The sequence below is a fragment of the Actibacterium sp. MT2.3-13A genome (genome assembly GCF_018139985.1).
Lineage (GTDB): Bacteria > Pseudomonadota > Alphaproteobacteria > Rhodobacterales > Rhodobacteraceae > JAGSOU01.
The window spans coordinates 110954-335073 of sequence record NZ_JAGSOU010000001.1 but is presented as its reverse complement, the minus strand read 5'-3'; the positions used below and the strand labels follow the sequence as shown (position 1 = coordinate 335073).

Here is a 224120-nt window from a genome sequence, read left to right as displayed (position 1 = left end):
TGCGCAGCACCTCGGCGTCGCGGTCGGGCACGCGTCCCTCCAGCAGCGCGGAGCCCGCCTCGGTCGCGACGCCCGCAGTGTCGAACAGGTCCTTCCACGAGATCGGCACGCCGTCGAGCGGCCCCAGCCGGTGCCCGGCCCGGGCGCGCTTCGCCGCCGCCGCGGCCTCGGCCCGGGCGCGCCGGGGCGTGGTGCGCGCATAGATGCGCCCGGCCTCGGCATGCGCGGCGATCGCCTCAAGATAGGCCTCGCATAGCATCACAGGGTCGATCTTTCCCGCGCCGATCCCGCGCCCCAGCTCCGCCGCCGTCATCTTCAGCCAGTCCGTGCTCATCGCCGCCCTCCGTTCGCTTCGCGCCGACGGTAGCGGCAGCGCGGCACATGGACAATCCCGCCCGCGCGATCATATTGAGGAACATGACACATGATTCCGACGTGCTGATCGTGGGCGGCGGGCTGAACGGGCCCGCGCTGGCGCTGGCGCTGGCCCAGAACGGGCTGAGCGTGACGGTGATCGACGCCCTGCCCCTGGAAACCCGCGACGACGCGGAATTCGACGGCCGCGCCTATGCGCTGGCGCTGGCCTCGCAGCGGTTGCTGCAGGCGCTGGGACTGTGGCCGGCGCTGGCCGACAGGGCGCAGCCGATCCTCGGCATCAAGGCCAGCGACGGGCATGCCGGCGCCGGCCCCTCGCCCTTCGTCCTGGAATTCGACCACGCCGAGATCGAGGAAGGCCCGATGGGCTACATGATCGAGGACCGCTACCTGCGCCACGCCATGCTGCAGGCGATGGCGGAAACGCCGCGCATCACCCATCTATCGGGCGAAACCGTGGTCGCGCAGGAGGTGCAGCCGGGCGCGGCGACGGTGACGCTGGCCTCGGGGCGGGTGCTGACCGGCGCGCTGCTGGTGGGCGCCGACGGGCGCAAGAGCGGCGTGGCCGAGCGCGCGGGCATCAAGCGCACCGGCTGGGATTACGGCCAGACCGCGCTGGTCTGCGCCATCGGCCACGAAAAGCCGCATCACGGCATCGCGCATCAGTTCTTCATGCCGCCGGGGCCGCTGGCCATCCTGCCGCTGCCCGGCAACCGCTGCTCCATCGTCTGGAGCGAGACGCACGAGGCCGCCGCCGCCATCCAGGCGATGGACGACGAGGGGTATCTGGCCGCGCTGCGCCCGCGATTCGGCGATTTCCTGGGCGAGATCCATCTTGAGGGCACGCGGTTCAGCTATCCGCTGAACCTGACGCTGGCCGATGCCTTCGTCGCGCCGCGGCTGGCGCTGGTGGGCGATGCCGCGCATGGCGTGCACCCGATCGCGGGGCAGGGGCTGAACCTCGGGCTGCGCGACGTCGGCGCGCTGGCCCAGGTGGTGGTCGAGGCGCATCGCCGGGGCGAGGATATCGGCGCCATCGACGTGCTGGAACGTTACCAGCGCTGGCGGCGCTGGGACACGGCCACGCTGGCCGCCGCGACCGACGCCTTCAACAAGCTGTTCTCGAACGACAACCCGCTGCTGCGCGTGGCGCGAGACGTCGGCATGGGGGTGGTCAACGCCCTGCCCGGCCTACGCCGCCGTTTCATCCGCGAGGCCGCGGGGCTGGGCGGCGATCTGCCCCGGCTGATGACCGGACGACCGATCTGAGGCGGCTCAGTCGAGCTTGCGCGCCTCGTCGATCAGCATGATCGGGATGCCGTTGCGGATCGGGAAGGCCAGGTGCGCGGCCTGCGAAATCAGCTCCTGACGCTCCGCGTCATAGGTCAGCACGCCTTGCGTGACCGGGCAGACCAGCGCCTCCAGCATCCGGCGGTCATGGGGGATTTCCCGGCGCTCCTGCGAGGTGTCGTCACTCATTGCATCGTCTCTTCACTGTTGCCGCCACGCAGGGCGAATTCCAATAGGGTGACCAGCGTCTCGCGCCGCGTCACCAGCGAGGGCGCCTCCAGCAGGGCCTGCCGCTCCTCCGACTCGAAGGGGCAGAGCATGGAGAGCGAGTTGATCAGCAGCTCGTCCTCGGCCTCTTTCAGGCTGTCCCAGTCGGTGGACAGCTCCATCGCCTCGAAATAGCGCGACAACAGCGGCAGGAAGGTGCGGCGGTCGAGACCGGCATCGCATTCCGGCCCGCCCAGGTCGCGCCCGAACCCGCCCCAGGAGACATCGGCCTTGCGATAGGGGCTGAAGCCGGTGGCCTCGTTCAGGATCCGGTAGCGCGAGATCCCCGTCAGGGTGATCATGTAGCGTCCGTCCTCGGTCTCCGAAAAGGCGGTGACGCGCCCCGCGCAACCGATGGCATGGAGCGCCTTCCCGGCGCCCGCCGGCGCCGCGACCGGCTGGATCATCCCGATCAGGCGGTGCGGCGTCTTCAGCGCATCGTCCAGCATCGCCAGATATCGCGGCTCGAAAATATGCAGCGGCAGCCGCGCCCGGGGCAGCAACAGCGCCCCGGGTAGCGGAAACACAGGAATGGTGTCGGGCAGATCGGCGGCTGAGAACATGCGTTTCAACCTAGCCCGCCCGGCCGATCAGGCAAAGATCATCGACGACAGCTTGCGCCGGCCGGCCAGAACCACCGGATCCTGCGGCTTGAGCGCGTCGAAGATGGTGAAGAGCTGGGCCTTGGCCGCGCCACCGTTCCATTCGCGGTCGCGGCGGAACAGTTCCAGCAACTCGTTCACCGCGCCCTCGGCGTCGCGATTGGCGTAAAGCGCCTGCGCCAGGTCGAACCGCGCCTGGTGGTTGTCGGGATCAGCCTCGACCGCGGCGCGCAGCTCGGTCACGGGGCCGGCATCGGCGGCCTGCTTGGCCAGTTCCAGTTGGGCGCGGGCGGCCTCGATCTCGGCGGCGCCAGCAATGGTGGCGGGGACGGCGGCCAGCAGCTGCTCAGCCTGCTCGGCCTGGCCCGCGGCCAGGTGGGCGCGGATCAGCCCGCCAAAGGCCGCGGCATTCTCGGGCTCCTCGCCGAGGATGGCGGCGAAAGTCTGCGCGGCATCGGCCGCCGCGCCCTCGGCCAGCATCTCCTCGGCCGCCTCGATCGCCTCGGCCAGCCCGCCGTCGCCGGCGGCCGCGGCCACGCGGTCGATGAAGGCCCTGATCTCACTCTCCGGAAGCGCACCCTGGAACCCATCGAGCGGCTTGCCCTCGAAGAAGGCATAGACCGTCGGGATCGACTGGATGCGCAGCTGCGCCGCGATGGCCTGGTTCTCGTCGACGTTGACCTTGACCATGCGCACCTTGCCGCGCGCCGCGGTCACAGCCTTTTCCAGCGCCGGGCCCAGCGCCTTGCACGGCCCGCACCACGGCGCCCAGAAATCGACGATCACCGGCACCTCTTTCGAGGCCTCGACGACGTCTTCCATGAAGGTCGCTTCCGAGATGTCCTTGATCAGATCGCCCGCAGCCGGTGCTGCGCCTTGTCCACCGAATTCCAGCATGTCCGTCCCCTATGTCAGGTCGTTTGCGTCCTATATGTGGGCCCCGCGCGGAAAACCCAAGGGCGAAGTCACAGATCGAATGTGGCGAAAACCGGCGCGTGATCGCTGGGTTTCTCCCAGCCGCGCGCGGCCCGCAGGATGCGCGAGCCATGCGCGGCCGCGGCGATGTCGGGCGAGGCCCAGACGTGATCCAGCCGCCGTCCCTTGTCCGCCGCATCCCAGTCGCGGGCGCGGTAGCTCCACCAGCTGTAGAGCCGCCCCTCGGGAATGTCGGCGCGGGTCACGTCGGCCCAGCCGCCCGCCGCCATCACGTCGCCCAGATGCTCCACCTCGATCGGCGTGTGGCTGACCACCTTCAGCAACTGCTTGTGGCCCCAGACGTCATCCTCGCGCGGGGCGATGTTGAGGTCGCCCACGAGGATGGATTTCTCAGGCCGGTTGTCACGGAACCAGTCCCTCATGTCGCTGAGATAGTCGAGCTTCTGTCCGAATTTCTCGTTCACCTCGCGGTCGGGCACGTCGCCGCCCGCGGGGACGTAGAAATTGTGGATCACCGTGCCGTTTTCCAGCCGCGCGGCGACGTGGCGGGCGTGGCCGAGACCGGCGAAATCGAATTCCCCCACGTCCTCCAGGGGCAGGCGCGACAGGATGGCCACGCCGTTGTAGCCCTTCTGCCCGCGCGCCACGACATGGCCGTAGCCCAGCTCGCGGAACGCCTCCAGCGGGATCTTTTCGACCGGGCTCTTGCACTCCTGCAGGCACAGCACGTCGGGCGCCTCCTCCTGCAGCAGCTTGCAGACCAGCGATTCGCGCAGGCGGACGGAGTTGATGTTCCAGGTGGCCAGGGTGAAGGGCATGGGCGGGTTCGATCCTCGATAAACTCGCGCCAAACTAGGGCGCTTGCGCGGCCGGCTCAACCGCTGCGATGCCGATGCGGGGCGGCCCGACAAGAAAAAGGTCCGGGCACGAGGCCCGGACCAGTCCAACAGGGAGGTGCATGTCGTAACCCGGACATGCGCGGGAACCTGAGCTACAATAGCAGCCGCGCGGGTGTTCTCATTTGATCTGGTTCAAATTCCGCGGAATGCAAGTCACGCCACCAGCCTGTAGCCGCCGCTTTCGGTGACCAGCAGCCGCGCGTTCGAGGGATCGGGCTCGATCTTCTGGCGCAGACGGTAGATATGGGTCTCCAGCGTATGGGTGGTGACACCCGCATTGTAGCCCCAGACCTCATGCAGCAGCACGTCGCGCGGCACCACGCCCTCGGTCGCGCGGTAAAGGTATTTCAGGATGTTGGTTTCCTTCTCCGTCAGGCGGATCTTGCGCTGGTTCTCGTCAATCAGCAGCTTCATCGCCGGCTTGAAGGTATATGGCCCGAGCTGGAACACCGCGTCCTCCGACTGCTCGTGCTGACGCAGCTGGGCGCGGATGCGGGCCAGCAGGACGGGGAACTTGAACGGCTTGGTCACATAATCGTTTGCGCCGGCGTCGAGACCCAGGATGGTGTCGGAATCGCTGTCATGCCCGGTCAGCATCAGGACCGGGCATTTCACGCCCTGCTTGCGCATCAGCCGGCACAGCTCGCGCCCGTCGGTGTCGGGCAAGCCCACGTCGAGGATGACCAGGTCGTAGAGCCCGGCCCTGGCCTTTTCCATCGCCTCCGAACCGGAGCCGGCCTCGAACACGTCGAAATCCTCGGTCATGACCAGCTGCTCGCTCAGCGCTTCGCGCAGGTCCTCGTCGTCATCGACAAGCAGGATCTTCTTCAGGTTGCCCATGCGGCCCTCCGTTCCTTTTGCCTGACAAGAGTTGTTCGCGCCACGCCTCCGGGACAAGATGCGCCGGACCGATTTCACGCGGACGTGTCGCAGAACCGGGAAATGTTTCATTTTCCTTCGGGCTGGCCTACATCTGGCAGGCCTTATTGTTACAGGATGCCATGAGCCTTCTTCCGAATATCGTCGAGCTGCAGGCCCGCGCGCGGGCCGACCTGCGCATGGGCGTGCCCATCGTCCTGCTGGGCGCGGAGGGCGCGGCCCTCGTGGCCGCGGCCGAGACGCTGGGCGACGAGCGGCTGGCTGATATCCGCGGCCTCGGCGGCACCCCGGTTCTCGCCATCACGCCGCGCCGGGCCGAGACGCTGAAGGCGCGCGCCTATTCCGCCCATGTGGCCCGCGTGGTTCTGCCCGGCGACGTCGGCAGCGCCTGGATCCGGGCCGTCGCCGATCCGGCCGACGACCTGAATGTGCCGATGAAGGGTCCGTTCAACACGCTGCGCGGCGGCGACGAGACGCTGGCGCGCGCCGCCATCGCCTTCGCCAAGGCCGCGCGCCTGCTGCCCGCCGCCCTGCTGCTGGCGGTCGCGGACGGCGCGGCGCTGGCCGCCCGCTACGGCCTGACCTGTCTCGACGCCCGGGCCGCCCACGCGGTTCTGGACGAGACCAGCCCGCTGTTCCCGGTGGCCGACGCCCGCCTGCCGATGGAGGCCGCCGAGGCCGGCCGGCTGCACATCTTCCGCCCCGAGGACGGCGCCGAAGAACATTACGCGATCGAGATCGGCAACCCGCCGCGCGACAAGCCGGTGCTGGCACGGCTGCATTCGGCCTGTTTCACCGGCGACGTTCTGGGGTCGCTGAAATGCGACTGCGGCCCGCAGCTGCGCGCGGCGCTGGCCCAGATGGGGGCCGAAGGAACGGGCGTCCTGCTCTATCTCAACCAGGAGGGGCGCGGCATCGGGCTGGCCAACAAGATGCGCGCCTATTCGCTGCAGGATCAGGGCTTCGACACGGTGGAGGCCAACCACCGCCTGGGCTTCGAGGATGACGAGCGCGACTTCCGCATCGGCGCCGAGATCCTGCGCGAGATGGGATTTTCCGCGGTGCGGCTGATGACCAACAACCCCGCCAAGGTGGCGCGGATGGAGGAACACGGCATCACCGTCACCGAGCGCGTGCCCCTGAAGGTCGGGCACAGCCGGCACAACGCCCATTACCTCGCCACCAAGGCGCGCAAATCGGGACACCTGCTGTGACCCCCGCCGACCTGGTGCTGACGCCCCTGGGCCTGCGCTTTCTCGGCCGGAACCTGCCCTGCGCGACCGGGCGCGGCGGGATCAGCGCGAACAAACGCGAAGGCGACGGCGCCACGCCGCGGGGCACGCACCGGATCGTGGCGATGCTTTACCGCCCCGACCGCCTGGCCCGGCCCGCCGCCTGGGCCCGTCCCATCGGCCCGCGCGACCTGTGGTCGGACGACGTGACCGATCCCGATTACAACCGGATGGTCCGCGCGCCGCACGCCTACAGCCACGAAAACCTGCGCCGCCCCGATCCGCTCTACGATCTTGTGCTGATCACCGACTGGAACTGGCCCCGCGCCGAGCCGGGGCGCGGGTCGGCCATCTTCCTGCATCAGTGGCGCAAGCCGCGCCACCCGACCGAAGGCTGCATCGCGCTCAGCCGCGACGACCTGCTGTGGGTGGCGCGGCGCGTCACGCCCGGGGCCCGGCTGATCGTCGCCTGACCGCCCGCTTCTTCTTGGCGAAAATACTCAATTCCGGCCGTCTCAGCCGGAACCGCGCTCACCGAAAATGGCCGAGCCCACCCGCACATGCGTCGCGCCCAGCGCGATCGCACGCTCGAAATCGCCGCTCATGCCCATCGACAGGCCGGCAAGCCCGTTGCGCGCGGCGATCTTGGCCAGCAGCGCGAAATGCAGACTCGGCTCCTCCTCCACCGGCGGGATGCACATCAGCCCGCGGATGGGCAGGTCGAGCGCGCGACACTCGGCGATGAACGCGTCGGCCTCGGCGGGCAGGATTCCCGCCTTCTGCGGCTCCTCGCCGGTGTTGACCTGGATGAACAGCTCGGGGCAATGGCCCAGTTCCTGCGCCAGCCGGGCCAGGACATGCGCCAGTTTCGGCCGGTCGACCGAATGGATGGCGTCGAAAAGCTCCATCGCCTGGCGCGCCTTGTTGGTCTGCAACGGCCCGATCAGGTGCAGTTCGACCCCGTCAAACCGCGCCTTGAAGGCGGGCCATTTGCCCGCCGCCTCCTGAACCCGGTTCTCGCCGAAGATGCGTTGGCCTTGCTCCAGCACCGCCTCGACCCGCTCCAGCGGCTGCACCTTCGACACCGCGATCAGCGTCACCGAACCGGGTTCGCGCCCGGCCTCCCTCTCGGCCTCCGCGATTCGCGCCTTGATCTCCGTCAGTCCCATCCTGCCCTCCGTTACACCAGATCGCCCAGCGCCTCGATCAGCGGCGCCAGTTCTTTCTCATAGCGTTTCCACGCCGCCATGGACGAGGCATAGAGCGGCTGGCGCACCTGGTGCACGCTCAGCGTCGAGACCTGGCGCCGGTTCTCGTGGAAGGACAGGCACTGATCCTCCCAGTCCAGCGCGCAGGCCGCCAACAGCTTGCGCGTCTCTTCCTCGGGATTGGCGACCAGGTCCTCGTACTGGATCTCGTGGAAGCCGCCCGGAAGCTTTTCGCGCCAGAAATCGACCATCTCCTCGAACAGCCGGTAATAACGGCCCAGCGTGGCCAGGTCATAGGCGTAGGTATGCGTGCCCTCGCGGAAATAGTTCTTGTAGATCGAGAACAGCAGGTCGCGCGGGTCGCGCCGGACCAGGACGAATCGCGCCCTCGGCATGGCCAGCCGGATCGCGCCCATCAACATGTAGGTCTGGATCGACTTGTCGGTGGCCCGCGGTGTGTCGGGTGCGCGGGCGCGCAGATGCGCCGCGATCTCCTCGCCGAAGCCGCGGATCACCTCGTCGCCCAGCGCGTCGAAGGGCAGGTAATCCTTGCCGTCCGGGGTCAGCATCGCGCGCGAGATCAGCGGCACCGCGAAGCCCACCTCGCCCAGGCCCGTCACCTGGGAATGGCTGGCAAGGATCTGCTCGACCAGCGTGGTGCCCGAGCGCGGCATCCCGGTGACGAAGATCGGCGCGTAGTCGGTGGCCCCCTCGATCCGGCGGGCGGCGAAATCGGTGCCGGCGAAGGCGGCCCTGGTGCCGGCCACCGTGCGCGCGCGCGCGGCCATGTCGAAGGGGTAGCGCTTCGACATCAGGTCGTTGGCCGGGCGCAGATAGGTGAACACCCGGTCATGGGCCTTGATCTGCTCCATCGCGCGGGCCAGCGCGAAGCCGAACTGCATGCGGCTGGCGTCGCTGATCGAGGGGTCGTCGAAATAGCGCTCCATCTGCGCCAGCAGCGGGTCATCGGCGGCAAAGCGGTAGGTCGCGCCGAAGGTGCGGTAATGCTCGCCATTCCCGGGATCGAGCGCGATCGCCTTGCGAAAGCCCTGCTCGGCGGCCTCGAATTCGCCCAGCGACTGCAGGTAGACGGCGCGCGCGGCATGGGCCTCGGCCCAGTCGGGGGCGCGGGCCAGGGCGGCGTCGAATTCGGCAAGCGCCTCGTCGCGCGCGCCGGCGCGGCCCAACGCCTCGGCCAGCCGGACATGGACGATGGGCCGGTCATCACCCTGCGCCAACGCCTCGCGCAGGATCTCGACCGCCTCGGGGGCGTCGCGGGTGGCGACCAGGTTGGCGCCCAGCGCAAGCCGGATCTCGGGCTGGCGCGGATCGCTCTTCAGCGCGTGGCGCAGGGCCACGACCCCGGCATCGGCCTCGCCCTTGGCACAGAGCGCCAACCCGAGGTTGCCCAGCGCCGGCGCATAATCGGGCAGATCCCTCAGCACGCGGCGGAAGGCGGCGACCGCGCCGTCGAGATCGCCCTCTTTCAGCAGCAGCCGGCCATAGGCGTCGCGGGCCTCGCCATAGGCGGGATCGAGTTTCAGCGCCGTCTCATAGGCGGCGCGCGCACCGGCGGCCTTGCCCTGCGCACCCAGCGCGCCGCCGAGGATATTGAACAGGATCGGCAGTTTCGGATGCTGCGTCAGCAGCGCGCGGACCCTGGCCTCGGCCTCGGCGGGCCGGCCCTTGCGCAGCAGGTCGATCGCCTGCTGGATGTCCTGCGGCCTGGCGGTGCCGATCTCGATCTTCGAGCTGCCCTTGCGCGGGGCGAGCCGCTGTTGCAGCGCCAGCAGAAGCTTCGGATCGAGCCGGGCGGATTTCGCCTGCTGCAGAAAGCCGCGGGTGCGGGCGGGATCGGCTGCGGCGGCCAGAACCTCGGCCATCTGCTGCCAGATCGCGGGCTCGGACGGCTTGAGGTCGCGCGCGCGGGCCAGATGCGCCAGCGCCTCGTCGAAATTCCGCCGCGCCGCGGCGATCCGGCCGAGCTGGAAATGCGCCTCGACCAGTTTCGGCGCCACCCCGAGGATGGTCCTGTAGCGCTGCTCGGCCGCGTCGAGCTGCCCCTTGGATTGCAGCGAAAGCGCCTCCTGGAACAGCGGTTTGACCTGGTTGGGATTGAGCGGGAGCATCGGGCACGTCCTTGCGAGATCATCCTGCGCGCTGGCTAGCATGGCAAGGGACGATTGTCGAACGCCACCGCGCAAAAGAAAAGAGCGGGCACAAGGCCCGCTCTTCCCTTAGAACAATGCGTTCGATCAGAACGACATCGCGATGCCCAGCGAGTAGGACTCGACGTCCACAACACCGGCCGGGTTGTCGGTCGAGCCGTAGCCGAACTGGACAACGGCGCCGCCGCCCAGGTCGTAGTTGACGGCCAGGCCGAAGCCCGAAGTGTCCAGGTTCACGCCACCGACGGTGGGCAGATCATACTCACCGTAGTTCAGACCGATCGACAGAGCGTCCATGGTGTAACCCACGCCAACACCGATGTGGTCGATGTTGTTGGCGGCACCGGCCGGATCCATCTGCGAGTAGTTCACAGCAGCTTCGAAGCCGTTGCCGAAGTCGGCGTCAACCGAAACGCCGAACACGTCGATGGCGTCGTTGGTCTGGTAGCCGAGGCCGAAGCCGACCGAAGCGCCGCCCAGGTCAGCGTCGTACTGGAAGCCCAGGCCCCAGTTGTCGTCGCCCGGAGCAACCGCGGCGTCGTCCATTTCCAGCGAGGCGTGGAACGAGAAGTCGCCGAACGAGTAGTCGTAGCGCAGGATCTGGTTGTCGTAGATGCCGTCCAGGCCGCTGTTGCCGTTGAAGCCGCCGTGAGCGGTTTCGTCGTCAGCGATCGAGCCGCCGACCAGAGCAACTTCCTGCATCGCACGGTCGTAGGCGCCGTCGATTTCGCCCAGGGTCAGGGTGCCGAACGCGCCGGAGATGAACACCGACTCGTTGTCGCCGGCCCAGCCGCCGTTGATGGCTTTGCCGCCGTTGGTTTCGTCGAACTCCATGTGAGCGCCGAAGGTCAGGCCGTTGTCGGTCTCACCCGAGAAGTTCACGTGGAGCCAGATGTCGTTGTGGAACGCCAGGTCTTCCGACACATAGGCATCGCCACCGACCAGGCCCATTTCGGCGCCGCCGGAGAACTCGATCTCGGCGGCAGCGAAGCCGGCCGAAGCGACCAGAGCGGTCGTAGCAAAGAGAACCTTTTTCATGGTTTTCCCTCATTCGTTAAAGGTGCACCTCAGGCCGGCATGTCCGAACTGAGTATGCTGCTGTGTCGCTCTTTGGGTTTGCGATTGCAAGAAAGCGCCCCACCCCCGCCGCACTGCGCCCCGGATTGATGCAGCTTTGCCACACCGCGGCCGCCGGACGCCCCCCGTGCGGGGCCCGCCGGCCCCGGGGAAAAGCCTTGTTCCCCTTTCCTGCCTCGGCTAGAGATCGGACAGGTTCAAAGGGGGCAGGTGACGCATGACCTTCCACAGCTTCGTACGCGTGACGATTCTTTCGGTCGCGGCCCTGTCTCTGGGCGCCTGTGGCGGCATCGGCAGCGGCAACCCGTTCCGCAGCTCGGCCCAGCCCACCGCCGAACAGGAGCAGGCCCGCCAGGAAAACATCGAACGCCAGCGCGCCAACACCCCTCTCGGCATGGGCGAAAAGCGCGAGACGATCTGGGACCTGTTCACCCAGCGCGACGATCCCAACACCACCGTCGAGGTCAACAAGTATCTGTGGAAGGCCTCGCTGGAGGTGCTCAATTTCCTGCCCATCCAGTCGGTCGATCCCTTCTCGGGCGTCATCGTGACCGGCTACGGCACGCCGCCGGGCGGCGGCCGCGCCTACCGGGCGACCGTCTATATCCAGGATCCCGCCCTCGACGCGCGCTCGCTGAAACTGGCGCTGGCCACCCGCGGCGGCGCGGTCAGCCCCGACACGGTACGCGCCGTCGAAGACGCGATCCTGACCCGCGCGCGCCAGCTGCGCATCCAGGACAGCAAGCTCTGAGGCTTTACGCCCCAGCGCGCCGCAAGTATCACCACGCCGGGCCCCCGCGCCCGGCGTTTGAATGACAAGGACCCGTGACATGTCCCGTTTTGAGCCCCGCGAGATCGAGCCGAAATGGCAAACCGCCTGGGAGGCGGCCGGCACCTTCACCGCCCGCCGTGATGAGACCAGGCCGAAATATTATGTGCTCGAGATGTTCCCCTACCCGTCGGGCCGCATCCACATGGGGCATGTGCGCAACTACACGATGGGCGACGTTATCGCGCGCTACAAATCCTCCTGCGGCTTCTCGGTGCTGCACCCGATGGGCTGGGACGCCTTCGGCATGCCCGCCGAGAACGCGGCGATGGAGCGCGGTGGCCATCCCAAGGCCTGGACCTACGGCAACATCGCCGACATGCGCGCCCAGATGAAGCCGCTGGGCCTTAGCATCGACTGGAGCCGCGAATTCGCCACCTGCGACCCGGAATACTACGGCCAGCAGCAGGCGATGTTCATCGACATGCTGGACGCCGGGCTGGTCTACCGCAAGAACGCCGTGGTCAACTGGGACCCGGTGGACATGACCGTGCTCGCCAACGAGCAGGTCGAGGACGGGCGCGGCTGGCGCTCGGGCGCGCTGGTGGAGCGGCGCGAGCTGACCCAGTGGTTCTTCAAGATCTCCGACTTCTCCGAGGAGCTGCTGGAGGCGCTGGACGGACTCGACGACTGGCCCGAGAAGGTCAAGCTGATGCAGCGCAACTGGATCGGCAAGTCTCGCGGGCTGCAAATGGCCTTCTCGCTGATCGACGGGCCCGGCGGCCACGACCGGATCGAGGTCTACACCACCCGCCCCGACACGCTGATGGGCGCCTCCTTCGTCGGCATTTCCCCCGACCACCCGCTCGCCAAGCAGCTGGAGACCCAGGACGAGAAGGTCGCGGCCTTCTGCGCCGAATGCCGCAAGGGCGGCACCACCGAAGAGGCGATCGAGACCGCCGAGAAGCTGGGTTATGACACCGGGCTGCGCGTGCGCCACCCGTTCGACACCGCGTGGGAGCTGCCGGTCTATATCGCCAACTTCATCCTGATGGATTACGGCACCGGCGCGATCTTCGGCTGCCCGGCGCATGACCAGCGCGACCTCGATTTCGCGCGGAAATACGGCCTGCCGGTGACCGACACCTTCGTCGCGCTGGAAGGTGGCAAGCCGGTCGAGAACGAGGCCTTCGTGCCCCCGAAAACCGAGAAGGTGCGCTGGGTCAAGGGCTTCGCCGGACCGGAAATCCAGACGGGCGAAGAGGCGATCGACGCCGCGATTCGCTTCTGCGAGGAAAACGGCGTCGGCCATGGCGTGACCAAGTTCCGCCTGCGCGACTGGGGGCTCAGCCGCCAGCGGTACTGGGGCTGCCCGATCCCGGTGGTGCATTGCGAGGCCTGCGGCGTGGTGCCCGAGAAAAAGGAAAACCTGCCCGTCCGCCTGCCCGACGACGTGAGCTTCGACAAGCCGGGCAACCCGCTCGACCGGCACCCGACCTGGCGCGACTGCGCCTGCCCGGAATGCGGCGGCAAGGCGCTGCGCGAGACCGACACGATGGACACCTTCGTGGACAGCTCGTGGTATTACGCCCGCTTCACCGCACCGCGCGCAGCCACACCCACCGACGCGGCCGAGGTCGAGTACTGGATGAACGTGGACCAGTATATCGGCGGCATCGAGCACGCGATCCTGCACCTGCTCTATTCGCGCTTCTTCGCGCGCGCGATGCACCTCACCGGGCATCTGCCGAAAAAGGCGATTGAGCCGTTCAACGCGCTGTTCACCCAGGGCATGGTCACGCATGAGATCTACCTCACGCGGGACGAGAACAACCGGCCCGTCTACCACCTGCCCGAGGATGTCGAGCGCCGCGAGGACGGCGTCTGCCTCAAGGCGACCGGCGAGAAGGTCGAGGTGATCCCCTCGGCCAAAATGTCGAAATCCAAGAAGAACGTCGTCGATCCGGTGAACATCATCGAAAGCTTCGGCGCCGACACCGCGCGCTGGTTCGTGCTGTCCGACAGCCCGCCCGAGCGCGACGTGGAATGGACCGCCGCCGGGGCCGAGGCCGCCTACAAGCACCTCGCCCGGGTCTGGCGCATGGCGAACGAGATCGCCGGGGCCAGCGGCGAGGGCGAGGGCGACGAGGATCTGCTGCGCGCCATGCACAAGGCGATCCACGACGTGACGATGGGCATCGAAAGCTTCGGCTTCAACACCTCGGTGGCCAAGCTCTACGCCTTCACCAACACGCTGCAGAAATCCAAGGCCGGGGCCGCGGCCCGCAAGCAGGCGATGAAGGTGATGGCCCAGCTCATGGCGCCGATGACACCGCACCTGTCCGAAGAGATCTGGGCGCTGCTGGGCGGCGAGGGGCTGGTCGCCAACGCGCCCTGGCCCAAGGCCGACGCGGCGATGCTGGTCGAGGACACGGTGACCCTGCCGATCCAGATCAACGGCAAGCGCCGCTCCGAGATCTCCGTGCCCAAGGACATGCCGAAGGAAGAGGTTGAAAAGCTGGCGCTGGCCGATGATGCTGTGGTCAAGGCGCTGGCCGGGGGCCAGCCCAAGAAGCTGATCGTCGTGCCGGGCCGCATCATCAATGTCGTCATCTGACCGCCGCCTCTTCCTGCTGGGTCTCGCCGCGCTGCCTCTGGCGGGCTGCGGCTTCCGGCCGGCCTACGGCACCGGCGGCGTGGCGGAGAGACTGCGCGGGCGCGTCCTCGTTGACGCGCCCGGCGACCGCAACGGCTTCGCCCTCGTCTCCCGTCTCGAGGACCGGCTGGGCCGGGCGCAGGCGCCGGCCTACCGGCTGAGCTACGCCATCGAGACCGACACCGACGAGCTGGCCATCACGACGGCGCAGGAAATCACCCGCTACAACGTCATCGGCCGCGTCAGCTACACCCTGACTGACGCGGGCAGCGGGGCGGTGCTGACCCAAGGCACGGTGGACAGCTTCACCGGCTATTCGGCCACCGGCACCACCGTCTCGACCCTGGTGGCCGAACGCGACGCCTACGAGCGGCTGATGGTAATCCTCGCCGACCAGATCGTGAGCCGGCTGATCGCGGCGGCGGCGGCGCTTCCGGCATGAAACTGTCGGGGCGCGATGCGAGCCGCTATTTCGCCCGGCCCGAGCCGCACCGCACGGGGCTGCTGATCTACGGCGCCGACGCCATGCGCGTGGCGCTGAAGCGGCAGGAGGTGATCGCCGCCCTCGTCGGCCCCCAGGGCGAGGAGGAGATGCGCCTGACCCGGATGGCCGGGTCCGACCTGAAATCCGACCCCGCGCAGCTGTCCGACGCGCTGAAGGCGCAGGGATTCTTCCCCGGCCCGCGGGTCGTCTTCGTCGAGGAGGCGGGCGACAGCCACGCCCCCGCGATCCAGGCCGCGCTGGAGGACTGGCGCGAGGGCGATGCGCAGATCGTCGTTACCGCCCGGCAGCTCAACGCCCGCTCGGCGCTGCGCAAGATCTTCGAGGCGCACCGCAACGCCTATGCCGTGGGCATCTACGACGACCCGCCCTCGCGCGACGAGATCGAGGCGGAGCTGGCCAAGGCCGGGTTGAAGAACATCGGTCGCGAGGCGATGACCGACCTTGAGGCGCTGTCGCGCGTGCTCGATCCCGGCGATTTCCGGCAGGTGGTGGAAAAGATCGGCCTCTACAAGCTCGGCGACGACGCGCCGCTGTCCAGCGAGGATGTCGCCGCCTGCGCGCCGACCTCGACCGAGGCGGCGCTGGACGATGTGCTGAACCTCGTGGCCGAGGGGCGGCTGGGCGAGGTCGACCCGGTGCTGCAAAAGCTCAAGGCGCAGGGGGTGCAGCCGGTGGGCCTGTGCATCGGCGCCACCCGCCATTTCCGCACCCTGCACGCCGCCTGCTGCGATCCCGGGGGCGCAAGCGCGGGCATCGCCCGGATGCGCCCGCCGATCTTTGGCCCGCGGCGCGACCGGATGCTGCGGCAGGCCCAGAAATGGGGCGTGCACAAGCTGGAACAGGCCCTTGGGATTCTGATCGACGCCGATCTTCAGCTGCGATCGTCGTCGCGCGCACCCGCGATGGCGGTGATGGAACGCACGCTGATCCGGCTGGCGATGCTGGGCGCGCGCTGACCCCCCTTGCAGCCCCATCCAACCGCGGACAACACTGCACCCGGGAAGAAGGGAGAAACGAATGTACAAGGTCATCGGCAGCGTCCAGAGCCGCGCCTTCCGCGTGCTGTGGACGCTGGAGGAGCTGGAACAGCCCTATGAACATATCGCCGCCCTGCCGCAGTCAGAGGATGCGCGCGCGGTCAACCCGGCCGGCAAGATCCCGGTGCTGATCGAGGACGGCGTTCCGATCACCGATTCGACCGCGATCATCACATATCTGGCCGACAAGCATGGCGGGCTGACCTACCCCGCCGGCACGCTCGACCGCGCGCGACAGGACAGCCTGACGCAGTTCCTGCTCGATGAGTTCGACGCGACGCTGTGGATGGCCGCGCGCCACACCTTCGTTCTGCCCGAGGAGCTGCGCCAATCCGCGATCAAGGAATCGCTGCGCTGGGAATTCGCGCGCAGTCAGAAGACGCTGGTCGCGCGCATGGGCCGCGGGCCGTTCCTGATGGGCGAGGTGATGACGGTGCCCGACATCCTGCTGACCCATTGCGGCACCTGGGCCGAGGCTGCGCGCTTCCCCGTGGAGGAGCCGAGACTGCGGGACTATCTCGCCCGGATGCGCGCCCGCCCCGCCTATCGCCGCGCCCTGGCGCGCTGAGCCGCCGCCCGGCCCGCCCAGCGCCCGGTGGTCAGGCATCCGGTCAGCAGATAGCCGCCCGTCGGCGCCTCCCAGTCCAGCATCTCGCCCGCGCAATAGGTGCCCGGGCGGGCACGCAGCATGAGGGTTTCGTCCAGCGCGCCCCAGGCCACACCGCCCGCGGTCGAGATCGCCTCGTCCAGCGGGCGCGGCCCCTGGTAACGCACCGGCAGATGCTTGATCCGCCGGGCCAGCGCCGCGCCCTCCGGCAGGGGTCGGCCGAATTCCATCAGCAGCGCCAGCCGCGCGGGGTCGAGCCGCAGAACCTTGCGCAGGTGGTTGCTCAGGCTCGCCTTGCCGCGCGGGCGCGACAGCGCGGCGGCGATCCTGTCCTCGGCCCAGTCCGGCATCAGGTCGATCGCCAGGTCCGCCCCCTCGCGCAGCGCGCGCGAGACGGCGTAGATGCCGCCACCCTCCAGCCCGCGTTCCGAGATTACATATTCGCCGCGCACCGTCTGATCGCCCGCGATCAGCGCCGTGCCCTTGACCGGCTGGCCGAACTGGCGCGCCATATGCGCCGACCAGTCCACGCGGAACCCCATGTTCGCGGGCTGGAAGGGCGTCACCTCCACCCCCTCTGCGCACAGCACATCCGCCCAGGCCCCGTCCGAGCCCAGCCGCGCCCAGCTCGCCCCGCCCAGCGCCAGAACCGTCACCTTTGGCGCCAGCCGCACCTCGCCCCCGGGCGTGTCGAACAGCGCGGCCTCGCCGTCCCAGCCGCGCCAGCGCCAGCGGGTGCGGATCCCGACCCCCAGGCCGGCAAGCCGCACCAGCCAGGCGCGCAGCAGCGGCGAGGCCTTCATCGCCTCGGGGAACACCCGGCCCGAACTGCCGGTGAACAGCACCTGCCCCAGCCCCCGCGCCCAGTCCTGAACCGCCTCGGGGCCGAATTCCTCCAGCATCGGGCGCAGGTGGCCGGCGGCCTCGCCAAAGGCCGCGAGGAAGGGCGCGAAGGGCTCGTCCTTGGTCAGGTTCAGTCCCGACTTGCCCGCCATCAGGAACTTGCGCCCGACCGAGGGTTTGGCCTCGGCCACCAGCACGCGCAGCCCGGCGCGCGCCAACTCCTCCGCCGCCATCAGCCCGGCGGGGCCGGCCCCGACGACAAGGGCGTCACATGCCTGATCGCTCATCGTCCCTGCTCCCTTGTCCGTGCGTCCCGTCGGCCCCATCCTGTGGCACCGGTCCGGCAATTCCTCAAGAGGCGAAGGCCATGAGCGACAGCGACTCGCCCCTCTGCCCGCTCTGCGGGCGCCCGATCCCGCGCGAGGCCCGGCAGAGCCTGCATCACCTGACGCCACGGCTGAAGGGCGGCAAGGGCGGGCCGACGGTTCTGCTGCACCAGATCTGCCACAATGAAATCCACGCCACGCTGACCGAGGCCGAACTCGCCCGCGACTACAACAGCATCGAGGCCCTGCGCGCCCACCCGAGGCTGGCGAAATTCATCACCTGGGTGGCGAAACGCCCGCCCGGGTTCCATTCCAAAACGCCGGGGCCGCGGCGGCGGCGTTAACCGCCACACATCGCCTTGATCGCCGCCCGGACCTCCGGCTTGGCCGCCTCGGCGGCCTCGGCCAGCGCATCCACGGCCTCGGCCAGGTCCTCCGGCGCCACGATCCGGTCGACCAGGCCGAAGGACAGCGCCTCCTCGGCGGACAGCTTCTGCCCCGCCATCAGGATCAGCTTGGCCCGCGCGGGACCGACCAGCGCGATCAGGCGGCCGGCGTCGGACGGCTGCGGCAGGAAGCCCAGCCTGATCGCCGGGTAGAAGAACTTCGCCCCCGGCACGCCGATGCGCAGGTCGCAGGCGAGCGCCATGCCGAAGGCGCCGCCGGCCAGCGTGCCGTTCAGCGCCGCGATGGAAAGGCCCGGGAAGGCGGCGATGGCGCCCGACAGACGCTCCCAGACGCCGTCCCTGGCCAGCCCCGCCCGCGCCTCGTCGAGATCGGCGCCCGCGCTGAAGACCGTGCCCGCGCCGGTCAGGACCAGCACCGGCACCTGCGCGGCCGCGGCGGCTTCCGCCGCATCGGCCAGTTCCGCCAGCATCGCGCTGGTCAGAGAATTGGCCTTGCCGGGGCGATCGATGGTCAGGGTCCAGCGCGCCGCGCCTTTCTCCACCCCGATCAACGGATCAGCCCCACTCGCCGGCGGATCGCCTCGTCGCGCAGCGAGATTTCCTGACCGATGAATGCGTCGGCATCCGATGTGCACATCCAGACCAGCGCCTTCGCAGGCCATTCCGGCGGGATATGCACCGACCAGTCGAGCGCCGCCACCGGGTTGACCCCGCTGGCCTTGATCTCGCGCTGCATGTCGGTGGCCACCGTGCCCGGCGACAGGCCCATGGCGCGGATGCCCGCGCCGCCGGCCTCCTTGTGCAGGCAGTCGGTCAGCATCGCCGCGCCCGCCTTGGAGGCGCAGTAATGGCTCCAGCCCTCCAGCGGGTTGTGCGCCGCGCCCGAGCTGATGGTCAGCACCGTGCCGCCACCCGCCGCCACCATCACCGGCAGCGCCGCGCGCATGCCGTGGAACACGCCCTTGAGGTTGATGTCGATCACCTGGCCCCAGGCGGCCGGATCGACCTCGGCCATGGGCGCGATGGGTTCGATCACCCCGGCGTTGCCGATCAGCACGTCGAGCCCGCCGAAGGCCGCGACGGTGGCCTGCACCACGGCCTCGACCTGCGCATAATCGGCCACGTCGCAGGTCAGGGCGACGGCCGCGGGGCCGATCTCGCGCGCCAGTTCCTCGACCGCCGCGGCCGAGCGCGCGGCCAGCGCAACCTGTGCCCCGGCGGCGGCGAATTCCCGCGCCGCGGCCGCGCCGATGCCGCGGCTCGCCCCCGTGATCAGCACCCGTTTCCCGGTCATCTCAGCCATCGCATCCTCCTGTTTTGCCCCAAGGTCTAGCGCAGGCCCGCCCACCGTGCCAGCGCGATCAGGCCCTTGACCCCACCGCGGCAACGGCGGAAGCTCGACCTCAACCCATTTCGTGCCAGGAGTCGTCATGAGACATTTTTCCACAACCGCGGTGGGCGCCATTTGCGCCAGCCTGTTCTGCGCCACCGCCAGTTACGCCGAGGTCACCGCCGCGCAGGTCTGGGAAAGCTGGAAGGAGATGTCGGCCAGCTGGGGCCAGACCATCACCGGCACTGAATCGGTCTCGGGCGACACGCTGACCGTCAGCGGCGTGGTGGTCTCGATGACGCACCCCGAGGGCACCATGCGCGGCGAGCTCGAAACCGTCGCCCTGCGCGAGAACGGCGATGGCACGGTCACCGTGACCATGGCGCCGGAATACCTGCTGTCCTTCACCTCCTCGGACGCGGCCGAGGAAGATGTGGACATGACCCTGCGGCTGACCCAGAGCGGGCTCGAGATCCGCGTGGACGGCAACGAGAACGCCATGTCCTACGACCTCGGCGCGGCCGGGATCACGCTGGAGATGGTCGAGATGACCGTCGACGGCGCGCCGCTGGACATGAACATGGCGATGACGCTTAGCGCGCCGGCCGGGACATATCTGATCTCGCAGGGCGGCAGCGGCCCGATGGCGGCCGAGGGCACCGCGGACGCGATGCGCCTCGTCATGTCGGGCACCGATCCCGAAGGCGGCGCCACCTTCGACGTCACCTACGACCTGTCCGAAATCAGCGCCAACACCCTGACCCAGATGGTCGCGGGCGTGGATACGAGCGACCTGAACGCCATGCTTCAGGCGGGCTTCGCGGCCGATGGCAAGTTTGGCTTCGGTTCGTCCTCCTTCTCCATCGCCGGGGTCGATGAGGGCCAGCAGTTCACCGCCTCGGGCGGGTCGCAGGGCGGCTCGGCCAGCTTTGCCATGAGCAAGGAGAGCCTCAATTACGCCGCCAGCCAGCGCGGCTTCGAGATCGCGCTCAGCGGCTCCGACATCCCGTTCCCGCAAATCACCGCGCAACTGGGCGAGTTGGGCTTCTCGGTCACTATGCCGGTGTCGAAATCCGACGCCCCGCAGGACTTCGCGTTGCTGACCAGCATCAGGGGGCTGACCGTCGGCAACGAGATCTGGTCGATGTTCGACCCGGCCGGCATGATCCCGCGCGAGCCGGCCAATCTGGTCGTCGATCTGGCCGGCACCGGCAAATGGCTTGTCGACATCATGGACCCGGCCGTGGCCGGGAACCTGGACGGGCAGCCGGGTGAGCTGCATTCGCTCAGCCTGAAAGACATCGAGCTCACCTTCGCCGGCGCCTCGCTGACCGGAACGGGCGAATTCACCTTCGACAATAGCGACCTGGAAAGCTTCGACGGCATGCCCGCGCCCAGCGGCCAGGCCGCCTTCACCCTGTCCGGGGCCAACAAGCTGCTCGATACGCTGGTCAACATGGGTCTCGTGCCGCAGGACCAGGCCCAGGGCCTGCGGATGATGACCGGCATGTTCGCCCGCGCCGGCGAGGGCGAGGACACGCTGGTCTCGGAAATCGTGATCACCGACGATGGCCAGGTTCTGGCCAACGGCCAGCGCCTGAAATAGGCAGCGTCACTGCCGGACCGGCCAAACGCCCCGTGCAGCCTTGCATGGGGCGTTTTTGCCGACTACCTCCAACGGGTCACCAGAACAACGGAACGCCGGATGCCGCAACCGCTCGACACGCTTACCGCCGCCCTTCTCGATGCCGCCCGCAAGGCCGGGGCCGAGGCCGCCGATGCCATCGCCGTGGACGGCACCTCGCTGTCGATCGACGTGCTGAAGGGCAGGCTGGAACAGGCCGAGCGGTCCGAGGGCGTCGAGATCGGGCTGCGCGTGCTGCTTGGCCGGCGGCAGGCCTGCGTCTCGGCCTCGGACACCCGCCCCGAGACCATGGCCGAAATGGCCGAGCGCGCCGTCGCCATGGCCCGCGAGGCGCCCGAGGATCCCTGCATCGGCCTTGCCGAGCCGGCGCAGCTGGCCCGGGACTGGGACGCCGCGGCGCTGGAACTCGACGATCCCGCGACCGAACCCACGCCGGCCGAATTGCAGGATGCCGCCGCCCGCGCCGAGGCCGCCGCCCTGGCCGTGCCCGGCATCAGCCAGGTCCAGTCCGCCAGCGCCGCCTATGGCCGCCGCGCGCTGCACCTGGCCGCCAGCAACGGCTTTGCCGGAGGCTATGCGCGCAGCGACCATGTGATCTCCTGCGTGGCCATCACCGGCGCCGGCACGGCGATGGAGCGCGACTACAATTCCGAGATGCGGATCTTCGCCGCCGACCTGCCCGGCGCGGAGGAGATCGGCCGCATCGCCGGCGAGCGCGCCGCCGCCCGCGCCGGCGCGCGCCGGCCGAAAACCGGCGCCTACCCGGTGCTGTTCGACGAACGCATCTCGTCCTCGCTGATCGGCCACCTGCTGGCCGCGATCAACGGCACCGCCATCGTGCGCGGCGCCTCCTGGCTGCGCGGCGCGCTGGGGCAGCAGGTGCTGCCCGCCCATCTGTCGCTGGTGGAGGAGCCGCACCGCCCGCGCGCCTCAGGCTCGCGCCCCTTCGACGCCGAGGGACTGCCGACGCAGCGCCGCGCGATCGTCGAGGACGGCACGCTGACCGGCTGGGTTCTGGATCTCGCCACCGCGCGCAAGCTGGGGATGGAAAGCACCGGCAACGCCGCGCGCGGCACCTCGGCGCCGCCCGCGCCCTCGGTCGGCAACCTGACGCTGACGCCGGGCGACAAGACCCGCGACGCGCTGCTGGCCGAGATGGGCACCGGGCTGCTGGTGACCTCGATGATCGGCTCCACCATCAACCCCAACACTGGCGACTATTCGCGCGGCGCGTCGGGCTTCTGGGTGGAGAACGGCCAGATCGCCTATCCGGTGAATGAATGCACCATCGCGGGCAACCTGCGCGACATGCTGAAAACCATCATTCCGGCCAATGACGCCCGGCCGCACCTGTCGCGCCGGGTGCCCAGCCTGCTTGTCGAAGGGCTGACGCTTGCCGGAGAATGATCTCGAGCTGCTGATCCGCGCCGCCCGCGCCGCGGGCGAGATCGCGGCCGGCCACTGGCGCAACAGCCCCAAGGTCTGGGACAAGCCCGGTCATCAGGGCCCGGTGACCGAGGCCGATCTGGCGATCGACGCGGCCCTGCGCGAGATGCTGGGCGCGGCGCGGCCCGATTACGGCTGGCTGTCCGAGGAAAGCGAGGACAGCGAGGACCGGCTCGGGGCGGAACGGGTATTCATCGTCGATCCGCTCGACGGCACCCGCGCCTTCGTCAAGGGCGAGCGCGCCTTCGCCAATGTGCTGGCGGTCGCCGAAGCGGGCGAGGTGATCGCCGCCGCCGTCTTCCTGCCGATGCTCGACCGGATGTTCAGCGCCAGCCGCGGACAGGGCGCGGCGCTGAACGGCGCGCCGATCCGCCACAGCGGGCGGCACGGGCTGGAGGGCGCCGCGCTGCTGGCTGCCCGGCCCGCGCTGGCGCCCGAGTTCTGGGCCGAGCGCCCGCCGGCGGTCGATCTGCACAGCCGCCCGTCGCTGGCCTACCGGCAATGCCTGGTGGCGCAGGGGCGTTTCGACGCGATGCTGACCCTGCGCGACAGCTGGCACTGGGACCTCGCCGCCGGCGCGCTGATCCTCGAAGAGGCCGGCGCCACGGTGACCGACCGGGCGGGCAAGCCCCTGCGGTTCAACACGCCGCGGCCGCAGTCGCCCGGCATCCTGGCCGCGCCGCCCGCGCTGCATGCCGAGATTCTCAGGCGTCTCGCCTGAGGGGACGCCCCCCTTTCGCCGCCCCGCAGCATGGTCTAACCTGCGCGGCGACACGCGCACAGCATCGGAGAACGGCATGACCCAGCGCCTTCACCTCGTCTTCGGCGGCGAACTGGTGGACCCGTCCAAGACCACCTTCAAGAATGTCGACGATATCGACATCGTCGGAATCTTCCCCAATTACGCCGAGGCCCACGACGCCTGGAAGGCCGAGGCGCAGCGCACCGTGGACAACGCTCACATGCGCTATTTCATTGCCCATCTGCACCGGCTGCGCGACGAAGAGGCCGAGACCAGCCCCACCGAGGAGCTCGACGGCTGACCGCATGGGACCGTCCCTTTCCCTGTGGCTTTACCAGCTCCGCACGCGCCTGACCGAGGCCGAGGCGCCGCCCGCGCCGCCGCGCCCGGAGGGTCCGCTGCTGTGGCTGCACTGCCCTGGCGGGCCCGGCGCCGCCGTCATGCTGGAGATCGTCCGCGTCGCGCGCAGGGCCCGGCCGAAGCTGGGCGTGCTGCTGACCGGGCCGGGCAATGCCGCGCCCGTGCCCCTGCCGCCCGGCAGCGCGGGCCGGGTGACACACCTGGCGCTGCCGCCCGACGGCCCGGCCAGTGCCCGCGCCCTGCTGGAGCACTGGCGCCCGGATATCGGGCTGTTCTGCAGCGCCGACCTGCCCCCCGCGCTGATCGCTGAGGCCGGCCGGCGCGGCGTGCCGCTGGGCCTGTTCGCCGACGGCGCGCCCGAGGACGGAATGCCCGAATTCGCCCTGCGCACGCGGCTGTCGCAGGCGCTGATGCGGCGCTTCGACCGGGTGTTCCTCGGCACCGAGAAAACCGCCGCGCATTTCCGGCGCCTCGGCCTGCCGGCGCAGCGGATGGAACTGACCGGACCGCTATCGGACGGGCCGCACGCCCTGCCCTGCAACGAGGCCGAGCGCGAGACGCTGGCCCGCGGGCTGGCCGGCCGGCCGACATGGCTCGCGATGGGGCTGACCGCCGCCGAGACCCCCATCGCGCTGGCCGCCCATGCCGAGGGCCTGCGGATGGCGCACCGGCTGCTGCTGATCCTGGTGCCCGACGATCCGGCGCGCGGGCCCGCCCTCGCCGCAAGGCTGCGCGAAGACGGCTGGCGCGTGGCGCTGCGCTCGGACAACGAGGAGCCCAGCGACGACACCCAGATCTACATCGCCGATCTCGAGGGGGAGAGAGGGCTGTGGTTCCGTCTCGCCCCGATCAGCTTTCTCGGCCAGACCTACGGCGCCGGCACGCCGCCCGATCCGTTCGCACCCGCCGCGCTGGGCTCGGCCGTCCTGCACGGCCCGGCCACCGGCGCGCAGGCCGACCGTTTCGGGCAGCTGGCCCGCGCCGGCGCGGCCCGCCAGGTGGAGGATTCGCGCAGCCTCGGCGCCGCGCTGATCGAGCTGCTCTCGCCCGAGCAGGCGGCGGCGATGGCCCATGCCGCCTGGGATGTCAGCTCGCGCGGGGCCGAGGCCACCGACCGCGTCGTGCACTGGATATTCGACACGCTCGACCGGGCGAAGGGGGGCTGATGCGCGCGCCCCGGTTCTGGTTTTCCCCGCCCGACCGCCCCGGCCTGCGCGCCCGCGCGCTGGCGCCGCTCGGCGCGCTCTACGCCGCGGCCACGGCGCGGCGGCTGCGGCAGGGGCCGGGCTGGCGCGCGCCGGTGCCGGTGATCTGCATCGGCAACCTCAACGCCGGCGGCACCGGCAAGACGCCCACCGCGGTCGCGCTGGTGCAGCGGCTGATCGCGCGCGGCCATCGGCCCCATGTCGTCTCGCGCGGCTATGGCGGCTCTCTGACCGGGCCGGTGCGGGTGGACGAGCGCGGCCACACCGCCGAGGAGGTCGGCGACGAGCCGCTGCTGCTGGCCGCCTTCACCCCCACCTGGGTCGCCAGGGATCGCGCCGCCGGGGCGCGCGCGGCGGTCGCGGCCGGGGCGGACGTGATCGTGCTGGACGACGGGTTCCAGAACCCCGCCGTGGCCAAGGACCTGTCGCTGGTGGTGGTCGACGCGGCCAAGGGCTTCGGCAACGGGCGGGTGATCCCCGCCGGGCCGCTGCGCGAGCCGGTCAGGGTGGGTCTCGCCCGCGCCGATCTGCTGCTCTCGATCGGGCCGGCCCGGGCGCAGCGGCATTTCACGTCCAGCTGGCCGGCCTTGCCGCTGCCGCATCTGAAGGGCACGCTCGCCCCGCTGCCGACCGGCATGGACTGGGCCGGCCTGCCGGTGCTGGCCTTCGCCGGCATCGGCCATCCCGAGAAATTCTTCGCCACGCTGGAGTTCCTGGGCGCCCGCCTGCTGCGGGCCGAGGCGCTGAGCGATCACCAACCGCTGACCGAGGCGCTGATGAAGCGGCTGGAACTTGAGGCCGCCGCCCTCGGCGCGCAGCTGGTCACCACCGAGAAGGACGCGGTGCGCCTGCCTGACGGCTTCCGCCGCAAGGTGCTGACCCTGCCCGTGCGGCTGGAGCTGGAGGACTGGGCGCCGCTCGACGCCGCGCTCGGCCGGCTGGGGCTCTAGCCCTTTCGCGCCCGCGCGCGGATCGCCGCGCCGTCCTCGTCCAGCCTGGGCGACGGCCGCTCCATCGCCAGTTCGGCGTCGGAGAAGGTGAAGGGCGCGCGCACCCCTGGCACGCCGTCGAGATCCACCCGCATCCCGCGCGCGACGATCTGCGGATCGGCAAAGACCTCTGCCATGTCGTTGATCGGGCCCGCGGGCACGCCCTGCGCCTCGCAGGCGGCCAGAAGGTCGGCCTTGGCGAAACGGCGGGTGGCCTCGGTCAGGCGCGCGGTCATCTCCTCGCGGTTGGCGATGCGGTCGGCATTGGTGAGGAACGCGGGCGCCTCGGCCATCTCCTCGACCCCCAGCAGACCGCAGAGCCGGCGGTATTGCGAGTCGTTGCCGGTGGCGATGATGATGAACCCGTCGGCGCAGTCGAACACCTGATAGGGCGCGAGGTTCACATGGGCATTGCCCATGCGCCCTGGCGCCTGCCCGGTGGCGAAGTAGTTCAGCGCCTGGTTGGCCGTGATCGCGGTCGCCACGTCGAGAAGCGCCATGTCGATATGCTGCCCCCGGCCGGTCTGCCCGCGCTGGTGCAGCGCGGCGAGGATCGCCGTGGTGGCATAGACCCCGGTGAAGATGTCGGTCACCGCCACGCCCGCCTTCTGCGGCTGGCCGCCGGGCTCGCCGGTGATCGACATCAGCCCCGACATGCCCTGGATGATGAAATCATACCCCGCGCGGTGCGCGTAGGGCCCGGTCTGCCCGAAGCCGGTGATCGAGCAGTAGATCAGCCGCGGATTGACCGCGCTGAGGCTGGCGTAGTCCAGCCCGTATTTCGCCAGCCCGCCGAGCTTGAAATTCTCGATCACGATATCCGCATCCGCCACCAGATCGCGCACCAGCGCCTGACCCTCGGGGGTGCGGAAATCGACCGTGACCGATTTCTTGCCGCGGTTGCAGGAATGAAAATAGGCGGCGGAGCGGTCGTCGCCGCGCTGGATGAAGGGCGGGCCCCAGCGGCGCGTGTCGTCGCCCTCGGGGCTTTCGACCTTGATCACCTCGGCACCCAGGTCGGCCAGCGTCTGCCCGGCCCAAGGGCCGGCCAGAATGCGTGCCAGTTCGACGACCTTCAGGCCTTCAAGCGGTGCCGTCATGGATCACTCGGCCAGTTTTTCGTCGAGAATGGCCTTGAGATCCTTGTAGGACATGTTCGGGTATTTCTCGCCGTTGATATAGAGCGTCGGCGTGCCCTCGACATTGGCGGCCTTGGATTCCGTGTCGCTCCAGGCGACGAGGGACTGGGCCATATCGCCATCCTGCAGGCAGGCGTCCAGCTCATCGTTGCTCAACCCCGCGGCGCGGCCGATGGTGCGCAGCTGCTCGACCACCTGCGCGGGCTGCTTGGCCCCCGCCCATTCGCGCTGCTTGTCGAAGATCATGTCCACGATGCCGAAGAAGCGCGATTCGCCGCCGCAGCGCGCCACCAGGCCGGCCCAGAGCGCGTAGCGGTCCCAGTAGACCTCTCGGTAGACGAAATGCAGCTTGCCGGTGTCGATGTAGTCGGTCTTGAGCTGCCTGTAGACATTGTCGTGGAAATTCTTGCAGTGCGAGCAGGTGTAGGAGGCGTATTCGACCAGCTCGACCTTGGCGTCGGGGTTGCCGATGCTCATCACCTGGATCTCCGCCTCGGCCGCGTTGGCCGCGCCGACGAACCCCTCGCCGAGGGCAGGCAGGCCGGATTGCGGCGTTGCGATCCAGGCATAGCCCAGGGCGGCCAGGGCAATGGCCCCGAGGGGCAGAGCGAATTTGCGGAACATCGGGGTCTCCTTACCATTTCCTTCGGGATAGGACATTCTTGCCCAGCGCTTCAAGGGCGGCGCGCAGCCCCTCGTCGCCCACGCCATCGGCCAGCACGCGGGCCTCTTGCAGGACTTCGGGGCTGGGCGCGGGCCGGGGCTTCGGCGCCGGGGTGAACTGCGCCTGCCCCTCGGCGAAGCCGGTGGGCGCAGTCTGGGTCAGGCGGATGCGCGAAATGGCGGAATAGCCGTAGCAGGCGTTGACCTTTTCGCGGATCTTTTCCTTCTGCATCTCCAGCATCGGCGCCATGGCGCCGGTGGTCAGCAGGGTCAGCGTGGCGCCGAAGCCCTGGCGGCCGTATTTGACCTCCACCGGGCGGGCGTGCTGCGCGGTGTCCTCTCCCACGATCTCGGCCCAGTGGGTCAGCAACCGGGCGACGGCAAAGCCGCGCGCCTCGCCCGCCACGCGGATACGCTCGGCCAGCAGGGCCGAGGTGCGCTCGAACCCGCGCTTGCGGCGGGTCGGGGGGGCGACATCTGGGGACTTGCGCATCTTGCCTGTCATTGTGACTGTTGCGCCCTATTCTAGTGGCCGGGCCGCAAGCCAGCCAGAGCTTTCACCGGGGGCAGGACATAAACATTGCGTGACGAGGATCTCAGCGGGGCGCTGTTGGCGTGGTATGACCGGCACGCGCGGGTGCTGCCCTGGCGGGTGCCGCCGCGGGCGGAGGCGCGCCCCGACCCCTACCGCGTCTGGCTGTCCGAGGTCATGCTCCAGCAGACCACGGTGGCCGCGGTGAAGGACTATTTCCACCGCTTCACCGCGCGTTGGCCCGACGTGCGCGCCCTGGCCGGCGCCGAGGACGCGGAGGTGATGGCTGAATGGGCCGGGCTCGGCTATTATGCGCGCGCCCGCAACCTGCTGAAATGCGCGCGCGCGGTGGCGGCCGCGGGCGGGGAATTCCCCGACGATCACGCCGCGTTGCTGACGCTGCCGGGCATCGGGCCCTACACGGCCGCCGCGATCTCGGCCATTGCCTTCGACCGGGCGGAGGTCGTGGTCGATGGCAACGTCGAGCGGGTGATGGCGCGGCTCTTCGCCGTTGAGACGCCGCTGCCCACGGCCAAGCCCGAGCTGACCGCGCTGGCCGCGCGGCTGACGCCCGCCGCCCGGCCCGGCGATTACGCGCAGGCGGTGATGGACCTCGGCGCCACGATCTGCACCCCGAAATCGCCCGCCTGCGGCCTCTGCCCCTGGTCCGGGGCCTGCACGGCGCGCGCGCAAGGGATACAGGCCGACCTGCCCCGCAAGCTGCCCAAGACGCCGAAACCTACCCGACTGGGCATCGCCTATGTCGGCCGCCGCGCCGACGGCGCCTGGCTGCTGGAACGCCGCCCCGACAAGGGGCTGCTCGGCGGCATGCTGGGCTGGCCGGGCAGCGACTGGGCCGAAACCCCGCCCGAGCCCGCGCCGCCCGCCCCCGGCGACTGGCGCGACCTGGGGGCCGAGGTGCGCCATACCTTCACCCATTTCCACCTGCGCCTGTCGCTTCGGGTGGCGGAACTGCCCGTGGATACGGCCGCTGAAAGGGGCCACTTTCACCCCCATGACAGCTTTCGCCCCTCGTCGCTGCCCACGGTGATGCGCAAGGCCTTTGACCTGGCGCGCGAGGCTTTGCCGGTCGGCGGCCAGGGGCTATAATGCCGCCACGGGGCGCGCGCACACAGAGCCTATCGGAGCAGAACATGATCCCCTCTTCGCAAGTGAGGCAGCTGCAGAACGCCCTGCCGTTCTGGCTGTCGCTGGGCATGATCCCGTTGCTCGTCCTCGGCGCGGCCCTCGGCGGGTTCTGGGTGGCCTTCCTGCCGCTCTATGGTTGGGGGCTGTTTTCGCTCCTCGACGCGCTGACAGGGCTGAATGAGGAAAACGCCGACCTCAACACCCCCGAGGAAGACCTGTTCTGGTATCGCCTGATCACCATGATCTGGTTCCCGATCCAGTTCGCGGCGATCTACGGCACGATCTGGTGGGTGTCCGCGACCGACCACCTCTCGGCACTGGAAATCGCGGTGCTGTTCTTCGGCGTTGGCGTGATCTCGGGCACCGTCGGGATCAACTACAGCCATGAACTGATGCACCAGAAGAACCGGCTGGAACGCTGGCTGGGCGACCTGCTGCTGGCCACCGTCCTCTATGGCCATTTCCGGTCGGAACACCTGCGCGTGCATCACCCCTGGGTCGGCACCCCGCGCGATGCGGTGACCGCGCGCTACAACGAGGGGTTCCATCGCTTCTTCCCGAGGGTTCTGCGGGAATGCTACGCCTCGGCCTTCCGCGCCGAAAAGGCGATGCTGGCGCGCCGCAACCTGCCGTGGTGGCACCGCGCCAACCCGTTCTGGCGCTACTGGGCGCTGGCGGCGGTGATGGTGGGGCTGGCCATCGCCGTCGGCGGCTGGCTGGGGCTGGCGCTGTTCGCATGGCAGGCGCTTGTCGCGGTGTGGCAGCTGGAGCTCACCAACTATGTCGAACATTACGGCCTGACGCGGAAACACCTGGGAGACGGCAGATACGAGCACGTCCTGCCGCGCCACAGCTGGAACACCGCCTACAGGGCGACGAACTGGCTGCTGATCAACCTGCAGCGCCATTCCGACCACCATTACAAGCCCGACCGGCGCTTCCCCCTCCTGCAGACCTATTCCGAGGAGCAGGCGCCGCAGCTGCCCTTCGGCTACCCGCTGATGACCACGCTGGCGATGATCCCGCCGCTGTGGCGGCGGCGGATGAACCCGCGGGTGCGCGCCTGGCGCAAGAAATACTATCCCGAGATCGCAGATTGGACCCCCTACCGGGAAGGCACCACCCCGATGCCCAGGGCGGCCGTGGGATAGCGGCAGGACCGGACCGCCCATTCTGGCGGTTGCTTCTTTCCAACGCCGGGACATTTCGCACGGGCAGCGCCCCGTTCCGTCCGGCGGTCAGATGGCCGATCCGTTCACCTTGCGAACCGACGCGCCCTGCCAACACGACCAAAAAAGCCCCGCCAAGGCATGGCGGGGCAAGTCGGTGCCGTGGTGTCAGGCCACAGGCACAGGCGGTAACTGTGTTGTTCCGGGAAACTCAGTGCGGGCGGTCGGCCATCTCGGCGCGGATCTGCTGGCGCAGCAGGTCGATCGGCACGGTCTTGCCGTCGCGCTTGAAGTGCCAGTAGGTCCAGCCGTTGCAGCTGGGCGCGCCTTCCAGCGCGGCGCCGACCTGATGGATCGAACCCTTGGTTTCGGAGGCCACCAGCGTGCCGTCGGCGCGCACCTTGGCCACCTTGCCGCGCGGCGAGGTCAGCTCTTCGCCCGGGCGCAGCATGCCGCGCTCGACCAGCTGGCCGAAGGGCACCCGCGGCTCGGCACGCTTGGAGGTGGAGACCTCCAGCGATTCCTTGTCGAACTTGCGGACCTTGGAGATGCGCTTGGCCGCGACCTCGCGATAGGCGTCCTCGCGCTCGATCCCGATGAACTCGCGCCCCAGTTTCTTGGCCACGGCGCCGGTGGTGCCGGTGCCGAAGAACGGGTCGAGCACCACGTCGCCGGGGTTGGTGGTGGCCACCAGCACCCGGTGCAGCAGGCTTTCGGGTTTCTGCGTCGGATGCGCCTTTTCGCCGGCGGCGTTCTTCAGCCGCTCATGCCCGTTGCAGATCGGCAGCACCCAGTCGCTGCGCATCTGCACGCCCTCGTTCAGCGATTTCAGCGCCTCGTAGTTGAAGGTGTATTTGCTGGCTTCTTCTTTCGAGGCCCAGATCAGCGTCTCATGCGCGTTGGTCAGGCGCTTGCCGCGGAAATTCGGCATCGGGTTCGACTTGCGCCAAACCACGTCGTTGAGAATCCAGTAGCCCTGGTTCTGCAACTCGGCGCCCAGCCGGAACACGTTGTGGTAGGAGCCGATCACCCAGATCGCCCCGTTGGGCTTGAGGATGCGGCGGGCGGCCTTCAGCCAGGCGCGGGTGAACTTGTCATAGGCCTTGAAACTGTCGAACTGGTCCCAGGCGTCATCGACCGCATCCACCTTGGAATTGTCGGGGCGATGCAGGTCGCCGCGAAGCTGCAGGTTGTAGGGCGGATCGGCGAACACAAGGTCGACGGAGTTCTCCGGGAGGCTGTTCATCACCTCCACGCAATCCCCGGCCAAAATCTCATTGAGCGGAAGCGCACGCGCTTCCTTCCGCTTGGTCATTGTCTTCATCTCTGCCTCAAGTTCCGCGCCATTTTGGCGTCGTGTTGTATGGGCTCAAAGATGAGTCAAAGGTGATTCGTCGTCAATTTCTTTTTTGAATCAACGGCTTGCAGTTTTGTCTTGATACAAGATATTGTGCACCGGCTTGAACGAACGTCTATGGTGTGGGGTGACACCAAGATTTCGGAGGGCCTCCGCATGGGCCTTGGTGCCGTATCCGGCATTGCTCTCCCAGCCGTAGCCGGGATGCTGTTGCGCCAAATCCACCATCAGCCGGTCGCGGCACACCTTGGCCACGATCGAGGCTGCGGCGATCGAGACGGAGCGCGCGTCGCCCTTGACGATCGCCTCCGCGCCGCAGGGCAGATCATGGGGCAGCCGGTTACCGTCGATCAGCAGGTGATCGGGCGACACGGACAACCCGGCGATGGCCCGGCGCATGGCCAGATGCGAGGCGGCGAGGATGTTCATCTCGTCGATCTCCTCGACACTGGCGTGGGCGATGGAAACCTGCGCCCGCGCCATCAGATGATCATACAGCGCCTCGCGCCTGCGCGCGGTCAACGCCTTGGAATCGTTCAGACCTTCGGGAATGTCCGCAGGGTCCAGCACCACCGCCGCCGCGGTCACCGGACCGGCCCAGGGGCCACGGCCGACCTCGTCGACGCCGGCGACCGCGCGGGCGCCGCGGGCGCGCGCGGCGGTCTCGAAACTGAAATCGGGGACAGGCCGGGTCATGGCGCAGAGATGACCCGCCCCGGCCGCGGGCGCAAGGGGCAAAGCCTCAGCGGTAGCGCCCGACCCGGTAACCCTCGGCGCGCAGACAATCGAGCCCATAGGCCCGCTGGCCCAACAGGCGGCTGGCGTGCGGGGCAGAGCAGTATTCGGGCAGCGCGCGGCGCAGGCCGTCGCGCTCCAGGCAGGCGGCCATCACCACCTCGCGGTTGCCGCGCGGGGTGTCCAGCTGCAGCACGCAGCGGGCGGGCAGCTCCGGCGCCCGGCCGTAACGGTCATGGCGGTCGTAACGGTCGTAGCGGTCGTCGTGTTTGCCGTGGCCCCGGCCGCGTTTCGGCTTCACATAGATATCGTCCAGCTCGTTGGCGATGGCGGCCAGCGCGGCGAGGCCCAGCAGGGCCAGCGCCAGATCCTCGGAATCGGCGCGGGCGGGCGTGGCCGCCATCGGTGAGGCGGCAAGGGTCAGGGCGACAAGCCCTGCGGTCAGGAATTTCGGTCTGGCGATCATCGGTCGGCTCCTTTCGGGCGATAGGGGGATGACCCGAGGATCGCGGCCGGCCCGCCTGACAGGCAATAACGCCGCCCTGCTATCGGATAACGGCCGCCAACGCCGCGTTGTTATTGAATATCGCCGCGCCGCGGCCCATCCTGTGATCCATGAAACACCGCATTCTCATACCGCTCGGCTTCGTAGTGGCGCTCTTTGCGGCGCTGCCGGCCTCCGCCGCCTGCTATGCCGATTACAAGGCCAAGCAGGACAATCCCCTCCGCCTGCATTATGGCGTGATCGAACTGCCCGACAGCGCCTGCGGCAGCCGCGACGACGCCGCCAAGGTCATCGACAAGCGCATCGGGCGCGACGGCTGGCAATTGCTGAACGTCATGTCGATCTTCGGCGCGGACGGGCTGGACGAAAGGAAGCAGAGTGCCGGACAGTTCTACCTCCGCTATTGATGGGCGCCGCGTGGTCGCCATCGGGATCGTCGCCATCGTCGGGATCCTGCTGGCGGCCGCGGTGCTGCTGTTCCTCAACCTGCCCGACGCCAACGCCTTCAACGCGCGGGTCGAGCGGATCTTCGTCGAGAACGACGGCCTGACCTCGAATGCCGAGATCAAGCTGCTGGAGATCCTGGCCCAGTCCGGCACCAGCTTCTCCGACGTGCTGACCTCCTACCGGATGGTGATCTTCGTCCTGCTGGTGTTCTCGACCGCGCTGCTGGTGGCGGCGCTGGTGTTCCTCGTCACCATCATCGCACTGAACCGCCGGATGAGCGAGATCGAGCGCGCGGGCATCCAGGTGCGCTCGCTGACGATCAGCCGCGCGGAGAACACGGTGGCCCTGAACGACATGGCGTTCAAGCTGACGCCGGCCGCGATCGAGACCCTGTCGGTGCTGGCCGAGGCGCGGATGGACGACGACGTGCTCTCGGGCGTGGAGATCGAGGCGATGATCTCGGGCAAGCCCGCCACCGACTGCGATGAGGCGGCCGGGGCGACGCGGATCAAGCGTCTGCGCGACGCGCTGGGCAACCAGATCGTCAGCGAGCTGCTGATCAAGAACATCAGCCGCAAGGGCTACATGCTGGCCATCGACAAGGGCGTGATCCGGATGACCTAGCGCCGGGCCAGGGGTTTTTCCGGAAAACTCTCGGGAAAATCCTCTCGGTGATTTTGCGCTGGTGACCCCGACAGGATTCGAACCTGTAACCTGCCCCTTAGGAGGGGGCTGCTCTATCCAGTTGAGCCACGGGGCCACGCCGGTCCTTTCTCGCGGGAAATCTTCCGGGTTTCAAGCCGGAACGCATCTTGTGCGCCGCCTTGTATTCACGCGCGCTTTGCCGCTAACTAATCCGCAGATCCTGCTTTCGGAAGGTTTCCCATTGACCTCAAAGCCCTCTTCCCGCGCCCGCCGCCCGCTCACGCTCCGCGACGTGTCCGAGGCCTCGGGCGTCAGCGAGATGACGGTCAGCCGGGTGCTGCGCAACCGGGGCGACGTGTCGGAGGCCACCCGCGCGCGGGTTCTCGCGGCGGCCAAGGCACTGGGCTATGTGCCGAACAAGATCGCGGGCGCGCTCGCCTCGCAGCGGGTGAACCTGGTGGCGGTGATCATTCCCTCGCTGTCGAACATGGTCTTTCCCGAGGTGATGACCGGCATTTCCGAGGTGCTGGAGGATTCGCCGCTGCAGCCGGTGGTGGGCGTCACCCACTACAGGCCCGAGCGCGAAGAGGCGGTCCTGTATGAGATGCTGTCCTGGCGGCCCTCGGGCGTGATCATCGCGGGGCTGGAACATGGCGAGGCCGCCGGCGCGATGCTGCGCAATGCCGGCATCCCGATCGTCGAGATCATGGACGTCGATGGCGAGCCGGTCGATTCGGTGGTCGGCATCTCGCACCGGCGCGCGGGTGGCGAGATGGCCCGCGCCATCGCCGCCGAGGGCTATCGCCGGATCGGCTTCATGGGCACCAAGATGCCGCTCGACCACCGGGCGCGGAAGCGGTTCGAGGGCTTCACCGCGGCGCTGGCCAAGGCCGGGCTGGAGGTGGTGGACCAGGAGTTCTACTCCGGCGGCTCGGGCCTGGTGAAGGGGCGGGAGCTGACCCAGGCCATGCTGGAACGCACGCCGGACCTGGATTTTCTGTATTATTCCAATGATATGATCGCGGCGGGCGGGTTGCTCTACTGCCTGGAGCAGGGGATCGACATTCCCGGCCAGATGGGGCTGGCCGGCTTCAACGGGATCGAACTGCTGGACGGGCTGCCGCGCCAGCTGGCCACGATGGACGCCTGCCGCCGCGAGATCGGCCAGAAGGCCGCCGAGATAATCCTGGAATGCAGCGAGAAGGGCCTGCCTGAACTTGGCGCGCGGATCGAGCTGACCCCCAAGCTCAGCTACGGTGACACGCTGCGCCGGCGCTGAGCGGGCCAGTGGACAACAAGGGGCCTTTCGTGTTTAACCCGGCTCGAGATCGCCCCCCGGGCGGCACCGCATGAGGCCCCCCATGACAGACATCTCGATCGTTATTCCGATGAAGAACGAATCCGAGAACGTGGCGATGCTGCTGGGCGAGATCGCCGCGGCCTGCGCGGGGCAGGATTACGAGATCATCGTCGTCGACGACGGCTCCACCGACGACACCGCCGCGCGCGTGCGCGACGCGATGGCCGACCACCCCACCCTGCGCCTGCTACAGCATCCGCAATCGGCGGGCCAAAGCGCGGGCGTGCACAGCGGCGTGCTGGCGGCGAAGGGCGATATCGTTTGCACGCTGGACGGCGACGGCCAGAACCCGCCCGCAGAACTGCCCAAGCTGTTCGCGCCGCTGCTGCGGGACGCGACCGGCCGGCTGGGGCTGGTGGCGGGCCAGCGGGTGGGCCGGCAGGACACGCTGTCCAAGAGACTCGCCTCGCGCTTCGCCAACGCGCTGCGCGCGCGCATCCTGCGGGACGGCACGCGCGACACCGGCTGCGGGCTGAAGGGGTTCCGCCGCGACGCCTTCCTTCGGCTGCCCTATTTCAACCACATGCACCGCTACCTGCCCGCGCTGTTCAAGCGCGACGGCTGGGAGGTCGCGCTGGTCGATGTCAGCCACCGGGAACGCCACGCGGGGCAGTCGAAATACAACAACCTTCAGCGCGCGCTGGTGGGTATCCACGACCTGATAGGGGTCTCGTGGCTGATCCTGCGGCGCAAGACCGCCCAGCCGGTGGAGGTGGAGCGCCGCGATGGTTGAGACCTTCTTCGCCTGGCTGCATGTCAACTCCTGGACCGAGTTCTGGTGGGTCGCCATCGGGTTGGGCGGGCAGCTGCTGTTTACCGCGCGCTTCCTCGTCCAGTGGATCGCGTCCGAGCGCGCGGGCCGTTCCGTCGTGCCGCTGGCGTTCTGGTATTTCTCGGTCGGCGGGGGGCTGGTCCTGTTTTCCTACGCCGTCTACCGCAAGGATCCGGTGTTCATCCTCGGCCAGTCGATGGGCCTGTTCATCTATCTGCGGAACCTTTGGCTGATCCATGCCGAAAAACGCCAATCCTGAGCACCACCTCTGGCTGATGCCGGCGCTGGCGCTGGTCGGCGCGATCACCGCAGCGCGGCTGGTGCTGCTTTGGTTCAACCGCATGGACCTGTTCGTGGACGAGGCGCAATACTGGCTCTGGGGCCAGGAGCTGGCGCTGGGCTATTATTCCAAGCCGCCGATGATCGGCTGGGTGATCCGCGCGGTCACCGATCTCGCGGGCAGCGACGCGCCCTTTTGGGTGCGGCTGCCGGCACCGCTGTTCCACGGCGCGACCGCGCTGATCCTGGGGGCCGCCGCCGCGCGGCTGTTCGGGGCGCGGGCGGCGGTGGTGGTGGCGGCGGGCTATGCCACGCTGCCGATGGTGGCACTGGCCTCGATCCTGATTTCGACCGACACCATCATGTTCCCCTTCCTCGCGGCGGCGCTGCTGGGCTATCTGCATCTGCTGGAGCGCGGCGGCGCGGTCACGGCCGCGCTGACGGGGGTCGCGCTCGGGCTCGCCTTCCTGTCGAAATACGCCGCGATCTACTACCTGATCTGCGCGCCGCTGGCTGCCGTGGCACTGCCCGCCGCGCGCCCGCGGGTCGCCGACGCGCTGGTCGTTCTGGCGCTGTTCGGGCTCGTGATCTCGCCCAACATCCTGTGGAACATGCAGCACGGCTTCACCACGCTTGCGCACACGCTCGACAATGCTGACTGGGTGCGGGATCCAGGCGCGCGGGCCGGGCTGCATTTCGGCCGACTGGCCGAGTTTCTGGGCGCGCAGTTCGCGGTGTTCGGCCCGGTGCTGTTCGGCGGGCTGATCTGGCTGGCGCTGCGGGCGCGGCAGGCCGGGTCAGCGCGCCAGTTCCTGCTGCTCTTCGCGCTGCCGGTCATTGCCGTGGTCTGCGTGCAGGCGCTGCTGTCCAAGGCCTATGCCAATTGGGCGGCGGCGGCCTATCTGGCGGGCAGCGTTGCGGTGCTGCCCTGGCTGACGGGCCGCTGGCGGGCGGCCTCCTTCGCGCTCAACGGGGCGGTGGCGCTGGCGCTGCCGCTGCTCGGCGTCTTTGCCGACAGCCTGAGCTACGGGCCCAAGGATCGCCTGATCGCCGCGCGCCATGTCGGCCAGGCCGAGATGAGCCGCGCGATCATCGACGCCGCGCGGACCGAGGGGCTGAACGCGATCGTGACCGGGAACCGGGATCTGCTGGCCGACCTGTTCTATACCGGGCGCGACAGCGGGCTGCGCTTCTTCGCGCTGCCGCCGCAGGGCCGCGCACCGCATCACTACGCGCTGAAATACCCGCTGCCAGCCGATCTGCCGGGCGATGTGCTGTTCGTCGACAAGTCCGACACCGCCCCGGCCTGCGCCGCCGGAAGGGCGCCGCTGGCCGCGGTCAGCCCGGAACGCGGCGCGCATCGCGGCAAGACCTGGTATTTCCACCGCCTGCCGGCCGACTGCTGGGCGCGCTGAGCGCAGCCCCCCGCGCCCGCGACATCACAAGGGCCGCGCGCAGGACCGCGCGCGGCCGGAAAAGCGCTCAAAAATCCAGATTCTCGACGCTCAGCGCGTTCTGCTGGATGAATTCGCGGCGCGGTTCCACCACGTCGCCCATCAGCTTGGTGAACAGGTCGTCGGCCTCGGCCAGATCGGCGACCTTGACCTGCAGCAGGGTGCGCGCCTCCGGGTCGAGCGTGGTTTCCCACAGCTGGTCGGGGTTCATCTCGCCCAGACCCTTGTAGCGCTGCAGGGTCAGCCCCTTCTCGCCCTCGGCCAGGATCGCGTCCAGCAGGTCCGAGGGGCCGTAGATCGGCGTCTCGCGGTCCTTGCGCACCAGCTTGGCGGGTTTGCCGTAGATTTCCTCCACGCCCTCGGTCAGCTGGCCCAGCTTGCGCGCCTCGCCCGAGCGCAGGACGGGCCCGTCCAGCGTGCGGACCTCTTCGACGCCGCGCAGCAGGCGGCTGAGGCGGATGCCGTGGTCCTGGGTCGGGCGGCCCTTCCAGCCGCGCTCATATTCCAGCGCGATCATGTCCAGCCGCTCGGCCACCGCGTCGGCGGTGCCTTGCAGGTCGGCATCGAGACGTCCCGGCTCGAACGCGCCGGCGATCGAGGCCTGTTCGAGGATGTGGCGCGGGTAATGGGTGGGGAAGGCCTGCAGGATGCGGCGCACCTGGCGGGCCTCCTCGACCACGCGCTTCAGGTCCTGGCCGACGATATCCTCGCCGGTGGCCAGACGCAGGATCGCGCCCTCGATGCCCATGTCGATCAGGTAATCCTCCAGCGCGGCCTGGTCCTTGAGATAGACCTCAGACTTGCCGCGGGCGACCTTGTAGAGCGGCGGCTGCGCGATGTAGAGATAGCCGCCCTCGATGATCTCGGGCATCTGCCGGAAGAAGAAGGTCAAGAGCAGCGTGCGGATATGCGCGCCGTCCACATCGGCGTCCGTCATGATGACGATCTTGTGGTAGCGCAGCTTGCCGATGTCGAACTCGTCGCGCCCGATGCCGGTGCCCAGCGCCGTGATCAGCGTGCCGATCTCCTGGCTCGAAAGCATCCGGTCGAAGCGCGCGCGCTCCACGTTCAGGATCTTGCCGCGCAGCGGCAGCACCGCCTGGTTCGCCCGCGCCCGGCCCTGCTTGGCCGAGCCGCCGGCCGAGTCGCCCTCGACCAGGAAGATCTCGGATTTCGACGGGTCCTTCTCCTGGCAATCGGCCAGCTTGCCGGGCAGGCTGGCGACATCCATCGCGGTCTTGCGCCGGGTCAACTCGCGCGCCTTGCGCGCCGCCTCGCGCGCCAGCGCCGCCTCGATGATCTTTCCGACGATTTGCCTGGCCTCGGTCGGATGTTCCTCGAACCACTCGGCCAGCTTTTCGTTGACCAGGCTCTCCACCGCCGGGCGCACCTCTGAGCTGACCAGCTTGTCCTTGGTCTGCGAGCTGAACTTCGGGTCCGGCACCTTGACCGACAGCACGCAGGTCAGGCCCTCGCGGGCGTCATCGCCGGTGAAGTTCACCTTCTCCTTCTTCGCGATGCCGGAGGACTGCGCGTAGTTGTTGATGGTCCGGGTCAGCGCCCCGCGGAAGCCCGCAAGATGGGTGCCGCCATCGCGCTGGGGGATGTTGTTGGTGAACGGCAACACGGTCTCGTGGTAGCTGTCGTTCCACCACATCGCGACCTCGACGCCGATGCCGTCCTTCTCGCCGGTCATGAAGATCGGGTCGCTCATCACGGGCGTCTTGTGCCGGTCGAGGTAGCGGACGAATTCCTGCACGCCGCCCTCGTAGAACAGTTCGGCGCGCAGCGGCTCGGCCGGACGCTCGTCCTCGAGGATGATGCGCACGCCCGAGTTCAGGAAAGCCAGCTCGCGCAGCCGGTGCTCCAGCGTCTTGAAGCTGTATTCGAGATTGGAGAACGTATCGAGAGAGGCCATGAAGCGCACCTCGGTGCCGCGCCGCCCGCCGGCATCGCCCACCACCTCGAGAGGCTGGACCGTCTCGCCGCGTTCGAAGCGCGCGTGATGCTCCTTGCCGCCGCGCCAGATACGAAGCTCCAGCCAGTCCGACAGAGCGTTCACAACCGACACGCCCACGCCGTGCAGCCCGCCCGAGACCTTGTAGGAGTTGGAGTCGAATTTCCCGCCCGCATGCAGCTGGGTCATGATGACCTCGGCCGCCGAGACGCCCTCCTCCGGGTGCAGGTCCACCGGAATGCCGCGGCCATTATCACTGACCGACACGCTGGAATCGGCGTGGATCTTGACGTTCACCGCGTCGGCATGACCGGCCAGCGCCTCGTCGATGCCGTTGTCCACGACCTCATACACCATGTGGTGCAGGCCGCTGCCGTCGTCCGTGTCGCCGATATACATGCCGGGGCGTTTGCGGACAGCCTCCAACCCCTTGAGAACCTTAATGGATTCGGCGCCGTATTCTTCGGGTGCCTGCGCGTTTTCGGCCATTCGAGCCTTCCTTCGTATTTTTGTGATTTTATACGAAAGTCTGGGGGGAATGTCACGCCCGACACACAAGATTTGGTGTCACAGAACGGGGATGATCAGCCCCACGCAGATCAACAGGAAACCGGCGGTCAGGTTGGTGCGCCTCAGCGCCTTCGGCGAGGTCAGCAGACGCCGCGCCCGGTCGATGAACAGCGCCATGATCACGTTGCCGGTCAGCGGCACCACCGCCGACAGAACCGCGATCGCCGCGATGTCGCGCCAGCCCAGCGCCGAAAGATCGAAGAAGCCCGGCAGCATTCCCATGTAGAACAGGATCGCCTTGGGGTTGCCGATGATCACCGCCAGCCCCGCGACGAAGCCCGCCCACATGCCCGGCCGCGTCAGCCGGCTGTCCGAGCCGATGCTGCGATCCGCCTTGCGGATGATCATCGCCCCCATGAACAGGAAGATCCCGCTCGCCACCCAGCGCAGCGCCTCCAGGAATCCGCCATAGACCGACAGCACCCAGGAGATGCCGAGGATCGCCAGAACGCTCCACAGCACATCCCCGATCACAACGCCCAGCGCCAGCGGCCAGGCGGCGTGAAACCCGCCCGACAGCGCCCGCGCGGTCAGCGCGACCCAGACCGGGCCGGGCGTCAGGAACAGGACCAGCAGCGCGCCCGCATAGAGCGCCAGTTCGCCGAATGTCAGGGTCATGCCAGCCGTCCCTCGTCATCCAGCGGCCAGAACGGGTTGACCGCGTATTCCCAGATATGCCCGTCGGGATCGGCCAGCGTGCCGGAATAGCCGCCCCAGAACGTCTTCTCCGGCCGCTTGCAGGGTGCCGCCCCGGCCGCCAGAGCCGCCTCATAGGCGGCATCCACCTCGGCCTCGGCGGCGAAATTCTGCGCCAGGGTCATCGCCCCGGCGCCCAGATCCTCCGGCGCGCGGCCAAGGTCCTCCGCCAGCTTGGCGCGGTCGTAAAGGCCCAGCTTCTGCCCGCCGAGATCGTAGAAGGCCACCGCGCCTTCGGCGCTTTCGGGCACCCAGCCCAGCGCCTCGTAATAGGCCCGCGCCCGCTCCAGGTCGGCCACGCCGAGCGTGATCAGGGTAATCCGGTTGGCCTTCATCCTTGCGTCCTTTCGATCACCTGGCTGGCATTGTCCGCCTCGCGCAGCTCAAAGAATTGCGCGCGCCCCTGCAAGCCCTCGAAGAGCTCCGCCCCGGTGCCGGTCATGAAGGCCTGCGCCCCAAGCGCGCAGATCTCCTCATAAAGCGCGGCGCGCCGGTCCGCGTCCAGATGCGCGGCCACCTCGTCGAGCAGCAGGATCGGCGGCGCGCCGAAATCCTGCGCCAAAGCGCGGGCATTGGCCAGCACCAGCGAGATCAGCAGCGCCTTCTGCTCGCCGGTCGAACATTGCCGGGCCGGCACGCCCTTGGCCGCAAAGACCGCCTCCAGGTCGGCCCGGTGCGGCCCGCTCAGCGTGCGCCCCGCCGCCATGTCCCGCCCGCGCCCGGCGGCAAAGCCCTCGGCCAGCGCCGCCGCCTCCGCCGGGATCGGCCCGTCGGGCCCCGAGATCTCCAGATCCGCCACCGGAAAGGCCGTCTCCGCCCCGGCCTGCGCCGCCGCGACCCGCGCCAGCGCGGCCAGCCGGTTGCGCTGGATCGCCGCGCCGGCCTGCGCCATCTGCCCTTCCAGGGCCGCGAACCATCCCGCGTCCCGCACCTGCTCCTTCAGCAGCCGGTTACGCTCGCGCATCGCCTTTTCATAGGCCAGCACGGCCTCGGCATGGCCCGGCTCGAAGCTCAGCACCATCCGGTCGAGAAACCGCCGCCGCCCCTCGGCCGCCTCGATCCACAGCCGGTCCATCGCGGGCACCAGCCACAGGATGCGCGCAATCCGGCCCAGCGCCACCTGCGGCGCCACCTTGCCGTCGATGACGACCGAGCGCGACGCGCCGGGCTCGGCCCAGGTCTCGACCTCATGCAACTGGTGCAGGCTCTGCAGAACCGCGCTGACCTTCCAGCCCAGCGCCTGCGGCCGGCGCGCGATCTCGTCGGGCCCCGCCCGGCGCAGCCCGCGCCCCGGCGACAGCAACGAGACGGCCTCCAGGATATTGGTCTTGCCCGCGCCGTTCGGCCCATAAAGCGCGACCGCCCCGCCCGCCAGACGCAACTCCGCCCGCAGATGCGAGCGGAAATGCGACAGCGTCAGCGCCTTCAGGGCCAGGATGCCCATCCCCGCCCCCTTCTTCTTGGTGAAAATACTCCCGCCGGAGGCAAGAAATCTCGCGCCGCAGGCGCGCTCAGACGCGCATCGGCATCACGACATAGACGGCGCTCTCGTCGTTGCCTTCGCGCATCAATGTCGGATCGCCGGCCGAATTGAACAGGAACACCGCGTTCTCGCGGTCCACCTGGCTGGCGATCTCCTGCAGGTATTTCGCGTTGAACCCGATCTCCAGCCGCTCGTCGCCATAGGCCACGGCCAGCTCTTCCTCGGCGGCGCCGGCATCGGGCGCGTTGACCGAAAGCACCAGCCGATCCTCGCTCAGAGACAGTTTCACCGCGCGCGAACGTTCCGAGGAAACCGTCGCCACCCGGTCCACCGCCTTGGCGAATTCGGCGGCGTCGACCTCCAGCTTGCGCGTGTTCCCGGTGGGGATGACGCGGGTGTAGTCGGGGAAGGTGCCGTCGATCACCTTCGAGGTCAGCGTGATCTCGGGCGTGGCAAAGCGCACCTTGGTCTCAGACACCGACACCGCGATCACCGCGTCGTCATCCTCAAGCAGCTTGCGCAGCTCGCCCACGGTCTTGCGCGGTACGATCACGCCGGGCATGGTCTCGGCGCCGTCGGGCAGGGGGGCGTCGATGCGGGCCAGGCGGTGGCCGTCGGTGGCCACGCAGCGCAGCACCTGGCCGCCCGCGCTGTCGGCCACATGCAGGTAGACGCCGTTCAGGTAATAGCGCGTCTCCTCGGTCGAAATCGCGAATTTCGACTTGTCGAAAAGCCGCCGCAGAACCGGCGCGGGCGCCGAGAAATTCGAGGCGTATTCCGACGAGGCCATGACCGGGAAATCCTCGCGCGGCAGGGTCGCGAGGCTGAAGTTCGACCGCCCCGCCTCGACCGTCAGCCGGCCGGCGGCGCCGTCATCGGTCAGCACCACAAGCGCGCCGTCGGGCAGCTTGCGGACGATCTCGTGCAGGGTGACGGCCGATACGGTCGTGGCGCCGGGGCGCTCGACCTGGGCCACGGTCTTGTCCACCACCTCGATGTCCAGGTCGGTGGCGCGGAAACTGACGGAATTGGCGTCGGCCTCGATCAGCACATTGGCCAGGATCGGGATGGTGTTGCGCCGCTCGACCACCGATTGCGCCTGTGCGACGGCCTTGAGAAGCGTGCCGCGTTCGATGCTGATCTTCATTCCTCGTCCCCCATGATACCGGGAGGACGAAACTACCCGTTTCGCCCCGCGGCTCAAGCATTTTCTGGACTGTCGGACGGTTTGCGGGGGGCGTCAAGGGGAGACGCCCCCGGAGCCTCACGCCTCCAGCGCGCGGCGCAGCATCTCCAGATCTTCGGCGATCTGGTTGTCCACCGAGCGCAGCTCCTCGATGCGCTTGACGGCATGCATCACGGTGGTGTGGTCGCGCCCGCCGAAACGCCGGCCGATCTCGGGCAGCGAGCGCGAGGTCAGCTGTTTGGACAGGTACATCGCCATCTGCCGCGGCCGTGCGATGGTGCGGTGCCGCTTCGGCCCCACCATGTCGGACAGGCGCATGTTGTAATGTTCGCTGACCTTGCGCTGGATCTCCTCGATGGTGACCTTGCGGTCGGAGGCGCGCAGGATGTCCGCGAGGCAGTCCTGGGCCAGGTCCAGCGTGATCTCGCGCCCCACCAGCGAGGCGAAGGCGAAGAGCCGGGTCAGCGCGCCCTCCAGCACCCGCACGTTGGTCGAGATGCGGTGGGCGAGGAACTCCAGCACGCCGTTCGCGATCACCAGGTCGGGATATTGCTGGCGGTACTGCTCCACCTTCAGCTGAAGGATGCCGAGGCGCAGCTCGTAGTCGGTGGGGTGCAGGTCGACCACGAGGCCGCATTGCAGGCGGCTCTTGATCCGCTCCTCTAGATCCTTGATCTCACCCGGGGCACGGTCGGCCGAGATAATGATCTGCTTGTTCTGGTCCACCAGCGCGTTGAAGGTGTGGAAGAACTCATCCTGGGTGCTGTCCTTGCCGGCGATGAACTGCACGTCGTCGACCATCAGCACGTCGACCGAGCGGAACAGCTCCTTGAAGCCGATCATGTCGCGTTCGCGCAGCGCCTGCACGAAGCGGTACATAAATTGTTCGGCCGACAGGTAGACGACCCGCAGCTCGGGCGCGCGGTGGCGCAGCTCCCAGGCGATGGCGTGCATCAGGTGGGTCTTGCCCAGGCCGACGCCGCCATAGAGGAACAGCGGGTTGAAGGTGACGGTCCCGCCCTCGGCCACGCGGCGGGCGGCCGCATGGGCCAGCTCGTTGGGTTGGCCGACGACGAAACTGTCGAAGGTGAAGCGCGCGTCGATCGGCGCGCCTGGCAGGTCGGCGCTGCCGGTGCTCACGCTGGCCGGCGCGGGGGCGGACTGCGTGGCGGCGGCGGGCCTGGCGGCGGACGCCCGGACCGGGGCGGCGGATTCGACCTTGAATTCCAGACGCTCCACGGCGTGGCCGTCGCGGGTCAGATGCGCCAGGATCTCGTCGCCGAAATTCCGGGAAACCCAGTTCCCGACAAAGCTCGTCGGCACGGTGAACCGGGCGACCCCGTCATTCAGCGACCGAAATCTTAGCGGCTTGATCCAGGTCGAAAAGTTATTCTGGCCAATGGCTTTTTCCAGGTTTTCACAAACACGACCCCAACTTTCTTCTGTCATTCTTCTTTCGCCCGCTGTGTGGTGTTGCCCCAAAACTCGCCACCAATCCGGGATGAACCCGGTCACTCAATGCACGCGCCGCATCGCCTTGTGTCCCGTCCGTCCGCCCGCACAGAGGCAGGCACAGCTTTCCCCCCGCGTGCCGGAGGCACGCGCCAAGCTGGATCGGGCAGGACGCAACAGCCCACGGCCCGGCGGAAAGGTTGACTTCCTCCGAACCCGTTACCGTTACGCCGCCGCGACGCGGACTAAATGGACATGAAGCCTGCGCGATCTGGCTGCCGACCGGCAGACCAGACCACATGCCAAGGTCCCAGACGCGGCGCAGGGCCCCACCCCGCAAACCGCTCCGCTACCTTTGAGCCCGCCCTCTACTCTTCCGAGACCCAACTCCGGGAACCGATCCCGTGAATTGCGGTCGGGGCGTTGCTCGCACCATGTCCCCCCAAGACGATGTGAATCGCAGGTACCACGGTAGCGTGGCCCAGCGGACCGGCGCAACAGAACTTCGAACTTGACTCAGGCTTTGTCGGAGCGAATCCGGAGGCCGCCAGAAATCACCAAAATAATTCCGGGAATTCGCGCAAAATGCAAAAGGGCGCGCCCTTGCGGACGCGCCCCGAATGCGGCGGCAAAGCGGCCTGGATCAGGCGGTCATGGCCTTCACGCGGGCCGACAGGCGCGAGATCTTCCGCGCCACGGTGTTCTTGTGCAGGATGCCTTTGGTCACGCCGCGCATCAGCTCGGGCTGGGCCTGGCGCAGGGCTGCGGTCGCCGCGGCCTGGTCGCCGGAGGCGATGGCCTCCTCGACTTTGCGCAGGAAGGTGCGGATGCGCGAACGGCGTGCTTTGTTGATTGCGTAGCGGCGCTCGTTCTGGCGGGCGCGCTTCTTAGCCTGGGGCGAATTTGCCATTGTTCTGTTCCCACTTCGGGTCTGTTGAATATGCGAACGCAATGAGCCCCGACCGGGTTTTCAGAACCGGCTGATTCTGGCCAGAGCGGGCCTCACGCGCATGTATGACGGCGGCGTATACGGCAGATCGCGCGCGAAGGGAACCCCCCATGCACGCGCGGCCCCGCCGCGGGCCTCATTTGTCGCGGAATTGCGCCTCGCGCTTTTCCAGGAAGGCCGACATGCCCTCCTTCTGGTCCTCGGTGGCGAAAAGCGCGTGGAACAGGCGGCGTTCGAACAGCAGCCCCTCGCGCAGCGTGGTCTCGTAGCTGCGGTTCACCGCCTCTTTCACCGCCATCACGGTCAGCGCCGATTTCTCGGCGATCTTGTTGGCGGCGGCCATGGCCTCTTCGATCAGCTTCTTGGCGGGCACCACGCGGCTGACCAGCCCGGCGCGCTCGGCCTCCTCGGCATCCATGAAGCGGCCGGTCAGATGCATGTCCATGCTCTTGGACTTGCCCACGAAACGGGTCAGGCGCTGGGTGCCGCCGATGCCGGCGACCACGCCGAGGTTGATCTCGGGCTGGCCGAACTTGGCGGTGTCGGCGGCGATGATGAAATCGCACATCATGGCCAGCTCGCAGCCGCCGCCCAGCGCGTAGCCGGACACGGCCGCGATGATCGGCTTGCGCACGCGCAGCACGGTTTCGGTGTCGCCGGTGAACAGGTCCTCGGTGAAGACATCGACGAAGCTCTTCTCGCTCATCTCCTTGATGTCGGCGCCGGCGGCGAAGGCCTTCTCCGATCCGGTCAGGACGATGCAGCGCACCTTGTCATTGGCGTCGGCCTGGGCCAGCGCATCGGCCAGCTCCCCCAAAAGCTCCGAGTTCAGCGCGTTCAGCGCCTCCGGGCGGTTGAGCTTGATCAGCGCAACGTGGTCTTCGATCTCGACAATGAGCGTCTTGTAAGCCATGACGGCAAAGCCTTTCGTTGGTGTTCAAGAGCGAAGGCTTAGCAGCCTGAGATGGGCTTTCAAGCTATCTTTGGCATTCCGCGCAATAGAAACTCGACCGGCCCGATTGCACGATTCGCCGAATTTTCCCATGACATCCAGGGGTTTGGCAGGATTTGCCCTCGCGTCCGTAGGCGCGGAAACTGTGTTGAAAATACCCCAGTTCACCATCGGAATGGCGGAAGTCCTTCAGCGACGACCCGCCCGCCGCGATGGCCTCGGTCAGCACCTCGCGGATCACCGGCACCAGCGCGGCCACCCGGCCCTCCGCGATCCGCCCGGCCTTGCGTGTGGGCGAGATCCCGGCGCGGTGCAGCGCCTCGCAGACATAGATATTGCCCAGCCCCGCCACGACGTGCTGATCCAGCAGCGCCGATTTGACCGGGCTCATCCGGCCGCGGAAGCGCCCGATCAGGTAATCCTCGTGAAACGCGTTGCCCAGCGGCTCGGGGCCGAGACGCGCCAGCCAGGCGTGACCGGCCGCCGCCTCGGACGGGCACAGGTCCATCGCCCCGAAGCGGCGGGCATCGTTGAAGGTGACGCGCGCGCCGTTCTCCATGTGCAGCACGACGTGGTCGTGCTTCTGCGGCGCCGGGTGGTCGTGGTGGAACCGCCCCAGCGGATCGCCCGAGACCAGCATCCGCCCCGACATGCCCAGATGGATCAGCAGCGTCTCGCCGGTATCCAGCCCCGCGAGGATGTATTTCGACCGCCGCCCCAGATGCTCCACCCGCGCGCCGGTCAGCCGCTCGGCCATGCGTTCGGGAAACGGCCAGCGCAGATCGGGGCGGTTGACCTCGGCGCGCGCGATCCGCGCGCCCTCCATCACCGGGGCCAGACCCCGGCGGACGGTTTCGACCTCTGGCAATTCGGGCATCGGCTCTTTCCCTTCCAGACCGCCGCATTGTATCGGCTGGCCAGCACCCTATAAGAAGGGTGTGATCTCAGAACGGCAAGGCCCCCCATGAGCGAGACTGACGAGAAGACCACCCATTTCGGCTTCCAGACCGTGGCGGAGGACCAGAAGGCCGGCCTCGTCCACGACGTGTTCACCAATGTCGCGTCGAAATACGACGTGATGAACGACCTGATGTCGATGGGCATCCACCGGCTGTGGAAGGACGCGATGATGGACTGGCTGGCGCCGCGGCCCGGTCAGCGGCTGCTGGACGTGGCGGGCGGGACCGGCGACATCTCGTTCCGCTTTCTCAAGCGCGCGCCGGGGGCCACCGCGGTGGTGCTGGACATGACCGAGTCGATGCTGGTCGAGGGCCGCCAGCGCGCCGAGGCCGCGCAGATGGCGGACAGCCTCGACTGGGTGGTGGGCGATGCGATGGCGCTGCCCTTCAAGGACAACAGCTTCGACGTCTACACGATCTCCTTCGGCATCCGGAACGTGACCCGGATCGAGGATGCCCTGTCCGAGGCGTTCCGCGTGCTGCGCCCCGGCGGGCGGCTGATGGTGCTGGAATTCAGCCAGCTGCCGAACCGCGCGATGCAATGGGCCTATGACCGCTATTCCTTCAACGTGATCCCGCGCATGGGCCAGCTGGTCGCCAATGACCGCGACAGCTACCAGTATCTGGTGGAATCGATCCGCAAGTTCCCCGATCAGGAAACCTTCGCCCGGATGATCCGCGAGGCGGGGTTCGAGAACGTGAAATACCGCAACCTGTCGATGGGAATCGCAGCGCTGCATTCGGGATGGAAGCTGTAGATGCGGGGCCCTCACAACATCTGGCGGCTGGTGCGGACCGGCGCCACCTTCGAACGCACCGGCGCGATGCGCGTGGTGCTGGAGGCCTTCAATGCGCCCGCCCCGCTGCGGCTGGTGGCTCGCGTCATGGGCTGGCCGTTCAAGTGGCTGGGCTACAAGGGCGACCCCGACCTGCCCCCGGCGACCCGCGCGCTGACCGCACTCGGCCCGGCCTACATCAAGTTCGGCCAGATCCTGTCGACCCGCCCCGACGTGGTGGGCGACGAGCTGGCCGTGCAGCTGCGGGTGCTGCAGGACAAGCTGCCCCCCTTCCCGACCGAGGTGGCCAAGGCCTCCATCGAGAAGGAACTGGACCTGCCCGTGGATGAGCTGTTCAGCGAGTTCAGCGACGCGGTGGCCGCGGCCTCCATCGCGCAAGTGCACAAGGCGCGGTTGCGCGACAGCGGCGATCTGGTGGCGGTCAAGGTGCTGCGCCCGAAGATCGAGAGGGCCTTCCGCACCGATATCGACGCCTTCTACCTCGCCGCCTCGATCATCGAGGCGCTCTCGCCCGCCTCGCGCCGGCTGCGCCCGACCGACGTGATCGCCCATTTCGAGGGCGTGGTGATGGGCGAGCTGGATCTGCGGCTGGAAAGCTCCGCCGCGGCGGAATTCGCCGCCAACACCGCCGGCGATGGTGGTTTCGCCGTGCCGCAGACGCGCTGGTTCCTGTCCAGCCGGCGGGTGATGACCATGGATTGGGTCGAGGGCGTGCCGCTGGGCGACAACGCCGCGATCGACGCCGCCGGCCATGACCGCCGCATCCTGGCCGAGCGGGTGCTGCAGCTGTTCCTTAACCACGCGCTGCGCGACGGCTATTTCCACGCCGACATGCACCAGGGCAACCTGAAGGTCGGCGCGGGCGGCGATATCCTGTGCTACGATTTCGGCATCATGGGGCGGATCGACGAATACACCCGCCGCGTCTATGCCGAGATCCTCTTCGGCTTCATCCGCCGCGACTACCGCCGCGTGGCCGAGGTGCATTTCGAGGCAGGCTACGTCCCCGCCGACCGCGACATCGACGAATTCGCCCGCGCCCTGCGCGCCGTGGGCGAGCCGATCTTCGGCATGGATGCCTCGCATATTTCGATGGCGCGGCTACTGAGCTACCTCTTCGAGGTGACCGAACAGTTCGGCATGCAGACCCGGACCGAGCTGATCCTGCTGCAGCGCACCATGGTGGTGGTCGAGGGCGTGGCGCGTTCACTCGACCCGCACATCAACATCTGGAAGGTCGCCCAGCCGGTCGTCGAGAGCTACATCAAGGATAATGTCGGCCCCAGGGCGCTGCTGCGCGACCTTGCGGTGACGGCCAAGGTGCTGGCGCGCTTCGGGCCCAAGCTGCCGCAGCTCGCCGAGGCCGCGCTGATCCGCCAGACCGAACCCGCCGCACCGCCGCCGCGCCCCTCGCCCCTGCGGCCGCTGGGCTGGATGGCCCTGGGTGCGGGTCTCGCCGCCGCCGCCGCGGCCCTGGGCGGGCTTCTCTGAGGCCCGCCGCCGCGCCGGGACAAGGCTTTTCAGGCCGGAAGGGAACGGGTGCGGGGCTCTGCCCGCCACAGGCCCTGGCAGCGCTGCGCGACAAAGGTCGCGGCAAACAAAAAGGGGGCCTCGGTCAGGCCCCCTTTCGAATGCATTCCCCCGACAAAGGTCGGATGTGCGGGATCAGTTGCCGCTTTGGGTGGTGGTGGTGCCGTTCGACGAACCAGCCAGTGCGGCGATCGCCAGGACAGCGGCGCCAGCAGCCAGAACACCGCCGCCCAGGCCACCGAAGCTGCCCACGGGCGCGACAACGACGGGCTCCGGCTCTTCCTCGACGATGACCGGGCCGCCAGCAAAAGCGGTCGAAGCGGTCAGGGCGAGTGCGGTACCTGCGACAAATGCGGAAATCTTTTTCATTTCGAACTCCATAGGTATGACGAGCATCGCTGATTTGTTAGCATGTTTGCGCCAGCAGCGAAAGTTGTTTGAACTGACTTCACGGCTTGAGGCGCTGTAGTTTCATAAATCCCACACTCGGGCTAATCCACTGGCGCGACTGGATCATTCTGCCATCGGCGAGGAACCAATATTCATTGGTAAATCCGCCGTTCTGACCGCTGCAACGCTCCTCGAAATGGCGCGCCTGATAACGCCTTTCGACGATGACCAGGGCAGCGGCATCCTGCTCATGAATTTCGCAGGAAAATTTCCTTCGCACCGTCTGATCGTCGCCGTCCAGGTGGAAATATTCCCTTTGTGTCACGCTGTTGGCGCTCCGCAGGACTGATTCGCCGGGGATTGAGGCGGACATCAGATCCTCGCCCAGGCCGCGTGTGCCGCGCACGACATCGCCGCGCATGATCACCGCGATCTGGTCGGCCGTGCCCCAGGTGGTGTCGGCGCCGTTCTGCCCGATCGGGACCAGCGCGCCGGTGACGCCCCGGCTTTCCAGGCTGGCCAGAATCAGCGGCACCTGCACCTGGTCCACCATGGCTCGGGTCAGGGCAGGGGCCGGCGCATCGCCGGCCGCGCGCGTCCTGACGCCGTCGCGCAGCGCGCTCACGCCCAGCAGCAGGGGGTTGTCCCCGACCGCCGGGTCGGACCCGCAGCCGGAAAGCCCGAGAAGGGCGGCAAGCACCAGGCCCGCGGTCCTCAGCTGTCTCATCGCCACACTTTCCCCCACTGCCGCTCGATGCCCCAGCGGTGATAATCGTCGATGGTCTCGTAGAGCCGCCCGTCGACCGACAGCCGCGCGCCGCCGTCGCGCTGGATCGGCCGGATGGTGGTGCTGGCCGTGCTGCGCGAGCTGCTGCCCATCATCCAGGAGATCGGGATCGTCACCCGGATCCCCTTGTCGAACGACCCTTCGCCGAATTCCTTGGCGCTGACATCGGTCAGCGTGGCAAAGGCGCCGACCGTCCAGCCATTGGCGAAGACACGGTCGAAGGCCAGCGTGGCGCCCCAGTCGCCGGCCAGGTAGCGGCCCGCGTCCAGCTGCACCCGGTAGCCCTGCGACAGGTCGTAATAGGCCGAGGCATGGCCGGTCACGATGTCGTAGTCGCGGAACCCCAGCCCGCCGTCGTAATCGCGCTTGCGGGCGTAGTTGACCTCGACCCCCAGCGCCAGACGGCTGTGCTGCGGCTTCCACAGAAGCTCCGCCGAAACGCCGCCATACATCCGCTCCAGGTAGCCGGCAGTGACCCGGCCGTAAAGATCCTGCCCGGGGCGCGCATACCACGCCATGGTCAGGGTCTCGAGGCCCGGATCGCCCTGCCGCGTATAGAGCTGCTCGTCGGTGCGCACATGCGGCAGCACCGAGTTGTTCGGCCTGAGCTGGCCCTTCGAGAAGGCGTTGGTCACGCTCTTGGTGACCGATCCCGAAAAGAACAGACCCGGCCGCAGTTCGTAGCGCGTGGCAAGGCGCATCCCCAGATCGACGCGATAGGGATGGTCGGGGTCGAACAGCTCCTGCTTCAGGTAGGGCGCCAGCGACCAAGTGAGCCGCGGATAGAGCTCCTCGTCATAGGTCAGGTTCTCGGGCCGGCGCGAGGCGTCGGCGATCCCGGCCACGCTGAACAGCCGCGCGGCGCCGTTCGGCGCGTTCTCCAGCGCCTCGATATCGGTCCGGCGCAGCACCACCTTGGCGGTCGGCATGCCCTTGACGACCGGCACGATCTCGAAGGTCTCGACCGAGGCGGGCATGGTGCGCGTCAGCACCCGCGCGGCGCGGCCGATGGCCTGGGCCTCGGCGTCGTAGGAGGGGTTGCGCAGCCACAGCTCCACGCGGTCGCCGCTGATCGCCATCGCCTCCAGCACCAGCCCGGTCTCGGCCAGCATCTTGGCGGTGTTGCGGCGCAGGATGTCCGCCGCCTGCGGCTGCGCCACCCAGTCCTCCGACCAGGCGTCGGGATCGGCGCTGCGCGCCGGGCGCGGCTCGACCGGGTAGGTCGCCTTGCCCAGATCGCCGCCCGCCGGCCTGTCCTTGGGGTTGAGCGAGATCTGCGCGGTCACGCCCAGCTCCGAGCCATAAAGGTAATAGGCGCCCAGCCGCAGGTGCTTGCGCGCCTGGTATTCGACACCGAAACTGAACGGGCTGCGGTGCTTGATGACGCCGCGCCCCTCTTCGAAGGCGTAATCGTCCGAGGAATATTCCAGCTTCAGGCCCAGCTTGTCGGTGGGCTGCCACTCGACCCCGCCGAACAGCGCGGCCGGGCCGCGGAAATACTGGTCGACGTTCGGGCTGCCGCCGCGCCCGATGTTCAGCGGCGGGCGCGAACCAAAGGGGGCGCCCAGCGGGTTGTAGCTGCCCAGACGGCCCCAGCCGATGCCGCCGGTCAGCACCAGGTTCGGCGCCAGGTGCTTGCTGGCGACCACATATTCCGCCGCCGCCAGGCCGGTGCCGGCGAAATCCTGGAGGCCGACCACCAGGTCGGGCAGGATGCGCCCCTCGCGCAGCACGCGGTACTGCACGTCGAAGCTGCGGTCGGAATAATCGACGAATCCGGCGAGGTTCAGGTCCTTGGTGCGCGAAAAGCGGAAGCTGCCGGACAGGCGCGGGGCGATCTGGAACGACAGGGTCGCGCGCGTCATCCCCGCAAAGGTCGAAAAGGTGGTCGAGAACTGGCCGTCGGGCTGGCTCTGCCCGGTCGGCATGTCGACCAGCCCGGTGACGCCGTAGAAATTCAGGGTCGGGTGCCAGGGGTCGGCACCCTCGGCCGCGGCCGGCAGGCCGGCCAATGCCGTGGCCAGCGCCATCGCGCCCCCGAACAGGCGGCGCGCCGAAGCTGTCATCAAACGTCCCTTCATCTCGGCTCCCCGGGCTTGCATCCCGACGGACATTCGCCGATCCCGGCCATCCGATCAACCACTGCCTTTGCCGGGCCCGATGCCGGCCGGGCCCTGTGGCAAATAGTGCACGGGGCCGTGGCGTGCGGCCTCAGGCGTTGCTGGCCGCCTCCGGCGAGGGGTAGCCCTCGACCCAGCGCGCGATGACCGAACGGGCAGCCACGATGTCGCCCGCGGCCACCGCCTGGCGCAGCGCGCGCAGCGCGCTGGCGACCTCGATCTCCGACAGCCGCGCCTCCTGGGCGCGCAGGATCTTGGGATGCGGCGTGGTCAGCAGCCCCTCTCCGATCAGCAGCTCCTCGTGCAGCTTCTCACCGGGGCGCAGGCCGGTGGTGACGATCTCGATATCGCCGCTCGGGTTGTTCTCGTCGCGCACGGTGTAGCCCGCGGCCTCGATCATCTGCTCGGCCAGGCGGCGGATGCGCACCGGCTTGCCCATGTCCAGCACGAAGACGTCGCCGCCCTCGCCCGCCGCCGGCGCGAAGGAGCCGGCCAGCAGCACCAGGCTGACCGCCTCGGGGATGGTCATGAAATAGCGCGTGACCTCGTTGTCGGTCAGGGTCACCGGGCCGCCCTTGGCGATCTGCTCGTGGAACAGCGGCACCACCGAGCCCGACGAGCCGATCACGTTGCCGAAGCGCACCATCGAAAAGGCCGTGTTCGAGGCGCGCGTGGCCAGGTCCTGCACCACCAGCTCGGCCAGGCGCTTCGACGCGCCCATCACGTTGGTCGGCCGCACCGCCTTGTCCGAGGAGATCAGGATGAACCGCGCCACGCCCGCCTCGCGCGCCGCCTCGGCGATGGTGCGGGTGCCCAGCACGTTGTTGGCCAGCCCCGCCAGCGGGTTGGCCTCGACCATCGGCACATGCTTGTAGGCGGCGGCGTGGAACACGATGTCCGGCTTGTGCTCGGCCAGCACGAAGCGCGGCATGCGCGGATCGGTGGTCGAGCCCAGCACCGGCACGATCTCGATATCGCTCTCCTCGGAGAGGGTCTTGAGCTCCATGTCCACGGTATAGAGCGCGATCTCGCTCATCTCGAACAGGACCAGCCGCTTGGGATTGCACTGCAGCAGCTGCCGGCAAAGCTCCGACCCGATCGAGCCGCCGGCGCCGGTCACCAGGACCGTGCGCCCGGCATAGGTGCCGCAGCCCACGTTCAGCTGGCCTTCCAGGTTCTGCCGGCCCAGCAGGCTGCTGGGCTGCACCGGGCTGAGCTTGTTGATCAGCTCCTCCTCGCCGATCAGCTGCGCGAAGGACGGCAGGGTCTGCACCTCCAGGCCCATGCGCTGCAGCTTGCGCGCCAACTGTGCCTGTTTCGGCGGCGACAGCGAGGGCATGGCCAGAAGCACCCGGTTGATGCCCTTCTCCTTGACCAGATCCTTGATCGCCGTGGGCCGGTGGACGGAGAGGCCGGCGACGGTGATGGCCTCCATCGCCGGGTTGTCGTCGACGAAGGCGACGGGCTCGATCCGGTGATGCGTCTTCAGCGCCGAGGCCAGCTGCAGCCCGGTTGTCCCGGCGCCGTAGATCAGCACCCTGCAGGTGGGCTCCGCCCGGCGATAGAGCCTCAGCAGCATCTGCAGCATCACCATCCGCATACCGGCCGCCAACATGATGAAGATCAGGCCGAACACGATCGACACGCCCACCGGAACCGCATGCTGCGCCAGCCGGTGCAGCATGATGTTCATCACCGCGAGGAACGCGCCGAACACCACCGTCTTGCCCAGCGCCCGCGTCTCGTAGGCCTTGAGCTGGATCCTGGTGATGCCGAGGAACAGGGCGATCGGCACCGCGCTGACGGTCTGGAAGAAGAACACCAGCCAAAGGTTCTCCAGCGGGCCAAAGCCGGGGCCGGAACTGCCGAAGGCCACCAGGGCGAGGAACTGCGCGACCACGACAACCGTCAGGTCCACACCGAGCATGATGGCCGACTTTTGCCGGCGCGACAGTCCTTTGACAAAGTTCAGCAAGACAAAAAACCCGTTTCCCTAAAGCTGCACTCTATGCCGGAACCGCGAAAACCGGCAAGGCAAAGCATGCTGCACCTGCGATCCAGCTGAAAATTGCTGATCCTTCGGCCACGATCGGCCGGGCGTCAGCGGCGGCCGAACACCTTGGCCGCGGTCCGCGACAGCAGCACCAGGTCGAAACATAGCGACTGGTGGCGCTGGTAGATAAGGTCGAGCCGCGCCTTGCGCGGCACGCAGGCCCGGGCATAGACGGCGTCGGTCTGCTCGGCGGTGTCGCATTTCTCAAGCAGCCACTCCTCATGCGCGTGGAACACCTCCGTCGCCAGCCCGGTGATGCCCGGCCGCGACCTCAGCACCGCGCGGTAGGTGTCGGGGAAGCGCTCGACATACTCGCGCAGCGGCGGGCGCGGCCCGACGAAGCTCATGTCGCCGCGCAGCACGTTCCACAGCTGCGGGATCTCGTCCAGCCGGTAGCGGCGCAGCATCCGGCCCGTGCGCGTCACCCGGTGCGCCTTGTCCCCGCCCGAGACGCCGCGGTCGCCGTCATCGGGGCGCATGGTCCGCAGCTTCCACAGCTGGAAGGGTTCGTCGGCGGTCTTCATCCGCTCCGAAAGATAGAACAGCGGCCGCCCGTCCCGGACCCACATCACCGCCAGCACCACCAGCAGCAATGGCAGCAGCACAACCGACAGCAGCAGCGCCAGCGCGATGTCGAACAGCCGTTTCGAAAAACTCATTGCCGGCCCAGCCTCCGCCACTCCGCCACCATCTGCCCCGCCGCACTGTCACGCGGCCCGAAGCGATGCAAGCGGCAAAGCGGCCCCACATCGAGGGTCACCGACTGGCGCGCGCCGGCCGGCGCCCGGCGCCATGTCCAGTCGCAGCCCCAGGCCCGCAGAAGCCCCTCCATCGCCACCGGGCGCGGCGCGGCCAGGTTCAGGGCGAAGGGCAGCTCCCGCCCGGCCAGAGCCGCCTCCAGCAGGCTTTCCAGTACCCGCGCGAAGCCGCCCGCCCCGATATAGGAGCGTTCCGGCCCGCAGCCGTCGGCGAAACGGTCCAGCGTGACCGGCAGCCCCGCCGCCATGCGCCGGCCCAGCATGTCCGCGCCCGCCACGTTGCCGATCCGCAGGCAGGTGACGCCCGGCGCGGCGGGACCGGCGGCGTCGCGCCATCGCGCGGCGGCGTCCTCCATCTCCGCCTTGGCCATGCCATAGGGCGTGGGCGGGGCGATCGGGTCGCTTTCGGTCAGCGGACGCCCGGCAGGGGCATAGACCGCCTGCGACGAGGCGAGAAAGACATGCCGCGCGCCAGCCGCAGCGGCGGCCTCCAGCCCGGCCAGCGCCAGCGCGGCATTGTCGGAGAGCGGCGCATCGGCGCCCGGCGTCACACCGGAGAGGACCACCACGGCCTCCAGCGGTGGCAGATCGGGCCGCGGTCCGTCCAGCGGCGCCCAGCGCAGCCAGCCCGGCGCCGCGTCCCGCCGGCTCTGCCACAGCGGGCGCAGCCCCGCGGGCGCGGCGTCCGCCCAGGCGGCGTGCAGGGCGCCACCGACGGCGCCGGTCGCCCCCATCACCAGAAATGACCGCAAATTTCCCACGCTTCCGAAATCTCCGCATCTGGGCCGCGCATTCAGGTTGACCCGGTTTCCCCCCTCAGTATCTTGCCTGAGGTGCGAAATCCACGCCCCGATCCACGCGGGTCGGCGGACTACCCTGGGGGAAACGGATGCCAGCTTTCGGACGACGCCAGTTCCTGGCCCTTGGCGCGAGCGGTCTCGTCTCGGCCTGCAGCCTGCCCCGCGGCGCCGCCCGGGAGAGCGAAATCCTGTCCAGCGCCGAGGCCGACACCCTAGCGGGCTACGCCATCTACCCGGTGACCCGCGCCTTCCTGCCGCAGGTCGAGACCTGGCCGGTCACCGGCTCGGGCCCGCGCGGCAGCTGGATCGCCCATCAGCGCGGATCGAGCAGCCAGATCATCGCCCCCGGCGACATCGTGGACGTGGTGATCTGGGACAGCGAGGAGAACTCGCTGCTGACCTCGCCCGGCTCAAAGGTGGTGACGCTGCCGCAGATGCGCGTGGCGCCGAACGGCACGATCTTCATGCCCTATCTCGATTCGATCCACGTCGGGGGCATGACCCCGCAGGCCGCGCGCGCCAAGATCCAGAGCGAGATGGCGGCGATCATCCCCTCGGCCCAGATCCAGCTGTCGATGCAGTCGGGGCGGAAGAACTCGGTCGATCTGGTCGGCGGCGTGGGCAGCCCCGGCACCTACCCGATGGTCGACCGCGACCTGACGGTGCTGAGCCTGATCTCGCTGGGCGGCGGCGTGCTGACCACGCTGGAAAACCCGGTGGTGCGGCTGGTGCGCAACGGGCAGCTCTATGTGACCACGGTGGCGCGGCTCTATGCCGATCCCTCGCTCGACACCACGCTGGCCGGCGGCGACAAGGTCATCGTCGAGGAGGATCCGCGTTCCTTCATCGCCATCGGCGCGGCGGGCCGGGAGCAGCTGGTCCAGTTCCCCAAGGACACCCTTTCGGCGCTGGACGCGATCGCGCTGATCGGCGGCATCTCGGACACGCGGGCCGATCCCCAGGGTATCCTCATCCTGCGCGAATACCCCGAAAGCGCGACCCGCGCCGGCGTGCAGGGCCCGCGCGAGACGCGCGCGATCTTCGTCATCGACCTGACCACCGCCGACGGGCTGTTCAGCGCCAAGCGGTTCCAGATCAACCCCGATGACGTGGTCTATGCCTCGGAAAGCCCGCTGACGACCGTGCAGACCATCACCCAGACCGTCGGCAGCCTATTCGGCATCGCGCGCCAGGTCGACCGGGCGTTCTGACCGTCGCGCCGCCCGGCCTGTTCAACGGACCCACGGCGGTGCTATGCACGGGTCAAGGCCCTTGGGGCGTTCGAGGAAAGGGGCTCTTGTGAAGACGGCACTCGTGACCGGCGCGGCGGGGTTCATCGGCTATCACTGCTGCGAAAGCCTGCTGGCCGCGGGCCATCGCGTGGTCGGACTGGACGCGATGACCGACTATTACGACGTCGCGCTGAAACAGGCCCGGCTCGACCGGATCGCGCATCACCCCGATTTCCGCTTTGAACAGGGCTATGTCGAGGATCCCGGCCGCCTGATGGCGCTGTTCGAGGAGGAGCGCTTCGACATCGTGATCCACCTCGCAGCCCAGGCCGGCGTGCGCTATTCGCTGGAGAACCCGCGCGCCTATCTCGACGGCAACGTCGCCGGCACCTTCGAGCTGCTGGAGGCCGCGCGCACCTTCCCGCCGGCGCATATGCTGCTGGCCTCGACCTCCTCGGTCTATGGCGCCAACACGCGGATGCCCTATGTCGAGACCGATCGCGCCGATCACCAGATGTCCTTCTACGCCGCCACCAAGAAGGCGACCGAGGCCATGGCCCACGCCTATTCCCATCTGCACGGGCTGCCGATCACCATGTTCCGCTTCTTCACCGTCTACGGGCCCTGGGGGCGGCCGGACATGGCGCTGTTCAAATTCACCCGCGCGATCCTCGAAGGGCAGCCCATCGACGTCTACAACCGCGGCGAGATGAAGCGCGACTTCACCTATATCGACGATCTGGTCGCGGGCATCGAGCGCCTGATCGAGGCGGTGCCGCAGCGCCCCGGGGGCGGGATCGTTCCCGAAGGCGACAGCCTGTCGCCGGTCGCGCCCTGGCGGGTGGTGAACATCGGCAACGGCCAGCCGGTGCAGCTGACCGATTTCATCGCCGCGATCGAGGCCGCCACCGGCCGCTCCGCCCGGCGCAACCTGCTGCCGATGCAGCCCGGCGACGTGCCCGCCACCTGGGCCGACACCGCGCTCTTGCGCCGGCTGACGGGCCAGGCCCCGCAGACCCCGGTCGCCGAGGGCGTCGCGCGTTTCGTCGCATGGTACCGCGACTTCTACGGAGTCTAACCCCGCGGCAGAGTTGACAGGCCGCCGGCACTGGGGCCAAACCGGATCGAGTTTCAGGAAGGGCAATCGTCATGAAAATCGCGATGATCGGCACGGGCTACGTCGGGCTTGTCTCGGGCGTTTGCTTTTCCGATTTCGGGCATGAGGTGGTCTGCGTCGACAAGGACCCGCGCAAGATCGAGATGCTGGAGCGCGGCGAGGCGCCGATCTTCGAGCCCGGCCTCGAGGCGCTGATGTCGAAGAACGTCGAGGCCGGGCGGCTGTCCTTCACCCTCGACCTGCCCAGCGCGATCGCGGACGCGGATGCGGTGTTCATCGCGGTCGGCACGCCGACCCGGCGCGGCGACGGCCATGCCGACCTGAGCTATGTGATGGAGGCAGCGCAGGAGATCGCCCGCGCCGCCAACCACTACATCGTCATCGTGACCAAATCGACCGTGCCCGTGGGCACCAACCGCAAGGTCTGGCAGGTGGTTCACGAGGCCAACCCGGATCTCGACTTCGACGTCGCCTCCAACCCCGAATTCCTGCGCGAGGGCGAGGCGATCGACGATTTCATGCAACCCGACCGGGTGGTCGTGGGCGTGCAGAACGAACGCGCGGCCAAGGTCATGGCCGACATCTACCGCCCGCTCTACCTGCGCGAACTGCCGATCGTGACGACGGATCTGGAATCCGCCGAGATGATCAAATACGCTGCCAACGCATTCCTCGCGACCAAGATCACCTTCATCAACGAGATCGCGGCGCTGTGCGAACGCACCGGCGCCGACGTGAAGGAGGTGTCCCGGGGCATGGGCCTCGACGCCCGCATCGGCAACAGGTTCCTCGACGCCGGCCCCGGCTATGGCGGCAGCTGCTTTCCCAAGGACACCGCCGCGCTGGCGCGGACCGGGCAGGATTACGCGGTGCCCATGCAGATCACCGAAACCGTCATCCGGGTGAACGATGAGGTCCGCCACCGCATGGTCGAGAAACTGCGCGATCTGTGCAACGGATCGTTCAACGGCAAGACCGTCGCGGTGCTCGGCGTGACCTTCAAGCCCAACACCGACGACATGCGCGAGGCGCCCGCGCTGACCATCGTGCCGGCGCTGGTGGGCGGCGGCGCCAAGGTGCGGGTGAGCGATCCGAAGGGCCGCAACGAGGGCGAGGCGCTGCTGCCGGGCGTGCAATGGGTCGACGATGCCTACAAGGCCGCGCAGAAGGCCGACCTGCTGGTCATCCTGACCGAATGGAACGAGTTCCGCGCGCTGGATCTGAAACGTCTGGCCAGGAAAATGGCGCATCCCCGGATGGCCGACCTGCGCAACATCTACACCGCCGAGGATGCGAGGCGCGCGGGATTCGAGGCCTATGACAGCATCGGCCGCACCGGGTTCAGCGCCGCGCCCGACGCCTGAGCGCCGCGCGCCGGCCCCGCATCGTGCCTGACGCTGCCGCGAAACGCGGCGCAGACCGCCATATGCGGGCCGGTTTCGGGGCAAGACGACGCTTCCGAAGGGTGACGGGAATCCACCGAAACAGGCCCCTGGCGCCGTTCCTTCCGCGCTTGCGCGGGGCGGAAACCGCCCCCGGACATCTTTCGCGCTCCGCTCTGTCATCGACAAAAGCTGAGGCAAAACAATGTCTTGGGTGGATGGGTGGTGCCGGTGAAGGGACTCGAACCCCCGACCCCATCATTACGAATGACGTGCTCTACCAGCTGAGCTACACCGGCTAGGTGGCGCGTTCTTTAGCACCCAGTCGCGCGGGTGTGTAGCCCTATTTTCACGGTTTCGGCGCTTCTTCTCCGGGTTCCAGAACCTCGGCCTCGGGAATGGCCTCTGCGCCGGCCTCCGCGGCCTCGGTCTGCTGGTCCGCGGCGGGGCTCTCCTCGGCCTCCTCCGGCTCGGCCATCTCCCCTTCCGGTGCCGTCTTGTCCCCGATCGCACCGACGATCAGCGGCAGCATCTCGGTCGAGCGCGGCATGGAGACCTCGCCCGCCGGCGCGGTCTTCCACGACAGCGTGTCGAAACTGCCGCAATGGGCGCAGACCGGGCGCCATTCGGCATGGGCGGTGCCGCACTTGTCGCAGATCCACTGCGGCCCGCGCGAGGCGCCCAGCGCCCGCGTCAGGTAGGCGCGCACCACGCTGTCATCGGAGCCCGCACCGCGCTCGATCGCGGCCATCAGTGTCAGCGCGCGCGCCGTGGGGGTGGTCTCGGGGAGGTCGCCCAGCGCCTTGCGGGCGGCGGGGAAATCCTCCGCCGCGATGTGCAGCTCGGCCAGCAACATCCGGGTCTCGGGATCGTCCGGCGCGACATGGGTCAAGGTCTGGAAACGCTTGAGCCGCGCCTCGGGGCTCTCCTCCGGCTCGATCTCGGCGAAGGCGGCGGCGAGGTCGGGATGCGGCTGCACCTCCCAGGCCTTCTTTAGGACCCGCGTGGCGTAACGTTTCTTGCCCTGTTCGAGATAGGTGCGGGCGGCCTGCACGGCGGCGGGGATCAGGTCGGGCGACAGGCGGTTGGCCTCGATCGCGGCCTCGCGGGCCTCGATCGTCCTGCCCTCGGCCAGCACGTCACGCGCCTCCGACAGCGCCAGCACCGCGTCGCGCCGCTTGTGCACGTCGCGCGGCAGGCTGCCGTGTTTCAGCTTGGCGTTCAGCGTGCGGCGCGCGCCGGTCCAGTCGGCGTGCTCGGCCTGGAGCTTCAGCAGGATGTCCTGCGTCTCCTCGTGGCCCGGCTTCAGGTCGAATGCCTTTTCGGCCAGTTTCAGCGCGGTGTCGATATCGCCCTCGGCCAGCTTCTGCTTGAGGATTCCGCGCACGCCGACGAAACGGGTGCGCTCGTCGGCAAGCAGCTGCTTGTAGATCGTGCGCGCATTCTGGGCGTCGCCGGCCAGTTCCGCCGCCTGCGCGGCCAGCAGGTTGGTCAGCTCGGGGCGGTTCAGAAGACGTTCGGCCTTGGCGGCCTTGGTCATCGCCAGCCGCGCCTCGCCCGAGGCCAGCGCCAGCATGCTCTCGCTCATCGCCTTGAACCCGCGCCGTTCGCGGTTGCGGTTGAAATAGCGGCTGATCGCGGTCTCGTCGCCGCTGATGAAGCGGACCAGCGCCACCAGGAAGCCGGCCAGCTTCATCGCCAGCCACAGCAGCACCAGCAGCGCCGCCGCCGCGATCACCGCCTGCAGCGGGCCCATGGTGAACTCCACATTGGCGAAGGCCACCCGGATGCCGGTGTCCGAATCGATCAGCAGCCCCGCACCGAAGGCCAGCGCGGCGACGAGGACGACGAAAATCAGGATCTTGAGCAATGACCAGAGCATCCGATGTCCCCTCAGTTCACGTTCAGGCTGGCGGCAAGCGCCTTAGCCGCAGCCACGGCATCGAGCCGCGCCTGCGCCGTATCCGTCCAGCCGGCCATCGCGGCGCGGCCGCTTTCGGGCAGCGCCTGAAGCTCGGCCAGCGCGTCGGCCAGGCGGCCCTCGCCCAGCGCGGCCTCGGCCCGCGACAGCACCGCGTCGGGATCGTCGCCCTCGCGCGGGCTCAGCGAGCGCACACCGAGCTGGCTGCGCAGGAAGTTCTCCAGCCGCGCGGTCGGCGCCTTGCCCGTGGTCTCGCGCAGCGCCGCCGACAGCCCAGCGCGGGCCGCCTCGGGGAAGCTGCGCTGCAACTCGGTCAGCGTGGCGACGCCGCTGTCGGCCACCGCCGACAGGGCCGCGGGCACATCGGCGCCGATCTGCGGCAGGGCCGAGGCGAAGCTGCCGCCGCTTTCCAGCGCGGCCATCACGCGCATCATCGCCGCGCGCGTCTCCAACTCCTGCGCCCGGGTCGAGGCGGCGGCGATCTCCGCCTTGGCCTGATCCGCCACCGCCGAGACCGAGGCGGACATTTCCTCGTTCTGCTGGCGCTGTGCGGCCAGTTCCTCGCGCATCCGCTCCAGTTCGCGCTCATAGGCCGCGATCGCGCCGGTGGTGTCGGCGGCCTCGGCGATGGGGCGTTTCTCGACCGCGGTCAGGCGGGCGTCGATCGCATCGAGCCGGCCGGCGACCCCGCCGAGATCGCCCTCCAGCGCGTCGAAGCGCCCGGCCAGCGCGGATTCGGTCCTGGCCAGCGCGGCGGCGATCTCGGCGCCGGGGTCCTGCGCGGCAAGGGTGGTGGTGATCTTTTCCAGGTTGCCGGTCAGCGCGGTCAGGCGCTGATCCTGCGCGGCCAGCGCGGCGACGATCTCGTCATCGGCGCCGCCGCCGGGCAGCAGGAAGAACGCCGCGGCGAAACCGATCCCGCCGGCCAGGGCCCCGCCCAGCAGCAGCGGAAAGACCCCGCCGCGCGATGCCCGGGGCGCGCTCTCGGACGCCGGTTCCTCGATGGCTTCGGGGGCCTCCACGTCGGCGGCCGGCTCCTCTGCCTGTGCCTGCCCGCCCTCGTCGGGAGGGGTCTCGGCAAGCTCACCCTCCGGGGTTTCCCGCGTGTCCGGGGCGGCGGCTTCCGCGTCCTGCGGCCGCTGCGCCTCGTCCGGCGCGGCGCCGGTCGCTTCGGGGGTGGTTTCCGTCGCCTCGGCCTCGGCCTCGGTTTCCGTCTCGGGTCTGGAATCTGCCACTGCAACCCCCTGTCGATTCGCAAAATTCGATGCCGCGCCCAGTGCGCCGGTCAAGCTTAGCCCGCCCCGCCACCACCCTCAAGGTGACGCGCTGCGGCAATCAGCACGGCGAGCGCATCGAGCATCCCCTCCGCATCCGGCTTTTCGGCCTGCCGGAGGAGGGCAGGCGCGGGCCCCCGCCAGGCACCGGCGACCGCCGCGCTCATCGCCGCAAGCGCCAGCGGCGCCCGCGCGCCCGCCACGGCCTGCCCCGCCAGTGTCGCGCTGCGCGGTGAGAACAGCGGCAGCAGGACCGGCCCCTCCGCGCGCAGCAGATCGCGCGCTTTCAGTGACAATTCCTGCGGAATCTGGTCGTAGATCTCTGCCTCGTCGCAGGGCTGGCCTGCCGCCGACAGGCGCGCGGCGATCTCTCCGCGGGCATGCGCGCCGCGCAGGTGCAGCAGCCGCCCGCCCGGATGCGCCTGCGCCAGCCGCGCCACCAGCGCCTCGGCATCGGCGCCAGAAAACTCAGCCCTGAGCCCGATCTCGCGCGCCGCCTCGGCCGTCCGCGCGCCGACGCAATAGGCGGGGAGCCGCCGGTCGCCGCTGATCCCCGCGAAGGCGCGCACCCCGTTCTGCGAGGAAAACACCAAGCCGGCATAATCCGCCAGCGACGGCAGCTCCCCCCCTGGCGCGATCCGCAGCAGCGGCGAGATCACGATCCCGATCTCCGGCCCAAAGCGCGCGGCGAAGGCCCGTGCGAAGCGCTCGGCCTGCGGGCGGGGGCGGGTCAGCAACAGGGTGAGGGGCGTCATGGCGGCACCTGCCGGGATTGTGCGAAACCTTCCCCGGTGTTACCTGCCGGGAATGAGCCACGCAATCAAAGAGCCCGATCAGACCCTGACCGTGCTGGGCCTGGAAAGCAGCTGCGACGACACCGCGGCGGCCGTGGTGCGCCATGCGCCCGGCGCGGCGCCCGAAATCCTGTCCTCGGTCGTGGCCGACCAGACCGCGCTGCACGCGGCCTTCGGCGGCGTCGTGCCCGAGATCGCGGCCCGCGCGCATGCCGAGAAGCTGGACATCTGCGTCGAGCAGGCACTGGAACAGGCCGGGCTGGGGCTGGCCGATCTCGACGCCATCGCCGTGACGGCGGGGCCCGGACTGATCGGCGGGGTGCTGTCGGGCGTGATGGTCGCCAAGGGTCTAGCCGCGGGATCGAGCCTGCCGCTGGTGGGCGTGAACCACCTCGCGGGCCACGCCCTGACCCCGCGGCTGACCGACGGGCTCGCCTTTCCCTACCTGATGCTGCTGGTCTCCGGCGGGCATTGCCAGTTCCTGCTGGTAAAGGGGGCCGGCGATTTCACCCGCCTCGGCGGCACGATCGACGATGCCCCGGGCGAGGCATTCGACAAGACCGCGCGCCTCTTGGGCCTGCCCCAGCCCGGCGGCCCGGCGGTGGAGCGCGAGGCCGCCTCGGGCGATGCCAAACGCTTTGCCCTGCCCCGGCCGCTGCTGGACCGGCCGGGCTGCGACATGTCCTTTTCGGGGCTCAAGACCGCGCTGCTGCGCGCCCGCGACGGTGTGGTGGCGGAAAAGGGCGGGCTGACGCGCACCGACCGCGCCGATCTCTGCGCCTCCTTCCAGGCGGCGATGCGCGACGTTCTGGTCGAGAAATCCCGCCGCGCGCTGGCGATCTATATGGGCGGGGCCCCGGCCGCACCTGCCTTCGCCGTGGCCGGCGGCGTGGCGGCGAACAAGTCACTGCGCGCCGCATTAGAGACTGTTTCGGCCGAACTCGGCTGCCGTTTCGTGGCCCCGCCGCTGAAGCTCTGCACCGATAATGCCGCCATGATCGCCTGGGCGGGGATCGAACGCTTCCGCGCCGGCGCGCGCGATGACATGACGCTCATGGCGCGCCCGCGCTGGCCACTGGACCAGAGCAGCCCGGCGCTGCTGGGCGCGGGCAAGAAAGGGGCCAAGGCATGATCGGGATCGTGGGCGCGGGCGCCTTCGGCACGGCGCTGGCCGTGGCGCTGGGACAGGCGGAGCGCGAGGTGACGCTCTGGGCGCGCGATGCCGCCCATGTGGACAGGATGGCCCGGACACGGCGCAACGCGGATCGCCTGCCGGGGGTGGCGCTGCCCGAAACAGTGACTGTCACGGCCGAAATCAAGGATTTGTCGGGCTGCGCGGCGGTTCTGCTGTCGGTGCCCATGCAGACGCTGGCGGGATTCCTGGCCGATCATCGGGGCGCGCTGGACGGGCTGCCGCTGGTCGCCTGCTGCAAGGGGATCGACCTGGGCACCGGGCGTGGCGCCACGGCGATCATTGCCGAGACCTGCCCGAACGCCATTCCCGCGATCCTGACCGGACCCAGCTTCGCCGCCGATATCGCCCGCGGCCTGCCCACCGCTCTGACGCTCGCCTGCGCCGACACGGCGGTGGGGGCGCGGCTGCAACCGCTGCTCTCCACGCCGGCGCTCAGGCTCTATCGCAGCGAGGATGTGCGCGGGGCCGAGATGGGCGGGGCGCTGAAGAACGTGATCGCCATCGCCAGCGGCGTGGTCATCGGCGCCGGGCTGGGCGACAGCGCGCGCGCCGCGCTGATGACCCGCGGCTTTGCCGAGATGGTCCGCTTCGCCCAAGCCAACGGCGCCGAAACAGAGACGCTTTCCGGCCTGTCGGGCCTCGGCGACCTGGTGCTGACCTGCACCTCGGAGCTGTCGCGCAATTTCCGCTTTGGCCGGGCGCTGGGGCGGGGCGAGGGGTTCGACCCCGCCATCACGGTCGAGGGCGCGGCAACCGCGCGCGCCGTCGCCAAACGCACCGAGACACTGGATTTCGAAATGCCGATCACCACGATGGTGGCGGCCCTGATCGACGGGCAATGCAGCATCGAACAGGCCGCGCAGGCCCTGCTGGCCCGTCCCCTGAAGGAGGAATGAGAATGCTCTACGCCCTGATCTGCCGCGACAAGCCCGGCCATCTGGACACCCGCAAGGCCAACCGCGACGCGCATCTGGCCTATATCGCCGAGACCGGCGTGGTCGCGCAGGCCGGGCCGTTCCTGGACGATGCGGGCGAGATGTGCGGCTCGCTGGTCATCCTGGACGTGGAAACGGCGGACGCGGCGCAGGCCTGGACGCAGAACGATCCCTATGCCAAGGCCGGCCTGTTCGAAAACGTCACCGTTCAGGCCTGGAAAAAGGTGATCGGCTGATGCGCTACTGGCTGTTCAAATCCGAACCCAACACCTGGGGCTGGGAGGACCAGCTTGCCCGGGGCGCGGCGGGCGAGGAATGGGACGGCGTGCGCAACTATCAGGCGCGCAACAACATGCGCGAGATGAAACTGGGCGACCGGGGCTTTTTCTATCACTCGCTGAAGCAGAAGGCGATCGTCGGCATCGTCGAGGTGATCGCCGAGGCGCATCCCGACAGCACCACCGACGACCCGCGCTGGGACTGCGTGGACATCAAGGCGGTGCAGCCCCTGCCCCGCCCGGTGACGCTGGAGATGTGCAAGGCGGATGAGCGGCTGAAGGACATGGTGCTGGTCAACAACTCGCGCCTGTCCGTGCAACCCGTGACGGCCGAGGAATGGGCCATCGTCTGCGCGATGGGCGGGCTCTGACGCCCGCCCGGAAACCTTCGGCCGGAACCGGACCTTCGGCTCAGCGGTAGATTGCCTCTTTCCCGAAATGCCTGGTCAGCATGTAGTAGACGACGGCGCGATACTTGTTGCGCTCGGACCGGCCGTAGGTGTCGATCACCGCATTGATCGCATCCATCAGCTCGGGCCCGTCGCGCAGGCCCAGCTTCTTGATCAGGAAATTGTTCTTGACGGTTTCCAGCTCGCCCGCCTGGGTGCCCGCGACGGTCGAGGCGTCGGCGTCGTAGATCGCCGGGCCGCAGCCGATGGTGACCTTGGTCAGCAGGTCCATGTCCGGCTCCATCCCGCATTTGTTGCGCAGGTCGTCGGCATATTGCGCGATCAGGTCGTCTCTTTTGCCCATCGGTTCTCTCCCCTGGTTCCAATCACTTGTTTCAATGAGGCCGCGTGGCAGCGCGGCGTCTGCAAAAGCGTAGCGGCCTTTGCCCACTGGACAAAGGGAATTCTCGGGTAGGTTTCGCAGGCGCATCCGCCTTGGCCGGGGTTTCGGCACGAGGGCGGCGCCCGCCCCCCGAGGCAGCGCTGCCCGGCGCAAACGCCGGGCCGAACACATGATTGGCGCGTTGGCCGGACGGGCTGCGGGTATCCCCTTTTGGGTGCCGCGCGATCCGGCGACGGTCCCATGAAAAACGCCGCCCCGGTCTCCCGGCGCGGCGCTTGCGTGTCACCCTGGACCCAATCAGTAGCGGTAGTGGTCGGGCTTGAACGGCCCCTCGGGCGTGACGCCGATATAGTCGGCCTGTTCGGGCGTCAGCTGGGTCAGCTTCACGCCGATCTTCTTGAGATGCAGGCGCGCGACCTTTTCATCCAGATGCTTGGGCAGGATGTAGACCTCGTTGGCGTATTCCTCGCCGCGGGTCCACAGCTCGATCTGCGCCAGAACCTGGTTGGTGAAGCTCGCCGACATGACGAAGCTGGGGTGGCCGGTGGCGTTGCCGAGGTTCAGCAGACGGCCTTCGGACAGCAGGATGATCCGCGCGCCGCTCGGCATCTCGATCATGTCCACCTGGTCCTTGATGTTGGTCCATTTGTGGTTCTTGAGCGCGGCGACCTGGATCTCGTTGTCGAAATGGCCGATGTTGCCGACGATCGCCATGTCCTTCATCTCGCGCATATGCTCGATGCGGATCACGTCGCGGTTGCCGGTGGTGGTCACGAAGATGTCGGCGTCCGCCACGACGTCCTCCAGCGTCACAACCTCGAAGCCGTCCATCGCGGCCTGCAGCGCGCAGATCGGATCGACCTCGGTCACCTTCACCCGCGCGCCCGCGCCGCGCAAGCTCGCGGCCGAGCCCTTGCCCACGTCGCCATAGCCGCAGACCACGGCGACCTTGCCCGCCATCATCGTGTCGGTGGCGCGGCGGATACCGTCAACCAGGGATTCCTTGCAGCCATACTTGTTGTCGAATTTCGACTTGGTGACGGAGTCGTTGACGTTGATCGCCGGGAAGGGCAGGTGGCCCTTTTCCATCATTTTATACAGACGATGCACGCCGGTGGTGGTCTCCTCCGACACGCCCTTGATCATGTGGCGCTGCTTCACGAACCAGCCGGGGCTTTGCTTCATCCGCTTCTTGATCTGGGCGAAAAGCGCGACCTCCTCATCCGAGGTGGGGGTCTCGATCAGGTCGGTCTCGCCCTCCTCGACGCGCGCGCCCAGCAGGATGTAGAGCGTGGCATCCCCGCCGTCGTCGAGGATCATGTTCGCGCCGCCTTCCTCGAACTGGAAGATGCGGTCGGCGTAATCCCAGTATTCCTCCAGCGTTTCACCCTTGATCGCGAAGACCGGGATGCCCGCCTTGGCGATCGCCGCCGCGGCGTGGTCCTGGGTGGAGAAGATGTTGCACGAGGCCCAGCGCACCTCGGCGCCCAGCGCCACCAGCGTCTCGATCAGCACCGCGGTCTGCACCGTCATGTGCAGGCTGCCCGCGATGCGCGCGCCGGTCAGCGGCTTGGCCGCGCCGTATTCCTCGCGCAGGGCCATCAGGCCGGGCATCTCGGTTTCGGCGATGTCGAGTTCCTTGCGGCCGAACTCGGCCAGCGAAATGTCCTTGACGATATAATCCGTGGCCATCGGCGCGGCTCCGTTCTGATAACCTGTTTCAGCGGCACATAGCACCGGGTCGGCCATGCGGCAACTGACGCGGCCAAGTTTCGCGCCCGCCGTTCCCCGGCGGCCGCGGATTTACAGCGCGCGGCGTTCGCGCTAGGCAACCGTCATCCCGACCCTGACCCGGAGACCCAGATGCCCAAGGAACCCCGCGCCTGGCAACGCATGCTTTCGGGCCGGCGGCTGGACCTGCTGGACCCGACCCCGGTGGATATCGAGGTCGAGGACATCGCGCACGGCCTGGCCTTCGTGGCGCGCTGGAACGGGCAGACGCGGGGCGACTACGCCTATTCCGTGGCCGAGCATTCGCTGCTGGTCGAGGAGATCTACGGCAGGTTGGTGAAGGATCCGCCGGTGAAATGGCGCCTCGCCGCACTGCTGCACGACGCCCCGGAATATGTGATCGGCGACATGATCTCGCCGGTGAAGGCCGCGGTCGGGCCGGGCTATGGCGCGCTGGACGCCAAGCTGTCGGCGGCGATCCACATCCGCTTCGGCCTGCCCGCGCAGGTGCCGAAATCGGTCAAGCAGCAGATCAAGCGCGCCGACCGCATCTCGGCCTGGCTGGAGGCGGTGCAGATCGCCGGCTTCACCGAGGCCGAGGCGAACCGCTTCTTCGGCCGCCCCAGGCCCGAGCTGATCGCGGGGCTGGAGATCCGCCTGCGCCCGCCGCTGGAGGTGCGCCGCGCCTATCTGGCGCGCCACCGGGACCTGCTCGCGCACCTAGGCGCCTGACGCCTTGGCCCCGCCCCCGCGCAGGTTGCGGCCGACGATATAGGCGCGCTTGCCGGTCAGGCCCTTTTCGGTGAACACGCGCTGGCGCTCCTCATCGGTCAGCGGCTGCCAGCGGCCGCGGTTTTCGATGAAGCTGTGCCGCGCGAGGATCCGGCCCACCTTGGGCAGCGCCAGCTCGCCGAAGGACAGCCGCGAGGAGCGCTGCTTGCCCTCCGGCACCCATTCGCGGCGCAGCGCGTCGATCACCACCGGCGCGCGGCCGCAGAAATGGGTCAGATGGGTGATCAGGTTGTCGGCCACGTTCGACGAGCGGCGCAGCACCACACCCACCTGCTGCTCGGGCCGGCCCACCATGGCGAAGAGATGCAGCGCCGAGCCATCCGCCGCGACCACCTGTTTCGCCGCCTTGTAGCGCGCGATCTGGGTGCGCATGTCATGCTGCTGCGGGTGGAAGATCTCGTAGCCCTGCTCGGCCAGCCTGGCCTCCAGGTTCTCCTCGCCCAGGATGCCGCCCTTTCGCAGCCCCAGCGCCGAGCGCGAGATATAGAGCCGCTCCGGCCCGTCCGGCGCGACACCGGCGCCGAAGCGGCGGCGGAACGTGGCGCGGAAAGGCTCTGTTCCGGCCGAAATCGCGCCCAGGCCGAAGCCCTGTCCGGGCACGATCAGCTCTTCGACGCGGGTCGGCCGGTGGGCCACCCGGATCGGCAGATCGCAGCCCAAAAGGCCGAGAAAGGCGTTGTGGAACCCCTTTACCTCGTCCTCCAGCCGCGGGCGCTTGGGGATATAGAGGATGCCGTCGACCGGCCCCTGGGCATGGTCCAGCGCCCAGAGACGCGCGGTGCTTTCGGCCAGGAAATGCCCGAAATGCGCCCACAGCACGCCGCCCCAGATCCAGCGGCCGGGCAGATCTTCGAGGGGGTCGGCGGGCGCGGGCTCGGTGGTGATCGGCCGGTGGCCGCGCCACAGCGCGCCGTGGCCGACATAGCGTGCATCGGCGTCCAGGACGCCGGCGGGCTGCACCATCTGCGACACGTTGGGCGGGACGACCTGCGCACCCTTCAGCGTCACGATCTCGGAGGACCATCCGCCGGCGGGATCGGGGCGCAGATCAGCCGGGCCGGGCATCCGCGCCGCCTCGCCTCAGCGCGGGCTGCGCTTGGCCAGGATACGCTGCAGCGTCCGGCGGTGCATGTTCAGCCGCCGCGCGGTCTCGCTGACGTTGCGGTCGCACAGCTCGTAGACGCGCTGGATATGCTCCCAGCGCACGCGGTCGGCCGACATGGGGTTCTCGGGCGGCGGCGGCAGCTCGGTTTCCTTGGCCAGCAGCGCGTTGGTGATGTCATTGGCGTCGGCGGGCTTGGACAGGTAGTCGGTGGCGCCAATCTTGACCGCGGCGACCGCGGTGGCGATCGCGCCATAGCCGGTCAGCACCACGATCCGGGCATCCGGGCGCTTCTCGCGCAGCAGCTCCACCACGTCGAGGCCGTTGCCGTCCTCCAGCCGCAGATCGATCACCGCATAGGCCGGCGGGCGGGCGGTGGCGATGGCCTTGCCCCCCGCGACGGAGCCCGCCGTCTCGACCTCGAAGCCGCGCTTTTCCATCGCGCGCGCGAGGCGGCGCAGGAAAGGCTCGTCATCATCGACGATCAGCAGGGATTTGTCCTCCCCGAGGTCTTGCAGCTGTTCCTCTGCCATCTTCCGCCTCCAGACGCGTTTCTTCGTTGGAATTGTTCCAAGCCTATCTAGGGCCTAATGGCGCATGGGTCAATTTAACTCATTGGGAATCGATGAAGCAGGCCACCCGGTCGGCCATCTGCTCCGGCGTCTCCTCGCGCTTGAAGAAATCGACGAAGCCCTCCCCGGGGAAAACCAGGTAGGTGAAGGTGGAGTGGTCGATCAGGTAGAACTCCTCCTCCGGGTCGCGCACGTTGAAATAGGTGCGGTAGGCCTGCGAGGCGGCCTTGACCTGCTCGGGCGTGCCGGTCAGGCCGATCATCTTGGGATGCATGTATTCCACGAATTCCTTCATCACCTCGGGCGTGTCGCGCTTGGGATCGATGGAGATGAAGACCGGCGTCACGTCATGGCCGCGCTCCTCGAGGATCGTCACCGCCTGCGCGTTGCGGTCGTTGTCCAGCGGGCAGACGTCGGGGCAGAAGGAATAGCCGAAATAGAGCAGCGTGGGCTTGGTGATCACATCCTTGTCGGTCACCGTTTCGCCGAGGTGGTTGACCAGGGTGAACGGCCCGCCGATCTGCGCCGCGCCGCCGGCAATCTGGCCGCTGCGGCACGCGGCGTATTTGTCCTCTTTCTTCCAGAAGAAGGCGGCCGCGGCCGTTGCACCCAGAAGGGTCAGCATGGCCAGGGCGGCGAATACGGCAGAACGACGGGTCATCAAAGGTTCCTCCGGGGCAAGGTTTGCGCGCATTGATCCGACGTCGGGCCGGGATATACAAGGGAACTGTTGCCACAGGGAGATAGGACCGGATGAACACGCCGCCAAGGGAGAGTGGCCTTCCGGCCCCGTTCGACCGCAGCCAGTGGGTGCCGCTGCGCACGCTGACCTGGCTGCGCTGGGTGGCGATCGCAGGCCAACTGGTCGCGCTGGAGGTCGCGCAGCGTGTGTTCGGCCTGCAGATCAACACCGGGCTGTGCTATCTGGTGGTCGGTGCGGCCATCATCGCCAACCTGCTTGCGATCGCGATCTATCCCAAGAACAAGCGGCTGACCGAGATCGAGACGATGCTCATGCTGCTGTTCGACGTCACCCAGCTGGCGCTGCTGCTGATGCTGACCGGCGGACTGAACAACCCCTTCGCGCTGCTGCTGCTGACGCCGGTGACGATCTCGGCGACCGCGCTGCGGCTTGGCCCGACATTGCTGCTGGGGGTGGTGGCAATCGGGCTGATCACGTTGTCGGCCTATGTCCACTTGCCGCTGCGCGACGCCTTCGGCGACATCATGCGGATGCCCGACATCTATCTGTTCGGCTTCTGGGTGGCGATCGTGATCGGCGTGGCGTTCCTGGCGGCCTACGCGCTGCGGATCAGCTCGGAGATCAACACCATGTCCGATGCCTTTCTCGCCACCCAGATGGCCCTCGCGCGTGAACAGAAGCTGACCGACCTGGGCGGCGTCGTCGCCGCCGCCGCGCATGAACTGGGCACGCCGCTGGCCACAATCAAGCTGGTCAGCTCCGAACTCCGGGACGAGCTGTCCGACCGCCCCGAGTTGCGCGACGACGCGGCGCTGATCGCCGAGCAGGCCGACCGCTGCCGCGACATCCTGCATTCCATGGGCCGGGCCGGAAAGGACGACCTGCACCTGCGCACCGCCCCCCTGCAACGGCTGCTGGAGGAGGCCGCCGAGCCGCACCAGGACCGTGGCAAGGCCCTGCATTTCGAGATCGCCCCCCTGCCCGGCGCCGAGGACCGACAGCCCGCGATCCGCCGCCGCCCGGAGATCATCCACGGCCTGCGCAACCTCGTGCAGAACGCGGTGGATTTCGCCGAAGGCAATGTCTGGGTCGAAGGGTTCTGGAGCGACGACCAGATCGGCGTCCGCATCTCCGACGACGGCGCGGGCTATACCCAGCAGGTGCTGGACCGGATCGGCGACCCCTTCATGCGCCACCGCCGCACCGAGGACGAGATCCGCAAGCGCCCCGGCTATGCCGGGATGGGGCTGGGCCTGTTCATCGCCAAGACCCTGCTGGAACGCACCGGCGCGCAGTTGAGTTTCGCCAACGGCTCCGACCCCTACCTGGCGCCCGAGAACCGGCCCGAGCGCTGCGGCGCCGTGGTCGAGGTGATCTGGCCCCGCACGCTGATCGGCGCCGACCGCAGCGCCGGCCCGCTGGGAGAGAACCAGCCCATCCTTGGCTGAGAGGGCCGCGTTAACCCGGATTTAACCTTTATGAGACCTTAATGCCCGGCGGCGAAAAGCTCCGGCAGAAAGGCGGATCTCATGGCGTTCGACTGGGGGATGGCAGCGGTTCTCGGGCTGACCTCGGTGCTGACCGTGGCGCTGACGCTCTTCGCCGTGCCGCGCCTGCCCGCGCCCCGCTCGCGCGGCCTGCTGGCCGATGGCGGGGCAGTGCAGGGCGCCGACATGGTGTTCCTCTTCGACGGCGAGATCCTGCTCGATGCCACGCCCGAGGCGCGCCGTTTCCTCGACAACGGCCCCGAGGGGATGCTCGACTGGCCACGCCTCGCCGCGCTGCTGTCGCAGCGTTTTCCCGGGTTCAGCCAGGCCATGGCGCGGCTGCCCGAGACCGGCCTCGCCGAGCTTGACGACCGCGACGGACGCCCCGGCCTGTGCGCGCGTTTCAGCCGCGGGGTGACGCGGATCACGCTGCTGCGGCCGGACGCGCCGCGCCGCGGCCCGATCGACGGGCCCAGCCTGTCGGCCCTCCAGGAGGAGCTGGAGATCCTGCGCCGGGTCGTCGCCCATATGCCGTCGCTGGCCTGGACGCAGGATGCCGCCGGGACCGTCACCTGGGCGAACCGCGCCTATCTCTCCCAGGTCGAGCAGCGCCTGCCCGAGGGGGCGGAGCTGACCTGGCCGCTGCCGCAGCTTTTCCAGTCCGACCCGCTGACCGTCGGGGTCAACGAAATGGCGCCGCACCGGGTGGTGATCGAAACGCCGGGCAAGCCCGCGCAATGGTATGACTGCACCGCCGTGCCCCGCCCCGGCGGGCCGCTCTATTTCGCGCAGCCCGCCAATGCCGCCGTGCAGGCCGAAACCTCGCTGCGCAATTTCCGCCAGACCCTGACCAAGACCTTCGCCGATCTGCCCATCGGCCTGGCCATCTTCAACCGCGCCCGCGAATTGGTGCTGTTCAACCCGGCGCTCACCGATCTGTGCGCGCTGGAGCCGCAGTTCCTGACCGCGCGCCCGACGCTGACGGCCTTTCTCGACCGGCTGCGCGACAGGCGGATGATGCCAGAGCCCAAGGATTACAAGGACTGGCGCCAACGCATGACCGCGCTGGAAGAGGAGGTCGCCACCGGCACCTACCACGAGACCTGGACCCTGCCCACCGGCCAGACCTACCGCGTGTCGGGCCGGCCGCATCCCGACGGCGCGCTGGCCTTCCTGTTCGAGGATATCAGCGCCGAAATATCGCTCACCCGCCGCTTCCGCTCCGAGCTGGAGCTGGGCCAGGCGGTGATCGACGGGCTGGACGAGGCGATCGCCGTGTTTTCGCCCGCCGGCGTGCTGACCCTCTCCAACGAGGCCTATGCGCGGCTCTGGGGGATCGACCCCTCGGTCACGCTCTGCGAGATCGGCATCGCCGAGGCCAGCGAGCATTGGCAGGCCGCCTGCCGGCCCTCGCCGGTCTGGGCGCAGGCGCGCGATTTCGTCCGCCGCTTCGGCCCGCGCACCGCCAGCCGCCACCCCGTCACCCTGCACGACGGCGGTGGGCTGATCTGCCGCATGCAGCCGCTGGCCGGGGGCGCCACGCTGATCGGCTTCGCCGCGCCGGTGGCCGTGCCGGCGCTTTCCGTCACGCCCCCCTGATCGCACCTTGCAGGGGCCGGAGGGGACGGTAAAACTGCCGCCATGAGCAGCGCCACCCTTTCCGCCACGATCCCCCTGCCCTCGGAACAGGACACCGCCATGCTGGCCGAACGCGTCGGCGCGCTGGCGGGGCCGGGCGACGTGCTGTTGCTGTCCGGGCCCATCGGCGCGGGCAAGACCCATTTCGCCCGCGCCCTGATCCGCGCCCGCCTCGCCGCGCATGGTCTGGTTGAGGACATCCCCTCGCCCACCTTCACCCTGGTGCAAAGCTACGAGGCCGGGCCGCTGGAGATCTGGCATGCCGATCTCTACCGCCTGAGCCACCCCGACGAGGTGATCGAGCTGGGCCTGATCGACGCCTTCGAGACCGCGCTGTGCCTGGTCGAATGGCCCGACCGGCTGGGCGAGTTGGCGCCGCCTGCGGCGCTGCGGCTCGACTTTGCCGCCCTGCCCGACGGCACGCATCGGGTGGCGCTGTCGGGCGACGCGGGCTGGGCCGCGCGTTTGGCCGCAACAGTCAAGGATTTCCCGCATGCCAACCCCTGAGCGCGGCGTCCTGATCGACGCCTTTCTCGCCCGCGCCGGCTGGGCCGGGGCGGCGCGCGTGGTGCTGGCGGGCGATGCCTCGAACCGGCGCTACGACCGGTTGACCGACCCGGCCGCCGGCGCAAGTGCCGTCCTGATGGACGCGCCCCCCGAAACCGGAGAGGACGTGCGCCCCTTCGTCCGCATCGCGCGGCACCTGCGCGGCCTCGGCCTCAGCGCGCCCGAGATCCTGGCCGAGGACGCCGACCGCGGCCTCCTCCTGCTCGAGGACCTGGGAGACGCGCTCTATGCCCGCGCGATCGCCGCCGATCCGGGCCTCGAGACGCCGCTTTACGAATGCGCCATCGACCTCTTGGCCGAGTTGCACCGCCACCCCGCCCCGGCGGATCTGGCGGCCTATGATCCGGCCACCATGGCGCCACTCGGCGCGCTGCCCTTCGACTGGTATCTGCCCGCCGTCGCCGCGGCGGCGCCGGGCGAAAAGCAGGCATTTCAGGCCGAGTTAGAAACCATTCTGGCCCGCTATTGCGACGACACGTCGGTTCTCGCCCAGCGTGATTATCACGCCGAGAACCTGATCTGGCTGCCCGGGCGCGCCGGCATCGCCCGCGTCGGCCTGCTGGATTTCCAGGACGGCATGGCCGGCCACCCGGCCTATGACCTCGTCTCCCTGCTGGAGGATGCCCGACGCGACGTGCCCGCCGCGCTGCAACAGGCGATGATCGCGCGCTACATCGCCGCCACCGGGGTCGGGCGCGCGGCCTTCGCCGCCGCCTATGCCTGCCTCGGCGCCCAGCGCAACCTGCGTATCCTCGGGGTCTTCGCCCGGCTTTGCATCCGGGACGGAAAGCCGCATTATGTGGATCTGATGCCCCGCGTCTGGGACCATCTGCAGCACGATCTCGCCCATCCGGCTCTGGCCGGGCTGCGCGAGCGCGTCGCGCGGCTGATCCCGGCCCCCGACGCCGAAATCCGCGAAAGGATCAAGGCCCGATGCCCGACCACCCCAAAGCCCTGATGCTCTACGCCGCGGGATTCGGCACGCGCATGGGCGCGCTGACCGCCGCCCGCCCGAAACCGCTGATCGAGGTGGCCGGGCGGCCGCTGATCGACCATGCGCTCTCTCTGGCCGAGTCCGCCGGGGTGGCGCCCGTGGTGGTGAACGCGCATTACCGGGCCGACCAGATCGCCGCGCATATCGGCGATCGCCCCGGCGTGCGGATTTCGCACGAGACGCCCGAGATCCTCGACACCGGCGGCGGGCTGCGCCAGGCGCTGCCGCTGCTGGGACCGGGGCCGGTCTTCACCCTGAACACCGACGCCGCCTGGACCGGGCCGAACCCGCTGCACACCCTCGCCGCGGCCTGGGATCCGGCGGTCATGGACGCGCTGCTGCTGCTGGTGCCGCGCGACCGGGCGCGCGGCCACGCCGGCCAGGGCGATTTCGCGCTGCACGCCGATGGCCGCATCTCGCGCGGCGGCGGCTTCGTCTATTCCGGCGCGCAGATCCTGCGCCCCGACGGGCTGGCCACCATTCCCGACCGGGTGTTTTCGCTGAACCTGCTGTGGGATTCGATGCTGACCGACCAGCGAGTCTTCGGCGTCGTCCATCCCGGCAACTGGTGCGATGTCGGAAGCCCCGAAGGCATCGCCGCGGCCGAGGCGATGCTGGCCGAGGCGCGCGATGTTTGACGGCCGCGGCCCCCGCCTCTTCGGCCTGCCGCCCGGTGCCGATTTCCCCGCCGCCCTGCTGAACGGGCTGGAACAGAGACTGTCGGGCCAGCCGCCCGAGGCCTGGGCGCGGGTGGAGATCTTCGTCAACACCCACCGGATGCGGCGGCGCCTGTCGGCGCTGTTCGACGCGGGCCCGGCGCGGCTCCTGCCCTGCATCCGCCTTCTGACCGAGCTGGGCGATGGCCCCGCCTCGGCCGACCTGCCCCCCGCCGTGCCGCCGCTGCGCCGCCGGCTGGAACTGGCACAGCTCGTTGCCCGGCTGGTCCAGCGCGCGCCCGATCTCGCCCCGCGCGCCGCGGTGTTCGACCTCGCCGACAGCCTGGCCGGGCTGATGGACGAGATGCATGGCGAGGGTGTCGATCCGTCGGCGCTGCATGACCTCGACGTTTCGCACCTCTCGGCGCATTGGGCGCGCACCCGCGCCTTCATTTCCATCGTCGAGCATTTCTTCGGCGAGGCCGTGCAGGAGGCCCCCGACGCCGAGGCGCGCCGCCGCCTCGTGGCCCAGCGCCTTGCCGCGCAATGGGCCGAAAACCCGCCGATGCATCCGGTGATCGTCGCCGGCTCCACCGGCTCGCGCGGGGCGACGGCGCTGTTCATGGAGGCGGTTGCGCGCCTGCCACAGGGGGCGGTGGTGTTGCCCGGCTTCGATTTCGATCAGCCCGCCCATGTCTGGGACCGGCTGGACGACGCGCTGACCGCCGAGGATCACCCGCAATTCCGCTTCCGCCGGCTGATGGACGCGCTGGAGCTGACTCGCGCCGATGTCTCGCCCTGGGCGGCGGATTCGGAGCCTAACCCGGCCCGAAACCGCCTGATTTCGCTGGCGCTGCGCCCCGCGCCGGTGACCGATCAGTGGCTGGAGGACGGCCACAGGCTGACCGACATCGCCAAGGCCGCCGCCGCCATGACCCTGATCGAGGCGCCCTCGCCCCGGGACGAGGCGCTGGCCATTGCCCTGCGTCTGCGCCAGGCCGCCGAGCACGGCACGACGGCGGCGCTGATCACGCCCGACCGGATGCTGACGCGCCGCGTCGCCGCCACGCTCGACCGCTGGGGGATCGAGCCCGACGACAGCGCGGGCACGCCGCTGCCGCTATCCGCGCCGGGGCGGTTTTTCCGCCATGTTGCGTCTCTCTTCGGTCAGAAAGTGACGGCCGAGGCGCTGCTGACGCTGCTGAAGCATCCGCTGACCGCCACCGGCTCCGACCGCGGCCCGCATCTGCTCTGGACCCGCGAGCTGGAGCTGTCGCTGCGCCGCAACGGCCCGCCCTTCCCCACCGCCGCGGATCTGCGGCACTGGGCCCGTGCGCGCGACCGGGACGACGGGCGTGCGGACTGGGCCGAATGGCTGGCCGGATGCCTGGACGGCATCGACGCGATCGGCGCCCGACCGCTCAGCGATCATGTGGAGACCCATGTGGCGCTGGCCGAACGTCTGGCCCAGGGCCCGCAGGGCGACGGCGCGGGCGCCCTGTGGGACGCGGCGGCCGGCGAAAAGGCCCGCACCGCGCTGGACGAACTGCGCGCCGAGGCCGGATATGGCGGCGAGATGTCGCCGGCCGACTACGCCAATCTCTTCCATTCCGTCCTAAACCGCCACGAGGTCCGCGACCCCAAGCTTCCGCATCCCGGCATCATGATCTGGGGCACGCTGGAGGCGCGCGTGCAGGGCGCCGACCTGGTCATCCTCGGCGGGCTGAACGAGGGGATCTGGCCGCAGATGGCCCCGCCCGACCCCTGGCTGAACCGCGACATGCGCAAACGGCTGGGCCTGCTGCTGCCCGAGCGGCGGATCGGGCTTTCGGCGCATGACTTTCAGCAGGCGGTGGCCGCGCGGGAGGTGATCCTGTCGCGCGCCGTGCGCGATGCCGAGGCCGAGACCGTCGCCTCGCGCTGGCTCAACCGGCTGACCAACCTGCTGCGCGGGCTGCCTGATCAGGGCGGGCCCGAGGCGCTGAGCGCGATGTGCGCGCGCGGCCGGGCGTTGCTGGACATGGCCGAGGCGTTCGAGCGGCCCGACGTCCCCGTGCCGCCCGCGCCACGCCCGGCCCCCTGCCCGCCCGTCGCCGCGCGGCCCGCCCGCCTGTCGGTGACCCGGATCAAGACGCTGATCCGCGACCCCTACGCGATCTATGCGGCCTATGTGCTGAACCTGCGCCCGCTCGACCCGCTGCGCGCCGAGCCCGACGCGCTGCTGCGCGGCACGATCCTGCACAAGGTGCTGGAGGATTTCCTGCGCGACGGCGTTCCGGGCGACCCGGCCGAGGCGAAGGCCCGTTTCCTGGCCACCGCCGACCGGGTGCTGACCGAACACGCCCCCTGGCCCGCCGCGCGGCGCATGTGGCGCGCGCGGCTGGCGCGCGTGGCCGACAGTTTCGTCGCCGACGAGGCCGCGCGGAACGCCCGCGGCAACTGGGTCGCGCTGGAGCGGAAAGGCTCTGTTTCACTGCAAAACGGCTTTACCCTCACCGCCGAGGCCGACCGGATCGACCGGCTGAACGCGGGCGGGCTGATGATCTACGACTACAAGACCGGCACGCCGCCCAGCGAGCCGCAGATGAGGGAATTCGACAAGCAGCTCTACCTTGAGGCCCTGATCGCCGAGCGCGGCGGCTTTGACGCGCTGCCCCCCGAAACCGTGGACGGGGTGGCCTATATCGGGCTGGGCGCGAAACCCGGCGAGTTCCCGCACGAGGTCGATGCCGAACTGCTGGGCACGGTCTGGACCGAGCTGCACGAACTGATCGACGCCTATTCCAGCGCGACGCAGGGCTACATGCCCCGCCGGATGCTGGAAAAGCGCGAGGAGGTGACCGATTACGACCAGCTGTCGCGCTTCGGCGAATGGGACGAAAGCCAGCCGGCGCAACTGATGAAGGTGGGCGAATGAAACGCGATGCCGCCACCGAACGGCAGGTCCAGGCCGCCTATCCAGGCAATTCCACCTGGCTGTCGGCCAATGCGGGCTCGGGCAAGACACGGGTGCTGACCGACCGGGTGGCGCGGCTGCTGCTGGGCAATGTCCAGCCGCAGCACATCCTGTGCCTGACCTACACCAAGGCCGCGGCCTCCGAGATGCAGAACCGGCTGTTCCGGCGGCTGGGCGAATGGGCGATGCTGGACGCGGAGACGCTGACCGGCAAGCTGCGCGAACTAGGGCTGGAGGGCGAGATCCGCGACGAAACCCTGCGCGAGGCGCGGCGGCTGTTTGCCCGCGCGATCGAGACGCCGGGCGGGCTGAAGATCCAGACCATCCACTCCTTCTGCGCGTCGCTCTTGCGGCGGTTCCCGCTGGAGGCCGGCGTCTCGCCGCAATTCGTGGAGATGGACGACCGCGCCGCGCGGCGGTTGCGCGCCGATATCCTCGAAGACCTCGCCGACGGCCCCGCCCCCGAGGTTTTCGACGGCATCGCCGCCTGGTTCACCGGCGACGATCTCGACAGGCTGGTGGGTGACATCGCCAAGCACCGCGATGCCTTTCCGGCCGAGCCCGATGCGGGCGCGATCTGGGACATGCTGGACCTGCCGGCGGGCTATGACGAGGATGCGCTGAAGGGTGAGGTGTTCCTCGGCGGCGAGGCAGAGCTTCTGGCCGATCTGCGGACGGCTTTGGACGCGGGCACGTCGACCGACGTAAAAGCCGGCGAAAAGCTGAGGCATGTCGACACCGCCGTGCCCGGCAAGGCGGATTACGAGTCTCTCGAAAGCGTGTTCCTGTTCGGGTCCGGGGCGAAAGAGCCGTTTTCGGCCAAGATTGGCTCTTTTCCCACCAAGAAAACGCGCGAGGCCAACCCCGACCTGAGCAGCCGGGTCGAGCCGCTGATGTTGCGGATCGAGGCCGCACGGCAAAGGCGCCTTTCCCTCATCGCGGCGCGCAAGACGCTTGCGCTGCACCGTTTCGCCGCCGCCTTCCTGCCGGAATACGAGGCGCGCAAGCTGCGCCACGGCTGGCTGGATTTCGACGACCTGATCCTCAAGGCGCGCAACCTGCTGACCGACCGCAGCGTGGCGGAATGGGTGCTCTACCGTCTCGACGGCGGGATCGACCATATCCTGGTGGACGAGGCACAGGACACCAGCCCCCTGCAATGGGAGGTGATCGACCTGCTGGCGCAGGAATTCACCTCCGGCCAGGGCGCGCGCGACGTGGCGCGCACGATCTTTGTCGTGGGGGACCAGAAACAATCGATCTATTCCTTCCAGGGGGCCGATCCCGACGGCTTCGACCGCATGCGCCGGCATTTCGCCGAGCGGTTGGAAAACGTCTCTGTTTCACTGGAAAACCTGCTGCTGGAGTATTCCTTCCGTTCCTCGCCCGCGATCCTGCGGGTGGTCGACGCCACCTTCCCGGAACATGACCGGGCTGGCTTGGGCGATGAGGTCAGCCACCTGGCCTTCCGCAGCGAGATGCCGGGGCGGGTGGACCTGTGGCCCCTGGTCGAGAAGACCGAGAAGCCCGAACGCCCGCATTGGACCGACCCGGTGAACACGCTCTCGCCCGAGCATCACAGCGTCAAGCTGGCCGAGCGCGTGGCCGGCGAGATCAAGGCGATGATCGACCGCGGCGAAACCCTTTGGGAAAACGGCGCGCGCCGCCCGGTCACGCCCGGCGATGTCCTGATCCTGGTTCAGCGCCGCTCCGACCTGTTCCACGAGATCATCCGCGCCTGCAAGGCGGCGGGGCTGGCCATCGCCGGGGCCGACCGGCTGAAGATCGGGGGCGAGCTGGCGGTGCGCGATCTCAAGGCGCTCCTGTCCTTCCTGGCGTTGCCCGAGGACAGCCTGTCGCTGGCGACCGCCCTGCGCTCTCCGCTGTTCGGCTGGGACGAGGCGCGGCTTTACGACCTCGCCGCCGGGCGGGGCGAGAAATACCTGTGGGAAGCCCTGCGAAAGCGGTTTCCGGCCGGAACAGAGCCTTTTGGCATCCTCGACGCGCTGCTGAAGGACGCCGATTACCTGCGCCCCTTCGACCTGCTGGAGCGCATCCTCACCCGCCATGACGGGCGGCGGAAACTGATCGCGCGGCTGGGCGAGGAGGCCGAGGACGGGATCGACGCGCTGCTCAGCCAGGCGCTGGCCTATGAGCGGATGGAGGTGCCCAGCCTCACCGGCTTCGTCACCTGGCTGGAAACCGAGGAGGTGGAGATCAAGCGCCAGCTCGATGCTGCCGGCGACCGCATCCGGGTGATGACGGTGCATGGCTCCAAGGGGCTGGAGGCGCCGATCGTGATCCTGCCCGACACCGGCAAGCGGCAGCCGCCGAAACCGGGAGAAATCGTCACCGACGCACAGGGGCGGCCGATCTGGAAACCGGCCGCCAGCGACAGCCCGGACGCAGTGAACGAGGCCCTGAACCAGCAGAGAACGCGTCAGGAGGAGGAGCGACAGAGGCTGCTTTACGTCGCCATGACCCGGGCCGAGCAATGGCTGATCACCTGCGCCGCGGGCGACCTGGACAAGGGCAAGACCTGGTATGAGCGGATCGCGGCGGGCATGGAACATGCCGGCGCGGTGAAACATGATTTCGGCTTCGGCCAGGGGCTGCGATACGAAACCGGCGATTGGGGCGGCGCGGCGGTCGCGGCGAAAGCCCCGGCCGCACCTGCGGCTGTCGCCCTGCCGGATTGGGCCCGGGCGCGCGCCGCGGTGCCGGAACGGCCTGCCGCCGCGCTGGCGCCCTCGGACCTCGGCGGGGCAAAGGCGCTGCCGGGCGAGGGGGACGGTCTGGACGAGGCCGCGGCCATGCGGCGCGGCACGTTGCTGCACCTGCTGCTGGAGCATCTGCCGGGCACCGACCCGGCGCAATGGGACGCGCTGGCGCCGAAACTGCTGCGCCAGGCCGAAAACCCGCCCGATCCGGCCGAAACAGAGACGCTTCTGGCCGAGGCGCGCGCGGTGCTCAGCGCCCCCGACCTGGCCCATGTCTTCGCCCCCGGAACGCTCGCCGAGGTCGATGTCAGCGCCAGCCTGCCCGCGCTTGGCGGGCAGCGCATCCGCGGCGCCATCGACCGGCTGATCGTGGAAAAGGATCGGGTGCTGGCGGTGGATTTCAAATCCAACGCCGTCGTGCCTGCGCGCCCCGAGGAGGTGCCCGACGGGCTCATGCGTCAGATGGGGGCCTATGCGGCGGCGCTGGCGGCGGTCTATCCGGGCCGCCGGATCGAGACCGCGATCCTGTGGACGCGCGCGGCGCGGCTGATGCCGCTGCCATCCGCGCTGGTCACGGCGGCGCTGGCGCATCTTGACGGGGCGGGGGCCGCTCCATAGGTTCCAAACCCAACGCATCTTGCCGAGGAGAACCAGCATGGCAACCGTCGCCGTCACCGATGACACGTTCGACGCCGAAGTGAAACAATCCGACATCCCCGTCGTCGTGGATTTCTGGGCCGAGTGGTGCGGCCCCTGCAAGCAGATCGGCCCCGCCCTGGAAGAGCTGTCGGCCGAGATGGAAGGCAAGGTGAAGATCGTCAAGGTGAACGTTGACGAGAATCCGAACTCGCCCGCCCAGATGGGCGTGCGCGGCATCCCGGCGCTGTTCCTGTTCAAGGACGGCCAGGTGGTGTCGAACAAGATCGGCGCCGCGCCCAAGGCCGCGCTGCAGGCCTGGATCAACGAGTCGATCTGACCGCGGCGACATCACCGGAATTCGGGGCGCCTCGGCGCCCCTTTTTCATGGGCCGCTTGTGCCCGTCCGCCACGCCGCCATATTGGAAGGCAGCACAAAGGAGGCCCGAAATGGCAGACGACCAGTTTCCCGGATGGCACGGCACCACGATCATCGGCGTGAAACGCGCCGGCGAGGTGGTGATCGCAGGCGATGGCCAGGTCAGCCTCGGCCAGACCGTGATCAAGGGCTCCGCGCGCAAGGTCCGGCGCCTGTCCCCGGGCGGGCATGAGGTGGTCTGCGGCTTCGCCGGATCGACCGCCGATGCCTTCACCCTGCTGGAGCGGCTGGAGGCCAAGCTGGAGGCGACGCCCGGCCAGTTGCAGCGCGCGGCGGTGGAGCTGGCCAAGGACTGGCGCACCGACAAATACCTGCAAAAGCTGGAGGCGATGCTGATCGTCAGCGACGGCGACGAGATGTATGTGATCACCGGCGCGGGCGACGTTCTGGCCCCCGAACATGACGTGACGGCGATCGGATCGGGCGGGAATTTCGCGCTGGCCGCAGCCCGAGGGCTGATGCAGGCCACCGACCTGTCCGCCGAGGAGATCGCGCGCAGGGCAATGGCCATCGCAGCCGATATCTGCGTCTACACCAACGGCAACCTGACCATCGAAAAGATCAGCCGCTGAGGGTCTCCCGATAGCACGGGATTTGGCCGAACGCCGGGCCACGAGGGCAGCGGCCGCCCGTGGCGGGCGGGCGCTGCCCGGCGGAAACGCCGGGCGGGACGAGCGGCGTATCAGCCCAGCGTGATCGGCGCGGCCTGCGCGCCGTAACCCGCGAATTCCAGGGGTTTTTCGGCCAGCGCCTCACCGATCCGGTCGACCACCCCGGCCAGCTTCTCGTCGATGATATGCAGGTATTCGGTCCAGTCGGTCACCTCCGACAGTTCCGCGTCGCCATCGGACACCCCGCGCAGCGCGATCAGCGGCAGGTCGAAGCGGTGACAGCAGCGCAGCACGGCGAAGGTCTCCATGTCCACCATGTCGGCGTCGATCCCCTCGTAGGCCGCGCCCGAGACGATATTCGCGCCGGTCGACAGGCTCGCCTCGGGCAGGCCGGCGACGCGCAGCGGTAGCGGCAGCGTGGCGGGCATGTCGAGGAAGGGCGTAATCCCGCTCGGAAATCCCAGCGCCGAGGCGTCCATGTCGCGGTAGCTGACCGTGCTGACCTGGTAGATGTCTGTCTTGCGCAGCCTGGCCGAGCCCGCCGAACCGATCGAGATCACCACGTCGGGCAGGGCGCCCGCGGCCCGCATTTCGGCCAGGTGGTGGGTGGTGGCGATCGCCCCCTCAACCGGCCCGACGCCGGTGATCAGGGGCGTGAAGCGCGCCTGAAGATGCGGCCCGTATTCAGCCTCCGCCGCCATGACGAAAAGCGCGGTCGCGTCGCCGAAACGGGTCAGGGTGATCATCGTCTTGTCGCCTTTCCGGGAGTGGTGTCGGCATGGTATTTCGTCCCCCCGCGCGCGGGTTTCAAGGCCAATATGCTTGCGTTTGCCGCGACAGGTCTTACCTAGAGGGCCAACCAAGCAGAAGGTTTGCCCCGTGACCGATCTCAACCCCCGCGAAATCGTCTCCGAGCTCGACCGTTTCATCATCGGCCAGAAGGACGCCAAGCGCGCCGTGGCCGTGGCCCTGCGCAACCGCTGGCGGCGCAAGCAGCTGGGCGCGGACCTGCGCGAAGAGGTCTATCCCAAGAACATCCTGATGATCGGCCCGACCGGCGTCGGCAAGACCGAGATCAGCCGCCGGCTGGCGAAACTGGCCCGCGCGCCCTTCATCAAGGTCGAGGCGACGAAATTCACCGAAGTTGGCTACGTCGGCCGCGACGTGGAACAGATCGTCCGCGATCTGGTGGACAGCGCCATCGCCCAGACCCGCGAGTGGATGCGCGAGGACGTCAAGGCCGCCGCGCACCACGCCGCCGAAGAGCGCGTGATCGAGGCCATCGCCGGCACGGATGCCCGCGAACAGACCCGCGAGATGTTCCGTGGCAAGCTCAAGCGGGGCGAACTGGACAACACCGTGATCGAGCTGGAACTGGCCGAGACCGGCGGCGGCGGCATGCCGATGTTCGAGATCCCCGGCCAGCCCGGCCAGATGGGCGGGATGATGAATCTCGGTGACATCTTCGGCAAGGCCTTCGGCGGGCGCACCGTGAAACGCCGCATGACGGTCGCCGAAAGCTACGAGGTGCTGATCGGCGAAGAGGCCGACAAGCTGCTGGACGACGAGACCGTCCACCGCGCGGCGCTGGAATCCGTGCAGGAAAACGGCATCGTCTTCCTCGACGAGATCGACAAGGTCTGCGCCCGCACCGATGCCCGCGGCGGCGATGTCAGCCGCGAGGGCGTGCAGCGCGACCTGCTGCCGCTGATCGAGGGCACGACCGTTTCCACCAAATACGGGCCGGTGAAGACCGATCACATCCTGTTCATCGCCTCGGGCGCCTTCCACATCGCCAAGCCGTCGGACCTGCTGCCCGAACTTCAGGGCCGCCTGCCCATCCGGGTGGAGCTGCGCGCGCTGACCGAGGGCGATTTCGTCCGCATCCTGACCGAGACCGACAACGCGCTGACCCGGCAATACACCGCCCTGATGGCGACCGAGGAGGTCACCGTCAGCTTCACCGAGGACGGCATCGCGGCGCTGGCGCGGATCGCGGCCGAGGTCAACCAGAGCGTCGAGAACATCGGCGCGCGGCGCCTCTATACCGTGATGGAGCGGGTGTTCGAGGAACTCAGCTTCTCCGCGCCCGACCGCTCGGGCGACACGGTGACCGTGGACGCCGATTTCGTCGAAAAGAACCTGGGCGAGCTGATGCGCTCGGCCGACATGAGCCGTTACGTCCTGTAGGCCGGGGGCTGGATCGGCGCGCCCGCAACGCGTAGGACGGTAGGGGAGCCTGTCTCGCGCGTCCCCGGGGGTCCGTCATGCGCCTTGTTGCCCTTTGTCTTGCCGGTCTCGCCGCGCTGGCGGCCTGCACGCCGCGGCCCGACATCGCCGTGTCGCCGGCCGCCGCGCAGGTCGGCACCGAGGTGCCGGTCTATGTCGGCACCACGCGCCGCCCCGGCGGCGACGCGATCTTTCAGAGTGCGCGGGGCAGCCAGATCAGCTATGCGCGGATCGATGTCTCGATCCCGCCCGGGCACCAGCCAGGCCAGATCGAGATGACCGCCCGCGCCCCCGACCCGGCGCAGCATTTCATGGCCAGCCATGTTGCCCCCCAGGCCGGCGCCGACGCCTTCCGCGCCGAGTTGGCCGGGGCGCTCGCCCGGCGCTCGCCCGCCAACCGCGAGGTGCTGATCTATGTGCACGGCTTCAACAACACCTTCGCCGACGGCGTGTTCCGCACCGCGCAGATAGGCCATGATTTCGACATGCCCGGCGTCATGGTGCATTATTCCTGGCCTTCCAGCGGCAGGCCGCTGGGCTATGCCTATGACCGCGACAGCGTGCTTTTCGCCCGCGACGGGCTGGTCGCGCTGATCGAGGAGGTGAACCGCGCCGGCGCCCGGCGGGTGCTGCTGGTCGGCCATTCGCTGGGCGCGCATCTGAGCATGGAGGCGCTGCGCCAACTGTCGCTGAAGCGGGGCGGCAGCGTGGCGCCGCTGGTGGACGGGGTGATCCTGATCTCGCCCGATATCGACGTGGACGTGTTCCGCTCGCAGGCGCGGACGATCGGGCACTTGCCGCAGCCCTTCGTGATCTTTGCCTCGCAGCGCGACCGGGCGCTGGCGCTGTCGGCGCGCCTGTCGGGCGAGAGCAACCGCCTCGGCAATCTCGACACGGTGCAGAAGGTGGCCGACCTGGAGGTCGTGGTGATCGACGTCTCGGCCTATGCCGGGGGCGACTGGCTCAACCACCTGACCATCGCCCAATCGCCGGCGCTGATCCGGCTGTTCAGCAATATCGCGGCGGTCGAGGCGGCCTTCAGCGGCGATATGGCGGGGCGCACCGGCCTGTTGCCGGGCACGGTGCTGACCGTGCAGGACGCCACCGCGATCATCCTGTCGCCGGTGTCGTCGCTGGTGCAATAGGCCCTTTCGGAGCCTAGCGCGCGCGCCGCAGATAGACGTAATAGGCGCCCGCGCCGCCGTGTTTCTGATGCGCCTGCGTCACCTGCAGCACCACGCCGCCGAGGGGCGGCATGGTCAGCCATTGCGGCACCTGATGCTTCAGCACCCCCGGCCGCGACGGGATCGGGCCGTCGTCGGTCGCGCGCCGGCCCTTGCCGGTGATCACCAGCACCAGCCGCTTGCCCTCGGCATGGGCTCGCAGGACAAATCCGGTCAGCGTCGGGTGGGCGCGGGCCAGCGTCATGCCGTGCAGGTCGATCCGCGCCTCGGGGCTCAGCTTGCCGCGGGTCATGCGGGTGAAGGATTTCCTGTCCATTCGCACCGGCGCATGGGCCAGCCGGTCGGCCAGTTCCGGCGCGATGTCATGGCTGACCGGCGGCGGGGTCGCGCTCTGGCCGAGGCGGAAGTCGGGCAGGACGCGGGAAGGGGGGGTCGGCTGCACCGGCTTGGGCGGCGGCGTCCAGCCCTCGGGCGGCCCGCGCCGCTTGGGCGGGTGGAGCGGCGTCGCGGTCTCGGCGACCTTGTCCCACAGGGCGCGGTCCTCCGGGCTCAGCCCCCTGGGCTTGCGTCGGGCCATCGCTCAGCCCCCCGGCGCCAGGGTCAGCGCCTTCTCGATCGGCAGCAGGACGACCATCCGGCCCGGATCGCGCACCCGCCCCGCGAGGCGCCCGGCCGCCACGCCGGTGCCGTAGAAGATATCGGCGCGCTGCGCCCCCTTGATCGCCGAGCCGGTGTCCTGCGCGACCATCAGCCGGCGTAGCGGGCGCGCGCCGCCCTTTTCGATCCAGACCGGCGCGCCCAGCGGCGTGAACTCCGGGTCCACCGCCAGCGTCCGCATCGGCGTGACCGAGCGGTTCATCGCCCCCAGCGGGCCCTTGTCCGCGGGCACGTCGGTCAGTTCGCGGAAGAACACATAGGAGGGGTTGTGCCGCAGCAGGCTGCGGCCATCGTCGGGGTTGCGGCGCACCCAGTTCTTGATCACCTGTGCCGAGACTTGGTGGCGCGCATAGACGCCGCGCCGCACCAGCTCCGCCCCGATGGAGCGGTAATCATGGCCGTTCGATCCGCCATAGCCGACGCGCATCGCGCCGCCGTCGCGCAGCCGCACCCGGCCCGAGCCCTGCACCTGAAGGAAGAACAGCTCAACCGGGTCGTCGACCCAGACGATCTCCAGCCCGCGGCCCTCCAGCAGGGCGCGATCCTCGATATCGGCGCGGGGATACCATTGCGCGCCCGCGGCCAGCTCCGGCGGCTTGCGGTAGAGCGGATAGCGAAACCGGGCGTCGGGGCGGCGCGCGCCGTTGAGTTCAGGCTCGTAATAGCCGGTGAACAGCGCCGGGCTCTCGCCGCCGATCAGCACCGGGCGAAAGAACATCTCGAAGAACGGCCGCGCCTCGGGGCGGCCCTGGGCCAGCGCGCAGAGCGGCGCCCAGTCGGGATCGTCGAGATCGGGGCAGGTTTCGAGAAACACCTCGAGCGCGGCGTCATGGTCATCCGCGGCCCAGCCGCGCAACTCGTCGAAGCGCAAGACCTGCACCGAGGCCGCGTGTAGGGAAGGCGCCCCGCCCAACGCAATCACCGCCGCGACGGCTGCTGCGCGCAGGGCACCGGTCATTCGCCCGTGGCGACCAGCTGCCAGTTCGGGTCGGACAAGCCCATCTTGCGGGCAAAGGTCCAGACGTCGCGCTGGCGCTTGATCTCGTTGGGGCTGCCCTCGACGATCTCGTCGGCGGCGTTGCGCACGACCGAGGTCAGCTCGCCCACGAATTTCACCGTCAGTTCGGCCTCGCCGGTGTCCCGGTCGAAGCGCGCATTTTGCAGAGAAAGCTCCCGGATGCCGACGAAATTCGCCTCGATATGCAGGCCCTGCTCCTCGCGCATGCGGATCACCTGCGTGAAGCTGTCCAGGACCTCGGGCGCGAGGAACGAGGAAACCTGCGCCAGATCGCCCTTCTCGAAGGCCATCAGGATCATCTCGTAGGCGCCGCGCGCGCCGGTCAGGAACTCGCGGACATTGAAGCCGGGCTCGGCCATCTTCATCGCCGCAAGCGCCTTGGCCGCGTCCGAGTTCTCATCCACATGATCGGTGATGTCGGAATCCGCCCCGCCCTCGATCACCTCGAATTCCCGGCGCATCGCATCCTGCGGGCCGGCGCGGCGCTGCATCGGGACGGGCGGCTTTTCGAAACCTTCGCGGGTGCCGAGGACCGACCGCAGCCGCAGGATCAGGAACACGGCGATGCCGGCCAGAACCAGGAGTTGGATGATGGCAGAACTCATTTGCACCTCGTCAATGGGCCGGGGGTTGGTATCCGGGCTACACCGCACATATGTATGCCAGCGAGGGGGTCAAGTCCACTGACCCAACCCTTGTTAATGAGGATATCACATGTGGCTTTTCGTGCTGTTCCTGGCGGTTCCGCTGATTGAAATCGCGCTGTTCGTGCAGGTCGGCGGGCTGATCGGCCTGTGGCCCACCCTGCTGATCGTGGTTCTGACCGCGCTGCTGGGGACCGCGCTGATGCGCAATCAGGGGGCGCAGGCCATGGCGCAGATCCGGGACTCGTTCAACACGCTGCGCGACCCGGCCGAGCCGCTGGCCCATGGCGCGATGATCCTGTTCGCCGGCGCGCTGCTGCTGACGCCGGGGTTCTTCACCGACACGGTGGGTTTTGCCCTGCTGCTGCCGCCGGTGCGCCGCGCGGTGTTCCGCTGGGCCGGCAAGCGGGTGACGGTGCAGAGCTTCTCCACCGGTGCGAGGCCGCAGCCAGGGCCGCATCCCGGCGAGGTGATCGACGGCGAATTCACCGAGGTTCCGCCGGAAAAACGCCCCACGCACCGTCCCTCGGGCTGGACCCGGCATTGAGGCACCGATCGCTTCCTGATAATCAACGCGGTGACGCGTAATTCCGCAGGAGCGAGAGATGACCGATACCCCCGAAACCCCGGCCGCCGAGGGCCAGCAGCCGCAGATGAAACTGCAGATCCTGGGCCAGTACGTCCGGGACATGTCCTTCGAGAACTTCCTGGTCCGCAAGGGCGTGAACGGCGAGGTCACCCCGGACGTGCAGGTGCAGGTGGCCCTGGACGCCAAGAAGCGCCAGGTCGAACACCAGTATGAGGTGATCGCCAAGTTCACCATCACCTCGAAGAACAAGGCCGATCAGGCGCCGCTGTTCCTGCTGGAGCTGGAATACGGCACCATCTTCCACATCGAGAACGTTCCCGAGGATCAGCTGCATCCCTTCCTGCTGGTGGAATGCCCGCGCCAGATGTTCCCCTTCGTGCGCCGCATCGTCAGCGACGTCACCCGCGACGGCGGCTTCCCGCCGCTGAACATGGACGTGATCGATTTCGTGGCGCTCTACCGCCAGCAGATCCTGGCTCGCGCCGAGGCGCAGAAGGCCCAGGCCCCGACGAACTGAGGCCCTAGCCGCATTTCTTCCACAGCGCGCCGTCGCCCATCGCCTCGACAAAGGCTGCATGGGCGGCGGTTTCTTTTTCGGTAAGGCGCGGGGGCAGGGGGTTCGGGCGCGGCTTCGGGCGCCAGTCGGGCTCGACCGGGCCGCCGCCGCGACCGGAGGACGACGAGGTGCTCAGCCCGAAATCGGGTTGCCGGCCGCCGATCAGTTCCAGGTAGACCTCGGCCAGGATTTCCGAGTCCAGCAGCGCCCCGTGCAGCGTCCGCGCCGAGTTGTCGATGCCGAAGCGCCGGCACAGCGCGTCCAGTGTCGCCGGCGAACCGGGGAATTTCTGCCGCGCCATGGCCAGCGTGTCGATCGCCTGGTCCCAGGGCAGGGTGGGCAGACCCATCCAGCGCAGCTCGGCATTGAGGAATTTCATGTCGAACGCGGCGTTGTGGATCACCAGCTTGGCGTCGCCCACGAAATCGAAGAAATCCCGACCGACCTTGGCGAAAACCGGCTTGTCGCGCAGGGTGATCGCGCCGGGGGCGGGCGTCTGGGGCGGCTCCAGCAGGTCGGGGCCGATGCCATGCACCTCGAAGGCGCCCTGCGGCATCGAGCGTTCGGGGTTGATGTAGACGTGAAACGTGTTGCCGGTGGGCAGGTGGTTCCAAAGCTCCAGCGCGCCGATCTCGACGATGCGGTCGCCCTTTTCGGGTTCGAAGCCGGTGGTTTCGGTGTCGAGAACGATCTCACGCATCGCTTTGCCCCTGCCTGATCTGCCGGATCACATCCTGCACCGCGGCCCGCGCGCCTTCAAGGCTGGTGGTCTCGATGACGAAATCGGCGCGGGCGCGTTTTTCGGCATCTGGCAGCTGTTTGGCCAGAATAGTCTCGAATTGTGCGGCGCTCATGGTGCCGCGTTCCAGCACGCGGGCACGCTGAACATCCGCCGGGGCGCTGACCACTGCGATGGCGTCGACCTGATCCTCGGCCCCGGTTTCGAACAGCAGCGGGATGTCCAGAACGACCAGCGGATCGGCCTCATGGGCGCGCAGGAATTCGGCCCGGTCCCGCGCCACCAGCGGGTGCACCACCCGTTCGATCTGCCTGAACGCGGTGTCGTCGCGGGCGATCCATGCTTTCAGCGCCTCGCGTGAAACGCCGCCATCGACCAGCGCCTCGGGGCACATCTCCGCCAGAGGCGCCACCGCCGCGCCGCCGGGCGCGTAAAGGCGATGCACCGCCGCATCGGCATCCCAGACCGGCACGCCTTCGTCGGCGAACATCCGCGAGGTGGTCGATTTTCCCATCCCGATAGAGCCGGTCAGGCCAAGCACGAAGCTCATGCGCCCAGGACCACCGCGCGGGTCTTCTCATCCACCTCGGGGCGGACGCCGAACCAGCGCTCGAAGCCCGGCGCGGCCTGGTGCAGCAGCATGCCCAACCCATCGACCACGGTGCAGCCCGCCGCCTCGGCCTCGCGCAGCAGCCGGGTCTGGAGCGGGGTATAGACCAGATCGGTCACCACCGCGCCCTTGGACAGCCCGTCCAGCGGCACGCGCATCTCGGGCTTGCCGACCATACCCAGCGACGAGGTGTTCACCACCGTCGCCGCGCCCTCGATCATGTTGCCGGCCTGCACCCAGTCATAGACCCGGATCTTGGGACCGAACTCGGCCCGCAGGGCCTCGGCCCGGGCCTTGGTGCGGTTGGCGATGCGGATCTCGGTCACGCCGACCTCGATCAGCGAGGCCACGACCGCGCGCGCAGCCCCGCCCGCGCCGATCACCGCCGCCGGACCCTCCTTGCCGGTCCAGCCGGGCGCGCCCTGGCGCAGATTTTCGACGAAGCCGTAGCCGTCGGTGTTGTCGGCATGGATGGTGCCGTCGGCGCGGAAGATCAGGGTGTTCGCCGCGCCGATCAGCGCGGCGCGGTCGGTCACCTGATCGGCCAGGCCCAGCACGGTCTCCTTGTGCGGGATGGTGACGTTGACGCCCACGAAACCCAGTTTGGGCAGCGCGCGCAGCGCCTCGCGCAGATCCTCCTGCGCGACGTCCATCGGCACATAGTGGCCGGCGATGCCATAGGTGGCCAGCCAATAATTGTGCAGTCTGGGCGATTTCGAATGGGCCACGGGCGAGCCGATCACGCCGGCGAGGGGGATCTTGTCGCTCATGCCATCACCGCCCTGCGCGAGGTGAGAAAGGCCAGAAGTTCCAACAGGGGCAATCCGAGCACGGTAAAATAATCTCCTTCGACGCGGGTGAACAGACGCACGCCTTCCTCCTCCAGCTTATAGCAGCCGACGGCGTGCTTCACACTGTCCCAGTTCCTTGCCAGGTAATCCTCCAGATAGGCGTCGGAGAAGGGGCGCATCTGCAGCCGCACCTCGCCGACATGCCGCCACAGCGGCTGTCCTCCCTCATAGACCACCGCCGCGGACAGCAGCTTGTGCCGCTGTGCGCGCAGTCGTTTGAGCTGGGCGCGGGCCTCGTCGAGATCGGCGGGCTTCGACAGCACCTCGCCGCGGAATTCCAGCACCTGGTCGCAGCCGATCACCAGCGCCTCGGGACGTTTTTCGCTGATCTTGCGCGCCTTGTACTCGGCCAGGGCGTCGGCGACGTCGCGTGGCGTGGCGTCCTCGGCCTCCAGCGCGGCGCGGATCGCCTCCTCGTCGATGCGGGCGGGCACAACCTCGATCGGGACGCCGGCGCGCGCCAGCAGCTCTCGCCGGATGTCGGAGGCCGAGGCCAGGATAACGGGCTGGGGCATGGTGATAACCTTGTGGAAAACCCTGCGGATGGTGATGTGCGCATTTTCGGGACATGTGGATACAAACGAGGGAGTCCGAAATTCCCACGGCTTTTGTCAAGGGCCGGGGCGGGTTTCTCCACGGTGGACAGGAAAGGTTCGGGGCTGAGGACAACTCCTCCGACATGGTTCACACGCGCAGGTTATCCACAGGGTCAACACAAGAACAATCTATATAATCTATTGATTGAAAATGAGAAATCGCACTTCAAAAAGAACATTTACCTTTATTAACACAGTTATTCACAGGCCGGGAAGTGCCGGGATAAAATCGTGGAGGATCCAATAATCCCCATTCTCCCCACCCCCTACGACAACATCATCTTTTCTTTTCCTTCATATTGATTATTGGTGGGTCGGCAGACCGGACGACACAAAGGCACGCAACATGGGCGATCTGCTGGCAACCCTCTATCCCTGGACACTTTCGCTGCACATCATCGCGGTGCTGACCTGGATGGCGGGAATTTTCTATCTGCCGCGGCTCTTCGTCTATCATGCCGAGCGGGTCGGGCAGGGCGGCGACACCGACGAGCTGTTCCAGACGATGGAATACAAGCTCTTCAAATATATCATGAATCCGTCTCTGATCGCGGTCTGGGTGTTCGGTCTGACGCTGGTGCTGACGCCGGGCATCGTCGACTGGAGCGCGGTCTGGCCCTATACCAAGGGTGCCTCGGTGATCGCGATGACCTGGTTCCACCACTGGCTGGGCTGGCGCCGCAAGGACTTCGCCGCCGGGACCAACACGCGGACCGGCCGCACCTACCGGATGATGAACGAGCTGCCGACGCTGCTGATGCTGGTGATCGTGGTCTCGGTGGTGGTGAAGTTCTGAATCCGAGGCCATTCTTGACTCTGGCCCCCGCTCTCTATATGTCAGCTGGCCAACGGGCCGTCCGGCTCGGGATCTTCCCTTTTCCCAGAAATGACCGTGCCCTTCGATGACGCGCGGTTGCAGCGTAGTTTTCCCAATGACCCAAGAGCGACTGAATCTGGCCGACCTGAAGGCGAAAAGCCCCAAGGACCTTCTGGCCATGGCCGAAGACCTGGAAATCGAGAACGCCTCGACCATGCGCAAGGGCGAGATGATGTTCCAGATCCTGCGCGAGCGCGCCGATGAGGGCTGGGAGATCTCCGGCGACGGCGTGCTTGAGGTCCTTCAGGACGGTTTCGGCTTCCTCCGTTCGCCCGAGGCGAACTATCTGCCGGGCCCCGACGACATCTATGTCTCGCCCGAGATGATCCGGAAATACAGCCTGCGGACCGGCGACACCGTCGAGGGCGTGATGCAGGCCCCGCGCGAGAACGAGCGCTATTTCGCGATCACCGAGGTGACGCGGATCAATTTCGAAGAGCCCGAGAAGGCACGCCACAAAATCAACTTCGACAACCTGACGCCGCTCTATCCCGACGAGCGGCTGAAGATGGAGATCGAGGATCCGACCCTCAAGGACCGCTCGTCGCGGATCATCGACCTGGTGGCGCCGATCGGGAAGGGGCAGCGTTCGCTGATCGTGGCGCCGCCGCGGACGGGTAAGACCGTTCTGCTGCAGAACATCGCGCACAGCATCGAGCAGAACCACCCGGAATGCTACCTGATCGTTCTGCTGATCGACGAGCGCCCCGAAGAGGTGACCGACATGCAGCGCAGCGTGAAGGGCGAGGTGATCTCCTCGACCTTCGACGAGCCCGCCACCCGCCACGTCGCCGTCGCCGAGATGGTGATCGAAAAGGCCAAGCGCCTGGTCGAACACAAGCGCGACGTGGTGATCCTGCTCGACTCGATCACTCGCCTGGGCCGCGCCTACAACACGGTCGTGCCGTCCTCGGGCAAGGTTCTGACCGGCGGCGTGGACGCCAACGCGCTGCAACGGCCCAAGCGTTTCTTTGGCGCGGCGCGGAACATCGAGGAGGGCGGCAGCCTGACCATCATCGCCACCGCGCTGATCGACACCGGCTCGCGCATGGACGAGGTGATCTTCGAGGAATTCAAGGGCACCGGCAACTCCGAGATCGTGCTCGACCGCAAGGTGGCCGACAAGCGCGTGTTCCCGGCGATGGACATCCTCAAGTCCGGCACGCGGAAAGAGGACCTGCTGGTCGACAAGGGCGATCTGCAGAAAACCTTCGTCCTGCGCCGCATCCTGAACCCGATGGGCACCACCGACGCCATCGAGTTCCTGATTTCCAAGCTGAAACAGACCAAGACCAACGCGGAATTCTTCGATTCCATGAACACCTGACGCCCCGGGCAGGAGGGGGATTATGGACACGATCTATGCCCTCGCCACCGCCCGCGGCAAGGCGGGGGTCGCCGTCATCCGCATCTCGGGCCCGCGCGCGCATGAGGCGCTGCGCGTATTGGGCGCCGTCGTGCCCGCGCCGCGCGTGGCAGGGCTGCGCCGGCTGACCGATGCCCAGGGCGTGTTGCTGGACGAGGCGCTGGTCGTTGTTTTCGAAGCTGGCGCCAGCTTCACCGGCGAGGATGTGGCCGAATTGCATGTGCATGGCAGCCCCGCGACGATCGCCGCGGTCCTGCGCGCGCTGTCTGAAATCGAAGGTTTGCGCCTGGCCGAACCCGGAGAATTCACCCGCCGCGCGCTGGAAAACGAGCAGCTGGACCTCGCGCAAGTCGAAGGTCTGGCCGATCTGATCGAGGCCGAGACCGAGGCGCAGCGCCGCCAGGCCCTGCGGGTGCTTTCGGGTGCTATCGGTGAACGTGCCGAGAGCTGGCGGCGGGACCTCATCCGCGCCGCGGCCCTTCTGGAAGCCACCATCGATTTCGCCGATGAGGAGGTTCCCGTCGACGTGTCGCCGGAGGTTCTGGAGTTGCTCGACCGGGTTGAGGCCGACCTGCGGCGCGAGGCCGAGGGCGTGCAGGCCGCCGAACGCATCCGCGAGGGCTTCGAGGTCGCCATCGTCGGCCCGCCGAATGTTGGAAAATCCACTCTTCTCAATGCCTTGGCTGGGCGGGAGGCGGCAATCACCTCGGAATATGCGGGCACGACGCGCGACGTGATCGAGGTGCGGATGGATCTGGGCGGCCTGCCCGTGACCGTGCTCGATACCGCCGGCCTGCGCGAGACCGAGGACGTGGTCGAGGGCATCGGAATCACCCGCGCGCGGGAGAGGGCGATGGCGGCCGACCTGCGTGTGTTCCTGCTGGACGAGACAGGCCAGGCCGAAGGGCTGGGGCCGCATCCGGAGGATATCGTGCTGCGCGGCAAGGGTGATCTGCGCGGCGGCGGGGCGGAAACGATCTCTGGCAAGACCGGGCAGGGGGTTGCGCATCTGATCTCGCGCATTACTTCGGTTCTGGAAACCCGCGCGGCGCGGGCGCAGACGGCGACGCGCGAACGGCATCGTGTGGCGATCGTCCGCGCGCTGACCTCTTTGGCCGTCGCGCGGAATCAGGTAGAGAGAGGCGAGGGCGGCGCCGAACTGGCGGCCGAAGAGCTTCGCATGGCCATCCGCGCGCTGGATTCGCTGGTCGGCCGGGTCGATGTCGAGCAGATCCTGGACGAAATCTTCGCCAGTTTCTGCCTGGGCAAGTAAGGAGTGTTTCACGTGAAACATCGTGACTACGACGTGGTGGTGATCGGCGGCGGCCATGCGGGCGCGGATGCGGCGCATGCGGCGGCCCGGATGGGCGCGCGCAGCGCTCTGGTCACGCTGCGCCGCCATGGCATCGGCGTGATGTCCTGCAACCCGGCGATCGGCGGCCTTGGAAAGGGCCACCTGGTGCGCGAGGTCGATGCGCTGGACGGGCTGATGGGGCAGGTGGCGGACCGCGCCGGTATCCAGTTCCGTCTGCTCAATCGACGCAAGGGGCCTGCCGTGCAAGGCCCGCGCGCCCAGGCGGATCGCAAGATCTACCGCGAAACCATGCAGGCTTTCATCGCTGCGACACCCAATCTCGACGTGATCGAGGGCGAGGCGACGGACCTGATCATGGACGGCCCGCGCGTGGCCGGCATCGTGCTGGAGGATGGCTCGGAAATCCGCGCGGGGGCGGTGGTGCTGACCACCGGCACCTTCCTGCGCGGGGTGATCCATATCGGCGACGTGCGCCGCGCCGGCGGGCGGATGGGCGACAGGCCCTCGGTCAAGCTGGCCGAGCGAATCGACGATTTCGGCCTGCCGCTGGGGCGCCTGAAAACCGGCACCCCGCCGCGTCTGGACGGGCGGACCATCGACTGGGATATCCTTGAAAACCAGCCCGGCGACGACGATCCGGCGCTGTTTTCCTTCCTGTCCAGGGCACCCTTCGCGCGGCAGATCGCCTGCGGGATCACCCATACCAACGAGAAAACCCACGATATAATCCGCTCCAACCTGAAGCGCTCGGCCATGTATGGCGGGCATATCGAGGGGGTCGGGCCGCGCTATTGCCCCTCGATCGAAGACAAGATCGTCCGATTCGCGGAGAAGGAGTCGCACCAGATTTTCCTGGAGCCCGAGGGGCTGGACGATCACACCGTTTATCCCAACGGCATCTCCACCTCGCTGCCCGAGGATGTGCAGGCTGATTATGTGCATTCGATTAGCGGTCTGGAGCAGGCCCGCATCCTGCAGCCGGGCTACGCCATTGAATACGACTATGTCGATCCCCGCGCGCTGGACGCGACGCTGCGGCTCAAGGATGTGCCGGGCCTGTTCCTGGCCGGCCAGATCAACGGCACCACTGGCTATGAGGAGGCCGCGGCGCAAGGCGTGGTCGCCGGGCTGAACGCAGCGCTGGCCGTGCAGGGCAGGGCGCCCGCGATTTTCAGCCGCACCGACAGCTATATCGGCGTGATGATCGACGATTTGGTGACCCGAGGCGTGACCGAACCCTACCGCATGTTCACCTCGCGCGCCGAATTCCGCCTGTCGTTGCGCGCCGACAACGCCGACCAGCGGCTGACCCCGATGGGAATCGCCCTGGGCTGCGTGGGGGCGGTGCGGCGCGCGGCCTTCGAGGAGAAGATGGAGCAGATGCAGGCGGCGCGGGAGCGTCTGGATGCTATGTCATTGACTCCCAAGCAGATTTCCGAGTCCGGGATCAAGGTGAATGCCGATGGAAACCGCCGCTCGGGCTTCGATTTGCTGGCCTTCCCCGATGTGGGCTTCGATGACGTGGCCGCGCTGGAACCGTCTCTGGCCGATGTCGCGCCGGAGATCCGGGCGCAGATCGAGAAGGACGCGCTGTACGCGAATTACATCAAGCGGCAGCAGCAGGACGTCGCGGCGATGAAACGCGACGAGGCGCAGGCGATCCCGGTGGATTTCGATTTCGCCGCGCTCGAAGGGCTGTCGAACGAATTGAAAGGCAAGTTGACCCGGGTGCGCCCGGCGACGCTGGGGCAGGCGGGGCGGGTCGATGGGATGACGCCGGCGGCGCTGACGTTGATTCTCGCCCGGCTGCGGCAGATGGAGCGGCGCAGCGCATGAGTCACGACCTGGCTGGCGTCGATGTTTCACGTGAAACATTCGAGCGGTTGAAAACCTACGAGGCCCTGCTGCGCAAATGGAACCCGGCGATCAACCTCGTGTCGCGCAACACGCTGGATGCGGCCTGGACCCGACATTTCGTTGATTCGGCGCAAATATTTGAACTTGCACCGAAAAATACGCGCCATTGGGCCGATCTGGGCAGCGGCGGGGGGTTTCCGGGCATGGTCATCGCCATCCTGGCCGCCGAACGGGCACCGGAAATGCGCGTGACCCTCGTGGAAAGCGATCAGCGCAAGGCGACCTTCCTGCGCAGCGTCGCGCGCGAGGCGGGCGTGAAGGCCGAGGTCATCGCCAGGCGAATCGAGGAGGTGCCGCCGCTCGGCGCGGACGTTCTGTCGGCCCGCGCGCTGGCCTCTTTGACGCAGCTTCTGGGGTTTGCCGAGCGGCACCTGTGCTCCGGCGGCATCGCCCTGTTCCCGAAAGGGGCGGGTCACCAGGCGGAACTGGACGAGGCCCTTGAAACCTGGCGGTTCGGCGTTCACAAAATTCCCAGCCGCACCGAACCCGGCGCCGTCATTCTCTCACTCGGAGGCATCGCCCGTGTCTGACCCGACCCGTCCAAAGGGGCCCAAGATCATTGCCGTTGCCAACCAGAAGGGCGGGGTGGGCAAGACCACGACCGCGATCAACCTGTCGGCGGCGCTGGTGGACGAGGGATTCACCGTTCTGATCGTCGACCTCGACCCGCAGGGCAATGCCTCCACCGGTCTCGGGATCGAGGCAGAACAGCGCGAGATGACCACCTACGACCTGCTCATCGAGGATGCGCCGCTGCGCGAGGTGATCCAGCCCACCGGCGTCGACGGGCTTCTGATCGCGCCGGCAACCACCGATCTCAGCTCTGCCGATATTGAGCTTGTGGCCAATGAAAAAAGGGTTTTCCTGCTGCATGACGCGTTGCGCCAGCCGGCGATGGATGCCTATGGCTTCGACTATATCCTGATCGACTGCCCGCCGTCGCTCAGCCTTCTGACGGTCAACGCGATGGTCGCCGCGCATTCGGTTCTGGTGCCGCTGCAATCGGAATTCTTCGCCCTCGAGGGGCTGTCGCAGCTGATGCTGACCATCCGTGAGATGCGCCAGACGGCCAACCCCGACCTGCGGATCGAGGGTGTGGTGCTGACCATGTATGACCAGCGCAACAACCTGTCGCAGCAGGTGGAGAACGATGCCCGCCAATACCTGGGCGATCTGGTGTTCCAGACCATCATCCCGCGCAACGTGCGGGTCAGCGAGGCGCCCTCTTTCGCGCTGCCGGTGATCGAGTATGATCCCACCTCCCGCGGGGCGATGGCCTATCGGGCGCTGGCGCAGGAGATGATCGCGCGCGGCACGCCGGCGAAATAGACAGGAGAGGGTGGCATGAGCAAGAAACCAAGGGGTTTGGGCCGCGGCCTGTCGGCACTGATGGCCGATGTGAACCTGAACGAGCCGAGCGCAGGCCCCGCCGCGCGCCCGGCCAAGCCCGACACCACCCTGCCGGTCGAAAAGCTGGAGCCCAACCCCGATCAGCCGCGGCGGCATTTCTCCGAAGAGGCGCTGAAGGAGTTGTCGGAATCGATCCGCGAAAAGGGGATCATCCAGCCCATCATCGTGCGTGAAAGCCCCCGCGTGGCCGGGAATTACGAGATCATTGCCGGCGAACGCCGCTGGCGCGCGGCGCAGATGGTGCGTCTGCACGATGTTCCGGTGATCATCCGCGACCTCGACGATACCGAGGTTCTCGAGGTCGCGATCATCGAGAATATCCAGCGCGCCGATCTGAACCCGATCGAAGAGGCGATGGGCTATCGCCAGTTGATGGACCGCTTCGGTCACACGCAGGAAAAGCTGGCCGAAGCGCTGAGCAAGAGTCGCAGCCACATCGCCAACCTGATGCGCCTGCTGCAACTGCCCGACGAGGTGCAGGGCCATCTGCGCGAGGGGCGGCTGTCGGCGGGACACGCGCGCGCGCTGATCACCACCGATAACCCCGCGGGGCTGGCGCGGGAGGTGATTTCGCGGGGACTTTCCGTGCGCGACACGGAGAAACTAGCGAAAAAGGGCGGCGCGAGTGCGCAAAAGGCACCGAAATCCCGCGCCACAGGGGCAAAGGACGCCGATACCCGCGCGCTGGAGCAGGATCTGTCCGCCAATCTGGGTCTGGAGGTGTCGATCGACCATGTGGCGGGGCAGGAAAACGGCCACCTGGTGATTCGCTACACCACGCTGGAGGAACTGGACGCGCTTTGTCGGGTGCTCAGCGCTACGCCTCTGGACGTGACCAGATAAACAGGCTGACGCCGACCAGCAAGAACGCCTGGATCAGCAGCAGCATGGGCCGCAGGTCCATCGCCACCGACAGCACGAAGGCCAGCGCGATCGAGGCGCTGGACAGCCATTTCGACTGACGTCTGATCACCCCGCGCTCCTGCCAGTCGATGATGGCTGGGCCGAAGCGCGGATGGCCGAGCAGCCAGTGATGCAACCGTTTCGACGAGCGGGCGAAGAAAAACGCGGCGAGCAGCAGAAAGGGGACCGTAGGCAAGAAGGGCAGAAACATCCCGATCGCCGCGAGGGCGACGCAGACGAGCCCGAGAACTGCCCACAGATAACGCATCCTTTACTCCGGCAGCAGGGCGCGGATCACCGCGTTCAGCACGGCGCGGCCGTCTTTCGTCGCCCGCAGAACCGGGCCTTCGCGCTGCACCATGCCCATTTCCTGCAAATCTTCCAATGTGTTAGACGGCAGGGGGCTGCCCGCCAGCCGCTCGTAACGGGGCAGGTCGATGCCCCCGGCCAGGCGCAGCCCCATCATAAGGTATTCCCCGGCCTGATCCGTCAAGCGCAGCGCCGTGCGCGTGGCCTCGCCCGTGCCGGTCCGTTCCACCTGTTGCAGCCATCCGGCGGGGGACAGCCCGGTGTCGGTCGCGTATCGCTGGCCGCCGATGGTCAGCCGACCGTGCGCGCCGGGGCCGATCCCGGCATAATCGCCGTAGCGCCAGTATATCAGGTTGTGCCGCGATTCCGCACCGCTGCGCGCGTGGTTCGAGACCTCGTAGGCCGGCAGCCCCGCGGCCTCGCAGATCTCCTGCGTGATGAAATACATGTCGCCGGCGTTGTCCTCGTCGGGCAGGCCGGCGAGCTTGCCGCGCGCGTAGCGGTCGCCGAAGGCGGTGCCCTGCTCGATCGTCAGCTGGTAGAGCGACAGGTGATCCACCGCCATCGACAGCGCCTCGCGCAGTTCGGCCCGCCATTGCGCGGGGGTCTGGTCCTGGCGCGCATAGATCAGGTCGAAACTGATCCTGTCAAAGTGTTCCCGTGCGATATCAAAGGCTTGCCTCGCCTCTTCCAGCGAATGCAGGCGTCCGAGTTTGCGCAGGTCATCGTCATTCAGCGCCTGGATGCCCATCGACAGCCGGTTCACGCCGGCCTGCGCGTAGCCGCGGAAACGCCCGGCCTCGACCGAGGTCGGGTTCGCCTCAAGCGTGACCTCCAGATCGTTGGCACAGGGCCAGGTCGCGCGGATTTCATCCAGGATCGCGGCGACCAGGTCGGGGTCCATCAGGCTGGGCGTGCCGCCGCCGAAGAACACCGTGTTCAGCACGCGGCCCGGCACCTCGGCGCCGATGCGGCGGATCTCGCTCAGATAGGCGCGTTTCCAGCGCTCCTGGTCGATGCTGGCGGCGACATGGCTGTTGAAATCGCAATAGGGGCATTTGGCCTGGCAGAAGGGCCAATGAATATAGAGGCCGAAGCCTCCGTCCCGCCAATCCTCAGCGTTCAAACACCTTCACCAGTTTCTCGAATGCCTTGGCGCGGTGGCTGATCCTGTTCTTTTCCCACCGGTCCATTTCGGCAAATGTAGTGTCGTAACCGTCCGGTTGGAAGATCGGGTCGTAGCCATGCCCCTGTGCGCCGCGCATGGGCCAGACGATCTGGCCGTCCACATGGCCCTCGAACACCTCGTCATGGCCATCGGGCCAGGCCAGAACGAAGGTGCAGCAAAAGCGCGCGGTGCGGGGGAAGGGGGCGTCGGCCTCCTCCAGTTCGCGCCAGGCCCGGCTCATGGCCATCTCGAAATCGCGGCCCTGGGGCGTTTCGGCCCAGTCGGCGGTGTAGACGCCGGGCGCGCCGCCCAGGCCGTCGATCGCGATGCCGCTGTCATCGGCAAGGGCCGGCAGTCCGGTGGCCTTGGCCGCGGCATGGGCCTTGATCCGGGCATTGCCGATGAAGGTGGTCTCGGTCTCTTCGGGCTCGTCGAGGCCGAGCTCACCGGCAGAGGTGACGGCGATGCCATAAGGCTCCAACAGGGCGGAAATCTCTTCCAGCTTGCCCTTGTTGTGGGTGGCGATGACCAGCCTGTCGCCGTCGAAGCTCCGCATGGCTCAGCCTCCCACGGCCGCGTTCTGCGCCGCGACCAGCTCGGCCACGCCCTTGTCCGCAAGGCCCAGCAGCTCGTCCATCTCGGCGCGGGCGAAGGTCGAACCCTCGGCCGACATCTGCACCTCGATCAGGCGGCCGCCGCCGGTCATCACGAAATTGCCGTCCACGCCCGCCTCGGAGTCCTCGGGATAGTCGAGATCCAGCACCGGCTGGCCGGCATAGATGCCGCAGGACACCGCCGCCACGTTGTCGGTCAGCGGGTCGGAGATCACGTCGCCCGCCTTCATCAGCTTGTTGACCGCCAGACGCAGCGCCACCCAGCCGCCGGTGATCGCGGCGCAGCGGGTGCCGCCATCGGCCTGGATGACGTCGCAATCGACGGTGATCTGGCGCTCGCCCAGTGCCACGCGGTCGACGCCGGCGCGCAGGGACCGCCCGATCAGGCGCTGGATTTCGACGGTGCGTCCGCCCTGCTTGCCGGCGGTCGCCTCGCGGCGCATCCGGGTGCCGGTGGCGCGCGGCAGCATGCCGTATTCGGCGGTGACCCAGCCCAGGCCGGTGTTCTTCAGGAACGGCGGCACGCGCTCTTCCAGCGTGGCGGTGCACAGGACGTGGGTGTCGCCGACCTTGATCAGGCACGAGCCTTCGGCATGTTTGGTCACACCCACTTCGATTGAAACGGGGCGCATTTCACTTACATTTCGGCCAGAGGGGCGCATGGGGGATCCTTCCTGAATTGTTGGCGCTTTGCTCCCATGCAACGGCCCATGATGCAACCCCGATTGACGGGCCGGGCGCATCGCCTTTAATGGCCCGACCAAGGAGAATGCACCGTGACCGACGGGCAGAACATTCTGGATGAGCTGAACGACCGGAGCCGCGAGGTCTTTCGCCGGGTGGTCGAGGGCTATCTCGACACCGGCGGCCCGGTCGGCTCGCGCACCTTGACCCGGAGCATGGAGGAAAAGGTCAGCGCCGCGACCATCCGCAACGTGATGCAGGATCTCGAATTCCTCGGCCTGCTGCACTCGCCGCATGTCTCGGCGGGGCGGGTGCCGACGCAGATGGGGCTGCGGATGTTCGTGGACGGGTTCCTCGAGGTGCACGACCCCGCCGCCGACGACCGCGAGAAGATCGACGCCACGCTGGGCAGCAACGAGCGCGACGTGGGCACCATGCTGGACCGGATCGGCGCCGCGCTGTCGGGCGTGACCCACGGCGCCAGCCTGGTCCTGGCGCCCAAGCACGAGGCCCCGATCCGGCATATCGAGTTTGTCAGCCTCGGCCCCGAGCGTGCGCTGGTTGTTCTGGTCTTTGCCAATGGCCATGTGGAAAACCGCGTGTTCCAGCCGCCCGCGGGGCAGACGCCCAGCTCGATGCGGGAGGCCGCGAATTTCCTCAATGCGCTGGCCGAGGGCAGGACGCTGAGCGAGCTGCGCGAGGTCATGGCGCGGGAGATCAAGGCGCGCCGGCAGGAGCTGAACGACCTCGCCCGCGTCATGGTCGAAAGCGGCTTGGCGGTGTGGGAGAACGAGGGCCAGCCCTATGAGCGGCTGATCGTCCGGGGACGGGCGAATCTGCTGGAGGGCACCGCCGAGGCGGAGGAGTTGGAGCGCATCCGTGAGCTGTTCGACGATCTGGAGCGCAAGCGCGACATCGCCGATTTCCTCGAACTCGCCGAAGAGGGCGAGGGCGTGCGGATTTTTATCGGCTCCGAGAACAAGCTTTTTTCACTTTCGGGTTCCTCTCTGGTGGTCTCTCCATATATGAACGCGGATCGTAAGATTATCGGCGCCGTGGGCGTGATCGGGCCGACGCGGCTGAACTACGGCCGGATCGTTCCGATCGTGGATTACACGGCGCAGTTGGTCGGGCGGCTGATTTCCGACCGCGGCAAGGGGTAGAAAATGGCAGAACCGAAGAAGGAAGAGATGGGCGACACGTTGGACGCACTGGCCGAGGAGGGCGCCACCCTCGAGGCCGAGATCGAGGCGCTGCGCGCCGAGCGCGACGAGATGCGCGACCGGTTCATGCGGGCGCTGGCCGATGCCGAGAACATCCGCAAGCGCGGCGAACGCGACCGCCGCGAGGCCGAGCAATATGGCGGCTCCAAGCTCGCCCGCGACATGCTGCCGGTCTTCGACAACATGAAGCGCGCGCTCGAATCGATCTCAGAGGAACAGATCGCCGCCAACAAGGCGCTGATCGACGGCATCGAGCTGACCATGCGCGAACTGCTGAATGTCTTCGCCAAGCACGGGATCGAGCCGGTGGTGCCCGAGGTCGGCGACGCCTTCGATCCGCAGAAACACGAGGCGATGTTCGAGGCCCCGGTGCCCGGCACCAAGGCCGGCGACATCATCCAGGTGATGACCGAGGGGTTCATGCTGCACGATCGGCTGCTGCGCCCCGCGCAGGTCGGCGTGTCCTCGACCCCGGCGCGGTGATCGCGCGTTCCGCGCGACGCCTTCGGCGAGAGTATTTTTCCAAGAAAAAGAGGCGGTCAGTTCCGGGCCGCCTCTTTCAGTTCGTAGATCAGGTCCAGCGCCTGTCTCGGCGTCAGCTCGTCGGGGTGGACCGCGGCGAGCTTTTCGCTGAGCGCCGAGGGCGCCGCCGCCGGGGCGGGCGCGGCGGCGGGCACGGCGGAAAACAGCGGCAGATCGTCGATCAGCGCCTTCTGCGCGTTGCCGCCCTCGCGCTCGCCCTTTTCCAGCGCGTCCAGGACCACGCGGGCGCGCTCGACCACCGCGTGCGGCAGGCCGGCGAGCTTGGCCACCTGCACCCCGTAGGACCGATCGGCGGCGCCCTTGTGGACCTCGTGCAGGAAGATCACGTCGCCCTGCCATTCCTTCACCGCCACGGTGGCGTTTTCGACCCCCTTGAGCTGCCCGGCCAGGGCCGTCATCTCGTGGTAATGGGTGGCGAACAGCGCGCGGCAGCGGTTGACGTCGTGCAGATGCTCCAGCGTCGCCCAGGCGATCGACAGCCCGTCATAGGTCGCCGTGCCGCGCCCGATCTCGTCGAGGATCACCATCGCCCGGTCGTCGGCCTGGTTCAGGATGGCGGCGGTCTCCACCATCTCGACCATGAAGGTCGAGCGGCCGCGGGCGAGGTCGTCGGAGGCGCCGACCCGGCTGAATATCTGCGACACGAGTCCGATATGGGCGCGCCGGGCGGGCACGAAGGAGCCGGCCTGCGCCAGCAGCGCGATCAGCGCGTTCTGCCTGAGAAATGTCGATTTGCCCGACATGTTGGGGCCGGTCAGCAGCCAGATCGCGGCGCCGTCCTCGGCGCTGAGGTCGCAGTCGTTGGCGATGAAGGGGGCGCCGCCCTGGCGGCGCAGGGCCTGTTCGACAACCGGGTGGCGGCCGCCCTCCACATGAAACGCGCGGCTGTCGTCGACCTGCGGCTCTGCCCAGTCCTCGGCCCGGGCCAGATCGGCGAAACCGGCGGCGAGGTCGATCTCGGCCAACGCGCGCGCGGCCTGTCCGATCTCGGGGGCGCGCTCCAGAATGGCGGCTTTCAGGCCGTCATAGAGACGTTTTTCGATCTCCAGCGCGCGGTTGCCGGCGTTCAGGATGCGGGTCTCCATCTCGCTCAGTTCCACGGTGGTGAAGCGCACGGCGTTGGCCGTGGTCTGGCGGTGGATGAAACGCTCGGACAGGGGCGGCGACAGCATCTTGTCGGCATGCGTCGCGGTGGTTTCGATGAAATAGCCCAGCACGTTGTTGTGCTTGACCTTCAGCGAGGAGACGCCGGCTTCGCGGGCGTAATCGGCCTGCATCGCCGCGATCACGCCGCGCCCCTCGTCGCGCAGCTTGCGCGCCTCGTCGAGGTCGGCGTCATGGCCCGGCGCGATGAAGCCGCCGTCGCGCGGCAGAAGCGGCGGCTCGGCCACCAGGGCCGCGTCCAGCAGGTCGAGCAGTTCGTCATGGCCGTGCAGGGCACCGGCCGCGCCGGCGAGCAGGGCGGGCGGCGCGGCCGCGTCCAACACCGCGGCGATCGCGCCAGCCTGCGCCAGGCCGTTGCGGATCGCGGCCAGATCGCGCGGGCCGCCGCGGTCGAGCCCCAGCCGCGACAGCGCGCGGTCCATATCGGGCACCTTGCGCAGGGCGCTGCGCAGATCGCCGGCGAGGCGGGATTGGTCCACCATGAACCGCACCGCCTCAAGCCGGGCATGGATGGTGCCGAGGTCGCGGGCGGGGCTGGAGATGCGCCGCTCCAGCAGCCGCGCGCCGGCGGCAGTGACGGTGCGGTCGACAGAAGACAGCAGAGAGCCGTCGCGCCCGCCGGACAGGCTGGAGGTCAGTTCCAGGTTGCGCCGGGTCGCGGCGTCGATCTGCACCACGCCCGAGGCCGCCTCGCGCACCGGCGGGCGCAGCAGGGGCAGATTGCCCTTTTGCGTCAGGTCGAGGTAATCGACGATCGCGCCCATCGCCCCCAGCTCTGGCCGGGAGAAGCTGCCGAAAGCCTCAAGCGTGCCGGTCCTGAACAGGCTGCACAGCCGTTTTTCGGCCGAGCTGCTGTCGAAACTGCCGCGCGAGAGCGGGGTCATCGCGGCGCCGGATTCAGTCACCATTCCGGCCAGATCTGCCTCCTGCGTCTCCGATAGCAGCAGTTCGCGCGGGGCCAGACGCGCCAGTTCCGGCGACAGGCGCACGGGCGTCGTGGGCATCACCCGGAATTCGCCGGTGGAGATATCGACCCAGGCCAGCGCCGCCTCGTCGCGGACCTCGGTGTAGGCGGCGAGGAAATTGTGGCGCCGCGCCTCCAGCAGGCTTTCCTCGGTCAGCGTGCCGGGCGTCACCAGCCGCACCACGCCGCGTTTCACCACCGATTTCGATCCGCGCTTCTTGGCCTCGGCGGGGTCCTCCAGCTGCTCGCAGACCGCCACGCGGAAGCCCTTGCGGATCAGCGTCAGCAGGTAGCTTTCGGCGGCGTGCACGGGCACGCCGCACATCGCGATATCCTCGCCCAGATGCTTTCCGCGCTTGGTCAGGGCGATGTCCAGCGCCGCCGCCGCCGCCACGGCGTCGTCGAAGAACAGCTCGTAGAAATCGCCCATCCGGTAGAACAGCAGCGCGTCCTTGTGCGCGTCCTTGATCTCCAGATATTGCGCCATCATCGGCGTGACATTGCCGTCGCTCACGATCATCCCCCGGGTTGCAGCGTCTGGACCTTACAAACCGCGCGATTCCAGCGAAAGCCGGTTTTCCATCTTTTGTTGAGGCCGCCCGTCCGGGACGCTATGACGCATGGGTCGGAACGGAGGAGACCGCACAAAGATGTCCAACAAGAGCAAATACACCCCCGAAGAGGCGCTGGCCTATCACCTGGAGCCGCACCCGGGAAAATTCGACATCACGCCATCGGTTCCGATGACGACCCAGCGCGACCTGTCGCTGGCCTACAGCCCGGGCGTGGCCGTGCCGGTGCAGGCCATCGCCGACGCGCCGGAAACCGCCTATGACTACACCAACAAGGGCAACCTGGTGGCCGTGGTTTCGAACGGCACGGCGATCCTGGGCATGGGCAATCTCGGCGCGCTGGCCTCGAAGCCGGTGATGGAAGGCAAGGCGGTGCTGTTCAAGCGCTTCGCCGACGTCAACGCCATCGACATCGAGCTCGACACCGAGGACCCGGAAGAGATCATCAAGGCGGTCCGGCTGATGGGGCCGACCTTCGGCGGCATCAACCTTGAGGATATCAAGGCGCCGGAATGTTTCATCATCGAGCAGCGCCTCAAGGAAGAGATGGACATCCCCGTCTTCCACGACGACCAGCATGGCACCGCCGTGATCTGCGCCGCGGGCCTGATCAACGCGCTGCATCTGTCTGGCAAGAAGATCGAGGACTGCCGCATCGTGCTGAACGGTGCGGGTGCCGCGGGCATTGCCAGCATCGAGTTGCTGAAGGCGATGGGCGCCCGGCATGACAATTGCATCGTCTGCGACACCAAGGGCGTGATCTACCAGGGCCGCACCGAGGGAATGAACCAGTGGAAATCGGCCCACGCCGCGAATACCAGCCTGCGCACGCTCGAAGAGGCGATGGAGGGGGCCGACGTGTTCCTCGGCGTCTCCGCCAAGGGTGCGGTGACGCCCGAGATGGTCGCCTCGATGGCCGACAACCCCGTGATTTTCGCCATGGCCAACCCCGACCCGGAGATCACCCCGGAAGAGGCCCACGCCGTGCGCGCCGACGCGATCGTCGCCACCGGGCGCAGCGACTATCCCAACCAGGTCAACAACGTCCTCGGCTTTCCCTATCTCTTCCGCGGCGCGCTGGATATCCATGCCCGCGCCATCAATGACGAGATGAAGATCGCCTGCGCCGAGGCGCTGGCCGAGCTTGCACGCGAGGATGTGCCCGACGAGGTGGCCATGGCCTATGGCCAGAAGCTCAGCTTCGGCCGCGACTACATCATCCCCACGCCCTTCGACCCGCGGCTGATCTACCGGATCCCGCCGGCGGTGGCGCGCGCGGGCATGGATACCGGCGTCGCCCGCCGCCCGATCGTGGATATGGACCGTTATGTGCAGGACCTGCAGGCGCGGATGGACCCCACCGCATCGGTGCTCAGCTCGATCTCGGCGCGGGCCAAGGCGGCGCAGGCGCGCATGATCTTTGCCGAGGGCGACGACGTGCGCGTGCTGCGCGCCGCGGTCAGCTATCAGCGCGCGGGCTACGGCAAGGCACTGGTCGTGGGCCGCGAGGCGGATGTGAAGGAAAAGCTGGCATCGGTGGGCCTCGGCGATGCCTACCGCGAGTTGGAGGTGGTGAACGCCGCCAATACCCGCCACCTCGATACCTATCGCGATTTCCTCTACAAGCGGCTTCAGCGCAAGGGCTTCGACATGCAGGACGCGCATCGCCTGTCGGCGCGCGACCGCCATGTCTTCGCCTCGCTGATGCTGGCGCATGGCCACGGCGACGGCATGATCACCGGCGCCACGCGCAAGTCGGCGCAGGTGCTGGAACTGATCAACCACGTCTTCGACGCCTCGGCGGCGGATGGCGCGGTCGGCGTGACCGCGCTGCTGCACAAGGGGCGGATCGTGCTGATCGCCGACACCCTGGTGCATGAATGGCCCGACGAGGAGGATCTCGCCAATATCGCCGAGCGCGCCGCCGGCGTCGCCCGCAGCCTCGGGCTGGAGCCGCGCGTGGCCTTCGTCAGCTTCTCCACCTTCGGCTACCCGGTCAGCGAGCGCGCGATCAAGATGCATCTCGCCCCCCAGGTTCTGGACCGCCGCGGCGTCGATTTCGAATATGAGGGCGAGATGACCGTGGACGTGGCGCTGAACATGGAGGCGATGGCGAAATACCCGTTCTCGCGGTTGTCGGGCCCGGCCAACGTGCTGGTGGTGCCGGCGCGACACTCGGCCTCGATCTCGGTCAAGCTGATGCAGGAGATGGCGGGCGCCACGGTGATCGGCCCGATCCTGTCGGGCGTGAACAAGCCGATCCAGATCTGCTCCACCGGCTCGACCGTGAACGACATCACCAACATGGCGCTGCTGGCGGCCTGCAAGGTGGGCTGATGACGGTCTTCTCCTTCGGTTCGGTCAATGTGGATCACGTCTATTCCGTGCCGCATCTGCCCGCGCCGGGGGAGACGCTGGCCGCCCAGGCGCTGAGCACCATGCTGGGCGGCAAGGGCGCCAACCAGTCGGTCGCCGCCGCGCTGGCCGGGGCGGAGGTGCGCCATATCGGGGCGGTGGGGGCCGACGGGCGCTGGGCGGTAGCAGAACTCGCCTCTTACGGGGTGGACGTGACCCATGTGGCCGAGGTGGACCACCCCACGGGCCATGCCATCATTTCGGTCGATGCGGCGGGCGAGAACGCCATTCTTCTGTTCGCCGGGGCGAATTGGGTCCAGTCGGAGGCCGCGATCGCTCGCGCGCTTCGGGCCGCCGGCCCCGGCGACAGCCTGCTTCTGCAGAACGAAACCTCGCACCAGGCCGAGGCTGCGAAGATCGCGCGGGGACGGGGGTGCGCGTGGTCTATTCCGCTGCGCCCTTCTCGGTCGAGGCGGTGCGGGCGGTGCTGCCGCATCTGTCGCTGCTGGCGGTCAACGCCGTGGAGGCCGCGCAGCTGCGCGCCGCGCTGGGCGCGGTGACGGGGCCGGACCTGATCGTGACCCACGGCGCCGGGGGCGCCGAATGGATCGCGGATTGCGGTGAAACAGTGACTGTTCCGGCCTTTCCCGTCACCCCCGCGGACACCACCGGGGCCGGCGATTGCTTCGTCGGTTCGCTGGTGGCCGCACTCGACCGCGGCGCGGGGCGGCAGGAGGCGCTGCGCTATGCCGCCGCGGCCGCCGCGATCCAGGTCACGCGGCCGGGCACCGCGCAGGCCATGCCCGCGCGCGACGAGGTTCTGGCCTTCCTCGCCGGGGCCTGATCAGGACCCGGAAAAGGCGGCCGCATCGCCCCAGAGCGCGCGCACCCGCGCATCGCGTCCGCAGGCCTTGCGGTAACGCTTGTAGGCCTCGGCCTTGGTCTTGACGCCGAAGCGGGTGAGGATGCGCTCGTCGCTCCGGTAGTAATCCTGGTGATACTCCTCGGCGTTGTAGAAGGGCCCGGCGGGCAGGATCGGGGTGACGACCTTGCGCCCCAGCGCCTGCTCGGCCTCGGCCACGGCCGCCTCGGCTGCGGCCTTTTCAGCCGGATCAGAGACGAAAATCGCGGTGCGGTAGCTGTCGCCCCGGTCGCAGAACTGCCCGCCGGCATCGGTCACGTCGACCGAACGCAGGAACAGGCGCATCAGCTGCGCGTAGCTGATCCGGTCGGGGTCATAGGAGATTTCCACCGCCTCGTAATGGCCGGTGCCGCCGCGCACCACCTGCTTGTAGGTCGGGTTTTTCACCGTGCCGCCGGTGAAGCCCGACACCACCCCGGCCACGCCCTCGACCTTTTCGAAATCGGCCTCGACGCACCAGAAACAGCCGCCTGCGACCACGGCCTTTTCCAGCGTGGCGGCGCCGGCGGCCGTGCAATGGGTGACATAGGCCACGAGGATCGCGAGCAGAAGTGCGAGGGATTTGAAATCTTGCAGGGCGCGGGACATGGCGGGGCTCCGTTTTCGGGACGCCTACAGCCTAGGCCCGTCCGCGCCGTGCGCGGAAGTTACAAGCCCGTGATGTCACGAAGGCCTGAAGCCGGTGAAACATTCCCCTTCGGTAAAGGGGAGGGGGAAGGGGCTTTGCCCCTCTGCGCCTGCGGCGCATTCACCCCAGGATATTTGCGGCCAGAAGAAAGGGGGCCGGGTGCGCGAGGGGGACAGAACGAAAAACGCCCCCGCGCGGGGGGCGTTTGGCGATGTTCGGGGGCGGCTCAGCCGACGCGGCGGTTGCGCATGGCGATGAGGCGCAGGCGCAGGGCGTTGAGCTTGATGAAGCCCGCCGCGTCCTTCTGGTCGTAGGCGCCGGCGTCGTCTTCGAAGGTGACGTGTTCCTCGGAATAGAGGCTGTGCTCGGACCAGCGGCCGACGGTGCGGGCGAGGCCCTTGTAGAGCTTCAGCCGGACGGTGCCGGTGACATGTTCCTGCGACTTGTCGATGGCGGCCTGCAGCATCTCGCGCTCAGGGGAGAACCAGAAGCCGTTGTAGATCAGCTCGGCGTATTGCGGCATGAGCTGGTCCTTCAGGTGGGCCGCGCCGCGGTCGAGCGTGATCTGTTCGATGCCGCGATGGGCCTCAAGCAGGATGGTGCCGCCCGGGGTCTCGTAGATGCCGCGCGACTTCATTCCGACGAAGCGGCCCTCGACCAGGTCGAGCCGGCCGATGCCGTGCTTGCCGCCGAGTTCGTTCAGCCGGGTCAGCAGGGCGGCGGGGCTGAGCGCCTCGCCGTTGACGGAGACGGCGTCGCCCTTCTCGAAGCCGATCTCGACGAATTCGGGCTCGTTGGGGGCGTCCTCGGGGTTCACGGTGCGCTGGTAGACGTAATCGGGCGCGTCCTGCGCCGGGTTTTCCAGCACCTTGCCCTCCGACGAGGTGTGCAGAAGGTTCGCATCGACCGAGAACGGCGCCTCGCCGCGCTTGTCCTTGGCGATCGGGATCTGGTTCTTTTCGGCGAAGTCCAGCAGCCGGGTGCGCGAGGTCAGGTCCCATTCGCGCCAGGGGGCGATGACCTTGATGTCGGGGTTCAGCGCGTAAGCCGCCAGTTCGAAGCGGACCTGGTCGTTACCCTTGCCGGTGGCGCCGTGGGCGACGGCATCGGCGCCGGTTTCGGCGGCGATCTCGATCAGGCGCTTGGAGATCAGCGGGCGCGCGATCGAGGTGCCCAGCAGGTAGAGCCCCTCATACTGGGCATTGGCGCGGAACATCGGGAAGACGAAGTCGCGCACGAATTCCTCGCGCAGGTCCTCGATGAAGATGTTCGCGGGGTCGATCCCCAGCATCTCGGCCTTTTGGCGGGCGGGCTCCAGCTCCTCCCCCTGGCCGAGATCGGCGGTGAAGGTCACCACCTCGCAGCCATATTCGGTTTGCAGCCATTTCAGGATGATCGACGTGTCGAGACCACCGGAATAGGCCAGGACGACTTTCTTAGGGGCAGACATGCGATTAGCCTCGAGATCAGAGTTGGTTTCCCGGGCGTTTATTGGTTTTTTGGGGGACGGGCAAGAGGAAGCCCCGGCGCGGGGCAGCCGGGGCGCGGCCCGAAGGACGCCCCGGCCGGCGATCCGGTCAGTTGGTGGCCGTGGTGCCGGTTTCGCCGGATCCGGCGTCGGCCGTGTCGGCCCCGGCGTCGGCGTCCGGCGCCTCGAGCCCCAGGAGGCGGTGCAGTTCGGCCAGCGCCTCGGGGGAGAGCGTGCGGCCGTTGGCGGCGGCGGTCAGGGCATCCTGTTGGATCTGCGGAGCCTCCGCGATCGCGGTCTCGAGATCGGAAATCTCGGTCTCATAGCCGGCGATGTCGGATTCCAGCGCGGCGACATCGGCCTCATGCGCCTCGGCCTCGGCCAGTTCGGCCTCAAGCGCATCGACCGCGTCCTGGTCCACGGTCTGCGCGGCGAGGGCCGCGTCCAGCTCTTGCTGGATGTCCGCCGCGCTGCGTCCGCTGTATTCGGATTGCAGCGTTGCCAGTGCGTCCCGGGCGTCGGCAAGGTTCTGGTCCGCGAGTTCGAGATCCTGGCGGGCCGTTTCCTCGGCGAGGATGGCGTCGCGGTAGGCCGCGATCCGCCCAACCTGGCTGTCTGGGCTGGCATTGGCCAGGGCCTGGGGGCTGGCGTGGGCCGCGTTCAGACCTTTCAGTTCCGAGGCCAGCGCGCCGCGACCGGCCCCGGGCCGCGCCGGGGGCGTGGGCGAGGTTTCGACGGCGCTGCGCGATGCCGTGCGCACGGGCTGAGCCGGTTTGGATCCGTTCGCCGCGCCGGGGAAAATGCGTTCGAGCAGCCCGCCGCCCGTGTTGGTCGCGCCCGTCCCGCGGCCGCCGGCATTTCCGCGGGCGGTGTCGTCCTTGCCCCGGTCGCTCCTGCCGCCGTTGCCGCGGTCGCTGCGGTCGCCGCCTCGGTCCCCGCCGTTTCCGCCGCCGTTGCCCTCTTTGGCGAAGGCGGCGTCTGCGGTCAGGATCAGGCTGCCCGTGGCGACCGGGCCGAGGGTCAGCGCGACAAGGATCGTTGCGCCGGCGATTGTCTTGAGGGGGTGTTTCATGGGTATTCCAAACCTGTCCTTGTGGGTTTTCCGCTGTCTCGGAAAAGAATGTGGCTGAAACGGGGCGATCTTGGGGCGGGCGTCGCGACGAATAGCCCCTTGTCTCGATCCGTCATTCGCGACAGGAACATAGAATGAGTGATTTTTCCGAAAAAGCACGGCGTGCCGAAATGGCGATGCGCGGCTTGTTTCCGCCGACGCCCCTGCAACGCAACGATCATCTTTCGGCGCGCTTCGGCGCCGAGATCTGGCTGAAGCGCGAGGATCTGAGCCCGGTGCGCTCCTACAAGATCAGGGGGGCGTTCAACGCCATGCGAAAGGTGCTGGCCGAAAGGCCGGATCAGAAGGTCTTCGTCTGCGCCAGCGCCGGCAATCACGCGCAGGGCGTGGCCTTTGTCTGTCGGCATTTCGGGGTGCGCGGGGTGATCTTCATGCCGGTGACCACGCCGCAGCAGAAGATCGACAAGACCCGCACCTTCGGCGGCGAGAATGTCGAGATCCGGCTGACCGGAGACTATTTCGACGACACGCTGGCCTCGGCGCAAGCCTATTGCGCCGAAGTGGGCGCGCATTTCCTGGCGCCCTTCGACGACCCGGACGTGATCGAAGGGCAGGCCTCGGTTGCGGTCGAGATGCTGGAGGAGCTGGGCCACGCCCCCGATCTGGTGATCGTGCCGGTGGGCGGCGGCGGGCTGTCGGCGGGGATGCGCGGCTATCTGGCCGAGGCCGCGCCGCAGACCGCGCTGAAATTCGTGGAGCCGGCCGGCGGTGCCTCGCTCACCGCGGCGGTGGCGGTGGGGGAGCCGGTGACGCTGAAGAAGGTGGACACCTTCGTCGATGGCGCGGCGGTGGCGCGGATCGGCGCGCGCACCTTTGCCGCGCTGAAGGGGATCGCGCCCGAAGACGTGCTGCTGGCCCCCGAGGACCGGATCTGCGTCACCATCCTGGAGATGCTGAACGTCGAGGGCATCGTGCTGGAGCCCGCGGGCGCGCTGGCGGTCGATGTGCTGCCGGTGCTGGCCGACGAGATCCGGGGCAAGACCGTGGTCTGCGTGACCTCGGGCGGGAATTTCGATTTCGAGCGCCTGCCGGAGGTCAAGGAACGCGCGCTGCGGTACAGGGGGGTGAAGAAATACTTCATCCTGCGCCTGCCGCAGCGCCCCGGCGCGCTGCGCGATTTCCTTGAGATGCTGGGGCCGGAGGACGACATCGCCCGCTTCGAATACCTCAAGAAATCGGCGCGGAACTTCGGCTCGGTCCTGATCGGGATCGAGACCCGGCAAGCGGCGAATTTCGAGACGCTGCTGGCCAAGCTCGATGCCGCCGGCTTCGTCTACAAGGACATCACCGAGGACGAGCTGCTGGCGCAGTTCGTGATCTAGCGCACCCAGCCCAGCTGGCGTTGCACGAAATGCCGGTCGCCGGAATTCCCCAAGCGATGCGCCGCCTCCTCGGCCGTCATCCACAGGGCGCTGTGGCCCGGCTCGCTCGGTGCGCCCAGCGGGCGGACGGGGCGGGCGAGGTAGATATGGCACAGCTTTTCCGCCCAGATGTCGTATTCGGGCATGTAGGTGAAGCGGCGGAAGGCGCCCAGCCGGCGCAGCGGCGCGATGCGCCAGCCGGTTTCCTCGAACACCTCGCGGTGCAGCGCGGCCAGCGGCGACTCGCCGGGGTCGATGCCGCCGCCGGGCAGCTGGATCTCGGGGAGGGGCTCGGCCTGGTGGGTGAGCAGCAGCGATCCGCCCCGCGCGATCATCGCATAGGCCCCGGGCCGCAGCACATATCGCCGCCCCGCCTGCGCCGCTTCGCCAAATCTCCTGATCATGCCCGTCCCCTTGGTGTGCCGGTTGCCCCGCCTATATAGTCGCGGTATGCCAACGCGTAACGCGTAAAGGAACCCCATGACACTCGGATCACGAATTGCCTGGGACGACACCGTCCTGCCCTTCCAGCTTGACCGCAGCGACATCCGCGGCCGGGTCGCCCGGCTGGATGGCGTGCTGGACGAGGTGCTGGCCCAGCACGACTACCCCGCCCCGATCGAGGCATTGGTGGCCGAGGCGGCGCTGCTGACGGCGCTGATCGGCCAGACCATCAAGCTGCGCTGGAAACTGTCGCTGCAGATCCGCGGCGACGGCCCGGCGCGTCTGATCGCCACCGATTACTACGCCCCCGTCGAGGACGGCGCGCCCGCGCGCATCCGCGCCTATGCCAGCTTCGACCGCGAACGTCTTGAGGCGGGCGCCGACCCGTTCAGCCAGATCGGCAAGGGCTATTTCGCCATCCTGATCGACCAAGGCAAGGGCATGGTGCCCTACCAGGGGATCACGCCGATCGCCGGCGGCTCTCTCGCCGCCTGCGCCGAGGGCTATTTCGCCCAGTCCGAGCAATTGCCGACGCGGTTCGCGCTGAGTTTCGGACGCTCGATCCTGCCGGGGCAGGGGGAACGCTGGCGCGGCGGTGGCGTGATGCTGCAGCAGATGCCCGAGGCCTCGCCCTTCGCGGCGCAGGGCGGCGGCTCGGGCGAGGGCGGGCTGTTGCGGGCCGAGGATATCCTGGACGGTGACGAGGCCGAGAACTGGACCCGCGCCAACACCCTGCTCGACACCGTCGAGGAGCTGGAGCTGGTCGGCCCGCAGGTGCAGCCGACCGAGCTGCTGCTGCGCCTGTTCCACGAGGAGATCCCGCGGGTCTTCGATGCGCAGTCGGTGAAATTCGGATGCACCTGCTCCGAGGACCGCGTGCGCCAGAGCCTGTCGATCTACTCGGCCAAGGACATCGCCCATATGACCACCGATGAGGGGATCGTGACCGCCGACTGCCAGTTCTGCGGCGCGCATTACGAACTCGACCCGAAAACCGTCGGCTTCGAGGCCGAGGAGGCGCCGGGTGACGGGGAGTGATCCCATCGCCCTGCTGCGGCGCGCGCTGTCCGAAACCGGCGGCGCGTCCTCGGATTACGACCTCAATCCCGGCACGATGCTGCCGGAGGGGCGCGTCCTGACCCCGGCGGCGGTGCTGGTCGCGGTGCAGAGCACACCGCAGGGCGGTGCGCTGATCCTGACCAAGCGCTCATCGCGGCTGAAGCATCACCCCGGCCAGATCGCCTTTCCGGGAGGCAAGCAGGACGCGGGCGATGACGGCCCCATCGGCGCCGCGCTGCGCGAGGCGCGCGAGGAGATCGGCCTGCCGGAAGCCCATGTCGAGATCCTCGGCACCCTGCCGGCGCATGAGACGGTGACCGGCTTCACCGTCACGCCGGTTCTCGCCCATGTCACCGCGCCCTTCACCCCCGTGCCGGAGGCGGGCGAGGTGGACGAGGTGTTCACCGTGCCCTTCGAACATGTCACCGATCCGGCGCAATTCATCGTTCAGTGGCGCTATTGGCGGCGGCAGCGGCGCTATTACTACACCGTTCCCTACGGCCCCTATTACATCTGGGGCGCGACCGCGCGCATCCTGCGCGGGCTGGCCGGAAGGATCGCCGCCTGATGCGCCTGACCGAGCCCTGGATAACCGCCCCCGAGACGCAGGCCGTCTGCGCCGCGCTGACCGCGGCGGGGTATCAGGCGCTGTTCGTGGGTGGCTGCGTGCGCAACGCGCTGCTGGGTGCCGAGGTCAACGATATCGACATCTCGACCGACGCGCGGCCGGAGCGCGTGATCGAACTGGCCGAGGCGGCGGGGCTGAAACCCGTGCCCACCGGCATCGAGCATGGCACGGTCACCGTGGTCTCGGGCCATGTCCCGCATGAGGTCACCACCTTCCGCCGCGACGTGGAGACCTTCGGCCGCCATGCCGTGGTCGCCTATGCCGACAGCGCCGAGGAAGACGCGCATCGGCGCGACTTCACCATGAACGCGCTTTACGCCACGCCCGGGGGCGAGATCGTCGATCCGCTGGGCGGGCTTGCCGACCTGAGGGCGCGGCGGGTGCGGTTCATCGACGATGCGGAGGAGCGGATCAAGGAAGACTACCTGCGCATCCTGCGCTTCTTTCGGTTCCATGCCTGGTATGGCGACCCCGAGGGCGGGCTCGACCCCGATGGGCTGGCCGCCTGCGCGGCGTTTTCCGCCGGGTTAGAGACGCTTTCGAAGGAACGCATCGGGGCCGAGCTGAAAAAACTGCTCTCCGCGCCCGACCCCGCGCCGGCGGTGGCGGCGATGGCGCAGGCGGGCGTTCTGGCCCATGTCCTGCCCGGCGCCGACGCCCGCGCCCTGCCGGTGCTGGTGCATCTGGAGCGCGACGAGGGCGTCGCGCCCGACGGCATACGGCGGCTGGCGCTGCTGGGCGGCGAGGATCCGGCGGGCCATCTGCGCCTGAGCCGTGCCGAGGCGCGCCGGGTCGCCACCCTGCGCGACGGGCTGGGCGGCGGCGAAGGTCCTGCCGCGCTGGGCTACCTCCTGGGCGAAGAGGCGGCGCGCGACCTGCTGCTGCTGCGCGCGGCCCTGTTCGAGACGCCGCTGCCGCAGGGCTGGCGCGTGCAGATCGCCCATGGCGCGGCGCAGGTCTTTCCGCTGCGCGCCGCCGACCTGATGCCGGGGCTCGAGGGCCCGGCGCTGGGCGCGCGGATGAAGGAACTGGAGGCGCGCTGGGTCGCCTCGGGCTTCGCGCTCACCAAATCGCAACTGCTGGGGTAGGCGATGGCGCTGGACAGCCTTCTGACGCTTTTCATCCTGGCCGTCACCACGGCCTTCACGCCCGGTCCGAACAACGTGCTGGTGGCCAATTCCGGCGCGCATTTCGGTCTGCGCCGCAGCGTGCCGCATATCCTGGGCATCGGGCTGGGCTTTCCGCTGATGATCTTCATCGTCGGTTTCTTCCTCGCCGGGGTCTTCCGGCAGAGCGAGCTGCTGCGCGAGACGCTGCGCTGGGGCGGGGCGCTGATCCTGCTGTGGGTGGCGTGGAAAGTGGCGGTTTCGGGCGGATTAGGCTCTGTTTCCGGCCGGCCGCGCCCGTTCACCTTCGTCGAGGCGGCGGCCTTCCAGTGGATCAACCCCAAGGCCTGGACCATGGCCGTGGCGATCACCTCGCAATTCGTCAGCGGCGCGGCGCCGCTGGTCTCGGCGCTGACCGTGGCGGGGATGTTCATCTGTGTCGGCCTGACCTCGGCCTCGAGCTGGGCCATCGCCGGGGCCGCGATCACCCGGTGGCTGACGACCGAGGGCCGGATGCGCTGGTTCAACCGCGCGATGGGCGCGCTGATCGCGGGCTGCGTGGTGCTGCTCGTTCTATGAACCTTCTCGACCCGCTTTACGCCTTTGTGCTTGCCGGGCTGTTCTCGCCCGGGCCGAACGTGATCCTCCTGACGGCCTCGGGCGCGCGGTTCGGGTTCCGGCGCACGCTGCCGCATGTGGCGGGGGTGGCGATCGGGGTCGGGGTGATCGCGGCGGTGACGGGCGTGGGGATCGGGGCGCTCTTGCTGGCGCAGCCGGGGCTGACGCTGCTGCTGAAGGGGCTGGCGGCAGGCTGGATCCTGTGGATGGCGTGGAAGCTGGCCACCTCGGCGCGCGCGCCCGAGGCCGCGGCGCGGGCGCGGCCCTTCACCCTGATCGAGGCGGCGCTGTTCCAATGGGTCAACCCCAAGGTCTGGGCGATCGCGCTGGCCGCGGCCTCGGGCTACGCCGCGGGGCTGCCGCCCTGGGGCGAGGCGGCGCGGCTGGCCGGCGCGTTTTCCGGGATCAACCTCTTCGTCTGCCTGTTCTGGAGCTTCGCCGGATCGCTGCTGAGCTATCTGCTGCAGCATCCGCGGGCGTGGTCCATGTTCATGCTGGGGATGGCGGGCGCGCTGGCGCTGTCGGCGGGGATGGTTTTCCTGTGAGCTGATCGCGGCTATATCCCGGGGGTAGCCCCCGTGAAAGCCGCGCCATGCATCGCCTCCTGGAATTTCCCGCACGTTCTCGCGCCCCGCGCCCAGCGGTGGCGGCATGAGGCCGGGCGACTGGATCGACGCCTTCCGCCCCGCGGACGGACCGCCGCCGCGCCGGCTAGGCGCGTTCTTCGGCTGGTGCCTGTCGGGGGCCTGGCCGATGCTGGGGCTGGCCGCCGCCACCTCGGCGCTGGGGGGCAGCGCCGAGGTGCTGACCGCGCTGCTGCTGGGCGCGGTGATCGACACCGCGCTGGCGGCGGGCCCGCAGCAGCTGTTCAGCCAGCACTGGCCGCTTCTGCTGGGCTTCGCCGCGTTCTTCCTGATCGCGCGGCCGATCCTGTTCGGGCTGAGCGCCGCGGCCAACGCGCTGGTGGTGCAGCCCAATGTCATGCCGCTGGTGCTGTCGCGGCTGCATCGCTGGACGATGGGGCAGGCGGTGACCTTTTTCGACGACGATTTCGCGGGCCGCATCGCGCAAAAGCAGATGCAGACCGCCCGCGCGGTGACCGAGGTGACCGCAGAGACGATCAACGTCGTGGCCTTTGCGCTGGCCTCGCTGGTCGGCTCGGCGCTGCTCCTGACCGCGATCGACGGGCGCATGGCGCTGGCCCTCGTGGTCTGGCTGGCGGGGTATATGGCGCTGATCCGCTGGTTCCTGCCGCGGGTGCGCCTGCGCGCGGCGCGGCGGGCCGGGGCGCGGGCGATGGTCTCGGGGCAGGTGGTGGACACGATCACCAACATCAAGACGGTCAAGCTGTTCGCGCATGCCGCGCATGAAGACCGCGCCGCGCTGGGCGCGATGGAGGGGTTCCGCCAGACCGCGCTGTCCTTCGGCGCACTGGCCTCGGCCTTCCGCCTGGCGCTGATGGCGATGGCGGGGATCCTGCCCGTGGTTCTGATCGGCGGCACGCTGTGGCTGTGGAGCCTCGGCCAGGCGAGCGCCGGCGACATCGCCGCCGCCGGCTCCATCGCGATCCGCATCGCGCAGATGACCGGCTGGGTCAGCTTCGCGCTGATGGGGCTCTATGCCAGCGTCGGCGAGGTCGAGGACGGAATGCGCACCCTCAGCGTGCCCCACGCCCTGCCCGACAGCCCCGGCGCGGCGGATCTGTCGCGCGGGGCGGGGGAGATCGTTTTCGACGGCGTCAGCTTCGCCTATGGCCGCCGCACGGGCGGGATCGAGGGGATCACCCTGACCGTGAAACCGGGCGAGAAACTGGGGATCGTCGGTGCTTCGGGGGCAGGGAAATCGACCCTCGTGGCGCTGCTCCTGCGTCTGTATGACAGCGAAAAGGGCCGGATTCTGGTCGACGGGCAGGATGTGCGCGACGTGACGCAGGAAAGCCTGCGCCGGCAGATCGCCATGGTCACGCAGGAAACCGCGATGTTCAACCGCTCGGCCCGCGACAACATCCTCTATGGCCGCCCCGGTGCCAGCGAGGCGGAGATCGTCGAGGCCGCGAAACGGGCCGAGGCGCATGAGTTCATCCTCGGCCTGCGCGACCACATGGGCCGGACCGGCTATGACGCGTATCTGGGCGAGCGCGGGGTCAAGCTGTCGGGCGGACAGCGCCAGCGCATCGCGCTGGCCCGCGCCTTTCTCAAGGACGCGCCGATCCTGGTCCTGGACGAGGCGACCTCGGCGCTGGATTCGGAGGTCGAGGCCGCGATCCAGGCGGCGCTGCACCGGGTGATGGAGGGCAAGACGGTGCTGGCCATCGCGCATCGCCTGTCGACGCTGTCGGAGATGGACCGGATCGTGGTGCTGGACAGCGGACGGATCGTTGAACAGGGCACCCATGACGCGTTACTGGAGCGCGACGGCCTTTATGCGCGCTACTGGCGGCGGCAGTCGGGCGGGTTTCTCAAGGCGGACGAGGCGGCGGAATGAAGGTGACGATCGAACGGCTGGGCCACCGGGGCGACGGCGTGGGGCCGGGGCCGGTCTATGTGCCGCTGACCCTGCCGGGCGAAGAGGTGGAGATCGACGAGGCGAGCGGCGCGGTGCGGATCGCGACGCCTTCGGCCGATCGCGTCCGCCCGCCCTGTCCGCATTTCAAAAGCTGCGGCGGCTGCGCGCTGCAGCACGCCTCGGACGCATTCGTCGCCGACTGGAAGGTGGCCGTGGTGCGCGCCGCGCTGGCCGCGCAGGGGCTGGAGGCGGAAATGCGCCCCATCGCCACCTCGCCCGCGCGCTCGCGCCGCCGCGCCACGCTGGCGGGCAAGCGCACCAAGAAGGGCGTGATCGTGGGGTCCCACGCGCGGGCCTCGGACACGGTGGTGCCGGTGCCGGAGTGCCGGCTGCTGCACCCGGGCCTGATGGCCTGCCTGCCCGCGCTGGAGGAGATCACCTCGCTGGGTGCCAGCCGCAAGGGCGCGCTGGACCTTGCCCTGACGCTGTCGGAGGCGGGGGTGGACGTGGCCGTGACCGGGGCCAAGCCGATGGATGCGGCGCTGTTCGCCGCGCTCGGCGCGCTGGCGGGGGCGCATGACCTGGCCCGGCTGAGCTGGAACGGCGAGCTGCTGGCCGAGCGCCGCGCGCCGGTGCAGCGGATGGGCCGGGCGCTGGTCAGCCCGCCGCCCGGCGCCTTCCTTCAGGCCACGGCCGAGGGCGAGGGGGCGCTGGTCGGCGCGGTGCGCGAGGCCGCGGGCGGGGCGAAACGCATGGCCGACCTCTTCGCCGGCTGCGGCACCTTCGCCCTGCCGTTGGCCGAGCAGGCGGAGATCCACGCGGTGGAGGGCGAGGCCGCGCTGCTGGCCGCACTCGACCAGGGATGGCGCCGGGCCGAGGGGCTGCGGCGCGTCACCACCGAGACCCGCGATCTGTTCCGCCGCCCGCTGATGCCCGACGAGCTGTCGCGCTACGACGCGCTGGTCATCGACCCGCCGCGCGCCGGGGCCGAGGCGCAGGTGGCGCAGATCGCGGCCTCGAATGTGCCGGTGGTGGCGATGGTTTCGTGCAACCCGGTGACCTTCGCCCGCGACGCGCGGGCGCTGGTGCAGGCGGGCTTCGCGCTGGACTGGGTTCAGGTCGTCGATCAGTTCCGCTGGTCGCCCCATGTGGAGCTTGCCGCGCGGTTTGGCCGCCCTTAACCATGTTAGCCGATGTCTGGCGTCGCCCGGGGCGCTGTGATAAAATTGTTATTCAGAAAAAGAATATGGACAGTGTAGGCAGGTTCACCATGTTGAGCAGACGTGGGGCCATCCTGGGCGGGGCAGCCCTGTTGACGGCCGGTTGCGCGGGCAGCCAGCAATCCTCGAATTACGTCAGTACCAGCAGCTATCGCGGGCCGCAGGTGACGCAGGTCATCGTCGCCAAGAAACGGCGCCGGATCTATCTGATGAGCGGTCGGCAGGTGCTGCGCCAATACCCGATCGGGCTGGGCTTCGCGCCGGAGGGCGACAAGAAGGTCCTGGGCGACGGCAAGACGCCCGAGGGGCGCTATTACATCGACCGGCGCAACCCCGAGAGCCAGTTCTACCTGTCGCTGGGGATCTCCTATCCCAATGCGCGCGACATGGCGGAGGCGCGCAGGCTGGGCGAGGATCCCGGCGGCGATATCTTCATCCACGGCGAGTCGCCGGGCCGGATGGACGGGCGCGACTGGACGGCGGGCTGCATCTCGGTGTCGAACCCGGACATGGAGGCGATCTACGCCATGGTCCAGGACGGAACCGTGATCGACATCCTGCCCTAGAAGCCGGTTTCGGCTGCGGCGATGGTGGGATCGGGGTCGCGGCCCGGGCCGCCGGTGACCATGGTCCACCAGATCTTGCCGTTCGGCTCCTGGAAGAAGGCGAAGCCCATGTCGGTGGCGCCGGCGGCGAGGATCACGTCGCGGGTGTCCTTCAGTTCCATCCAGGCGGCGAGGGTTTCCAGCTCGGTCTCGAAGGTCTCCGAAATGTTTTCGCCCAGCATGATGCCCTGGTAGCCTGCGCGGCGCACCCGGTCGAGCGGCGAGGAGCCGTCCGAGCCGAAATGCCAGGGACGGTTCTGCAGCGACATGTCGCGCGAATGCGTGGCCGCGGCGGCGTTCAGCTCGGCATTCAGTTGCAGCGCGCCAACACCGTTGGCGCGGCGCAGGGCGTTGACCGCATCCAGCATGCGGTATTGCACCTGCGTCTCGGAATTCGGTTTCAGGTGGTAGACTTGCGGCAGCGGCTTGCCATCCGCGCCGACCGTCGGCTCGGTGGTCATGCAGCCGGCCAGACCCAGCGGAAGCGCGGCGACGAGAAGCAGAACGAGACGCATCATGAAAACAGATCCCCGGAGTTGCCGGGTCTCATTACCGCGCGGCGCGTTGCATTTCAAACGCCAGGGGGCGAAATCCGCTCAATCAAGCGTGATTGAATTGCGACTGCGGCCCCGCGGTCATAATATCGACGCGAAAAGACAGGCTTTGAGCGGAGATCGACATGACATCTGGGCCTTTTGCATCCCCGAACCGTCGCCGTTTTCTGGCCGGGAGCGCCGCCGCCGCGCTGGGCGGGCTGGCGACGCCCGCGCTGGCGCAGAGCGGATCGAAGGACACTTTCGCGCCCGAGTTCGAGCCCGACATCGACCCGGTGGTGCGGCGCAACATCTCGTCCTTCCGGTCGCTGCAGTGGCAACCCTATTTCGCCTCGCTGGAGGGCGGCGCGATCCTGGTCGACACGACCTCGCGGGCGCTGCACTACTGGTCCGAGGACGAGACCGTCTACAAGCTGTTCCCGACCTCGGTGCCGCTGTCCGAGGATCTGACCCGGCGCGGCCGCACCGAGATCGTGCGCAAGGTCGAGGGGCCGGAATGGCGTCCGACCCCCTCGATGAAGGAGCGCAACCCCGAATGGCCCGATTACGTCGGCCCCGGCCCCGACAACCCGCTGGGCACCCATGCGCTCTATCTGAGCTGGACCTATTACCGGATCCACGGCACCCACGACACGCGCAAGATCGGGCGCCGGTCGTCGAATGGCTGCATCGGACTCTACAACGAGCACATCGCGGAGTTGTTCGGCCTGACCAGTGTCGGCACGCAGGTGTTGCTGATCTGATCCTCTGACGGACATGTGATGTTCGTCGCTGCAAAGTTGTTGCCAAGAGCGATTTTTACGGCGTAAGGATTCTCTGCACAACGAAACTCGGGTGTCGTCCGGTGTACGCGCGTCGCCCATCCGCTGCTGGAGATCAAAATGAAAAAAGTCGCACTCGCCGCCGCCCTGACGCTGGCTGCCACCACCGCATTCGCCGGCGGCATGGCCGAGCCGGTCATGGAGCCCGAAGTCATCGTCGAGGATTCCGCGTCCTCGAACGGCGGCATCCTGGTTCCGCTGCTGTTCGTCGTGATGGTTGCAGCCGTTGCCGCCAACTAAGGCGCGGCAGGCATGAGTTCCTGAAAAGGCGGTGGGTCTCCCACCGCCTTTTTTCTTGGCCGGTCAGCCGATCCAGCCCTTCAGGTTGTTGCGGATCACGTCGCTGAGCACGGCGACATGCGACGCCTCGTCATTGAGGCAGGGGATGTAGGTGAACTGCTCGCCGCCGGCATGTTCGAAGCTTTCGCGGATCTCCTCGTTGATCTCCTCCAGCGTCTCGATGCAATCGGCCGAGAAGGCCGGCGCGATCACCGCGATGCGTTTCTTGCCCTCCTCGCGGGCCAGCCGCGCGACCTCCTCCACGGTGTAGGGGCGCAGCCATTCCTCGGGGCCGAAGACCGACTGGAAGGTGGTGGCGATCTGGCTGTCGTCCCAGCCCAGCCGCTCCTTCAGCAGGCGCGTCGTCTTCTGGCACTGGCAGTGATAAGGATCGCCCTGCATCAGGTAGCGCTGCGGCATGCCGTGATAGGAGACGACCAGCAGCTCGGGCTTTTCCTCCGCCGCCGCGTAGGCGCGCTCGACCGAGCCGGCCAGCGCGTCGATATAGGCGGGTTCGTCGAAATAGGGGGCGACGGTGCGCGCGGCGGGCTGCCAGGGCTGCTCCATCAGGGCGCGGAAGAACTGGTCGTTCGCGGTGGCCGAGGTGGCGCCGGCATAGTGCGGGTAGAGCGGGAAGAACAAGATCTTCTGGCAGCCCTTGTCGATCATCTCCTGCACCTTGGATTTGGTCGAGGGGTTGCCGTAGCGCATGCAGAAATCGACCACGACCCGGTCGCCAAAGCTCTGCTGCATCTCGGCGGCGATGGCGGCGGTCTGGTCCTTGGTGATGGTCATCAGCGGGCTTTCGCCCTTGTCCTCGTTCCAGATCGACTTGTAGGCGGCGCCCGAGCTGAAGGGGCGCTTGGTCAGGATGATCAGCTGCAACAGCGGCTGCCATTTCCACGACGGGTAGTCGATCACCCGCTTGTCCGACAGGAATTCGCCGAGGTAACGCCGCATCGACCAGTAGTCGTAATTGTCCGGCGTGCCGAGATTGGCGATCAGCACGCCGATCCTGGCGGGCGGGATCTTCGGGTGGTCCTTGGGGGCGTGCGCCGGGCAGACGGCCCCGGGCTGTTCGGAAAAGCCGAAGGTCCGGCCGTGTTTGTCATCCAGCATGTTTCGTTCCGTTCTTGTCCTGGGGCGTTCCGGTGATGTCCTGGGCAGGTCGGGCTTGCCCCCAGGACATAGACGGTTTTGCCAATGGGTCAATCGCGGCGCGGGCGCGCCGGGTCGGGCAGGGGGGCCTCGTCGGTGTTCAGCGCGTCGGCCAGCCGCGCGGCGGCCGATCCGGGGCGCAGCGGTTTGGGCTGGCTGTCATCCGGCGCCCAGCCGGTCAGCACGATCATCTCGAAGGTCGCGGGGATGCGCCCGTCGGGCGTGCCGTAGGTTTCGGCGTAGACGCGGGCGGCCTCGGCGAACAGGGCGCGCGGGGCGAAGCGGCGGTGGCGGCCGGCCAGCGCGTTGCCCTCGCCCATCGCGCGCAACTCGTGCATCAGATGCAGCGCGGTCTCGTAGGTCGCGGTCAGGGGCGCGGCATCGGCCACCGGCAGGGCGAAGCCCGCCCGTTGCAGCAGCGCGCCGAGATCGCGGATCTCGCCCATCGGCGCGACGCGCGGCGAGAGCCCCCCGGCAAGGCGCGTTTCCGCCTCGGCCAGCGACGCGCGCAGCTCATGCAGGGTCCGCCCGCCGAACAGGACCGCCAGGAACAGCCCGTCGGGCCTCAAGGCCCGGCGGCATTGCACCAGTTGCCCCACCGGATCGTTCGCCCAGTGCAGGCAGAGGGCGTGGATCACCAGGTCATGCGTGCCTTGCTCCAGATCCAGAACCTCGTCGTCATCGACGATTTTCGCGCCCGGCCAGGCCCAGATTTCGGGGAAGCCGGTCACCACCGCAGGCGCCGTAAAGGTTCTGTTAACCAGTTCCAGTCTTTCCTGAACCTCGTCGCGCGCGGCGTGTTGCAGGAACATCGCGTCGCCGCGGCTGCGGGCGCGGTTGCGGGTCAGGGCGGTGCGGTCGGTCAGGCGCGGCGGCTGGGTCATGGCCGGCTATGTAGAAGGCTCGGAAGCGAATGCAAAGGGCGTTGCGCCTTGTCTTTCCGCCGCAATGCGTGTCCTGCGGCGATCTGGTCGAGAGCGATTTCGCGCTCTGCGGCCCGTGCTGGCGCGACACATGGTTCATTTCGGGGCTGGTCTGCGACCTCTGCGGCGCGCCCCTGCCGGGGGAGGAGGCCGAGGGCGTCGTCCATTGCGACGACTGCCTCGCCCGGCCCCGGCCCTGGGCGCGGGGGCGCGCGGCGCTGGTCTATCGTGACAACGCCCGGCGCCTGACGCTGGCGCTGAAACATGGCGACCGGACCGACCTGGCGCGCCCGGCCGCGGGCTGGATGCTGCGGGCGGCCCGGCCGATCCTCGCCCCCGACCTGCTGGTCGCGCCGATGCCGCTGCACCGCTGGCGGCTGCTGAGACGGCGCTACAACCAGGCCGCGCTGCTGGCCGAGGGCGTGGCGCGGGGCGCGGGGCTGGAGCATTGCCCCGATCTGCTGATCCGCCCCCGCGCCACGCCCGCACAGGAGGGGATGAGCGCCGAGGCACGCTTTGCCAACATGGCGGGCCGGATCGCCGCCCACCCCCGGCGGGTGGCGCGGATGAAAGGGCGGCCGGTGCTGCTGGTCGATGACGTGATGACCTCGGGCGCCAGTTTCACCGCCGCCGCCGCGGCCTGCCTTGCCGCAGGCGCAAGGGAGGTTTTCACCCTGGCACTGGCGCGCGCGGTTAAGGATGCCTAGATTGGCGGCAACTGAATAGGAACCGTCTATGAAACCCGTTGAACTCTACACCACGCCGACCTGCGGCTTCTGCTTCATGGCCAAGCGCCTGCTGTCCTCGAAAGGGGTCAGCTTCAACGAAATCGACGTCGCGGGCGACCCCGACCGCCGGCAGGAAATGATGGCCCGCGCCAATGGCGGCTATACCGTGCCGCAGATCTTCATCGGCGAGACCCATGTCGGCGGCTGCGACGATCTTTACGCGCTGGAGCGCGCCGGCAAGCTTGACCCGCTGCTGCAGCAGGCCTGAGCCATGCGCGCCGCCCTGCTCCAGATCAATTCCAGCGACGACCCGGGCGAGAACCTCGCCACGGTGCGCGCCGGGATGGCGCAGGCGGCGGGCGAGGGCGCGGGATTCGTCCTGACGCCCGAGGTGACCAACTGTGTCTCGGCCAGCCGGGCGCACCAGCGCGCGGTGCTGCGCCACGAGGGCGACGACCCGGTGCTGGCCGGATTGCGGGACGAGGCGGCGCGGCTGGGTCTGTGGCTGCTGATCGGATCGCTCGCGCTCAAGACCGACGACCCCGACGGGCGGTTCGCCAACCGCTCCTTCGTGATCTCGCCCGAGGGGGCGATCGTCGCGCGCTACGACAAGATCCACATGTTCGACGTGGCGATCTCGGAGACCGAGACCTATCGCGAATCCGACGGCTTCCGTCCCGGCACGCGCGCGGTGGTGGCCGAGACGCCCTTCGCCCGGCTGGGGCTGAGCATCTGCTACGATCTGCGCTTCGCGCATCTCTACCGCGCGCTGGCCAGGGCCGGGGCCGAGGTGCTGACCGTCCCTGCGGCCTTTTCGCCGGTCAGCGGTGCCGCGCATTGGGAGAGCTTGCTGCGCGCCCGCGCGATCGAGACCGGCTGCTATGTGCTGGCCCCTGCGCAATGCGGCACGCACAGGGCCCGCGAGGGCAAACCGCGCCAGACCTGGGGCCATGCGCTGGCCATCGCGCCCTGGGGCGAGGTGCTGGCCCGCGCCGGCGAGGCGCCCTGCACCCTCTATGTCGATCTTGACCGCGCCGAGGTGGACGGGGCACGAAGAAGGATACCCGCCCTGACCCATGACCGCGAGTTCGAGCTGCCGACGTGAGCGAGACACCCGAATCAGAATCCCTGGCCGTTTCGCTGTTCGGCGAGCTGTTCATGGCAGACCAGCTGGCGCGCAGCCGGCTGAGCAAGGCCCTGCCCAAGGGCATGGAGTTGAGCCATTTCACCGTGCTCAACCACCTCGCCCGCGTGGGCGAGGAGCGCAGCCCGGCGCAGCTGGCGCAGGCGTTCCACGTCACCCGCGGGGCGATGACCAACACCCTGAACAAGCTGGAATGGGCGGGCCATGTGCATATCCGCCCCGACTGGGACGACGCGCGGCGCAAGATGGTGTCGATCAGCCCGGCGGGCCGGCAGGCCCGCGACGCCGCCATCGCCGCCGTCTCGCCGATCATCCAGGAAGTCGTGGCCGATATCGGCGCCGACAAGGTGCGCGCCGCCCTGCCGGTGCTGCGCGCCCTCCGCCAGCGCCTGGGCGAGCCGGGCTAGGCCGGCCCCCGCGCAACCATCGAGAGGGGAAACATGTGATGAGCGCAGCATGGCTCAGCCTGATCGCCGCCGGCCTGTTCGAGATCGGCTGGCCCGTGGGCCTGAAGAACGGCTGGTCCGGCGCGGGGGGCAGGCCGCTGTGGCTGCTGTTCGCCGTGTTCTGCATGGCGGCCAGCGGGGCGTTGCTGCTCTATGCACAGCGCAGCATTCCCATCGGGACGGCCTATGCCGTCTGGACGGGCATCGGCGCGGTGGGCACCTTTGCCGTGGGCGTCACCTTCTTCGGCGACAGCGCCTCGGCGCTGCGGCTGGTTTCGGTGCTGCTGATCGCGGTGGGCGTGATGGGGCTGAAATTCGCCTGACGCCGGGGCTCAGCCCGGCTTCACGCTGGCGGTGACGTAATTCACGCTGAGATCGCGGTCCGACAGTTTCCACTGCCACGACACCGGGTTGAAGACGAAGCCCTTGCGGTCCACCGGCCGCAGCCCCGCCTGTTCCAGCAGCGCGAAAAGCTCATCCGGCGTGATGAACTTGTTCCACTCATGCGTGCCCTTGGGCAGCCAGCGCATCACATATTCCGCCCCCACGATGGCCACGGCAAAGCTCTTGGCGTTGCGGTTGATGGTGGAGCAGATGTGCAGCCCGCCCGGCCTGAGGAGTTGCCGGCAGGCGGTGAGATAGGCCAGCGGATCCGAGACATGCTCCACCACCTCCATGTTCAGCACCACGTCGAACTGCTCTCCGGCGGCGGCCAGCGCCTCGGCCGTGGTGTGGCGGTAGTCGATGGCAAGGCCCGACTGCTCGGAATGGACGCGGGCCACGGGGATGTTGCCGCCGGCGGCATCGGCGCCCACCACCTCGGCCCCGAGCCGCGCCATTGGCTCGCTCAGCAGCCCGCCGCCGCAGCCGATGTCCAGCAGGCGCAGCCCCTCGAAGGGCTTCTCCTGCGTCAGGTCGCGGCCGAACTCCGCCGCGATCTGCGCGGCGATATAGTCCAGCCGGCAGGGGTTGAGCATGTGCAGCGGCTTGAACTTGCCGTTCGGGTCCCACCATTCGGCAGCCATGGCCTCGAACTTGGCAACTTCGGATTGGTCGACGGTGGTCTGGGCGGGTTGCATCGCTTGCTCCGTTCGGGTCTTGTGGGGAGGCGCGCTTTCCGGCGCGCGTCTGGGCGTTATATAGGGCGATTATGGACAGGTCCGCAGGCCAAAAACGCGCAACGCATCATCTTTTTCCGCCGATCGACCCGTTCGACCAGCGCATGCTGGACGTGGGCGATGGCCACCAGATCTACGTCGAGCAATCCGGCAGCCCCTCGGGCATCCCGGTGATCGTGCTGCATGGCGGACCGGGCGGCGGCTGCAGTCCGGCGATGCGGCGCTATTTCGACCCGGCGGAGTACCGCATCATCCTGTTCGACCAGCGCGGCTGCGGCCGCTCGCGCCCGCATGCCAGCGTCGAGGCCAACACCACCTGGCATCTGGTCCGCGACATCGAGACCATTCGCCAGACGCTGGGGATCGAACGCTGGGTGATCTTCGGCGGCAGCTGGGGCGCGACGCTGGCGCTGATCTACGCCCAGACCCATCCCGACCGCGCCGCCCATCTGGTGCTGCGCGGCGTGTTCCTGATGACCCGGGCCGAGCTCGACTGGTTCTACGGCGGCGGCGCGGGGCGGTTCTGGCCCGATCTGTGGGCCCGCTTCGCCGAGCTGATCCCGGCGGACGAACGGCACGACATGATCGGCGCCTATCACAAGCGGCTGTTCTCGGGCGACATGATGCTTGAGACGCGCTATGCCCGTGCCTGGGCGGGATGGGAGAACGCGCTGGCCTCGGTTTCCAACGACGGCCCGGTGGGCGAGGCGCCGGCGCAATACGCCCGGGCCTTCGCCCGGCTGGAGAATCATTACTTCAAACACGCCGGCTGGCTGGAGCGCGACGGCCAGATCCTGCAGGATCTGCCGCTGATCCAGCACATCCCGGCCACCATCGTGCAGGGCCGCTACGACATGATCTGCCCGCCCACCTCGGCCTGGGACCTGGCGCAGCGCTGGAGCCGGGCCGATCTGCGGATGGTGCCGCTCGCCGGCCACGCGCTGAGCGAGCCGGGCATCAGCGCCGAACTGGTGCGCGCCACCCGCGGCGTGCAGCGCCAGGCGGTGGCATTGGGGCTGTGACTTCTTCTTCTTGGTCCAAATACTCCCGCCGGAGGCGTCCCGCGCCCTGCGCCGGGCGGTGTGGGTCGGGATCCTGGAAATGAGTATTTTGACCAAGAAGAAGGGGCGGGCGGCGCTTGGCCTTGAACTCTGCGGCGTTGCGGCGTATATGCAGTTTCAACAGCGGCGTGCCGGTCTCCACCCCCGGCGCTCCACCGGGAAACATCAACGGGCCGCGTGCCCGTTTTTTTGTGTTTGGAATTCATGAACGACCTGATCGCCAAAGCCGCCATCGACCGGCGCCTCGCCGAGATCCTCCAGCCCGTCCTAGAGGGCATGGGGTTCGAGCTGGTGCGCATCCGCCTGATGGGTGGCCAGACCAAGACCCTGCAGATCATGGCCGAGCGCCCCGAGGGCGGGATCGAGGTCGATGACTGCGCCGAGATCTCGACCGCGGTTTCCGCCGTGCTGGACGTGGAGGACCCGATCGAGGAGAACTACACGCTGGAGGTCTCCAGCCCCGGGATCGACCGGCCGCTGACCCGGCTGAAGGATTTCGACACCTGGGAGGGTTTCGAGGCCAAGATCGAGACCTCCGAACTGATCGACGGGCGCCGCCGCTTCAAGGGTGCGCTGGCCGGGACCGAGGGCGACGAGGTGCTGATCACCATCCCCGAGGGCACGATCGGGCTGAAATTCGACTGGCTGTCGGAGGCCAAGCTGGTGCTGACCGACGAGCTGATCGCGGAGATGCTGCGCAGCCGCAAGGCCGCGGGCATCGTGGACGAAGACGCGTTCGACGAGATCGAAACAGAAGACAGTGACGCGCCCGAGGGGGCCGCTTCCGAGGAGAACTGAGATGGCAATTACCTCTGCAAACCAGCTGGAGCTGCTGCAAACCGCCGAGGCCGTGGCCCGCGAGAAGATGATCGACCCCGATCTGGTGGTGCAGGCGATGGAGGAAAGCCTCGCCCGGGCCGCGAAGTCGCGCTATGGCTCGGAGATGGACATCCGCGTCCATATCGACCGCAAGACCGGGCGGGCGGCCTTTACCCGCGTGCGCACCGTGGTGGCCGATGACGAACTGGAGAACTACCAGGCCGAGCTGACCGTGGAGCAGGCCAAGCAGTATCTTGACGACCCCAAGGTGGGCGACGAGATCCGCGACGAGGTGCCGCCCGTGGAGATGGGCCGGATCGCCGCGCAGTCGGCCAAGCAGGTGATCCTGCAGAAGGTCCGCGAGGCAGAGCGCGACCGGCAATACGAGGAATTCAAGGACCGCGTCGGCACCATCATCAACGGCGTCGTCAAGCGCGAGGAATACGGCAACGTCATCGTCGACGTGGGCCGCGGCGAGGCGATCCTGCGCCGCAACGAGAAGATCGGCCGCGAAAGCTATCGCCCGAACGACCGCATCCGCTGCTACATCAAGGATGTCCGCCGCGAGGCGCGGGGTCCGCAGATCTTCCTCTCCCGCACGGCGCCGGAATTCATGGCGGAACTCTTCAAGATGGAAGTGCCGGAAATCTACGACGGCATCATCGAGATCAAGGCCGTGGCCCGCGACCCGGGCTCGCGGGCCAAGATCGGGGTCATTTCCTATGACAACTCGATCGACCCGGTGGGTGCCTGCGTCGGCATGCGCGGCAGCCGCGTGCAGGCCGTGGTGAACGAACTGCAGGGCGAGAAGATCGACATCATCCCGTGGAACGAGGATCAGGCGACCTTCCTGGTCAACGCGCTTCAGCCGGCCGAGGTCACCAAGGTGGTGATCGACGAGGAGGCCAACCGCATCGAGGTTGTGGTGCCCGACGAGCAGCTGTCGCTGGCCATCGGCCGGCGCGGCCAGAACGTGCGCCTGGCGAGCCAGCTGACCGGGCTCGACATCGACATCATGACCGAGGCCGAGGAATCGGCGCGTCGCCAGGCCGAGTTCGAGGAGCGCACCAAGCTGTTCATGGATACGCTGGACCTGGACGAGTTCTTCGCCCAGCTGCTGGTCGCCGAGGGCTTCACCTCGCTCGAAGAGGTGGCCTATGTGGACGTGGACGAACTGCTGGTGATCGACGGCGTGGACGAGGACACCGCAAGCGAGCTGCAGGCCCGTGCCCGCGACCATCTCGACGAGATGAACCGCAAGGCGCTGGAACATGCCCGCGAGCTGGGCGTCGAGGACAGCCTGGTTGATTTCGAGGGCCTGACACCCCAGATGATTGAGGCACTGGCCGAGGACGGCGTGAAAACGCTGGAAGACTTCGCCACCTGCGCCGACTGGGAACTGGCCGGCGGCTGGACCACGGTCGATGGCGAGCGCGTCAAGGACGAGGGCGTGCTCGAGAAATTCGATGTCAGCCTTGAAGAGGCGCAGAACCTCGTGATGACTGCCCGAATCCAGCTTGGCTGGGTCGATCCCGAAGAGCTGGAGGCCGGAGAGGCCGAAGAAGGCGATGACGAGGAGGCCGGGGCCTGATCGCAGGCCCCGGGGAGCGCGCATTGGGACGCGGTGGCCGGAAAAAGGAGCGCGACGCGCCCGAGCGTCGCTGCATCGCCACCGGCGAGGTCCGGCCGGCGGCCGGGCTGATCCGCTTCGTCGTGGGGCCGGGGGACGTGATCGTCCCCGACCTCATGGGCAAGCTGCCCGGCCGGGGCATCTGGGTCTCGGCCGAGCGGGCCGCGCTGGAACAGGCGGTGAAGAAGCGCCTGTTCGCCCGTGGCGCGAAACAGGCGGTCGTGCTGCCCGACGACCTGGTCGCCCAGGTCGAGGCCGGGCTGCTGCGGCGGGTGACCGAGGGATTGGCGCTTGCCCGCAAGGCCGGCGACGCGATCGCCGGCTATGAAAAGGTGAAGGGCTGGCTGGACAGCGGTGAGGCAACCGTCCTGATCCAGGCCAGCGACGGATCGGAGCGCGGCAAGAGCAAGTTGCGCCCACCCCCCGGGGAGGGGACATTTATTGGATGCCTGACGTCAGACGAATTGGGTTTGGCATTCGGGCGGGAACATGTGATACATGGCGCGCTTCGCGCTGGCGGACTCACGACGCGTGTTGTAGAGGATGCAGCCAAGCTTTCAGGCGTGCGCGGAAAGGACGGGGGTCAGGCCCCTGCGAAAGGTACGAAGACCATATGAGCGATAATGACGGCAAGAAAACCCTCGGTTTGCGCGGCGGCCCCCGGTCCGGCCAGGTGAAGCAGAGCTTCAGCCACGGGCGGACGAAGAACGTGGTGGTCGAGACCAAGCGCAAACGCGTTGTCGTTCCGAAACCCGGCGCAGGCAAAGGCGCAGGCGGCGCCGCGCATGCCGGCGACCCCTCCAAGCGCCCGGCCGGCATCTCCGATGCCGAGATGGAGCGTCGCCTGAAGGCGTTGCAACTGGCCAAGTCCCGCGAGGTCGAAGAGGCCAAGCAGCGCGCCGATGAGGAAAAGCGCCGCGAGGAAGAGCGCCAGCGCCGCCGCGAGGAGATCGAGGCGAAGGAGCGCGAAGAGCGCGAACGCGAGGAAGCCGCGCGCCGCAAGGCCGAGGAAGACGAGCGCCAGCGCCTCGAGGCCGAAGAGGCCAAGCAGCGCGCCGCCGAGAAACCGGCGCCCCAGCAGCCCGAGGAACCGGCCGCGGCCGCCGCCGCGCCCGAAGCGCCCCGTGGCGGGCCCAAGCCCGCGCCGCGCAAGGAACGCGAGACCCGCGAAGAGCGCCCGGCGCGCGGCAAGGCCCGCGACGACGCCGGCCGCCGCGCGGGCAAGCTGACGCTGAACCAGGCCCTGACGGGCGGTGAAGGCGGGCGCCAGCGCTCGCTCGCCGCGATGAAGCGCAAGCAGGAGCGTGCGCGCCAGAAAGCCATGGGCGGCAGCATGGAGCGCGAAAAGGTCGTGCGCGACGTGCAGGTGCCCGAGACCATCGTGGTCTCGGAACTGGCCAACCGCATGGCCGAGCGCGTGGCCGACGTGGTCAAGGCGCTGATGAAAATGGGCATGATGGTCACGCAGAACCAGCCGATCGACGCCGACACGGCGGAACTGATCGTCGAGGAGTTCGGCCACAAGGTCGTGCGCGTGTCCGCCGCCGACGTCGAGCAGGTCATCGAGACCGCCGAGGACAAGCCCGAGGATCTGGTGGCCCGCCCGCCGGTGATCACCATCATGGGCCACGTCGACCACGGCAAGACCTCGCTGCTGGACGCGATCCGCAACGCCAAGGTCGTCGCGGGCGAGGCCGGTGGCATCACCCAGCATATCGGCGCCTACCAGGTCCAGACCGACAGCGGCACCACGCTGACCTTCCTCGACACGCCGGGCCACGCGGCCTTCACCTCGATGCGCGCCCGCGGCGCGCAGGTGACGGATATCGTGGTTCTGGTGGTGGCGGCCGATGACTCGGTCATGCCGCAGACGATCGAGGCGATCAACCACGCCAAGGCGGCCGGGGTTCCGATGATCGTGGCCATCAACAAGATGGACAAGCCCGCCGCCGACGCCAACAAGGTGCGCGCCGAACTGCTGCAATACGAGGTCGTCGTCGAGGCGATGTCCGGCGAGGTGCAGGATGTCGAGGTGTCGGCCCATACCGGCCAGGGCCTCGACGAACTGCTGGAGGCCATCGCGCTGCAGGCCGAGATCCTGGAGCTGAAGGCCAACCCGAGCCGCGCCGCCCAGGGCGCCGTGATCGAGGCGCAGCTGGATGTCGGCCGCGGTCCCGTGGCCACCGTCCTGGTGCAGAACGGCACGCTGAAGCAGGGCGACATCTTCGTCGTCGGCGAACAGTGGGGCAAGGTGCGCGCGCTGATCGACGACAAGGGCGAGCGCGTGAGTGAGGCCGGCCCCTCGGTTCCGGTCGAGGTTCTGGGCCTGAACGGCACGCCCGAGGCGGGCGACGTTCTGAACGTGGTCGAGACCGAGGCGCAGGCCCGCGAGATCGCGGAATATCGCCACAACGCCGCCAAGGAGAAGCGCGCCGCCGCCGGGGCCGCCACCACGCTAGAACAGCTGATGGCCAAGGCCAAGGAGGACGAGAACGTCGCCGAGCTGCCGGTCCTGGTGAAGGCCGACGTGCAGGGCTCGGCCGAGGCGATCGTCCAGGCGATGGAGAAGATCGGCAACGAAGAGGTCCGCGTGCGCGTGCTGCATGCCGGCGTGGGCGCCATCACCGAGACCGACATCGGCCTGGCCGAGGCCTCGGGGGCGCCGGTCTTCGGCTTCAACGTCCGGGCCAACGCGCCGGCGCGCAACGCCGCCAACCAGAAGGGCGTCGAGATCCGCTATTACAGCGTGATCTACGACCTCGTGGATGACGTGAAAGCCGCCGCAAGTGGCCTGCTGAGCGCCGAGATCCGCGAGAAGTTCATCGGCTATGCCGAGATCAAGGAGGTCTTCAAGGTCTCCGGCGTGGGCAAGGTCGCGGGCTGTCTGGTCACCGAGGGCGTGGCGCGGCGTTCGGCCGGCGTGCGTCTGCTGCGCGACAACGTGGTGGTGCACGAGGGCACGCTGAAGACGCTGAAGCGCTTCAAGGACGAGGTCGCCGAGGTCCAGTCGGGCCAGGAATGCGGCATGGCCTTCGAGAATTACGACGATATCCGCCCCGGCGATGTCATCGAGATCTTCGAGCGCGAGGAGGTCGAGCGCACGCTCGCCTGATCCGCCGCCGGTTCCGGAAAAAGAAAGGGGACGTTGCCTGAACGGCAGCGTCCCCTTTCCTTGTCCGTGAGTGTGAGTGTGAGTGGTTAGGATGCCTGTCCGACAGGCCGGCCGACAAAGAGACGTTCGCCATCGCGAACGACGATCTTGCCGTTCGCCAGGGCGCGCACAAATGCCCCCTGAACGGAAACACAGCTTCCGATTACGATCGTGCGCAACATTTTCAATCCCCGTGCAATGATGCGATTGGTCAGTTCATAAGTCCAATTTTCATAAATTCCACAAAAAACTGTCGCACTATAGTCGTAATTGAGGGATTCACGGGCGTTTTTTGAAACGCGCGCGCGGTTTTTCGCCGAGCGCCGGGCTCAAAGCCAGTCGCGCAGGATCGGAATCAGCGGAATATCCGCCGGCGGCATGGGATAGTCGCGCAGCGCCTCGGGGCGCACCCATTTCAGCGCCTGCCCCTCGCGCGCCTGCACGATTCCCTGCCACTTGCGGCAGGCAAACAGCGGCATCAGCAGGTGGAAGTCGTCGTATGTGTGGCTGGCGAAGGTCAGCGGGGCCAGGCAACTGGCCCAGGTGTCGATCCCCAGCTCCTCGTGCAGCTCGCGGATCAGCGCGTCCTCGGGGGATTCGCCGGCCTCAACCTTGCCGCCGGGAAACTCCCACAGCCCGGCCATGGACTTGCCCTCCGGGCGCTGCGCCAGCAGCACCCGGCCATCTGCATCGATCAGCGCGACCGCCGAAACCAGCACCACCTTCATGAGCGGTAATCGGCGTTGATCTCGATGTAGCGGTTGGTCAGGTCGCAGGTCCAGGCGGTGGCGCGGCCCGCGCCCAGCCCCAGATCGACCGAGATCACCAGTTCGGCCCGCTTCATGTAGGCCGCGCCGGCCTCCTCGGTGTAGCTTTCGGCGACCCAGCCCTTTTCCGCGACAAGGATGTCGCCGAAGCGGATTGCCAGCCGGTCGCGGTCGGCCTTGGCGCCGGATTTGCCCACCGCCATCACCACTCGGCCCCAGTTCGGGTCCTCGCCCGCCACCGCGGTCTTCACCAGAGGCGAGTTGGCGATCGCCATCGCGACCTTGTGCGCGTCGGCGTCCGAATCGGCGCCGGTCACCGCCACCTCCACGAATTTCGTGGCGCCCTCGCCGTCGCGCACCACCTGATGCGCGAGATCCAGCATCACGGTCTTCAGCCCCTCGGCGAAATCCCTGGACGCCTTGGAGCGCAGATCGGTGATCTCGGGCGCCTTGCTGCGGCCGGTCGCGGCCAGCAGCAGCGTGTCCGAGGTCGAGGTGTCGCCGTCCACGGTGATGCAGTTGAAGGTCTCGTCGGTCAGCCGCGACAGGATGCGCTGCAACGGCGCGCGCGCGATCTTCGCGTCGGTGAAGATGTAAACCAGCATCGTCGCCATGTCCGGCGCGATCATGCCCGAGCCCTTGGCGATGCCGGCGATCTGCACGGTCTCGCCGTCGATCTCGACCGTGGCCGAGGCGCCCTTGGGGAAGGTGTCGGTGGTCATGATCGCGCGGGCCGCCTCGGGCATTGCCTCGGACGAAAGCTTTGCCGTCAGGTCGTCCAGCGCGGCGGTGATGCGTTGATGCGGAAGCGGCTCGCCGATCACCCCGGTCGAGGAGGAGAACACCCGCGACTGCGGCACGCCGGTGGCCGCGGCCACGGCGGCGGCGATGGCGGCCACCGCCTCCTGCCCGTTGCTGCCGGTGAAGGCGTTGGCGTTGCCCGAGTTCACGATGATCGCGGCGCCCTCGTCGCTGTCGGCGCCGATCTTGGCTTCGCAATCCAGCACCGGGGCCGAGCGCGTGGCCGAGCGGGTGAAGACCCCCGCCATCCGCGTGCCCGGCGCAAGCCGCGCCAGCATGACGTCGGTCCGGCCCTTGTAGCGCACCCCGGCGGCGATGGCGGCGAATTCGGCGCCATCGATCACCGGCAGGTCCGGGAAGGCGGGCGGCGCCAGCGGCGAGACGGCGGGCGCGGCGGTCACGGGTTCAACCAGCGCCGCCTTGGCCTTTTTCAGCTTCTTGCGCAGCCGGGACAGTTTTTGGCGCAAGGCCTTGATCTCGGCCTTGCGGCCGGTCTTTGCCTTCTTGTCCTCGGTGGCGTCCTTGTCTTTCGTCCCGGCCATTGGCGTGTCTTTCCGTGAGGGATCAGTCTTTCAGCAATTCCATATTACGCAGTTCGGCCGGGTCAATCTTTTCCTCGCTGCGGGTCACGGCGGCGGCGGCGGTGATCTCGTCCAGCGCCTCGGTGATCGCGGCCTGCTGGATCTGGCCGGCGAGTTCGCCGCGGACCTCCTCCAGCGCGGGGGTCGCTTTTTCGCGGGTTTCGTTCAGGGTGATGACATGCCAGCCGAAGCTGGTCTGGACAGGCTCCGACAGCTGGCCAACCTCGAGCGCGGTCACCGCGTCCTCGAAGGGCTTGACCATCATGCCCTTGCTGAACCAGCCCAGCGCGCCGCCGGTGGGACCGGTCGGGCCGGTCGAGTGGGTCTTGGCCATCTCGGCGAAATCGGCGCCGGCAGCGATCTCGGCGCGCACCTCGGCGGCCTTTTCCTGGGTCTCCAGCAGGATGTGCGAGGCGTTATATTCAAGCTCGGGCGCGGCATTGGCGAAACGCTCGTCATAGGCGGCCTTCAGCGCCTCGTCGGTGACGGCGCTCTGCGCCAGCAGGCTCAGGGCCTCGCCGGCCAGGAACGAGCGGCGCTCGTTCTCCATCGCGAGCTGCGCCTCGGTGGAGAGCTTGCCCTCGATGGTCTGGGCGACGGCGGTCTGGCGGATCAGCTGATCGAGCACCGCGTCATAGAGCACCTCGTCGGGGAGCTGCTGGTATTCCTGCGGCAGCTGAGCCGTCATCAGGATCATGTGGCCCAGCGTGATCGTCTCGTCGCCGACAGTCGCGACCACCGTACCGGCGGCGGGTTCGGCCAGCGCGGGCAGCGCCAGGCCAAGGGATACGGCGGCGGCAAGCAGGAAACGGGACGATTTCGGCATTAGGGCAACTCCATTTTCGCCCTTGGGGCGGGCAACGTTGACACTATAGAGGCAGCCCCTTACATCGCTTTCAGGACCGAGAGCGCCGGGCTGCCCCTTGTTTCACTCCCCTTCCTAAGGGCGCGGGCGAGGGCGGACAAGGCATCGTCTCACACGATCCCGTCAACGAGGCTATCCGAGCGGAGAAAACATGCTGGGCTTTGGAACACTCGCCAAAAAGGTTTTTGGCACGCCGAATGATCGCAAGGTCAAAGCCACCCGCCCGCTGATCGAGAAGATAAACGCGCTCGAGCCCGAGTTCGCAGCCCTCAGCGACGAGGGGATCAAGGAAAAGACCCGGGAACTGGCCGAGCGCGCCAAGGCCGGCGAGGACCTGGACGCGCTGCTGCCCGAAGCCTTCGCCAACTGCCGCGAAGGGGCCCGCCGCGCGCTGGGCCTGCGTGCCTTCGACGTGCAGCTGATGGGCGGGATCTTCCTGCATCAGGGAAATATCGCCGAGATGAAGACCGGCGAGGGCAAGACCCTGGTCGCGACCTTCCCGGCCTATCTCAACGCGCTGACCGGCAAGGGCGTGCATGTGGTCACCGTCAACGACTACCTCGCCCGGCGCGACGCTGACTGGATGGGCAAGGTCTACAACCAGCTGGGCATGAGCTGCGGCGTGATCTATTCGCACCAGCCCGAGGAGGAAAAGCGCGCGGCCTACGCCTGCGACGTGACCTACGCCACCAACAACGAGCTGGGCTTCGACTACCTGCGCGACAACATGAAGGCCGAGCTCAAGGACATGATGCAGCGCGTGCATCACTACGCCATCGTCGACGAGGTGGATTCGATCCTGATCGACGAGGCGCGCACGCCGCTGATCATCTCCGGCCCCAGCCAGGACCGCTCGGACCTCTATGTGGCGATCAACCAGATCGTGCCGCTGCTGACCGACGCGCATTACACGATGGACGAAAAGGCCCGCAACGTCACCTTCAGCGACGAGGGCAACGAGTTCATGGAGGAGCAGCTGCAGAGCATGGGGCTGCTGCCCGAGGGCCAGTCGCTCTACGATCCCGAAAGCACGACGATCGTGCACCACGCCACCCAGGCGCTGCGCGCGCACAAGATGTTCCAGAAGGACAAGGATTACATCGTCCGCAACGGCGAGGTGATGCTGATCGACGAGTTCACCGGCCGGATGATGGCCGGCCGGCGCCTGTCGGACGGTCTGCACCAGGCGATCGAGGCGAAGGAGGGCGTCACCATCCAGCCCGAGAACGTGACGCTGGCCTCGGTCACCTACCAGAACTATTTCCGCCTCTACGACAAGCTCGCCGGGATGACCGGCACCGCGCTCACCGAGGCCGAGGAATTCGCCGAGATCTACGGCCTCGGCGTGGTCGAGGTGCCCACCAACCGCCCGATCGCCCGCGAGGACGAGCACGACCAGGTCTACCGCACCGCACGCGAGAAATTCGAGGCGATCATCGAGGCCATCAAGGAGGCGCATGCCAAGGGCCAGCCGGTGCTGGTCGGGACCACCTCGATCGAAAAGTCCGAGATGCTCTCGGAGATGCTGAAAAGTGCCGAGATCCCGCATAACGTGCTGAATGCCCGCCACCACGAGCAGGAAGCCAAGATCGTGGCCGAGGCCGGGCGACTGGGCGCGGTGACCATCGCCACCAACATGGCCGGCCGCGGCACCGACATCCAGCTCGGCGGCAATGTCGAACTGAAGGTGCTGGAGGCGCTGGACGCCGACCCCGGGGCGCACCCCGACGAGATCCGCGCCAAGATCGAGGCCGAGCACGCCGACGAGAAGGCCAAGGTGCTGGAGGCCGGCGGCCTCTTCGTGCTGGCCACCGAACGGCACGAAAGCCGCCGGATCGACAACCAGTTGCGCGGCCGCTCGGGCCGGCAGGGCGACCCGGGGCGTTCGGTCTTCTTCCTCAGCCTCGAGGACGACCTGATGCGGATCTTCGGCTCGGACCGGCTGGACAAGGTGCTGTCGACGCTGGGCATGAAGGAAGGCGAGGCGATCGTGCACCCCTGGGTGAACAAATCGCTGGAGCGCGCGCAGGCCAAGGTCGAGGGGCGCAACTTCGACATCCGAAAGCAGCTGCTGAAATTCGACGACGTGATGAACGACCAGCGCAAGGTGATCTTCGCCCAGCGCCGCGAGATCATGGAGGCCGAGGACCTCAGCGAGATCGTGCAGGACATGCGTCACCAGGTGATCGACGACCTCGTGGACGAATACATCCCCGAGCGCTCCTATCACGACCAGTGGAACACAGAGGGTCTCTATGCCGCGGTGATCGAGCGGCTGAACCTCGACGTTCCGGTGATCGCCTGGGCCGACGAGGAGGGCGTGGACGACAACGACATCCGCGAGCGCCTGTGCAAGGCCTCGGACGAGCAGATGGCCGCCAAGGCGGCGCAGTTCGGCCCCGAGAACATGCGCAACATCGAAAAGCAGGTGCTGTTGCAGACCATCGACACCAAATGGCGCGAGCATCTGCTGACGCTGGAGCACCTGCGCTCGGTCGTGGGCTTCCGCGGCTACGCGCAGCGCGACCCGCTGAACGAGTACAAGACCGAAAGCTTCGCCCTGTTCGAATCGATGCTGAACTCGCTGCGCGAGGACGTCACGCAGAAGCTCGGCCAGGTGCGCCCGCTGACCGAGGAGGAGCAGGCGCAGCTGATGGCCCAGCTGATGCAGCAGCAAAAGGCCCTTCAGGCCGCCGCCGCCGTGCCCGAGGCCGCCGAGACCCCCGAGCCGCTGGCTGCGGGATTCGACGAGAACGACCCCGCCACCTGGGGCAACCCGGGCCGCAACGATCCCTGCCCCTGCGGGTCGGGCAAGAAGTTCAAGCACTGCCACGGCCAGCTGGTCTGACCGGGCCGCGGATTTCGGGCAAAACCTGGGCGGCGCCCCGGCGCGGCGCGCCGCCCTGCCACATTTCCTGGAAACCTGCTGTTTCGGGGGCATGAACAGACCCCCGTTTCGCCATGTCCGCGCCCCTTTCGGCCCATAGCTTTCCTCCCGAGCTACCAGGTAAGGAGGCAGACATGGCGCTCAAGCGCAGGCTTTTGGCGGCCGGGGCGACGCTGGTTGCGGCCGCTGTGATCGGCCAGTTCGTGCACCCCGATGGCGCGTTGTTGGCAATGATGAAACCGCGGCCCGCCGCGCCGCGGCCCGCCGCCGCCAGCACCGCCGTGCTGGAGCCGGTCGCCGTGGTGCCGCTGGCTGCCCAGCCGGACCGGTCGGTGGCCGGGCCGGCGACCGCATCGTCTCTGCCGGCGCTGCCGCGGGACAGGGCCGGCCAGCCCGGCCCGGCGCCGGTCGAGGCGGACCTGCCGCGCCGCGTCGCGGCGCTGGACGAGGGCTACGCCGCGCCCCGGACCGATGCCCAGAAATTCAACCAGTACGGGCTGAGCTGCGAGACCACGCTGCGCGCGGAGCCCGCGCCGGGCGGCATGGTCACGCTGCATCTCGACGCCCCCTGCCAGCCCGGCGCGCGGGTCGCGGTCTACCACGACGCCCTGCGCTTCGCCGCGCGCAGCGATTCGGCGGGCATGCTGAGCGTGGCACTGCCCGCGCTGCGCGAACAGGCGGCCTTCCTGGTGTCGCTGCCCGACGGCAGCACGGCCAGCGCCGTGGCCCGTGTGCCCGAGGCGGCGGACTACGCGCATGCCGCGCTGCAATGGCAGGGCCGGGCCGGGATGGAGATCCATGCCTACGAGGCCGGCGCCACCACCGGCGCGCCCGGCCATGTCTGGGCCGGTGCGCCCTCCACGCCCGAGGCGGGCGCCGGGGGCGCGGGCGGCTTCCTGGTGCGGCTGGGCGATGCCGACCTCGCGCAGCCGATGCTGGCCGAGGTCTACAGCTATCCGCGCGGCACCGGGCCGCATGACGGCGCGGTGCGCCTCAGCATCGAGGCCGAGGTGACGCCCGAGAGCTGCGGCCACGAGGTCGAGGCCGAAACCCTGCGTCCCGGCCCCGAGGGCGGGCTGCGGCCGGCGGCGCTGACGCTCTACATGCCGGGCTGCGAGGCGGTGGGAGAATTTCTGGTGTTGAAAAACCTGCTGCCAGACATGAAACTCGCGCGCAATTGACGCGAGGCAGCCAGAACAGATGATCCGGACGCTATTGGGCGCGGCGGTTTTCGCCGCGCTTTTCCTCTTGGCCCCCGCGGCCGCGACGGCGCAGGACGTGACGCTGAGTTCGCGCGACGGCGGGGTCGAGATCAGCGGCACGCTGCTGTCCTTCGACGGAGAGTTCTACCGGGTCGATACCGTCTATGGCGTGCTGACGCTGGACAGCCAGGCGGTGCTCTGCGACGGGCCCGGCTGCCCGGATCTGGAGGCCTTTGTCGCCACCTTCACCCTGTCGGGCGCGCGCAGCATGGGCGCGGTGCTGATGCCCGCGCTGCTGGAGGCCTTCGCCGCTCGGCGCGGGCTGACCTCTCGCCGGCTGGTGCAGGACGACGAAAATTTCACCTATGTGCTCAGCCAGCCCGAAACCGGCCGTGACGCGGCGCGCGTCGCCTTTCGCCTCAGCACCAGCGCCGAGGGCTTTGCTGATCTTCTGGCCGGCGAGGCGGACATGGCGATGGCCATGCGCGAGGTGCGGCCGGACGAGGCCGCGCGTGGGCGCGAGGCGGGGCTGGGCGACCTGACCGACCCGGCGCGCAGCCGCATCGTGGCGCTCGATGCGCTGGTGCCCGTGGTGTCGCCCCGCAACCCGCTGCGCGAGATCACGGTGGGCGCGCTGGTCGCGCTGCTGTCGGGGCAGGAGGCCCGGTGGCCGGGCCGCGCGGAGCCGGTCGTGCTGCATGGGCCCGCGCGCGGATCGGGGCTGGAGGAGCTGGTCGCCGACCGCCTGCTCGCGCCCGCCGGGGTGCGTCTGGGCGCGGGCCTGCGCCGCCATGACGACGATGCCGCTCTGGCCGACGCGGTGGCGCGCGATCCGCTGGGGCTGGCGGTGACGCGCCTGTCGGAGACCGGCAACGCGCGGGTGCTGCGGATCGCCGGCGCCTGCGGCATGAGCCCGCAACCGACCCGCCGCAGCCTAAAGGCCGAGGATTATCCCTTTGCCGCGCCGCTGTTCCTTTACACGCCCGCGCGCCGCCTGCCGCTGCTGGCGCGCGAGTTTCTCGATTTCCTGCCCAGCCCCGCCGCGCAGATCGTCGTGCGCCGGGCCGGGTTCACCGACCAGGCGCGCGAGGAAATCCCGCTGGCCGAGCAGGGCGAGCGGCTGGCCAACGCCATCGCCCAGGCCGGGCCCGAGGTGGGCCTCGGCGAATTGCAGCGCATGCTGGGTGCGCTGAAGGGCGCCGCGCGGCTGACCACCAGCTTCCGGTTCCGGGGCGGCTCGGCCACGCTGGACGCGCAGTCGGCGGGCAACGTCGCCGATCTGGCCCGCGCGCTTGAGGGCGGAGCCTTCGACGGGCGCGAGTTGATCTTCGTCGGCTTCTCCGACGGCGAGGGCGGGGCGGAGGCCAACCGCCGCATCGCCCTGCGCCGCGCGCAAGGCGTGCGCGACGCGGTGCGCGCGGCCGCCGCGCTGGCCGATCCCGAACGGCTGCGCCTGACGGTCGAAGGCTTTGGCGAGGCGCTGCCCATGGCCTGCGACGACAGCGAATGGGGCCGCGGCGTCAATCGCCGGGTCGAGGTCTGGCTGCGCTAGAGATAGCCCTCGGCGCGGAAGCTCAGCTCGCGCGATTTGCCGATGATCAGGTGGTCATGCACGCTCAGCCCCAGCGCCTGCGCGGCGGCCTCGATCTGCGCGGTCATGGCGATATCGGCCTCCGAGGGCGTCGGGTCGCCCGAGGGGTGGTTGTGCACCAGGATCAGCGCGCTGGCGTTCAACTCCAGCGCCCGCTTGACCACCTCGCGCGGGTAGACGGGGACGTGATCGACGGTGCCGCGGGCCTGTTCCTCGTCGGCGATCAGCACGTTCTTTCGGTCGAGAAATAGGATGCGGAACTGCTCGGTCTCGCGGTGGGCCATGGTGGTGTGGCAATAGTCCAGCACCGCGTCCCAGCTTGAGATCACATGCCGTTCCATCACCCGCGCGCGTGCCAGCCGGTGCGCCGCGGCCTCGACGATCTTCAGTTCCTGCAGCACCGCCTCGCCCACGCCCTTGACCTCGCGCAGGCGGGCGGGCGGGGCGGAGAGGACGCCGTTGAAATCGCCGAAACGCTCCAGCAAGGCGCGGGCCAGGGGTTTCACGTCGGCGCGCGGGATGGCGCGGAACAACACGAGTTCCAGCATCTCGTAATCGGGCATCGCCGCCGCGCCGCCCTGCATGAAGCGTTCGCGCAGCCGCTTGCGGTGATCCTTGATATAGGAGGGCAGACGCCCGCCCTGGGGCAGGGTCGGGGCCGTCGCATCCGCCTCGAACAGCGGCAGGGGGGCCTCGGAAAAGGAAAAGGGCCGGCGCATGCGCCGACCCTTTCAGAAGGTGCTGAACGTTTGGTTAACGGTTCAGCTTTTCATCCCGTCCCAGAACCCCTTCACCTTGTCGAAGAAGCCGGAGGTCTCGGGGTTGTTGTCCTCGCTGAGCTTGTCGAACTCGCGCAGCAGCTCTTTCTGCCTGGCGGTCAGGTTCACCGGGGTTTCCACCGCCAGTTCGATGAACATGTCGCCCGGCAGCGCGCCGCGCAGCGACGGCATGCCCTTGCCGCGCAGGCGCATCTGCTTGCCCGACTGGCTGCCCGCGGGGATCTTCACGCGGCTTCGGCCGCCGTCGATGGTCGGCACCTCGACCTCGCCGCCCAGCGCCGCCGTCGGCATCGACACCGGCACCCGGCAATAGAGGTTCTGGCCGTCGCGTTCGAAGATCGGGTGATCCTTCACCTCGATGAAGATGTAGAGATCGCCTGACGGCCCGCCGCGCAGCCCGGCCTCGCCCTCGCCGGCCAGCCGGATACGGGTGCCGGTCTCCACCCCCGCGGGGATGTTGACGCTGAGCGAGCGCTCCTTCTCGACCCGCCCCGCGCCGCCGCAGGCCTTGCACGGGTTCTTGATGATCTGGCCGAGCCCGCCGCAGGTGGGGCAGGTGCGTTCGACCGTGAAGAAGCCCTGCTGCGCGCGCACCTTGCCCATGCCCGAGCAGGTCGGGCAGGCGCTGGGCTCGGCGCCGCTTTCGGCGCCGGTGCCGTGGCAGACATCGCAGGAGACCGAGGCCGGAACCGTGATGGTCTTCTGCATGCCGGCATAGGCTTCTTCGAGCTTGATGCGCAGGTTGTAGCGCAGGTCGGAGCCGCGGGCGGCCCGCTGCCGGCCGCCGCCGCCACCGCCGCGCCCGCCCATGAAGTCGCCGAACAGGTCGTCGAACACGTCCGAAAAGGCCGAGGCGAAATCGCCCTGGCCGTAGCCGCCGCCGGGGCGCGGGCCGCCACCCATGCCGCCCTCGAAGGCGGCGTGGCCGTAGCGGTCGTAGGCCGCCTTTTTCTCGGGGTCCTTCAGCGCGTCATAGGCTTCGTTCACTTCCTTGAACTGGGCCTCGGCGTCGGGTTTGTCGGAGTTGCGGTCGGGATGGAGCTCTTTCGCCTTGCGGCGATAGGCTTTCTTGATCTCTTCGGCCGACGCGCCGCGCTCAACGCCCAGAACCTCGTAATAGTCGCGTTTTGGCATCAGCTATCCCCCTTTAGGGAACGCGAGGGCCGGCCCGGTGTGCCCCGGGCCGGCCGCAAGGGTTCCGCCGCGCTCAGGCGCGCTTGTCGTCGTCCAGGTCCTCGAAGTCGGCATCCACGATGTCGTCATCGACACCGCGCGGCTCGTCGTCGCCCTCGGGCGCAGCCTCGCCGGCCTTCTCCTGCTCGGCCTTGTAGATGGCCTCGCCCAGCTTCATCGCGGCCTCGGTGACGTTCTGGATGCCCGACTTGATCTTGCCGGCATCGTCGCCCTCCAGCTGCTCTTTCAGCGCGCCGATGGCCAGTTCGATCGCCTCGATGGTGGTCGGATCGACCTTGTCGCCATGCTCTTCCATCGACTTTTCAGTCGAATGGATGAGGCTTTCGGCCTGGTTCCGGGCCTCGACCAGCTCCTTGCGGGCCTTGTCGGCCTCGGCGTTGGCCTCGGCGTCCTTGACCATCTGCTCGATCTCGTCATCCGACAGGCCGCCGGAGGCCTGGATGGTGATCTTGTGCTCCTTGCCGGTGCCCTTGTCCTTGGCCGAGACCGACACGATGCCGTTGGCGTCGATGTCGAAGGTCACCTCGATCTGCGGCATGCCGCGCGGCGCGGGGGGGATATCCTCGAGGTTGAACTGGCCCAGCAGCTTGTTGTCCGCGGCCATTTCGCGCTCGCCCTGGAACACGCGGATCGTCACCGCGTTCTGGTTGTCCTCGGCGGTCGAGAAGATCTGGCTCTTCTTGGTCGGGATCGTGGTGTTGCGGTCGATCAGGCGGGTGAAGACGCCGCCCAGGGTCTCGATGCCCAGGCTCAGCGGGGTCACGTCGAGCAGCACGACGTCCTTGACGTCTCCCTGCAGCACGCCGGCCTGGATGGCGGCGCCCATGGCGACCACCTCATCGGGGTTCACGCCCTTGTGCGGCTCCTTGCCGAAGAACTTGGTGACCTCTTCCACGACCTTGGGCATGCGGGTCATGCCGCCGACCAGCACCACCTCGTCGATGTCGCTGGTGGACAGGCCCGCATCCTTCAGCGCGGCCTGGCAGGGCTTGATCGACGCCTTGATCAGGTCGCCGACCAGGCTTTCCAGCTTGGCGCGGGTCAGCTTCATCACCAGGTGGAGCGGCGTGCCGCTGCCCGGGTCCATGGCGATGAAGGGCTGGTTGATCTCGGTCTGCTGGCTCGAGCTGAGCTCGATCTTGGCCTTCTCGGCGGCCTCTTTCAGGCGCTGCAGGGCCATCTTGTCCTTGGTCAGGTCGACGCCGTTCTCTTTCTTGAACTCGTCGGCGAGGTAGCGGACGATCCGCATGTCGAAGTCTTCGCCGCCGAGGAAGGTGTCGCCGTTGGTCGACTTCACCTCGAACAGGCCGTCGTCGATCTCCAGGATGGTGATGTCGAAGGTGCCGCCGCCGAGGTCATAGACCGCGATGGTGCGGGTTTCCTTCTTGTCCAGGCCATAGGCCAGCGCGGCCGCGGTCGGCTCGTTGATGATGCGCAGCACTTCGAGGCCGGCGATCTTGCCGGCGTCCTTGGTGGCCTGGCGCTGGGCGTCGTTGAAATAGGCCGGAACGGTGATCACGGCCTGGGTAACTTCCTCGCCCAGGTAGCTTTCGGCGGTTTCCTTCATCTTCTGAAGGGTGAAGGCCGAGATCTGCGCGGGGCTGTATTTCTCGCCCTTGACCTCGACCCAGGCGTCGCCGTTGCCGCCATCGACGATCTTGTAGGAGACGTGCTCCTTGTCCTTGGTCACGGCCGGGTCATCGGCGCGGCGGCCGATCAGGCGCTTGACGGCGAAAATGGTGTTCTCTGCGTTGGTGACTGCCTGGCGTTTCGCCGGCTGGCCGACCAGTTTCTCGTCGTCGGTGAAGGCGACGATCGAGGGCGTGGTGCGTGCGCCTTCAGCGTTTTCGATAACCCGGGGTTGCGCGCCGTCCATGATGGCAACGCAGGAGTTGGTCGTCCCGAGGTCGATCCCGATGACTTTGGCCATATTACTCTACCTCTTCTTTCGGCGATGTTTTGGAGAACGGACCCTGAAAAGGCTTCCGCTCTCCGATCCCAAAACCGGCCGGGTTTGTTCCCGACCGGGCTCTCGGGCGTATATAGGAGGGGGGGTAGGGGCCTGCAAGCCGGGCCAATGACGGAAATGTGAGGGCGCGGCATGAAAGACCCAGTGGCACAGGAGACGGCGCCGGAGCGGCCCCGGCCCGCCCTCGTGCTGCGCGGGGTCGAGGTCTTCGACGGGCTGGTGGCGCCCGCCGAACAGGCCGCGCTGGTCGAGGATCTGCGCGCGCTGATCGGGGCCGCGCCGTTGTTCTCGCCGATGACGCCCGACGGCAGGCCGATGCGGGTGCGGATGACCTCGGCCGGGCGCTATGGCTGGTATTCCGACCGCCGCGGTTACCGCTACGCGCCGAAACACCCCTCGGGCGGCGACTGGCCGCCGATCCCGGCACGGGTGCTGGCGGTCTGGCGCCAGGTGACGGGGCTGGCGCGCGATCCCGACTGCTGCCTTGTCAACTTCTACGGCGAGGGCGCGAAGATGGGGATGCACCAGGACCGCGACGAGGCGGATTTCAGCTATCCGGTGGTCTCGATCTCGCTGGGCGACGACGCGCTCTTTCGCATCGGCAACCCGACCCGCGGCGGCGCGACCGAAAGCGTCTGGCTGCGCTCAGGCGACGTTCTGGTGATGGGGGGCGCCGCGCGGCTGGTCTATCACGGGGTCGACCGGATCCGGCCCGGCATCTCCGCCCTGCTGGCGCGCGGCGGGCGGATCAACCTGACGCTCAGGGTGGTCGACTAGCGCTTGGCCTGCCAGCTGAGCGAGGCATGCCTGCGGGTGTAGAACTCGCCCATCAGCCCGATCATCAGCAGTGCCAGCGACAGGTAGAGCGGGTAGCCGACCGATGTGAAATGCGGGTTGTAGTTGATGAAGGTATAGCCGCGCGCCTGGTCGATGGCGTGGAACAGCGGGTTCCACGAGAACATCGCCAGCATGGTCGACGGCAGCGTGTTGGCCAGGAACATCTTGCCCGAGGCGATCATGTTGGCGCGCGAATAGATCGTCGAGGCGATGCCGACGAAGCCCGGGAACCACGGCTTCACCGCCAGGAACACCAGCCCGATCGTCACCCCCGAGAACCACGCCAGCAGCAGCATCCCCATCGCCCCCACCGGATCGTGGATGTGAATGGGCGTGACGGCGGCGTGATAGATGAACATCACGAAAACCATCGACAGGATCTGGATGTAGAGCGAGCCCAGCGCCGCCGAGGTGATGGCGATGATCGTGTTCATCGGCGCGTGCTGCATCATCGGCGAGGCCGGTCCCTCGGACCCCACCACCGCGCCCAGCGCCTTGGTATGGGTCAGGAACAGGAAGATCCCCGACATGATGTAAAGCATGAAATCGCCGCGCACCGCGTTGTTGCGCATCCCCAGCACCGAGAACATGACGAAGAAGGCCAGCACGAAGATCACGGTCTGCATCATGTTCAGCAGCAGCCCGATCAGGGCGTTGCCGTGGGTCTTGCGGATGTTGCGGACGGTAGCGTGATAGATGAGCGTCAATAGCTCAAACGCCCCGCCGACATGGGTCCTGGGTCTGCTGGGTTCAAACATGCTCGACCACCGCTCTCCCGCGCCGGCCGCGCGGGTTGCTGTTCTTGTGCTGCGCGATCATAAGGGAGTTGCGGAATTCTGACAATGTGCCGGGAGTTTTCGGCCGGGACATGTTTGCACATGAGGAGACAGGAATTGGACCATCAGGAACTCGCGCGGGTCTTCCGCCGGACCGCCCTGGAAGCGGGCGCGAAGATCATGGAGATCTACGAGGCCGATGATTTCGAGGTGCGCTCGAAATCCGACGAAAGCCCGGTGACCGCCGCCGACGAAGCCGCCGATGCCCTGATCTCGGCGGCGCTGAGGGAGGCCTTCCCGGACATCCTGCTGGTGACCGAGGAACAGGCCGCCAGCCACGCCGAGAGCGCCGAGAACTTCCTGATCGTCGATCCGCTGGACGGCACCAAGGAATTCGTCAAGCGGCGGGGCGAGTTCACGGTGAACATCGCCTATGTGGAAAACGGGGTGCCGGTGCGCGGCGTGGTCTATGCGCCGGCGAAGAACCGTCTGTTCTACACCCAGGCCGACGGCAAGGCGGTCGAGGAAAGCGGCGCGCTGGATCTCGACACCGTGGGCGAGGTCAGGCCGATCCATGTCTCCGCTCCCGATAACGGCGGGCTGGTGGTCGTGGCCTCCAAGTCGCACCGCGACCAGGCCACCGACGACTACATTGCCAAATACAACACCAAGGACATGACCAGCGCCGGCTCGTCGCTGAAATTCTGCCTGGTGGCCACGGGCGAGGCCGATCTCTACCCGCGGCTCGGCCCCACGATGGAGTGGGACACCGCCGCCGGCCACGCCGTGCTGCTGGGCGCGGGCGGCCGGGTGATCCGCTTCGACGATCACAGCGAGCTGACCTATGGCAAACCGGATTACAGGAACCCCTTCTTCATCGCCTACGCTCCCGGCGTCGATCTGAAGGAGGCGTGATGGCCGCGCTGATCGTCATTCCGGCCCGCTATGCCTCGACCCGTTATCCGGGCAAGCCGCTGGTGGGGCTGAAAGGGGCGGGCGGGCAGGTGAAAAGCCTGATCCGGCGCTCCTGGGAGGCGGCGATAGCGGTCTCCGGCGGCCACCGCGTCGTGGTGGCCACCGACGACGACCGCATCGCCGATGCCGCGCAGGCGTTCGGCGCCGAGGTGGTGATGACCTCGGAAAGCTGCGCCAACGGGACCGAACGCTGCGCCGAGGCCTTCGATCGCCTGGGCGGGGGCTACGACATCGTGGTCAACCTGCAGGGCGACGCGCCGTTGACGCCCGCGTGGTTCGTCGAGGAACTGATCGCCGGGCTGGAGGCCGATCCGGTGGCCGAGGTCGCGACGCCCGTGCTGCGCTGCGACGGCGCCGCGCTGAACGCGCTGTTGGGCGACCGCCGCGCGGGCCGCGTGGGCGGCACCACCGCCGTCTTCGGCTGGGACCGCAAGGCGCTCTATTTCTCGAAAGAGGTGATCCCCTACACCGGCAGGACCTACGCCGACGGGGACGCGACGCCGGTCTTCCACCATGTCGGCTGCTATGCCTACCGGCCCTCGGCGCTGGCCGCCTATCCGCGCTGGCAGGCGGGGCCGCTGGAACGCCTCGAAGGGCTGGAGCAGCTGCGCTTCCTGGAGCGCGAGCATCCCGTCCTCTGCGTCGAGGTCGAGGCGCGCGGCCGCCAGTTCTGGGAGTTGAACAACCCCGAGGACCAGCCGCGCATCGAGGCGATGCTGGCGCAGATGGGGGTGGAATGAGCCTCGCGCCGCGGGTCAGCGTCGTGGTGGTCAGCCACGACCGGCCCGCGGCGCTGCGGCTCTGCCTGACCGGGCTGCGCTATCTCGACCATCCCGAATTCGAGGTCATCGTCGCCGCCGACCGGACGGGGCTGGAGGCCGTGGCCGCGATCGGGCTGGCGCAAGTGGTGAAATCCGTCCATGTGCCCGCCAGGGGCATCTCGGCCGCGCGCAACGCGGGGCTGGCGCAGGCGGCGGGCGAGGTCGTGGCGTTCATCGACGACGATGCCGTGCCCGAACCGAGCTGGCTGCGCCACCTTGCCGCCCCCTTCTCCGACCCGCAGGTCGCGGCGGCGGGCGGCTATGTGCGCGGGCGTAACGGGATCTCCTTCCAGTGGCGGGGCCGAACGGTGGACCCGACGGGCCGCCACAGCCCGGTGGCGCTGACGGGCGAGGCGCCCGCGCTGCTGGCGGGCACGCCCGAGCGGGCGATCAAGACCGAGGGCACGAACATGGCCTTCCGCCGCGATCTGCTGGCCGGCATGGGCGGCTTCGACCCCGGTTATACCTATTTCCTTGATGAGACCGACCTGAACATGCGGCTGGCGCGGCGCGGCGCGGTCACCGCGCTGGTGCCGCTGGCGCAGGTGCATCACGGCTTCGCCGCCAGCGCCTGGCGGAATTCGGCGCGCGCGCCGCGGACGCTTTATGACATCGGCGCCAGCACCGCCCGTTTCCTGCGGAAATTCGCGCCCGAAGGGACGCGGGAGGCGGCCGCGGCCGGGCTGCGCGCCGAGCAGCGCCGCCGCGCCCTGCAGCACATGCTGCGCGGCACGCTGGAGCCGCGCGACGTGGCGCGCCTGATGGCGAGCCTTGAGCGCGGCCTGGCCGAGGGCGCCACGCGCCCCCTGCCGGAACTGCCGCCGCTGCCCGGCCCGGCGAGCCCCTTCCGCCCCTTTCCTGCCCATCCGGCCGCGCCGCACGCGGTTCTGGCCGGGCGTCCCTGGCAGGCGCGCGCGCTGCGCCGGCGCGCCGCCGAGATGGCCGCGGACGGCCAGCGCGTGACGCTGTTCCTGTTCGGCCCCACGGCGCTGTATCACCGCATGCGGTTCACCCCCGGCGGCTGGTGGGAGCAGCGCGGCGGCCTGTTCGGCCGCTCGCTGCGCGATGGCCCGTTGATCGCGCCGCAGCGTTTCTCCTCCCGGTTGCGGGCGGAGTGCCACCGCCTCCGCGCGGTGCGGCCCGTATGCAACGAGAGGGAGGCGCCCGACGCGCCGCAGTTGCATGACACCCGGGATTCCCTCTAGAAGAAAGAACATTTCGGAAATGGGTGCCGATCGAGGTCGCGCTCCGGACGGATATTTTGCAGTGAGAGCGGGACGGCCGAGCAGGGCCGGACGCGAGGACAGATATATGAAACGCAAGGTCACCAAAGCCATCTTTCCGGTTGCAGGGCTGGGAACGCGATTCCTCCCGGCGACGAAATCGATCCCGAAGGAAATCATGACGCTGGTTGACCGACCGCTGATCCAATACGCGATCGAAGAGGCCCGCGCCGCTGGCATCAGGGAGTTCATCTTCGTCACCTCGCGCGGCAAGAGCGCGCTTGAGGATTACTTCGACAGCAACCCGATCCTCGAAGCGGAGCTGCGGCGCAAGGGCAAGACGGACCTTCTTGAATCCCTGCGGGCCACCAATATGGAAAGCGGCGCCATCGCCTATATCCGCCAGCAGAAGGCGATGGGCCTGGGCCATGCCGTCTGGTGCGCCCGCCGCCTGATCCATGACGAGCCCTTCGCCGTCATCCTGCCCGACGACGTGATCGCCGCCGAGAAACCCTGCCTGAAGCAGATGGTCGAGGCCTATGCCGAGACCGGCGGCAACATGGTCGCCGCGATGGAGGTGCCGCAGGAGAAGACCAGCGCCTATGGCGTGCTCGACGTGGCCGAGGACATGGGCAGCATGGTGTCGGTCAAGGCCATGGTCGAAAAGCCAGAGCCCTCGGTGGCGCCGTCGAACCTCGCGGTAATCGGCCGTTACATCCTGACGCCCTCGGTGCTGAGAAGCATCAGCCGCACCAAGCAGGGCGCGGGCGGCGAGATCCAGCTCACCGATGCCATCGCCGATCAGATCGGCACCAAGGAGGGCGTCTATGGCTTCCGCTTCCGCGGGCAGCGCTTCGATTGCGGCTCCAAGGCGGGGTTCCTGCAGGCCACGGTGGCCTTCGGCCTGGCGCGCGAGGATCTGCGCGAGGAGTTCTCGCAATTTCTCGAGGAAATGATTTCGGTGAAAAAGGCCGCCCAGTAAGCGACGGGAAGATCCAGTGAAGCATGTTCTGGTCACGGGGGGCGCGGGCTATATCGGGTCGCACGCCTGCAAGGTTCTGCGCGCGGCGGGCTATGTGCCCGTCACCTACGACAATCTGTCCACCGGCTGGGCCGATGCGGTGAAATTCGGCCCGCTGGAGCGGGGCGAGCTGACCGACCGCGCGCGGCTCGACGAGGTCTTCGCCCGTTACCAGCCCGCCGCGGTGATGCATTTCGCGGCGCTCAGCCAGGTCGGCGAGGCGATGCGCGAGCCGGGCAAATACTGGCACAACAACGTCACCGGCTCGCTGAGCCTGATCGAGGCGGCGGTCGCCGCGGGCTGTCTGAATTTCGTCTTCTCCTCGACCTGCGCCACCTATGGCGACCAGGACGGCGTGGTGCTGGATGAAAACAGCGCCCAGATGCCGCTGAACGCCTATGGCAAGTCCAAGCGCGCGATCGAGGACATGCTGGTCGATTTCGAGGCCAGCCACGGGCTGAATTCGGTGATCTTCCGCTATTTCAACGTGGCCGGCGCCGACCCCGAGGGCGAGGTGGGGGAGTTCCACCGCCCCGAGACGCATCTCATCCCCCTGATGCTGGACGCGATCGACGGCAAGCGTCCGGCGCTGACCGTCTTTGGCACCGATTACGACACGCCCGACGGCACCTGCATCCGCGACTATGTGCATGTGATGGACCTGGTCGATGCCCATGTTCTGGGCGTCAAATGGCTGGAGGACGGCAAGGGCAGCCGGGTGTTCAACCTTGGGACCGGCAAGGGGTTCTCGGTGTTCGAGGTGATCGAGAACAGCCGTGCCGTGACCAACCGCGCCGTGCCTTACGAGGTCGGCGCGCGCCGCGCGGGCGACGCTGTGCGGCTGGTGTCGGGCTCGACCCGGGCCGAGTCCGAGCTGGGCTGGAGACCCGCCCGCTCAAACATGGAGACCATGATCGCGGATGCCTGGCGCTGGCACCAGTCCGGTCACTACGACCGCTAGGCCGCAGGCGCGGCTTCTGGATGTCACCCGCCTGATCTCCCGCGCGGGGAGCGGGGCGCTGACCGGCATCGACCGGGTGGAACTGGCCTATCTGACGCATCTGCTGGAGCGGCCCGAGCCGCTGTTCGTCATCGCGCGCACGGCGCTGGGCTTCATCCTGCTGGACCGTGCCGGGGCCGGGGCGATGGCCCGGCGCATTTCCGGCGCGCGGCCCTGGGGCGAGGCGGATTGGCTGAGCCGCCGGATGCGCCTGCCCGAGGGGCGGCGGCGCGCCGAATCCGACCTGCGCCGGCTGCGGCTGGCGCGCTGCACGCCGCGCGGGCTGAAGCGGATGCTGGCCCGCCATTGCCCGGCGGACATCTCGTATCTGAACGTCGGCCATTCCAACCTGAACGCGCGGATGCTGGGCGCGGTGCCGCGCGTCGCGGTGATGATCCACGATACCATTCCGCTGGACCACCCCGAATTCACCCGCCCCGGCGTGCCCGAACAGTTCGCGCGCAAGCTGCGCGCGGTGGGGCGGCACGCCGATCTGGTGATCTACAATTCGCAGGCCAGCCGCGCGGCGGCCGAGGCGCGCTTCGCCGGATGGGGCCGGGTGCCGCGGGGCGTGGTCGCCCCTCTGGGGGTCGAGCCGCTGCGCCCGGATCCCGCCGCGCTGCCCGCGGCGCTGGACCTGACCCGCCCCTATTTCGTCACCCTCGGCACCATCGAGCCGCGCAAGGATCATGCGCTGCTGCTGGACGTGTGGCAGCAGTTCCACGACACCCGTCCCGAGGCCGAGATCCCGCGCCTGTTCATCGTCGGGCACCGCGGCTGGAACAACGCCGCGGTCTTTGCCCGGCTCGATAGCGCGCCCTTCATGAACTGCACGGTGTTCGAGCTGCCGGACCTGTCCGATGGCGCGATGGCGGCGCTGTTGCAGGGCGCGCGGGCGCTGCTTTTTCCCAGCCGGGCTGAGGGCTACGGGTTGCCGCCGCTGGAGGCAGTTGATCTCGGCACGCCGGCGATCGTGGCGAATTTGCCGATCTACCGCGAGACGCTGGGCGATTTCCCCGTTTACGTGGCGAATCGCGATGCGTATCTTTGGGCGCAAACCATTGAGCGCTTTGCCAAAGAAGGACAGGCGACGGGCGCGGAGGGGCGGCCGGAGATCCCGGCCTGGGAGCAGCATTTCCAGACGGTCCTCGGCCTGGGCTGAGATCCGCCTGGCGCCGCGCCCGGTGCCCCGAACGACGTGCAGGAGGCGGATTGGGCGCGATTTCATCATATCGCCTGCGGTTGCAGCGCAAGCGGTGGCTGGCCCGTGCCCTGCGAAAGCGGCGGGAGTTGATGACCATCGCCGACCGCACCGCTGAAATCCGGCGCGGCGATATCCTCGTCTTCACCACCCTGCGCAACGAGCGCATCCGCCTGCCCTATTTCTTCGACTATTACCGGGCGCTGGGCATCGACCATTTCCTGATGGTCGACAACGGCTCGGACGACGGGACGCGGGAGTATCTGCAGAACCAGCCCGACGTTTCGCTGTGGCGCACCGACAGCAGTTACAAGCGCGCGCGCTTCGGGGTGGACTGGCTGAACTGGCTGCAGCGCAGATACGCCCATGGCCACTGGAGCCTCACCGTCGATGTGGACGAGTTCTTCGTCTACCCGTTCTGCGACACCCGCCCCATCGGGGCGCTGACCGACTGGCTGGACGCCTCCTCGATCAAGTCCTTCGGGGCGATGCTGGTGGACATGTATCCGCGCGGGGCGCTGGACGCGGTGCCCTACCGCGAGGGCCAGGATCCGTTCGAGATCGCGCAGTATTTCGACAACGGCAATTACACGATCCGCAGGAACGCCCGCTTCGGCAACCTGTGGATCCAGGGCGGGCCGCGGGCGCGCGCCTTTTTCCGCGACCGGCCCGAGCGCGCGCCGGCGCTGAACAAGGTGCCGCTGGTGAAATGGCACCGCGCTTATGCCTATGTCAGCTCCACCCACATGCTGCTGCCGCGCGGGCTGAACCAGGTCTATGACGAATGGGGCGGCGAAAAGGCCAGCGGCGCGCTGCTGCACGCCAAGTTCCTCGACACCTTCTCGGTGAAGTCCGCCGAGGAGCTGGAGCGCCGGCAGCATTATGCCAACAGCCACGAGTACAAGGCCTACCACGCCGGGCTGAGGGATCACCCCGAGCTGTGGTGCAAATGGTCGGAGAAATACATCAACTGGCGCCAGCTTGAGATCCTCGGGCTGATGTCCAAGGGGAACTGGGCATGAGCGTGGGGTTCATCATGCTGGTGCACACCGCGCTGCACCGCGCCCGTGCCGTGGCGCGGCACTGGGCCAGCAGCGGTTGCCCGGTGGTGATCCATGCCGACAGACGGGTGAGCCGCGCCGATTACGCGGGGCTGGTCGCGGGGCTGGCCGATCTCGACAACGTGCGTTTCTCGTCGCGGGTGCGGGTGGACTGGGGCACATGGTCAATCGTCGATGCCACCCAGCGCGCGGCCGAGTTGCTCCTCGAGGAATTTCCCGGGATCGGCCATGTCTACCTCGCCTCGGGCTCCTGCCTGCCGCTGCGCCCGGTGCAGGAACTGGTCGCCTATCTCGACAGCCGGCCGCACACCGATTTCATCGAATCGGTGACCACGATGGATGTGCCCTGGACGGTGGGCGGGCTGGACCAGGAACGATTCACCCTGCGCTTTCCCTTCTCGTGGAAGCGTCGCCGGCGGCTTTTCGACGGCTATGTCGCCGTGCAGCGTCGCCTGGGCTACCGGCGCAAGATGCCGGCAGGCATCGTGCCGCATCTCGGCTCGCAATGGTGGTGCCTGAGCCGGCGGACGCTGTCGGCCATCCTCGACGATCCCGAGCGCGAGCGTTACGAGCGCTATTTCCGCCGGGTCTGGATCCCGGACGAAAGCTATTTCCAGACGCTGGCGCGGCTCTACAGCCCGAATATCGAAAGCCGGTCGCTGACGCTGTCGAAATTCGATTTCCAGGGCAAGCCGCATATCTTCTACGACGACCACCTGCAGCTGTTGCGCCGCTCCGACTGTTTCGTCGCGCGCAAGATCTGGCCGAGGGCCGACCGGCTTTACGAAAGCTTCCTGTCCAACGACCCGGCGGTGACGAAGAACGCCGAGCCCAATCCGGGCAAGATCGATCGGCTCTTCGCCAAGGCGGTGGAGCAGCGCACGCGCGGGCGGCCGGGGCTCTACATGCAGAGCCGTTTTCCCAACGAGGGCTGGGAAAACGGCAAGACCTGCGCCCCCTATTCGGTGTTCGAGGGGTTCTCGGACCTGTTCGAGAATTTCGAGACCTGGCTCGGCAAGGCCGTGGGCAGCCGCGTGCATGGACATCTCTTCCACCCCGAACGGGTGCAGTTCGCCGGCGGCGAGACGATCTACAACGGCGCGCTGAGCGACAGCGCGGCGCTGCGCGATTACGCGCCGAAATCCTTTCTCACCAGCCTGATCTGGAACACCCGCGGCGAGCGTCAGTGCTTTCAGTTCGGGCCCGGCGACGCGCAGGACATCGCGTGGTTCATCGCCTCCGACCCGAATGCCCGGATCTCGGTCATCACCGGGGCCTGGGCGGTGCCGCTGTTCCATTCCAACGCCAATTTCTCGGATGTCCGTCGCCGCGCGGCGCTGTTGCAGAGGATCGAGGCGGAGCATCTCGACATCCTGCGCTCGCCGCACACCCGCGCCCGGCTGCGGATCTGGAGCATGGCGGAGTTCGTGCAGAACCCGATGGAGCCCTTGCAGATCCTCATCGACGAGATCGCCCCGCGCGGCCAGCGCCGCCTGACCGAGGCGCCGGTGATGGCCGATCTGCGCGGCTTCGGCCAGTTCCTGCAGAACCTGAGGAACCAGGGGATGCAGCCCCACCTGATGGGCGATTTCCCCGTCGGCGACGACCCCGAGACCTCGCCGCGCAGGCGGCGCAAACCCTATCTGGTGAAGAAGTGACCCGGCATGTCCGACAAGTTTGACTATTTCGTTCTCCTGGCGGAGATGCGCACCGGCTCGAACTACCTCGAGGCCAATCTCAACGCGGTGCCGGGCCTGACCTGCCACGGCGAGGCGTTCAACCCGCATTTCATCGGCCACCACAAGCTGCATGAGCTGTTCGGCGTCACGCTGGCCCAGCGCGAGGCCGAGCCGCTGCGCCTGCTGGCGGCGATGCGCGAGAACACCGCGGGGTTGGCGGGCTTCCGCTTTTTCCACGATCACGACCCGCGGGTGCTGGCGCATGTGATGGCCGACCCGCGCTGCGCCAAGATCATTCTCACGCGCAACCCGCTGGACAGCTATGTCTCGCTGAAGATCGCGGGCGAAACCGGGCAGTGGAAGCTGACCGACATGAAGCACCAGAAATCGGCGCGCATCCGGTTCGACGCGGCCGAGTTCGAGGCCCACCTGGACCGGCTGCACCGGTTCCAGCTGGAGCTGCTGCACGGCCTGCAAACCAGCGGGCAGAGCGCCTTCTACCTCGCCTACGAGGATATCAACGACCTCGAGGTGCTGAACGGGCTGGCGGGTTGGCTGGGGGGCGCGGGGCGGCTGGAGGCGCTGTCGGGAAAGCTGAAGAAGCAGAACCCCGCGCCGCTGTCGGAAAAGGTGGTGAACTACGACGAGATGATCGGGGCGCTGGCCCGCATCGACCGCTTCGACCTGACCCGCACCCCGAATTTCGAACCGCGCCGCGGGCCGTCGGTGCCCGATTACCTGGCTGCGGCCGAGGCGCCGCTGCTGTTCATGCCGATCCCCGGCGGACCGGTGGCGCGGGTCGCCGGCTGGCTGTCGGCGCTGGACGGGGGCGCCGTGCCGGAGCGGGGCTTCACCCAGAAGGCCCTGCGCCAGTGGAAGCGCCGTCACCCCGGCCACCGCAGCTTCACCGTGGTCAGCCACCCGGTGGCGCGCGCCCATGCCGCCTATTGCGAGTTGGCCACCTCGGAGGCCGGGGCGCTGCGCGATCTGCGCGGCACATTGCGGCGCGCCTACGGCGTGATCCTGCCGGCAGCGGGCGACGGCACCGCGGCGCACCGCGCGGCGTTCCTCGCCTTCCTGGAGTTTCTGAAGGGCAATCTCGGCGGCCAGACCAGCATCCGCACCCGCGCCGCCTGGGCCACGCAAAGCGCCGTGCTGCAGGGGCTGAGCCAATTCCATCCCCCCGACATGGTGATGCGGGCCGAGCGGCTGGGCGAGGAGCTGTCGCTGATCGCCGGACTGGTCGGCTGCGCGCCGCCGCCGCTGCCGGCGGCCGAGGCCGTTCAGCCGGTGGCGCTGGATGCGATCTACGATGCGGGGATCGAGGAGGCCGCGCGCGCCGTCTATCAGCGCGACTACATGGCGTTCGGCTATCGGGCCTGGGGCTAGCCAGGGCAGCAGCCGGGCGCGGCGCGGGAATCAGGCGGCCTGGGTCGCCTGTTCCGCGGTCAGGACGGCATGCAGCGCCGCCGGGTCGTCATTGGCGCGCAGCTTGGCGCAGATCGCGGAATCGCGCATCGTGCGCGAGACCAGCGCCAGCGCCTTGAGGTGATCGACGCCGGAATCCACCGGCGCGAACAGGGCAAAGACCAAGTCCACCGGCTGGCGGTCCACCGCTTCGAAATCCATCGGCTTTTCCAGCCGCAGGAAGGCCCCGACCACCTGGTTCAGCCCCTCGAGCCGGGCATGGGGCAGGGCCACGCCGTGGCCCACGCCGGTGGGGCCGAGGCTTTCGCGCTCCTGCAGGGCGTCGACGGCGTCGCTGGCGGACAGGCCGTAGGCGGATGCGGCCACCTCTCCCAGATGCTGGAAGAGGCGCTTCTTACTGGACATAGTGCCGATGGCCTTCACGGCTTCGGGCTTCAGGATGCTAGAAAGTTCCATAAACCTTTTGTCGATTTCAGGCCCGTCGGGGCGGTGTCACTGCGTCGCCGTCAGGGGGTCGATCCAGCCGATATTGCCGTCATCACGGCGATGCACGACGTTCACGCCTCCTGTCTTCTCGTTGCGGAACACCAGAAGATCGGACCCCGCCAACTCCATCTGCATCACGGCCTCGCCCACGGAAAGCGAAGGCACCTTCGTCTCCATCTCGGCGATGATCATGGGCTGGAGTGTATCGGGCTCCGCATCCTCTGCGTCTTTCGCGCTGGCGAGGATATACGAGGAAGCGCCCGTGAGTTCAACCGGCTCGGTCCGTTCGCGGTGATGGTCCTTCAGCCGGCGCTTGTAGCGGCGCAACTGCTTGTCCATCTTGTCGCGGCAATTGTCGAATGCCGCGTAGATCTCGGTCGCATGCGCCTTGGCCTGGGCGGTCAGCCCGGTCGAGAGATGCACGGTGGCCTCGCAGACGTATTCATGCGCGTTGCGCGAGAACACGACCTGGGCATCGGTCGGGCGCTGGGCGTATTTGTCGATAACCGCGCTCAGCTCCTGCTTCACATGAGTTTGCAGGGCCTCACCGATGTCGATCTGTTTTCCGCTGATTTGATAGCGCATCGCTCCTCCTTACGCAGAATGCCGACGTGGCCTGTGTACCTGCGTCATGCAGGCCCCCTGCCATGTCACGAAATCTCGGGCGATCCGATGCCTCTTGGGGCCGGACCCGTCCGCCGCCTGGCCTTTTGCCGCTTGCGTTCGAACGATGAGGGTATGTTCATGCATTGCCTGTATTTGGCGACAGTTCGGCGGGCGATGTCAACGCCTTCGCGCTGCAAAAGCGCGGCGATCTGCTCGTCGGCGAGCGGCGCGCCGGGGGGTTCGTCCCCGATCAGCCGCCGCAGCCGCCGCTGCGCCGTGTAGGCCGAGACCGCGCCGGGCAGCGCCTGCGGCACGAAGATCGACAGGGGATGCGCCGCGCCGCGGAACAGCAGCGCCTTGCCCGAGATCGCGCGCCCCACGGTGGAGGGGTGCAGGCCCAGTTCGGCCGCGATCTCGGCGCGGGTCAGCGGCGCCATGTGGTCGGGGCCCTGGGCGAAGAAACGGTGCTGGCGCCGGGCGATCACCTGCGCGACGTCGCGCAGGGTGCGCCCGCGGTGGCGCAGCGCCCGCAGCGCGGCCTCGGCGGCGGCGCGCTGCGCGCGCAGCGTCGGCGCAGCCCCCGCGCGCGCGGCGAGCGCGGCGTCCAGCCGGAGCGAGGGCAGCGCGTCGCGCAGGGAAACCGCGCGGAATCCGCCCTGGCCGTCCTCCTCCACCGCGATCTCGGGGAGGACCGGGGGCGCGGCCTCGGAAAGATGGGCGGCGGGGCGGGGCGGCAGGCCGCGGATGATTCCGGTCAGGCGCTCCAACTCGGGTCGGGGCAGCCCGGTCAGCCGTGCCGCACGGGAGAAGCGTCCCTCCATCAGCAGCCCGAGATGCGCGCAGGCGGCGCGGGCCGCCTCGGGCGCCTCGCCCCGATCGACGAGTTGCAGCGCGAGGCATTCGGGCAGGTCGCGCGCGGCCACGCCCGTCGGCTCGCAGGATTGCAGTGCCGCGATCGCGGCCTCGATGGCCGCCAGCGGCAGGCCGAGCGCCTCCGACAGCTCCCCGGCCGGGCTGGCGAGATAGCCCTCCTCGGTCAGATCCCCGGTCAGGAACCGCGCCAGCGCCGCCGTCTCGGGCGGCAGCGCCATCAGCGCGATCTGGGCGCAGAGGGTTTCGGCCAGGGTCTCGGGGCGCGTCGCGGCCTCGACGTTGAACGCGGCGGGGCCGGCGGCGGGCTCGTGCAGCTCCAGCAGCGGGTTCTCGTCGGCCAGCCGGCGCAGCTCGTCCCACAGCTCCAGTGTCGAGAGCTGCAGCACCGCCATGCCTTGCCGCAACCCTGGCGTCAGCGCCAGGCGCTGCGTCTGCCGGAGGTCGAGGCCGGGCGTCAAAGCCATGATGCAGCTCAGGAAATTCGGAAGCTCTGGCCGAGATAGACGCGGCGCACGTTCTCGTCGCGCACGACCTCCTCGGCGGTGCCGCTCATCAGCACCTTGCCCTCGTGCAGGATATAGGCGCGATCGACGATCTCCAGCGTCTCGCGGACGTTGTGGTCGGTGATCAGCACGCCGATGCCGCGGTTCTTGAGGTCGGCGACCAGCCCGCGGATCTCGCTCACCGCGATCGGGTCGACGCCGGCGAAGGGTTCGTCCAGCAGCAGGTATTTCGGGTTGGCGGCCAGGCAGCGCGCGATCTCCACCCGCCGCCGCTCGCCGCCCGAGAGCGACAGCGCGGGCGCCCGGCGCAGGTGGCCGATGGAGAATTCCGACAGCAGCTCCTCCAGCCGCTCGCGCCGCTTGTGGCGGTCGGTCTCGGCAATTTCGAGGATGGCGAGGATGTTGTCCTCGACACTGAGCCCGCGGAAGATGCTGACCTCCTGCGGCAGGTAGCCGATGCCCAGCTTGGCGCGGCGATACATCGGGTAGGTCGTCACGTCGCGCCCGTCGATGGTGACCGATCCGCCCTCCGGGTTGATCAGCCCCGCGACGCAGTAGAAGCAGGTCGTCTTGCCCGAGCCGTTGGGCCCCAGCAGAGCCACCACCTCGCCGCGGCCGAGCTCAAGGCTGACGTCGCGGATCACCGGGCGCTTGCGGTAGCTCTTGCGCAGATGCGTGACCTTCAGGCCGGACCCGCCCTCGGCGACGGTCAGGTCGGGGCGGCGGCTCATTCCTTGGGCGCGGGCTGGAAGATGGTCTTCACCCGCCCTTCCATCACGCCGGTGCCGGCGTTCAGATCGACCACCAGCCGCTCGCCCGACAGGGCGTTGCGTTCCTGCGTCAGGATCACGTTGCCGGTCAGCACCACGCTGCCGCTGTCGATGGTGTAGACCGCCTCGTCCGCCTCGGCGGCCTCTTGCGGGGTGACCATGACCACGTTGCCCGAGGCATGCATCCGGGCGATGCGGCCGGCGTTCTCGGTGCCGGCGGCGCCGTATTCCACCCGCACGCTCTCGGACGACAGGCGCATGTCGCCCTGCACCACCAGCACGTTGCCGGAGAAGACGGCGGAGCCGTCGGCCTGGTTGACGTTGAGCTGATCGGAGGTGACCTCGACCGGCAGCGTGCTGTCGTGCTTCAGCCCGCCGAAAGCGACATTGGCGCCCTGGGCCTGGGCCAGCGCAGGCAGCAGCAGGAAAAGGGCCACGAGGCCGGTTCTGAAAACGGTCACGCTATGCTCCCATCAATTGCCGGGGTCGTATACCAGTTTCACCCCGTCCTTGAAAACCAGAAGATACTGGCCCGGCGCGTCCGCGTCCTCGTCGATCTGCATCCGCCCGGCGGTGAGCCTGCCCAGCGGGCCGGTGGCCTCGACCGTGCTTTCGGTCACGACCGAGGTGTGTTCCAGCGCGGTGGTCAGCGCCTCGGTGGTGATGTGATAGCCGGTCGAGGTGTCGATCACCACGCCGCCTTCGAGATAGGCGAGGCCCTCGGCGGTATCCACCCGGCCCTGGGCCGAGGTGATGTCGGCGGAACTGCCATCGGCGAAATCGAGCCGCGCGCTCAGCGCCTCGGCCGAGGCGCGGCCGGGGCCCGCGGGGTCGGGGCGGGCGGCTTTGGCCTGCACCGCAATGGCGGTGCCGTCCGAGGTAACGCCGGAATAGTTTGGCGCGGTGACGCGGGGTTCGCGCACCAGTTCCTCGACATCGACGGTCGCGTAGGGGATCGACTGGGTCGGGTCGATGTTGCGCGAGAACAGGAACAGCGTGGACAGAAGCGCGAGCGCCGCCAGCGGCAGGCCGATCTTGGCCAGCGTGATGAAGCGGGAATAGGCGTTGTCGCGAGAGGCCATGGCGCTCAGGCCACGCCGGCGCGCAGGCAGTCGTGGATGTGCAGGATGCCCGCGGCGCGGCCGTCGCCGCCGGGCGCGACCACGAACAGGCAGGTCACCTTGCGCGCGTTCATGAGTGCCAGCGCCTCTTCGGCCAGCGCGTCGGGATCGATGCTCAGCGGGTTCTTCGTCATCACCTGATCGGCGGTCTTGTCCAGCAGCCCCTCCATGTGACGGCGCAGGTCGCCGTCGGTCACGATGCCGACAAGCCTACCATCCGCGTCGGTCACGCCGACAACGCCGAATCCCTTTTGGCTGATGGTCAGCAGGGCTTCGCTCATCGGGGTGCCGCTCGGCACCACGGGCACCTCTTCGTGCATCAGGTCGCGCACCTTGCTCAGCTGCGCGCCCAGCTTGCCGCCGGGGTGGAATTCGCGGAAATGCTCGGGCGTGAAGCGGCGGTGCTCCATCAGGGCCACGGCGATCGCGTCGCCCAGCGCCAGCGTCATCGTGGTCGAGGTGGTGGGCACGATGCCGGTCTCGCAGGCCTCGGGCGCGGGCGGCAGAAGGATCTCCACGTCGGATTCGCGCAAGAGCGTCGAGCCCGCGCGCCCCGCCACGCCGATCAGCGGAATGCCGAAGCGGCGGGTATAGGCGATGATGTCGGCCAGTTCCGGCGTCTCGCCCGAGTTCGACAGGACAAGCGCCACGTCGCCCTTCGCCAGCATGCCCAGATCGCCGTGGCTGGCCTCGGCGGGGTGGACGAAATGCGCGGGCGTCCCGGTCGAGGCCAGCGTCGCCGCGATCTTGCGCCCGACATGGCCCGACTTGCCCATGCCCGACACGATCACCCGGCCCTTGGCGGCCAGAATCAGCTCGACCGCCGCGGTGAAACCGCCGTCGATGCTGTCGGCGAGAAGGCCCAGCGCCTCGGCCTCGCGCGTGATCACGCGACGGCCGGTTTTCAGAAGGTCTGTCTTGTCCATGCCGCTCTGCTTAGTGGGCGAATATGTCAATCTCGGGCCAGCCGGCCAGATCGAGCCTGGCACGGGTGGGCAGGAAATCGAAGCAGGCCTGGGCGATATCGCTGCGCCCTTCGCGGGCCAGCCGCTCGTCCAGCTCCCGCTTGAGCTGGTGCAGGTGCAGCACGTCCGAGGCCGCGTAGGCGATTTGCGCGTCGGTCAATTCCGGCGCGCCCCAGTCCGAGCTTTGCTGCTGCTTCGAGATGTCGATGCCCAGCATTTCCTGCAGCAGGAATTTCAGCCCGTGCCGGTCGGTGTAGGTGCGCACCAGTTTCGAGGCGATCTTGGTGCAATAGACCGGCGCCGTGACCACACCAAAGGCGTTCAGCAGCGCTGCGATGTCGAATCGCCCGAAATGGAACAACTTCAGCACATCCGGGTCGGCCAGCATGCGGCACAGATTCGGGGCCTCTGTCTGGCCCTGTTCGATCTGCACCAGATGGGCGTGGCCGTCGCCGCCCGACATCTGCACCACGCAGAGCCGGTCGCGATGCGGGTTCAGACCCATGGTTTCGCAGTCGATTGCCACGACCGGACCCAGGTCCAGCCCATCGGGAAGATCACATTTATAGAGAGTGCTCGCCACGCGGGGCCCCGCTTGAATGGGGATGGTGCCCAGGAGAGGACTCGAACCTCCACGTCCATACGGACACTAGCACCTGAAGCTAGCGCGTCTACCAATTCCGCCACCTGGGCAGGTGTCGTGGAGCGGGGATGTAATGGGGCTGAGAGGTGGTGTCAACGGCATTTCTGCGAGAAAATGCAGATTGCCGATAACGGCTTGTTTGAGGGGGGCGGGAAAGCTATTCAGACAGCGGATTTTAAGCCATGGGAGAGGTCTCGATGTCCAAGCTCGTCACGATTTACGGCGGTTCGGGGTTTGTCGGGCGCTATGTCGCGCAGCGGATGGCCAAGGCCGGCTGGCGGGTCCGCGTCGCGGTGCGGCGCCCGAACGAGGCACTCTTCGTGAAGCCCTATGGCGCGGTCGGCCAGGTGGAACCGGTGTTCTGCAACATCCGCGACGACGCCTCGGTGGCCGCGGTCATGCAGGGGGCCGACGCGGTGGTGAACTGCGTGGGCATCCTGAACGAACTGGGCAAGCAGCGCTTCGACGCCGTTCAGGCCGAGGGCGCGGCGCGAATCGCCCGCATCGCCGCCGAGAAGGGCGTTTCCCATCTGGTGCATATCTCGGCCATCGGCGCCGATGCCGAGGCGGACAGCGCCTATGCGCGGTCCAAGGCCGAGGGCGAGGCGGGCGTGCTGGCGGCCTTCCCCGGGGCGGTGATCCTGCGCCCCTCGGTGATCTTCGGGTCGGAGGATCGGTTCTTCAACCGCTTTGCCGGCATGGCGCGCTGGGGCTACCTTCTGCCTGTCGTCGGGGCGGAGACCAGGTTTCAGCCGGTCTATGTCGATGACGTGGCCGCCGCCGCGGCCAAGGCCGCGCAGGGCGAGGCCGCGCCGGGCATCTACGAACTGGGCGGGCCGGATGTGGAGAGCTTCCGCGCGCTGATGCAGCGTATGTGCGCGGTGATCCACCGCAAGCGCGCCGTGGTGAACATTCCCTTCCGGCTGGCCCGGATCATGGCCGCGGGCTTCGACATGGCGCAGGCGGCATCGCTTGGGTTGATCCGCAACGGTATGCTGACCCGCGACCAGGTGAAGAACCTGGGCCGCGACAACGTGGTGTCGGTGGGCGCCCGCGGCTTTGCCGATCTGGGCATCGTCCCCACGGCGATGGGCGCGGTCCTGCCCGGCTACCTGTGGCGGTTCCGCCCGCAGGGGCAATATGACGACATCACCGCCTCGGCCAAGAACCTGAAGGTCTAGTATCAGGCGTAGGCGAGCGCCAGCAGCACCACGCCCAGGATCACCCGGTAGATGACGTAGGGCGTGAAGCTGACGCTGCGCAGCAGCCGCATCATCAGGGTCAGCGCCAGCAGCGCCGAGACAAAGGCGAAACCCGCCGCGATCGCCCCGTCGCGGGCGGCGTCTGCGTCGGCGGTCACGGCAACCTCGGCCCCCAGCAGGACGCCCGAGGCGGCGATGGTGGGGATCGACATCAGCATGGAGATCTTGGCGGCATCGCTGCGCTCGAACCCCAAGAGCCGCGCGCCGGTGATGGTGATCCCCGATCGCGAGGTGCCCGGGATCAGCGCCACCGCCTGCCACAGCCCCATGACGATGGCGTCGCGCAGCGTCCACTCCCCGGCGCGGCGGGTGGCGGGGCCCTTCTGGTCGGCCCAGTAGAGGACGAGGCCGAAGATCAGCATCGTCCAGCCGATGACGGTGGTGGAGCGCATGGCCTCCTCCAGCCCGGTCAGGTTCAGCACCAGCCCGATCAGGACCACCGGCACGGTGGCGACGATCAGCAGGAAGGCGAGCCGCGCCCCCGGCGTGTCCATGCGCCCGCGCATCAGGCGGCCGAGCCCCAGGAAGGCGGCCGAGACGTCGCGATGGAAATAGAGGATTACCGCCAGCAGCGTGCCGACATGCACGGCGACGTCGATCACCAGGCCCTGGTCCTCCAGCCCCGTGAGGTTGGGCAACAGGATCAGATGACCCGAGGAGGAGACCGGCAGAAACTCGGTCAGGCCCTGGATCACGGCGACGAGGAGGAGGTGGAACAGAGACATGAGCGCCCGGATCGGTCAAACTGCGGGCATCCTAGCGAGGTGATTCTCAATGGAAAGCAGGTAAATAGGTAAAGTATATTGACCTAATAACACCGCGATGCGGCGATATGGACGTCTCTTGACGTGCCTAAGTGTGCATTTAGGTCAGCACAACTGACTTTTCTTTTCCGCAGACACGCCGTATTACGGGCGCGGATTCGGTTAGCCAGGAGAATTCCGCCATGTCGAAGCAGAAAATGCTCCAGTTCGTGACAGTCGAAAAGGAGATGCCCGAAAAGCGTCCCCCGAATCTGCGCGCGCAGGACTTTCACGAGATCTACGCGGAATTCGCCGACGAGAAGGCCAAGACCCAGGCGAGCCGCTGCTCGCAATGCGGCGTGCCCTATTGCCAGTCGCATTGCCCGCTGCACAACAACATCCCGGACTGGCTGCGCCTGACCGCCGAGGGGCGGCTGCAGGAAGCCTACGAGATGAGCCAGGCGACCAACACCTTCCCCGAGATCTGCGGCCGGATCTGCCCGCAGGACCGCCTGTGCGAAGGCAATTGCGTGATCGAACAGTCCGGCCACGGCACCGTCACCATCGGCGCGGTCGAGAAATACATCACCGACACCGCCTGGGAGAACGGCTGGGTTCAGCCCATCGCGCCCCATGCGGAGCGCAGCGAAAGCGTGGCCATCATCGGCGCCGGCCCTGGCGGGCTGGCGGCGGCGGACGCGCTGCGGCGCGCCGGCGTGCAGGTCACGGTCTATGACCGCTACGACCGCGCGGGCGGGCTGCTGACCTACGGCATCCCCGGCTTCAAGCTGGAGAAGGACGTGGTGATGCGCCGCGTCGAGCAGCTGGAGAAGGCAGGGGTCGAGTTCGTGCTGAACTGCAACGTCGGCGTGGACATCAGCTTCGATGCGATCCGCGGCAAGCATGACGCGGTTCTGATCGCCACCGGCGTCTACAAGACGCGCGACCTGAAGGGCCCCGGCGCGGGCGCCGCGGGCATCGTGCGCGCGATCGACTACCTGACCGCCTCCAACCGCATCAGCTTCGGCGACGAGGTGCCGGAATTCGATTCGGGCGAGCTGAACGCCGAAGGCAAGCGCGTGGTGGTGATCGGCGGCGGCGACACCGCGATGGACTGCGTGCGGACCGCGATCCGGCAGGGCGCGACCAGCGTGAAATGCCTCTATCGTCGCGACCGCGCCAACATGCCCGGCTCGCAGCGCGAGGTGCAGAACGCCGAGGAGGAAGGCGTGGAATTCGTCTGGCTCGCCGCGCCCAAGGGCTTCTCCGGCGACCCGGTCAGCGGCGTGATGGTGCAGAAGATGCGCCTCGGCGCGCCGGATGCCAGCGGCCGCCAGACCCCCGAGCTGATCGAGGGCGCGGATTACGTCGAGGACGCCGAGCTGGTGATCAAGGCGCTGGGTTTCGAGCCCGAGGACCTGCCGACGCTGTGGGGCGAAGAGGCGCTGGAAGTCACCCGCTGGGGCACCGTGAAGGCCGATTTCCGCAGCCACGCGACCAGCCTGCCGGGCGTCTATGCCGTGGGCGACATCGTGCGCGGCGCCAGCCTGGTGGTCTGGGCGATCCGTGACGGGCGCGAGGCGGCCGAGAGCATCCTGAGCTATCTGGAACAGCCGGCGCAGGTGGCGGCCGAGTAACACGAGACCGGGCCGGTCCCGCGCGATATGAACGCCATATGAATTTCATATGAGTCCGATACGCGCCGGGACAGCCTCTCCGAGATTAACGCAGGTGAGCAGGGCAGCACCATTGGCCCATCTGCTGAACGAAGGGTTGAGACCATGACCAAATACGACGCCAACTGGGCCGCCGCCGAAGAAGCCAAGCGCAAGTGGATGGCCGAGAACAGCCTCTACCGCGACGGGGACGAGCATTCGTCCTGCGGCGTGGGGCTGGTGGTTTCCATCGACGGCAAGCCCTCGCGCCGGGTGGTGGAGAACGGCATCAACGCGCTTAAGGCGGTCTGGCACCGCGGCGCGGTCGACGCCGACGGCAAGACCGGCGACGGCGCGGGCATCCATGTGCAGATCCCGGTGCCCTTCTTCTACGACCAGATCCGCCGCACCGGCCACGAGCCGAAGATGGACCAGCTGATCGCGGTCGGCCAGGTGTTTCTGCCGCGGACCAATTTCAACGCCCAGGAGACCTGCCGCACGATCGTCGAATCCGAAGTGCTGCGGATGGGCTATTACATCTACGGCTGGCGCCACGTCCCGGTGAACATCGAGGTGCTGGGCGACAAGGCCAACGCCACCCGGCCGGAGATCGAGCAGATCCTGATCTCGAACTCCAAGGGCGTGGACGAAGAGACCTTCGAGCGCGAGCTCTACGTCATCCGCCGCCGCATCGAGAAGGCAGCCGCCGCCGAGGGCATCTCGGGGCTCTACCTGTGCTCGCTGTCGTGCCGCTCGATCATCTACAAGGGCATGATGCTGGCCGAGCAGGTGGCCGAGTTCTACCCCGACCTGAAGGACGAGCGTTTCGAATCGGCCTTCGCGATCTATCACCAGCGCTATTCGACCAACACCTTCCCGCAGTGGTGGCTGGCGCAGCCTTTCCGCATGCTCGCCCATAACGGCGAGATCAACACGCTGAAGGGCAACCTGAACTGGATGAAGAGCCACGAGATCCGCATGGCCTCCGCCGCCTTCGGCGACATGGCCGAGGACATCAAGCCGATCGTGCCCGGCGGCAGCTCGGACTCGGCGGCGCTGGACGCGGTGTTCGAGGTGCTGGTGCGCGCCGGCCGCAACGCGCCGATGGCCAAGACCATGCTGGTCCCCGAAAGCTGGTCGAAGCAGGCGGTGGAACTGCCGCAGGCCTGGCGCGACATGTATTCCTACTGCAACAGCGTGATGGAGCCTTGGGACGGCCCGGCGGCGCTGGCCATGACCGACGGCCGCTGGGTCTGCGCCGGCCTCGACCGCAACGGCCTGCGCCCGATGCGCTATGTCGTCACCGGCGACGGCCTGCTGATCGCCGGCTCCGAAGCGGGCATGGTGCCCACCGAGGAGGCCACGGTGCGCGAGAAGGGCGCGCTGGGCCCGGGCCAGCTGATCGCGGTGGACATGGCCGACGGCCAGCTGTTCCACGACACCGAGATCAAAGACAAGCTGGCCAATGCCCAGCCCTTCGGCGAATGGGTCGGCAAGATCAACGACCTCGACGAGGCGCTGGCCGCCATCACCGAGACCGCGATCCATTCCGGGCCCGAGCTGCGCAAGCGCCAGATTGCTGCCGGCTACTCGATCGAGGAGCTGGAACAGATCCTGGCGCCGATGGCCGAGGACGGGAAGGAGGCGATCGCCTCCATGGGTGACGACACGCCATCGGCGGTGCTGTCGGAGAAATACCGCCCGCTGAGCCACTTCTTCCGCCAGAACTTCAGCCAGGTGACCAACCCGCCGATCGACAGCTTGCGTGAATACCGGGTGATGAGCCTGAAGACGCGGTTCGGCAACCTCAAGAACGTGCTCGACGAGGACAGCAGCCAGACCGAGATCCTGACGCTGGAAAGCCCCTTCGTGGGCAACGCCCAGTTCGCGGAGATGGTCAAGCATTTCAACGCGCCGATGGCCGAGATCGACTGCACCTTCCCGGCCGGCAGCGGCCCCGACGCGCTGCGCAAGGGGCTGGAGCGGATCCGGGCCGAGGCCGAGGACGCGGTGCGTTCGGGCGCCGGCCACCTGGTGCTGAGCGACATGGCGCAGGGCGAGGACCGGGTGCCGATGCCGATGATCCTGGCCACCAGCGCGGTGCACAGCTGGCTGACCCGCAAGGGGCTGCGGACCTTCACCTCGCTGAATGTGCGCTCGGCCGAATGCATCGACCCGCATTACTTTGCCGTGCTGATCGGCTGCGGCGCGACCACGGTCAACGCCTACCTGGCCGAGGACAGTCTTGCCGACCGGATCCAGCGGGGCCTGCTGGACTGCTCCCTGACCGAGGCGGTGGCGCGCTATCGCAAGGCGATCGACGCGGGGCTGCTGAAGATCATGTCGAAGATGGGGATCTCGGTGATCTCCTCCTATCGCGGCGGCCTGAACTTCGAGGCCGTGGGCCTGAGCCGCGCCATGTGCGCCGAGTATTTCCCGGGCATGCACTCGCGCATCTCCGGCATCGGCGTCAGCGGCATCCAGCGCAAGCTGGAGCAGGTCCACGCGCAGGGCTGGAAGGGCGGCGCCAGCGTGCTGCCGGTGGGCGGCTTCTACAAGGCGCGGCGCTCGGGCGAGAAGCACGCCTGGGAGGCGCAGACCATGCATCTGCTGCAATCGGCCTGCGACCGCGCTTCCTACGAGACGTGGAAGCAGTTCTCGGCCGCGATGCGGGCGAACCCGCCGATCCATCTGCGCGACCTGCTGGACATCAAGCCCATCGGCAAGGCGATCCCGATCGAGGAGGTCGAATCGATCACCTCGATCCGCAAGCGCTTCGTCACGCCGGGCATGAGCCTCGGCGCGCTGAGCCCCGAGGCGCACAAGACGCTGAACGTGGCGATGAACCGCATCGGCGCCAAGTCCGACTCGGGCGAGGGCGGCGAGGATCCGGCGCATTTCCACCCCGAGCCGAACGGTGACAACCCCTCGGCCAAGATCAAGCAGGTGGCCTCGGGCCGGTTCGGCGTGACCGCCGAATATCTCAACCAGTGCGAGGAGCTGGAGATCAAGGTCGCGCAGGGCGCCAAGCCCGGCGAGGGCGGCCAGCTGCCCGGCTTGAAGGTGACCGACCTGATCGCGCGGCTGCGGCATTCGACCAAGGGCGTGACCCTGATCTCGCCGCCGCCGCACCACGACATCTACTCGATCGAGGATCTCGCGCAGCTGATCTACGACCTCAAGCAGATCAACCCGCGCGCCAAGGTCACGGTGAAGCTGGTGGCCGCCAGCGGAGTCGGCACCATCGCGGCCGGCGTGGCCAAGGCCAAGGCCGACGTGATCCTGATCTCGGGTCACAACGGCGGCACGGGCGCCAGCCCCGCCACCTCGATCAAGTTCGCGGGTCTGCCGTGGGAGATGGGCCTGACCGAGGCGCATCAGGTGCTGGCGATGAACAACCTGCGCGAGCGGGTGACGCTGCGCACCGACGGCGGGCTGCGCACCGGCCGCGACATCGTGATGGCGGCGATGATGGGCGCCGAGGAATACGGCATCGGCACCGCCGCGCTGATCGCGATGGGCTGCATCATGGTCCGCCAGTGCCAGTCCAACACCTGCCCGGTGGGCGTGTGCACGCAGGACGAGCGCCTGCGCGCCAAATTCACCGGCTCGGCGGACAAGGTGGTGAACCTGATCACCTTCTACGCGCAGGAGGTGCGCGAGATCCTGGCCTCGATCGGGGCGCGCAGCCTCGACGATGTGATCGGGCGGGCCGACCTGCTGACCCAGGTCAGCCGTGGTTCGGCGCATCTGGACGATCTGGACCTGAACCCGCTGCTGATCACCGTCGATGGCGCGGACAAGATCAGCTATGACCGCAACAAGCCGCGCAACGTGGTGCCGGACACGCTGGACGCCGAGATCGTGCGCGACGCGCATCGCTTCCTCGAGGACGGCGAGAAGATGCAGCTGAGCTACGCGGTGCGCAACACGCTGCGCACCATCGGCACCCGCACCTCGAGCCACATCGTGAAGCGGTTCGGGATGCGCAACAGCCTGCAGCCCGACCACCTGACGGTGAAGCTGACCGGCAGCGCCGGGCAGAGCCTGGGCGCCTTCGCGGCGCCGGGTCTGAAGCTGGAGGTCTCGGGCGATGCCAACGACTATGTGGGCAAGGGCCTGTCGGGGGGCACCATCGTGGTGCGCCCGCCGATGGCAAGCCCGCTGGTGGCCTCGGAGAACACCATCATCGGCAACACCGTGCTTTACGGCGCGACCGACGGCTATCTCTTTGCCGCGGGCCGCGCGGGCGAGCGCTTCGCCGTGCGCAACTCGGGCGCGAAGGTGGTGATCGAGGGCTGCGGCTCCAACGGGTGTGAATACATGACCGGCGGGGTGGCGGTGATCCTGGGCTCGATCGGCGCGAACTTCGGCGCCGGCATGACCGGGGGCATGGCCTATCTCTACGACCCGGAAGGCACGGCGATGGAGATGATGAACCTGGAGACCCTGGTCACCTGCCCGGTGACCGTGGATGTCTGGGAGGCCGAGTTGAAGGGCCTGATCGAGCGCCACGCCGCGGAGACGCGCAGCCGCAAGGCCGCCGATATCCTGCAGCACTGGGATCTGGAGAAGGACAAGTTCATCCAGGTCTGCCCGAAGGAGATGCTGGCGCATCTGGCGCATCCGCTGGGCATCGAGGAGAAGGCCGTCCCGGCCGAGTGAACGCTCAGGCAGTGAGAGACGAAAGGCCCCGCTTCGGCGGGGCCTTTTCCTTGCGGCGGGCGGCGCGCTCAGACCTGCACAAGGCCGACCACATAGTTCCTGCCGTAGGCTTTGGCGCAGCGCGGGCAGGTGGTGTAGAAGAAATACACCGCCTTGGGGTCGTGACCCTCGGCGCGGGCCAGCGCCTCCATCTCGTCCTGCCAGTGCTTCGCCTCGCGGTAGGGGCCTTCGAAGACGCGCGTCAGGAAGATGCCGCTGAGCGTGGTCATCTCCTCTCCGGCCACCGGCTTGGAGACCGCGAACAGATGTTCGGCCCGCCAGGGCGACAGGTCGCGGCTGAGCACGATGAAATCGTCCCTGTTCATCGCGCCGCTTTCCTCCATCCGGGCCTGCACGCGGGAGAACACCCGGCCCATGTCCACGGGCACATGCATCACCGCGCGGGTGGTGGCGCGCAGAAAGGGCTTGTCGCGGAACCGCAACTCCTGCCCCTCCCAGCCTTCGGGGTTGAAGCGGGGGCAGCAGCCGGTGGTGTTGACGCTGGTGTCGTAGCGGGGAAGCGCATTGAGCTGCATGGACCCATCCTCTGGCAGCAATATCGGCAGTCTAGGCGCGGCTCCCGGGCCTCGCCATGATCGGGATCAAGAACGCTTGACCGGGGCGGTTGCCGCGGGCAAAGCAGGGTGCGTGGCAAAACCGGCGAAATCCTCCAGACCGCGCAAGGCGAAACAGGCCCCGCAGCGGATGCGCCCGCTGCGCGTCGCGCGGCGCTGGGCGCTGCGTGCGGTCGCGGCGCTGTTCCTGCTGGCGGTGGCGGTGATGCTGCTTTTCCGCTTCGTCGATCCGCCGATCACCCACACCATCTGGGCCGAGCAGCGCCGGCTCGGATCGGTGGACCGGCAATGGGTGCCGGCCGACGAGATCGCGCCGGTGGCCCTGCGCGCCATCGTTGCCGCCGAGGACGCCAATTTCTGCGCCCACTGGGGCTTCGACATGGGCGCGATCCGCGATGCGATCGAGGCGGGCGCGCGGCGGGGCGGGTCCACGATCAGCCAGCAGACTGTAAAGAACGTCTTTCTGTGGCAGGGGCGGAGCTGGCCGCGCAAGGCGCTGGAGGCGCTGCTGACGCCGCTGATGGAGGCGCTCTGGCCCAAGCGGCGCATCCTCGAGGTCTATGTCAACGTGGCCGAGTTCGGCGAAGGCGTGTTCGGCATCGAGGCCGCGGCGCATCGCTATTTCGGCGTGGCGCCGGGCGCGCTGAGCGCCGCGCAGGCGGCGCGGCTGGCGGTGGTGCTGCCCAACCCCAAGGGGCGCGACGCGGCCAACCTCCCGGAGGCGCTGCGCCGGCGCGCGGCGCAGGTGATGGACGGGGCGGCGACGATCCGGGCGGATGGCCGCTCATCCTGTTTCGAGAGTTGAAATGGCGGCCCGCACGCGGCAATAGAGGGGGCACTTCCCAAGGACCCCGCTTGCGTCATGAACCGATTGTTCCACGTCCCCCTTTCCCCGTTTTCGCGCAAGGTGCGCCTCGTCCTCGCCGAGAAGAAGATCGAGGTGGAACTGGTCGAGGAGCGCTACTGGGAGCAGGACAGCGATTTCCTGCGCCGCAACCCGGCGGGCAAGGTGCCGGTGTTGAAGATGGACGGCCGGCTGATGAGCGAGAGCCAGGCGATCTGCGAATATATCGAGGAGACCTGCCCGACGCCCGCCCTGATGCCGGTCACGCCCGCCGAGCGCTGCGAGGTGCGGCGGCTGGTGTTCTGGTTCGATGACAAGTTCCATCACGAGGTGACCTCGAAGCTGCTTTACGAGCGGGTCAACAAGAAGGTCATGGGGCAGGGCTATCCCGACAGCCGAAACGTCAAGTCGGGGGCGACCCGGATCAAGTATCACCTCGATTACATGGGCTGGCTGCTGGACCAGCGGCGCTGGCTGGCGGGCGACAAGATGAGCCTCGCCGATTTCGCCGCCGCCGCGCATCTGTCCTGCCTTGACTACATCAGCGACGTGGACTGGAACCGCAACGCCAACGTCAAGGACTGGTATGCCAAGATCAAGTCGCGCCCGGCCTTCCGTGGTCTGCTGGCCGACCAGATTCCCGGCTTTCCGCCGCCGCCGCATTACGCGGACCTCGATTTTTGAGCGGGACGCGGAACAAGGGGGGGCTGTCTGCCCCCCCCGGCCTGCCGGCCTCCCCCCCCGAGGATATTTCCGGCCAGAAGAAAGAGGCGCTGGTGGCGCGGGCGCTGGAGGAGGGGTTCTCGAAGTGCCGGGTGACGCGGCCGGATGCGATCCCGCAGGCCGCCGGGCGGCTGGCCGAGTTCGTGGCGCAGGGCCGGCACGGGCAGATGGGCTGGATGGCGGAGCGGATGAACTGGCGCGGGGACCCGGCGGCGCTGTGGCCCGAGGCGCGCTCGGTCGTCATGCTGGCGGAGGTCTATACGCCGGAGCACGATCCGCTGGCGCTGCTGGAGGTGAAGGACCGCGGGGTGATCTCGTCCTATGCGCTGAACCGCGATTACCACGACGTGGTGAAGAAGCGGCTGAAGCGGCTGGGGCGGTGGCTGCTGGAGCAGTGGCCGGGGCACGAGATCAAGGTCTTCGTGGACACCGCGCCGGTGATGGAGAAGCCCTTGGCCGAGGCCGCCGGGCTGGGCTGGCAGGGCAAGCACACCAACCTGCTGGCGCGGGATCTGGGCAACTGGTTCTTCCTCGGCGCGATCTTCACCACGCTGGAGCTGGAACCCGACGCGCCGGAACGGGAGCATTGCGGATCGTGCCGCGCCTGTCTGGACATCTGCCCGACCGGGGCGTTCCCCGCGCCCTGGCAGCTCGATGCGCGGCGCTGCATCTCCTACCTGACGATCGAGCATGCCGGGCCGGTGGACGCGGATTTGCGCCCCTTGATGGGCAACCGGATCTATGGCTGCGACGATTGCCTGGCGGCCTGCCCCTGGAACAAGTTCGCGGTTGCGGCGCGGGAGGCGAAGTATCACGCCCGGCCCGATCTGGTGGCGCCGGATCTGGCGGATCTCTCGGGGCTGGACGATGCCGGGTTCCGGGCGCGGTTCTCGGGCTCGCCGGTCAAGCGGATCGGGCGCGGGCGGTTCGTGCGCAACGTGCTGTATGCGATCGGCAATTCCGGGGAGGCGGCGCTGCGCCCGGTGGCGGCGCGCCTGGTGGAGGACGCGGACCCGGCGGTGGCCGATGCCGCGCGCTGGGCCTGCGCGCGGCTCGCGGACCTACGCTAGCGGGCAGGGCGGGCGAAGCTCAGCGCCGCCCAGAGGGAGTGCCAGACCGGACCCTCGGCGGGATCGTCGCTGCCGATGGCGCGCATGGCCACCGAATCGAGCAGGTATTCGTGGCCGGGCGTGAGCGGCACTGTGGCGCGGCCCTGCGCGTCGAGCGTCAGGCGGGTGACGGCGACCGCGCCCGACGGCGCCTTGTCAAACACCTCGAGCTGGGCGCCGGCGCGCGGCGCGCCCCGGTAGAGCACCTGCACCGGCAGGCCCTCGGGCAGGGCGTCGGTATAGGGGTTGGCCAGGGCCACGATCTCGATCTCCAGCCCCAGCGCGCGGTCGGCGCCCGCGCCCGCGCCCACCGCGACCAGCGCCTTGGCGTAGCGGCGGTAGGTTTCGGAAAATCCGGTCTGCGGCAGCCCGCGCGCCGCGTGCTGCGCCAGGGTGTCGGAGAGGGCCTTGTGGGTGACGAAATTCGCGAATTTCTGCCACTCGGAATAGGTCAGGCGGCTGTCGGCGGTTTCGTGCACGATCACGGCGAGCCCCTCGGCCGGGGCGGGTTGCGACAGCGCCGGGCGGTCTCCCATGCGCCCGGTCACGGGCGTCGCGACGGGGCCGGTGACGATGTCGAACCGCGCGATGCTGGCGGGGAGGTAGGAATAGGCGGGACCCTCGAAATTCTGGCCGACCCGGATGTCGGCAACGATGGGCGTGCCGGGGGCGACCTGGTAGGACTGGGGCGAAATCCAGAATTCATGGGCTTGTGAGGACGGCGCGCTAAGTAGCAGGCCAGCCGCAGCAAGGAAAGTGGAAAGGATGCGCATGGATGATCGGGCCTCCGCTTTACCCGGGAAGCTGGCACGGGGCTGGCTGAAGTCAACCCTGCTCGCCCTGCTCATGCTGGCGCAGCCGCTGGCCGCCCATGAGGTGCAGCCGGCGGTGGCCGATGCCGAGGTCGGGCCGGAGGCGCTGCGGATGGAAATCCGGCTGACGCTGGAGGCGCTGGTCGCGGGCATCGACCTGAGCGCGCTGGGCGACACCAACGACTCGCCCCTGTCGGGCTATTACGACCAGAAGCGCCGGCTGACGCCCGGGGAACTGGAGGCGGATTTCCGCGCCCATTGGGAGCGGGTCCGCCAGGGCCTGATCATCGAGAGCGCGGGCACGCGGCTGCTGCCCGAGATCGTCGATCTGCGCATCCCCGGGGTCGGCAACCCGGAGTTGCCGCGCGAATCGGTGCTGGTGCTCGGCGCCGCGCTGCCGCCCGGCGACGCGCCGGTGCGGATCGGCTGGTCGGCGCAATACGGGCCGCTGGTGCTGCGCCAGGCGGGGGAGGGCGATGCGCTATACACCGGCTACCTGACGAACGGCGCGCTGAGCGACCCGTTGCCGCGCCAGGGCGTGGCGGAGGTCGGCGCGCTGCGGGACTTCGGGCGTTACGTCGTGCTGGGGGTGGAGCATATCGTGCCCAAGGGGCTGGACCACATCCTGTTCGTGCTGGGGCTGTTCTTTTTTTCGCTGCATCTGCGGCCGTTGCTGGCACAGGTGACGGCCTTCACCCTGGCCCATACCGCCACGCTGGCGCTGGCGGTGCTGGGGGTGGTCTCGGTGCCGGCCGTGATCGTCGAGCCGCTGATCGCGGCCTCAATCGTCTATGTCGCGGTCGAGAACATCTTTCACCCCCGGCTGAGCTGGTGGCGGACGGCGATCGTCTTCGGCTTCGGGTTGCTGCACGGGCTGGGCTTCGCCAGCGTGCTGGGCGGCATCGGGCTCGATCCCGGGCGGCTGGTCATGGGGCTGATCGGGTTCAATGTCGGGGTCGAGATCGGCCAGCTTCTGGTCATCGGGGCGGCGTTTTTCGCGGTGGGCCACTGGTTCGGGGACAGGACCTGGTACCGGGCGCGGATCGCCGTCCCGGCCTCGGTGGCAATCGCGCTGACGGGCGCGTGGTGGGTGGTGGAGCGGGTGTTCCTCTGAGCCGTGGATTCGGCGCGGCGGGCGAGTCGTGCTAGGATGGCGGCCTTCGGAGGAGGAGACTGCCATGCACCGTCACATCATCGACCATGACAAGCAGCGCAGCGACCGCGCCCGGGCCGAGCGGTTCCTGCAGATCGAGCGCCAAGAACGGGCGCATCCCGCCAGCAAGGAATTGCAGCGCCGCGCGCCGGGCGGGACCGGCGCGGCGCGGCTGCGCGCCTTTCTGAGGATTGCGCGCGGCATAAGGGCCTGAAACCCATTCCAAAACCGCACGCCGGGTTGTAGGAGGGACGGGGCGCCCCATGCCGGGGCCGCGCCGGAGTCCTCCGCATGCAACCCGTCCGCGCGATCCTTCTCAAACTGGCTGCCGTGGCGCTGTTCACGGCGATGGCGGCGCTGGTCAAGGCCAGTTCGGACGCGGTGCCGCCGGGCGAGGCGGTGTTCTTCCGCTCGCTCTTCGCGGTGCCGGTGATCGTGGGCTGGCTGGTGATGCAGGGCGAGCTGCCCGCCGGGCTGCGCACGCGCGACCCGATGGGGCATCTGTGGCGCGGGCTGATCGGCTGCACCGCGATGGGGTTGAATTTCACGGGGCTCGGCCTGCTGCCGCTGCCCGAGGTCACCGCCATCGGCTTTGCCTCGCCTCTGCTGGTGGTGGTCTTCGCCGCGCTGTTCCTGGGCGAGCGGCTGCGGCTGTTCCGCATCGGCGCGGTGATGCTGGGGCTGCTGGGCGTGCTGATCGTGCTGAGCCCGCGGCTGACGGCCTTCAATGGGGGGGCGGTCGCGGCGCGCGAGGCGATGGGCGCGCTGGTGGTGCTGGGCGGGGCGACCTTCAGCGCGCTGGCGCAGATCCAGATCCGCCGGCTGGTGCGGGTCGAGCGCACCGCGACGATCGTGTTCTGGTTCTCGGTGACGGCGACGGTGCTGTCGCTGCTGACCGCGCCTTTCGGCTGGGTGATGCCCGGGCCGGGCGAGGCCGCGATGCTGATCGTGGCGGGGTTGCTTGGCGGCTTCGGGCAGATCTGCCTGACGTCGGCCTATCGCTATGGCGAGGCAGCGCTGGTCGCGCCCTTCGACTATGCAGCGATGCTGCTGGCGCTGGGGGTGGGGTATTTCGTCTTTGCCGAGGTGCCGACGCCGCTGGTGCTGGCGGGGGCCGCGCTGATCATGCTGGCCGGCGGTCTGATCATCTGGCGCGAGCGCCAGCTGGGGCTGAAGCGCGGCAAGGCCCGCCAGGGGATCACCCCGCAGGGCTGAGGCCCGAGAATGCGAAATGCCTTCGGTGCGATATAGTAACGCAGGGTCGGCACGCCCTGCGTGCCGGCTCTGGTCGACTAAAATAGCCGGAATCGACTTTCGGGGAGGATTACGTGAAACGTGCATTTCTGTGCGCCGCAACGGCTGTCTTGCTGGCCGGGCCGGTCTCGGCGCAATCGGCGGACGTGCCGGACAATCTGGAAAATCTGTCCAATTTCCAGACCACCGGCGAGACCGCGTTTACCTTTGTCGAACAGGACGGCGACTTCGCCGAGGGCATCAAGAAGAACCTGGAGCGGATCAAGCTGCCCGACGGGTTCAAGATCGGCCTTTACGCAGTGGTGCCGGATGCGCGGCACATGGCGGTGGGCCCGCAGGGGATCGTGACCTTCGTGGGCACCCGCAAGGACAAGGTCTGGGTGGTGACGGACCGCAACAAGGACCGCGTCGCCGACGAGGTGAAGGATTTCGCGCCCTCGCTGAAATTCGCGATTCCGAACGGGCCGTGCTTCTCCGAGGACGGGTTCCTCTATATCGCCGAGCAGAACCGCGTGCTGCTGTTCCCGGCGGCGGAATTCTTCTACGAGAGCCCCGACGTGGCGGCCTTCAACCTGGTGGCCCAGGGCGAGCTGATCCCGCCGAGCGAGGAAAGCTACAACCACACCGCGCGGGTCTGCAAGATCGGGCCGGACGGCAAGATCTACATCTCGCTGGGACAGCCCTTCAACGTGGCGCCGCCCGAGAAGCTGGAGCTGAACACCAAATGGGGCATCGGCGGCATCATCCGCATGAACACCGATGGCACCGGGCGCGAGGTCTACACCTACGGCATCCGCAACTCGGTCGGGCATGATTTCCATCCCGAAACCGGCGAACTGTGGTTCACCGACAACCAGGTGGACGGGATGGGCGACGACATCCCGCCGGGCGAACTGAACCACCAGACCGCGCAGGGCCAGCATTTCGGCCATCCGTGGTATGGCGGCGGCAGCGTGCGGACCAATGAATATGCCGGCCAGGACGTGCCGGTCGAGGTGGTGATGCCCGCGGTCGAGATGGTGGCCCATGCCGCCGACCTCGGCATGAGCTTCTACACCGGCAAGATGTTCCCGGCGAAATACAAGAACGCCATCTTCTCGGCCCAGCACGGCTCGTGGAACCGCACCACGCCGGTCGGCGCGCGGGTGATGGTGACCTTCGTCGATGCCGAGGGCAATGCCACCTCCGAACCCTTCGCCGAAGGCTGGATCGACGAGAACGGCGAATATCTCGGCCGCCCGGTTGACGTGACCCAGCTGCGCGACGGCTCGCTGCTGGTCTCGGATGACCTGGCCGGGGCGATCTACCGCATCTGGTACGAAGGCTGACGCGGGCCTTCATGGCAATGCTTCTCGGCGGGCTCATGCTCGCCGGGGGCGCCCTTGCGCAGGACCCGGCGGCCGGGCGCAAGGTGGCAGGGATGTGCCGGACATGCCACGGGCTGGACGGTTATGCGCAGATCCCGATCGCGCCGCATATCGGCGGGGAACCGGCGGCCTATATCGAGGCGCAGCTCAGGGCGTTCCGCTCCGGCGCGCGGGTGCATGAGATGATGAGCGTGGTGGCCGCGGGGCTCACGGACCAGCAGATCGCGGATGTCGCGGCCTGGTATGGCGCGCACGAGGCGACCGCCGAGCTGCCCGCCGGCGCCGACGCGGGACAGGCGCCCGAGCTGTGCGTCTCCTGTCACGGCGCGAACGGCATCGCCGAGCTGGAGGACGCGCCGAATCTGGCGGGGGAGACGAACATCTACATCGACACCCAGCTCAAGGCGTTCCGCCTCGGCAAGCGGACGCATGAGATCATGTCCGCGATCGCCGCCGAGCTGAGCGACGAGGAGATCCGCGCCTATGCCGACTGGTATGCCGCGATGAAGCTGGAGATTGCGCCGCCTCAGTGAGGGCGGCCGGGCTTGCGGGGCCCGCAAAGGGCCCCGCGGGCGCGTCAGGCGCGCACCAGTTTCTCGTAGGCTTCCGCGATCTCGCGGGTCAGGGCGCCCACCTCGAAGGTATAGTCGCCGATCTGGCCCACCGGGGTGACCTCGGCCGCGGTGCCGGTCAGCCAGCACTGTTCGAAGCTTTCCAGTTCTTCCGGCAGGATGTGACGCTCGATCACCTCGATGCCGCGCTCGGTCAGCATGCCGATCACCGTCTGCCGGGTGATGCCGTTGAGGAAGCAGTCGGGCATCGGCGTGTGCACCGCGCCGTCCTTGACGAAGAAGATGTTGGCCCCCGTCGCCTCGGCCACATAGCCGCGGTAATCCATGAACAGCGCGTCCGAGCAGCCCTTGGCCTCGGCCGCGTGCTTGGACATGGTGCAGATCATGTAGAGGCCGGCGGCCTTGGCGTGGGCCGGGATGGTCTCGGGGCTGGGGCGCTTCCACTTGGAGATGTCGAGCTTGGCGCCCTGCATCTTGGCGTCGCCGTAATAGGCGCCCCATTCCCAGCCCGCGACCGCCAGGCGGACCCGGTTGCGCTTGGCCGAGACGCCCATGTCCTCGCCCGCGCCGCGCCAGGCGACGGCGCGGACATAGGCGTCGGACCAGCCGTTGGCCTCCAGCATCGCGTATTTCGCGGCCTCGATCTCCTCGACCGAATAGGGGATCTCCATGTCCAGCAGGCGGGCGGAATTGCGCAGCCGCTCGGAATGCTGGACGGATTTGAAAATCTTGCCGTTATAGCAGCGCTCGCCCTCGAATACCGATGAGGCGTAATGCAGCGCGTGGGTCAGGATGTGCACCTTGGCGTCGCGCCAATCGATCAGCTGGCCATCCATCCAAATCTTGCCGTCGCGGTCATCATAGCCGGTCATCGGTCTTTCCTTCCTCGGTCACCGGGCTTATGCCCTTTTTGCGAATATTGCGCTTCTTAAGTCCGCTTCGGACATAAAGTTGCGCCAAACCGCCAAATCGCTAACAATTGATTCTTGGAAAGTCAACAAGGCTGACATAAAATCACCCCAACCAGAAAGAAACGTGATCGGAAGGGGTGAAAATGGCCGAAGGCGGCAGCGCGCAGAGCGGCGAGAGCCTGCTGTTTCTCACCGACGAGCAGTTGAGGAAGGGCATCGAGGCGATGTTCTTCGCCTATCGCGGTTTCACCGCGGACCCGGACCGGATCCTGGAGAACTATTCCTACGGCCGCGCGCATCACCGCGCGATCCATTTCATTCACCGCAGCCCGGGCACCACGGTCAACAACCTGATGTCGATCCTCGGCGTGACCAAGCAGTCGCTGAACCGGGTGCTGCGGACGCTGATCGAGGATGGGCTGGTCGAAAGCCGCGTCGGGCCGCGCGACAAGCGCGAGCGCCATCTCTACCTGACCGAGGCCGGCGCGACGCTGGAGCAGGAGCTGTCGGACGCCCAGCGCGCGCGGATGCGCGCCGCCTACCGCGCCGCCGGGCCGGAGGCGGTGGCGGGCTTTCGCCAGGTGCTGGAGGCGATGATGGACCCCGAGCAGCGCCGCCACTACGCCGCGCTGAAGGATGCCGGGTCATGAGCGTCGAGGGGGCGGCCCATCTGCTGATTGTCGATGACGACGAGCGCATCCGCGGGCTGCTGCAGAAATTCCTGATCCGCAACGGGTTCTGGGTGACGGCGGCGCGCGACGCGGCGCATGCGCGGCGGCTGCTGGAGGGGCTGGAGTTCGACCTCATCGTGCTCGACGTGATGATGCCGGGCGAGGACGGCATCAGCCTGACCCGCAGTCTGCGGCAGGAGATCTCGACGCCGATCCTGCTGCTCACCGCCAAGGCCGAGACCAGCGACCGGATCGAGGGGCTGGAGGCGGGCGCCGACGACTATCTCGCCAAGCCCTTCGAGCCCAAGGAACTGATGCTCAGGATCAACGCCATCCTGCGCCGGGTGCCGCAGGCCCAGCCGCTGGGCGCGGGGCCCAAGGTGCTGAGCCTCGGCCCCGTGCGCTATGACGTGGAGCGCGGCGAGCTGTGGCGCGGCGACGAGCTGATCCGCCTGACCGCCACCGAGAGCCAGCTGATGAAGATCTTCGCGGGTTGCCCCGGCGAGCCCGTCAGCCGCGGCAAGCTGGTCGAGGATCTGGGCCGCGACCGCGGTCAGGCGCAGGAACGCGCGGTGGACGTTCAGATCACCCGGCTGCGCCGCAAGATCGAGGCCGACCCGAAACAGCCGCGCTACCTGCAGACGGTGCGCGGCGCGGGCTACATGCTGGCCCCTGATTGAGGCTTGCCGGATGCCTGCCCCCTGCCTAGCCTTGCGGCCATGAGCACCGCGATCCTGACCCATCCCGACTGCCTCGGCCATGTCACGCCGGTCGGCCACCCCGAACAGGTGGCGCGGCTGGAGGCGATCCTTGAGCGGCTGAAGGCCCCGGAATTCAGGGAACTGATCCGCGCCGAGGCGCCCCTGGGGCGCGAGGCTGACATCCTGCGCTGCCATCCGCAGGCCTATATCGACCGCATCCGTGACGCCGGGCCGGACCAGGGCACGGTGCCGCTCGATGCCGACACGCATATGTCGAAGGGCTCCTTCGCCGCGGCGCTGCGCGCGGTGGGCGGGGCCGCGCGGGCGGTGGACATGGTGCTGGGCGGCGAGGCCGGCAATGCCTTCGTCGCGATCCGCCCGCCGGGGCATCACGCCGAGCAGGCGAAACCGATGGGGTTCTGCCTGTTCGGCAACGTGGCGATCGCCGCGAAACACGCGCTCGACCATCATGGGCTGAACCGCGTGGCGGTGGTCGATTTCGACGTGCATCACGGCAATGGCACGCAGGCGCTGTTGTGGGACGAGCCGCGGGTGCGGTTCGTGTCGTCGCACCAGATGCCGCTCTGGCCCGGCACCGGCGCGAGGGACGAGCGTGGCGCGCATGACAACATCCGCAACATTCCGCTGGCGCCGATGACCGGCGGGGCCGAGGCGCGCGACCTTTATGAGCGCGAGGTGTTCCCCTGGCTCGACGATTTCGCGCCGGAGCTGGTGCTGGTCTCGGCCGGCTTCGACGCCCATGCCGCCGACCCGCTGGCGCAGCTGATGTGGCGCGAGGAGGATTTCGCCTGGATCACCGGGCGGCTTTGCGACCTGGCGGGGGTCCATGCCGGGGGCAAGCTGGTCTCGACACTCGAGGGCGGATATGATCTTCAGGCGCTGGCCGCATCCGTGGCGGCGCATGTGACGGTTCTGATGGAGCGGAGCGGATGAGCAACGAGACCCCGGTCGACAAGATGAGCTTTGAACAGGCGATGGGCGAGCTGGAGCAGGTGGTCACCCGGCTGGAGCGGGGCGACGTTCCGCTGCAGGATTCCATTGCGCTCTATGAACGCGGCGCCAAGCTGAAAAAGCGCTGCGAGGACGAACTCAAGCGCGCCGAGGAAAAGGTGGCCGCGATCACGCTGGATGCCGAGGGCAACCCGACGGGCATCACGCCGGTCGAAGGGCTCTGATGTTTTCGCAGAAGCTGGAAGAGGCGGCGGCGGCGGTGTCGTCGCGGCTGGAGGCCGTTCTGGCCGGCCGCGCCGATCAGCCGGTGACCCACGCCATGCGCTACGCGGTGGCGGGCGGCAAGCGGCTGCGCGCATTTCTGGTGATCGAGGGCGCGGCGCTGCATGGCGTGCCCGCGGCGCGCGCACTGCAGGCTGGGGCGGCGGTCGAGGCGCTGCACGCCTATTCGCTGGTCCATGACGACCTGCCCTGCATGGACGACGACGACCTGCGCCGGGGCCAGCCCACGGTGCATGTGAAATGGGACCGGGCGACCGCGGTGCTGGTGGGCGACGCGCTGCAGACGCTGGCGTTCGAGCTGCTGGCCGATCCGGCGACCCACCCCGATCCCGCCGTGCGGGTCGATCTGATCGCGCAGCTCGCGCGCGCCTCCGGCATCGACGGCATGGTGCTGGGCCAGGCGCAGGACATCGCGGCCGAAAGCGCCGCGCGCCCCCTGACGCTGGAGGAGATCACCGCGCTTCAGGCCAACAAGACCGGCGCGCTGATCCGCTGGTCGGCGGAGGCCGGCGCGCGGCTGGCGGGCGCCGATCCGGCCCCCTTGGGCAAATACGCGCAGGCGCTGGGCCTTGCCTTCCAGATCGCCGACGACATCTTGGATGTGGAGGGAGATGCCGAAAAGGCCGGCAAGCGCCTGCAGAAGGATGCCGAGGCGGGCAAGGCGACCTTCGTCTCGCTTCTGGGCCTGCGGGGCGCCAAGGACCGGGCCGAGGCGCTGGTGCGCGAGGCCGAGGCGGCGCTGGCGCCTTACGGCGCGGCCGCCGACGCCTTGCGGGACACCGCCCGTTTCGTTATCTCCCGCGAGATGTAACCGCCGCCCCGGAGGGCCTGCGCGATGAGCGAGCAATCCAGCACCCCGCTGCTGGACCGGGTCAACAGCCCGGCCGACCTGAAACAGTTTTCCGATGCCCAGCTGGGCCGGCTGGCGCATGAACTGCGCGAGGAGACCATCGCCGCGGTGTCGGCGACCGGCGGGCATCTGGGCGCGGGGCTGGGCGTGATCGAGTTGACGGTGGCGATCCACGCGGTGTTCGACACCCCGCGCGACCGGCTGATCTGGGATGTCAGCCACCAGAGCTATCCGCACAAGATCCTGACCGGCCGGCGCGACCGGATGCACACGCTGCGCCAGAAGGGCGGCCTGAGCGGTTTCACCAAGCGCTCGGAAAGCCCCTACGACCCGTTCGGCGCGGCGCACAGCTCCACTTCGATCTCGGCGGCGCTGGGCTTTGCCGTGGCGCGCGACCTGGGCGGTGCGCCGGACTACGGCATCGGCGACGCCATCGCGGTGATCGGCGACGGCGCGATGAGCGGCGGCATGGCCTTTGAGGCGCTGAACAACGCGGGCCATCTGAAAAAGCGCCTGATCGTGATCCTCAACGACAACGAGATGTCCATCGCGCCGCCGGTGGGTGCGATGTCGTCCTACCTGTCGCGGCTCTATGCCGGGGCGCCGTTTCAGGAGCTGAAGGCCGCCGCCAAGGGCGCGGTCAGCCTGTTGCCGCAGCCCTTCCAGGAAGGCGCCAGGCGCGCCAAGGACATGCTCAAGCACATGACCGTGGGCGGCACGCTGTTTGAGGAGCTGGGATTCTCCTATGTCGGCCCGATCGACGGGCATGACATGGAGCAGCTTCTGTCGGTGCTGCGCACGGTCAAGGCGCGTGCCGACGGGCCGGTGCTGATCCACGCCATCACGAAAAAGGGCAAGGGCTATCACCCGGCCGAGCGGCGCGCCGACCGCGGCCATGCCACCGCGCGCTTCGACGTGGTGACGGGCGAGCAGAAAAAGGCGCCGTCGAACGCGCCCAGCTATACCAAGGTCTTTGCCCAGAGCCTGATTCAGGAGGCCGAGGCCGACGACAAGATCGTCGCCGTCACCGCTGCCATGCCCGACGGCACCGGGCTGGACCTGTTTGCCGAGCGCTTCCCCGCGCGCTGTTTCGACGTGGGCATCGCCGAACAGCACGGCGTAACCTTCTGCGCCGGGCTCGCTGCGGGCGGGATGAAGCCCTTCTGCGCGATGTATTCGACCTTCCTTCAGCGCGGCTATGACCAGGTGGTGCATGACGTGGCGATCCAGCGCCTTCCGGTGCGCTTCGCCATCGACCGCGCCGGGCTGGTGGGCGCCGACGGGGCGACCCATGCGGGCGCCTTCGACGTGGCCTTCCTCGCCAACCTGCCCGGTTTCGTGGTGATGGCCGCTGCCGACGAGGCGGAGCTCAAGCACATGGTGGCCACCGCCGCCGCCCACGACGCGGGTCCCATCGCCTTCCGCTACCCGCGCGGCGAGGGCGTGGGCGTCGAGCTGCCCGAGCGCGGCGAGGTGCTGGAGATCGGCAAGGCTCGGATGATCCAGCAGGGCGCGCGGGTGGCGATCCTGTCCTTCGGCACCCGGCTGAAGGAGGTAATGAAGGCCAGCGAGGCGCTGACCGCGCGCGGCATCACGCCGACGGTGGCCGATGCCCGCTTCGCCAAGCCGCTGGATGAGGAGCTGATCCTGCGGCTGGCGGCCGAGCACGAGGCGCTGATCACCATCGAGGAGGGCGCGGTGGGCGGCTTCGGCAGCCATGTCGCGCACTTGCTGGCCGAGCATGGGGTCTTCGACCACGGCCTGCGGTTCCGCTCTATGGAGCTGCCCGACGTCTTCGTCGACCAGGCCACGCAGGACGAGATGTATGACGTCGCCCGGATGAGCGCCGCGGATATCGAGGCCAAGGTGCTGGAGGTCCTGGGTGTGGCCAGCGTCGCGCAGGTCCGCGCCGCCCAGACCAAGGGCTGAGCCGCCTCAGCCGGCGGGCGATCCGTCCTCGACCTCCAGCAGCGCCGCCAGCCCCTCGCGATAGGTCGGGTATTTCAAGGCCACGCCCAGTTCCTGCTTGATGCGGTCGTTCCGCACCCGCTTCGATTCGGCGTAAAAGCTGCGGGCCATCGGGGTCATCTCGGCGGTGGCGAAATCCTCCGCGGGCGGCACCGGCAGGCCCAGCAGCCGCGCGGCATGGGCGATCACGTCCTGAGGCGGCGCGGGGTCGTCGTCGCAGATATTGTAGATCGCGCCCGGGTTCGGACGCGCGATAGAGGCGGCCAGAACCTGCGCGATGTCGTCCACATGGATGCGCGAGAACACCTGTCCAGGCTTGACGATCCGCCGCGCCGTGCCCGCGCGGACCTTGGCGAAGGGGCCGCGGCCGGGGCCGTAGATGCCGGCCAGGCGAAAGATATGCAGCGGCAGGCCCAGCGCCTGCCAGCCCGCCTCGGCCTCGGCGCGCAGCCGGCCGCGGCGGGTCGCGGGCGCCAGCGGCGCGGTTTCGTCCACCCAGCCGCCGCCGTGATCGCCATAGACGCCGGTGGTGGAAAGGTATCCGACCCATTCCAGATGCCGCGCCGCGCGCAGCCTTTCACCCTCGGCGTTGAGCACGGGGTCGCCGTCGGGCCCCGGCGCGATGGAACTGAGCAGATGCGTCGCGCGCGCCAGCGCGGGGCCGAGATCGGCGCCGGGCCAGACCAGCGCCTCCAGCCCCCGGGCGCGCAGCGCCCCGGCCTTTTCGGGGTCTCGGGTGGTGGCGATGACGGTCCAGCCCGCGGGCAGGACGCGGGTGAGGGCCTGGGCGGAGTAGCCGTGGCCGAGGGACAGCAGGGTGCGGCTCATAGCCGGACTATCCGCCGGAAAGCTGCCCTCGCGCAACCCTGCCGCGCCGGGGCTTGATCCGCGCCGCGCGATGGTCACACTTGCTGGCAAGCCGCCGCAAAGGACGCCCGCCATGCCGGAACTTCCGATCGAGACACCGCCCCCCGTGGCCGCCGAGCATTTCACCGATGCCGCGGCTGCGGTGGACCGGCTGATCGCGCTCTACGCGGAGGCGACCGGCTTCCTGCGCGCGCAGTTCGCGGCGATGCTGGCCGGCGCCGCGCCCGGCGCGCGGTTCCGCGCCTTCTACCCCGAGATCCGGGTGACCACGACCAGCTTCACCCAGGTGGACAGCAGGTTGAGCTTCGGCCATGTGGCCGAGCCCGGCACCTATGCCACCACCGTCACGCGCCCCGATCTGTTCCGCAGCTACCTGACCCAGCAGATCGGACTGATCATCGAGAACCACGGCGTGCCCGTCACGATCGGGCCCTCGCAGACCCCGATCCCGGTGCATTTCGCGGTGGCCGGCGACGACACCATCGCGGTGCCGCATGAGGGCGTGCTGCAATTCCCGCTGCGCGACATCTTCGACGTGCCGAACCTGTCCACCACCCATGACGACATCGTCAACGGCTACGGCTTCCGTTTCGCCGACGGCGCGGGGGCGCTGGCGCCCTTCACCGCGCAGCGCGTCGATTACTCGCTGGCGCGGCTGCAGCATTACACCGCGACCGCGGCCGAGCATTTCCAGAACTTTGTGCTGTTCACCAACTACCAATTCTATGTCGAGGAATTCGAGGCCTTCGCCCGCGCCGCCCTGCGCGACCCCGACAGCGGCTATGACAGCCTCGTCGGCCCCGGCAATGTCGAGATTGCCGACGCGGAGGCGCCGATGCCCGCGCCCGCCAAGCTGCCGCAGATGCCGACCTTCCACCTCAAGCGCGCCGGCGGCGCGGGGATCACGCTGGTCAATATCGGGGTGGGCCCGTCGAACGCGAAGACCGCGACCGACCATATCGCCGTGCTGCGTCCGCATGCCTGGCTGATGCTGGGCCATTGCGCGGGGCTCAGGAACTCGCAGTCGCTGGGCGATTTCGTGCTGGCGCATGGCTATCTGCGCGAGGATCATGTGCTCGATGACGACCTGCCGGTCTGGGTGCCGATCCCGGCGCTGGCCGAGATCCAGATCGCGCTGGAACAGGCGGTGGCGCAGGTGACGGCGCTGCAAGGCTACGACCTGAAACGGGTGATGCGGACCGGCACCGTCGCCACCATCGACAACCGCAACTGGGAGTTGCGCGACCAGTCCGGCCCGGTGCAGCGGCTGAGCCAGTCGCGCGCCATCGCACTGGACATGGAAAGCGCCACCATCGCGGCCAACGGATTCCGTTTCCGGGTGCCCTACGGCACGCTGCTGTGCGTCTCCGACAAGCCGCTGCATGGCGAGCTGAAACTGCCCGGCATGGCCTCGGATTTCTACAAGACGCAGGTCTCGCGCCACCTGCTGATCGGCATCCGTGCCCTGGAGAGCCTGCGCGAGATGCCGCTCGAACGCATCCACAGCCGCAAACTGCGCAGTTTCGAGGAGACGGCCTTCCTCTGAGCTGCGCAAAATCGCCACAAAATGCGTTAAAACGCTGGGTTTGCTTACACTAGCAGTTGTGCGGTATACCCAGATAACGCTAGATTACAGGGATCAGCCCCATAGAGAGGGCAGGAACGAGGAGAACATACATGGCGAAACCCATGACCAAGACGCAACTGGTTGCCGCTCTGGCCGAAGAGATGGGCGCGGACAAGAAAGCCGCATCCGCCGCGCTGGACGCCGTGACCAGCGTGATCACCCGCGAAGTGTCCGCCGGCGGTGCCGTGACCCTGCCGGGCGTCGGCAAGATCTACTGCCGCGAGCGCCCCGAGCGCATGGTGCGCAACCCCGCCACCGGCGAGCAGATCAAGAAAGAGGCCGACAAGGTGGTGAAGATGACCATCGCCAAGGCTCTGAAGGACAGCGTCAACGGCTGAGCCACCGGCCCTTGCGCCGACCGGACGATAAGATAGGGTCGCCGTCGGGCGGCCCTTTTCTTTGGATGGTGACATGGATCTTCGCGCGATCGGAATGGGGCTGGCTTTCGCCTTCATGTGGTCCTCGGCCTTCACCTCGGCCCGCATCATCGTGGCCGCCGCCCCGCCGCTGACGGCGCTGTCGCTGCGCTTCCTGATCTCGGGGCTGATCGGCGTGGCGATCGCCCGCGCCCTGGGGCAGAGCTGGCGGCTGACCCGCGGGCAATGGCGCGCCACGGTGCTCTTCGGCATTTGCCAGAACGCGCTCTACCTCGGTCTCAATTTCGTCGCCATGCAGACGGTCGAGGCCTCGCTCGCCGCGATCATCGCCTCGACCATGCCGCTCCTGGTGGCGCTGGCGGGCTGGCTGGTGTTCCGCGACCATGTGCGCCCGCTGGGCATCGCGGGACTGCTGGCGGGGCTTGCGGGCGTGGCGCTGATCATGGGCAGCCGCATCGGCGGCGGGGTGGACCTGACCGGCGTGCTGCTTTGCGCGGCGGGCGTCCTGGCGCTGACCTTCGCCACGCTGTCGGTGCGCGAGGCCTCCTCGGGCGGCAACCTGCTGATGATCGTCGGCCTGCAGATGCTGGTGGGCAGCGCGATCCTGGCCGTGCCCGCCCTGGCGCTGGAGCCCTTCGACGTGGCCTGGAGCTGGCCGCTCGTCGCCGCCTTCGCCTACACGACGCTGGTGCCGGGGCTCGCGGCGACGCTGGTGTGGTTCATGCTGGTCAACCGCATCGGCGCGGTGCGCGCCGCCACCTTCCACTTCCTCAACCCGTTTCTCGGGGTGGCCATTGCCGCCGCGCTGCTGGGCGAGGCGCTGGGCGCGGTGGACATGATCGGCGTTGCGGTGATCATGGCGGGCATCCTGGCGGTGCAACTCGCCAAGCATCCCGGCTGAGGCGCCGCGTCCTTCTTCTTGGAAGAAATACTCCCGCCGGAGGCCTCCCGCCGCAGGCGGGAAATGCCCGCGCGCGGCTCAGCCGATCTTGCCGCGGTTCTCGCCCACCTGGCCGCGGTGCAGCAGCACATGATCGAGCAGGACGCAGGCCATCATCGCCTCGCCCACCGGCACGGCGCGGATGCCGACGCAAGGGTCATGGCGGCCCTTGGTCACGATCTCGGCGGGCTGTCCCGACCTCGTGATCGTGCGCCGCGGCGTCAGGATCGAGGATGTCGGCTTCACCGCGAAGCGCACCACCACCTCCTGTCCGGTGGAAATCCCGCCGAGGATGCCGCCGGCGTGGTTGGAGCTGAATTCCGGCCCCTCCGGCCCCATGAAGATCTCGTCGGCATTGGCCTCGCCGGTCAGGCTGGCGGCGGCCATGCCCTCGCCGATCTCCACGCCCTTCACGGCGTTGATGCTCATCATCGCCGCCGCCAGATCGGTGTCGAGCTTGCCGTAGATCGGCGCTCCCAGCCCCGCGGGCACGCCGCGCGCCACCACCTCGACCACCGCCCCGACCGAGCTTCCGGCCTTGCGCAGCCCGTCGAGATATTCCGCCCAGATCCCGGCCGCCTGCGCGTCGGGGGTCCAGAACGGGTTGCGGTCGATCTCGTCCCAGTCGAAGCGGCCGCGGTCGATGGCATGCTCGCCCATCCGCACCATGTAGCCCTTGATCTCGATCCCCGGTACCAGGCTTTCCAGCGCCGCGCGCGCGACACCGCCCGCCGCCACCCGCGCCGCCGTCTCGCGCGCCGAGGAGCGCCCGCCGCCGCGGTAGTCGCGGATGCCGTATTTCAGCCAATAGGTGATGTCGGCATGGCCGGGGCGGAATTTCTCGGCGATGTCGCCGTAATCCTTGGAGCGCTGGTCGGTGTTCTCGATCATCAGCTGGATCGGCGTGCCGGTCGACTGCCCCTCGAACACGCCGGACAGGATCTTCACCGCGTCGGGCTCGCGCCGCTGGGTGGTGTATTTGTTCTGCCCCGGCTTGCGCTTGTCCAGCCAGCGCTGGAGCATCGCCTCGTCCAGCGCGACGCCGGGCGGGCAGCCGTCCACGGTGGCGCCCAGCGCGGGGCCGTGGCTTTCGCCCCAGGTGGTGACGCGGAACAGGTGACCGAAGGTGTTCAGGCTCATGGGCGGGCTCCTTTGCGCCTTGGGATAGCCGTCCGGGCGGCCCGCGGCAAGACGGGCACGAAAAAGGGCCGCCGGAAAACGCTCCGGCGGCCCCTGAATTCGCGTCGCGTCGCGTCGCGGCTTACTGGGCCAGGCTGGCCAGGTAGGCGTAGAGGTCCTGCGCCTCTTCCTCCTTGCGGACCTTGAACGACATGGCGCTGCGCGCGCCGCTGTCGCCGAGTTCCTCGCTCAGGAAGCCCGAGGGGTCCTGGACGAATTCCGCGAAATTCTCAGCGGTCCAGACCAGGCCGGCCTCGCCCGCGGTCTGGAGCGCCTTGGAGTAGCGGAAGCCCTCCTCCGAGCCGGCGGCACGGCCGGCCACGCCATAAAGGTTCGGGCCGGTCTTTGCGCCGCGCCCGGCCAGGGTTTCGCCCGCATCGTTGATCACGCTGTGGCAGGCCACGCAGCGCTTGAACGTCTTTTCGCCCTTGGCGACGTCGCCCGCCTCGGACATCTCTCCGCCGCCGTGGCTGTCGGCGAACACCGGGGCAGCGGCCAGCAGGCCGGCGGCCAGTGCAAGATGGAACTTCATTGGTCTCTCCCTAGCTTGAATTCGGCTGGGCGGGACCATAGGGCGCTTCGGCACAAGGTCAAAGGGTTTCCCCCCGAACGCCCGGGCGCGACGCGATCGCGCGGCATTATGCCGCTGCGGCGCTCAGGCCGGCTTGCCCGCGCGATCGGCGCCGCCCGACAGGTCCCGGACCGCCTCGTATTGTGACAGGAACACCTTTCCGGTCAGCTCATGCAGGAAATGCGTGCGGCTGAGCTTGTCCATCACCGGCCCCTTCACCTCGGAAAGGTGCAGCTTCAGCCCCATGTCGCGGAAGCGGTGGTCGATCGCCTCCAGCGATTCCAGCGCCGAGGTGTCGATGTCGTTCACCGCCGAGCACATCAGGATCACATGCTTGAGATCCCGGTCGCGCACCACCCGGTCATAGAGGTAATCCTCCAGGTAGCGGGCGTTGGCGAAATAGAGGCTCTCGTCCACCCGGATGGTCAGGATCTCGGGATGGGTCTCGACCTTGTGGCGGTTGATGTTACGGAAATGCTCGGTCCCCGGCACCAGGCCCACCTCGGCGATATGCGGGCGCGAGCTGCGGAAGAGGTAGAGTCCGATCGACAGCGCCACGCCCGCCGACACGCCCAGCTCCACCCCGAAGCCCAGGGTCAGCAGGATGGTGGCGGCGACGGCGGCGAAATCGGCCTTGTTATAGGTCCAGGTGGTTTTCAGGATCGAGAAATCCACGAGGCTGAGCACCGCGACGATGATCGTGGCCGCCAGCGTCGCCTTGGGCAGGAAGAACAGCAGCGGCGTCAGCGCGAGCGCCGCCAACGCGATGCCGATGGCGGTGAAGGCGCCGGCGGCGGGCGTCTCGGCGCCGGCGTCGAAATTCACCACCGAGCGGGCGAAGCCCCCGGTAACCGGATAGCCGCCCGAGATCGAGGCCGCGATGTTGGAGGCGCCGAGGCCGATCAGCTCCTGGTCGGGGGTGATGCGCTGGCGCTTCTTCGCGGCCAGCGTCTGTGCCACCGACACCGATTCGACGAAGCCGATGATCGAGATCAGCCCCGCCGAGCCCAGCAGGCTGGACCATACATCCATGTCGAAATCCGGGATGGTCAGGGGCGGCAGGCCCTGCGGCACCTCGCCGACGATGGCCACGCCCTTGTCCGCCAGCCCCAGCGCCCAGGTGAAGAGGGTGGTCACCACCACGGCGGCCACCGGCCCGGCCTTGGCCAGGATGTCGGCAAGCCGTGGCTTGACGCCCTTTTTCAGCAGCAGCGGCTTCAGCCCCTTGCGCACCCAGAACAGGAACGCGGTGGCCGTGACGCCGATGAACAGCGTCCAGAAATTCACCTCGCCCAGATGGGCGAAGATCGAATGCAGCAGCTCCGTCAGGTTGTGGCCCGACGCCTTGATCCCCAGGATGTGCTTGAGCTGGCTGGTGGCGATGATGATGCCGGAGGCGGTGATGAAGCCCGCGATCACCGGATGCGACAGGAAATTCGCCAGAAAGCCCAGCCGGAACACCCCCATCACCAGCAGCACCAGGCCGGACAGGAAGGCCAGAACGATGGCCGCCGCCGCGTATTCCGCCGTGCCCTGGAGCGCCAGGTTGCCCACCGCCGCCGCCGTCATCAGCGAGACCACCGCCACCGGACCCACGGCCAGCGCCCGCGAGGTGCCGAAGACGGCGTAGGCCACCAGCGGCAGGATCGAGGCGTAGAGCCCCATCTCGGCCGGCAGCCCCGCCAGCAGCGCATAGGCCAGCGATTGCGGGATCAGCATGATCGTTACGATCACCGCCGCCACCACGTCGTTGGTCAGCGTGTCCTTGTTATAGCGGCTGCCCCAGTCGAGGATGGGCAGATAGCGGGCAAAGGGCTTGAGGGCAGTCAGGCGCATCAAAGGGGCCTTTCACATTCATGATTTCTGATGTGAATAGGGGCTTGGTGGCGTTTTCACAAGGGGGCGCGGCGGCAAATGCGCCATTCCCTTGCTCCGGCGTCGCCGCTGCACTAGGCTCCGGGGCACCTCGGGGTGCCCGCAAGGGCTGAGACGCGCCGCGCGAACCCGTTGAACCTGACCCGGTTAAGACCGGCGGAGGGAAGGTTGACGGACAGCCCCCGCGAGTGGACGGATCCCACGCCCTGACCCCGCCCGTCGTGTATGGAGGATGCCCCATGAAATATCCGATCATCGCTGCGGGAGCCTTGCTTGCCACTTCGGCGCTGGCCGAGACGCCCGTGCTCACCGTCTATACCTATGACAGTTTCATCTCCGACTGGGGGCCGGGCCCGCAGGTCGAAAAGGCCTTCGAGGAACGCTGCGGCTGCGACGTGAAATTCGTGGGCGCGGGCGACGGCGCGTCGCTACTGGGCCGGCTGCGGCTGGAGGGCGTGCGCACCGAGGCCGACGTGGTGCTGGGGCTCGACACCAACCTCACCGCGCTGGCCGCCGAGACCGGGCTGTTCGCGCTGCACGACCGCAACGAACTGAGTTTCGACATGCCGGTGGAATGGGAGGACCCGATGTTCCTGCCCTATGACTGGGGCTATTTCGCCTTCGTTTACGACAAGGCGAAGCTGCCCGAGCCGCCCACCAGTTTCGAGGCGCTGGCCGCCGCCCCCGACGACCTGAAGATCGTGATCGAGGACCCGCGTTCCTCGACGCCGGGGCTGGGGCTGCTGTTGTGGGTGAAGGCCGCCTATGGCGACCGCGCGCCGGAGATCTGGGAAGGTCTCGCGCCGCATGTGCTGACCGTGACCAAGGGCTGGTCCGAAGCCTATGGCATGTTCCTGGAGGGCGAGGCCGACATGGTGCTGTCCTACACCACCTCGCCCGCCTATCACCTGATCGCCGAGCAGGACGACAGCAAGGCCGCCGCCCCCTTCGACGAGGGGCACTACATGCAGATCGAGGTGGGGGGCGCCATCGCCTCCTCCGACGAGCTGGAGCTGGCGAAGGAGTTCCTCGATTTCATGGTCTCCGACGATTTCCAGTCGATCATCCCGACCACCAACTGGATGTATCCCGCGCGCACGCCCGCGGGCGGGCTGCCGGAGGGGTTCGAAACCCTGATTGCGCCCGAAAAGGCCCTGATCTATGCCGCGGGGGAGGCCGCGAAAATCAGACAGGAGGCGCTCGAGGAATGGCGCGCCGCGCTCAGCCAGTAAGCTCCGTGATCTGGGCCGGGGTGGCGGTGGCTGCCCTGGTCCTCGCGCTGACGCTGGGCACGCTGGCGGCGGTGTTCTGGCGGGCCGAGACGCTTTCGGCGCTGGGCCCGGCCGATTGGGCGGCGGTCCGGTTCACCGCGATGCAGGCCCTGCTGTCGGCGGCGCTGTCGGTGGCGCTGGCGGTGCCGGTCGCGCGCGCGCTGGCGCGGCGGCGGTTTCCGGGGCGGGGGCTGCTGATCACGCTGCTGGGCGCGCCCTTCATCCTGCCGGTGATCGTGGCGGTGCTGGGGCTGCTGGCCGTGTTCGGCCGCAGCGGGCTGGTCAGCGACGCGCTGGTCTGGGCCGGGTTCGATCCGCTGAACATCTACGGACTGACCGGCGTGGTTCTGGCGCATGTGTTCTTCAATCTGCCGCTGGCCACGAGGCTGATCCTTCAGGGCTGGCTGTCGATCCCGGCGGAGCGGTTCCGTCTCGCGGCCTCGCTGGGCTTCGCGCCCGGCGACATCGCGCGGGTGTTGGAGCGGCCGATGCTGCGCGCGGTGCTGCCCGGCGCCTTCGTGGTGATCTTCGTCATCTGCACCACCAGTTTCGCGGTGGCGCTGACGCTGGGCGGCGGGCCCCGGGCCACGACGGTGGAACTGGCGATCTACCAGGCCTTCCGCTTCGAGTTCGACCTGTCGCGCGCCGCGCTTCTGTCCACCGTGCAATTCGCCATGTCGGCGGTGGCGGCGGGGCTGGCGCTGTGGGTCGCGGTGCCGGCGATGACCGGCGCGGGGCTCGACCGGCTGGTCGAGCGCTGGGACGCGCGCGGTGCCGCGCTGAGGGCGCAGGACGCGCTGTGGCTGCTGGCGGTGGCGCTGTTCCTGCTGACGCCGCTGGGCATGGTGGTGCTGGGCGGGCTGCGCGGGCTGGCCGACCTGCCGGTGTCGGTGTTGCAGGCGGCGCTGCGCTCGGTGCTGGTGTCGCTGGGATCGGCCCTGCTGATGCTGTGCCTGGCACTGCCCATGGCGCTGGCGGTGGTGCGGCTGGGCCACGGGCTGGCCTCGAACCTGCTGGAGGGCGTGGGCGCGCTGGCCATCGCCGCCTCGTCGCTGGTGATCGGCACCGGGCTGTTCATCCTGATCTTTCCCATCGCCGACCCGCAGGCGCTGGCACTGCCGGTGACTGCGCTGGTCAACGCGGTGATGAGCCTGCCCTTCGCGCTTCGCGCCCTGATCCCGGCGCTGCGCGACATCGAGGGCGCCTATGGCCGGCTGGCCGATTCGCTGGACATGCGTGGCTGGGTGCGGGTGCGGCTGCTGCTGCTGCCCCGCCTGCGCCGGCCGCTGGGCTTCGCCCTGGGGCTGGCGGCGGCGCTGTCGATGGGGGATCTCGGCGTGATCGCGCTGTTTGCAGATCCGCAGGAGGCGACGCTGCCGCTGCAACTCTATCGCCTGATGTCGGCCTACCGGATGGAGCAGGCGGCCGGCGCCGCGCTTCTGCTGCTGGGGCTGAGCCTGGGCCTGTTCTGGCTGTTCGACCGAGGGGGACGCCTGCGTGCTGATACTTGAGAAACTGGTGATCGGGCACGAGGGCTTCGAACTGCGCGCCGATCTGTCCATCGCGCCGGGGGCGCGGGTGGCGGTGATCGGGCCCTCGGGAGCCGGGAAATCGACGCTGTTGGATGCGATCGCCGGCTTCCTGCCGCCGAAATCGGGGCGGGTGATCTTTCAGGGGAGGGACCTCGGCCCGCTGGCGCCGGGCGAGCGGCCGGTCTCGATGCTGTTTCAGGACAACAACCTGTTTCCGCACCTGAGCGCGGCGCAGAACGTGGCGCTGGGCCTGCGCCCCAACCTGCGGCTGTCCAAGGCTGAATGGCAGGCGGTCGAGGCCTGCCTCGATCATGTCGGGCTGGCGGGGTTCGGCGCGCGCAAGCCAGGCGCGCTGTCGGGCGGGCAGCGCAGCCGGGTGGCGCTGGCCCGCGTGTTGCTGCGCGACCGGCCCCTGATGCTGCTGGACGAGCCGTTCTCGGCGCTCGGCCCGGCCCTGAAGGCCGAGATGCTGGCGCTGGTGCGCGAACTGGCGGTCGAGACCGGGGCGACCCTGCTGATGGTCACCCACGACCCGGGCGACGCGGTGATGATCGGCGACCAGACCGTGCTGGTGGCCGAGGGGCAGGTGCACGCGCCGGTGGAGACGGGTGAGCTGTTCTCCGACCCGCCCGAGGCGCTGCGCGCTTATCTGGGCTGAGGCCGCCGCTTACTCGAAGGCCACGGGAACCTGTTTCCGCCGGTTCACGGTCAGGGTGAACACGTCGGGCCGGGCGTAATGGCCGGAGGCGTCGAACTTGCGCCGCGAAGCGGCGGCGGCGGCCACGTCGATCTCGGTCAGCAGCAGGCCCTTTTCCTTGTGCATGGGCCCCGCGGCCACGCCCCCGAAGGGCTTGTAGACCACCGCGTCGCCCGGGTTCACCCATTCCTCCGCGTCGGGGAAAAGCGCGTCCCGGAAGGGGATGGTGTCGGGAATGTCGGAGGCTTGGAGCGCGGTCGCGCAGCCGATCACCCAGCAGCCGCCCTCGCGCGCGATATGCTGCATCGTGGCCAGCCAGCTCGCGCCGCTGTCCCAGGTGGGCGCGACGTAGATGTCAATGTCCTGGGCGTAGAGGGCGTAACGCGCCAGAGGCATGTAGTTTTCCCAGCAGATGAGGGCGCCGACACGCCCGATGGCGGTGTCGACGACGTTCAGCCCGCTGCCGTCGCCGAAGCCCCAGACCATGCGCTCGGGATTGGTTGGCATCAGCTTGCGGTGCAGGTTCGCCACGCGCCCGTCGGCGTCGATGATGGCGCAGCTGTTGAACAGTGTGCTGCCGCTGACCATGCTGTCGCGTTCCTGAAAGCCGACCACCAGCACCATGTCATGCTCCCGCGCGGCCGCTTGCAGCGGTTCCAGACCGCCCTTGCCGACATCCACGGAATTGGCCTGCGACAGACGGTAAAGTTCGTCCGTCTTGCCCATGTCCGCGCCCGGCGTCAGCCGCCAGACGAAGGTCGGGTAGCCCGGCAGCCAGGTTTCGGGAAAGACCAAGAGCCGGGCGCCCTGCGCGGCGGCCTCGGCGATCAGGGCGATCGCGCGCTGCATGGATTTTTCGAGGTCGAGATAGACCGGGGGCTGTTGGACGACTGCGATCGTGGTCATCGGGTTCCCTTTCGCGCCGGCTGCCAATACCGAAACAGCCTAGCACGAAACCCGCCTCGCCGGGGCGGGGTTTTCGGGACTGGACGCGGCGGGGTCTCTGCACCCGCCGTGAGGTCAACGAAAAACGCGCCCCGAAGGGCGCGTTTTCATTTTCATTTTCGGATCCGGGACGGATCAGTCCTTGCGGGCACCGGCCTTGATCGGCTTCCACAGCTGCTTGTTGGTCAGATACAGCAGCACCGACAGCAGGGTGAGGAAGATCACGGCGGTGAAGCCGGCCTCCTTGCGCGCCATCATCTTGGGCTCGGCGGCCCACATCAGGAAGGCGGACACGTCCTCGGCCATGTGATGCACGTCGTTGGCGTGGCCATCGGCATACTCGACCTGCTCGTCCGACAGCGGGGGCGGCATGGCGATCCAGCCGCCGGGGAAGGCGGTGTTCTCGTAGAAGAGGCTGCCGGCCTCCTCCTTGGTCTCGCCGGTGTAGCCGGTCAGCACCGAAACGATGTATTCGGGGCCGCCGATGCCGTTGAAGAGCTGGCTCAGACCCGTGCCATAGGGGCCGTGGAAGCCCGCGCGGGCCTTGGCCATCATGCTCAGGTCCGGCGCCTTGGGGTCGTTGGAGCGCGGGAAGTGGTCGGTCGGCTTGGCCGGACGGGTGTCGTCCAGCTCGGCGTCGAACACCTCGTAGAACTCGGCGTAGGCGCGCATCTGGTCGTCGGGGAGGGCGGGGCCGCCCTCGTCCGCCAGGGTGCGGAACGCCACCTGCTTCATGCCGTGGCAGGCCGCGCAGACCTCGGTGTAGACCTGCAGGCCGCGCTGCAGCTGCATCTGGTCATACTTGCCGAACGGACCCTCGAACGAGAACTGGACGTCTTCGATGTGGCCTTCGCTGCCCGCGGCCAGTGCCGTGCCGGCCGACAGGGTCAGCGCGGCGACGGCCGAAAGGGTGAGCTTCTTAAGCATTGTCTCGTTCCTTTCTCTCATTCGGCGGGCGTCGGCTGGTTGGCCGCGCCGGATTTGCCGTAATGGGCGTTGAAGTCATCCTCGATGCTGTCCGGCGTCGCCAGCGGCTTCTCGATCACGCCCAGCAGGGGCAGCAGGATCAGGAAGTAGGCGAACCAGTAGGCCGAGCCGATCAGCGCAATCGTGGAATAGATGCCGCCGGCCGGCATCGCGCCCGCCCACATCAGCACCACGAAGTCGACGACCAGCAGCGCGAACCACCACTTGAACATCGGCCGGAAGCGGCCCGACCGCACCGACGACGTGTCGAGCCAGGGCGCCAGCGCCATCACCGCGATCGCGCCGAACATGGCCAGCACGCCGAAGAACTTGGCGTCGATGATGCCGAAGGAGATGAAGTTGGCGATCTGCACCACCCAGACATCCGCGGTGAAGGCCCGCAGGATGGCGTAGAAGGGCAGGAAGTACCATTCCGGCACGATATGCGCAGGCGTCGCCAGCGGGTTCGCCTCGATATAGTTGTCGGGATGGCCGAGGTAGTTGGGCATGAAGCCGACGATGGCGAAGAACACCACTAGGATCACGGCCAGCGCGAACAGGTCCTTGATCACGAAATAGGGCCAGAACGGCACGGTGTCCTTCTCGGCCTCGGCCTTGGAGCCGCGGCGGACCTCAACACCGGTGGGGTTGTTGTTGCCCGTGGTGTGGAAGGCCCAGATGTGAACGGCGGTCAGCGCCGCGATCACGAAGGGCAGCAGGTAGTGCAGCGAGAAGAAGCGGTTCAGCGTGGCGTTGTCCACGGCCGGCCCGCCCAAGAGCCAGGTCTGGATCGACTCGCCGATCAAGGGGATCGCGCCGAACAGGCCGGTGATCACCGTGGCGCCCCAGAACGACATCTGCCCCCAGGGCAGGACGTAGCCCATGAAGGCGGTGCCCATCATGCACAGGTAGATCAGCATGCCGATGATCCAGGTGATCTCGCGCGGGGCCTTGTAGGAGCCGTAGTAGAGGCCGCGGAAGATGTGCATGTAGACGGCGAGGAAGAACAGCGAGGCGCCGTTGGCGTGCAGGTAGCGCAGCATGTGGCCGGCGTTCACGTTGCGCATGATGTGCTCGACCGAGGCGAAGGCCAGGTCGACCTGCGGCGTGTAGTGCATGGCCAGCACGATGCCGGTAACGATTTGCAGGCCCAGGCAGAAGGCCAGGACGATGCCCCAGATCCACATCCAGTTCAGGTTCTTGGGGGTGGGGATCATGATCGTGTCATAGATCAGGCCAACGATCGGAAGGCGGCGGTGCAGCCATTTCTCGGCGCCGGTCGTCGGTTCATAATGGTCGTGCGGAATTCCAGACATCGGTCTCTCCCTTAACCGAGCTTGATCGTCGTCTCGTCGACGAATTCGGCGACCGGAACATGCAGGTTCTCCGGTGCCGGGCCTTTGCGGATGCGACCGGCCTGGTCGTAATGCGAGCCGTGGCAGGGGCAGAACCAGCCGCCGAACTCGCCGGCGCCGTTGCCGATCGGCACGCAGCCCAGATGGGTGCACACGCCGATCATCACCAGCCACTCGCCCGCATCGTCCAGCGTGCGGTTCTGGTCCGACGCGTCCGATCCCGGCTTGTTGGCGTTTTCGGAGGTCTTGTCGATGAGCTGCTCAAGGTCGACCGCGCGGGCGGCCTCGATCTCGTCGGCGGTGCGGCGGCGGATGAAGACCGGCTTGCCCAGCCATTTCACGGTCAGCTGGCTGCCGACCTCGACCCCCGACACGTCAACCCGGATCGAGCTGAGCGCCTGGACGTCTGCCGACGGGTTCATCTGGTCCACCAGCGGCCAGATCGCCGCGCCGGCGGTCACGGCGCCTGCCCCTGCGGTGGCATAGTAGAGGAAATCCCGGCGGGTACCTTCGTGCTCTTCTGCGTGGGACACGAGAATTCTCCCTTGCTCGGCCGGCGGTTCCGGCCTGAAACGAAATTGCGGCCACGCATGCGCAGCCTCACGCGCGGTTGTTTAGCGGCGAACAGCTCAAGCGTCCAGAAGTCATTGCACGGTGGCGGAAAGTGATGCCGGAATGCAATGGGATACTGCCCCCCCGTGACGATATGGACCCCAGTTGGCTGTTGCAGCGGCGCGTGCGCTTTGCCAGCATGGGGCGCAACGTGCCCGCGGGCCGGCTGCCCGTGGCATTTCGTCAACCCGGAGCCTTCCATGAAACACTTTCTGCGCGCTCTCAGCCTGGTTCTGCTCTCGGCCCTGCCCGCCGCGGCGGAGGTCGAGCTGAGCTTCTACACCGGCACCCAGTCCGCCCCGCACAGCGACGTCAGCGGCACCGCCCCCGGCGTCGGGCCGTTCAAGTTCCAGGCCGGCTGGGAGGGCAAGCCCTTCGACATGCCGCCCTATTACGGGCTGCGCGCCACCTGGTGGCGCAGCGCCAATCTCGGCTATGCCTTCGAGGTCAACCACGCCAAGGTCTATGCCGACAAGGCGACCCTGGCCAAGAGCGGCTTCAGCCGGCTGGAATTCACCGACGGGCACAACCTGGTCACCTTCAATGTGTTCTACCGCTGGCCCGACGCGGCCAGCCGCCTGACGCCCTATGCCGGCGCAGGCCTGGGTCTGGCGATTCCGCATGTCGATGTGCTGGTCGGCGGCAACAAGACCTACGGCTACCAGGTCACCGGCCCGGTGGTGCAACTGGTGCTGGGCGCGAGCTATGCGCTGAACGACACCTGGTCGCTGTTCGGCGAATACAAGGGCACCTACTCCAGCAACGAGGCCGACCTGAAGGGCGGCGGCACGCTGAAGACCGACCTGATCACCAACGCGCTGAACGTCGGCCTGTCCTACAGGTTCTGAGGGTTCAGGCCCGCGGCTGGGTGACCTGCATCGCGGGCCGCCCGGCGAAATCCTCGTACCACGCCGCCAGCGCCTCGCGCCCTTTGCGCCAGTTGCGCGCGTCGTGGCGGAAATCGAGGTATCCCAGCGCGCAGCCCACCGCGATCTGGCCCATGTCCAGCGGGCCGGAAAGGTGGCTCATCCAGCGGCTTTCCAGCGCGTCCAGCGCGCGGGAGACCTTGTTCCACTGGCTTTCGACCCATTCCTCGGAGCGCTTGTCCTCCGGACGGCAGCGGGCCTCGTAGACCATCAGCACCGCGGCATCCATCATGCCGTCGGCGGTCGCCTCCAGCGTCAGCGTCTCCCACAGGTGGCTTTCGGGATAGAGCCGTCCGCCCGCGCGGTGGTCGAAGAAGCGGCAAATCACCCGGCTGTCATAGATCGCCGGGCCGCTGTCGCGAATCAGCGTGGGGACCTTGCCCAGCGGGTTCTGCGCCGTGGGCATCTGTTCGGAGGCCGTGGGGCTGCCGGCGACGGAGATGAGGGTCACGTCGTCCAGTTGGCCGGTCTCGATCAGCGCGACCATGACCTTGCGGACGAAGGGCGAGGCGGGGTTGTGGAAGAGCTTCATCATACCCGGCGCACCCGCAGGCGGCCCAGCGCGCTGGCGTCGATCTCGAGCCCCGGACCGGCCTCGCCCAGCCGCAGGATGCGGCGGAACCGGGCGGTGGTGTTCACCTGCTCGGCCGCGTGGCGCAGGGTCACGCCCTCGTCCAGCCGGTCATGGGCGTCCTCGGCGTGCTGGCAGCGGCGGCCGGGCTCGATCCGGCGGGCCAGCGCGTAGCCGGCCAGCGCCACCGCGCCATACCGCAGCGCCACCGTCGCGATCGGGGCCAGGGCAACGGGAAGGGGCATCGCAATCCTCCGTCTGTGTTCGGGGCCACGATAGGCAGGGCGCGGGCCGCTGTCCACTCAGCTTTCGCCGAGGCCCTTCATCAGCGCGGCCAGCAGCCGCGCCTCCGGGTCCTGGCCAAAACCGTCGAGTTGCCGGGCCGCCGACAGCCGGGCCGCGGCGGGCTTGTTCTGGGCCAGTTTCCAGGTGCCGTCGATCGCCTCTACCCGCATCCGCACCGGCACGATGGCGCGCATCATCCGGGCCAGCAGATCCTCGGGCATCTTGTCCAGCGTCCAGGGCCGCTTGGGCAGGAGACGCTCTTCGAACCGGGCGGACTGTCGCTCCAGCAGGGCGCGCAGCTCGGTGTCGGGACGGGGCTCCAGCCGGCCGCGCAGATGCACCGAGACGTAGTTCCAGGTCGGCACCTGGTCCTCCATCCCGTACCAGTCGGGCGAGATGTAGGCGTCGGGCCCGGTCACCGCCATCACTGCCTGCGCGGGCAGCGCGCGCGACAGCGGCGTGGAGCGCACCAGATGCGTCTCCAGCACCGTGCCGTCCTCGGACAGCAGGAAGGGCACATGCGAGATCAGCGGCCCGTCCCCGCCATTTACGCAAAGCGCGCCGAAGCCCCGGTCGCGGGCGAAGGCGAGGTTGCGTTCGCGCGGCTCGGACCGGAAGGCGGGGTTCGGGTGCATCTCAGGCTGCCGTCAGCTGGCCGTCGGCATGGCCGGTGATCGTGGCGGTCACGATCTGCCCCTCGGGCCGGTCGGCGGCGAAGGCGACCTCGGTGAACTGCTCGGTCCGGCCCATGCGTGGGTTTTCCATCAAGACCTTGCAGGTCGCCCCGTGCTGGGCGCGCAGGTGTTTTTCGACCTGCGTCGCGCCGGCGGCGCGCAGCCGCGCCGCGCGCTCCTTGATCGCGGCGCCATGCACCTGCGGCATCCGCGCCGCCGGGGTGCCGGGGCGGGGCGAGTAGGGAAAGACATGCAGCCAGGTCAGGCCGCAGTCCTCGACCAGCCGCAGCGAGTTCTCGAACATCGCCTCGGTCTCGGTGGGGAAGCCGGCGATGATGTCGGCGCCAAAGGTCATGTCGGGGCGCAGCCGGCGCGCCTCCTCGCAGAAGCGAATGGCGTCGTCGCGCAGATGCCGGCGCTTCATCCGTTTCAGGATCATGTCGTCGCCCGCCTGCAGGCTGAGGTGCAGATGCGGCATCAGCCGCGGCTCGGTCGCGATGGCCTGCATCAGGGCCTCGTCCGCCTCGATCGAATCGATGGAGCTGATGCGCAGCCGCGGCAGGTCGGGCACCAGTTTCAGGATACGCATGACCAGATCGCCCAGTCGGGGCGCGGCCGGAAGGTCGGCGCCCCAGGAGGTCAGATCGACCCCGGTCAGCACCACCTCGTTGTAGCCGCGATCGACCAGGCGCTTGATCTGGTCCACGACCACGCCGGCCGGAACGCTGCGCGAATTGCCCCGGCCGTAGGGGATGATGCAGAAGGTGCAGCGGTGATCGCAGCCGTTCTGCACCTGGACATAGGCGCGGGACCGGGTGCCGAAGCCGTCGATCAGGTGGCCGGCGGTCTCGGTCACCGACATGATGTCGTCGACCTGCACCTTCTCGGTCCGACCGATGAAATCGGGGCCGAGGCCTGCCCAGGTCTCAGGCTGCATCTTTTCGCTGTTGCCGATGACCAGATCGACCTCTTCCATGACGGAGAAGGTCTCGGGCTCGGTCTGAGCGGCGCAGCCGGTGACAATCAGCTTGGCGCCGGGGTTGTCGCGGCGCAGCTTGCGGATCTCCTGGCGGGCCTTGCGCACGGCCTCGGCGGTCACGGCGCAGGTGTTCACCACGACGGCGTTCTCCACGCCGTGTTTTGCCGCGAGCTCCTTCATCGCCTCGGTCTCGTAGGCGTTCAGGCGGCAGCCCAGCGTGGTGAACTTGGGAACGCTCACTGCGCCGTCTCCAGGAACTGGCCGGTGAAGATGCCCGAGAAGACATGCATGGTGGCGCCGGTCATCCAGACGCCGTCCTCGCGCCAGTCGATCTCCAGCGTGCCGCCGTCGAGGTCGATTCGCACGCGCCGCCCGGTCAGCCCGCGCCGCGCCGCGGCCACGGCCGTGGCGCAGGAGGACGAGCCGGAGGCCAGCGTCACGCCCACGCCCCGTTCCCACACCCGCATCCGCAGATGATCGGGGCCGATCATGCTCGCCACCTGGACATTGGTGCGTTCGGGGAAGAGCGGGTGATGCTCATGCGCGGGGCCGAAGCGTTCCAGATCCACCGCCTCGGCATCCTCGACAAAAAAGGTGCAATGCGGGTTGCCCATGCCGGTCGCGGTGGGGGAGCCGGGAATCGGCAGTTCCAGCGTGTCCATCGCGCGCGCCAGCGGAATGTCTTGCCACTCCAGCAGCGGCGGTCCCATGTTCACCCGGGTCAGGCCGCCGCCCGCATCCTCGCAGGCCAGCCGGCCGCGCTCGGTGACCAGGGTCAGCGCCGCCTTGCCGGTCTCCTCCATCAGGTGGCGCGCGATGCAGCGCGTGGCGTTGCCGCAGGCCGCCGAGAGAGAGCCATCGGCATTGTGGAAACTCAGCCGCGCATCGGCATCCGCGACGGATTCGATCACCGCCAACTGGTCGAAACCCACGCCCCGGTGCCGGTCGGCTATGGCCGCGATCAGCGCAGCCGGCAGCGGCGCGGGCGTGCCGCGCTGGTCGATCACCACGAAGTCATTGCCAAGCCCGTGCATCTTCATGAAGGGCAGGCCGGAAGGGGGGGCGCTGTTCTGCATGGGCGGGCATATAACCCGCGTCAGAGGCCAAATAAAGAGAAGGGTGAAAAAAGCGCGAAAATGTCCTTGACCCCCCCGCGGGGTTTTTCTAAGTAGCGGGCCTCAAGTGGGCCGTTAGCTCAGTTGGTAGAGCAACTGACTTTTAATCAGTGGGTCGCAGGTTCGAATCCTGCACGGCTCACCACTTGATCCGGAAAAGACGGGGATTCGCAGGCATTTGACCTGTGGACAGGCGGAGGTCGCGGCCGGTCGTTCCGGCAGGCGCCGTCATTCGATCCGGCGCTGCGTGACGCGTGCGCCGTCGGACAGGCCCGCGGACGGATAGAGCACCACCGCATCGCCCTCGGACAGTCCGCCCAGGACCTGGGCCGAGATGCCGTTGTTGTGCCCGATCTGCACCGGGCGCAGCCGGGCGATTCCCTCCTCCACGCGGAACACGGCCCAGTCCGCGCCGGCGCGGAACAGGGCGCTGGCCGGCACCCGCAGCGCCGACGCGTCCTCCCAGACCACGATCCGCACCTCGACGCGATAGCCGTGGCCCAGCGTGGCGCGGGTCTCGGGCGGATCGGTGAAGCGGATCGTGACATTCACACGCTGCTCCTCGACGCCGAGCGCCGAGTATTTCGTGACCCCGAAGGGATCGACGCGCACAACCTCGCCCTCCAGCGTCGCCGGCCCGCCCCAGTCGTCGACCAGCACCCGGTCGCCGGGGCCGACCTGAACCGCGTCGGAGGAGATGAGGTCGGCCACGATCTCGAGGTCGTTGTCGATGTCGCCGATCTCGAGGATCGGGGTGCCGGCGGGCAGGGTGGTTTCGCTCTGCTGGATCACCCGCAGCACCCGGCCGTCGATCGGGGCGAACAGCGGGATTTCGTCGCCGTAGCCATTGTTCGCGCTGGCGCGGGGGTCGAGGTCGTCGACCCCGATCAGCTGGGCGCGGGCATTCTCAAGCTCGGCGCGGCGGATCGCGATGGCGGCGCGGGCGGTGGCCAGCCGAGCCTCGGCGGCGCGGGCGGCGGCGGTGGCGCGGTCGAGGGCGGCCTCGCTGACGGTGCCGCTGGCGGCCAGCTTGCCGGCGCGTTCGAGATCGGACTGGGCAAGGTCGTTTTCCGCGGTCGCCGCGTTCAACTCGGCGCGGGCGAGGCGCAGCGCGGCCTCGGCGGCATGGACGGCGGCGCGGGCCTGTTCGCGGGTGCGCGCGTCCAGCGCCTCGGGGTTGATGGGGCGCATCTGCGCGACCATCGTCCGGTCGCGCTCGACCGTGTCGCCGGCATGCACCTGCACCCGCAGCAGTCGGCCCGCCACCGGCGTCGAAAGGACATAGGCATCATGCACCCGCGTGCGCCCCTCCTCGTCGATGGTCACGCGCATCGCTCCGCGGCTCACCTGCCCCATGTCCACCATCACCGGGCGCGGCCAGAAGGCGGCGGCCAGCGTCGCGGCCACCAGGCCCAGGGCCAGCAGCGACAGCAGGGTGCGGGATCGTTTCTTGCGAACTGCCATGATCATTCCCGTGTCTTGAGGGCCTCGACCAGGTCGGCCCGGTCGAGGTCGCGTTTCACCAGCCAGCCCGAGGTTGCCGCCGCGCCGACCACGAACAGCTCTGCCGTGCCGAAGCTGCGCGGGTGGAAAATCGCGGGGATCTGGTAGAGCTCGGTCGAGAAGCCCTCGGCGATGGCGAAGGACAGATAGTAGCCCAGCAGCCCGCCCAGCGGCAGCGCCAGCAGCGTCACCACCGCCAACTCGCCCAGCAGGACGAATCCGGCCTCGGCGCGGGTGAAGCCGATCACCCGCAGGCTGGCGAGGTCGCGGGCGCGTTCGGCATAGGCGATGCGGGCGGCGTTGTAGATGATGCCGAAGGTGATCACGAAGGCCAGCGCCCCCATGACATGGCGCATCGCGCCCGCGCCGCTGTTCATCAGGGTGATGAAGGCCGCCAGCGCGTCGGATTTCCGGCTGAGCCCGGCCACGGTGGGCATGTCGCGCAGCGCGCGGAAGATCTCGCGCCCGCGGTTCTCGTCGATGTCCAGATAGGCGCCGGTCACGCGGCGCGGCTCGCCCAGCGCGCGGTTCAGGGCGGACAGCTCCATGAAGGCGGGGGCGCCCATGGTGGTGTCGGCGATGCCCGCCACCGGGATCTGCAGCACCGGCTGCGCGCCCTCGCGCAGTTCGACGGTCAGCAGCGCGCCGGGGCGGATGCCCAGGATATCGGCCAGCGCCTGGGACAGCACCACGCCGCTTTTCGGCATCGCGATCGGCCGCGACCGGCTGTCGATGGCGCGGTTGAGGGCGGCGTCCGGGGGCAGGCCGGTGATGGCGCCGCGGTGGCTGTTCGGGCCGTTGCGCAGCACGACCGAGACGTGGCGCACCGGTTCGGCCCGGATCACGCCGGGCAGGCGGCGCAGTTCGAACAGGGTCTTGTCGCTGACCGGGTGGGTGAAGGTGACGCTGACATCGCTGCGGTCGACCACGCTGAAGGTCGTCATGATCGCGCGGTCGAAGCCGGCATAGATCGTCAGCATCGCCGCCGACAGCGCCATGCCCAGCGCGATGCCCAGCACCGCGCCGGCCATGCGCATCGGTTGGCGGGTCAGGCGGCGGAACACCATCCGGCTGGGCTGGTCCAGCGGCCCGGTCAGCCAGGCCCCGATCCGGCCGGTGCGGCTGAAATCGGCGGGCGCCGGCGGGCGCATGGCCGCCGCCGGGGTCAGCGCGAAGACCCGGCGCAGCACGAACATGCCCCCGGCAGAGGCCGACAGGATGCTGACGGTGACCCCGGTCAGGAACGGGCCCGGCGACAGCTGGAACAGCAGGAAGGGGAATTTGTAATAGGCGGTGTAGACCCCGATCAGCGCGCGCCCCGCCGCGATGCCGCCCAGGCAGCCCGCCAGCGCGCCGCCCGTGGCGATCGCCAGCACCAGCTTGAAATAATGCGCTCCCACCTCGGCATTGGTGTAGCCGAAGGCCTTCATCAGGCCGATTTCCTCGCGCTCGGACTGAACCATGCGGGTGATGACGATATTGAGCAGGAACGCCGCCACCGCGAGGAAGATCGGCGGCACCATCACCGCCGCGGCCTTCAGCCCCGAGATCTCCTCGGTGATGAAGCGGTTGGAGAACTGGTCGACCAGGCCGTAGGCGCCCTGCCCGCCATAGGGATCGAGCAGCCGATCCACCGCGTCCAGCACCGCCGGCCCGTCGGCGCCGCGCGCCAGCGACAGCAGCGCCTCGTTGAAGGCGCCCTCCATGTCATAGGCCGCGGCCAGTGTGGCGCGGTTCATCCAGATCACGCCGAAGCGCGCGTCGTCGGGGACCAGCTCTCCGGGCGCGGTGGCATAGAGAAACTCGGGCGACTGGGCGAGGCCGACGATGCGGAAACTGCGCCGCGCGCCGTTCATCGTCGCCTGCAGGGCGTCGCCGGGGCGCAGGCCGTGGGCCTTGGCGAAGCTGTTGAGCAGCAGGATCTCGTCGCTGCGATCGGCGTCCAGCCGCCGGCCATCGGTGAGATAGATGTCGTTCAGCGTCGGCACCCCCCGCGCCGGCAGCGACAGCGCGCGGGCCTGCACCGGCAGGTCGTGGTCGGGCAGGTGGATCAGGGCGCTGCCCGTCACCCGGCCCTCGGCGGTCGAGACGCCGGGGATCGCGGCCAGCCGGTGCTCCAGCCGCTGCGGGGCGCGGGCGGCGGGGGCGAAGACATCGGCCAGCCGGTAGCGCTCGTAATAGGCGCGACGGGTCTCGCTGAGCGAGGTGACGAGCCCCGTCATCATCACCAACATCAGCACGCCCACCGCGATCACCGCGCCGATGGCGACCGCCTGCCCCTTCATGCGCCACAGGTCGCGCAGGAGTTTGCGGTTCAGCGGGCTCACCACTCCAGCTCCTCGGGGTCGATCTTGGCCGCGTTGACAACCACCTCACGGATCCTGCCGTCGGCGAAATGGATCACGCGGTCGGCCATGCCGGCGGTGGCCGCGGCATGGGTGACGATCAGCACGGTCGAGCCGAGCCGCGCGTTCACATCCCTGAGCACCTTCAGAACGGTGCGCCCGGTGGCGATGTCCAGCGCGCCGGTGGGCTCGTCGCAGAACAGCGCGGTGGGCTGCTTGGCGATGGCGCGGGCGATGGCGACGCGCTGCTGCTCACCGCCTGAGAGCTGCGCCGGGAAGTGATCGACGCGCTCGCGCAGGCCGACCAGCGCCAGTGCCTCGTCTGCCGCCATCGGGGTCTCGGCGATCTCGGTGACCAGTTCCACGTTTTCGCGCGCCGTCAGGCTGGGCATCAGGTTGTAGAACTGGAAGACGAAGCCAACATGTTCGCGGCGATAGAGGGTGAGCTCGGCGTCGCTCATGTCGGAGAGGCACTGGTCGCGGAAGAACACCCGCCCCCCGGTGCCGCGGTCGAGCCCGCCGATGATGTTCAGCAGCGTGGACTTGCCGCTGCCCGAGGGGCCCAGAAGCACCACGATCTCGCCTTTCGGGATCTCCAGGTCGACGCCGCGCAGGGCGTGCACGGCGGAATGCCCCTCGCCATAGACCTTGGTCAGCCCTGTCGTGGCATAGGCAAGCTCCTGGGGCGTTGCGGCGGGGTCGTCCACGGGGCACCTCGATTGTGCGGCGTCACTCCTGCCCGAGGTTACGGGCCGGGGGACATGATGGAAAGACCGTCTCCCCGCGGCCGCGGCTCATTCCTTCGCATAGGGCTGGCCGTCGGCCGCCGGCGGCCGCGACCGGCCGATCAGTCCGGCGACCACGATGATGGTGGCGATATAGGGCGACATGGCCAGGAATTCCGACGGGATCGGCGTGTTCAGCAGCGCCAGCTTCTGCTGCATCGCGTCCGCGAAGCCGAAGACCAGCGCCGCCATCAGCGCGCCCACCGGGTGCCAGCGCCCGAAGATCATCGCCGCCAGGCCGATATAGCCGCGCCCGCCGGTCATGCCCTCGTCGAAGCGCCCGACCGAGCCCAGCGTGAACCACGCCCCGCCGAAGCCCGCCACCATGCCCGCGATCGTCACGTTGACGTAGCGGGTGCGGTAGACGTTGATGCCCAGTGTGTCGGCGGCACGGGGATGCTCGCCCACCGAACGGGCGCGCAGGCCCATACGGGTGTAGAACAGGTAATAGGTGGCGACCGCGACCATGACGATCGCGCCGTAGACGAAGACGTTCTGGTTGAACAGCACCGGCCCGACCACCGGCAGGTCGCCCAGGAACGGGATCTTGACCGGGCGGAACACCGGCGCGTTGTTGAGGAAGCGGTATTCCTGGTAGACCTGCGAACTGACATAGGAGGTCACGCCGAGGACGAAGAGGTTGATCACCACGCCTGCGATGATCTGATCCACCCGGTAGGTCACCACAAGCGCCGCGAGGATGAAGCCGAACAGCCCGCCGATGGCCACCGCCGCCGCCAGCCCGCCGAGCCCGCCCATCAGCGAGCCGATCAGCGCGCCGGTGAAGGCGCCCGCCAGCAGCATCCCCTCGATCGCGATGTTGACCACGGCCACGCGCTCGGACAGGACACCGGCCAGCCCGCCCAGCGCGATCGGCACGGCGCGCACCACGGTCGCCTGCAGCATCCCGGTCAGCGAGAACGACTTGCCCGCCGTCGCCCATACCAGGAAGGCCGCCACCGCCAGGAACAGGCCGAACCCCAGCGACAGGCTGGTCCAGCGAACGCCGCCGCGCAGGAATTGCCGAACCCCGAGGAAGGCCAGGACCGCCGCCGCGGCGTAGCTGAAGGGCAGGGCGGGCACCACCAGGTCGGGCAGCGCCAGAGGATCGGTCGGGCGCGACAGGCGGAAGGTGGCCTCGCCCGCCACGTCCTGCGCGAAGACCAGCGCCACCAGCGCCGCCAGACCCAGAAGAACTGCGCCGCTGATCCGCGCCTGGCGTTGCCGGCCCTTGCCGAGGCGTTGCGGCGCCGCGGCCGCGATGTCTGCCGGGGATGTCATGGCGCGCTCACTCCTTCGAGGTCTTGGTCAGCTTGCTGAAGCCCCAGGGGAACAGGGCCCGCACCAGCAGGGGCGCTGCAATGAAGACGATGATCAGGGCCTGGATGATGCCGATCAGGTCGATGCTGACGCCGGCATCCACCTGCATCTGCCGCCCCCCGGCCTCGAGCGCGCCGAACAGCAGCCCGGCCAGCAGCACGCCGATGGGATGCGACCGGCCCAGCAGCGCCACCGAGATCGCATCGAACCCGATGCCGGCGGAAAAGCCCGGCGTCGCGCGGCCCAGCACGCCCAGCACCTGGTTGGCGCCCGCAAGCCCGGCCAGCGCCCCCGCCAGCCCCATCACCAAAACGATCAGAAGACCCGCACGCATGCCCGCATAGCGCGCGGCATCGGGGCTTTCGCCGCTGGTGCGGAACTCGAAGCCGAGCCGGGTCCTGAACAGCAGCCAGTAGACCGCCGCCACCGCCGCGAACATCAGGAAGATCCCGGCATGCACGCGCAGGTTGGGGTCGATGAAACTCAGCAGGCGCGGCAGCTCCGCACTTTCCAGAACGGATTTCGACACCGGGTCGGCGCGGCCCTCGCGCTGAATGAAGGGCAGCCGCAGCATGTAGTCGATCAGGCGGTAGGAGATCAGGTTCAGCATGATGGTGGAGATCACCTCATGCGCCCCCGTCGCCGCCCTCAGCCAGCCCGCGATCGAGGCATAGAGTCCGCCCGCCACCGCCCCGGCCAGCAGCGCCAGCGGCAGGTGGATCGCCGCCGGCATCCCGGGAAAGCTGAACCCCACGATGACCGTCGCCATGCCGCCCACCAGGATCTGCCCCTCGGCCCCGATGTTGAACAGCCCGGCGCGGAAGCCCAGCGCCAGCCCCAGCCCCGCCAGCGTCAGCGGGGCGGCGGCGGTCAGCGTCTCGGAGATCGCGTTGAGCGACCCGACCGAACCGTTCAGCAGCGCGACGTAGGATTTGCCAATGGTCGCGAGATCGACATTGGTGGCCAGCATGGTCAGCGCGCCCAGGATCAGCGCCACCACCACCGCGAACAGCGGCACGATCACCAGATCCTCGAAGGCGGCGCGGTCGGGCGCGGCGCGGTCGAGCAGTTTTTCCGAAAGCTTCCCGGTCGGGTCCTGATAGGTCATGCCACCGCTCCTGCCATTGCCAGCCCGACCTTGGATTTCTCGGCCGTGGCGCCATCGAACTCGGCCACGATCCGGCCCTCGAACATCACCAGGATGCGGTCGGAGAGGGCCAGGATCTCGTCCAGCTCGGACGACACGATCAGCACCCCGTCGCCCTCGTCGCGGGCGTGCATGATGCGGCCGTGGATATATTCGATCGAGCCCACGTCGAGCCCGCGCGTCGGCTGCGCGGCGATCAGCATCTCGGTGTCGCGCGACAGCTCGCGCGCGACGATGACCTTCTGCTGGTTGCCGCCCGACAGCTTGCGCACCGCCTCGAACACCGAGGGCGCGCGCACGTCGAACTCGGCCGCGTTGCGCGCGGCGGTCTCGTTTACGACCTTCCACAGCATGTTCGGCCCGCGTGAGAAGCGGTCGTCGTAATAGCAGTCGAGAACCATGTTCTCGGCGATGCTGAAGGCGGGCACCAGCCCGGTGCGCTGACGGTCCTCGGGGATATGGGCAAAGCCCAGCTGGTGGCGCTTGCGCGCGCCGGCATGGGTGATGTCCTCGCCCTTGAACCGCACCTCGCCGCCCGCGACCTGGCGCAGCCCGGTCAGCGCCTCGACCAGCGGGGTCTGGCCGTTGCCCTGCACGCCGGCGATGCCCACCACCTCGCCGCGATGGATGGTCATGCTGACGTGGTTGACCGCGATGTCGTCATTGTCGCGCAGCACCACCAGGTCGCGGACCTCGAGCAGCGGCTCGCCCGGCCTGGCGGGCGTCTTGTCCACCGCGAAGCTGACCGGGCGGCCGACCATCATCTCGGCCAGTTCCGCCTCGGTCATCTCGCTGGGGTCGCCGCCGCCCACGATCTCGCCCCCGCGCAGCACGCTGATGCGGTCGGCGATCTCGATGATCTCGTTCAGCTTGTGGGTGATGAAGACGATGGCCTTGCCGTCGTCGCGCAGGCCCCGGACGATCTTGAAGAAATCCTCGACCTCCTGCGGGGTCAGCACGGCCGTGGGCTCGTCGAAGATCACCACCTCGGCCGAGCGGAACAGCACCTTGATGATTTCCACCCGCTGCTGGATGCCTACCGGCAGGGTCTCGATCAGCGCATCGGGATCGACCTCCAGACCGTAGGTGTCGTTGATCTCGCGCACCTGTTCGCGCGCCTTTTTCAGGTCGAGGTGATCCAGCGGCCCGGTCGGCTCCACCCCGAGGACCACGTTCTCGGCCACGGTGAAGACGGGGATCAGCATGAAATGCTGGTGCACCATGCCGATGCCGGCGGCGATGGCATCGCCCGGGCCGTCGAAGGCGACCGGCTTGCCGTCGATCAGGATCTGGCCCTCGTTCGGTCGGTAGAGGCCGCACAGCACGTTCATCAGCGTGGACTTGCCCGCGCCGTTCTCGCCCAGCAGGCCCAGCACCTGCCCGGCGCGGATGTCCATGTTGACGTCGCGGTTGGCCACCAGCGATCCGAAGCGCTTGGTGATGCCGCGCAGCTCGATATTCATGCCTGCCCCTCCCCCCGACAGAAAGGGCCGCCGCCCGCCGGGCGGACGGCGGTCCCGCCGATGGCCGGATCAGCCGCCGACCTTGATCGATCCGTCGATGATGCCGGCGCGGATCGTTTCGATCTCGGCCTTCAGCTCGTCCGGCACCAGGTCTTCCATGTCGTGATAGGGGGCAAGGCCCACGCCGCCGCTTTCCAGCGTGCCCACCAGCAGGCCGCCCACGAACTGGCCGTTCATGGTGCGCTCGATCACGTCGTAGACGGTGCTGTCCATCCGCTTGGTGATCGAGGTCAGGTAGACATAGCCCTTCTCGGGGTCGGTCTCGTAGAGGTCGGCATCGACGCCGATGATCTTCATCTTGTCGGTGCCCAGCTCGTCGGCCAGCGCGGCCGAGCCGAGGCCCACGGGGCCGGCCACCGGCAGCACGATGTCGGCACCCTCGTCATAGAGGTTCTGCGCGAAGGCGCGGCCGTCGTCGAGCGAGTCGAAATTGTTGGTGAACAGCCCCTCGCGGCTGTCGGGGTTCCAGCCCAGCACGGTCACGTTGGCGCCTTTCTGCGCGTTGTAATACATCGCCCCGTTGTAGAAGCCGTCCATGAAGATCGTCACCGGCGGGATGTTGATGCCGCCGAAGGTGCCGAGAACCCCGGTCTTGGTCATTCCCGCGGCCAGGTAGCCGGCCAGGAAGGCCGCCTCGTCGGTGGAGTAGACCTGGCCCAGGACGTTCGGGATGGCCGGGTCATAGGCATAGTCGACGATCGAGAATTTCTGGTCGGGATTGGCCTTGGCGGCCGCAGCGGTGGCATCGCCCAGCAGGAAGCCCACGGTGATGATCACGTCGCACTGGCCGCCCAGCAGCGAGTTGATGTTGGCCTCGTAATCGGTCTCGGCCTGGGATTCCAGGTAGCGGCCGTCGATGCCCAGCTTTTCCTGCGCGTCCAGAACGCCTTTCCATGCGGTCTGGTTGAAGCTGTTGTCGTCGATCCCGCCGGTGTCGGTGACCTGGCAGGCGGTGAAATCCGCGGCCATCGCGCCGGTCGCCAGGAAGGTGCCCGCGACCGCCGCCCGCAATGTCTTGTTCAGCATTTCAATCTCCTTGTTAGACTTCCGCAATCACGTCGCCGAGCGCATCCCGGACGTTGCCGGAGCCCGCTGGCCGGGCCGGGCGCAAGTCACGTTTTCCGTGCCGAAAAGACCGGTCCGACAGCATGGAAAGAGACGCGCCAATTCCTTGTTGAATATTGATCGAACACTCAAAAAAACAGTGCCCACGGCCCTGTAGCAAGTCAAGAACCGATCACGCGGCGGGCCGGGGGACGTCGCGTAGCCCGGGATGAGGGCGCGCGCGGGGGCGCGTCAGCCCTGCCGGCGCGCCAGCGCGCGGCAGCCGCGGTCGACGAGCGCGTGCAGCGTCAGGGTGAAGGCCGCCAGCACCAGAAGCGCCGCGAACATCAGGTCGATCCTGGCCCGCCCGTTGGCCAGCAGCATCAGATAGCCCAGGCCCCGCGACGCGCCCACCCATTCGCCGATGATCGCCCCGATCGGGGCGTAGACCGCCGCCAGCCGCAGCCCCGAGGCAAAGCCGGGCAGGGCGGCCGGGATGCGGATATGCCACAGCGCGCGCGCCGGCCGCGCGCCCATCACCCGCGCCAGCCCCAGCCAGTCGCCGGGCGTGCGCATCAGAGCGTCGAAGAAGGCCGAGGTGACCGGGAAATAGATGATCAGCAGGGCCATGGCGATCTTCGACCACAGCCCGTAGCCCAGCCACAGCGTCAGGATCGGCGCCAGCGCGAAGACCGGGATGGCCTGGCTGAACACCAGCATCGGCCGCAGCAGCGTCCGCGCCAGCGGCGCGGCGGCCATGAGGATCGCCGAGGCCCCGCCCA

At 68.4% G+C, this 224120-nt stretch carries 216 protein-coding genes, 4 tRNA genes, 1 pseudogene and 1 riboswitch (2 of these 222 running past the window's edge); of the genes and pseudogenes, 116 read left to right on the top strand and 105 right to left on the bottom strand.

The window, feature by feature from the left end:
- On the bottom strand, nt 1-334 hold the 5' portion of the coding sequence (locus KCI33_RS01660; RefSeq protein ID WP_212523005.1) for an amidase family protein. The gene continues 998 nt to the left of window position 1, outside the view; only the first 334 of its 1332 coding nucleotides appear in the window; its start codon is at nt 332-334; its stop codon lies beyond the left edge, outside the window.
- A gap of 83 nt (nt 335-417) precedes the next feature.
- Between KCI33_RS01660 and KCI33_RS01655 the strand changes: the two genes are divergently transcribed.
- On the top strand, nt 418-1644 hold the full coding sequence (locus tag KCI33_RS01655; RefSeq protein WP_212523004.1) for a UbiH/UbiF/VisC/COQ6 family ubiquinone biosynthesis hydroxylase: 1227 nt from the start codon (nt 418-420) through the stop codon (nt 1642-1644).
- A 6-nt stretch (nt 1645-1650) separates the two neighbouring features.
- Here KCI33_RS01655 and KCI33_RS01650 read toward each other — a convergent pair whose 3' ends face one another.
- From KCI33_RS01650 to KCI33_RS01630, 5 genes are all read right to left on the bottom strand, one after another.
- Nucleotides 1651-1854, bottom strand: a complete 204-nt coding sequence (locus KCI33_RS01650) for a Trm112 family protein (RefSeq protein ID WP_212523003.1) — start codon at nt 1852-1854, stop codon at nt 1651-1653.
- The gene (locus tag KCI33_RS01645) at nt 1851-2495 is read right to left on the bottom strand and encodes an LON peptidase substrate-binding domain-containing protein (protein ID WP_212523002.1); all 645 of its coding nucleotides are present in this window, start codon (nt 2493-2495) and stop codon (nt 1851-1853) included. Before KCI33_RS01645 ends, KCI33_RS01650 begins: the two co-directional genes overlap by 4 nt.
- Before the next feature lie 27 nt (nt 2496-2522).
- The gene (gene trxA / locus KCI33_RS01640) at nt 2523-3431 is read right to left on the bottom strand and encodes a thioredoxin (protein WP_212523001.1); all 909 of its coding nucleotides are present in this window, start codon (nt 3429-3431) and stop codon (nt 2523-2525) included.
- Between the two features lie 68 nt (nt 3432-3499).
- On the bottom strand, nt 3500-4288 hold the full coding sequence (locus tag KCI33_RS01635; protein WP_212523000.1) for an exodeoxyribonuclease III: 789 nt from the start codon (nt 4286-4288) through the stop codon (nt 3500-3502).
- A 234-nt stretch (nt 4289-4522) separates the two neighbouring features.
- Entirely contained in the window at nt 4523-5209 is a 687-nt protein-coding gene (locus tag KCI33_RS01630) for a response regulator transcription factor (RefSeq protein ID WP_212522999.1), read from the bottom strand.
- Between the two features lie 161 nt (nt 5210-5370).
- Between KCI33_RS01630 and ribA the strand changes: the two genes are divergently transcribed.
- Both ribA and KCI33_RS01620 read left to right on the top strand, forming a co-directional pair.
- Nucleotides 5371-6462 carry a GTP cyclohydrolase II gene (ribA, locus tag KCI33_RS01625; RefSeq protein WP_212522998.1) on the top strand — a complete coding sequence of 364 codons (1092 nt, stop codon included), beginning with the start codon at nt 5371-5373 and terminating at the stop codon, nt 6460-6462.
- Nucleotides 6459-6953, top strand: a complete 495-nt coding sequence (locus tag KCI33_RS01620) for a L,D-transpeptidase family protein (RefSeq protein WP_212522997.1) — start codon at nt 6459-6461, stop codon at nt 6951-6953. Before ribA ends, KCI33_RS01620 begins: the two co-directional genes overlap by 4 nt.
- Before the next feature lie 42 nt (nt 6954-6995).
- On the opposite strand, the gene KCI33_RS01615 is transcribed toward KCI33_RS01620, so the two are convergent.
- The 3 genes from KCI33_RS01615 to KCI33_RS01605 all read right to left on the bottom strand — a co-directional run bounded on the left by KCI33_RS01615 (nt 6996) and on the right by KCI33_RS01605 (nt 10894).
- Nucleotides 6996-7649 carry a YggS family pyridoxal phosphate-dependent enzyme gene (locus KCI33_RS01615; protein ID WP_212522996.1) on the bottom strand — a complete coding sequence of 218 codons (654 nt, stop codon included), beginning with the start codon at nt 7647-7649 and terminating at the stop codon, nt 6996-6998.
- Between the two features lie 11 nt (nt 7650-7660).
- On the bottom strand, nt 7661-9817 hold the full coding sequence (locus KCI33_RS01610; protein ID WP_212522995.1) for a tetratricopeptide repeat-containing sulfotransferase family protein: 2157 nt from the start codon (nt 9815-9817) through the stop codon (nt 7661-7663).
- A 126-nt stretch (nt 9818-9943) separates the two neighbouring features.
- Complete coding sequence (locus KCI33_RS01605; protein ID WP_212522994.1) at nt 9944-10894, bottom strand: porin; 951 nt, start codon at nt 10892-10894, stop codon at nt 9944-9946.
- 256 nt (nt 10895-11150) lie between these two features.
- Here KCI33_RS01605 and KCI33_RS01600 point away from each other — a divergent pair, with 256 nt between their 5' ends.
- The 5 genes from KCI33_RS01600 (at nt 11151) to KCI33_RS01580 (ending at nt 16468) form a co-directional block, all read left to right on the top strand.
- Complete coding sequence (locus KCI33_RS01600; RefSeq protein ID WP_212522993.1) at nt 11151-11684, top strand: DUF3576 domain-containing protein; 534 nt, start codon at nt 11151-11153, stop codon at nt 11682-11684.
- A 79-nt stretch (nt 11685-11763) separates the two neighbouring features.
- Nucleotides 11764-14319, top strand: coding sequence for a leucine--tRNA ligase (leuS, locus tag KCI33_RS01595; protein ID WP_212522992.1), 2556 nt, complete (start codon nt 11764-11766; stop codon nt 14317-14319).
- Nucleotides 14306-14800 (top strand): LPS assembly lipoprotein LptE, encoded by a 495-nt coding sequence (gene lptE, locus KCI33_RS01590; RefSeq protein ID WP_212522991.1) that lies wholly within the window; start codon nt 14306-14308, stop codon nt 14798-14800. The genes leuS and lptE overlap by 14 nt, the downstream gene beginning before the upstream one ends.
- Nucleotides 14797-15819, top strand: a complete 1023-nt coding sequence (gene holA / locus KCI33_RS01585) for a DNA polymerase III subunit delta (protein WP_212522990.1) — start codon at nt 14797-14799, stop codon at nt 15817-15819. Before lptE ends, holA begins: the two co-directional genes overlap by 4 nt.
- 61 nt (nt 15820-15880) lie before the next feature.
- Complete coding sequence (locus KCI33_RS01580) at nt 15881-16468, top strand: glutathione S-transferase family protein (protein WP_212522989.1); 588 nt, start codon at nt 15881-15883, stop codon at nt 16466-16468.
- Here KCI33_RS01580 and KCI33_RS01575 read toward each other — a convergent pair.
- A complete protein-coding gene (locus tag KCI33_RS01575) occupies nt 16444-17637 on the bottom strand; it encodes a TIGR03862 family flavoprotein (RefSeq protein WP_212522988.1) in 1194 nt (397 codons plus the stop codon). The genes KCI33_RS01580 and KCI33_RS01575 overlap by 25 nt on opposite strands.
- A gap of 80 nt (nt 17638-17717) precedes the next feature.
- Here KCI33_RS01575 and KCI33_RS01570 point away from each other — a divergent pair, with 80 nt between their 5' ends.
- Entirely contained in the window at nt 17718-18020 is a 303-nt protein-coding gene (locus KCI33_RS01570) for an HNH endonuclease (protein ID WP_212522987.1), read from the top strand.
- On the opposite strand, the gene KCI33_RS01565 is transcribed toward KCI33_RS01570, so the two are convergent.
- Both KCI33_RS01565 and KCI33_RS01560 read right to left on the bottom strand, forming a co-directional pair.
- Entirely contained in the window at nt 18017-18634 is a 618-nt protein-coding gene (locus tag KCI33_RS01565) for an enoyl-CoA hydratase/isomerase family protein (protein WP_249138833.1), read from the bottom strand. The two genes, KCI33_RS01570 and KCI33_RS01565, sit on opposite strands and share 4 nt — an antisense overlap.
- Entirely contained in the window at nt 18631-19386 is a 756-nt protein-coding gene (locus KCI33_RS01560; RefSeq protein WP_212522985.1) for an SDR family oxidoreductase, read from the bottom strand. Before KCI33_RS01560 ends, KCI33_RS01565 begins: the two co-directional genes overlap by 4 nt.
- A gap of 127 nt (nt 19387-19513) precedes the next feature.
- Here KCI33_RS01560 and KCI33_RS01555 point away from each other — a divergent pair, with 127 nt between their 5' ends.
- The 6 genes from KCI33_RS01555 to lpxK all read left to right on the top strand — a co-directional run bounded on the left by KCI33_RS01555 (nt 19514) and on the right by lpxK (nt 25761).
- The gene (locus tag KCI33_RS01555; RefSeq protein ID WP_212522984.1) at nt 19514-21019 is read left to right on the top strand and encodes a DUF2125 domain-containing protein; all 1506 of its coding nucleotides are present in this window, start codon (nt 19514-19516) and stop codon (nt 21017-21019) included.
- A 99-nt stretch (nt 21020-21118) separates the two neighbouring features.
- The gene (locus tag KCI33_RS01550) at nt 21119-22465 is read left to right on the top strand and encodes a metallopeptidase TldD-related protein (RefSeq protein ID WP_212522983.1); all 1347 of its coding nucleotides are present in this window, start codon (nt 21119-21121) and stop codon (nt 22463-22465) included.
- The gene (locus KCI33_RS01545) at nt 22452-23225 is read left to right on the top strand and encodes a 3'(2'),5'-bisphosphate nucleotidase CysQ (protein WP_212522982.1); all 774 of its coding nucleotides are present in this window, start codon (nt 22452-22454) and stop codon (nt 23223-23225) included. The genes KCI33_RS01550 and KCI33_RS01545 overlap by 14 nt, the downstream gene beginning before the upstream one ends.
- A 76-nt stretch (nt 23226-23301) precedes the next feature.
- Nucleotides 23302-23547 (top strand): DUF4170 domain-containing protein, encoded by a 246-nt coding sequence (locus KCI33_RS01540; RefSeq protein WP_212522981.1) that lies wholly within the window; start codon nt 23302-23304, stop codon nt 23545-23547.
- A 4-nt stretch (nt 23548-23551) separates the two neighbouring features.
- Nucleotides 23552-24772 carry a glycosyltransferase N-terminal domain-containing protein gene (locus KCI33_RS01535; RefSeq protein WP_212522980.1) on the top strand — a complete coding sequence of 407 codons (1221 nt, stop codon included), beginning with the start codon at nt 23552-23554 and terminating at the stop codon, nt 24770-24772.
- Nucleotides 24772-25761: a tetraacyldisaccharide 4'-kinase gene (gene lpxK, locus KCI33_RS01530; protein ID WP_212522979.1), complete on the top strand. Its 990-nt coding sequence runs from the start codon at nt 24772-24774 to the stop codon at nt 25759-25761. Before KCI33_RS01535 ends, lpxK begins: the two co-directional genes overlap by 1 nt.
- On the opposite strand, the gene KCI33_RS01525 is transcribed toward lpxK, so the two are convergent.
- The 3 genes from KCI33_RS01525 to KCI33_RS01515 are packed head-to-tail and all read right to left on the bottom strand — an operon-like array spanning nt 25758 to nt 28095.
- A complete protein-coding gene (locus tag KCI33_RS01525) occupies nt 25758-26900 on the bottom strand; it encodes a CaiB/BaiF CoA-transferase family protein (protein ID WP_212522978.1) in 1143 nt (380 codons plus the stop codon). The genes lpxK and KCI33_RS01525 overlap by 4 nt on opposite strands.
- Nucleotides 26901-26903: 3 nt before the next feature.
- A complete protein-coding gene (locus tag KCI33_RS01520) occupies nt 26904-27563 on the bottom strand; it encodes a DsbA family protein (RefSeq protein ID WP_212522977.1) in 660 nt (219 codons plus the stop codon).
- A gap of 10 nt (nt 27564-27573) precedes the next feature.
- Nucleotides 27574-28095 (bottom strand): DUF721 domain-containing protein, encoded by a 522-nt coding sequence (locus KCI33_RS01515; protein WP_212522976.1) that lies wholly within the window; start codon nt 28093-28095, stop codon nt 27574-27576.
- Nucleotides 28096-28182: 87 nt separating this feature from the next.
- Here KCI33_RS01515 and mutY point away from each other — a divergent pair, with 87 nt between their 5' ends.
- Together mutY and KCI33_RS01505 are read left to right on the top strand one after the other, a co-directional pair.
- The gene (gene mutY, locus KCI33_RS01510) at nt 28183-29244 is read left to right on the top strand and encodes an A/G-specific adenine glycosylase (RefSeq protein ID WP_212522975.1); all 1062 of its coding nucleotides are present in this window, start codon (nt 28183-28185) and stop codon (nt 29242-29244) included.
- A gap of 44 nt (nt 29245-29288) precedes the next feature.
- Nucleotides 29289-30434: an alkane 1-monooxygenase gene (locus KCI33_RS01505; RefSeq protein WP_212522974.1), complete on the top strand. Its 1146-nt coding sequence runs from the start codon at nt 29289-29291 to the stop codon at nt 30432-30434.
- A 229-nt stretch (nt 30435-30663) separates the two neighbouring features.
- On the opposite strand, the gene KCI33_RS01500 is transcribed toward KCI33_RS01505, so the two are convergent.
- The 3 genes from KCI33_RS01500 to KCI33_RS01490 all read right to left on the bottom strand — a co-directional run bounded on the left by KCI33_RS01500 (nt 30664) and on the right by KCI33_RS01490 (nt 33010).
- Nucleotides 30664-31776, bottom strand: coding sequence for a site-specific DNA-methyltransferase (locus tag KCI33_RS01500; RefSeq protein ID WP_212522973.1), 1113 nt, complete (start codon nt 31774-31776; stop codon nt 30664-30666).
- Between the two features lie 90 nt (nt 31777-31866).
- On the bottom strand, nt 31867-32505 hold the full coding sequence (locus tag KCI33_RS01495) for a ribonuclease HII (RefSeq protein WP_212522972.1): 639 nt from the start codon (nt 32503-32505) through the stop codon (nt 31867-31869).
- 46 nt (nt 32506-32551) lie between these two features.
- Nucleotides 32552-33010, bottom strand: a complete 459-nt coding sequence (locus KCI33_RS01490) for a hypothetical protein (protein WP_212522971.1) — start codon at nt 33008-33010, stop codon at nt 32552-32554.
- A gap of 149 nt (nt 33011-33159) precedes the next feature.
- Here KCI33_RS01490 and KCI33_RS01485 point away from each other — a divergent pair, with 149 nt between their 5' ends.
- Together KCI33_RS01485 and KCI33_RS01480 are read left to right on the top strand one after the other, a co-directional pair.
- A complete protein-coding gene (locus KCI33_RS01485) occupies nt 33160-33456 on the top strand; it encodes a hypothetical protein (protein ID WP_212522970.1) in 297 nt (98 codons plus the stop codon).
- Nucleotides 33428-34120: a hypothetical protein gene (locus tag KCI33_RS01480; protein ID WP_212522969.1), complete on the top strand. Its 693-nt coding sequence runs from the start codon at nt 33428-33430 to the stop codon at nt 34118-34120. The genes KCI33_RS01485 and KCI33_RS01480 overlap by 29 nt, the downstream gene beginning before the upstream one ends.
- A 59-nt stretch (nt 34121-34179) precedes the next feature.
- Here the strand turns inward: KCI33_RS01480 and KCI33_RS01475 are convergent.
- Nucleotides 34180-34256, bottom strand: a tRNA-Arg gene (locus KCI33_RS01475).
- A 126-nt stretch (nt 34257-34382) separates the two neighbouring features.
- Between KCI33_RS01475 and KCI33_RS01470 the strand changes: the two genes are divergently transcribed.
- The 4 genes from KCI33_RS01470 to KCI33_RS01455 all read left to right on the top strand — a co-directional run bounded on the left by KCI33_RS01470 (nt 34383) and on the right by KCI33_RS01455 (nt 37967).
- Nucleotides 34383-35420 carry a LacI family DNA-binding transcriptional regulator gene (locus KCI33_RS01470; RefSeq protein ID WP_212522968.1) on the top strand — a complete coding sequence of 346 codons (1038 nt, stop codon included), beginning with the start codon at nt 34383-34385 and terminating at the stop codon, nt 35418-35420.
- A gap of 82 nt (nt 35421-35502) precedes the next feature.
- Nucleotides 35503-36234 (top strand): glycosyltransferase family 2 protein, encoded by a 732-nt coding sequence (locus KCI33_RS01465; RefSeq protein ID WP_212522967.1) that lies wholly within the window; start codon nt 35503-35505, stop codon nt 36232-36234.
- Nucleotides 36227-36532 carry a lipid-A-disaccharide synthase N-terminal domain-containing protein gene (locus KCI33_RS01460; RefSeq protein WP_212522966.1) on the top strand — a complete coding sequence of 102 codons (306 nt, stop codon included), beginning with the start codon at nt 36227-36229 and terminating at the stop codon, nt 36530-36532. Before KCI33_RS01465 ends, KCI33_RS01460 begins: the two co-directional genes overlap by 8 nt.
- Nucleotides 36510-37967, top strand: coding sequence for a glycosyltransferase family 39 protein (locus KCI33_RS01455; RefSeq protein ID WP_212522965.1), 1458 nt, complete (start codon nt 36510-36512; stop codon nt 37965-37967). Before KCI33_RS01460 ends, KCI33_RS01455 begins: the two co-directional genes overlap by 23 nt.
- A gap of 67 nt (nt 37968-38034) precedes the next feature.
- Here KCI33_RS01455 and gyrB read toward each other — a convergent pair whose 3' ends face one another.
- From gyrB to mutM, 9 genes are all read right to left on the bottom strand, one after another.
- Nucleotides 38035-40452, bottom strand: a complete 2418-nt coding sequence (gene gyrB, locus KCI33_RS01450; RefSeq protein WP_212522964.1) for a DNA topoisomerase (ATP-hydrolyzing) subunit B — start codon at nt 40450-40452, stop codon at nt 38035-38037.
- Between the two features lie 78 nt (nt 40453-40530).
- Complete coding sequence (locus tag KCI33_RS01445) at nt 40531-41151, bottom strand: LysE family translocator (RefSeq protein ID WP_212522963.1); 621 nt, start codon at nt 41149-41151, stop codon at nt 40531-40533.
- Complete coding sequence (locus KCI33_RS01440) at nt 41148-41564, bottom strand: VOC family protein (protein WP_212522962.1); 417 nt, start codon at nt 41562-41564, stop codon at nt 41148-41150. Before KCI33_RS01440 ends, KCI33_RS01445 begins: the two co-directional genes overlap by 4 nt.
- Nucleotides 41561-42673 carry a DNA replication/repair protein RecF gene (recF, locus tag KCI33_RS01435; RefSeq protein ID WP_212522961.1) on the bottom strand — a complete coding sequence of 371 codons (1113 nt, stop codon included), beginning with the start codon at nt 42671-42673 and terminating at the stop codon, nt 41561-41563. The genes KCI33_RS01440 and recF overlap by 4 nt, the downstream gene beginning before the upstream one ends.
- Before the next feature lie 67 nt (nt 42674-42740).
- Nucleotides 42741-43859: a DNA polymerase III subunit beta gene (gene dnaN / locus KCI33_RS01430; protein ID WP_212522960.1), complete on the bottom strand. Its 1119-nt coding sequence runs from the start codon at nt 43857-43859 to the stop codon at nt 42741-42743.
- A 117-nt stretch (nt 43860-43976) separates the two neighbouring features.
- Entirely contained in the window at nt 43977-45347 is a 1371-nt protein-coding gene (dnaA, locus tag KCI33_RS01425) for a chromosomal replication initiator protein DnaA (RefSeq protein WP_212522959.1), read from the bottom strand.
- A 646-nt stretch (nt 45348-45993) separates the two neighbouring features.
- On the bottom strand, nt 45994-46260 hold the full coding sequence (gene rpsT / locus KCI33_RS01420) for a 30S ribosomal protein S20 (RefSeq protein ID WP_212522958.1): 267 nt from the start codon (nt 46258-46260) through the stop codon (nt 45994-45996).
- Between the two features lie 175 nt (nt 46261-46435).
- Nucleotides 46436-47212, bottom strand: coding sequence for an enoyl-CoA hydratase (locus tag KCI33_RS01415; protein WP_212522957.1), 777 nt, complete (start codon nt 47210-47212; stop codon nt 46436-46438).
- Nucleotides 47213-47276: 64 nt separating this feature from the next.
- Nucleotides 47277-48128 carry a bifunctional DNA-formamidopyrimidine glycosylase/DNA-(apurinic or apyrimidinic site) lyase gene (gene mutM, locus KCI33_RS01410; RefSeq protein WP_212522956.1) on the bottom strand — a complete coding sequence of 284 codons (852 nt, stop codon included), beginning with the start codon at nt 48126-48128 and terminating at the stop codon, nt 47277-47279.
- An 87-nt stretch (nt 48129-48215) separates the two neighbouring features.
- On the opposite strand from mutM, the gene ubiE reads away from it, so the two are divergent.
- The gene (gene ubiE, locus KCI33_RS01405) at nt 48216-48968 is read left to right on the top strand and encodes a bifunctional demethylmenaquinone methyltransferase/2-methoxy-6-polyprenyl-1,4-benzoquinol methylase UbiE (protein WP_212522955.1); all 753 of its coding nucleotides are present in this window, start codon (nt 48216-48218) and stop codon (nt 48966-48968) included.
- Nucleotides 48969-50498: a 2-polyprenylphenol 6-hydroxylase gene (gene ubiB, locus KCI33_RS01400; RefSeq protein ID WP_212522954.1), complete on the top strand. Its 1530-nt coding sequence runs from the start codon at nt 48969-48971 to the stop codon at nt 50496-50498.
- Between the two features lie 174 nt (nt 50499-50672).
- Here the strand turns inward: ubiB and KCI33_RS01395 are convergent, their stop codons facing one another.
- The 6 genes from KCI33_RS01395 to KCI33_RS01370 form a co-directional block, all read right to left on the bottom strand.
- On the bottom strand, nt 50673-50906 hold the full coding sequence (locus KCI33_RS01395; protein ID WP_212522953.1) for a hypothetical protein: 234 nt from the start codon (nt 50904-50906) through the stop codon (nt 50673-50675).
- 79 nt (nt 50907-50985) lie between these two features.
- Nucleotides 50986-51654: a YjbF family lipoprotein gene (locus tag KCI33_RS01390; RefSeq protein ID WP_212522952.1), complete on the bottom strand. Its 669-nt coding sequence runs from the start codon at nt 51652-51654 to the stop codon at nt 50986-50988.
- Nucleotides 51651-53780 (bottom strand): YjbH domain-containing protein, encoded by a 2130-nt coding sequence (locus tag KCI33_RS01385; RefSeq protein WP_212522951.1) that lies wholly within the window; start codon nt 53778-53780, stop codon nt 51651-51653. Before KCI33_RS01385 ends, KCI33_RS01390 begins: the two co-directional genes overlap by 4 nt.
- 145 nt (nt 53781-53925) lie before the next feature.
- Nucleotides 53926-55761, bottom strand: a complete 1836-nt coding sequence (locus KCI33_RS01380; RefSeq protein ID WP_212522950.1) for a nucleoside-diphosphate sugar epimerase/dehydratase — start codon at nt 55759-55761, stop codon at nt 53926-53928.
- A gap of 173 nt (nt 55762-55934) precedes the next feature.
- Nucleotides 55935-56546: a sugar transferase gene (locus tag KCI33_RS01375; protein ID WP_212522949.1), complete on the bottom strand. Its 612-nt coding sequence runs from the start codon at nt 56544-56546 to the stop codon at nt 55935-55937.
- Nucleotides 56543-57397, bottom strand: coding sequence for an NAD-dependent epimerase/dehydratase family protein (locus KCI33_RS01370; protein WP_212522948.1), 855 nt, complete (start codon nt 57395-57397; stop codon nt 56543-56545). Before KCI33_RS01370 ends, KCI33_RS01375 begins: the two co-directional genes overlap by 4 nt.
- A 137-nt stretch (nt 57398-57534) precedes the next feature.
- On the opposite strand from KCI33_RS01370, the gene KCI33_RS01365 reads away from it, so the two are divergent.
- From KCI33_RS01365 to KCI33_RS01355, 3 genes are all read left to right on the top strand, one after another.
- On the top strand, nt 57535-58656 hold the full coding sequence (locus KCI33_RS01365; protein WP_212522947.1) for a polysaccharide biosynthesis/export family protein: 1122 nt from the start codon (nt 57535-57537) through the stop codon (nt 58654-58656).
- An 88-nt stretch (nt 58657-58744) separates the two neighbouring features.
- Entirely contained in the window at nt 58745-59755 is a 1011-nt protein-coding gene (locus tag KCI33_RS01360; protein ID WP_212522946.1) for an SDR family NAD(P)-dependent oxidoreductase, read from the top strand.
- A gap of 71 nt (nt 59756-59826) precedes the next feature.
- Nucleotides 59827-61158: a UDP-glucose/GDP-mannose dehydrogenase family protein gene (locus tag KCI33_RS01355; protein WP_212522945.1), complete on the top strand. Its 1332-nt coding sequence runs from the start codon at nt 59827-59829 to the stop codon at nt 61156-61158.
- Between the two features lie 241 nt (nt 61159-61399).
- Here the strand turns inward: KCI33_RS01355 and KCI33_RS01350 are convergent.
- From KCI33_RS01350 to KCI33_RS01335, 4 genes are all read right to left on the bottom strand, one after another.
- Nucleotides 61400-61475: transfer RNA gene (locus KCI33_RS01350), tRNA-Thr, on the bottom strand.
- Between the two features lie 50 nt (nt 61476-61525).
- The gene (locus tag KCI33_RS01345; RefSeq protein ID WP_212522944.1) at nt 61526-63058 is read right to left on the bottom strand and encodes a heme biosynthesis HemY N-terminal domain-containing protein; all 1533 of its coding nucleotides are present in this window, start codon (nt 63056-63058) and stop codon (nt 61526-61528) included.
- Nucleotides 63059-63069: 11 nt separating this feature from the next.
- Nucleotides 63070-64332 (bottom strand): hypothetical protein, encoded by a 1263-nt coding sequence (locus KCI33_RS01340; RefSeq protein ID WP_212522943.1) that lies wholly within the window; start codon nt 64330-64332, stop codon nt 63070-63072.
- Nucleotides 64333-64388: 56 nt separating this feature from the next.
- A complete protein-coding gene (locus KCI33_RS01335; protein WP_212522942.1) occupies nt 64389-65126 on the bottom strand; it encodes a uroporphyrinogen-III synthase in 738 nt (245 codons plus the stop codon).
- 52 nt (nt 65127-65178) lie between these two features.
- Here KCI33_RS01335 and tsaD point away from each other — a divergent pair, with 52 nt between their 5' ends.
- From tsaD to KCI33_RS01315, 4 genes are read left to right on the top strand one after another with little or no spacing between them, the layout of a single operon-like run.
- The gene (gene tsaD / locus KCI33_RS01330; RefSeq protein WP_212522941.1) at nt 65179-66297 is read left to right on the top strand and encodes a tRNA (adenosine(37)-N6)-threonylcarbamoyltransferase complex transferase subunit TsaD; all 1119 of its coding nucleotides are present in this window, start codon (nt 65179-65181) and stop codon (nt 66295-66297) included.
- Nucleotides 66294-67256, top strand: a complete 963-nt coding sequence (locus KCI33_RS01325) for an NAD(P)H-dependent glycerol-3-phosphate dehydrogenase (RefSeq protein WP_212522940.1) — start codon at nt 66294-66296, stop codon at nt 67254-67256. Before tsaD ends, KCI33_RS01325 begins: the two co-directional genes overlap by 4 nt.
- Nucleotides 67257-67258: 2 nt before the next feature.
- Nucleotides 67259-67531, top strand: a complete 273-nt coding sequence (locus KCI33_RS01320) for a YciI family protein (RefSeq protein WP_212522939.1) — start codon at nt 67259-67261, stop codon at nt 67529-67531.
- Entirely contained in the window at nt 67531-67944 is a 414-nt protein-coding gene (locus KCI33_RS01315; protein WP_212522938.1) for an EVE domain-containing protein, read from the top strand. The genes KCI33_RS01320 and KCI33_RS01315 overlap by 1 nt, the downstream gene beginning before the upstream one ends.
- 40 nt (nt 67945-67984) lie before the next feature.
- Here the strand turns inward: KCI33_RS01315 and KCI33_RS01310 are convergent, their stop codons facing one another.
- Nucleotides 67985-68326: a DUF2853 family protein gene (locus KCI33_RS01310; RefSeq protein WP_212522937.1), complete on the bottom strand. Its 342-nt coding sequence runs from the start codon at nt 68324-68326 to the stop codon at nt 67985-67987.
- 336 nt (nt 68327-68662) lie between these two features.
- Nucleotides 68663-70057 (bottom strand): adenosylhomocysteinase, encoded by a 1395-nt coding sequence (ahcY, locus tag KCI33_RS01305; protein WP_212522936.1) that lies wholly within the window; start codon nt 70055-70057, stop codon nt 68663-68665.
- 171 nt (nt 70058-70228) lie between these two features.
- Here ahcY and KCI33_RS01300 point away from each other — a divergent pair, with 171 nt between their 5' ends.
- Entirely contained in the window at nt 70229-70828 is a 600-nt protein-coding gene (locus tag KCI33_RS01300) for an HD family hydrolase (RefSeq protein ID WP_212522935.1), read from the top strand.
- Here KCI33_RS01300 and KCI33_RS01295 read toward each other — a convergent pair.
- From KCI33_RS01295 to KCI33_RS01285, 3 genes are all read right to left on the bottom strand, one after another.
- Nucleotides 70817-71953 carry a glycosyltransferase 61 family protein gene (locus tag KCI33_RS01295; protein ID WP_212522934.1) on the bottom strand — a complete coding sequence of 379 codons (1137 nt, stop codon included), beginning with the start codon at nt 71951-71953 and terminating at the stop codon, nt 70817-70819. The genes KCI33_RS01300 and KCI33_RS01295 overlap by 12 nt on opposite strands.
- A 15-nt stretch (nt 71954-71968) precedes the next feature.
- Nucleotides 71969-72523 carry an ActR/PrrA/RegA family redox response regulator transcription factor gene (locus KCI33_RS01290; RefSeq protein WP_212522933.1) on the bottom strand — a complete coding sequence of 185 codons (555 nt, stop codon included), beginning with the start codon at nt 72521-72523 and terminating at the stop codon, nt 71969-71971.
- Nucleotides 72524-72602: 79 nt separating this feature from the next.
- On the bottom strand, nt 72603-73223 hold the full coding sequence (locus tag KCI33_RS01285; protein WP_212522932.1) for an SCO family protein: 621 nt from the start codon (nt 73221-73223) through the stop codon (nt 72603-72605).
- Between the two features lie 92 nt (nt 73224-73315).
- On the opposite strand from KCI33_RS01285, the gene regB reads away from it, so the two are divergent.
- The 9 genes from regB (at nt 73316) to hslV (ending at nt 85930) form a co-directional block, all read left to right on the top strand.
- Nucleotides 73316-74713, top strand: coding sequence for a sensor histidine kinase RegB (gene regB, locus KCI33_RS01280; RefSeq protein WP_212522931.1), 1398 nt, complete (start codon nt 73316-73318; stop codon nt 74711-74713).
- An 81-nt stretch (nt 74714-74794) separates the two neighbouring features.
- Nucleotides 74795-76351, top strand: a complete 1557-nt coding sequence (locus KCI33_RS01275) for a PAS-domain containing protein (RefSeq protein ID WP_212522930.1) — start codon at nt 74795-74797, stop codon at nt 76349-76351.
- A 42-nt stretch (nt 76352-76393) separates the two neighbouring features.
- A complete protein-coding gene (gene tsaE / locus KCI33_RS01270) occupies nt 76394-76897 on the top strand; it encodes a tRNA (adenosine(37)-N6)-threonylcarbamoyltransferase complex ATPase subunit type 1 TsaE (RefSeq protein WP_212522929.1) in 504 nt (167 codons plus the stop codon).
- Complete coding sequence (locus KCI33_RS01265; RefSeq protein WP_212522928.1) at nt 76884-77915, top strand: phosphotransferase; 1032 nt, start codon at nt 76884-76886, stop codon at nt 77913-77915. Before tsaE ends, KCI33_RS01265 begins: the two co-directional genes overlap by 14 nt.
- Complete coding sequence (locus KCI33_RS01260; RefSeq protein ID WP_212522927.1) at nt 77891-78589, top strand: nucleotidyltransferase family protein; 699 nt, start codon at nt 77891-77893, stop codon at nt 78587-78589. Before KCI33_RS01265 ends, KCI33_RS01260 begins: the two co-directional genes overlap by 25 nt.
- Nucleotides 78582-81524 carry a double-strand break repair protein AddB gene (gene addB / locus KCI33_RS01255; protein WP_212522926.1) on the top strand — a complete coding sequence of 981 codons (2943 nt, stop codon included), beginning with the start codon at nt 78582-78584 and terminating at the stop codon, nt 81522-81524. The genes KCI33_RS01260 and addB overlap by 8 nt, the downstream gene beginning before the upstream one ends.
- A complete protein-coding gene (gene addA / locus KCI33_RS01250) occupies nt 81521-84901 on the top strand; it encodes a double-strand break repair helicase AddA (RefSeq protein WP_212522925.1) in 3381 nt (1126 codons plus the stop codon). The genes addB and addA overlap by 4 nt, the downstream gene beginning before the upstream one ends.
- A gap of 37 nt (nt 84902-84938) precedes the next feature.
- Nucleotides 84939-85259 (top strand): thioredoxin, encoded by a 321-nt coding sequence (gene trxA, locus KCI33_RS01245; protein ID WP_212522924.1) that lies wholly within the window; start codon nt 84939-84941, stop codon nt 85257-85259.
- Between the two features lie 110 nt (nt 85260-85369).
- Nucleotides 85370-85930, top strand: a complete 561-nt coding sequence (hslV, locus tag KCI33_RS01240) for an ATP-dependent protease subunit HslV (RefSeq protein WP_212522923.1) — start codon at nt 85370-85372, stop codon at nt 85928-85930.
- A 110-nt stretch (nt 85931-86040) separates the two neighbouring features.
- Here hslV and KCI33_RS01235 read toward each other — a convergent pair whose 3' ends face one another.
- A complete protein-coding gene (locus KCI33_RS01235; RefSeq protein WP_212522922.1) occupies nt 86041-86715 on the bottom strand; it encodes a 5'-methylthioadenosine/S-adenosylhomocysteine nucleosidase in 675 nt (224 codons plus the stop codon).
- Nucleotides 86716-86848: 133 nt separating this feature from the next.
- Between KCI33_RS01235 and hslU the strand changes: the two genes are divergently transcribed.
- Together hslU and KCI33_RS01225 are read left to right on the top strand one after the other, a co-directional pair.
- On the top strand, nt 86849-88159 hold the full coding sequence (gene hslU, locus KCI33_RS01230; protein ID WP_212522921.1) for an ATP-dependent protease ATPase subunit HslU: 1311 nt from the start codon (nt 86849-86851) through the stop codon (nt 88157-88159).
- Nucleotides 88160-88236: 77 nt separating this feature from the next.
- A complete protein-coding gene (locus KCI33_RS01225) occupies nt 88237-89343 on the top strand; it encodes an alpha/beta fold hydrolase (protein ID WP_212522920.1) in 1107 nt (368 codons plus the stop codon).
- A 13-nt stretch (nt 89344-89356) separates the two neighbouring features.
- On the opposite strand, the gene KCI33_RS01220 is transcribed toward KCI33_RS01225, so the two are convergent.
- The 3 genes from KCI33_RS01220 to KCI33_RS01210 are packed head-to-tail and all read right to left on the bottom strand — an operon-like array spanning nt 89357 to nt 91662.
- Nucleotides 89357-89959 carry a Smr/MutS family protein gene (locus tag KCI33_RS01220; RefSeq protein ID WP_212522919.1) on the bottom strand — a complete coding sequence of 201 codons (603 nt, stop codon included), beginning with the start codon at nt 89957-89959 and terminating at the stop codon, nt 89357-89359.
- A 3-nt stretch (nt 89960-89962) separates the two neighbouring features.
- Nucleotides 89963-90997: an MltA domain-containing protein gene (locus KCI33_RS01215; RefSeq protein ID WP_212522918.1), complete on the bottom strand. Its 1035-nt coding sequence runs from the start codon at nt 90995-90997 to the stop codon at nt 89963-89965.
- Nucleotides 90994-91662, bottom strand: a complete 669-nt coding sequence (locus KCI33_RS01210; RefSeq protein ID WP_212522917.1) for a Tim44/TimA family putative adaptor protein — start codon at nt 91660-91662, stop codon at nt 90994-90996. The genes KCI33_RS01215 and KCI33_RS01210 overlap by 4 nt, the downstream gene beginning before the upstream one ends.
- A gap of 109 nt (nt 91663-91771) precedes the next feature.
- On the opposite strand from KCI33_RS01210, the gene KCI33_RS01205 reads away from it, so the two are divergent.
- Nucleotides 91772-92248: an FxsA family protein gene (locus KCI33_RS01205; protein ID WP_212522916.1), complete on the top strand. Its 477-nt coding sequence runs from the start codon at nt 91772-91774 to the stop codon at nt 92246-92248.
- A gap of 58 nt (nt 92249-92306) precedes the next feature.
- Nucleotides 92307-92807 (top strand): protein-export chaperone SecB, encoded by a 501-nt coding sequence (gene secB / locus KCI33_RS01200; RefSeq protein WP_212522915.1) that lies wholly within the window; start codon nt 92307-92309, stop codon nt 92805-92807.
- Between the two features lie 4 nt (nt 92808-92811).
- Here secB and dnaQ read toward each other — a convergent pair whose 3' ends face one another.
- The 4 genes from dnaQ to KCI33_RS01180 are packed head-to-tail and all read right to left on the bottom strand — an operon-like array spanning nt 92812 to nt 95561.
- Complete coding sequence (dnaQ, locus tag KCI33_RS01195; RefSeq protein WP_212522914.1) at nt 92812-93546, bottom strand: DNA polymerase III subunit epsilon; 735 nt, start codon at nt 93544-93546, stop codon at nt 92812-92814.
- Nucleotides 93539-94135, bottom strand: a complete 597-nt coding sequence (gene coaE, locus KCI33_RS01190) for a dephospho-CoA kinase (protein ID WP_212522913.1) — start codon at nt 94133-94135, stop codon at nt 93539-93541. Before coaE ends, dnaQ begins: the two co-directional genes overlap by 8 nt.
- Nucleotides 94132-94965 (bottom strand): shikimate dehydrogenase, encoded by an 834-nt coding sequence (locus tag KCI33_RS01185; RefSeq protein WP_212522912.1) that lies wholly within the window; start codon nt 94963-94965, stop codon nt 94132-94134. The genes coaE and KCI33_RS01185 overlap by 4 nt, the downstream gene beginning before the upstream one ends.
- Entirely contained in the window at nt 94962-95561 is a 600-nt protein-coding gene (locus KCI33_RS01180) for a Maf family nucleotide pyrophosphatase (RefSeq protein ID WP_212522911.1), read from the bottom strand. The genes KCI33_RS01185 and KCI33_RS01180 overlap by 4 nt, the downstream gene beginning before the upstream one ends.
- A 427-nt stretch (nt 95562-95988) precedes the next feature.
- On the opposite strand from KCI33_RS01180, the gene KCI33_RS01175 reads away from it, so the two are divergent.
- The 7 genes from KCI33_RS01175 to KCI33_RS01145 all read left to right on the top strand — a co-directional run bounded on the left by KCI33_RS01175 (nt 95989) and on the right by KCI33_RS01145 (nt 103370).
- A complete protein-coding gene (locus tag KCI33_RS01175) occupies nt 95989-96438 on the top strand; it encodes a CopD family protein (protein ID WP_212522910.1) in 450 nt (149 codons plus the stop codon).
- A gap of 136 nt (nt 96439-96574) precedes the next feature.
- A complete protein-coding gene (rho, locus tag KCI33_RS01170; protein WP_212522909.1) occupies nt 96575-97846 on the top strand; it encodes a transcription termination factor Rho in 1272 nt (423 codons plus the stop codon).
- A gap of 22 nt (nt 97847-97868) precedes the next feature.
- On the top strand, nt 97869-99158 hold the full coding sequence (gene mnmE / locus KCI33_RS01165) for a tRNA uridine-5-carboxymethylaminomethyl(34) synthesis GTPase MnmE (RefSeq protein WP_212522908.1): 1290 nt from the start codon (nt 97869-97871) through the stop codon (nt 99156-99158).
- 3 nt (nt 99159-99161) lie between these two features.
- Nucleotides 99162-101036: a tRNA uridine-5-carboxymethylaminomethyl(34) synthesis enzyme MnmG gene (gene mnmG / locus KCI33_RS01160; protein ID WP_212522907.1), complete on the top strand. Its 1875-nt coding sequence runs from the start codon at nt 99162-99164 to the stop codon at nt 101034-101036.
- On the top strand, nt 101033-101647 hold the full coding sequence (rsmG, locus tag KCI33_RS01155; protein WP_212522906.1) for a 16S rRNA (guanine(527)-N(7))-methyltransferase RsmG: 615 nt from the start codon (nt 101033-101035) through the stop codon (nt 101645-101647). The genes mnmG and rsmG overlap by 4 nt, the downstream gene beginning before the upstream one ends.
- A complete protein-coding gene (locus KCI33_RS01150) occupies nt 101640-102446 on the top strand; it encodes an AAA family ATPase (RefSeq protein ID WP_212522905.1) in 807 nt (268 codons plus the stop codon). The genes rsmG and KCI33_RS01150 overlap by 8 nt, the downstream gene beginning before the upstream one ends.
- 15 nt (nt 102447-102461) lie before the next feature.
- Complete coding sequence (locus tag KCI33_RS01145) at nt 102462-103370, top strand: ParB/RepB/Spo0J family partition protein (RefSeq protein ID WP_212522904.1); 909 nt, start codon at nt 102462-102464, stop codon at nt 103368-103370.
- Here KCI33_RS01145 and KCI33_RS01140 read toward each other — a convergent pair.
- From KCI33_RS01140 to rph, 4 genes are read right to left on the bottom strand one after another with little or no spacing between them, the layout of a single operon-like run.
- Nucleotides 103345-103698, bottom strand: a complete 354-nt coding sequence (locus KCI33_RS01140; RefSeq protein ID WP_212522903.1) for a YbaN family protein — start codon at nt 103696-103698, stop codon at nt 103345-103347. The two genes, KCI33_RS01145 and KCI33_RS01140, sit on opposite strands and share 26 nt — an antisense overlap.
- A gap of 3 nt (nt 103699-103701) precedes the next feature.
- Nucleotides 103702-104865, bottom strand: coding sequence for a radical SAM family heme chaperone HemW (hemW, locus tag KCI33_RS01135; protein WP_212522902.1), 1164 nt, complete (start codon nt 104863-104865; stop codon nt 103702-103704).
- Nucleotides 104855-105463 carry an RdgB/HAM1 family non-canonical purine NTP pyrophosphatase gene (rdgB, locus tag KCI33_RS01130; RefSeq protein ID WP_212522901.1) on the bottom strand — a complete coding sequence of 203 codons (609 nt, stop codon included), beginning with the start codon at nt 105461-105463 and terminating at the stop codon, nt 104855-104857. The genes hemW and rdgB overlap by 11 nt, the downstream gene beginning before the upstream one ends.
- A 3-nt stretch (nt 105464-105466) precedes the next feature.
- On the bottom strand, nt 105467-106183 hold the full coding sequence (gene rph / locus KCI33_RS01125) for a ribonuclease PH (protein WP_212522900.1): 717 nt from the start codon (nt 106181-106183) through the stop codon (nt 105467-105469).
- A 114-nt stretch (nt 106184-106297) separates the two neighbouring features.
- Between rph and hrcA the strand changes: the two genes are divergently transcribed.
- Complete coding sequence (hrcA, locus tag KCI33_RS01120; protein ID WP_212522899.1) at nt 106298-107368, top strand: heat-inducible transcriptional repressor HrcA; 1071 nt, start codon at nt 106298-106300, stop codon at nt 107366-107368.
- Between the two features lie 3 nt (nt 107369-107371).
- A complete protein-coding gene (locus tag KCI33_RS01115; protein WP_212522898.1) occupies nt 107372-107911 on the top strand; it encodes a nucleotide exchange factor GrpE in 540 nt (179 codons plus the stop codon).
- A 56-nt stretch (nt 107912-107967) separates the two neighbouring features.
- On the opposite strand, the gene mutS is transcribed toward KCI33_RS01115, so the two are convergent.
- The gene (gene mutS, locus KCI33_RS01110) at nt 107968-110619 is read right to left on the bottom strand and encodes a DNA mismatch repair protein MutS (protein ID WP_249138832.1); all 2652 of its coding nucleotides are present in this window, start codon (nt 110617-110619) and stop codon (nt 107968-107970) included.
- A gap of 130 nt (nt 110620-110749) precedes the next feature.
- Between mutS and KCI33_RS01105 the strand changes: the two genes are divergently transcribed.
- Both KCI33_RS01105 and KCI33_RS01100 read left to right on the top strand, forming a co-directional pair.
- The gene (locus KCI33_RS01105; RefSeq protein ID WP_212522897.1) at nt 110750-113008 is read left to right on the top strand and encodes an NADP-dependent malic enzyme; all 2259 of its coding nucleotides are present in this window, start codon (nt 110750-110752) and stop codon (nt 113006-113008) included.
- Nucleotides 113008-113870 (top strand): annotated as a pseudogene (locus KCI33_RS01100) (ribokinase). The gene KCI33_RS01105 and the pseudogene KCI33_RS01100 overlap by 1 nt, the downstream one beginning before the upstream one ends.
- Here the strand turns inward: KCI33_RS01100 and msrA are convergent.
- The 3 genes from msrA to KCI33_RS01085 all read right to left on the bottom strand — a co-directional run bounded on the left by msrA (nt 113871) and on the right by KCI33_RS01085 (nt 117116).
- Entirely contained in the window at nt 113871-114536 is a 666-nt protein-coding gene (gene msrA / locus KCI33_RS01095) for a peptide-methionine (S)-S-oxide reductase MsrA (protein WP_212522896.1), read from the bottom strand.
- 266 nt (nt 114537-114802) lie between these two features.
- Nucleotides 114803-116026, bottom strand: a complete 1224-nt coding sequence (locus tag KCI33_RS01090; protein ID WP_212522895.1) for an argininosuccinate synthase — start codon at nt 116024-116026, stop codon at nt 114803-114805.
- Between the two features lie 127 nt (nt 116027-116153).
- On the bottom strand, nt 116154-117116 hold the full coding sequence (locus KCI33_RS01085; protein ID WP_212522894.1) for a hypothetical protein: 963 nt from the start codon (nt 117114-117116) through the stop codon (nt 116154-116156).
- A gap of 134 nt (nt 117117-117250) precedes the next feature.
- Here KCI33_RS01085 and ilvA point away from each other — a divergent pair, with 134 nt between their 5' ends.
- On the top strand, nt 117251-118498 hold the full coding sequence (gene ilvA, locus KCI33_RS01080; protein ID WP_212522893.1) for a threonine ammonia-lyase IlvA: 1248 nt from the start codon (nt 117251-117253) through the stop codon (nt 118496-118498).
- Here the strand turns inward: ilvA and KCI33_RS01075 are convergent.
- The gene (locus KCI33_RS01075) at nt 118495-118941 is read right to left on the bottom strand and encodes an NUDIX hydrolase (RefSeq protein WP_212522892.1); all 447 of its coding nucleotides are present in this window, start codon (nt 118939-118941) and stop codon (nt 118495-118497) included. The two genes, ilvA and KCI33_RS01075, sit on opposite strands and share 4 nt — an antisense overlap.
- A gap of 76 nt (nt 118942-119017) precedes the next feature.
- On the opposite strand from KCI33_RS01075, the gene KCI33_RS01070 reads away from it, so the two are divergent.
- The 8 genes from KCI33_RS01070 (at nt 119018) to KCI33_RS01035 (ending at nt 126683) form a co-directional block, all read left to right on the top strand.
- A complete protein-coding gene (locus KCI33_RS01070) occupies nt 119018-120019 on the top strand; it encodes an Hsp33 family molecular chaperone HslO (RefSeq protein ID WP_212522891.1) in 1002 nt (333 codons plus the stop codon).
- Nucleotides 120006-120608, top strand: a complete 603-nt coding sequence (locus KCI33_RS01065) for a CoA pyrophosphatase (protein WP_349252165.1) — start codon at nt 120006-120008, stop codon at nt 120606-120608. Before KCI33_RS01070 ends, KCI33_RS01065 begins: the two co-directional genes overlap by 14 nt.
- Complete coding sequence (locus KCI33_RS01060; RefSeq protein WP_212522890.1) at nt 120608-121756, top strand: CCA tRNA nucleotidyltransferase; 1149 nt, start codon at nt 120608-120610, stop codon at nt 121754-121756. Before KCI33_RS01065 ends, KCI33_RS01060 begins: the two co-directional genes overlap by 1 nt.
- 3 nt (nt 121757-121759) lie before the next feature.
- On the top strand, nt 121760-122353 hold the full coding sequence (locus KCI33_RS01055; protein ID WP_212522889.1) for a LysE family translocator: 594 nt from the start codon (nt 121760-121762) through the stop codon (nt 122351-122353).
- Complete coding sequence (locus tag KCI33_RS01050; RefSeq protein WP_212522888.1) at nt 122350-122937, top strand: LysE family transporter; 588 nt, start codon at nt 122350-122352, stop codon at nt 122935-122937. Before KCI33_RS01055 ends, KCI33_RS01050 begins: the two co-directional genes overlap by 4 nt.
- 106 nt (nt 122938-123043) lie before the next feature.
- A complete protein-coding gene (locus KCI33_RS01045) occupies nt 123044-124876 on the top strand; it encodes an ABC transporter ATP-binding protein (protein ID WP_212522887.1) in 1833 nt (610 codons plus the stop codon).
- Nucleotides 124873-126078, top strand: a complete 1206-nt coding sequence (locus KCI33_RS01040; RefSeq protein ID WP_212522886.1) for a class I SAM-dependent RNA methyltransferase — start codon at nt 124873-124875, stop codon at nt 126076-126078. The genes KCI33_RS01045 and KCI33_RS01040 overlap by 4 nt, the downstream gene beginning before the upstream one ends.
- 89 nt (nt 126079-126167) lie before the next feature.
- Nucleotides 126168-126683, top strand: a complete 516-nt coding sequence (locus KCI33_RS01035) for a L,D-transpeptidase family protein (RefSeq protein WP_212522885.1) — start codon at nt 126168-126170, stop codon at nt 126681-126683.
- Here the strand turns inward: KCI33_RS01035 and KCI33_RS01030 are convergent.
- The gene (locus tag KCI33_RS01030; RefSeq protein WP_212522884.1) at nt 126680-127240 is read right to left on the bottom strand and encodes a CAP domain-containing protein; all 561 of its coding nucleotides are present in this window, start codon (nt 127238-127240) and stop codon (nt 126680-126682) included. The genes KCI33_RS01035 and KCI33_RS01030 overlap by 4 nt on opposite strands.
- Before the next feature lie 161 nt (nt 127241-127401).
- On the opposite strand from KCI33_RS01030, the gene KCI33_RS01025 reads away from it, so the two are divergent.
- Nucleotides 127402-128019, top strand: a complete 618-nt coding sequence (locus KCI33_RS01025) for a L,D-transpeptidase (RefSeq protein WP_212522883.1) — start codon at nt 127402-127404, stop codon at nt 128017-128019.
- A 138-nt stretch (nt 128020-128157) separates the two neighbouring features.
- Complete coding sequence (locus tag KCI33_RS01020) at nt 128158-128337, top strand: hypothetical protein (RefSeq protein WP_212522882.1); 180 nt, start codon at nt 128158-128160, stop codon at nt 128335-128337.
- A gap of 63 nt (nt 128338-128400) precedes the next feature.
- Here KCI33_RS01020 and hemH read toward each other — a convergent pair whose 3' ends face one another.
- On the bottom strand, nt 128401-129495 hold the full coding sequence (hemH, locus tag KCI33_RS01015; protein WP_212522881.1) for a ferrochelatase: 1095 nt from the start codon (nt 129493-129495) through the stop codon (nt 128401-128403).
- 89 nt (nt 129496-129584) lie between these two features.
- The gene (locus KCI33_RS01010; RefSeq protein WP_212522880.1) at nt 129585-130418 is read right to left on the bottom strand and encodes a methyltransferase domain-containing protein; all 834 of its coding nucleotides are present in this window, start codon (nt 130416-130418) and stop codon (nt 129585-129587) included.
- A gap of 29 nt (nt 130419-130447) precedes the next feature.
- On the opposite strand from KCI33_RS01010, the gene KCI33_RS01005 reads away from it, so the two are divergent.
- The 5 genes from KCI33_RS01005 to KCI33_RS00985 are packed head-to-tail and all read left to right on the top strand — an operon-like array spanning nt 130448 to nt 133098.
- On the top strand, nt 130448-131164 hold the full coding sequence (locus KCI33_RS01005; RefSeq protein ID WP_212522879.1) for a double zinc ribbon domain-containing protein: 717 nt from the start codon (nt 130448-130450) through the stop codon (nt 131162-131164).
- A 28-nt stretch (nt 131165-131192) separates the two neighbouring features.
- A complete protein-coding gene (gene grxC, locus KCI33_RS01000; protein ID WP_212522878.1) occupies nt 131193-131453 on the top strand; it encodes a glutaredoxin 3 in 261 nt (86 codons plus the stop codon).
- 3 nt (nt 131454-131456) lie between these two features.
- Nucleotides 131457-132290 carry a carbon-nitrogen hydrolase family protein gene (locus KCI33_RS00995; RefSeq protein ID WP_212522877.1) on the top strand — a complete coding sequence of 278 codons (834 nt, stop codon included), beginning with the start codon at nt 131457-131459 and terminating at the stop codon, nt 132288-132290.
- Between the two features lie 53 nt (nt 132291-132343).
- A complete protein-coding gene (locus tag KCI33_RS00990; protein WP_212523080.1) occupies nt 132344-132736 on the top strand; it encodes a MarR family transcriptional regulator in 393 nt (130 codons plus the stop codon).
- Nucleotides 132737-132774: 38 nt separating this feature from the next.
- Nucleotides 132775-133098 carry a multidrug efflux SMR transporter gene (locus KCI33_RS00985; RefSeq protein ID WP_212522876.1) on the top strand — a complete coding sequence of 108 codons (324 nt, stop codon included), beginning with the start codon at nt 132775-132777 and terminating at the stop codon, nt 133096-133098.
- Between the two features lie 9 nt (nt 133099-133107).
- On the opposite strand, the gene ubiG is transcribed toward KCI33_RS00985, so the two are convergent.
- A complete protein-coding gene (gene ubiG, locus KCI33_RS00980) occupies nt 133108-133854 on the bottom strand; it encodes a bifunctional 2-polyprenyl-6-hydroxyphenol methylase/3-demethylubiquinol 3-O-methyltransferase UbiG (protein ID WP_212522875.1) in 747 nt (248 codons plus the stop codon).
- A 71-nt stretch (nt 133855-133925) separates the two neighbouring features.
- Here ubiG and pip point away from each other — a divergent pair, with 71 nt between their 5' ends.
- The 5 genes from pip (at nt 133926) to infB (ending at nt 140515) form a co-directional block, all read left to right on the top strand.
- Nucleotides 133926-134915 carry a prolyl aminopeptidase gene (gene pip / locus KCI33_RS00975; protein WP_212522874.1) on the top strand — a complete coding sequence of 330 codons (990 nt, stop codon included), beginning with the start codon at nt 133926-133928 and terminating at the stop codon, nt 134913-134915.
- A gap of 243 nt (nt 134916-135158) precedes the next feature.
- Nucleotides 135159-135752 carry a ribosome maturation factor RimP gene (gene rimP / locus KCI33_RS00970; RefSeq protein WP_212522873.1) on the top strand — a complete coding sequence of 198 codons (594 nt, stop codon included), beginning with the start codon at nt 135159-135161 and terminating at the stop codon, nt 135750-135752.
- A gap of 1 nt (nt 135753) precedes the next feature.
- Nucleotides 135754-137364, top strand: coding sequence for a transcription termination factor NusA (gene nusA, locus KCI33_RS00965; protein ID WP_212522872.1), 1611 nt, complete (start codon nt 135754-135756; stop codon nt 137362-137364).
- 23 nt (nt 137365-137387) lie between these two features.
- Nucleotides 137388-138020, top strand: coding sequence for an RNA-binding protein (locus KCI33_RS00960; RefSeq protein ID WP_212522871.1), 633 nt, complete (start codon nt 137388-137390; stop codon nt 138018-138020).
- Complete coding sequence (gene infB, locus KCI33_RS00955) at nt 138017-140515, top strand: translation initiation factor IF-2 (protein WP_212522870.1); 2499 nt, start codon at nt 138017-138019, stop codon at nt 140513-140515. The genes KCI33_RS00960 and infB overlap by 4 nt, the downstream gene beginning before the upstream one ends.
- A gap of 368 nt (nt 140516-140883) precedes the next feature.
- On the opposite strand, the gene KCI33_RS00950 is transcribed toward infB, so the two are convergent.
- Genes KCI33_RS00950 through KCI33_RS00940 form a run of 3 tightly spaced genes read right to left on the bottom strand, consistent with a single transcriptional unit; the run spans nt 140884 to nt 143529 of the window.
- Complete coding sequence (locus tag KCI33_RS00950) at nt 140884-141282, bottom strand: (deoxy)nucleoside triphosphate pyrophosphohydrolase (RefSeq protein WP_212522869.1); 399 nt, start codon at nt 141280-141282, stop codon at nt 140884-140886.
- Nucleotides 141279-142664: a bifunctional glutamate N-acetyltransferase/amino-acid acetyltransferase ArgJ gene (gene argJ / locus KCI33_RS00945; RefSeq protein ID WP_212522868.1), complete on the bottom strand. Its 1386-nt coding sequence runs from the start codon at nt 142662-142664 to the stop codon at nt 141279-141281. Before argJ ends, KCI33_RS00950 begins: the two co-directional genes overlap by 4 nt.
- Before the next feature lie 22 nt (nt 142665-142686).
- On the bottom strand, nt 142687-143529 hold the full coding sequence (locus tag KCI33_RS00940) for a peptidylprolyl isomerase (protein ID WP_212522867.1): 843 nt from the start codon (nt 143527-143529) through the stop codon (nt 142687-142689).
- 190 nt (nt 143530-143719) lie between these two features.
- Here KCI33_RS00940 and secA point away from each other — a divergent pair, with 190 nt between their 5' ends.
- From secA to KCI33_RS00925, 3 genes are all read left to right on the top strand, one after another.
- Entirely contained in the window at nt 143720-146416 is a 2697-nt protein-coding gene (gene secA, locus KCI33_RS00935) for a preprotein translocase subunit SecA (RefSeq protein ID WP_212522866.1), read from the top strand.
- A 173-nt stretch (nt 146417-146589) separates the two neighbouring features.
- Complete coding sequence (locus tag KCI33_RS00930) at nt 146590-147636, top strand: translocase (protein WP_212522865.1); 1047 nt, start codon at nt 146590-146592, stop codon at nt 147634-147636.
- A gap of 19 nt (nt 147637-147655) precedes the next feature.
- Nucleotides 147656-149209 carry a phosphate ABC transporter substrate-binding/OmpA family protein gene (locus tag KCI33_RS00925; RefSeq protein ID WP_212522864.1) on the top strand — a complete coding sequence of 518 codons (1554 nt, stop codon included), beginning with the start codon at nt 147656-147658 and terminating at the stop codon, nt 149207-149209.
- Here the strand turns inward: KCI33_RS00925 and radC are convergent.
- The 3 genes from radC to dnaK all read right to left on the bottom strand — a co-directional run bounded on the left by radC (nt 149206) and on the right by dnaK (nt 153151).
- Nucleotides 149206-149967: a DNA repair protein RadC gene (gene radC, locus KCI33_RS00920; RefSeq protein WP_212522863.1), complete on the bottom strand. Its 762-nt coding sequence runs from the start codon at nt 149965-149967 to the stop codon at nt 149206-149208. The genes KCI33_RS00925 and radC overlap by 4 nt on opposite strands.
- A gap of 42 nt (nt 149968-150009) precedes the next feature.
- Entirely contained in the window at nt 150010-151161 is a 1152-nt protein-coding gene (gene dnaJ / locus KCI33_RS00915; RefSeq protein WP_212522862.1) for a molecular chaperone DnaJ, read from the bottom strand.
- Nucleotides 151162-151234: 73 nt separating this feature from the next.
- On the bottom strand, nt 151235-153151 hold the full coding sequence (dnaK, locus tag KCI33_RS00910) for a molecular chaperone DnaK (protein WP_212522861.1): 1917 nt from the start codon (nt 153149-153151) through the stop codon (nt 151235-151237).
- Between the two features lie 171 nt (nt 153152-153322).
- Here dnaK and KCI33_RS00905 point away from each other — a divergent pair, with 171 nt between their 5' ends.
- Nucleotides 153323-153967 carry an alpha-ketoglutarate-dependent dioxygenase AlkB gene (locus KCI33_RS00905; protein WP_212522860.1) on the top strand — a complete coding sequence of 215 codons (645 nt, stop codon included), beginning with the start codon at nt 153323-153325 and terminating at the stop codon, nt 153965-153967.
- Here the strand turns inward: KCI33_RS00905 and KCI33_RS00900 are convergent.
- A complete protein-coding gene (locus tag KCI33_RS00900; protein WP_212522859.1) occupies nt 153964-154785 on the bottom strand; it encodes an ABC transporter permease in 822 nt (273 codons plus the stop codon). The genes KCI33_RS00905 and KCI33_RS00900 overlap by 4 nt on opposite strands.
- 135 nt (nt 154786-154920) lie before the next feature.
- Here KCI33_RS00900 and cysQ point away from each other — a divergent pair, with 135 nt between their 5' ends.
- From cysQ to KCI33_RS00855, 9 genes are all read left to right on the top strand, one after another.
- Entirely contained in the window at nt 154921-155718 is a 798-nt protein-coding gene (gene cysQ / locus KCI33_RS00895; RefSeq protein ID WP_212522858.1) for a 3'(2'),5'-bisphosphate nucleotidase CysQ, read from the top strand.
- Nucleotides 155718-156518 carry a manno-octulosonate cytidylyltransferase gene (locus tag KCI33_RS00890; protein WP_212522857.1) on the top strand — a complete coding sequence of 267 codons (801 nt, stop codon included), beginning with the start codon at nt 155718-155720 and terminating at the stop codon, nt 156516-156518. Before cysQ ends, KCI33_RS00890 begins: the two co-directional genes overlap by 1 nt.
- Nucleotides 156515-157804, top strand: a complete 1290-nt coding sequence (locus tag KCI33_RS00885) for a glycosyltransferase family 2 protein (RefSeq protein WP_212522856.1) — start codon at nt 156515-156517, stop codon at nt 157802-157804. Before KCI33_RS00890 ends, KCI33_RS00885 begins: the two co-directional genes overlap by 4 nt.
- Nucleotides 157805-157910: 106 nt before the next feature.
- Nucleotides 157911-158804 (top strand): UTP--glucose-1-phosphate uridylyltransferase GalU, encoded by an 894-nt coding sequence (gene galU, locus KCI33_RS00880; protein WP_212522855.1) that lies wholly within the window; start codon nt 157911-157913, stop codon nt 158802-158804.
- A 16-nt stretch (nt 158805-158820) separates the two neighbouring features.
- On the top strand, nt 158821-159804 hold the full coding sequence (gene galE / locus KCI33_RS00875; RefSeq protein WP_212522854.1) for a UDP-glucose 4-epimerase GalE: 984 nt from the start codon (nt 158821-158823) through the stop codon (nt 159802-159804).
- Nucleotides 159764-161005: a glycosyltransferase family 1 protein gene (locus tag KCI33_RS00870; protein WP_212522853.1), complete on the top strand. Its 1242-nt coding sequence runs from the start codon at nt 159764-159766 to the stop codon at nt 161003-161005. The genes galE and KCI33_RS00870 overlap by 41 nt, the downstream gene beginning before the upstream one ends.
- Before the next feature lie 50 nt (nt 161006-161055).
- Nucleotides 161056-162066, top strand: a complete 1011-nt coding sequence (locus KCI33_RS00865) for a glycosyltransferase family 2 protein (protein ID WP_212522852.1) — start codon at nt 161056-161058, stop codon at nt 162064-162066.
- Entirely contained in the window at nt 162063-163763 is a 1701-nt protein-coding gene (locus KCI33_RS00860) for a beta-1,6-N-acetylglucosaminyltransferase (RefSeq protein WP_212522851.1), read from the top strand. Before KCI33_RS00865 ends, KCI33_RS00860 begins: the two co-directional genes overlap by 4 nt.
- Nucleotides 163764-163769: 6 nt before the next feature.
- Nucleotides 163770-165173 carry a nodulation protein NodH gene (locus tag KCI33_RS00855; protein ID WP_212522850.1) on the top strand — a complete coding sequence of 468 codons (1404 nt, stop codon included), beginning with the start codon at nt 163770-163772 and terminating at the stop codon, nt 165171-165173.
- 30 nt (nt 165174-165203) lie between these two features.
- Here KCI33_RS00855 and KCI33_RS00850 read toward each other — a convergent pair whose 3' ends face one another.
- From KCI33_RS00850 to KCI33_RS00810, 9 genes are all read right to left on the bottom strand, one after another.
- On the bottom strand, nt 165204-165668 hold the full coding sequence (locus KCI33_RS00850; protein ID WP_212522849.1) for a PTS sugar transporter subunit IIA: 465 nt from the start codon (nt 165666-165668) through the stop codon (nt 165204-165206).
- 36 nt (nt 165669-165704) lie between these two features.
- Nucleotides 165705-166283, bottom strand: a complete 579-nt coding sequence (raiA, locus tag KCI33_RS00845; protein WP_212522848.1) for a ribosome-associated translation inhibitor RaiA — start codon at nt 166281-166283, stop codon at nt 165705-165707.
- 65 nt (nt 166284-166348) lie between these two features.
- Nucleotides 166349-167641: a hypothetical protein gene (locus KCI33_RS00840; RefSeq protein ID WP_212522847.1), complete on the bottom strand. Its 1293-nt coding sequence runs from the start codon at nt 167639-167641 to the stop codon at nt 166349-166351.
- A gap of 8 nt (nt 167642-167649) precedes the next feature.
- A complete protein-coding gene (lptB, locus tag KCI33_RS00835) occupies nt 167650-168411 on the bottom strand; it encodes an LPS export ABC transporter ATP-binding protein (RefSeq protein WP_212522846.1) in 762 nt (253 codons plus the stop codon).
- Complete coding sequence (locus KCI33_RS00830) at nt 168408-168911, bottom strand: LptA/OstA family protein (RefSeq protein ID WP_212522845.1); 504 nt, start codon at nt 168909-168911, stop codon at nt 168408-168410. Before KCI33_RS00830 ends, lptB begins: the two co-directional genes overlap by 4 nt.
- A 12-nt stretch (nt 168912-168923) precedes the next feature.
- Nucleotides 168924-169532 carry an LPS export ABC transporter periplasmic protein LptC gene (gene lptC / locus KCI33_RS00825; RefSeq protein WP_212522844.1) on the bottom strand — a complete coding sequence of 203 codons (609 nt, stop codon included), beginning with the start codon at nt 169530-169532 and terminating at the stop codon, nt 168924-168926.
- Nucleotides 169533-169537: 5 nt separating this feature from the next.
- Nucleotides 169538-170497 carry a KpsF/GutQ family sugar-phosphate isomerase gene (locus KCI33_RS00820; protein WP_212522843.1) on the bottom strand — a complete coding sequence of 320 codons (960 nt, stop codon included), beginning with the start codon at nt 170495-170497 and terminating at the stop codon, nt 169538-169540.
- 10 nt (nt 170498-170507) lie between these two features.
- Nucleotides 170508-171119: a ribonuclease D gene (locus KCI33_RS00815; RefSeq protein WP_212522842.1), complete on the bottom strand. Its 612-nt coding sequence runs from the start codon at nt 171117-171119 to the stop codon at nt 170508-170510.
- Between the two features lie 23 nt (nt 171120-171142).
- Nucleotides 171143-171229 (bottom strand) — tRNA-Leu (locus KCI33_RS00810).
- Between the two features lie 147 nt (nt 171230-171376).
- On the opposite strand from KCI33_RS00810, the gene KCI33_RS00805 reads away from it, so the two are divergent.
- Entirely contained in the window at nt 171377-172360 is a 984-nt protein-coding gene (locus tag KCI33_RS00805) for a complex I NDUFA9 subunit family protein (RefSeq protein WP_212522841.1), read from the top strand.
- 2 nt (nt 172361-172362) lie between these two features.
- Here the strand turns inward: KCI33_RS00805 and KCI33_RS00800 are convergent, their stop codons facing one another.
- Nucleotides 172363-173166, bottom strand: coding sequence for an undecaprenyl-diphosphate phosphatase (locus tag KCI33_RS00800; RefSeq protein ID WP_212522840.1), 804 nt, complete (start codon nt 173164-173166; stop codon nt 172363-172365).
- A gap of 221 nt (nt 173167-173387) precedes the next feature.
- Between KCI33_RS00800 and KCI33_RS00795 the strand changes: the two genes are divergently transcribed.
- Complete coding sequence (locus KCI33_RS00795) at nt 173388-174821, top strand: NAD(P)-dependent oxidoreductase (RefSeq protein WP_212522839.1); 1434 nt, start codon at nt 173388-173390, stop codon at nt 174819-174821.
- Nucleotides 174822-174965: 144 nt separating this feature from the next.
- A complete protein-coding gene (gltB, locus tag KCI33_RS00790) occupies nt 174966-179504 on the top strand; it encodes a glutamate synthase large subunit (RefSeq protein WP_212522838.1) in 4539 nt (1512 codons plus the stop codon).
- Between the two features lie 68 nt (nt 179505-179572).
- Here the strand turns inward: gltB and KCI33_RS00785 are convergent, their stop codons facing one another.
- Nucleotides 179573-180079, bottom strand: coding sequence for a hydrolase (locus KCI33_RS00785; protein ID WP_212522837.1), 507 nt, complete (start codon nt 180077-180079; stop codon nt 179573-179575).
- A gap of 169 nt (nt 180080-180248) precedes the next feature.
- On the opposite strand from KCI33_RS00785, the gene mtgA reads away from it, so the two are divergent.
- From mtgA to queG, 3 genes are all read left to right on the top strand, one after another.
- Entirely contained in the window at nt 180249-180923 is a 675-nt protein-coding gene (gene mtgA / locus KCI33_RS00780; RefSeq protein WP_212523079.1) for a monofunctional biosynthetic peptidoglycan transglycosylase, read from the top strand.
- A 57-nt stretch (nt 180924-180980) separates the two neighbouring features.
- A complete protein-coding gene (locus KCI33_RS00775) occupies nt 180981-181646 on the top strand; it encodes a glutathione S-transferase family protein (RefSeq protein ID WP_212522836.1) in 666 nt (221 codons plus the stop codon).
- Between the two features lie 89 nt (nt 181647-181735).
- Nucleotides 181736-182755 (top strand): tRNA epoxyqueuosine(34) reductase QueG, encoded by a 1020-nt coding sequence (gene queG, locus KCI33_RS00770; RefSeq protein WP_249138855.1) that lies wholly within the window; start codon nt 181736-181738, stop codon nt 182753-182755.
- On the opposite strand, the gene KCI33_RS00765 is transcribed toward queG, so the two are convergent.
- Complete coding sequence (locus KCI33_RS00765) at nt 182752-183567, bottom strand: DUF4198 domain-containing protein (RefSeq protein ID WP_212522835.1); 816 nt, start codon at nt 183565-183567, stop codon at nt 182752-182754. The two genes, queG and KCI33_RS00765, sit on opposite strands and share 4 nt — an antisense overlap.
- Between KCI33_RS00765 and KCI33_RS00760 the strand changes: the two genes are divergently transcribed.
- From KCI33_RS00760 to KCI33_RS00740, 5 genes are all read left to right on the top strand, one after another.
- Nucleotides 183566-184720 carry a HupE/UreJ family protein gene (locus KCI33_RS00760; protein ID WP_212522834.1) on the top strand — a complete coding sequence of 385 codons (1155 nt, stop codon included), beginning with the start codon at nt 183566-183568 and terminating at the stop codon, nt 184718-184720. The genes KCI33_RS00765 and KCI33_RS00760 overlap by 2 nt on opposite strands.
- A gap of 64 nt (nt 184721-184784) precedes the next feature.
- Nucleotides 184785-184973 (top strand): hypothetical protein, encoded by a 189-nt coding sequence (locus KCI33_RS00755; protein ID WP_212522833.1) that lies wholly within the window; start codon nt 184785-184787, stop codon nt 184971-184973.
- Nucleotides 184974-185050: 77 nt separating this feature from the next.
- Nucleotides 185051-185974, top strand: coding sequence for a DMT family transporter (locus KCI33_RS00750; protein WP_212522832.1), 924 nt, complete (start codon nt 185051-185053; stop codon nt 185972-185974).
- Nucleotides 185975-186087: 113 nt separating this feature from the next.
- Nucleotides 186088-187341: a PQQ-dependent sugar dehydrogenase gene (locus KCI33_RS00745; RefSeq protein WP_212522831.1), complete on the top strand. Its 1254-nt coding sequence runs from the start codon at nt 186088-186090 to the stop codon at nt 187339-187341.
- 17 nt (nt 187342-187358) lie between these two features.
- A complete protein-coding gene (locus KCI33_RS00740; RefSeq protein WP_249138853.1) occupies nt 187359-187913 on the top strand; it encodes a c-type cytochrome in 555 nt (184 codons plus the stop codon).
- A gap of 44 nt (nt 187914-187957) precedes the next feature.
- Here KCI33_RS00740 and KCI33_RS00735 read toward each other — a convergent pair whose 3' ends face one another.
- A complete protein-coding gene (locus KCI33_RS00735; protein WP_212522829.1) occupies nt 187958-188824 on the bottom strand; it encodes a branched-chain amino acid aminotransferase in 867 nt (288 codons plus the stop codon).
- Nucleotides 188825-189006: 182 nt separating this feature from the next.
- Between KCI33_RS00735 and KCI33_RS00730 the strand changes: the two genes are divergently transcribed.
- The 6 genes from KCI33_RS00730 to dxs are packed head-to-tail and all read left to right on the top strand — an operon-like array spanning nt 189007 to nt 194268.
- Complete coding sequence (locus KCI33_RS00730; protein ID WP_212522828.1) at nt 189007-189513, top strand: MarR family transcriptional regulator; 507 nt, start codon at nt 189007-189009, stop codon at nt 189511-189513.
- Complete coding sequence (locus KCI33_RS00725; RefSeq protein WP_212522827.1) at nt 189510-190214, top strand: response regulator; 705 nt, start codon at nt 189510-189512, stop codon at nt 190212-190214. Before KCI33_RS00730 ends, KCI33_RS00725 begins: the two co-directional genes overlap by 4 nt.
- 39 nt (nt 190215-190253) lie before the next feature.
- Nucleotides 190254-191189 carry a histone deacetylase family protein gene (locus KCI33_RS00720; RefSeq protein ID WP_212522826.1) on the top strand — a complete coding sequence of 312 codons (936 nt, stop codon included), beginning with the start codon at nt 190254-190256 and terminating at the stop codon, nt 191187-191189.
- Nucleotides 191186-191431, top strand: coding sequence for an exodeoxyribonuclease VII small subunit (locus tag KCI33_RS00715; protein ID WP_212522825.1), 246 nt, complete (start codon nt 191186-191188; stop codon nt 191429-191431). The genes KCI33_RS00720 and KCI33_RS00715 overlap by 4 nt, the downstream gene beginning before the upstream one ends.
- A complete protein-coding gene (locus KCI33_RS00710; RefSeq protein ID WP_212522824.1) occupies nt 191431-192300 on the top strand; it encodes a polyprenyl synthetase family protein in 870 nt (289 codons plus the stop codon). Before KCI33_RS00715 ends, KCI33_RS00710 begins: the two co-directional genes overlap by 1 nt.
- Before the next feature lie 24 nt (nt 192301-192324).
- Nucleotides 192325-194268 (top strand): 1-deoxy-D-xylulose-5-phosphate synthase, encoded by a 1944-nt coding sequence (dxs, locus tag KCI33_RS00705; RefSeq protein WP_212522823.1) that lies wholly within the window; start codon nt 192325-192327, stop codon nt 194266-194268.
- A gap of 6 nt (nt 194269-194274) precedes the next feature.
- On the opposite strand, the gene KCI33_RS00700 is transcribed toward dxs, so the two are convergent.
- Complete coding sequence (locus KCI33_RS00700) at nt 194275-195135, bottom strand: SDR family oxidoreductase (protein WP_212522822.1); 861 nt, start codon at nt 195133-195135, stop codon at nt 194275-194277.
- A 112-nt stretch (nt 195136-195247) separates the two neighbouring features.
- Between KCI33_RS00700 and KCI33_RS00695 the strand changes: the two genes are divergently transcribed.
- From KCI33_RS00695 to KCI33_RS00685, 3 genes are all read left to right on the top strand, one after another.
- Nucleotides 195248-196720 (top strand): AMP nucleosidase, encoded by a 1473-nt coding sequence (locus tag KCI33_RS00695; RefSeq protein ID WP_212522821.1) that lies wholly within the window; start codon nt 195248-195250, stop codon nt 196718-196720.
- 131 nt (nt 196721-196851) lie between these two features.
- Nucleotides 196852-197139 (top strand): HU family DNA-binding protein, encoded by a 288-nt coding sequence (locus KCI33_RS00690; RefSeq protein ID WP_212522820.1) that lies wholly within the window; start codon nt 196852-196854, stop codon nt 197137-197139.
- A gap of 73 nt (nt 197140-197212) precedes the next feature.
- Nucleotides 197213-198079, top strand: coding sequence for a DMT family transporter (locus KCI33_RS00685; RefSeq protein WP_212522819.1), 867 nt, complete (start codon nt 197213-197215; stop codon nt 198077-198079).
- Nucleotides 198080-198157: 78 nt separating this feature from the next.
- Here KCI33_RS00685 and aroC read toward each other — a convergent pair whose 3' ends face one another.
- From aroC to sulP, 3 genes are all read right to left on the bottom strand, one after another.
- Entirely contained in the window at nt 198158-199258 is a 1101-nt protein-coding gene (aroC, locus tag KCI33_RS00680; protein ID WP_212522818.1) for a chorismate synthase, read from the bottom strand.
- A 121-nt stretch (nt 199259-199379) separates the two neighbouring features.
- Nucleotides 199380-199829 carry a c-type cytochrome gene (locus KCI33_RS00675; RefSeq protein WP_212522817.1) on the bottom strand — a complete coding sequence of 150 codons (450 nt, stop codon included), beginning with the start codon at nt 199827-199829 and terminating at the stop codon, nt 199380-199382.
- 123 nt (nt 199830-199952) lie between these two features.
- A complete protein-coding gene (gene sulP, locus KCI33_RS00670) occupies nt 199953-201704 on the bottom strand; it encodes a sulfate permease (protein ID WP_212522816.1) in 1752 nt (583 codons plus the stop codon).
- A 121-nt stretch (nt 201705-201825) separates the two neighbouring features.
- A riboswitch (TPP riboswitch) is annotated at nt 201826-201925 on the top strand.
- A 57-nt stretch (nt 201926-201982) separates the two neighbouring features.
- Between sulP and thiB the strand changes: the two genes are divergently transcribed.
- Genes thiB through thiQ form a run of 3 tightly spaced genes read left to right on the top strand, consistent with a single transcriptional unit; the run spans nt 201983 to nt 205204 of the window.
- Nucleotides 201983-202975, top strand: coding sequence for a thiamine ABC transporter substrate binding subunit (gene thiB, locus KCI33_RS00665; protein ID WP_212522815.1), 993 nt, complete (start codon nt 201983-201985; stop codon nt 202973-202975).
- Complete coding sequence (locus KCI33_RS00660; RefSeq protein ID WP_212522814.1) at nt 202951-204525, top strand: thiamine/thiamine pyrophosphate ABC transporter permease ThiP; 1575 nt, start codon at nt 202951-202953, stop codon at nt 204523-204525. The genes thiB and KCI33_RS00660 overlap by 25 nt, the downstream gene beginning before the upstream one ends.
- A complete protein-coding gene (gene thiQ, locus KCI33_RS00655) occupies nt 204512-205204 on the top strand; it encodes a thiamine ABC transporter ATP-binding protein (RefSeq protein ID WP_212522813.1) in 693 nt (230 codons plus the stop codon). Before KCI33_RS00660 ends, thiQ begins: the two co-directional genes overlap by 14 nt.
- Nucleotides 205205-205213: 9 nt before the next feature.
- Here the strand turns inward: thiQ and KCI33_RS00650 are convergent, their stop codons facing one another.
- The 4 genes from KCI33_RS00650 to petA form a co-directional block, all read right to left on the bottom strand.
- Entirely contained in the window at nt 205214-206149 is a 936-nt protein-coding gene (locus tag KCI33_RS00650) for a carbon-nitrogen hydrolase family protein (RefSeq protein WP_212522812.1), read from the bottom strand.
- 174 nt (nt 206150-206323) lie between these two features.
- On the bottom strand, nt 206324-207115 hold the full coding sequence (locus tag KCI33_RS00645) for a cytochrome c1 (protein ID WP_212522811.1): 792 nt from the start codon (nt 207113-207115) through the stop codon (nt 206324-206326).
- Nucleotides 207116-207132: 17 nt separating this feature from the next.
- Nucleotides 207133-208470, bottom strand: coding sequence for a cytochrome b (gene petB, locus KCI33_RS00640; RefSeq protein ID WP_212522810.1), 1338 nt, complete (start codon nt 208468-208470; stop codon nt 207133-207135).
- An 11-nt stretch (nt 208471-208481) separates the two neighbouring features.
- Nucleotides 208482-209042 carry a ubiquinol-cytochrome c reductase iron-sulfur subunit gene (gene petA / locus KCI33_RS00635; RefSeq protein WP_212522809.1) on the bottom strand — a complete coding sequence of 187 codons (561 nt, stop codon included), beginning with the start codon at nt 209040-209042 and terminating at the stop codon, nt 208482-208484.
- A 279-nt stretch (nt 209043-209321) separates the two neighbouring features.
- Here petA and KCI33_RS00630 point away from each other — a divergent pair, with 279 nt between their 5' ends.
- On the top strand, nt 209322-209969 hold the full coding sequence (locus KCI33_RS00630) for an outer membrane beta-barrel protein (protein WP_212522808.1): 648 nt from the start codon (nt 209322-209324) through the stop codon (nt 209967-209969).
- A 4-nt stretch (nt 209970-209973) separates the two neighbouring features.
- Here KCI33_RS00630 and KCI33_RS00625 read toward each other — a convergent pair whose 3' ends face one another.
- From KCI33_RS00625 to dapF, 5 genes are read right to left on the bottom strand one after another with little or no spacing between them, the layout of a single operon-like run.
- Nucleotides 209974-210579 carry a glutathione S-transferase gene (locus tag KCI33_RS00625; RefSeq protein WP_212523077.1) on the bottom strand — a complete coding sequence of 202 codons (606 nt, stop codon included), beginning with the start codon at nt 210577-210579 and terminating at the stop codon, nt 209974-209976.
- Nucleotides 210579-210863, bottom strand: a complete 285-nt coding sequence (locus tag KCI33_RS00620) for a hypothetical protein (protein WP_212522807.1) — start codon at nt 210861-210863, stop codon at nt 210579-210581. Before KCI33_RS00620 ends, KCI33_RS00625 begins: the two co-directional genes overlap by 1 nt.
- Nucleotides 210864-210920: 57 nt before the next feature.
- Nucleotides 210921-211538: an FMN-binding negative transcriptional regulator gene (locus KCI33_RS00615; protein ID WP_212522806.1), complete on the bottom strand. Its 618-nt coding sequence runs from the start codon at nt 211536-211538 to the stop codon at nt 210921-210923.
- 1 nt (nt 211539) lies between these two features.
- Entirely contained in the window at nt 211540-212796 is a 1257-nt protein-coding gene (gene mtaB / locus KCI33_RS00610) for a tRNA (N(6)-L-threonylcarbamoyladenosine(37)-C(2))-methylthiotransferase MtaB (RefSeq protein ID WP_212522805.1), read from the bottom strand.
- Nucleotides 212793-213632 (bottom strand): diaminopimelate epimerase, encoded by an 840-nt coding sequence (dapF, locus tag KCI33_RS00605; RefSeq protein ID WP_212522804.1) that lies wholly within the window; start codon nt 213630-213632, stop codon nt 212793-212795. The genes mtaB and dapF overlap by 4 nt, the downstream gene beginning before the upstream one ends.
- A gap of 108 nt (nt 213633-213740) precedes the next feature.
- Here dapF and KCI33_RS00600 point away from each other — a divergent pair.
- Nucleotides 213741-213816, top strand: a tRNA-Lys gene (locus KCI33_RS00600).
- Nucleotides 213817-213899: 83 nt separating this feature from the next.
- Here the strand turns inward: KCI33_RS00600 and KCI33_RS00595 are convergent.
- From KCI33_RS00595 to KCI33_RS00560, 8 genes are all read right to left on the bottom strand, one after another.
- A complete protein-coding gene (locus KCI33_RS00595; RefSeq protein ID WP_249138831.1) occupies nt 213900-215141 on the bottom strand; it encodes an HlyD family efflux transporter periplasmic adaptor subunit in 1242 nt (413 codons plus the stop codon).
- Nucleotides 215138-217501, bottom strand: a complete 2364-nt coding sequence (locus KCI33_RS00590; protein ID WP_349252164.1) for an FtsX-like permease family protein — start codon at nt 217499-217501, stop codon at nt 215138-215140. The genes KCI33_RS00595 and KCI33_RS00590 overlap by 4 nt, the downstream gene beginning before the upstream one ends.
- Nucleotides 217498-218226 (bottom strand): ABC transporter ATP-binding protein, encoded by a 729-nt coding sequence (locus KCI33_RS00585; RefSeq protein WP_212522802.1) that lies wholly within the window; start codon nt 218224-218226, stop codon nt 217498-217500. Before KCI33_RS00585 ends, KCI33_RS00590 begins: the two co-directional genes overlap by 4 nt.
- Before the next feature lie 87 nt (nt 218227-218313).
- On the bottom strand, nt 218314-219585 hold the full coding sequence (locus KCI33_RS00580; RefSeq protein ID WP_212522801.1) for an ABC transporter permease: 1272 nt from the start codon (nt 219583-219585) through the stop codon (nt 218314-218316).
- Between the two features lie 7 nt (nt 219586-219592).
- The gene (locus KCI33_RS00575) at nt 219593-220732 is read right to left on the bottom strand and encodes an ABC transporter permease (RefSeq protein ID WP_212522800.1); all 1140 of its coding nucleotides are present in this window, start codon (nt 220730-220732) and stop codon (nt 219593-219595) included.
- Nucleotides 220729-222234 (bottom strand): ABC transporter ATP-binding protein, encoded by a 1506-nt coding sequence (locus tag KCI33_RS00570; RefSeq protein WP_212522799.1) that lies wholly within the window; start codon nt 222232-222234, stop codon nt 220729-220731. The genes KCI33_RS00575 and KCI33_RS00570 overlap by 4 nt, the downstream gene beginning before the upstream one ends.
- Nucleotides 222235-222303: 69 nt before the next feature.
- The gene (locus KCI33_RS00565; RefSeq protein ID WP_212522798.1) at nt 222304-223320 is read right to left on the bottom strand and encodes a BMP family ABC transporter substrate-binding protein; all 1017 of its coding nucleotides are present in this window, start codon (nt 223318-223320) and stop codon (nt 222304-222306) included.
- A gap of 270 nt (nt 223321-223590) precedes the next feature.
- Nucleotides 223591-224120, bottom strand: the 3' portion of a protein-coding gene (locus tag KCI33_RS00560) for an ABC transporter permease (RefSeq protein WP_212522797.1). The gene runs 208 nt beyond the window's last position; the window shows 530 of its 738 coding nt (coding positions 209-738); its start codon lies beyond the right edge, outside the window; its stop codon occupies nt 223591-223593.

Bases quoted from the DNA above. Each gene is read 5' to 3' on its own strand.
- msrA (WP_212522896.1), bottom strand. From the start codon at position 114,536: ATGTCCCGCGCCCTGCAAGATTTCAAATCCCTCGCACTTCTGCTCGCG.
- KCI33_RS00580 (WP_212522801.1), bottom strand. From the start codon at position 219,585: ATGACATCCCCGGCAGACATCGCGGCCGCGGCGCCGCAACGCCTCGGC.
- KCI33_RS01645 (WP_212523002.1), bottom strand. From the start codon at position 2,495: ATGTTCTCAGCCGCCGATCTGCCCGACACCATTCCTGTGTTTCCGCTA.
- KCI33_RS00755 (WP_212522833.1), top strand. From the start codon at position 184,785: ATGCACCGTCACATCATCGACCATGACAAGCAGCGCAGCGACCGCGCC.
- KCI33_RS01290 (WP_212522933.1), bottom strand. From the start codon at position 72,523: ATGGCAGAGGAACAGCTGCAAGACCTCGGGGAGGACAAATCCCTGCTG.
- addA (WP_212522925.1), top strand. From the start codon at position 81,521: ATGAAACGCGATGCCGCCACCGAACGGCAGGTCCAGGCCGCCTATCCA.
- KCI33_RS00575 (WP_212522800.1), bottom strand. From the start codon at position 220,732: ATGACCTATCAGGACCCGACCGGGAAGCTTTCGGAAAAACTGCTCGAC.
- KCI33_RS01180 (WP_212522911.1), bottom strand. From the start codon at position 95,561: ATGCCCCAGCCCGTTATCCTGGCCTCGGCCTCCGACATCCGGCGAGAG.
- KCI33_RS01520 (WP_212522977.1), bottom strand. From the start codon at position 27,563: ATGTTCCGCAAATTCGCTCTGCCCCTCGGGGCCATTGCCCTGGCCGCC.
- KCI33_RS01325 (WP_212522940.1), top strand. From the start codon at position 66,294: ATGATCGGGATCGTGGGCGCGGGCGCCTTCGGCACGGCGCTGGCCGTG.
- KCI33_RS01570 (WP_212522987.1), top strand. From the start codon at position 17,718: ATGAGCGACAGCGACTCGCCCCTCTGCCCGCTCTGCGGGCGCCCGATC.
- KCI33_RS01550 (WP_212522983.1), top strand. From the start codon at position 21,119: ATGCCGCAACCGCTCGACACGCTTACCGCCGCCCTTCTCGATGCCGCC.
- KCI33_RS00675 (WP_212522817.1), bottom strand. From the start codon at position 199,829: ATGAAGTTCCATCTTGCACTGGCCGCCGGCCTGCTGGCCGCTGCCCCG.
- trxA (WP_212523001.1), bottom strand. From the start codon at position 3,431: ATGCTGGAATTCGGTGGACAAGGCGCAGCACCGGCTGCGGGCGATCTG.
- KCI33_RS00685 (WP_212522819.1), top strand. From the start codon at position 197,213: ATGGATCTTCGCGCGATCGGAATGGGGCTGGCTTTCGCCTTCATGTGG.
- petB (WP_212522810.1), bottom strand. From the start codon at position 208,470: ATGTCTGGAATTCCGCACGACCATTATGAACCGACGACCGGCGCCGAG.
- KCI33_RS01035 (WP_212522885.1), top strand. From the start codon at position 126,168: ATGTTGAGCAGACGTGGGGCCATCCTGGGCGGGGCAGCCCTGTTGACG.
- KCI33_RS01300 (WP_212522935.1), top strand. From the start codon at position 70,229: ATGCCCAAGGAACCCCGCGCCTGGCAACGCATGCTTTCGGGCCGGCGG.
- secB (WP_212522915.1), top strand. From the start codon at position 92,307: ATGACCGATACCCCCGAAACCCCGGCCGCCGAGGGCCAGCAGCCGCAG.
- KCI33_RS01535 (WP_212522980.1), top strand. From the start codon at position 23,552: ATGGGACCGTCCCTTTCCCTGTGGCTTTACCAGCTCCGCACGCGCCTG.
- KCI33_RS01295 (WP_212522934.1), bottom strand. From the start codon at position 71,953: ATGCCCGGCCCGGCTGATCTGCGCCCCGATCCCGCCGGCGGATGGTCC.
- KCI33_RS01490 (WP_212522971.1), bottom strand. From the start codon at position 33,010: ATGATCGCCAGACCGAAATTCCTGACCGCAGGGCTTGTCGCCCTGACC.
- rdgB (WP_212522901.1), bottom strand. From the start codon at position 105,463: ATGCGGAGCTTCGACGGCGACAGGCTGGTCATCGCCACCCACAACAAG.
- KCI33_RS01600 (WP_212522993.1), top strand. From the start codon at position 11,151: ATGACCTTCCACAGCTTCGTACGCGTGACGATTCTTTCGGTCGCGGCC.
- KCI33_RS01355 (WP_212522945.1), top strand. From the start codon at position 59,827: ATGAAAATCGCGATGATCGGCACGGGCTACGTCGGGCTTGTCTCGGGC.
- KCI33_RS01085 (WP_212522894.1), bottom strand. From the start codon at position 117,116: ATGAAACACCCCCTCAAGACAATCGCCGGCGCAACGATCCTTGTCGCG.
- KCI33_RS00565 (WP_212522798.1), bottom strand. From the start codon at position 223,320: ATGCTGAACAAGACATTGCGGGCGGCGGTCGCGGGCACCTTCCTGGCG.
- KCI33_RS01615 (WP_212522996.1), bottom strand. From the start codon at position 7,649: ATGGGACTGACGGAGATCAAGGCGCGAATCGCGGAGGCCGAGAGGGAG.
- KCI33_RS01070 (WP_212522891.1), top strand. From the start codon at position 119,018: ATGACACTCGGATCACGAATTGCCTGGGACGACACCGTCCTGCCCTTC.
- secA (WP_212522866.1), top strand. From the start codon at position 143,720: ATGCTGGGCTTTGGAACACTCGCCAAAAAGGTTTTTGGCACGCCGAAT.
- KCI33_RS01455 (WP_212522965.1), top strand. From the start codon at position 36,510: ATGCCGAAAAACGCCAATCCTGAGCACCACCTCTGGCTGATGCCGGCG.
- KCI33_RS01175 (WP_212522910.1), top strand. From the start codon at position 95,989: ATGGGCGATCTGCTGGCAACCCTCTATCCCTGGACACTTTCGCTGCAC.
- rph (WP_212522900.1), bottom strand. From the start codon at position 106,183: ATGCGCCCCTCTGGCCGAAATGTAAGTGAAATGCGCCCCGTTTCAATC.
- KCI33_RS01385 (WP_212522951.1), bottom strand. From the start codon at position 53,780: ATGACAGCTTCGGCGCGCCGCCTGTTCGGGGGCGCGATGGCGCTGGCC.
- KCI33_RS00840 (WP_212522847.1), bottom strand. From the start codon at position 167,641: ATGGCTTTGACGCCCGGCCTCGACCTCCGGCAGACGCAGCGCCTGGCG.
- dnaN (WP_212522960.1), bottom strand. From the start codon at position 43,859: ATGAAGATCAGCATCGAACGCGGCACGCTTCTCAAGGCCGTCGCACAG.
- KCI33_RS01265 (WP_212522928.1), top strand. From the start codon at position 76,884: ATGCCAACCCCTGAGCGCGGCGTCCTGATCGACGCCTTTCTCGCCCGC.
- ubiB (WP_212522954.1), top strand. From the start codon at position 48,969: ATGCGGGGCCCTCACAACATCTGGCGGCTGGTGCGGACCGGCGCCACC.
- KCI33_RS00690 (WP_212522820.1), top strand. From the start codon at position 196,852: ATGGCGAAACCCATGACCAAGACGCAACTGGTTGCCGCTCTGGCCGAA.
- KCI33_RS01020 (WP_212522882.1), top strand. From the start codon at position 128,158: ATGAAAAAAGTCGCACTCGCCGCCGCCCTGACGCTGGCTGCCACCACC.
- KCI33_RS00930 (WP_212522865.1), top strand. From the start codon at position 146,590: ATGGCGCTCAAGCGCAGGCTTTTGGCGGCCGGGGCGACGCTGGTTGCG.
- KCI33_RS01285 (WP_212522932.1), bottom strand. From the start codon at position 73,223: ATGACCCGTCGTTCTGCCGTATTCGCCGCCCTGGCCATGCTGACCCTT.
- KCI33_RS01275 (WP_212522930.1), top strand. From the start codon at position 74,795: ATGGCGTTCGACTGGGGGATGGCAGCGGTTCTCGGGCTGACCTCGGTG.
- mutM (WP_212522956.1), bottom strand. From the start codon at position 48,128: ATGCCCGAATTGCCAGAGGTCGAAACCGTCCGCCGGGGTCTGGCCCCG.
- KCI33_RS01075 (WP_212522892.1), bottom strand. From the start codon at position 118,941: ATGATCAGGAGATTTGGCGAAGCGGCGCAGGCGGGGCGGCGATATGTG.
- KCI33_RS01635 (WP_212523000.1), bottom strand. From the start codon at position 4,288: ATGCCCTTCACCCTGGCCACCTGGAACATCAACTCCGTCCGCCTGCGC.
- radC (WP_212522863.1), bottom strand. From the start codon at position 149,967: ATGCGCCGGCCCTTTTCCTTTTCCGAGGCCCCCCTGCCGCTGTTCGAG.
- KCI33_RS01560 (WP_212522985.1), bottom strand. From the start codon at position 19,386: ATGGCTGAGATGACCGGGAAACGGGTGCTGATCACGGGGGCGAGCCGC.
- KCI33_RS01210 (WP_212522917.1), bottom strand. From the start codon at position 91,662: ATGAGTTCTGCCATCATCCAACTCCTGGTTCTGGCCGGCATCGCCGTG.
- KCI33_RS01605 (WP_212522994.1), bottom strand. From the start codon at position 10,894: ATGAAAAAGGTTCTCTTTGCTACGACCGCTCTGGTCGCTTCGGCCGGC.
- regB (WP_212522931.1), top strand. From the start codon at position 73,316: ATGAACACGCCGCCAAGGGAGAGTGGCCTTCCGGCCCCGTTCGACCGC.
- KCI33_RS01220 (WP_212522919.1), bottom strand. From the start codon at position 89,959: ATGGCCCGACGCAAGCCCAGGGGGCTGAGCCCGGAGGACCGCGCCCTG.
- KCI33_RS01260 (WP_212522927.1), top strand. From the start codon at position 77,891: ATGCCCGACCACCCCAAAGCCCTGATGCTCTACGCCGCGGGATTCGGC.
- KCI33_RS00990 (WP_212523080.1), top strand. From the start codon at position 132,344: ATGGCAGACCAGCTGGCGCGCAGCCGGCTGAGCAAGGCCCTGCCCAAG.
- KCI33_RS00620 (WP_212522807.1), bottom strand. From the start codon at position 210,863: ATGCCCCTTCCCGTTGCCCTGGCCCCGATCGCGACGGTGGCGCTGCGG.
- rimP (WP_212522873.1), top strand. From the start codon at position 135,159: ATGAACGACCTGATCGCCAAAGCCGCCATCGACCGGCGCCTCGCCGAG.
- leuS (WP_212522992.1), top strand. From the start codon at position 11,764: ATGTCCCGTTTTGAGCCCCGCGAGATCGAGCCGAAATGGCAAACCGCC.
- mutS (WP_249138832.1), bottom strand. From the start codon at position 110,619: ATGATCGTGAGCGACGGCAATGTCACGCCGATGATGGCGCAATATCTG.
- KCI33_RS01515 (WP_212522976.1), bottom strand. From the start codon at position 28,095: ATGCGCAAGTCCCCAGATGTCGCCCCCCCGACCCGCCGCAAGCGCGGG.
- KCI33_RS00775 (WP_212522836.1), top strand. From the start codon at position 180,981: ATGAACCGATTGTTCCACGTCCCCCTTTCCCCGTTTTCGCGCAAGGTG.
- dnaJ (WP_212522862.1), bottom strand. From the start codon at position 151,161: ATGCCAAAACGCGACTATTACGAGGTTCTGGGCGTTGAGCGCGGCGCG.
- KCI33_RS01205 (WP_212522916.1), top strand. From the start codon at position 91,772: ATGTGGCTTTTCGTGCTGTTCCTGGCGGTTCCGCTGATTGAAATCGCG.
- KCI33_RS01365 (WP_212522947.1), top strand. From the start codon at position 57,535: ATGCCAGCTTTCGGACGACGCCAGTTCCTGGCCCTTGGCGCGAGCGGT.
- KCI33_RS00890 (WP_212522857.1), top strand. From the start codon at position 155,718: ATGGCCGCGCTGATCGTCATTCCGGCCCGCTATGCCTCGACCCGTTAT.
- KCI33_RS01105 (WP_212522897.1), top strand. From the start codon at position 110,750: ATGTCCAACAAGAGCAAATACACCCCCGAAGAGGCGCTGGCCTATCAC.
- gyrB (WP_212522964.1), bottom strand. From the start codon at position 40,452: ATGGCCGAAAACGCGCAGGCACCCGAAGAATACGGCGCCGAATCCATT.
- KCI33_RS01575 (WP_212522988.1), bottom strand. From the start codon at position 17,637: ATGAGCGATCAGGCATGTGACGCCCTTGTCGTCGGGGCCGGCCCCGCC.
- KCI33_RS01315 (WP_212522938.1), top strand. From the start codon at position 67,531: ATGCGCTACTGGCTGTTCAAATCCGAACCCAACACCTGGGGCTGGGAG.
- hemH (WP_212522881.1), bottom strand. From the start codon at position 129,495: ATGCTGGATGACAAACACGGCCGGACCTTCGGCTTTTCCGAACAGCCC.
- KCI33_RS00660 (WP_212522814.1), top strand. From the start codon at position 202,951: ATGGCGCGCCGCGCTCAGCCAGTAAGCTCCGTGATCTGGGCCGGGGTG.
- KCI33_RS01030 (WP_212522884.1), bottom strand. From the start codon at position 127,240: ATGATGCGTCTCGTTCTGCTTCTCGTCGCCGCGCTTCCGCTGGGTCTG.
- trxA (WP_212522924.1), top strand. From the start codon at position 84,939: ATGGCAACCGTCGCCGTCACCGATGACACGTTCGACGCCGAAGTGAAA.
- KCI33_RS01380 (WP_212522950.1), bottom strand. From the start codon at position 55,761: ATGCTCGGTGTGGACCTGACGGTTGTCGTGGTCGCGCAGTTCCTCGCC.
- KCI33_RS00860 (WP_212522851.1), top strand. From the start codon at position 162,063: ATGAGCGTGGGGTTCATCATGCTGGTGCACACCGCGCTGCACCGCGCC.
- coaE (WP_212522913.1), bottom strand. From the start codon at position 94,135: ATGAGCTTCGTGCTTGGCCTGACCGGCTCTATCGGGATGGGAAAATCG.
- KCI33_RS00995 (WP_212522877.1), top strand. From the start codon at position 131,457: ATGCGCGCCGCCCTGCTCCAGATCAATTCCAGCGACGACCCGGGCGAG.
- KCI33_RS01440 (WP_212522962.1), bottom strand. From the start codon at position 41,564: ATGAAGGCCAACCGGATTACCCTGATCACGCTCGGCGTGGCCGACCTG.
- KCI33_RS00715 (WP_212522825.1), top strand. From the start codon at position 191,186: ATGAGCAACGAGACCCCGGTCGACAAGATGAGCTTTGAACAGGCGATG.
- KCI33_RS00700 (WP_212522822.1), bottom strand. From the start codon at position 195,135: ATGAGCCGCACCCTGCTGTCCCTCGGCCACGGCTACTCCGCCCAGGCC.
- KCI33_RS01055 (WP_212522889.1), top strand. From the start codon at position 121,760: ATGGCGCTGGACAGCCTTCTGACGCTTTTCATCCTGGCCGTCACCACG.
- mtgA (WP_212523079.1), top strand. From the start codon at position 180,249: ATGCGCCCGCTGCGCGTCGCGCGGCGCTGGGCGCTGCGTGCGGTCGCG.
- dnaA (WP_212522959.1), bottom strand. From the start codon at position 45,347: ATGACAGAAGAAAGTTGGGGTCGTGTTTGTGAAAACCTGGAAAAAGCC.
- thiB (WP_212522815.1), top strand. From the start codon at position 201,983: ATGAAATATCCGATCATCGCTGCGGGAGCCTTGCTTGCCACTTCGGCG.
- recF (WP_212522961.1), bottom strand. From the start codon at position 42,673: ATGGGCATCCTGGCCCTGAAGGCGCTGACGCTGTCGCATTTCCGCTCG.
- KCI33_RS01225 (WP_212522920.1), top strand. From the start codon at position 88,237: ATGCGCCTTGTTGCCCTTTGTCTTGCCGGTCTCGCCGCGCTGGCGGCC.
- KCI33_RS01025 (WP_212522883.1), top strand. From the start codon at position 127,402: ATGACATCTGGGCCTTTTGCATCCCCGAACCGTCGCCGTTTTCTGGCC.
- KCI33_RS01610 (WP_212522995.1), bottom strand. From the start codon at position 9,817: ATGCTCCCGCTCAATCCCAACCAGGTCAAACCGCTGTTCCAGGAGGCG.
- KCI33_RS01045 (WP_212522887.1), top strand. From the start codon at position 123,044: ATGAGGCCGGGCGACTGGATCGACGCCTTCCGCCCCGCGGACGGACCG.
- KCI33_RS01415 (WP_212522957.1), bottom strand. From the start codon at position 47,212: ATGGCTTACAAGACGCTCATTGTCGAGATCGAAGACCACGTTGCGCTG.
- sulP (WP_212522816.1), bottom strand. From the start codon at position 201,704: ATGCGCCTGACTGCCCTCAAGCCCTTTGCCCGCTATCTGCCCATCCTC.
- KCI33_RS01495 (WP_212522972.1), bottom strand. From the start codon at position 32,505: ATGACCCGGCCTGTCCCCGATTTCAGTTTCGAGACCGCCGCGCGCGCC.
- KCI33_RS01375 (WP_212522949.1), bottom strand. From the start codon at position 56,546: ATGAGTTTTTCGAAACGGCTGTTCGACATCGCGCTGGCGCTGCTGCTG.
- ilvA (WP_212522893.1), top strand. From the start codon at position 117,251: ATGAGTGATTTTTCCGAAAAAGCACGGCGTGCCGAAATGGCGATGCGC.
- KCI33_RS01010 (WP_212522880.1), bottom strand. From the start codon at position 130,418: ATGACCCAGCCGCCGCGCCTGACCGACCGCACCGCCCTGACCCGCAAC.
- KCI33_RS00720 (WP_212522826.1), top strand. From the start codon at position 190,254: ATGAGCACCGCGATCCTGACCCATCCCGACTGCCTCGGCCATGTCACG.
- KCI33_RS01445 (WP_212522963.1), bottom strand. From the start codon at position 41,151: ATGACCCTGACATTCGGCGAACTGGCGCTCTATGCGGGCGCGCTGCTG.
- KCI33_RS00645 (WP_212522811.1), bottom strand. From the start codon at position 207,115: ATGCTTAAGAAGCTCACCCTTTCGGCCGTCGCCGCGCTGACCCTGTCG.
- KCI33_RS01060 (WP_212522890.1), top strand. From the start codon at position 120,608: ATGCGCCTGACCGAGCCCTGGATAACCGCCCCCGAGACGCAGGCCGTC.
- KCI33_RS00765 (WP_212522835.1), bottom strand. From the start codon at position 183,567: ATGCGCATCCTTTCCACTTTCCTTGCTGCGGCTGGCCTGCTACTTAGC.
- KCI33_RS01140 (WP_212522903.1), bottom strand. From the start codon at position 103,698: ATGCGTTATCTGTGGGCAGTTCTCGGGCTCGTCTGCGTCGCCCTCGCG.
- mnmE (WP_212522908.1), top strand. From the start codon at position 97,869: ATGGACACGATCTATGCCCTCGCCACCGCCCGCGGCAAGGCGGGGGTC.
- KCI33_RS00625 (WP_212523077.1), bottom strand. From the start codon at position 210,579: ATGAAGCTCTTCCACAACCCCGCCTCGCCCTTCGTCCGCAAGGTCATG.
- KCI33_RS00615 (WP_212522806.1), bottom strand. From the start codon at position 211,538: ATGCACCCGAACCCCGCCTTCCGGTCCGAGCCGCGCGAACGCAACCTC.
- KCI33_RS01320 (WP_212522939.1), top strand. From the start codon at position 67,259: ATGCTCTACGCCCTGATCTGCCGCGACAAGCCCGGCCATCTGGACACC.
- KCI33_RS01395 (WP_212522953.1), bottom strand. From the start codon at position 50,906: ATGAAAAAGATTTCCGCATTTGTCGCAGGTACCGCACTCGCCCTGACC.
- argJ (WP_212522868.1), bottom strand. From the start codon at position 142,664: ATGGCCGGGACGAAAGACAAGGACGCCACCGAGGACAAGAAGGCAAAG.
- holA (WP_212522990.1), top strand. From the start codon at position 14,797: ATGAAACTGTCGGGGCGCGATGCGAGCCGCTATTTCGCCCGGCCCGAG.
- KCI33_RS01050 (WP_212522888.1), top strand. From the start codon at position 122,350: ATGAACCTTCTCGACCCGCTTTACGCCTTTGTGCTTGCCGGGCTGTTC.
- addB (WP_212522926.1), top strand. From the start codon at position 78,582: ATGTTTGACGGCCGCGGCCCCCGCCTCTTCGGCCTGCCGCCCGGTGCC.
- aroC (WP_212522818.1), bottom strand. From the start codon at position 199,258: ATGAGCCTGAACACCTTCGGTCACCTGTTCCGCGTCACCACCTGGGGC.
- KCI33_RS00885 (WP_212522856.1), top strand. From the start codon at position 156,515: ATGAGCCTCGCGCCGCGGGTCAGCGTCGTGGTGGTCAGCCACGACCGG.
- KCI33_RS00925 (WP_212522864.1), top strand. From the start codon at position 147,656: ATGATCCGGACGCTATTGGGCGCGGCGGTTTTCGCCGCGCTTTTCCTC.
- grxC (WP_212522878.1), top strand. From the start codon at position 131,193: ATGAAACCCGTTGAACTCTACACCACGCCGACCTGCGGCTTCTGCTTC.
- KCI33_RS00950 (WP_212522869.1), bottom strand. From the start codon at position 141,282: ATGAAGGTGGTGCTGGTTTCGGCGGTCGCGCTGATCGATGCAGATGGC.
- lptB (WP_212522846.1), bottom strand. From the start codon at position 168,411: ATGAGCCGCCGCCCCGACCTGACCGTCGCCGAGGGCGGGTCCGGCCTG.
- KCI33_RS00795 (WP_212522839.1), top strand. From the start codon at position 173,388: ATGTCGAAGCAGAAAATGCTCCAGTTCGTGACAGTCGAAAAGGAGATG.
- KCI33_RS00785 (WP_212522837.1), bottom strand. From the start codon at position 180,079: ATGCAGCTCAATGCGCTTCCCCGCTACGACACCAGCGTCAACACCACC.
- KCI33_RS01390 (WP_212522952.1), bottom strand. From the start codon at position 51,654: ATGAGACAGCTGAGGACCGCGGGCCTGGTGCTTGCCGCCCTTCTCGGG.
- KCI33_RS01580 (WP_212522989.1), top strand. From the start codon at position 15,881: ATGTACAAGGTCATCGGCAGCGTCCAGAGCCGCGCCTTCCGCGTGCTG.
- KCI33_RS01040 (WP_212522886.1), top strand. From the start codon at position 124,873: ATGAAGGTGACGATCGAACGGCTGGGCCACCGGGGCGACGGCGTGGGG.
- rho (WP_212522909.1), top strand. From the start codon at position 96,575: ATGACCCAAGAGCGACTGAATCTGGCCGACCTGAAGGCGAAAAGCCCC.
- lpxK (WP_212522979.1), top strand. From the start codon at position 24,772: ATGCGCGCGCCCCGGTTCTGGTTTTCCCCGCCCGACCGCCCCGGCCTG.
- KCI33_RS01215 (WP_212522918.1), bottom strand. From the start codon at position 90,997: ATGACCGGTGCCCTGCGCGCAGCAGCCGTCGCGGCGGTGATTGCGTTG.
- KCI33_RS01185 (WP_212522912.1), bottom strand. From the start codon at position 94,965: ATGAGCGACAAGATCCCCCTCGCCGGCGTGATCGGCTCGCCCGTGGCC.
- KCI33_RS01525 (WP_212522978.1), bottom strand. From the start codon at position 26,900: ATGACGGCACCGCTTGAAGGCCTGAAGGTCGTCGAACTGGCACGCATT.
- pip (WP_212522874.1), top strand. From the start codon at position 133,926: ATGGACAGGTCCGCAGGCCAAAAACGCGCAACGCATCATCTTTTTCCG.
- KCI33_RS01540 (WP_212522981.1), top strand. From the start codon at position 23,302: ATGACCCAGCGCCTTCACCTCGTCTTCGGCGGCGAACTGGTGGACCCG.
- KCI33_RS00650 (WP_212522812.1), bottom strand. From the start codon at position 206,149: ATGACCACGATCGCAGTCGTCCAACAGCCCCCGGTCTATCTCGACCTC.
- KCI33_RS01630 (WP_212522999.1), bottom strand. From the start codon at position 5,209: ATGGGCAACCTGAAGAAGATCCTGCTTGTCGATGACGACGAGGACCTG.
- ubiE (WP_212522955.1), top strand. From the start codon at position 48,216: ATGAGCGAGACTGACGAGAAGACCACCCATTTCGGCTTCCAGACCGTG.
- KCI33_RS01345 (WP_212522944.1), bottom strand. From the start codon at position 63,058: ATGCTCTGGTCATTGCTCAAGATCCTGATTTTCGTCGTCCTCGTCGCC.
- dnaK (WP_212522861.1), bottom strand. From the start codon at position 153,151: ATGGCCAAAGTCATCGGGATCGACCTCGGGACGACCAACTCCTGCGTT.
- KCI33_RS00820 (WP_212522843.1), bottom strand. From the start codon at position 170,497: ATGGACAAGACAGACCTTCTGAAAACCGGCCGTCGCGTGATCACGCGC.
- galU (WP_212522855.1), top strand. From the start codon at position 157,911: ATGAAACGCAAGGTCACCAAAGCCATCTTTCCGGTTGCAGGGCTGGGA.
- KCI33_RS01090 (WP_212522895.1), bottom strand. From the start codon at position 116,026: ATGTCTGCCCCTAAGAAAGTCGTCCTGGCCTATTCCGGTGGTCTCGAC.
- infB (WP_212522870.1), top strand. From the start codon at position 138,017: ATGAGCGATAATGACGGCAAGAAAACCCTCGGTTTGCGCGGCGGCCCC.
- KCI33_RS00570 (WP_212522799.1), bottom strand. From the start codon at position 222,234: ATGAATATCGAGCTGCGCGGCATCACCAAGCGCTTCGGATCGCTGGTG.
- KCI33_RS00940 (WP_212522867.1), bottom strand. From the start codon at position 143,529: ATGCCGAAATCGTCCCGTTTCCTGCTTGCCGCCGCCGTATCCCTTGGC.
- KCI33_RS00595 (WP_249138831.1), bottom strand. From the start codon at position 215,141: ATGATCATGGCAGTTCGCAAGAAACGATCCCGCACCCTGCTGTCGCTG.
- dxs (WP_212522823.1), top strand. From the start codon at position 192,325: ATGAGCGAGCAATCCAGCACCCCGCTGCTGGACCGGGTCAACAGCCCG.
- tsaD (WP_212522941.1), top strand. From the start codon at position 65,179: ATGAGCCACGCAATCAAAGAGCCCGATCAGACCCTGACCGTGCTGGGC.
- lptE (WP_212522991.1), top strand. From the start codon at position 14,306: ATGTCGTCATCTGACCGCCGCCTCTTCCTGCTGGGTCTCGCCGCGCTG.
- KCI33_RS00740 (WP_249138853.1), top strand. From the start codon at position 187,359: ATGCTTCTCGGCGGGCTCATGCTCGCCGGGGGCGCCCTTGCGCAGGAC.
- KCI33_RS01465 (WP_212522967.1), top strand. From the start codon at position 35,503: ATGACAGACATCTCGATCGTTATTCCGATGAAGAACGAATCCGAGAAC.
- KCI33_RS01115 (WP_212522898.1), top strand. From the start codon at position 107,372: ATGGCAGAACCGAAGAAGGAAGAGATGGGCGACACGTTGGACGCACTG.
- KCI33_RS00750 (WP_212522832.1), top strand. From the start codon at position 185,051: ATGCAACCCGTCCGCGCGATCCTTCTCAAACTGGCTGCCGTGGCGCTG.
- ubiG (WP_212522875.1), bottom strand. From the start codon at position 133,854: ATGCAACCCGCCCAGACCACCGTCGACCAATCCGAAGTTGCCAAGTTC.
- KCI33_RS01655 (WP_212523004.1), top strand. From the start codon at position 418: ATGACACATGATTCCGACGTGCTGATCGTGGGCGGCGGGCTGAACGGG.
- KCI33_RS00850 (WP_212522849.1), bottom strand. From the start codon at position 165,668: ATGGAACTTTCTAGCATCCTGAAGCCCGAAGCCGTGAAGGCCATCGGC.
- KCI33_RS00800 (WP_212522840.1), bottom strand. From the start codon at position 173,166: ATGTCTCTGTTCCACCTCCTCCTCGTCGCCGTGATCCAGGGCCTGACC.
- KCI33_RS01235 (WP_212522922.1), bottom strand. From the start codon at position 86,715: ATGATCACCCTGACCCGTTTCGGCGACGCGACCGCGCTTTTCGTCATG.
- KCI33_RS01145 (WP_212522904.1), top strand. From the start codon at position 102,462: ATGAGCAAGAAACCAAGGGGTTTGGGCCGCGGCCTGTCGGCACTGATG.
- KCI33_RS01555 (WP_212522984.1), top strand. From the start codon at position 19,514: ATGAGACATTTTTCCACAACCGCGGTGGGCGCCATTTGCGCCAGCCTG.
- lptC (WP_212522844.1), bottom strand. From the start codon at position 169,532: ATGGCCTCTCGCGACAACGCCTATTCCCGCTTCATCACGCTGGCCAAG.
- nusA (WP_212522872.1), top strand. From the start codon at position 135,754: ATGGCAATTACCTCTGCAAACCAGCTGGAGCTGCTGCAAACCGCCGAG.
- dapF (WP_212522804.1), bottom strand. From the start codon at position 213,632: ATGCAGAACAGCGCCCCCCCTTCCGGCCTGCCCTTCATGAAGATGCAC.
- KCI33_RS01485 (WP_212522970.1), top strand. From the start codon at position 33,160: ATGAAACACCGCATTCTCATACCGCTCGGCTTCGTAGTGGCGCTCTTT.
- dnaQ (WP_212522914.1), bottom strand. From the start codon at position 93,546: ATGCGTGAGATCGTTCTCGACACCGAAACCACCGGCTTCGAACCCGAA.
- KCI33_RS00905 (WP_212522860.1), top strand. From the start codon at position 153,323: ATGAAAGACCCAGTGGCACAGGAGACGGCGCCGGAGCGGCCCCGGCCC.
- gltB (WP_212522838.1), top strand. From the start codon at position 174,966: ATGACCAAATACGACGCCAACTGGGCCGCCGCCGAAGAAGCCAAGCGC.
- KCI33_RS00730 (WP_212522828.1), top strand. From the start codon at position 189,007: ATGGCCGAAGGCGGCAGCGCGCAGAGCGGCGAGAGCCTGCTGTTTCTC.
- KCI33_RS00725 (WP_212522827.1), top strand. From the start codon at position 189,510: ATGAGCGTCGAGGGGGCGGCCCATCTGCTGATTGTCGATGACGACGAG.
- KCI33_RS01650 (WP_212523003.1), bottom strand. From the start codon at position 1,854: ATGAGTGACGACACCTCGCAGGAGCGCCGGGAAATCCCCCATGACCGC.
- KCI33_RS00870 (WP_212522853.1), top strand. From the start codon at position 159,764: ATGCCTGGCGCTGGCACCAGTCCGGTCACTACGACCGCTAGGCCGCAG.
- KCI33_RS00900 (WP_212522859.1), bottom strand. From the start codon at position 154,785: ATGTTTGAACCCAGCAGACCCAGGACCCATGTCGGCGGGGCGTTTGAG.
- tsaE (WP_212522929.1), top strand. From the start codon at position 76,394: ATGAGCAGCGCCACCCTTTCCGCCACGATCCCCCTGCCCTCGGAACAG.
- ribA (WP_212522998.1), top strand. From the start codon at position 5,371: ATGAGCCTTCTTCCGAATATCGTCGAGCTGCAGGCCCGCGCGCGGGCC.
- KCI33_RS00630 (WP_212522808.1), top strand. From the start codon at position 209,322: ATGAAACACTTTCTGCGCGCTCTCAGCCTGGTTCTGCTCTCGGCCCTG.
- KCI33_RS01310 (WP_212522937.1), bottom strand. From the start codon at position 68,326: ATGGGCAAAAGAGACGACCTGATCGCGCAATATGCCGACGACCTGCGC.
- KCI33_RS01505 (WP_212522974.1), top strand. From the start codon at position 29,289: ATGATCCCCTCTTCGCAAGTGAGGCAGCTGCAGAACGCCCTGCCGTTC.
- KCI33_RS01500 (WP_212522973.1), bottom strand. From the start codon at position 31,776: ATGAAGACAATGACCAAGCGGAAGGAAGCGCGTGCGCTTCCGCTCAAT.
- KCI33_RS01005 (WP_212522879.1), top strand. From the start codon at position 130,448: ATGCAAAGGGCGTTGCGCCTTGTCTTTCCGCCGCAATGCGTGTCCTGC.
- KCI33_RS00760 (WP_212522834.1), top strand. From the start codon at position 183,566: ATGGATGATCGGGCCTCCGCTTTACCCGGGAAGCTGGCACGGGGCTGG.
- KCI33_RS00855 (WP_212522850.1), top strand. From the start codon at position 163,770: ATGTCCGACAAGTTTGACTATTTCGTTCTCCTGGCGGAGATGCGCACC.
- hslV (WP_212522923.1), top strand. From the start codon at position 85,370: ATGGCAGACGACCAGTTTCCCGGATGGCACGGCACCACGATCATCGGC.
- KCI33_RS00985 (WP_212522876.1), top strand. From the start codon at position 132,775: ATGAGCGCAGCATGGCTCAGCCTGATCGCCGCCGGCCTGTTCGAGATC.
- KCI33_RS00805 (WP_212522841.1), top strand. From the start codon at position 171,377: ATGTCCAAGCTCGTCACGATTTACGGCGGTTCGGGGTTTGTCGGGCGC.
- KCI33_RS01335 (WP_212522942.1), bottom strand. From the start codon at position 65,126: ATGACGCCCCTCACCCTGTTGCTGACCCGCCCCCGCCCGCAGGCCGAG.
- KCI33_RS00735 (WP_212522829.1), bottom strand. From the start codon at position 188,824: ATGACCGGCTATGATGACCGCGACGGCAAGATTTGGATGGATGGCCAG.
- KCI33_RS00710 (WP_212522824.1), top strand. From the start codon at position 191,431: ATGTTTTCGCAGAAGCTGGAAGAGGCGGCGGCGGCGGTGTCGTCGCGG.
- KCI33_RS01460 (WP_212522966.1), top strand. From the start codon at position 36,227: ATGGTTGAGACCTTCTTCGCCTGGCTGCATGTCAACTCCTGGACCGAG.
- rpsT (WP_212522958.1), bottom strand. From the start codon at position 46,260: ATGGCAAATTCGCCCCAGGCTAAGAAGCGCGCCCGCCAGAACGAGCGC.
- rsmG (WP_212522906.1), top strand. From the start codon at position 101,033: ATGAGTCACGACCTGGCTGGCGTCGATGTTTCACGTGAAACATTCGAG.
- ahcY (WP_212522936.1), bottom strand. From the start codon at position 70,057: ATGGCCACGGATTATATCGTCAAGGACATTTCGCTGGCCGAGTTCGGC.
- raiA (WP_212522848.1), bottom strand. From the start codon at position 166,283: ATGCGCTATCAAATCAGCGGAAAACAGATCGACATCGGTGAGGCCCTG.
- KCI33_RS00695 (WP_212522821.1), top strand. From the start codon at position 195,248: ATGCCGGAACTTCCGATCGAGACACCGCCCCCCGTGGCCGCCGAGCAT.